Source organism: Desulfobacula sp. (assembly GCF_014237455.1).
Classification (GTDB): domain Bacteria; phylum Desulfobacterota; class Desulfobacteria; order Desulfobacterales; family Desulfobacteraceae; genus Desulfobacula.
This window is the reverse complement of the sequence record NZ_JABZFL010000096.1, coordinates 57,672-237,828: the sequence shown is the minus strand read 5'-3', so window position 1 is coordinate 237,828 and position 180,157 is coordinate 57,672. Positions and strand designations below refer to the sequence as shown.

Annotated in this window: 162 protein-coding genes, 5 tRNA genes and 1 other RNA gene; 99 read left to right on the top strand and 69 right to left on the bottom strand. The window is 42.1% G+C overall.

The genetic code is table 11. The annotated features are described in order from the left end of the window. Nucleotides 1–1,755, top strand: a 1,755-nt coding sequence (locus HGJ91_RS14790; RefSeq protein WP_291348602.1) for a hypothetical protein, incomplete at its 5' end; no start/stop codon positions are given. 22 nt (nucleotides 1,756–1,777) lie between these two features. On the opposite strand, the gene HGJ91_RS14785 is transcribed toward HGJ91_RS14790, so the two are convergent. From HGJ91_RS14785 to HGJ91_RS14770, 4 genes are all read right to left on the bottom strand, one after another. Continuing rightward, complete coding sequence (locus HGJ91_RS14785; RefSeq protein ID WP_291348601.1) at nucleotides 1,778–3,106, bottom strand: pyridoxal phosphate-dependent aminotransferase; 1,329 nt, start codon at nucleotides 3,104–3,106, stop codon at nucleotides 1,778–1,780. A gap of 89 nt (nucleotides 3,107–3,195) precedes the next feature. Next, nucleotides 3,196–3,915: a FadR/GntR family transcriptional regulator gene (locus HGJ91_RS14780; RefSeq protein ID WP_291348599.1), complete on the bottom strand. Its 720-nt coding sequence runs from the start codon at nucleotides 3,913–3,915 to the stop codon at nucleotides 3,196–3,198. Nucleotides 3,916–3,935: 20 nt separating this feature from the next. Then, a complete protein-coding gene (locus tag HGJ91_RS14775) occupies nucleotides 3,936–5,102 on the bottom strand; it encodes an FAD-binding oxidoreductase (RefSeq protein WP_291348597.1) in 1,167 nt (388 codons plus the stop codon). After that, a complete protein-coding gene (locus HGJ91_RS14770; RefSeq protein ID WP_291348596.1) occupies nucleotides 5,102–7,174 on the bottom strand; it encodes an FAD-dependent oxidoreductase in 2,073 nt (690 codons plus the stop codon). Before HGJ91_RS14770 ends, HGJ91_RS14775 begins: the two co-directional genes overlap by 1 nt. Nucleotides 7,175–7,355: 181 nt before the next feature. Here HGJ91_RS14770 and HGJ91_RS14765 point away from each other — a divergent pair, with 181 nt between their 5' ends. Beyond that, the gene (locus tag HGJ91_RS14765; RefSeq protein ID WP_291348595.1) at nucleotides 7,356–8,360 is read left to right on the top strand and encodes an endonuclease/exonuclease/phosphatase family protein; all 1,005 of its coding nucleotides are present in this window, start codon (nucleotides 7,356–7,358) and stop codon (nucleotides 8,358–8,360) included. A 25-nt stretch (nucleotides 8,361–8,385) separates the two neighbouring features. Here HGJ91_RS14765 and HGJ91_RS14760 read toward each other — a convergent pair whose 3' ends face one another. Beyond that, nucleotides 8,386–10,107 (bottom strand): YgiQ family radical SAM protein, encoded by a 1,722-nt coding sequence (locus HGJ91_RS14760; protein ID WP_291348592.1) that lies wholly within the window; start codon nucleotides 10,105–10,107, stop codon nucleotides 8,386–8,388. A 114-nt stretch (nucleotides 10,108–10,221) separates the two neighbouring features. After that, entirely contained in the window at nucleotides 10,222–11,136 is a 915-nt protein-coding gene (locus tag HGJ91_RS14755) for a DMT family transporter (RefSeq protein WP_291348591.1), read from the bottom strand. 150 nt (nucleotides 11,137–11,286) lie between these two features. Between HGJ91_RS14755 and radA the strand changes: the two genes are divergently transcribed. Genes radA through HGJ91_RS14740 form a run of 3 tightly spaced genes read left to right on the top strand, consistent with a single transcriptional unit; the run spans nucleotide 11,287 to nucleotide 14,027 of the window. Next, complete coding sequence (gene radA, locus HGJ91_RS14750; protein ID WP_291348589.1) at nucleotides 11,287–12,645, top strand: DNA repair protein RadA; 1,359 nt, start codon at nucleotides 11,287–11,289, stop codon at nucleotides 12,643–12,645. After that, nucleotides 12,645–13,271, top strand: a complete 627-nt coding sequence (locus HGJ91_RS14745) for an RlmE family RNA methyltransferase (protein ID WP_291348587.1) — start codon at nucleotides 12,645–12,647, stop codon at nucleotides 13,269–13,271. Before radA ends, HGJ91_RS14745 begins: the two co-directional genes overlap by 1 nt. A 12-nt stretch (nucleotides 13,272–13,283) precedes the next feature. After that, nucleotides 13,284–14,027 (top strand): YebC/PmpR family DNA-binding transcriptional regulator, encoded by a 744-nt coding sequence (locus HGJ91_RS14740; RefSeq protein WP_291348584.1) that lies wholly within the window; start codon nucleotides 13,284–13,286, stop codon nucleotides 14,025–14,027. 81 nt (nucleotides 14,028–14,108) lie between these two features. Here the strand turns inward: HGJ91_RS14740 and nadA are convergent, their stop codons facing one another. The 6 genes from nadA to ffs form a co-directional block, all read right to left on the bottom strand. After that, complete coding sequence (gene nadA, locus HGJ91_RS14735; protein ID WP_291348583.1) at nucleotides 14,109–14,999, bottom strand: quinolinate synthase NadA; 891 nt, start codon at nucleotides 14,997–14,999, stop codon at nucleotides 14,109–14,111. A 20-nt stretch (nucleotides 15,000–15,019) separates the two neighbouring features. After that, nucleotides 15,020–15,688 carry an outer membrane lipoprotein carrier protein LolA gene (locus tag HGJ91_RS14730; protein WP_291348582.1) on the bottom strand — a complete coding sequence of 223 codons (669 nt, stop codon included), beginning with the start codon at nucleotides 15,686–15,688 and terminating at the stop codon, nucleotides 15,020–15,022. Nucleotides 15,689–15,707: 19 nt separating this feature from the next. Next, the gene (locus HGJ91_RS14725; protein WP_291348581.1) at nucleotides 15,708–17,294 is read right to left on the bottom strand and encodes a class I adenylate-forming enzyme family protein; all 1,587 of its coding nucleotides are present in this window, start codon (nucleotides 17,292–17,294) and stop codon (nucleotides 15,708–15,710) included. Nucleotides 17,295–17,395: 101 nt separating this feature from the next. Continuing rightward, complete coding sequence (dnaK, locus tag HGJ91_RS14720) at nucleotides 17,396–19,312, bottom strand: molecular chaperone DnaK (RefSeq protein WP_291348580.1); 1,917 nt, start codon at nucleotides 19,310–19,312, stop codon at nucleotides 17,396–17,398. Between the two features lie 21 nt (nucleotides 19,313–19,333). Beyond that, a complete protein-coding gene (grpE, locus tag HGJ91_RS14715; protein WP_291348579.1) occupies nucleotides 19,334–19,930 on the bottom strand; it encodes a nucleotide exchange factor GrpE in 597 nt (198 codons plus the stop codon). 165 nt (nucleotides 19,931–20,095) lie between these two features. Further along, nucleotides 20,096–20,192, bottom strand: an RNA gene (ffs, locus tag HGJ91_RS14710) — signal recognition particle sRNA small type. A gap of 238 nt (nucleotides 20,193–20,430) precedes the next feature. On the opposite strand from ffs, the gene HGJ91_RS14705 reads away from it, so the two are divergent. The 5 genes from HGJ91_RS14705 (at nucleotide 20,431) to HGJ91_RS14685 (ending at nucleotide 25,076) form a co-directional block, all read left to right on the top strand. Next, complete coding sequence (locus HGJ91_RS14705; protein WP_291348578.1) at nucleotides 20,431–21,303, top strand: universal stress protein; 873 nt, start codon at nucleotides 20,431–20,433, stop codon at nucleotides 21,301–21,303. 69 nt (nucleotides 21,304–21,372) lie between these two features. Continuing rightward, entirely contained in the window at nucleotides 21,373–22,422 is a 1,050-nt protein-coding gene (locus HGJ91_RS14700; protein ID WP_291348576.1) for a histone deacetylase, read from the top strand. Nucleotides 22,423–22,436: 14 nt separating this feature from the next. Then, on the top strand, nucleotides 22,437–22,778 hold the full coding sequence (locus tag HGJ91_RS14695) for a hypothetical protein (RefSeq protein WP_291348575.1): 342 nt from the start codon (nucleotides 22,437–22,439) through the stop codon (nucleotides 22,776–22,778). Continuing rightward, a complete protein-coding gene (locus HGJ91_RS14690; protein WP_291348574.1) occupies nucleotides 22,775–24,286 on the top strand; it encodes a hypothetical protein in 1,512 nt (503 codons plus the stop codon). The genes HGJ91_RS14695 and HGJ91_RS14690 overlap by 4 nt, the downstream gene beginning before the upstream one ends. A gap of 268 nt (nucleotides 24,287–24,554) precedes the next feature. Further along, nucleotides 24,555–25,076 (top strand): adenylate/guanylate cyclase domain-containing protein, encoded by a 522-nt coding sequence (locus HGJ91_RS14685; protein ID WP_291348573.1) that lies wholly within the window; start codon nucleotides 24,555–24,557, stop codon nucleotides 25,074–25,076. 62 nt (nucleotides 25,077–25,138) lie between these two features. Here the strand turns inward: HGJ91_RS14685 and HGJ91_RS14680 are convergent. Then, nucleotides 25,139–25,215, bottom strand: a tRNA-Pro gene (locus tag HGJ91_RS14680). A 376-nt stretch (nucleotides 25,216–25,591) separates the two neighbouring features. Here HGJ91_RS14680 and tig point away from each other — a divergent pair. The 4 genes from tig to lon are packed head-to-tail and all read left to right on the top strand — an operon-like array spanning nucleotide 25,592 to nucleotide 31,252. After that, entirely contained in the window at nucleotides 25,592–26,950 is a 1,359-nt protein-coding gene (gene tig, locus HGJ91_RS14675) for a trigger factor (RefSeq protein ID WP_291348571.1), read from the top strand. Between the two features lie 41 nt (nucleotides 26,951–26,991). Beyond that, nucleotides 26,992–27,612: an ATP-dependent Clp endopeptidase proteolytic subunit ClpP gene (gene clpP, locus HGJ91_RS14670; RefSeq protein WP_291348570.1), complete on the top strand. Its 621-nt coding sequence runs from the start codon at nucleotides 26,992–26,994 to the stop codon at nucleotides 27,610–27,612. A 7-nt stretch (nucleotides 27,613–27,619) separates the two neighbouring features. Further along, nucleotides 27,620–28,879: an ATP-dependent Clp protease ATP-binding subunit ClpX gene (gene clpX / locus HGJ91_RS14665; RefSeq protein ID WP_291348569.1), complete on the top strand. Its 1,260-nt coding sequence runs from the start codon at nucleotides 27,620–27,622 to the stop codon at nucleotides 28,877–28,879. Between the two features lie 24 nt (nucleotides 28,880–28,903). Next, on the top strand, nucleotides 28,904–31,252 hold the full coding sequence (lon, locus tag HGJ91_RS14660) for an endopeptidase La (protein ID WP_291348567.1): 2,349 nt from the start codon (nucleotides 28,904–28,906) through the stop codon (nucleotides 31,250–31,252). Between the two features lie 21 nt (nucleotides 31,253–31,273). Here lon and rho read toward each other — a convergent pair whose 3' ends face one another. Next, complete coding sequence (gene rho, locus HGJ91_RS14655) at nucleotides 31,274–32,344, bottom strand: transcription termination factor Rho (protein ID WP_291348566.1); 1,071 nt, start codon at nucleotides 32,342–32,344, stop codon at nucleotides 31,274–31,276. 272 nt (nucleotides 32,345–32,616) lie between these two features. Between rho and HGJ91_RS14650 the strand changes: the two genes are divergently transcribed. Further along, nucleotides 32,617–32,692: transfer RNA gene (locus HGJ91_RS14650), tRNA-Val, on the top strand. Between the two features lie 16 nt (nucleotides 32,693–32,708). Then, nucleotides 32,709–32,786, top strand: a tRNA-Asp gene (locus tag HGJ91_RS14645). A 69-nt stretch (nucleotides 32,787–32,855) separates the two neighbouring features. Here the strand turns inward: HGJ91_RS14645 and leuB are convergent. Beyond that, a complete protein-coding gene (gene leuB, locus HGJ91_RS14640; RefSeq protein WP_291348565.1) occupies nucleotides 32,856–33,944 on the bottom strand; it encodes a 3-isopropylmalate dehydrogenase in 1,089 nt (362 codons plus the stop codon). A 123-nt stretch (nucleotides 33,945–34,067) separates the two neighbouring features. Between leuB and HGJ91_RS14635 the strand changes: the two genes are divergently transcribed. Next, on the top strand, nucleotides 34,068–34,589 hold the full coding sequence (locus tag HGJ91_RS14635; RefSeq protein ID WP_291348563.1) for a cob(I)yrinic acid a,c-diamide adenosyltransferase: 522 nt from the start codon (nucleotides 34,068–34,070) through the stop codon (nucleotides 34,587–34,589). Nucleotides 34,590–34,634: 45 nt separating this feature from the next. On the opposite strand, the gene HGJ91_RS14630 is transcribed toward HGJ91_RS14635, so the two are convergent. The 6 genes from HGJ91_RS14630 to aprB form a co-directional block, all read right to left on the bottom strand. Continuing rightward, on the bottom strand, nucleotides 34,635–34,835 hold the full coding sequence (locus tag HGJ91_RS14630; protein WP_291348561.1) for a cold-shock protein: 201 nt from the start codon (nucleotides 34,833–34,835) through the stop codon (nucleotides 34,635–34,637). A 201-nt stretch (nucleotides 34,836–35,036) separates the two neighbouring features. Continuing rightward, nucleotides 35,037–36,224 (bottom strand): quinone-interacting membrane-bound oxidoreductase complex subunit QmoC, encoded by a 1,188-nt coding sequence (gene qmoC / locus HGJ91_RS14625; protein WP_291348559.1) that lies wholly within the window; start codon nucleotides 36,222–36,224, stop codon nucleotides 35,037–35,039. A gap of 39 nt (nucleotides 36,225–36,263) precedes the next feature. Continuing rightward, nucleotides 36,264–38,600, bottom strand: a complete 2,337-nt coding sequence (locus tag HGJ91_RS14620) for an FAD-dependent oxidoreductase (RefSeq protein WP_291348557.1) — start codon at nucleotides 38,598–38,600, stop codon at nucleotides 36,264–36,266. 9 nt (nucleotides 38,601–38,609) lie between these two features. Continuing rightward, nucleotides 38,610–39,884, bottom strand: a complete 1,275-nt coding sequence (locus tag HGJ91_RS14615; RefSeq protein ID WP_291348555.1) for a CoB--CoM heterodisulfide reductase iron-sulfur subunit A family protein — start codon at nucleotides 39,882–39,884, stop codon at nucleotides 38,610–38,612. 276 nt (nucleotides 39,885–40,160) lie between these two features. Then, a complete protein-coding gene (gene aprA / locus HGJ91_RS14610) occupies nucleotides 40,161–42,134 on the bottom strand; it encodes an adenylyl-sulfate reductase subunit alpha (RefSeq protein ID WP_291348554.1) in 1,974 nt (657 codons plus the stop codon). A gap of 54 nt (nucleotides 42,135–42,188) precedes the next feature. Next, nucleotides 42,189–42,626, bottom strand: coding sequence for an adenylyl-sulfate reductase subunit beta (aprB, locus tag HGJ91_RS14605; RefSeq protein WP_291348553.1), 438 nt, complete (start codon nucleotides 42,624–42,626; stop codon nucleotides 42,189–42,191). Between the two features lie 404 nt (nucleotides 42,627–43,030). Here aprB and HGJ91_RS14600 point away from each other — a divergent pair, with 404 nt between their 5' ends. Beyond that, complete coding sequence (locus tag HGJ91_RS14600) at nucleotides 43,031–43,774, top strand: YkgJ family cysteine cluster protein (protein ID WP_291348552.1); 744 nt, start codon at nucleotides 43,031–43,033, stop codon at nucleotides 43,772–43,774. 5 nt (nucleotides 43,775–43,779) lie between these two features. Then, nucleotides 43,780–44,598: an SDR family oxidoreductase gene (locus HGJ91_RS14595; protein ID WP_291348551.1), complete on the top strand. Its 819-nt coding sequence runs from the start codon at nucleotides 43,780–43,782 to the stop codon at nucleotides 44,596–44,598. 52 nt (nucleotides 44,599–44,650) lie between these two features. Here HGJ91_RS14595 and HGJ91_RS14590 read toward each other — a convergent pair whose 3' ends face one another. Beyond that, nucleotides 44,651–45,991: a sigma 54-interacting transcriptional regulator gene (locus HGJ91_RS14590; protein ID WP_291348550.1), complete on the bottom strand. Its 1,341-nt coding sequence runs from the start codon at nucleotides 45,989–45,991 to the stop codon at nucleotides 44,651–44,653. A 619-nt stretch (nucleotides 45,992–46,610) separates the two neighbouring features. On the opposite strand from HGJ91_RS14590, the gene HGJ91_RS14585 reads away from it, so the two are divergent. From HGJ91_RS14585 to HGJ91_RS14575, 3 genes are all read left to right on the top strand, one after another. Then, nucleotides 46,611–47,723, top strand: a complete 1,113-nt coding sequence (locus tag HGJ91_RS14585) for a multiheme c-type cytochrome (RefSeq protein ID WP_291348549.1) — start codon at nucleotides 46,611–46,613, stop codon at nucleotides 47,721–47,723. 42 nt (nucleotides 47,724–47,765) lie between these two features. After that, nucleotides 47,766–48,200 (top strand): rhodanese-like domain-containing protein, encoded by a 435-nt coding sequence (locus tag HGJ91_RS14580; RefSeq protein ID WP_291348548.1) that lies wholly within the window; start codon nucleotides 47,766–47,768, stop codon nucleotides 48,198–48,200. A gap of 159 nt (nucleotides 48,201–48,359) precedes the next feature. Continuing rightward, nucleotides 48,360–48,641 carry a hypothetical protein gene (locus HGJ91_RS14575; protein WP_291348547.1) on the top strand — a complete coding sequence of 94 codons (282 nt, stop codon included), beginning with the start codon at nucleotides 48,360–48,362 and terminating at the stop codon, nucleotides 48,639–48,641. On the opposite strand, the gene HGJ91_RS14570 is transcribed toward HGJ91_RS14575, so the two are convergent. Together HGJ91_RS14570 and HGJ91_RS14565 are read right to left on the bottom strand one after the other, a co-directional pair. After that, nucleotides 48,590–49,780: an HD domain-containing phosphohydrolase gene (locus tag HGJ91_RS14570; RefSeq protein WP_291348546.1), complete on the bottom strand. Its 1,191-nt coding sequence runs from the start codon at nucleotides 49,778–49,780 to the stop codon at nucleotides 48,590–48,592. The two genes, HGJ91_RS14575 and HGJ91_RS14570, sit on opposite strands and share 52 nt — an antisense overlap. 21 nt (nucleotides 49,781–49,801) lie before the next feature. Further along, a complete protein-coding gene (locus HGJ91_RS14565; protein WP_291348545.1) occupies nucleotides 49,802–50,941 on the bottom strand; it encodes a DUF294 nucleotidyltransferase-like domain-containing protein in 1,140 nt (379 codons plus the stop codon). Nucleotides 50,942–51,142: 201 nt separating this feature from the next. On the opposite strand from HGJ91_RS14565, the gene HGJ91_RS14560 reads away from it, so the two are divergent. From HGJ91_RS14560 to HGJ91_RS14530, 7 genes are all read left to right on the top strand, one after another. Next, a complete protein-coding gene (locus HGJ91_RS14560) occupies nucleotides 51,143–51,754 on the top strand; it encodes an FmdE family protein (RefSeq protein WP_291348544.1) in 612 nt (203 codons plus the stop codon). A 468-nt stretch (nucleotides 51,755–52,222) separates the two neighbouring features. Next, nucleotides 52,223–54,226, top strand: coding sequence for a TonB-dependent receptor (locus HGJ91_RS14555; protein WP_291348543.1), 2,004 nt, complete (start codon nucleotides 52,223–52,225; stop codon nucleotides 54,224–54,226). A 54-nt stretch (nucleotides 54,227–54,280) separates the two neighbouring features. Continuing rightward, complete coding sequence (locus HGJ91_RS14550) at nucleotides 54,281–55,873, top strand: ABC transporter substrate-binding protein (RefSeq protein ID WP_291348542.1); 1,593 nt, start codon at nucleotides 54,281–54,283, stop codon at nucleotides 55,871–55,873. Beyond that, nucleotides 55,870–56,814 carry an ABC transporter permease gene (locus HGJ91_RS14545; RefSeq protein ID WP_291348541.1) on the top strand — a complete coding sequence of 315 codons (945 nt, stop codon included), beginning with the start codon at nucleotides 55,870–55,872 and terminating at the stop codon, nucleotides 56,812–56,814. Before HGJ91_RS14550 ends, HGJ91_RS14545 begins: the two co-directional genes overlap by 4 nt. Further along, entirely contained in the window at nucleotides 56,807–58,606 is a 1,800-nt protein-coding gene (locus HGJ91_RS14540) for a dipeptide/oligopeptide/nickel ABC transporter permease/ATP-binding protein (protein WP_291348540.1), read from the top strand. Before HGJ91_RS14545 ends, HGJ91_RS14540 begins: the two co-directional genes overlap by 8 nt. Further along, the gene (locus HGJ91_RS14535) at nucleotides 58,596–59,273 is read left to right on the top strand and encodes a dipeptide/oligopeptide/nickel ABC transporter ATP-binding protein (protein WP_291348539.1); all 678 of its coding nucleotides are present in this window, start codon (nucleotides 58,596–58,598) and stop codon (nucleotides 59,271–59,273) included. The genes HGJ91_RS14540 and HGJ91_RS14535 overlap by 11 nt, the downstream gene beginning before the upstream one ends. Next, nucleotides 59,270–59,713, top strand: coding sequence for an AAA family ATPase (locus HGJ91_RS14530; RefSeq protein WP_367142613.1), 444 nt, complete (start codon nucleotides 59,270–59,272; stop codon nucleotides 59,711–59,713). Before HGJ91_RS14535 ends, HGJ91_RS14530 begins: the two co-directional genes overlap by 4 nt. Nucleotides 59,714–59,790: 77 nt before the next feature. Here the strand turns inward: HGJ91_RS14530 and HGJ91_RS14525 are convergent, their stop codons facing one another. Together HGJ91_RS14525 and HGJ91_RS14520 are read right to left on the bottom strand one after the other, a co-directional pair. Continuing rightward, nucleotides 59,791–60,345, bottom strand: a complete 555-nt coding sequence (locus HGJ91_RS14525) for a hypothetical protein (protein WP_291348538.1) — start codon at nucleotides 60,343–60,345, stop codon at nucleotides 59,791–59,793. Between the two features lie 11 nt (nucleotides 60,346–60,356). Continuing rightward, nucleotides 60,357–61,460, bottom strand: coding sequence for a deoxyguanosinetriphosphate triphosphohydrolase (locus tag HGJ91_RS14520; protein WP_291348537.1), 1,104 nt, complete (start codon nucleotides 61,458–61,460; stop codon nucleotides 60,357–60,359). 143 nt (nucleotides 61,461–61,603) lie between these two features. On the opposite strand from HGJ91_RS14520, the gene HGJ91_RS14515 reads away from it, so the two are divergent. The 16 genes from HGJ91_RS14515 (at nucleotide 61,604) to HGJ91_RS14440 (ending at nucleotide 77,491) form a co-directional block, all read left to right on the top strand. After that, nucleotides 61,604–62,134 (top strand): nucleoside deaminase, encoded by a 531-nt coding sequence (locus HGJ91_RS14515; RefSeq protein ID WP_291348536.1) that lies wholly within the window; start codon nucleotides 61,604–61,606, stop codon nucleotides 62,132–62,134. A gap of 129 nt (nucleotides 62,135–62,263) precedes the next feature. Then, nucleotides 62,264–62,752 (top strand): translation initiation factor IF-3, encoded by a 489-nt coding sequence (gene infC, locus HGJ91_RS14510; RefSeq protein ID WP_291348535.1) that lies wholly within the window; start codon nucleotides 62,264–62,266, stop codon nucleotides 62,750–62,752. 128 nt (nucleotides 62,753–62,880) lie between these two features. Further along, nucleotides 62,881–63,078, top strand: a complete 198-nt coding sequence (gene rpmI, locus HGJ91_RS14505; RefSeq protein WP_291348534.1) for a 50S ribosomal protein L35 — start codon at nucleotides 62,881–62,883, stop codon at nucleotides 63,076–63,078. Between the two features lie 43 nt (nucleotides 63,079–63,121). Continuing rightward, the gene (gene rplT, locus HGJ91_RS14500) at nucleotides 63,122–63,472 is read left to right on the top strand and encodes a 50S ribosomal protein L20 (RefSeq protein WP_291348533.1); all 351 of its coding nucleotides are present in this window, start codon (nucleotides 63,122–63,124) and stop codon (nucleotides 63,470–63,472) included. A gap of 27 nt (nucleotides 63,473–63,499) precedes the next feature. Then, complete coding sequence (gene pheS / locus HGJ91_RS14495) at nucleotides 63,500–64,507, top strand: phenylalanine--tRNA ligase subunit alpha (protein WP_291348532.1); 1,008 nt, start codon at nucleotides 63,500–63,502, stop codon at nucleotides 64,505–64,507. Between the two features lies 1 nt (nucleotide 64,508). Beyond that, nucleotides 64,509–66,947 carry a phenylalanine--tRNA ligase subunit beta gene (pheT, locus tag HGJ91_RS14490; protein ID WP_291348531.1) on the top strand — a complete coding sequence of 813 codons (2,439 nt, stop codon included), beginning with the start codon at nucleotides 64,509–64,511 and terminating at the stop codon, nucleotides 66,945–66,947. A 99-nt stretch (nucleotides 66,948–67,046) separates the two neighbouring features. Beyond that, nucleotides 67,047–67,122 (top strand) — tRNA-Gly (locus HGJ91_RS14485). A 166-nt stretch (nucleotides 67,123–67,288) separates the two neighbouring features. Continuing rightward, nucleotides 67,289–67,765, top strand: a complete 477-nt coding sequence (gene rimP / locus HGJ91_RS14480; RefSeq protein ID WP_291348530.1) for a ribosome maturation factor RimP — start codon at nucleotides 67,289–67,291, stop codon at nucleotides 67,763–67,765. A gap of 19 nt (nucleotides 67,766–67,784) precedes the next feature. Further along, nucleotides 67,785–69,092 (top strand): transcription termination factor NusA, encoded by a 1,308-nt coding sequence (nusA, locus tag HGJ91_RS14475; protein ID WP_291348529.1) that lies wholly within the window; start codon nucleotides 67,785–67,787, stop codon nucleotides 69,090–69,092. A gap of 75 nt (nucleotides 69,093–69,167) precedes the next feature. Continuing rightward, a complete protein-coding gene (infB, locus tag HGJ91_RS14470) occupies nucleotides 69,168–72,065 on the top strand; it encodes a translation initiation factor IF-2 (protein WP_291348528.1) in 2,898 nt (965 codons plus the stop codon). A gap of 6 nt (nucleotides 72,066–72,071) precedes the next feature. Continuing rightward, nucleotides 72,072–72,455, top strand: coding sequence for a 30S ribosome-binding factor RbfA (rbfA, locus tag HGJ91_RS14465; protein ID WP_291348527.1), 384 nt, complete (start codon nucleotides 72,072–72,074; stop codon nucleotides 72,453–72,455). Between the two features lie 9 nt (nucleotides 72,456–72,464). Next, a complete protein-coding gene (gene truB, locus HGJ91_RS14460) occupies nucleotides 72,465–73,370 on the top strand; it encodes a tRNA pseudouridine(55) synthase TruB (RefSeq protein WP_291348526.1) in 906 nt (301 codons plus the stop codon). Between the two features lie 153 nt (nucleotides 73,371–73,523). Further along, complete coding sequence (rpsO, locus tag HGJ91_RS14455) at nucleotides 73,524–73,793, top strand: 30S ribosomal protein S15 (RefSeq protein ID WP_291348525.1); 270 nt, start codon at nucleotides 73,524–73,526, stop codon at nucleotides 73,791–73,793. A 196-nt stretch (nucleotides 73,794–73,989) separates the two neighbouring features. Next, a complete protein-coding gene (gene pnp, locus HGJ91_RS14450) occupies nucleotides 73,990–76,080 on the top strand; it encodes a polyribonucleotide nucleotidyltransferase (RefSeq protein ID WP_291348524.1) in 2,091 nt (696 codons plus the stop codon). Further along, a complete protein-coding gene (locus HGJ91_RS14445) occupies nucleotides 76,067–76,846 on the top strand; it encodes an MBL fold metallo-hydrolase (protein ID WP_291348523.1) in 780 nt (259 codons plus the stop codon). The genes pnp and HGJ91_RS14445 overlap by 14 nt, the downstream gene beginning before the upstream one ends. An 18-nt stretch (nucleotides 76,847–76,864) precedes the next feature. Beyond that, nucleotides 76,865–77,491 carry an NAD(P)H-dependent oxidoreductase gene (locus HGJ91_RS14440; RefSeq protein ID WP_291348522.1) on the top strand — a complete coding sequence of 209 codons (627 nt, stop codon included), beginning with the start codon at nucleotides 76,865–76,867 and terminating at the stop codon, nucleotides 77,489–77,491. A gap of 3 nt (nucleotides 77,492–77,494) precedes the next feature. Here HGJ91_RS14440 and HGJ91_RS14435 read toward each other — a convergent pair whose 3' ends face one another. Together HGJ91_RS14435 and HGJ91_RS14430 are read right to left on the bottom strand one after the other, a co-directional pair. Beyond that, nucleotides 77,495–79,291 carry an ABC transporter ATP-binding protein gene (locus tag HGJ91_RS14435; RefSeq protein ID WP_291348521.1) on the bottom strand — a complete coding sequence of 599 codons (1,797 nt, stop codon included), beginning with the start codon at nucleotides 79,289–79,291 and terminating at the stop codon, nucleotides 77,495–77,497. Continuing rightward, nucleotides 79,281–81,008, bottom strand: coding sequence for an ABC transporter ATP-binding protein (locus tag HGJ91_RS14430; RefSeq protein WP_291348520.1), 1,728 nt, complete (start codon nucleotides 81,006–81,008; stop codon nucleotides 79,281–79,283). The genes HGJ91_RS14435 and HGJ91_RS14430 overlap by 11 nt, the downstream gene beginning before the upstream one ends. 627 nt (nucleotides 81,009–81,635) lie before the next feature. On the opposite strand from HGJ91_RS14430, the gene HGJ91_RS14425 reads away from it, so the two are divergent. The 3 genes from HGJ91_RS14425 (at nucleotide 81,636) to HGJ91_RS14415 (ending at nucleotide 83,695) form a co-directional block, all read left to right on the top strand. Next, on the top strand, nucleotides 81,636–82,196 hold the full coding sequence (locus HGJ91_RS14425; protein ID WP_291348519.1) for a tetratricopeptide repeat protein: 561 nt from the start codon (nucleotides 81,636–81,638) through the stop codon (nucleotides 82,194–82,196). A gap of 312 nt (nucleotides 82,197–82,508) precedes the next feature. Continuing rightward, a complete protein-coding gene (locus HGJ91_RS14420; protein WP_291348518.1) occupies nucleotides 82,509–82,895 on the top strand; it encodes a hypothetical protein in 387 nt (128 codons plus the stop codon). A 317-nt stretch (nucleotides 82,896–83,212) separates the two neighbouring features. Beyond that, nucleotides 83,213–83,695 (top strand): PaaI family thioesterase, encoded by a 483-nt coding sequence (locus HGJ91_RS14415; protein ID WP_291348517.1) that lies wholly within the window; start codon nucleotides 83,213–83,215, stop codon nucleotides 83,693–83,695. Nucleotides 83,696–83,792: 97 nt separating this feature from the next. Here the strand turns inward: HGJ91_RS14415 and HGJ91_RS14410 are convergent, their stop codons facing one another. Next, entirely contained in the window at nucleotides 83,793–84,272 is a 480-nt protein-coding gene (locus HGJ91_RS14410; protein WP_291348516.1) for a YbhB/YbcL family Raf kinase inhibitor-like protein, read from the bottom strand. Between the two features lie 417 nt (nucleotides 84,273–84,689). Between HGJ91_RS14410 and mce the strand changes: the two genes are divergently transcribed. The 25 genes from mce (at nucleotide 84,690) to HGJ91_RS14285 (ending at nucleotide 110,586) form a co-directional block, all read left to right on the top strand. Beyond that, nucleotides 84,690–85,091 carry a methylmalonyl-CoA epimerase gene (gene mce / locus HGJ91_RS14405; RefSeq protein ID WP_291348515.1) on the top strand — a complete coding sequence of 134 codons (402 nt, stop codon included), beginning with the start codon at nucleotides 84,690–84,692 and terminating at the stop codon, nucleotides 85,089–85,091. Between the two features lie 89 nt (nucleotides 85,092–85,180). Continuing rightward, nucleotides 85,181–87,304, top strand: coding sequence for a methylmalonyl-CoA mutase (gene scpA / locus HGJ91_RS14400; protein WP_291348514.1), 2,124 nt, complete (start codon nucleotides 85,181–85,183; stop codon nucleotides 87,302–87,304). Between the two features lie 5 nt (nucleotides 87,305–87,309). After that, nucleotides 87,310–88,284: a methylmalonyl Co-A mutase-associated GTPase MeaB gene (gene meaB, locus HGJ91_RS14395; protein ID WP_291348513.1), complete on the top strand. Its 975-nt coding sequence runs from the start codon at nucleotides 87,310–87,312 to the stop codon at nucleotides 88,282–88,284. A gap of 24 nt (nucleotides 88,285–88,308) precedes the next feature. After that, a complete protein-coding gene (sucC, locus tag HGJ91_RS14390; RefSeq protein WP_291348512.1) occupies nucleotides 88,309–89,469 on the top strand; it encodes an ADP-forming succinate--CoA ligase subunit beta in 1,161 nt (386 codons plus the stop codon). A gap of 15 nt (nucleotides 89,470–89,484) precedes the next feature. After that, nucleotides 89,485–90,351, top strand: coding sequence for a succinate--CoA ligase subunit alpha (gene sucD / locus HGJ91_RS14385; RefSeq protein ID WP_291348511.1), 867 nt, complete (start codon nucleotides 89,485–89,487; stop codon nucleotides 90,349–90,351). A 25-nt stretch (nucleotides 90,352–90,376) separates the two neighbouring features. After that, entirely contained in the window at nucleotides 90,377–91,240 is an 864-nt protein-coding gene (locus tag HGJ91_RS14380) for a fumarate reductase cytochrome b subunit (protein ID WP_291348510.1), read from the top strand. A 12-nt stretch (nucleotides 91,241–91,252) separates the two neighbouring features. Further along, nucleotides 91,253–93,223 (top strand): fumarate reductase flavoprotein subunit, encoded by a 1,971-nt coding sequence (locus HGJ91_RS14375; RefSeq protein WP_291348509.1) that lies wholly within the window; start codon nucleotides 91,253–91,255, stop codon nucleotides 93,221–93,223. Continuing rightward, the gene (locus tag HGJ91_RS14370) at nucleotides 93,223–93,957 is read left to right on the top strand and encodes a fumarate reductase iron-sulfur subunit (protein WP_291348508.1); all 735 of its coding nucleotides are present in this window, start codon (nucleotides 93,223–93,225) and stop codon (nucleotides 93,955–93,957) included. Before HGJ91_RS14375 ends, HGJ91_RS14370 begins: the two co-directional genes overlap by 1 nt. A gap of 18 nt (nucleotides 93,958–93,975) precedes the next feature. Next, a complete protein-coding gene (locus tag HGJ91_RS14365; RefSeq protein WP_291348507.1) occupies nucleotides 93,976–95,586 on the top strand; it encodes a fumarate hydratase in 1,611 nt (536 codons plus the stop codon). 1 nt (nucleotide 95,587) lies between these two features. After that, entirely contained in the window at nucleotides 95,588–96,979 is a 1,392-nt protein-coding gene (gene fumC / locus HGJ91_RS14360) for a class II fumarate hydratase (protein ID WP_367142612.1), read from the top strand. Nucleotides 96,980–97,086: 107 nt separating this feature from the next. Continuing rightward, complete coding sequence (locus HGJ91_RS14355; RefSeq protein WP_291348505.1) at nucleotides 97,087–97,299, top strand: hypothetical protein; 213 nt, start codon at nucleotides 97,087–97,089, stop codon at nucleotides 97,297–97,299. A 23-nt stretch (nucleotides 97,300–97,322) separates the two neighbouring features. Next, nucleotides 97,323–97,826 (top strand): dihydrofolate reductase family protein, encoded by a 504-nt coding sequence (locus HGJ91_RS14350; protein ID WP_291348504.1) that lies wholly within the window; start codon nucleotides 97,323–97,325, stop codon nucleotides 97,824–97,826. Between the two features lie 22 nt (nucleotides 97,827–97,848). Further along, nucleotides 97,849–99,132 carry a serine dehydratase subunit alpha family protein gene (locus tag HGJ91_RS14345; protein ID WP_291348503.1) on the top strand — a complete coding sequence of 428 codons (1,284 nt, stop codon included), beginning with the start codon at nucleotides 97,849–97,851 and terminating at the stop codon, nucleotides 99,130–99,132. A gap of 26 nt (nucleotides 99,133–99,158) precedes the next feature. Then, nucleotides 99,159–99,638: a ribonuclease HI gene (locus HGJ91_RS14340; protein ID WP_291348502.1), complete on the top strand. Its 480-nt coding sequence runs from the start codon at nucleotides 99,159–99,161 to the stop codon at nucleotides 99,636–99,638. Then, the gene (locus tag HGJ91_RS14335) at nucleotides 99,635–100,069 is read left to right on the top strand and encodes a PaaI family thioesterase (protein WP_291348501.1); all 435 of its coding nucleotides are present in this window, start codon (nucleotides 99,635–99,637) and stop codon (nucleotides 100,067–100,069) included. The genes HGJ91_RS14340 and HGJ91_RS14335 overlap by 4 nt, the downstream gene beginning before the upstream one ends. Before the next feature lie 45 nt (nucleotides 100,070–100,114). Next, nucleotides 100,115–100,480 carry an STAS/SEC14 domain-containing protein gene (locus tag HGJ91_RS14330; protein WP_291348500.1) on the top strand — a complete coding sequence of 122 codons (366 nt, stop codon included), beginning with the start codon at nucleotides 100,115–100,117 and terminating at the stop codon, nucleotides 100,478–100,480. A 46-nt stretch (nucleotides 100,481–100,526) separates the two neighbouring features. Further along, nucleotides 100,527–101,759: a DUF711 family protein gene (locus HGJ91_RS14325; protein WP_291348499.1), complete on the top strand. Its 1,233-nt coding sequence runs from the start codon at nucleotides 100,527–100,529 to the stop codon at nucleotides 101,757–101,759. A gap of 282 nt (nucleotides 101,760–102,041) precedes the next feature. Then, on the top strand, nucleotides 102,042–102,467 hold the full coding sequence (locus tag HGJ91_RS14320) for a hypothetical protein (protein ID WP_291348498.1): 426 nt from the start codon (nucleotides 102,042–102,044) through the stop codon (nucleotides 102,465–102,467). Between the two features lie 12 nt (nucleotides 102,468–102,479). Next, complete coding sequence (locus tag HGJ91_RS14315) at nucleotides 102,480–103,820, top strand: multiheme c-type cytochrome (protein ID WP_291348497.1); 1,341 nt, start codon at nucleotides 102,480–102,482, stop codon at nucleotides 103,818–103,820. Nucleotides 103,821–104,031: 211 nt separating this feature from the next. After that, complete coding sequence (locus HGJ91_RS14310) at nucleotides 104,032–104,292, top strand: OadG family transporter subunit (RefSeq protein WP_291348496.1); 261 nt, start codon at nucleotides 104,032–104,034, stop codon at nucleotides 104,290–104,292. Between the two features lie 71 nt (nucleotides 104,293–104,363). After that, entirely contained in the window at nucleotides 104,364–106,175 is a 1,812-nt protein-coding gene (locus tag HGJ91_RS14305; protein ID WP_291348495.1) for a biotin/lipoyl-containing protein, read from the top strand. A 30-nt stretch (nucleotides 106,176–106,205) separates the two neighbouring features. After that, a complete protein-coding gene (locus HGJ91_RS14300; protein ID WP_291348494.1) occupies nucleotides 106,206–107,501 on the top strand; it encodes a sodium ion-translocating decarboxylase subunit beta in 1,296 nt (431 codons plus the stop codon). A 34-nt stretch (nucleotides 107,502–107,535) separates the two neighbouring features. Further along, on the top strand, nucleotides 107,536–107,844 hold the full coding sequence (locus tag HGJ91_RS14295; protein ID WP_291348493.1) for an antibiotic biosynthesis monooxygenase: 309 nt from the start codon (nucleotides 107,536–107,538) through the stop codon (nucleotides 107,842–107,844). A 32-nt stretch (nucleotides 107,845–107,876) separates the two neighbouring features. Beyond that, nucleotides 107,877–108,437 carry a manganese efflux pump MntP family protein gene (locus tag HGJ91_RS14290; protein WP_291348492.1) on the top strand — a complete coding sequence of 187 codons (561 nt, stop codon included), beginning with the start codon at nucleotides 107,877–107,879 and terminating at the stop codon, nucleotides 108,435–108,437. A 52-nt stretch (nucleotides 108,438–108,489) separates the two neighbouring features. Then, nucleotides 108,490–110,586, top strand: a complete 2,097-nt coding sequence (locus HGJ91_RS14285) for a Tex family protein (RefSeq protein ID WP_291348491.1) — start codon at nucleotides 108,490–108,492, stop codon at nucleotides 110,584–110,586. On the opposite strand, the gene HGJ91_RS14280 is transcribed toward HGJ91_RS14285, so the two are convergent. Continuing rightward, nucleotides 110,564–111,061 carry a cyclic nucleotide-binding domain-containing protein gene (locus tag HGJ91_RS14280; protein WP_291348490.1) on the bottom strand — a complete coding sequence of 166 codons (498 nt, stop codon included), beginning with the start codon at nucleotides 111,059–111,061 and terminating at the stop codon, nucleotides 110,564–110,566. The genes HGJ91_RS14285 and HGJ91_RS14280 overlap by 23 nt on opposite strands. Nucleotides 111,062–111,454: 393 nt before the next feature. On the opposite strand from HGJ91_RS14280, the gene HGJ91_RS14275 reads away from it, so the two are divergent. Genes HGJ91_RS14275 through HGJ91_RS14260 form a run of 4 tightly spaced genes read left to right on the top strand, consistent with a single transcriptional unit; the run spans nucleotide 111,455 to nucleotide 116,540 of the window. After that, nucleotides 111,455–113,482 (top strand): AsmA family protein, encoded by a 2,028-nt coding sequence (locus HGJ91_RS14275; RefSeq protein WP_291348489.1) that lies wholly within the window; start codon nucleotides 111,455–111,457, stop codon nucleotides 113,480–113,482. A gap of 21 nt (nucleotides 113,483–113,503) precedes the next feature. Beyond that, nucleotides 113,504–114,187 (top strand): DUF4126 domain-containing protein, encoded by a 684-nt coding sequence (locus HGJ91_RS14270; RefSeq protein ID WP_291348488.1) that lies wholly within the window; start codon nucleotides 113,504–113,506, stop codon nucleotides 114,185–114,187. Next, on the top strand, nucleotides 114,168–114,923 hold the full coding sequence (locus tag HGJ91_RS14265) for a DUF4197 domain-containing protein (RefSeq protein WP_291348487.1): 756 nt from the start codon (nucleotides 114,168–114,170) through the stop codon (nucleotides 114,921–114,923). The genes HGJ91_RS14270 and HGJ91_RS14265 overlap by 20 nt, the downstream gene beginning before the upstream one ends. Before the next feature lie 39 nt (nucleotides 114,924–114,962). Next, complete coding sequence (locus HGJ91_RS14260; protein ID WP_291348486.1) at nucleotides 114,963–116,540, top strand: MBL fold metallo-hydrolase; 1,578 nt, start codon at nucleotides 114,963–114,965, stop codon at nucleotides 116,538–116,540. Nucleotides 116,541–116,598: 58 nt separating this feature from the next. Here HGJ91_RS14260 and HGJ91_RS14255 read toward each other — a convergent pair whose 3' ends face one another. Further along, nucleotides 116,599–116,760: a YqaE/Pmp3 family membrane protein gene (locus HGJ91_RS14255; protein WP_291348485.1), complete on the bottom strand. Its 162-nt coding sequence runs from the start codon at nucleotides 116,758–116,760 to the stop codon at nucleotides 116,599–116,601. Between the two features lie 224 nt (nucleotides 116,761–116,984). Here HGJ91_RS14255 and HGJ91_RS14250 point away from each other — a divergent pair, with 224 nt between their 5' ends. From HGJ91_RS14250 to HGJ91_RS14200, 11 genes are all read left to right on the top strand, one after another. After that, the gene (locus tag HGJ91_RS14250; protein ID WP_291348484.1) at nucleotides 116,985–117,716 is read left to right on the top strand and encodes an acyl-ACP thioesterase domain-containing protein; all 732 of its coding nucleotides are present in this window, start codon (nucleotides 116,985–116,987) and stop codon (nucleotides 117,714–117,716) included. A 30-nt stretch (nucleotides 117,717–117,746) separates the two neighbouring features. After that, the gene (locus HGJ91_RS14245) at nucleotides 117,747–120,134 is read left to right on the top strand and encodes an ATP-binding protein (RefSeq protein ID WP_291348483.1); all 2,388 of its coding nucleotides are present in this window, start codon (nucleotides 117,747–117,749) and stop codon (nucleotides 120,132–120,134) included. An 85-nt stretch (nucleotides 120,135–120,219) separates the two neighbouring features. Further along, a complete protein-coding gene (locus HGJ91_RS14240) occupies nucleotides 120,220–120,984 on the top strand; it encodes an AAA family ATPase (RefSeq protein WP_291348482.1) in 765 nt (254 codons plus the stop codon). A gap of 15 nt (nucleotides 120,985–120,999) precedes the next feature. Next, complete coding sequence (locus HGJ91_RS14235) at nucleotides 121,000–121,767, top strand: class I SAM-dependent methyltransferase (protein ID WP_291348481.1); 768 nt, start codon at nucleotides 121,000–121,002, stop codon at nucleotides 121,765–121,767. Nucleotides 121,768–121,769: 2 nt separating this feature from the next. Continuing rightward, on the top strand, nucleotides 121,770–122,780 hold the full coding sequence (gene amrS, locus HGJ91_RS14230; RefSeq protein WP_291348480.1) for an AmmeMemoRadiSam system radical SAM enzyme: 1,011 nt from the start codon (nucleotides 121,770–121,772) through the stop codon (nucleotides 122,778–122,780). Next, a complete protein-coding gene (locus HGJ91_RS14225) occupies nucleotides 122,767–123,633 on the top strand; it encodes a UbiA-like polyprenyltransferase (protein WP_291348479.1) in 867 nt (288 codons plus the stop codon). The genes amrS and HGJ91_RS14225 overlap by 14 nt, the downstream gene beginning before the upstream one ends. Continuing rightward, nucleotides 123,630–124,232, top strand: a complete 603-nt coding sequence (locus HGJ91_RS14220) for a UbiX family flavin prenyltransferase (RefSeq protein WP_291348478.1) — start codon at nucleotides 123,630–123,632, stop codon at nucleotides 124,230–124,232. Before HGJ91_RS14225 ends, HGJ91_RS14220 begins: the two co-directional genes overlap by 4 nt. Next, nucleotides 124,229–125,545: a CCA tRNA nucleotidyltransferase gene (locus HGJ91_RS14215; RefSeq protein WP_291348477.1), complete on the top strand. Its 1,317-nt coding sequence runs from the start codon at nucleotides 124,229–124,231 to the stop codon at nucleotides 125,543–125,545. The genes HGJ91_RS14220 and HGJ91_RS14215 overlap by 4 nt, the downstream gene beginning before the upstream one ends. After that, nucleotides 125,518–126,708, top strand: coding sequence for an MFS transporter (locus HGJ91_RS14210; protein ID WP_291348476.1), 1,191 nt, complete (start codon nucleotides 125,518–125,520; stop codon nucleotides 126,706–126,708). Before HGJ91_RS14215 ends, HGJ91_RS14210 begins: the two co-directional genes overlap by 28 nt. A 166-nt stretch (nucleotides 126,709–126,874) precedes the next feature. Continuing rightward, complete coding sequence (serB, locus tag HGJ91_RS14205; protein WP_291348475.1) at nucleotides 126,875–128,122, top strand: phosphoserine phosphatase SerB; 1,248 nt, start codon at nucleotides 126,875–126,877, stop codon at nucleotides 128,120–128,122. Further along, a complete protein-coding gene (locus tag HGJ91_RS14200; RefSeq protein WP_291348474.1) occupies nucleotides 128,115–129,425 on the top strand; it encodes a (Fe-S)-binding protein in 1,311 nt (436 codons plus the stop codon). Before serB ends, HGJ91_RS14200 begins: the two co-directional genes overlap by 8 nt. On the opposite strand, the gene queC is transcribed toward HGJ91_RS14200, so the two are convergent. The 8 genes from queC to mnmG form a co-directional block, all read right to left on the bottom strand. Further along, a complete protein-coding gene (gene queC, locus HGJ91_RS14195) occupies nucleotides 129,409–130,098 on the bottom strand; it encodes a 7-cyano-7-deazaguanine synthase QueC (RefSeq protein ID WP_291348473.1) in 690 nt (229 codons plus the stop codon). The genes HGJ91_RS14200 and queC overlap by 17 nt on opposite strands. Nucleotides 130,099–130,106: 8 nt before the next feature. Continuing rightward, complete coding sequence (locus HGJ91_RS14190) at nucleotides 130,107–130,751, bottom strand: radical SAM protein (RefSeq protein ID WP_291348472.1); 645 nt, start codon at nucleotides 130,749–130,751, stop codon at nucleotides 130,107–130,109. Beyond that, complete coding sequence (gene queD / locus HGJ91_RS14185) at nucleotides 130,752–131,132, bottom strand: 6-carboxytetrahydropterin synthase QueD (protein WP_291348471.1); 381 nt, start codon at nucleotides 131,130–131,132, stop codon at nucleotides 130,752–130,754. Between the two features lie 110 nt (nucleotides 131,133–131,242). Further along, nucleotides 131,243–131,319: transfer RNA gene (locus tag HGJ91_RS14180), tRNA-Met, on the bottom strand. Between the two features lie 46 nt (nucleotides 131,320–131,365). After that, nucleotides 131,366–132,733 carry a zinc-ribbon domain-containing protein gene (locus HGJ91_RS14175; protein ID WP_291348470.1) on the bottom strand — a complete coding sequence of 456 codons (1,368 nt, stop codon included), beginning with the start codon at nucleotides 132,731–132,733 and terminating at the stop codon, nucleotides 131,366–131,368. Between the two features lie 16 nt (nucleotides 132,734–132,749). Beyond that, on the bottom strand, nucleotides 132,750–133,265 hold the full coding sequence (hpt, locus tag HGJ91_RS14170; RefSeq protein WP_291348469.1) for a hypoxanthine phosphoribosyltransferase: 516 nt from the start codon (nucleotides 133,263–133,265) through the stop codon (nucleotides 132,750–132,752). A gap of 26 nt (nucleotides 133,266–133,291) precedes the next feature. Next, on the bottom strand, nucleotides 133,292–134,245 hold the full coding sequence (locus HGJ91_RS14165) for a DnaJ C-terminal domain-containing protein (RefSeq protein WP_291348468.1): 954 nt from the start codon (nucleotides 134,243–134,245) through the stop codon (nucleotides 133,292–133,294). 76 nt (nucleotides 134,246–134,321) lie between these two features. Then, nucleotides 134,322–136,205 carry a tRNA uridine-5-carboxymethylaminomethyl(34) synthesis enzyme MnmG gene (gene mnmG / locus HGJ91_RS14160; RefSeq protein ID WP_291348467.1) on the bottom strand — a complete coding sequence of 628 codons (1,884 nt, stop codon included), beginning with the start codon at nucleotides 136,203–136,205 and terminating at the stop codon, nucleotides 134,322–134,324. 159 nt (nucleotides 136,206–136,364) lie between these two features. Here mnmG and HGJ91_RS14155 point away from each other — a divergent pair, with 159 nt between their 5' ends. After that, a complete protein-coding gene (locus HGJ91_RS14155; RefSeq protein ID WP_291348466.1) occupies nucleotides 136,365–137,186 on the top strand; it encodes a hypothetical protein in 822 nt (273 codons plus the stop codon). Between the two features lie 67 nt (nucleotides 137,187–137,253). Here the strand turns inward: HGJ91_RS14155 and HGJ91_RS14150 are convergent, their stop codons facing one another. The 7 genes from HGJ91_RS14150 to HGJ91_RS14120 form a co-directional block, all read right to left on the bottom strand. Beyond that, nucleotides 137,254–137,583: an inorganic pyrophosphatase Ppa gene (locus HGJ91_RS14150; RefSeq protein ID WP_291348465.1), complete on the bottom strand. Its 330-nt coding sequence runs from the start codon at nucleotides 137,581–137,583 to the stop codon at nucleotides 137,254–137,256. Nucleotides 137,584–137,771: 188 nt separating this feature from the next. Then, complete coding sequence (locus HGJ91_RS14145; RefSeq protein WP_291348464.1) at nucleotides 137,772–137,930, bottom strand: hypothetical protein; 159 nt, start codon at nucleotides 137,928–137,930, stop codon at nucleotides 137,772–137,774. Between the two features lie 56 nt (nucleotides 137,931–137,986). Further along, nucleotides 137,987–138,283, bottom strand: coding sequence for a type II toxin-antitoxin system RelE/ParE family toxin (locus tag HGJ91_RS14140; protein ID WP_291348463.1), 297 nt, complete (start codon nucleotides 138,281–138,283; stop codon nucleotides 137,987–137,989). Then, nucleotides 138,280–138,561 carry a type II toxin-antitoxin system Phd/YefM family antitoxin gene (locus HGJ91_RS14135; RefSeq protein WP_291348462.1) on the bottom strand — a complete coding sequence of 94 codons (282 nt, stop codon included), beginning with the start codon at nucleotides 138,559–138,561 and terminating at the stop codon, nucleotides 138,280–138,282. Before HGJ91_RS14135 ends, HGJ91_RS14140 begins: the two co-directional genes overlap by 4 nt. A gap of 285 nt (nucleotides 138,562–138,846) precedes the next feature. Then, entirely contained in the window at nucleotides 138,847–139,284 is a 438-nt protein-coding gene (locus tag HGJ91_RS14130) for a GNAT family N-acetyltransferase (protein ID WP_291348461.1), read from the bottom strand. Between the two features lie 258 nt (nucleotides 139,285–139,542). Then, nucleotides 139,543–140,274: a class I SAM-dependent methyltransferase gene (locus HGJ91_RS14125; protein ID WP_291348460.1), complete on the bottom strand. Its 732-nt coding sequence runs from the start codon at nucleotides 140,272–140,274 to the stop codon at nucleotides 139,543–139,545. A 151-nt stretch (nucleotides 140,275–140,425) separates the two neighbouring features. Further along, a complete protein-coding gene (locus tag HGJ91_RS14120) occupies nucleotides 140,426–141,208 on the bottom strand; it encodes an HNH endonuclease signature motif containing protein (RefSeq protein WP_291348459.1) in 783 nt (260 codons plus the stop codon). 121 nt (nucleotides 141,209–141,329) lie between these two features. Between HGJ91_RS14120 and HGJ91_RS14115 the strand changes: the two genes are divergently transcribed. After that, on the top strand, nucleotides 141,330–142,340 hold the full coding sequence (locus HGJ91_RS14115) for an integron integrase (RefSeq protein ID WP_291348458.1): 1,011 nt from the start codon (nucleotides 141,330–141,332) through the stop codon (nucleotides 142,338–142,340). Next, nucleotides 142,341–143,261: a TIGR01212 family radical SAM protein gene (locus HGJ91_RS14110; protein WP_291348457.1), complete on the top strand. Its 921-nt coding sequence runs from the start codon at nucleotides 142,341–142,343 to the stop codon at nucleotides 143,259–143,261. It abuts the gene before it with no gap. 4 nt (nucleotides 143,262–143,265) lie between these two features. On the opposite strand, the gene HGJ91_RS14105 is transcribed toward HGJ91_RS14110, so the two are convergent. Continuing rightward, nucleotides 143,266–144,306 (bottom strand): FAD:protein FMN transferase, encoded by a 1,041-nt coding sequence (locus HGJ91_RS14105; protein ID WP_291348456.1) that lies wholly within the window; start codon nucleotides 144,304–144,306, stop codon nucleotides 143,266–143,268. A 101-nt stretch (nucleotides 144,307–144,407) separates the two neighbouring features. Between HGJ91_RS14105 and HGJ91_RS14100 the strand changes: the two genes are divergently transcribed. Next, a complete protein-coding gene (locus HGJ91_RS14100; RefSeq protein WP_291348455.1) occupies nucleotides 144,408–144,650 on the top strand; it encodes an RNA-binding S4 domain-containing protein in 243 nt (80 codons plus the stop codon). Here HGJ91_RS14100 and HGJ91_RS14095 read toward each other — a convergent pair. From HGJ91_RS14095 to HGJ91_RS14050, 10 genes are all read right to left on the bottom strand, one after another. After that, nucleotides 144,620–145,423 carry an RNA methyltransferase gene (locus HGJ91_RS14095; RefSeq protein WP_291348454.1) on the bottom strand — a complete coding sequence of 268 codons (804 nt, stop codon included), beginning with the start codon at nucleotides 145,421–145,423 and terminating at the stop codon, nucleotides 144,620–144,622. The two genes, HGJ91_RS14100 and HGJ91_RS14095, sit on opposite strands and share 31 nt — an antisense overlap. Nucleotides 145,424–145,597: 174 nt before the next feature. After that, nucleotides 145,598–146,104, bottom strand: a complete 507-nt coding sequence (locus HGJ91_RS14090; RefSeq protein ID WP_291348453.1) for a ferritin — start codon at nucleotides 146,102–146,104, stop codon at nucleotides 145,598–145,600. Nucleotides 146,105–146,145: 41 nt separating this feature from the next. After that, nucleotides 146,146–146,829: a hypothetical protein gene (locus tag HGJ91_RS14085; RefSeq protein WP_291348452.1), complete on the bottom strand. Its 684-nt coding sequence runs from the start codon at nucleotides 146,827–146,829 to the stop codon at nucleotides 146,146–146,148. Nucleotides 146,830–146,875: 46 nt separating this feature from the next. Further along, entirely contained in the window at nucleotides 146,876–147,712 is an 837-nt protein-coding gene (locus HGJ91_RS14080) for a class I SAM-dependent methyltransferase (RefSeq protein ID WP_291348451.1), read from the bottom strand. A gap of 139 nt (nucleotides 147,713–147,851) precedes the next feature. Then, nucleotides 147,852–149,801: an acetoacetate--CoA ligase gene (locus HGJ91_RS14075; RefSeq protein ID WP_291348450.1), complete on the bottom strand. Its 1,950-nt coding sequence runs from the start codon at nucleotides 149,799–149,801 to the stop codon at nucleotides 147,852–147,854. Nucleotides 149,802–149,812: 11 nt separating this feature from the next. Continuing rightward, on the bottom strand, nucleotides 149,813–150,448 hold the full coding sequence (locus HGJ91_RS14070) for an XRE family transcriptional regulator (protein ID WP_291348449.1): 636 nt from the start codon (nucleotides 150,446–150,448) through the stop codon (nucleotides 149,813–149,815). Nucleotides 150,449–150,466: 18 nt separating this feature from the next. Further along, nucleotides 150,467–151,591 (bottom strand): pyruvate carboxyltransferase, encoded by a 1,125-nt coding sequence (locus HGJ91_RS14065; protein WP_291348448.1) that lies wholly within the window; start codon nucleotides 151,589–151,591, stop codon nucleotides 150,467–150,469. Nucleotides 151,592–151,617: 26 nt separating this feature from the next. Next, the gene (locus HGJ91_RS14060; RefSeq protein WP_291348447.1) at nucleotides 151,618–153,207 is read right to left on the bottom strand and encodes an acyl-CoA carboxylase subunit beta; all 1,590 of its coding nucleotides are present in this window, start codon (nucleotides 153,205–153,207) and stop codon (nucleotides 151,618–151,620) included. Between the two features lie 8 nt (nucleotides 153,208–153,215). Further along, on the bottom strand, nucleotides 153,216–154,001 hold the full coding sequence (locus tag HGJ91_RS14055; protein WP_291348446.1) for an enoyl-CoA hydratase-related protein: 786 nt from the start codon (nucleotides 153,999–154,001) through the stop codon (nucleotides 153,216–153,218). A 43-nt stretch (nucleotides 154,002–154,044) separates the two neighbouring features. Next, nucleotides 154,045–155,193, bottom strand: a complete 1,149-nt coding sequence (locus tag HGJ91_RS14050) for an acyl-CoA dehydrogenase family protein (protein ID WP_291348445.1) — start codon at nucleotides 155,191–155,193, stop codon at nucleotides 154,045–154,047. Nucleotides 155,194–155,515: 322 nt separating this feature from the next. On the opposite strand from HGJ91_RS14050, the gene HGJ91_RS14045 reads away from it, so the two are divergent. The 5 genes from HGJ91_RS14045 to HGJ91_RS14025 all read left to right on the top strand — a co-directional run bounded on the left by HGJ91_RS14045 (nucleotide 155,516) and on the right by HGJ91_RS14025 (nucleotide 163,007). Further along, the gene (locus HGJ91_RS14045; protein WP_291348444.1) at nucleotides 155,516–156,166 is read left to right on the top strand and encodes a TetR/AcrR family transcriptional regulator; all 651 of its coding nucleotides are present in this window, start codon (nucleotides 155,516–155,518) and stop codon (nucleotides 156,164–156,166) included. Between the two features lie 117 nt (nucleotides 156,167–156,283). Next, nucleotides 156,284–159,553 (top strand): fused isobutyryl-CoA mutase/GTPase IcmF, encoded by a 3,270-nt coding sequence (icmF, locus tag HGJ91_RS14040; protein ID WP_291348443.1) that lies wholly within the window; start codon nucleotides 156,284–156,286, stop codon nucleotides 159,551–159,553. A 28-nt stretch (nucleotides 159,554–159,581) separates the two neighbouring features. Beyond that, nucleotides 159,582–160,757 (top strand): acetyl-CoA C-acetyltransferase, encoded by a 1,176-nt coding sequence (locus tag HGJ91_RS14035; protein WP_291348442.1) that lies wholly within the window; start codon nucleotides 159,582–159,584, stop codon nucleotides 160,755–160,757. Between the two features lie 95 nt (nucleotides 160,758–160,852). Further along, nucleotides 160,853–161,704 (top strand): 3-hydroxybutyryl-CoA dehydrogenase, encoded by an 852-nt coding sequence (locus HGJ91_RS14030; RefSeq protein ID WP_291348441.1) that lies wholly within the window; start codon nucleotides 160,853–160,855, stop codon nucleotides 161,702–161,704. A 103-nt stretch (nucleotides 161,705–161,807) separates the two neighbouring features. Then, nucleotides 161,808–163,007 (top strand): Xaa-Pro peptidase family protein, encoded by a 1,200-nt coding sequence (locus HGJ91_RS14025; protein WP_291348440.1) that lies wholly within the window; start codon nucleotides 161,808–161,810, stop codon nucleotides 163,005–163,007. A gap of 17 nt (nucleotides 163,008–163,024) precedes the next feature. Here HGJ91_RS14025 and HGJ91_RS14020 read toward each other — a convergent pair whose 3' ends face one another. The 9 genes from HGJ91_RS14020 to HGJ91_RS13980 form a co-directional block, all read right to left on the bottom strand. Further along, nucleotides 163,025–163,927 carry a universal stress protein gene (locus HGJ91_RS14020; protein WP_291348439.1) on the bottom strand — a complete coding sequence of 301 codons (903 nt, stop codon included), beginning with the start codon at nucleotides 163,925–163,927 and terminating at the stop codon, nucleotides 163,025–163,027. A gap of 22 nt (nucleotides 163,928–163,949) precedes the next feature. Then, the gene (locus HGJ91_RS14015) at nucleotides 163,950–164,756 is read right to left on the bottom strand and encodes an ABC transporter ATP-binding protein (protein ID WP_291348438.1); all 807 of its coding nucleotides are present in this window, start codon (nucleotides 164,754–164,756) and stop codon (nucleotides 163,950–163,952) included. Nucleotides 164,757–164,904: 148 nt separating this feature from the next. Continuing rightward, on the bottom strand, nucleotides 164,905–166,128 hold the full coding sequence (locus HGJ91_RS14010) for an ABC transporter substrate-binding protein (RefSeq protein WP_291348437.1): 1,224 nt from the start codon (nucleotides 166,126–166,128) through the stop codon (nucleotides 164,905–164,907). Nucleotides 166,129–166,189: 61 nt separating this feature from the next. Further along, nucleotides 166,190–167,284, bottom strand: a complete 1,095-nt coding sequence (locus tag HGJ91_RS14005; protein ID WP_291348436.1) for a branched-chain amino acid ABC transporter permease — start codon at nucleotides 167,282–167,284, stop codon at nucleotides 166,190–166,192. A 3-nt stretch (nucleotides 167,285–167,287) separates the two neighbouring features. Next, entirely contained in the window at nucleotides 167,288–168,181 is an 894-nt protein-coding gene (locus HGJ91_RS14000; RefSeq protein ID WP_291348435.1) for a branched-chain amino acid ABC transporter permease, read from the bottom strand. After that, the gene (locus tag HGJ91_RS13995; RefSeq protein WP_291348434.1) at nucleotides 168,181–170,106 is read right to left on the bottom strand and encodes an AMP-binding protein; all 1,926 of its coding nucleotides are present in this window, start codon (nucleotides 170,104–170,106) and stop codon (nucleotides 168,181–168,183) included. The genes HGJ91_RS14000 and HGJ91_RS13995 overlap by 1 nt, the downstream gene beginning before the upstream one ends. 5 nt (nucleotides 170,107–170,111) lie before the next feature. After that, entirely contained in the window at nucleotides 170,112–170,873 is a 762-nt protein-coding gene (locus tag HGJ91_RS13990) for an ABC transporter ATP-binding protein (RefSeq protein ID WP_291348433.1), read from the bottom strand. A gap of 267 nt (nucleotides 170,874–171,140) precedes the next feature. Next, a complete protein-coding gene (locus HGJ91_RS13985; RefSeq protein ID WP_291348432.1) occupies nucleotides 171,141–172,643 on the bottom strand; it encodes an AMP-binding protein in 1,503 nt (500 codons plus the stop codon). A 143-nt stretch (nucleotides 172,644–172,786) separates the two neighbouring features. Beyond that, nucleotides 172,787–175,108: a PAS domain S-box protein gene (locus HGJ91_RS13980; RefSeq protein WP_291348431.1), complete on the bottom strand. Its 2,322-nt coding sequence runs from the start codon at nucleotides 175,106–175,108 to the stop codon at nucleotides 172,787–172,789. Nucleotides 175,109–175,294: 186 nt separating this feature from the next. Here HGJ91_RS13980 and HGJ91_RS13975 point away from each other — a divergent pair, with 186 nt between their 5' ends. Next, nucleotides 175,295–176,035, top strand: coding sequence for a HAMP domain-containing sensor histidine kinase (locus HGJ91_RS13975; RefSeq protein WP_291348430.1), 741 nt, complete (start codon nucleotides 175,295–175,297; stop codon nucleotides 176,033–176,035). Here HGJ91_RS13975 and HGJ91_RS13970 read toward each other — a convergent pair whose 3' ends face one another. The 3 genes from HGJ91_RS13970 to tdh all read right to left on the bottom strand — a co-directional run bounded on the left by HGJ91_RS13970 (nucleotide 176,036) and on the right by tdh (nucleotide 178,892). Beyond that, entirely contained in the window at nucleotides 176,036–176,554 is a 519-nt protein-coding gene (locus HGJ91_RS13970; protein WP_291348429.1) for a response regulator, read from the bottom strand. It abuts the gene before it with no gap. Between the two features lie 61 nt (nucleotides 176,555–176,615). Continuing rightward, entirely contained in the window at nucleotides 176,616–177,839 is a 1,224-nt protein-coding gene (locus HGJ91_RS13965; protein ID WP_291348428.1) for an aminotransferase class I/II-fold pyridoxal phosphate-dependent enzyme, read from the bottom strand. Between the two features lie 27 nt (nucleotides 177,840–177,866). Next, on the bottom strand, nucleotides 177,867–178,892 hold the full coding sequence (gene tdh / locus HGJ91_RS13960; RefSeq protein ID WP_367142611.1) for an L-threonine 3-dehydrogenase: 1,026 nt from the start codon (nucleotides 178,890–178,892) through the stop codon (nucleotides 177,867–177,869). 292 nt (nucleotides 178,893–179,184) lie between these two features. Here tdh and HGJ91_RS13955 point away from each other — a divergent pair, with 292 nt between their 5' ends. Next, nucleotides 179,185–180,075 (top strand): LuxR C-terminal-related transcriptional regulator, encoded by an 891-nt coding sequence (locus HGJ91_RS13955; RefSeq protein WP_291348426.1) that lies wholly within the window; start codon nucleotides 179,185–179,187, stop codon nucleotides 180,073–180,075. The last annotated feature ends 82 nt before the right edge of the window (nucleotides 180,076–180,157 follow it).

Here is a 180,157-nt window from a genome sequence, read left to right as displayed (position 1 = left end):
CAATACAAAGCCATTTCAGGGGCCTTAAACCTGCCGGACGCTCAAATTGTTCATGAAGCTTACTCGCCTCTGGCTGTCGTCCAGGTGGTCCAGGCAAAAGGACTTCGCACAACCGCAGGCTTAAGCCTGATATCTCCCTTTCAGGTGCCGGTCCAGAAAGGGATTTTTTTTAACGGTAGTTCAATGAGTCCCATAACCCCCTTTAAAGGTAAAAAAAACGATATACGATACCTTCAACATCTGGCACCCTATCTTCCTTTTCATGTGATAGATAAAACTAAGCGAAAGCGTGTGTTGATTATTGGATCAGGCGGCGGAGAATCCATATTAAAATCAATTTTAAGCGGGTTTAAATATATTGAAGCACTTGAAGTTGACTCGCGTGTTATTTTTCTCATGAAAAATCAATTCGGGCCTTATTCCGGGCATATCTACACCAGGGAAAATGTGACCATCCATAACCGGGAAGCCAGAAGTTTTATAAAACAGACCTCAAAAAAATATGATCTTATCGAGCTTGCCATGATTGATGCCTACAATACTGCCGCATCAGGCGTTTATGCCTTAAATGAGACTTACCTGTACACGATTGAATCCATAAAAGACTATGTCGGGCATTTAAATGACGAAGGCCTTCTTGCCATCAGCAGATGGGTGGTCACCCCTGCAAGGGACAACCTTAAGATATTCAGTATGGTGATAGAAGCATTGCGGCAAATGGGAATGGATGATATTCAAAATCATCTGATCGCCATACGGTCGCTTCAGACCCTGACACTGCTGGTTTCCAAATCTCCCATCACAGGAAAAATGATCGATAAAACAAAGACGTTTGCCAAAGAACGGCTTTTTGATCTGGTGTATTATCCGGGCATCAGTGAAAACCAGGTGAACCGGTTTATTCAACTTAAAACGCCGGTGTATCATGAGGCATTGCAAAAACTGTTTTCCAACGATTCAAAAGACTTTATTGAGGCCTATGACTTTGATATTCGTGCTGCCACAGATAACCGGCCTTATTTTTATAATTTTTTTAAACCCGCAGTGATCAGATATATTAAAACCTACGGCCCATCCCAGATCCCTGTCACCGAATGGGGGTACCTTATTCTGCTGATCATCCTTTTGCCTGTCCTGGTCATAAGTTTTGTTTTTATTGTCCTTCCCCTGCTGATAACGGGTCCCAAAGCAACCCGGATGAAGAAAACCATCTTTGCCTATTTCTCTCTTATTGCTGCAGGATATTTTTTCATTGAAATGTCGATGATACAGAAAATGATCCTTTTTTTGGGCCATCCGTCGTATTCTCTTTCCGTCATTATTGCAGGACTTCTTATTTTTTCCGGTATCGGCAGCCTGTTCTCAACCCGGATTTTCCCTGAAAGTAAACGGATTTTTTTTTCAAGCTTATGTATTATTTTTGTGACAGGGTTTTATCTCATTTTCATGGATCCGATTTTTTCATTTTTCATTTCCTTTTCCCTTGGGCAAAAAGTGGTCCTCACCCTGATGATGATTGCACCTTTAGGGTTTTTCATGGGAATTCCTTTTCCCTGCGCCTTGAATTTTTTAAAAAGAGAAGATGAGTTTTCTCTGGCCTGGGCATGGGGGATTAACGGATTTTTCAGCGTTATCAGTATTCTTCTGGCAACGATTCTTGCCATCATTTTCGGGTTTAAAGTCGTCATGCTGATTGCCATTCTCTGTTATGGCTGTGCCGGGGTCCTGTCTTGTCAGTTCACCAGGGAAAGATAAAAGTCCTGCCAGAAGAATCACTTTATTTTGGATGATCCTTTTCAAAGGATTTCAATCTGTTTTCAAGATCCTTGAACCTCTCCTTCCCTGTCAGGGAAACACATGCCCTCAACCCTTCATGTCTGTCACTTCCCGTGGTGGTCAAAGAGATGGCACTGATACCGTAATAGAGCAGTTCTTCTACCAGTTCGATCCCACTAAACCCGGGGTATGAAATGGTAAAATAAAATCCGTCGGCTATTTTTTCACCCTCATCCATGTCATAGACAATCTGAAAGCCATTGTTTGTGAAAAGCTTTTTCATGACTTTTGCCCGATCTCCATACTCTTTTACACTTTCCACAAAATTATAGTCGCCGTTGTTGATCGCCTTTAAAAGACCTGTAAGCCCCCATTGGTTGGTGTGGGAAACACCGGAGCTTAATGAATACATGGCACCGAAAATATAGGCATAGCCAAAGCTGTTGGAGCCGAAATAAGGTTCAAGGTTATTTCCTTCAGAGTTAAAAAGCTTATCAGGAATGGCGGTCATACCGATTCTCTGGCCTGCAAGGGAGAAGGCTTTGGAGCTTGAAATGAGCAGGATGTAATTGTTCGTGTATTTAGCAACAGACGGGATAAAGGGTTCTTGTCCGGGCACGGAATAGTCTTTCCTGAAATCCATGCCAAAATAGGCCAGGTCTTCCATGACAATGCAGTCATATTTTGTGGCCAGTTCGCCAATGATCTGAAGCTCCTGATCGGTAAAACAGATCCAGGCAGGATTGTTGGGATTGGAGTACATAAGGGAGGCAATGTCGCCTTTTTTAAGATAGGATTCAAGTTTTGGTTTGAGCTTGTCGCCCCTGAATTCATATACGTCAAAATTATCATAGGGTACACCAATGACACTGGCCTGACGTTTATTGACAGGAAAGCCCGGATCTATGAAGAGGATCTTGTTTTTACCTTTTATGCGGCGGGTGGTACACATCATGGCCAGATAGCATCCCTGCATGGAGCCCACCGTGGGGAAACAGGATTCAAGACTGATGTCCACATCAATGAAGTTTTTGACAAACTTTGAGATTTCAAGTTTTAATTCAGGGATACCGTCAAAGGGCGGATATTTGGAACCCACCCCTCTTTTTAAAGCTTTAATTTCCGCATCCACGGCTATTTTTGGGGGATCAAAGCCCGGCACGCCCATTTCCATGCGGATATATTTTTCATTGGCAGCGGCTTCAATATTATTCACGATCCGGTTCAGCTCCCTTATGGAGGCAAGGCCAACGGATTTAAGTCCCATTTTTTTTATTTCCTGCGTGACAATGGAAGGGTCAATCGGAGTTTTTTTGGGCGGTGTTTTCATGTAGTCTCTTTTTTAATCTAATTATAAAAACAGTTTATAAAGGGGGTAAGGTCTGCTATCCGGCACCATGAAACGAACAAGAGTCAGACTTATTTGGAATTGCCGTTTATTTTCTCCTGCATTTTGTCGCTGAACCGCTTGACGTGATCCATGATAATGGCAGAAGCTGCTTTTGCATCATTGACTTTCATGGCATCAATGATCTTTTCAAAGTCTGTAAGGTTTTCAAGGGTTCTTTGTTTGTTCATGGGAAGGTATTCTTCATAGTACCGGTGAATATTGTCATGGACGCTTTTCTGCACAAACTGGAACACGGGGTTCCGGGTCATGGTACCGATATAGGTATGCACTTTTTCATCAATCTTAAGAAAATTTTCCCAGTCATTTTTTTCATAACAGGCTTTTGCCTGATTAAAAAGAGCTTCCAGCTTCTTGACATCTTTTTTTGTGGCACGGGTGGCAGCAAGCTCAACCAGGCGGCCTTCGATTTTGATTCGAAACTCTGCAAGGTGTTCAAGGGAGACACCCCCCGAACGGATTAAAAGGGCCAGAGACTCAACAACAGGTTCGGCATCAATGCGTTTGACAATGGCCCCACCTGAGACGCCCAGTTTGATTTCAATGAGTCCTTTTTGCTCAAGCACTCTTAAGGCTTCCCTTAAAGTTCCGCGGCTGGTGTTGAACCTGTCTTTTAATTCCCGTTCCGGCGGAAGTTTTGTGCCGGGCGAAAGCTTTCCGTTTATAATGGCATCCTGTATCTGTTCAACCACATCCTGGAATACTCTGCTCTGCTTTGCTTTTTTAAACATTAAATCGTCCCGCAGGTCTCCTATTTAAATTGTTCTATTCCAGAAAAATCTCTGTATAAATTAAAATGTTTTAAAACATCTATATCATCCTGTGTCAATTCGCAAGTCACAATCCTTGTTAGTAATTCTCCAAGCCCCGGCCCTAACATATAGCCCTGGCCGCACATACCGATGGCATTAATAAAATTAGGAAATTCTTTTGTTTCTCCAACAATGGGGAACCCGTCAGGTGTCATGGGGTATTGTCCTCTCCATGTTCTTCTGACTTTAAGATTGGCAAGTTTTGGAAAGAGAGCCACCATTCGTTTGGCCACCTGGGGGAGAAATACAGATGTGGCTTCACTGTCTGTTCCTTTCATCAGATGCTTGGGCGTCAGGCAGAAAATCACCTGGCCTTCATTGTTCTGGTAGAAATAAAAATTAGCTGAATCTTCTGTTGCCGGATCCTGGGAAGGTCTTAAATCAACAATCATGGGTCCGAAAAACCGTTGAACCGGTTCTGTGATAGCACCTTCATGGCTGTCCGGTACCACAGGGAAATCAAGACCGATCATCTGTCCCATCTGCCGGGCATAATTGCCTGCGGCGTTGATGACTTTTTCGGCGGTGTATTCATCCTTGTCGGTTTTAATTTTTATTTCAGTGTCACTTGAAATGGTGATGGCTTTTACTTTTTCTTTAAATTTATATTCGGCGCCATATTCAAGGCTTTTAAAATAAAAAGCATTAATGGCTAAAAGGGGGGAGGCACTGCCGTCTTTTGGCGAATAGGTTGCGCCCTTCAGGTTTTCTTTGTTAATGCCGGGAACGATTTTAAGATATTCTTTTGGTGTCAACCAGTCAATATCCAGGTTAAAGGACTTCTGGATTTTCATTAAATCCTTTAATTTTTTGGCGTCCTCGTCTGTATAGGCAGGAAAACTGTACCCGTTTTGAATCCAGCCGATATCATCGCCATGGGTCTCTTTCCAGGTAGAAAATATTTCAATGCTTCTCTGACTGGTTAAAATTTTCCCTTTATCCGAATGGGTGGCCCTGATCCCACCGATGGCCTTTTTGTTCTGCCCCTGACCCGGGGAGGCAAGGGCATCAATGACAAGTACCTTGACCTTGTTTTCAGCCAGTGACAAAGCAGCAGGAACACCAACGGAACCCGCACCGATAATGATGACATCGTAATTTTTCATTATTGACCTCCATTGGCAAATTTGCCTAGGGGAACTTCAATATACAGGGGTCGCCGAACATTGTTGACAATGTCTTCCTGGGCTGTCTTTTCGGCCCAAAAGATTTGTTTCATCAGGTTTTCACAGGTTTTATACCCGCAGGGTCCCATGCCGGCCCTTGAAATGGCCTTGATCTGGTTCATATCTGTAATGCCTTTTTGGACAAGTTCTCTGATCTGACCTGCCGTCACCCTTTCACAAAGGCAGACCACTTCATCGTCCCGGATATGATCATGGGGGATTTTTTGGGTCAGTTTTTTGGTAATTTCTTTTTCCTGGATAGTAAATGCCACCACTTTTTTGGCAATATCCTTTGGCACTCTGACCCTTACAATCCGGGTCCGGTCGCTGTTTTTTGTCTCTCTTGCCCCAAGAGCCTTGTAGGCGCCCAGAGGATTCCCATCCACATCAACCAGGGCAATATCATCCCCTTTTTTGACTTCAAAATTGGATATTTCATAGGGCAGAAAGACCACCGGGTTGTCCCTGTCTTTCCTGTAATCCACCAGGGTGATGGCAAGTCCGGGGCAGATGGTAAGGCATTTCATGCATCCTTTGCACTCACCGTCAAATTTAGGCAGGCCTTTGATGGGATCTCCCTGCATCTGGATGGATCCTTCATCGCAAACCGTGCTGCAGGGGTTGCAGGGAATTTCCTGCTTGCAGTGAATCACCGGGAAGATTCCGTCTTCATCGCCTGGGGTTTTAAGTTCCTGAACAGGTCCGGGATGGGATTTGAGGATATCTGCTTTCTCATACCAGGATTCAGGGATTTCTTTTGTGTCTGGTTTAAAGTGCTGAACAACTTTTAAGCCTGCAATTTTACCATTGAACATGGCGGATGATGCTTCAGCAATTTCAGAGGCATCGCCTGCTGCAAACACCTTGATGCCGGCGGATCGGGCTTCCTCAGTGAATTCTGAAACAGATTCAAGACCCACGGCAATCAGTATGGTGTCACACTCAAAGGTTTGTTCGGTGCCTTCAATAGCCTGGAAGTTTTTATCGATTCCGGCAATGGTGACCGAAGAAACCGATTCCTTCCCATTGGCCGATACAATGGAATGGGAAGTGTATATGGGAACGCCAAGCCTTTTGAGCTTGTCCTCATGAACTTTATATCCCCCGCATTCGGGAAGGGCTTCTGCAAGGCCCACGACGTTTATACCGGCCTGTAATGCATGGTATCCGGCAATAATGCCCACATTGCCACCGCCGATGATAAAGAGTTTTTCCGTGGGTTTGACAAGATCCCGGTTTACAAGGGTTTGAAATGCACCGGCGCCATATATCCCTGACAATGAATTACCTTTGAACCGTAAGAATTTTTCTCTGGCACCGGCAGCATTTAAAATTGCTCTTGGGGTGACAATTTTATAGACACCATCTTTGAGGATGCCCACTTTTTTGTCATCAAACACATAGAGAGCCGTGCTGTTTTTCCATACATCAATATGGGAGCCCTCTTCAACTTTCCGGGCCAGCATGCGGCCGATATCCATGCCGCGCATGCCGGCATGGGAGTCTTCTTGCGAACCGAAAAACTTATGAGTCTGCAGGACAAGTTTTCCGCCAAGTTCATCCTTATCGTCTACCAGGATGGTGTTGATCTTATGGTCGTCAAGTTGAATGGCTGCGGACAATCCTGCGGGCCCACCGCCGATGATGAGCACATCAACGGCTGTATGTTCAATATTGCTGATTTGCGCCATTTCATCCACATCAGGAAGTTTGGGCAATCCTTCAACCCTTTCAACAATCATATTTTCTTTGACGGCAGTCATACAGGCTTTTACCGGTATGCCGTTGGCAATGACCGTGCATTTTGCGCATTGCCCGTTGGCACAGAATATTCCCTGGGCAGAACCGTCTTTATGGTGATGACCGAATATTTTTATATTGTTTGCAAAAAGTGCAGATGAGATCATCTCATTCTTTTTGCCCACAAGTTTTGATTTGTTCCAATAAAAAGAGACCATTTCTTTTTTTGGAACATCCAAAACCGGATGGGAGTTAATTCTATTATCTGTCATTTTTTCTCCTGAATATATAATTTCGCTATGCCAATGGTTAAACCATTCGACATTGTTTGTCAATCATATTTTCAAACCAGATAATTTTTAAATCACTTTGAATATTGACTCTCAACACTGAACACTTTATTCTTTCAGTATGAAAAAATTATTCAAGATCATCTTCGGACTTATTTGTGTTTTGGTATTGGGTTTCGTGGGGCTTGTCGGATATGCTACTCTGTCAGACTATCGGCCTGATCCAACGGCTTTGGTATTTGAGAAACAAGATGCCAAGGCAATTTCTATACAAAAGAATTACAAATTTTTGATCTGGAATATCGGTTATGGGGGCTTGGGCCGGGACATGGATTTTTTCTATGATGGCGGAAAACAGGTGAGACCGACCAGACAAATCGTGGAAGAAAATATTTCAGCTATTGAAACCTTTATTGCCCGGCAAAACGATATTGATTTTTTTTTATTTCAGGAAGTGGATCAAAAATCCAAGCGAAGTTATTCCGTTGACGGGTATTTGAAAATAGAAAAGCTATTTCCCCAATTTCATTCAAGCTTTGGGAAGAATTATGATGTCTTTTTTGTGCCGGTTCCGCCGACCGATCCCCTGGGCTCTGTTTTGTCAGGTTTGCAGACACTGGCCCGATTTGAACCTGTTTCAGTTATCCGGCATTCTTTTCCGGGGAACTATGCATGGCCCCAGGGGCTGTTTATGCTGGACCGGTGTTTTTTGGTGTCAAGATATTTGCTTGAAACCGGAAAAGAGCTTCTGGTAATTAATACCCACAACTCAGCCTATGATGACGGCAGTTTAAGAAGCAACCAGATGGCCTACCTTAAGAATTTTTTAATTCAGGAATATGAAAAGGGCAATTATGTGATTGTAGGCGGAGACTGGAACCAGTGTCCGCCAAACTTTAATCCTGAGTTTCGACTAAACCCCATGGATAATGAAAATCGTATGGATATTGAAAAAGACTATCTTCCGGAATGGAATTGGGCCTATGACAGGAAGATTCCAACCAATAGACGTCTTGTTGCCCCATATGATCAAAAGACAACCCTTACAACGGTGATTGATTTTTTCCTGGTGTCACCGAATATTGAAGTCAAACAGGTCCAGGGCATTTATCTTGATTTTGAACATTCGGATCATCATCCTGTGAAACTGGAAGTCAGTTTAAAATAAATTCTACAAATAGGTTTTAAAAGCATTATCGGTCATAAGGTTTCCTTTTCTTATAACCCTGTCGTGGTGGTTTTTTCGTGACAGCTTTTTTTTGTTTTTCTTTATCGACTGGATTTTTTTCAACAAATATGGGGGTCATGGAAAAAGGATCTAAGCCGGTATAATACATCAGGGTCGAATAGGTTGAAGGGGAGGGGGTAAAAATCTGAACCTGTTCAGGTGTCATCTTAAGCTTTTGAGTGGTAAATTGTTTTAAAGCATTCATGTCTTTCATACTGCACCCCGGGTGGGCAGCAATTAAATAATAGGTTAGAAATTGTTTTTTCCCAGCTTTTTTACTCAATACATCAAATCTGTTTTTAAATTGTAAGAGCATGTCAATATTCTGTTTACCCATTAAGTTTAAAACATGGGGCATAGTATGTTCCGGCGCTATTTTCATTTGACCTGAAACATTGTCTTTTACGATTTTTTCAAGGTATGCAGGACCGTTTTTTTTATCATTTAATATTAGATCATAACGGATGCCCGAGCTGATAAAGACCTTTTTAATGCCAGGCAGTTTTTCAATTTTCTTGATCAGTCTCATATGTTTTGAATGATCAGGGGCAAGACTTTTGCAGGGCTCGGGAAAGAGACAGCGCTTATCCTGGCAAGCCCCTTTTTTAAGTTTCTTTTTACATTCAAACCCGTACATGTTTGCAGTGGGACCCCCAAGATCCGTGATATATCCTTTAAAGTCTTTAAGGTTTGAAATAGCTTTTGCTTCATTTATAATGGAGTCTTCGCTTCGAAACCTTACAGTCTGGCCCTGGTGAATTGAGATGGCGCAAAAATTACACTCACCATAGCAGCCGTAATGGATGGGAATGGAAAATCGTATGGTTGAAAGCGCTCTGACGGTTCCAGACTTTTTATAAAACGGGTGAAGATCTCTTTCAAATTCAAGGGAATGGATATGATCAAGTTCTTTAGTGGTACTATAGGGTTCTGGCGGATTTAACACCAGAAAGCGGCCATTGTGTTGTTGACAAAGCCTTTGAGCGGTTATGGGATCATTGTTTTCATAAAATATATGAAAACTTTTAATATAGTCATCCCTGTTTTTTTGAACGGCTTCAAAGGAGGGCAGTTCTTTCCCCTTTTTTTCCTTTGAAATAAAGGCAATGCCGTTTAAAATATCTGGATTTTTGTTTTCTCTGAGCGCTGTTGCAAATTTTATGATGGATGCGTGGGCCATGCCAAACAAAAGATAGTCAGCTTTTGCATCAAAGAGGATAGATCTTCGAATTTTATTTGACCAGAAATCATAGTGGGCTATCCGCCTCAGGCTTGCTTCAATTCCGCCCAGGACAATGGGTCTGGTTTTTTTGAAATATTTTCTGACAAGATTGGAATAGGCAATCACAGCTCTGTCCGGGCGTCGATTATTTATACCTCCCGGGGTATAATCATCTTTTTTTCTTCGTTTTTTGGTGGCTGTGTAATTGGCCACCATGGAATCCACACACCCCCCTGTGATGCCCCAGAAAAGAGCCGGTTCTCCAAGCCTTGAAATATCTGTATTGGTGTTCATGTCCGGCTGGGCAATGATTCCCACGCGAAAGCCTTTATCAACAAGAATTTTGCCGATGATGGCAACCCCTATAAACGGTGAATCAATATAGGCGTCTCCTGTGATAAGAATTACATCAAGCTGTTTCCAGTTAAACTGTTTGACCTCTTTCAGTGTTGTGGGAAGAAACATGGTTGACGCTGGTATCCTTAAAGTTTTTTATATCCGATTTTCAACTGGGGCATCATACAAGATAAGCCGCTGGATTACAATCCCGGCATCCCGCCAGCTTTTACTGATTATAGTTTATGACATGAGAAAATAAATGCCGAATACGGCAATTACAGCTCCGGCAACCGCCCTGATGGAGACATATTCTTTGTGAAGAAGAATTGAAAACGGAATAATAAAAACAGGCACAAGAGAGAGAAATGTGGAGGCTACTCCGGTTGTCAGATAATGCAATACCATAAGGGAGAGAGATACCCCTAAAAACGGTCCGATGGCTGAACCAATGGCCGTAAATAATACAGCCGTTGTATCTTTTACGGCAGTTTTAACATTTCCCCATTTTCCAGTGACAGTAAAGAAAACAAGAAAACAGGCAAAAGCTGCAATCGCCCTGATCTGGGTTGCAGCAAATGCATCCAGATATCCCGATTCTGTCTGCATCCCGGTTTTGCTTAAAACATATCCCAGTGCCTGACCAAACATTCCCCCGAATCCAAACAAAATACCCTTTACCGTGATGTTCCTGATTTTCAGGCTTGAAGAATTGGAAGCTTTTTGATTTCTTTCAAGGATAACAATCCCGACACCGAAAAGAGTGACAAACATACCCACCCATTGGTGGAGGACATAAGCTTCATCCAAAAATGACCAGCCGATTAGGGCTGCTGTTGGTGCAGACAGGCTGAAGATCAGCATGGTAACCCTTGGTCCTATTTCAACAAGGGCCTTGAAAAGGAAAATATCTCCTATGAAAAAACCGATGATTCCTGAAAGAGAAAGATAAAACCAGGCATGGGCCGGAAAGTGGACAGGAAAGATATATCCATGCCTGAAAAATAAAAAAAGACTGAAAAGAATTAAAGCGACAGTCAATCTGATAATATTGACCGGAGTTGCCCCCACTCTTTTGGATGCAGCTTCGAAAAACTGGATACTGATGGTCCAGCAAAACACAGTGGTAATGGCGATCAATTCACCTGTCCAGGGCATTAAAATCCTTTTTTGATTGAAATTAAAAAAACTCATAGTTAGATGATATGGGATGAAATTACAAGGGGAATATCCGAATCTTGATATGGATCATGCAAGATGATATAGTTTTACACTTTATACATTACAGACAAGCAGGGTTAAAATAAAATGAAAAAAAAGGATAAATTTACATTCAGATGTCAGTCATGCGGTGCTCAGGCTCCGAAGTGGATGGGAAGATGTCTGGAGTGCGGCGCCTGGGAGACTTTGGTGGAAGAGCGGATTATTTCAGGCGTTTCGCAAAAGAAAAAATCTTCTTTTCTGCCTGAACCCGTTCCGATTGATTCTATGGCAGTGGAAGAAACCGACAGAATCAAAACCGGAATAGCAGAATTTGATCGTGTGCTGGGGGGCGGACTTGTTGATGGGTCATTAATTCTGATCGGCGGTGACCCCGGAATTGGAAAATCTACTTTAATGCTGCAGGTGTTGTCAAAATTATCCGAGGCCAAGAAAAAATGTCTCTATGTGTCGGGTGAAGAATCTGTCCGGCAGCTTTCCATGAGAGGGAAACGCCTGAATTCAAAGGGCGCTTCCATGTTTGTGGTATCTGAAACAGACTTGGATTCCATACTGGCCATGGTGGAGCAGTCTAAATATGATGCCCTGGTAATTGATTCCATTCAGACCGTATTTCATCCTGATGTATCTTCAACTCCGGGCAGCGTAACACAGATCAGGGAAGCGGCCATGCAGTTTATGAGGCTTGCAAAGACAACTGGCATTCCTGTTTTTCTTGTGGGTCATGTCACCAAAGTTGGTGCCATTGCAGGCCCGAGAATTATGGAGCACATGGTGGATACGGTTTTATATTTTGAAGGGGACAAGAGTCATGTCTTCAGGATTTTAAGGGCGGTTAAAAACAGGTTTGGTCCCACAAATGAGATTGGTGTGTTCGAGATGAACGAAAAGGGACTGACCCAGGTCCCCAATCCCTCTGCCGTTTTTTTATCTGAACGCTCAGCCGTTGCACCGGGTTCTGTTGTAACCTCATGTATGGAAGGCACACGGCCGATCCTTGTTGAAATTCAGGGCCTTGTATCAAGTTCCAGCCTTGGAACACCCCGGCGAACTGTTTTAGGGCTTGATACTCACAGGGTTGCCTTGATTGTTGCGGTGATGGAGAAAAGACTTGGGATGAATCTTTCCGGTCTTGATATTTTCATGAATGTTACAGGGGGGGTTAAAATTGTGGAACCGGCAGTGGATCTTGCCATTGCGGCAGCACTGGCTTCAAGTTTCCTGGATAAGCCGGTGGATAAGAAGACAACATTGATTGGAGAGATCGGACTTACGGGAGAAATACGGGCCGTGGGTCACGTCCAGGCAAGAATCAAAGAAGCCGCAAAAATGGGATTTACAAAATGTCTTGTTCCCAGCAATTCAATCAAGCAGTTATCTAAAATAAAAGGAATGACCATTGAAAGTGTCAGCTTTCTAAAAAGTGCCATGGAGGTATTGTTTTAATGGCAGCCAAAAAAAAGAAAAAATCCCAAAAGCTAAAACTAGGCAAAAATCAGTGGGAAGATCATTTAACAAGACGGGCAAAAGCTGAGAATTACCCAGCGCGATCCATATATAAGCTCGAAGAAATTCAAAATAAATTCAAGGTCATGAAAAAAAATGACCGGGTGCTTGACCTTGGATGTGCACCGGGTTCATGGTTGCTATACGCAGCCAGACAGGTGGGGAATTCTGGTAAAGTATTTGGTATTGATTTAAAACAAATTGATATTAAATTGCCCGATAATGTGGTTGCAATTAAAGATAATATATTAAATTTGGATAATAATTTTTTTTTAGATAAAGATTTAAGGTTCAATGCAGTCCTCAGTGATATGGCTCCTGCAACAACCGGGAGAAAGGATGTGGATGCATTAAGATCTTTTGAGCTTTGCAATATGGCTTTAAGGGTCGCAGATGATTTTTTGGTTGAAAATGGTAATTTTGTCTGTAAGATATTTCAGGGTAATGACTTTAATGACTTTCAAAAAAAGGTTAAGTCAAGATTTAAAGACTGCAAAATATTTAAACCGGACAGTTGTAGAAAACAGAGTAAAGAAATATATATTATTGCAAAATATAAGAAGTAAGGGGAATAAAAAATGTCAGGACATAGCAAATGGTCGACAATAAAGCATAAAAAAGGGGCTACCGACGCCAAAAGGGGCAAGCTTTTCACCAAATTGATAAAGGAAATTACCGTTGCTGCAAGGATGGGCGGGGGTGATCCTGAATCTAATCCAAGATTAAGGAGCGCATTAATTTCAGCCAGAGCCCAGAACATGCCAAAGGATACATATGAAAGAGCAATCAAAAAGGGAACCGGCGAGCTTGAGGGTGTCAATTACGAGGAAATCATATATGAAGGATATGGCCCTGGCGGTGTTGCTGTTCTGGTGGAATGTTTAACTGACAATAAAAATAGAACGATTGCAGAGGTACGCCATGCTTTTGGTAAAGCTGGCGGAAATGTCGGAACAGACGGGTGTGTTGCCTGGATGTTTGACAAAAAGGGGCTTATTTCTGTCAGCAAAGAGGATTCAGATGAGGAAACGCTGATGGAAATTGCGTTGGATGCCGGGGCTGAAGATATTAAAGAAGAGACCGATTCATTTGATATCATTACTGAACCTTTCGACTTTGATGCAGTAAAAGATGCCGTTGATGCGGCAGGAATTAAGTATGAACTGGCGGAAATAACCATGCTTCCACAAAATCTGACAAAGGTTGAAGGAAAAGAAGCAGAGCAGATGATCAGGTTCATGGAAGTTTTAGATGACAGTGATGATGTTCAGAAATTTTATTCCAATGCAGATATTCCTGATGAAGTGTTTGATTCTTTGTAACGCCGCATCGAATTTTAATATAAAAAAAGGAGCCATGATTTTTCAAGGCTCCTTTTTTATACGTCTAATTATTTTTTATAATCATAAATTTATCATTTTTTGAACAGCTCCTAAGGCATGTTTTCTGATATCTTCCGGCACCTTGATTTTTCCTGTTAAATTTTTCAGACTAGTGGCCAGGTTTTCCAGCGTAATTTTTTTCATATCCTCACAATACATTTTTTCAGAGGCGGGGTAGAATTTTTTATCCGGATATGCTCTTGAGATGGGATAGAGCAATCCTGTTTCCGTTCCCAGAATAAAAGATGTATGATCAGACTCCCCTGCAAACTTTATCATTCCCGAAGTGGATTGGATGCTGTCAGCAAGCTCAAGAACTTCGGGCGGGCATTCCGGGTGAGCAATAAAAAGGGCGTCCGGGTGGTTTTTTTTAGCCTTATTTACATCTTTTGCAGATAAGATATTATGAAAGGGGCAGTACCCCTCCCAAAGATGAATTTTTTTGTATGTATTTGCGGCAGCATATTTGGCAAGATTTTTATCCGGCGTCATCAGGATTTCATCGGCATCTATGCTGTTCACAACCTTTATGACATTGGCAGAGGTGCAGCAGATATCAGAGGCGGCTTTTACTACAGCAGGAGAATTGACATAGGTGACCACGGGAATATTCCCCAGCGCTTGTTTTTTTGCTGTTAAAGCAACCGGATCAACCATATCCGCCATGGGGCAGCCTGCATCCGTGTTCGGTAGAAGTATGGTTTTCTCAGGGGAGAGAATAGAGGCTGTTTCTGCCATGAAATGAACACCGCAGAATACAATTACGTCGGCTTTGGTTTTTGAGGCTTTGATACTCAATTCAAGAGAATCACCACAAAGATCCGCCATATCCTGAATTTCCGGGGGTTGATAATTGTGAGCTAAGATGACGGCATTTTTTTCTTTGGCAAGTTGTCTGATTTTTTCTTTCATTGTGTAACCTTGAATTAGGATTAATCCATCTCTATTATATTGACCCCGTAAGGCATTTTAAATTCGAACACATCAGGGTCAATTTTTTTAAATTGAATGCCGCTGAATTCAAACAGGGTGGTGTCATCATAGGGGGTGTACGTAACAACTCTTTCAATTTCACTGTTTTTTTGTGATATCCGGATGACAATCGAAGAAATATCGGGATTTTTTGTCTTTGCAGCCAGGTTAATTTCAACATAATCGGCCGTGATTTCTTTTAAGCTAATGGTATAATTTTTTCTGATAAGGGAAATGTCTGATAAAAAGGCCCCTCCTGCGCCTGATTTAAAAAATTGGGAGGCATCGCCTTTCATGACCTGGTTTTCATCCGGCCGAAAAATCCATAGTACTTTGCCATTGGTTATGATTTCATGGTGTTCGGGTTCCATATATTCCCATTTCATTTTTCCGGGATGACTAAAAGATGCTCTGCCGGATGCTTTCTCGGTGATATCAAGGGCGGCAAGCCTTGAAATCTGTGTAAAATTGGCCTCAAAGCTTTTACCGGAATATTTTTTTTCAATGGCATCTAAAATATCTTCTTTAATTATGTCACTGCCCGTGGCAGATGCGGTTGAAAAAAAAAGGCAACAGCAGACAATGGAGGAAAACAGGTTCAGGCTGATCCTGTTGAATATAGTTTTCAATTGATCTCCTTTATAAAGGCTATCGAAGAAGTGTTCGGATATCTTTTCGTTTATCTTGAGCATATATTCTTCGCAGCTTTGGCTTTTCAATTTTTCCGGTGGGATTCCTAGGGACATCACCAAAAAAGATTTTTTTCAATTGTTTGTATCGGGGCAGTTCCTGTTGAAATTCGATAATATCACTTTCACAAAGAATACACCCGGGTTTAACGCTGATGATTCCGGCAGGGATTTCCCCAAGCCTGTCATCCGGGATACCGATGACGGCAATATCTTTTATTTTTTTATTTTTTTGGAAAAAATTTTCAATTTCAACAGGAAAAACGTTTTCTCCGCCATAGATAATCATGTCTTTTTTCCGGTCCACAAGCCAGATAAAACCGTCTATATCATATCTGGCAATGTCACCAGTATGAAGCCACCCGTCTTTGAGTGCCTTTGCGGTTGCCTCGGGGTTTTTATAATATTCTTTCATTACCCCCGGGCCCCGTATGATGAGTTCACCTGATTCATTGCCGAAAAGCAGGTTCCCCTGTTTGTCTACAATCTTTGCTTCCCAGTCAAATCCTGGCAGCCCGATGGGACCGATTCTGTCGGCATTTTCAAGCCCTAAATGAACACACCCCGGACCGGTTGATTCGGTTAGGCCGTAGTTTGTGTCATAATCCTGGTTGGGAAAATATTTTTTCCAGTTTTCAATCAGGCTCGGCGGAACCGGCTGAGCACCGGCATGCATCAGACGCCACTGGGAAAGTCTGTGTTTTGAAAGATCAATTTCTTTGTTTTCAATGGCAATAAGGATATCATGGGCCCAGGGAACCAGAAGCCAGACAATGGTGCACATCTCTTCGGAGACAGCTTCAATTATCCATTGCGGTTTTACACCTTTAAGAAGGATAGATTTACCCCCCACAAGAAAACTGCCCATCCAGTGCATCTTGGCACCGGTATGATACAGGGGAGGAATACAAAGGAAAATGTCTTCACGGGTCTGTCCATGATGGGCATGCTCGATATAGCAGGCATGCTCAAGATTCCTGTGGGTTAAAAGGACGGCTTTGGGGTTACCTGTTGTGCCGCTGGTAAAATAAAGAGCGGCATCATCTTCGACATCAAGATCAACCTTGGGTGGTTCATCTCCTGATGCAGGTTCGATAAATGTCTCATATTGGATTGCCCAGTCCGGGCATGAAGAGGCAGGACCCGTGAAAATCCAGAGGTGAACGGATTCAAGCTTATTTCTGATGGATTCAATTCTTTCAATGAATTCTTCACCGAAAATAAAGACGTTAGCTTCAGCGGTATTTGTACAAACAAGGATTTTGTCAGATTCAAACCGGAAGTTTAACGGAACTGCCCATGCACCGGTATAAAGGATGCCAAAATAAATGGGAAGCCATTCAAGGCAGTTTGTCATCAATTGTACAATTTTGTTCCCTTTATGGATGCCCTTTTTTTCAAGGGCATTGGCAAACCGGTTGGAAGCCCTGTAAAACTCTTCCCATGTAATGGATTCTCTGGAGTTTAGAGAAGGCGTCCGTTCGACAAGTGCGGTCTTGTCTCTATACATGGAGGCATTTCTGGCTAAAATCTCAGTAATAATCATTTATAATTAAGCGCCTTTTTATAAATGTAAAAAATCCTGCCGCGCAACTATAGAACACGGCAGGATTATATTCAACAGGTTTTGTCTGATTTTATTTGGTTTTATTTATCTTTTTTGACCTCTTCGAAATCAGCATCGACAACATCGTCGTCATCCTGGACAGAAGCACCGGCATCGTCACCCGCAGCATCTTGGCCGCCTTGTCCATCTTGGGCTGCCTGCTGGTACATGACTTCGGCAAGCTTATGGGATGCTTGTGACAGAGCTTCGACTTTCTGTTTGATGTCATCAACATCGTTTGAATCTTTGGTCTGTTTCAATGCTTCAACAGCAGATTCAATATTCTTTCTGGTCTCTTCATCAACTTTATCGCCATGCTCCTTCAAGGTTTTTTCGGTCTGGTCAACAAGTGCTTCTGCATTGTTTTTGGTGTCAATCAGTTCTCTTTTCTTTTTGTCTTCGTCCGCATGCATTTCCGCATCCTTGACCATATTATTGATTTCTTCTTCCGAAAGGCCGCTGGCTGCGGTGATGCGGATGGATTGTTCTTTGGCGGTTGCCTTGTCTTTTGCCGCTACATGAACAATACCATTGGCATCAATATCAAAGGAAACCTCAATCTGGGGAACACCTCTTGGAGCCGGCGGAATGTCAGACAATTCAAATTGTCCAAGGGTTTTATTGCCGCCTGCCATTTCCCTTTCACCTTGGAGTACATGGATGGAAACAGCTGGCTGGTTGTCAGCAGCAGTTGAGAACACCTGACTCTTTTTTGTGGGGATGGTAGTGTTTTTATCAATGAGTTTGGTCATCACACCGCCAAGGGTCTCAATACCAAGAGATAACGGGGTAACATCAAGCAGAAGAACATCATTTACATCTCCCTGGAGAACACCTGCCTGCACTGCAGCGCCCATGGCAACAACTTCATCCGGGTTTACACCTTTATGGGGTTTTTTCCCGAATATTTTTTCAACACGTTCCTGGACTGCAGGCATACGGGTCATGCCCCCAACAAGAACCACTTCATCAACACCGCCAGCTCCCAATTTGGCTTCTTTTATAGCAATCCGGCACGGTTTTTCAAGTTTATCTAAAAGATCTGCTACCAGGGATTCAAGTTTTGCCCGGGTCAGCTTTACATCAAGGTGTTTTGGGCCGGATGCATCTGCTGTGATAAACGGCAGATTGATACTGGTTTCCGTAGAAGTTGAAAGTTCCATTTTGGCTTTTTCAGCAGCTTCTTTGAGACGCTGGAGAGCCATTTTGTCTCCCCTGATATCAATCGCCTGGTCTTTTTTAAATTCATCGGCAATATAATCAATAATTCTTAAGTCAAAGTCTTCCCCACCCAGATGGGTATCCCCGGAGGTTGATTTTACTTCAAATACGCCATCACCGATTTCAAGGACTGAAACATCAAATGTGCCACCACCTAAGTCAAACACAGCAATTTTTTCTTCGCTTTTTTTGTCAAGACCGTAGGCCAGGGATGCGGCTGTGGGTTCGTTGATGATTCGTTTTACTGAAAGGCCGGCGATTTTCCCGGCATCTTTTGTGGCCTGTCTCTGGCTGTCGTTAAAATAGGCAGGTACGGTGATAACCGCTTCTTTGACTTCTTCTCCCAGATAATCTTCAGCCGTCTTTTTAATATTTGCCAGTATAAAGGATGAAATTTCAGCAGGGCTGTGCTGTTTTTCCCTTAAATTGATTCGGGTGTCACCATTGGATGCAGGTTCAATTTTATAAGGAAGAATGGGGATATCATTCTGAATTTCCGTTGAAGTAAATTTTCTTCCAATCAGTCTTTTTACAGCAAATACAGTGTTTTCAGGATTGGTGACCGCTTGCCTTTTAGCCGTTTGCCCAACAGTTCGTTCACCGTTTTCAGAAACGGCAACAATAGATGGCGTGGTCCGCCCGCCTTCTGCATTGGTGATAATTTTTGCTTCGCCCGCTTCCATAACGGCTACGCATGAATTGGTTGTTCCTAAATCTATTCCGATTATTTTACCCATAACATACCCTCCAAGATATCTTTATTTTTCTTTATTTTTCTCATTTTTTTTTTCTACTCTTTTTGAGACAACAACCATAGCAGGCCTTATGAGCCTGTCGTGAAGAAGGTACCCTTTTTGAAGGACCTTTGAGACAGTGTTCTCAGGAAATTCATCGGTTTCTTCCTGGGTGACGGCCTGGTGGAAATTTGGATCAAACAATTGGTTCTCAGCCTCCACAGGCTTAACATTAAAGGTTTCAAAGAGTTTGATGATTTCCTTGTGAGTCAGTTTTACCCCTTCAACCAACCCGTCTTCATTTGAATTTTTTGGGGTAGAAGAGATCGCTCTTTCCAGGTTATCCACAACTGTCAGGAGTTGTCTGAAAATCGTTTCATTGGCAAATTTTTTAAACTCGTCCGATTCTCGTTGTTTTCTTTTTTTGTAATTTTCAAATTCAGCTGAAAGCCTTAATACGCGATCTTTTTCAGTCGCGAGCTGTTCTTTTACCTCGTTGACATCTTCCTTTTTGGCTTTATTCTTTTTGCCGGAATCAACTTTGGTTTTAGTTTTTTTGGCCTTTTTGCCGGGAGAATCCTTTATAGTGGTGTCATTTTTTCTTTTCTTTTCTTTTACCAATTTTTTCTCCTGCTTCAACTATCTCTATTCATTAAGCGTAATATATCCAAAATGCAATTCGAATTATGGCTGAAAAATAAGTCTGTTTAAAAGCATGTCAAGATATAAAATGCAGGCTTTGAAAAGAAAAGATCCGGCTGGCAGAAGGGTTAACGTAAAATTGCATGACCGGGATCGATCCACGACACAGAAGAGATCACTTATCGCTGCTTCCTTCCGGATCTGACGAGGTTCATGGCCTTCTGTTACGAGGCGACCGATCAGAATAATCCGCACCCGGCCTGCACAGCCGGAAGATGTATATATAATTGTTATTTATATTTTTTTCAAGCCCAATTTATTTTTTGCATATACACACAATTTGATACAAAATTTGACAAAAGTCACACAAAACACTAAAATTATTTTTGCTCATTTTTTTGTGGTTGAACCTCCATAATCAAAGGTGATTTTTCCATTAATATGAAAAATAAAAAGCCGACACAAAGATGGGAAGAGATATGCAAAAGATAAAAAAAATACTTTGCACGGCAGATTTGTCAAAAATTTCCCTTCATTTGCTTTCCTGGGGAGCTGAGCTTAGTTTCCGGCTTGATGCTTCTTTTTCGGTCTTTCATGCTATTGCCCCTCCCCGGGGTTCTGTATCCAGGCAAATTGAATTTGAAAGAGGTGGGGAAAAAAATGAAAAAATCCAGGAAGCCCATGAAAAAATAAATAAACTCATGGCAGGTTTTAATATCAAATGGGATTTAGTCATCGGTTATGGCGATCCTGTTCTTGAAGTTGCAAAAGTCGCCAAAAAGATGAAACCAGATATTATAATTGCGGAAAGTCATGGGTTGTCAGGATTCCAGCAGTTTCTAATCGGTTCAGTCATCGGGCGCATGGCACAAACATTTTCCCAGCCTTTTTTAGTGATACCCCCGGGTAAAATCGTTTCTGAAACAAATCATCCAAAATTGAAACTCACAAATATCATGATCGCCTGTAGTTTGCTGGAATCAGATTTCCATCTTAAAAAATATGCTTTGGCTTTTTTAGAAAAATTTAATTCAAAGATCTGTTTGGTCCATGTCATGGAATCTCCGGTGAACGAGGACGTTGTGGAGATCACTTCCGCACCTTATGAAGAAGCACAGAGACTTTCGGAAGAAAAATTGTCTGTAAGGCTGAAAAATTTCATGCCTGCTAAAACGCATATCCTACAGGGAATTCCAGGTGAAGAGCTGGCTTTGTACGCAAAAAGCCATAAAATAGATTTGATAATAGCAGGGGGCGATGATCACCCGGGCAGGATCATTACCACTACAACCGCAGCGTTGCTTCGTGATTTACCTTGCGCGGTGCTGATGGTTCCCATGAAATCAAATTAATTAATAATACCAGTTTTGGTAAAATCAATAATTGATGAGTCCGCAAAATTGGAATTTGGATGGTACAAAATGATATTAAAAACCGGCATTGTAAAAGGGGACATATTTTTAAAGCATATTCCCGGGAATGGTTGCCCTGACACACCCAAAAGGCTTACGTCCCTGTATTCCATGCTGAATGATTCGGATATGCAGGGTAATTTTGTTGATGTCAGGCCTCAAAAAGCTGAAAAAGAGGAGATTCTCCTCTTTCACTCTCCTGAGTATTTTGCAAAAATTGCTGAAACCAAAGGGAAAAAACTCATCGCATTGACTGCTGACACCCATGCATGTGAAGATACATTCGATGCAGCACTTTATGCAGCAGGTGGATTATTAAAATCCATATCGCGGGTAGCAGCAAAAGATTTAGATAATGCTTTTGCCTTAATAAGACCCCCCGGGCATCATGCGGAAAAAAGCCGGGCTATGGGCTATTGCCTGTTCAACCATATTGCTCTGGGTGCAATGTTTGCACAAAAGATTTTAAAATTAGGCAGGATATTGATAATCGACTGGGATATTCATCATGGAAACGGGACCCAGCATGCATTTGAAAGAGATCCCAGTGTTTTGTTTTTTTCTATTCATCAGGCAGGGCTTTTCCCGGGCACGGGAACTTTTACAGAAACAGGTTTAGGAAAAGGAGAGGGATATACGATAAATCTGCCTATCCCGAAAGGGTATGGCGACGCAGAATATACTGCAATTTTTGAGCGGTTGCTTGCGCCTGTGGCAGAACAGTTTGCACCGGAACTTATTCTTGTTTCAGCAGGTTTTGATACCCACAAAGATGATCCCATGGGGAGCATGCTTATGACGGCTTCAGGATTTGCAGGAATGGCGGCATCTATAAAAAAAATAGCCGATAAGGTATGTGGCGGTAAAATGGTTTATTCCCTTGAAGGCGGTTATAATTGCGATGCACTTTCAGAGGCTGTAAAAGCGGTTTTAAAAGAGATGGCTGGGATTACATGTTGTGATGTCAGTGCAATGGCTGCAAAAGCAAATAAAAAAAAGGTGGATTATGTTGTTCGGCGCTGCATTGACGTGCACCGGCATGTTTGGAATTTTTTTTAATAAGGTATGGTGCCATGAATAAAATTAAAATTATGGAAGCTTCCGTGAGAAAATGGGAAAGAATCATAGCTAAAAAAAGTTTTGACGGCGGTGTATTGGATTGCCCCCCGTGTAGAATATTTTATTTCACGATATGCATAGGATGTCCCATTGCCCAATATACAGGGAAAAAATTTTGCAAAGGCTCGCCTTATATCCCCTGGTTCAGGCACCAGCTGGAAAAGCATGACAAAATGTTCAAGAAGGTATATTGCCCGGAATGTGAAAAGCTTGCCCGGGATATGCGGGATTTCATGATTGAAATAAAAGATCATCTAAAAGAAAAAGAAGCACAAAAAAAGAGAGAAAAAGAGTGATCATCGCTGCACTGGTTTTCCTGGAAATTTTTTGCCTGTGCACAGGTGCATTTTTTTTGTTTTGCAAGAACGGCAATACTTTTGCAGAATCAGCTTCATATGCCATTATCACGATTTTTATGCTGCTGTCTTTTATACAGCAGATATCTTTTATTGCAGGCTATTCCGCCATCTCTATAAGTGCGGAAGCTTTTTTTCTTATTATTTCATTAGTCCTGATCTTCAGGCATCGTTCAGATGTTTTCAGCATATTCGGCAGATTAAAAAGATTTGGATCTGCCAACTCCATATTTTTTATTTTTTTGGGTTTGTGCTTTTTGTACATGGTGATCCATGCTTTTTTACCTGTCCCAAAAGAATTCCAAAATGAACTTTACACTTTAAGTATTTATACAAAGAATGGTTTTTTCCCGCTTGCAGCCGCTGCTGATTTTCCAGGGTTTTTGCCGGTTAATCATCTTATTCTATTTAATACATTTCTGCGGTTTGGCACGGCTTCCGGTACGGGGATTTTTTCTTTTTTAGCGTATCTTTCCATAGGGTTTTCCACCTATGCCCTTGCCAGGCGCTATTCATGGCATCCCACAGCATTCACAACAGCCATTTTGGTCATGTCCATGCCCAGGCTTGTTGTCCAGGCGCTGTATCCGGACACACAGGTCATTTCTGTTGCAGTGGCACTGTTTTGTATTCTTGCTATTTATCGAACGGTAGAGCTGCCAAACCTGGTGGATCTGATTTTATTGATCCTGGGACTCTTTTTTTGTATATCCGAAAATATTTCCAGCATGATTTTTGGTCCGATCCTTTTGGCTTTGTCTTGTGTGGTTCTTTTCAGGAGACATGGCATTATCACATGGAAAAGCATTTTAAGGAAAAATTATTATGCCTTTTTTGCTGTTGTGCCTGTTGTGATTTTTTCGCAATTCTGGCTTTTTTTATGTAATCATTTTTATAAAGATTCCTGGTCGGGCTCATTTGCCGGTATTTCTTTCAATAACGATGGAATACAGGGAGCCCTGGCAAATTTTATACGGTATATCCTTGAAAGTTTTTATTTTACAGGAGCAATAGACATATTTTTTGAAAGGGTTTTTAACTGGAATATGGCACAAGCTCTTGAGTCGCTTTATGATTTTGGGGTAAGGCCTTTTTTGGGTGAAAGCGGTGCTGCCCAAGCATTTCATTTAATATGGAGGCCAAATGAAATGTTCTCATTCGGACCTGTTGGATTCTTCCTGGTGATTCCAGCCTTATTTTATGCAGTGGTAAAGGGTCCCCGCAGGCTAAAAGCTGTTGCCATAGCCTTTGTCAGTTATTTTTACCTGGTATCTTTGATCATTGCCTGGGCACCGGGCAATGCAAGGTTTTTTGAGATTTTTTATGTATGTGCAGGATTCAGCATTGCCTTTTTTTTTCCGCCCTGGCGACTCACAAAAAGAAATCAAAAAATTTTTCAGGCAGGTGGATGCTTTCTGCTGTTTTTCACGCTTTTGGCGGCTTCGTAAGGCATATCCCGGAACTCGGAAAGAGCATGCAATTTTCAAGTAATTTAATTTTGTTAAATCAAGATGATAGACTGAGGCCATCGGAGCAATAGAAGAAAAGATACCCGAACGATAACTACACAAAGAAAAACGTCAAGAGATATATAAAGATTACTATAGCTTCTTACCTATTGACGCCCCTGTTCCTGTTTGTTATCAAAGCACACGTATAAATGCCGCCCACCAGGCAGACTTTTTTTAAAATGTCTAAAAGGGAGTTTTATCCATTATGCTTGACTCCAATTTGATTCAGGGAAATATCGATGAAATAGATGCTGCATTTCATTGTTTTGAAATAAAAGGTTCCGAGCAGGATATCCTTGGACTCCTGGCCATATTTGAACATGGCGATACGATTTCTTCCCAAAAAGTGATGAATGCCATTCGATCGGGTACTGATATCTACCGGGCACTGAAACATAAAAACCGGAAATTGAGTAATGTGTATGGGGCGGACAAAAAGATTAATGTTCGCATCGGCATTAGTACCGGAGAAATATTTGCCATGATTCTTGGCAATCATACTAAAGCAGAGTTTGCCTATCTGGGCAACTCTGTGAATCTTGCCTCAAAACTGGAAAGTCAGGCCAGCAAGCAATGCATATCGATTGATGACGAGACCTATAAACAGGCAAAGGGGCAGATTTTATCGGAACCCGAGATAATCACCATACCGGGCCTGGGAGAAATCTCTTCCCATAGGGTCCTGAGGCTTGCCCGGATGAATGAGAGGTCAGGCAGAGTGGAATGAAAGGTGCTCTTCCAAAATTGAAATTTTATTTTTAGGGGAAGTTTGTAAAGATCGGAGCTTATTGGTCGGGGCGAAGAGATTCGAACTCCCGACATCCTGCTCCCAAAGCAGGCGCGCTACCAGACTGCGCTACGCCCCGATTCCAACAATTAACACAATTGCATCATCTATCATTTTCAGATAATAAAGGCAAGGAATTTTGCAAGTTTGTTTCTCTATCCCCTGTGACCGGGGGGCAATCACTGATTAGGATACTGCGTTGTGCGGGTTTAATTGTTTTGTTGCCGGGTCCTGTGCTTGGAGTGATCCCCAATGCTGTGATGATAACAAATAGTAAAAAGTTTTGTTTGGCCAATTTTCTTGACACCACTATATATAAGAGTTATTTTAATAAACTTTGTGGAAAGGTACTTAAATATGCGATATATATTTTATATATTCCATATTTTTTTAATTATTTGAAGTAGTGTTTATAGCAGTTTAATTTTAATAGAATGAATACAGGAACATAAGACATGCAGGTAAAAATTGAAGATAAGAGCAGTGTGAAAAAAGTGCTCACTTTTGAAATTCCTAAAGAAGATGTTACCAAAGAGCTGAATATTGCATACAAAGAGTTGAAAAAGAAAGCTGATGTGAAGGGATTTAGAAAGGGTAAAATTCCCCGTAAGGTATTGGAAAATAGATTTTCAAAAGATGTTCATGCAGATGTCGCACCGCGTTTGATCCAGGAAGCATTTATTGAAGCCATTAAAAAACATGACCTGAATGTTGTCGGCGGTCCTCAAATGGACCCACCACAATTAGATCCTGAAAATGCATATATTTTTGATATCACTGTGGAAATAAAACCCGAGCTTGATGACATTGAATTTGAAGGGATTGCTCTGGAACAAACAAAGTATGAAGTATCCGATGGCGAGATAGAAAGCCAGATTTATATGATTCAAAAAACCATGGCTAAAAAAGAAACCGTAAAAGAAGAACGTCCTGTAAAAGAAAATGATTTTGTTCTGATAGATTATGAAGGTTTTTTAAATGAAGAATCTTTTGATAAGACACCCAAAATTGAAAATTACGTCATGGGAATCGGCCGAGACGGGGTTATGCCTAAAGAATTTTCAGAAAAATTGACCGGCGCAATCCCGGTACAGGATCTTGAAATAGAAGTGTCTTATACGGATGATTATCATGATGAAAGTCTGAAAGGCAAAAACATTGTCTATAAGGTGACATTAAAGGAAATACAAGAAGAAATTCTGCCTGAACTCAATGATGACCTTGTAAAAGATCTGGGAAAATTTGAAACCCTGGATGATGTCAGGACCTCCATCCGTGAAAACCTTGAAAAAGGATATGCACAAAGAATAAAACACGAACTTTCCGAACAGGTATTTCAGAATCTTTTGGAAAAGTATGAATTTGAAGTGCCTGAGGCAATGGTTGAAGGAGAGCTCAATGGCATTACAATGGAAGCAGAACAAGCCTATACAGCAAATAACACCACCCTTGAAGAGGCTGGGTTAAGTAAGGATATTTTAAGAACCCAGTATCGTGATGTGGCAGAAAAGCAAGCCAGAAGACATTTGATCCTGGATAAAATCATTACCCAGGAGAAGCTTGAGCTCAAAGATGAAGAACTGGAAAAAAGCTTTGAGGAAATGGCAGTCGGAATGAATGCACCTGTTGATTCAATAAAAAATTATTTCAACATGGATCCCAAGCAGTTGGAATATTATAAACATACGCAGCTTGAAAAAAAAGTCATTGACCTTATAGTAGAGAAAGGAAGCGTTACCGAAGTTGAACCGGCTGCTGTTGAAGAGGATGCAAAAATCAAAGAAGATAATGCATCAAAAGAAGAAAAAGACTAATCATTTATTAACGCGTACAAAATAATTAAAGGAGTTGAATCGTGCCTCTAATCCCAATGGTTGTTGAACAAAGCAATAGAGGAGAGCGTGCTTACGATATTTATTCACGCCTTTTAAAGGATAGAATTATTTTTATTGGCTCAGCTATTGATAATGAGGTTGCCAATGTTATTGTTGCCCAGCTATTATTCCTGGAATCAGAAGATCCTGAAAAGGATATCAGTTTTTATATCAATTCACCAGGGGGTGTGGTAACAGCAGGATTGGCCATCTATGACACCATACAATATATAAAACCTGATGTGGCTACCGTATGTATTGGACAGGCCGCCAGCATGGGGGCACTCTTGCTGACTGCAGGTGCAAAAGACAAAAGATTTGCATTGCCCAATGCCAGGATAATGATTCACCAGCCACTTGGAGGTGCCCAGGGACAGGCCACTGACATTAAAATCCAGGCCAATGAGATTTTAAGGATGAAGGATACATTAAATGAAATTTTATCCACTCACACCGGCCAGGATATTGAAAAAATATCAGAAGATACAGACAGAGATTTTTTTATGTCAGCTGTGGAAGCCATGGAATATGGTATTATAGACAGGGTTGTTACTGATAGAAGCGAGCTGGAAGATAAGTCAGACGACCCTTCAAAGGAGTAGTTTAATTATGGCTCGGAAAGATGAAGACAAAGATCAGTTTTTTTGTTCTTTTTGCGGTAAAAATCAGAAAGAGGTTAAAAAGCTGATTGCAGGTCCAAGTGTTTATATTTGTAATGAATGTATTAAATTGTGCGGCGAGATTGTTGAGGATGAAGACAAAGAAAAGCAAGCCGACGAGAATGGATTAAAGGATTTTTTAACACCCAGGCAGATAAAAAAATTGCTTGATGCTTATGTCATTGAACAGGATCGAGCCAAAAAAGTTCTTTCTGTGGCGGTTTATAATCATTATAAACGGTTGACTTCAACCATGGAAAAGAAAGATGATGATGTGGAAATTCAAAAGAGTAATATCCTTATCATCGGCCCCACCGGATGCGGGAAGACACTTCTGGCTCAGACCCTTGCCAGATTTTTGGATGTTCCCTTTGCCATTGCAGATGCAACGGCATTAACCGAAGCCGGTTACGTCGGGGAAGATGTTGAAAATATTGTGCTCTCCCTTGTCCAGAATGCAGACTATGATGTTGAAAAAGCCCAGAAAGGTATTATTTATATTGATGAGATCGATAAAATATCCCAGCGCGGTGACAATCCATCTATTACCCGGGATGTTTCAGGAGAAGGCGTTCAACAGGCCCTTTTAAAAATTATAGAGGGTACGGTTGCCAGTATCCCGCCAAAAGGGGGGAGAAAACATCCCCAGCAGGACTATGTAAAGGTTGATACATCCAATATCCTTTTTATTTGCGGGGGTACATTTACCGGGCTTGAAAAGGTAATTGAAAGAAGAATTACTAAGAAAACCATGGGCTTTGGTGCTAAAATTGTCGGTAAAAAGGATAAAAATATTGGAGAACTTCTTGAACAGCTCAAGCCCGAGGATTTGATAAAATTTGGTCTTATACCGGAGTTTTTAGGCCGTCTGCCCATTATTACATCTATTGGTGAACTGAATAAGAACTCATTGGTTAAAATTTTGACCGAACCAAAGAATGCGCTTGTCAAACAATACCAGGAGTTATTGAATATTGAAGGCGTGGAACTTCAGTTCACGGATGAAGCCCTTGAGGCCATGGCAAAAGAAGCGGTACAAAGAAAGTCAGGCGCAAGGGGACTTCGTGCCATTATGGAAGAAACCATGTTGGATATCATGTATGAAATTCCTTCAAAAGAGAATGTTAGAGAGTGTGTGATTGGTGAAGAAGTAGTATTAAAGAACGAAGATCCGATACTGCTTTATGAGCAGTCTAAAAAGCAGGCTTGAAAATAAAGAGAGTTCTAAAATTCAATGATCAAAATTCCTAATTTTTTTCATCAGGATGGTTCGCAGAATTTAACAAAACAGCTTCCACTGGTGCCTTTAAGGGATATGGTGTTGTTCCCATCCATTACCACATCTGTCTTTGTCGGAAGAGATAAATCCATTAAGGCTTTATCTGAAGCCATGGCAGCAGATAAGAAGATTTTTCTGACCACTCAAAAAGACCCTGAAGTTTTAAAACCCACTATCAACGATATTTTTCAGGTGGGCACAGAAGCTAAGATCACCCAGCTTCTCAGATTGCCTGATGGAACCGTTAAAGCACTGGTTGAAGGGTGCGAAAGAGGAAAAATTGTCAAATTAGTTGATGAGAAGGGTTACCTCTGTGTTGATTATATACAGGTTCAGGAAGACCCCCTGCCTGAAAAGGCAAGAGAAGCTGCCATCAGAACAGTCACTGAAGCGGTTGAACATTATGCCAAACTTTCCGGTGCGGTATCAAAGAGTTTTTTTAAAAATCTTGATACCCTTTCCGCTCATGAGTCCAGATATGCCGATACCATTGCAACTCAGATGCCATTTAAAGTGTCTGATAAACAAAAATTGCTTGAATGTGGAAATATAGAAGACAGATTTTTTTTATTGTTAAAACTGATTCAAAAGGAAACAGAAGTCTTTACCATGTCCCAGAAAATAAAGGGAAGGGTAAAGGAGCAAATGGAAAAGCTTCAGAAAAAGCACTATTTGAATGAGCAGATGCGCGCCATCAAAAAAGAAATGGGAGAAGATGGCGGCGCAGCAGAATTCCAGGATCTTGAAAATCGGATAAAGAAAAAAAGAATGTCCAAAGAAGCAGCTTCCGTTGTGAGAAGAGAATTTGCAAAGCTGAAGATGATGCCTCCCATGTCATCGGAAGCCACTGTGGTCAGAAACTACATTGACTGGCTGATTTCTTTGCCATGGTTTAGAAAGAACCGCTCAAGGAATGATCTTAAAAAGGCTGAACAAATATTAGAACAGGATCATTATGGGCTTGAAAAACCCAAAGAAAGGATTCTTGAGTATTTGGCCGTACAAATCCTTGTTAAAAAAATTAAAGGACCAATCCTTTGTCTGGTGGGACCACCAGGTGTCGGGAAAACATCCTTGGCAAGATCGGTTGCGACGGCGACTGGAAGAGCCTTTGCCAGAATTTCTCTTGGTGGTGTCAGGGATGAAGCGGAAATCAGAGGTCATAGAAGAACCTATGTCGGGGCCATGCCGGGCAAGATTATTCAAACTTTGAAAAAAACAGGGTATAATAATCCTGTTTTCTGCCTGGATGAAATTGATAAAATGACCGCTGATTTCAGGGGTGATCCATCATCGGCTTTACTTGAGGCACTGGATCCGGAGCAGAATAAAAATTTTAATGATCATTATCTTGAAGTGGATTATGATCTGTCCCAAGTCCTTTTTATCACTACAGCCAATACCTTGTATGATATCCCGGCACCATTAAGAGACAGGATGGAAGTCATTCAGATACCGGGTTATACAGAGTATGAAAAAGAGAAAATTGCCACAGGGTATCTGATACCAAAACAATTGAAGGGAAATGGTCTTTCAAAGACTGATGCGGTTTTTTCAAAAAATGCCATCCATGTCATTATAAAACAATACACAAAAGAGGCAGGGGTAAGAAACCTGGAACGGGAGATTTCTTCTGTATTAAGAAAAATAGCTAAAGAGATCGTTCAAACCAATAATAGGAAGCTGCATAGAATTTCAACAACCATGGTTTTAAAATATCTTGGGCAACCCTTCTTTAGAGATAGTGTCCTGGAAAAAGAAGACCGGACCGGGATTGTCACAGGCCTTGCATGGACCCAGGCCGGGGGTGAACTGCTCACCATAGAGGTGGTCACCATGCCGGGCAAGGGAAATGTGCTGGTAACCGGAAAACTTGGAGAAGTCATGAAAGAGTCTTCCCAGGCAGCCGTCAGTTATGTCAGGTCCCGCAGCAAAGAATTGAATATAAAAGAAAATTTCTATAAAAATCTTGATATCCATATTCATGTTCCAGAAGGTGCAATTCCAAAAGATGGTCCTTCAGCAGGCATATCCATGTGTACAGCAGTTGTTTCCATCTTGACCGGAAAACCGGTCTCAAGAAAGATTGCTATGACAGGCGAAATTACATTGCGGGGAAGGGTGCTGCCTGTCGGAGGATTAAAGGAAAAATTGTTGGCTGCCCATGCCAATGGTATTAAAAAAGTAATTGTTTCTACTGAGAACAAAAGAGATATTAAAGAGATCCCCAAATCCATTCAAAAGCAAATGGAAATCGTTTATGCTGAGGATATGTCCCAGGTGCTTGAAAATGCCCTGTTGTGACGGATATGTTATGATATGAGTTTATTCAAGATATGATAAAAATTGCGTCATAGCATCTTTTTTGTCCTTTGTGGCGAGGGCTCTTCGAATTTCAACCATTTTTTCATGTTCATCCTTATCCATTAACAGGTCTTCTTTTCGTGTGCCGGATTTGTTGATATTAATGGCCGGCCAGATCCGGTTCTCTGCACATTCTTGGGAAAGAAACAGGTCCATATTTCCCGTTCCCTTAAATTCCTGATAGATAATGTCATCCATTCGGCTGCCTGTATTAACAAGAATGGTGGCAATAATGGTTAAGGAACCGCCATTTTCAAGCTTTCTTGCAGCGCCGAAAATTTTTCTGGGAAACTCCATGGCATTAGCACCGAGCCCTCCGGTCAGGGTTTTGCCGTGACTGTCTGTAAGTGCATTAAAGGCTCTCGTCATTCGGGTTAAAGAGTCAATGAATACGACCGAATTCTGGCCGATTTCAGCACACCGGATAGCAGTATGCATGGCAAGGCGGGTCATTCTCATATGCTGGCCAATCTGCTGGTCTGCTGAGGAGTATAGGACATGTGCATCTTTTAATCCCCTTTGAAAATCAGTCACTTCTTCCGGTCTTTCATCAACCAGAAGAACAAAAACTTTTGCATCCGGATGGTTCATCACCACAGAGTTTGCCATATGTCGCAGTATGGTTGTTTTACCGGATTTGGGCGGCGCAATAATCAACCCTCTCTGGCCCATACCAAGGGGAGTGATCATATCCAGAGTTTTTCCCATGTTATCATCTTTATCCTGAGTAAGATAATAGCGTTCAAAAGGGTTAATGCTAACCTGGTCTTGCAATAGTGGCGTGTTGATAAATTCATCAAAGGGGAGTTTGTTAATCGTCTCAACCCGGATTAAAGCGAGATTCGGGTTGCTTGGACCTTTTTGTTCCCCAAAACCCTCAATAAACCCACCTTCCTTTAAATTTAATTTTCGTATCAAACTATTTGGGACATATGTATTTTCAGGTCTGGGTTGGAAGTTTTCTTCTATATTCCTCAAAAATCCAAACCCCTTATCCATAATCTCAAGATATCCTTGTACAGGTTCCATCATCTGACTCCTTGGTCGAAATTCATGACGAATAAAATAAAGAATAAGTGATTGATCGTCATTGATAATTTAAAAAGCTATGATTCAAATTTTTTTGGTGAAAAATCGAATGACTGCTTAATCATAATTAATCTATAGCATTTTTAATATGAGCTTGCAAGCAAGGCCACAGCAAATAATTTTGACCCATAAAAAATAGCAACAACAACCATGCTTTTGTGGTAGTTTTTGCTTGACACAATTTTATATTATTGATATAAGTCCTTTTGTTTTTCGGGCGATTAACTCAGTTGGGAGAGTGCAACCCTTACAAGGTTGAAGTCGCAGGTTCAAGCCCTGCATCGCCCACCAGAAAAGTAAGATTGTTGGGGGTGTAGTTCAGTTTGGTTAGAACGCTTGCCTGTCACGCAAGAGGTCGCGAGTTCGAGTCTCGTCACTCCCGCCACAAATACAAAAAAGGGTATTTTAGTGAAAGCTAAAATACCCTTTTTTGTATATTTTAGAATAGATACGGCTAGTCATTCATTTTTTCAAGTTCTTTTAGGATAGCATCTCCCATGGTTTCTGTATCTACAGCCTTGTCTTTTTCATCCGTCAGATCCGCTGTGAAAATATTTTTTTCAAGAACACTGGAAATGGCTTTTTCAATGGCATTGGCAGGATCTGAGAGTCCAAAGGTATATTTAAGCATCATTGCACCGGACAAAATCTGGGCAATGGGATTGGCAATACCTTTTCCTGTAATATCAGGGGCAGATCCCCCTGCAGGTTCATAAAGACCAAATTTTTTTTCGTTCAGGCTGGCAGAAGCCAAAAGACCCATGGATCCGGTTATCATAGCGCATTCATCAGAAATAATGTCCCCAAACATATTCCCGCAAAGAAGCACATCAAATTGATGGGGATCTCTGACAAGCTGCATGGTGGCATTGTCGACATATATGTGGTTTAAGGTGACATCCGGGAATTCTTTTGCAATTTGTGTAACGGTTTCCCTCCAGAGAACCATGGAAAACAGAACATTGGCCTTATCGACGGATGTCACGATATGGTTTCTTTTTTGGGCGGCCTCAAAGGCCATTCTGGCAATTCGTTCAATTTCAAACCGGGTATATACCATTGTATCAAAGGCTTTTTCATCAAGGCCTTCCCCTTGCCTTCCCTTTGGTTCACCAAAATAGATACCGCCGGTTAACTCACGTACACAGAGAATATCAAAGCCGTTTTTAACAATTTCGGATTTTAATGGCGAGGCAGATGCAAGGGTAGGGAAGACTTTTGCGGGTCTGAGATTACAATATAAGCCAAAGTGTTTTCTTAACGGCAATAAAGCCCCTCGTTCAGGCTGTTCTTCCGGCGCAAGGTGCTCCCATTTAGGGCCACCGACTGAGCCAAATAAAATCGCATCACTTTGTTCACATAAGGCTAAAGTTGAATCCGGCAACGCTTTCTCGTGATTGTCAATGGCAGCACCCCCAATGTCTGCAAATTCATATTCAAAGTCAAGTCCATAAAGGATTGCCGCTTTTTTAAGAATTTTAACCGCCTGTTCCATCACCTCGGGTCCGATTCCATCACCTGGGAGTACAGCAATCTTGTTCAAATTTGTCAATCTCCTAACTTTTTAGTTACATTTATGAAAATTTTATATTATATTAATTTTTATAATATGCAATAGTTTGTTTAGTTTTTATAAAATAAGTTTAATAATACTGGATTATTATTTATGAAAAAAGGATATATTCACATATACACCGGAGACGGAAAAGGCAAAACAACTGCTGCTCTCGGCCTTGCATTACGCGCATCCGGCCATGGCTTTTCAGTATATATCGGTCAATTCATGAAAGGACAGCATTATGGAGAACTGTCAAGCTTAGACTTAATTCCCAATATCACCATCAAACAATTTGGCGATCCGGGATGTTTCAGAAAAGAAGATGTTACCCCCAAACATATTGATCAGGCTCATAAGGGTCTTAAAGAATTCGGAACCATTATGAAAAAGGGCCTTTATGATATAGTGGTCATGGATGAAATTTGTGTTGCCATATGGTTTGGTCTGATTTCAGAGTCACAGGTGATTGATTTGATGCAGTCAAAGCCGGAAAATATTGAACTTATATTAACCGGTCGAAAAGCAACACAGAATTTAATAAATTACGCAGACCTGGTGACCGAGATGAAGGAAATAAAACACTATTATAAATCGTTGGGGATATTGGCAAGAAAAGGGTTTGAGAATTAAAAAACCAAGGCAGAAATTAATTACTGCCTTGGTGGTGAGGTATGTTTAAACTTTTATAACTTTTCTGGCCGAGAGTCCTTTGTCGTTCTCTTCTACTTCAAATTGTACACGTTCTCCTTCTGAAAGTGTTTTGAAACCTGACATTTCAATGGCTGAAAAATGAACAAACACATCATCGCCGGTTTCTTGCTCAATAAAACCAAAACCCTTTTTTGAATTAAACCATTTGATTGTTCCTTCCACCAAAATTTTTCCTCCTTGACTTAGTATTAAGACAAAATACTTATGAAAAATTTGCTCTGGAAAACACCTTTAAGCAGAGCAGCTCTTATATATTTTGGGTGATCGTAATAATGGTTATTACTTCATTTTAAAAAATGCAAGGAAAAAAGAGGGGAGATGATAAAAAACCATCTCCCCTCTTTGTTTAAATTTTATACTCTTCAGCTATGTTCTGTTACTGTATTCCGCGTAGGTCATAGCCGCAGTCCTGTAAACAAAATGTGCCATTTTTGAGAATGGCAGGAATGCAAACAGGTTGAAAATGGCAATCAGATGCAGATAGTAAAAGAAATAAGAAACATAGGCCATATGGGCAAGACGGGCCATTTCAGTGAGTAAGCCTGTTGCACCAAGAGAAAAAACAAGAACAAGGATAAACCAGTCTTTATATAATGTAATCTGGTCATCTTTTTTATCCAGCCTGTTTTTAATCATCATCCCACTGCCGATAACCAGAGCAACACCGGAAATATTGGCCAGCCATTTCACAGGATTAAGCTGGGAATAGGGACCGGGTGTCTGGAACAAATAGAGAACCAAAAAGAAAATTGCAGTTACAATAAAAAGTCCGATAAATGAGAATAGCACCATCATATGCGGGGTGGACCTGTCCTTATTGCTTTCACACTCATTGAACTTATCATGTTTGAGAATGGTCGGAATCACTTTTATAAGCGCCTGGAGCATTGCTTTAAAATCCAGGGATGTTTTGTCTGTCTTTCCTTCAAGAACCGCATTCTCATGAATGTCATTTAAAAAGTTTTTAAGATTGAGGACAAAAATAATGACTGCTGCAGTGAAAATGGGCACAAAAGTCAAATCCACAAACCAGGTTGAGAAAAAATTAGCCTGGGCAATCACATGTCCTCCTTCATGGACATGTGCCCAGTCAAAGAACGGGATGAATTCAAAAATTTTGGTCATGGTTTCACCCGCATTCATTGTAATAAACGCAAAGATAGCAAACCAGATGGCGGGGATTCCAAGAAGGAAAGGCAACTTTTTCGGGTCATTGACTGCATTTGCCAATGCTTTGGGTCTGGCATATTCGGTAATGGCCACAAATCTGATAGCAGAAAGGACATCCCCTGGTGCTGCGCCTCTCGGGCAGAGGTCAGAACAGTCGCCGCACTCATGGCACAGCCAGATATCACCACTGCAGATCAGCTTGTCTTTAAGACCCCAGGAAGCGGCAATCATTTCTTTTCTCGGGAAAGGACTGTCTTCAGGAGCAATAGGGCATGCAACCGAACAAGTGGCACACTGATAACATTTTTTAAGTGTTTCACCACCCAGACCTCTTACTTGAGCAATAAAGTCAAGATCCGGTTGAGCAAGATATTTTTCAGTCATACTTATATACCTCCTAAACTATTGTTTAAATAGTTTTGATTAGAATCCTTTGAATGGGTTCGGACCAAGGTCTTCAACTTCTTCAACAAAGGTATTGATTATTTCAGGAAGTTTGTCATATTCATCAATGGCAACTTCAACAAAGGCAACACGTTCTTCTTCAAGTGCAAGGCTTGAAAGAGCATCACCGATTTTTTTCACACGTGTTTCGGCCAGCTCGGAACCTTTCATAAAGTGACACTGGTAATCATCACCATGTTTACAGCCAATGAGAATAACACCGTCCATACCCTGGGCAAGCGCATCTTTGATCCAGATAACATTAAATGAACCCAGGCACCTTACCGGAATAAACCGGACATTCGGAGAGTAATCCATTTTGTTCATGCCCACCATGTCAAGGGCCGGGAATGCATCATTTTCGCAGATGAATGCAAGGAATCTCAATGGAGGTTCATCATAATCGTCTTCCGACGGAACCCCAATGGCTTTAACCTGGGAACCGATAGAATCAATCGTGTAATCAGCAAAAGAGATAATTCTCTCAGGGCAGGCACCCATACAGGTTCCGCATCTTCTGCATCGGGTCGGATTCGCCATTGGAGTCCCTTTTTCATCATCGTCAAGGGCACCAAAGGGACATTCAACTGTACAGCGTTTACACTGGGTACATCTCTGGAAAAAGAATTCCGGATAGGTCATATCTCCTGATCTTGGATGAACAGCCATTCCGCGGTTAGCACTTTCGATACACTGGATGGCTTTGAGAGCTGCCCCTGTCGCATCTTCCATGGATTCTTCAATGGTCATGGCCCTTCTTACGGCACCGGCAGCATAAATACCGGTTCTCTGGGTTTCATAGGGAAAGCAGATATAGTTGGAATCTGCATACTGGCCAAAAATATCGTTATCTCTGAATCCCGGACCCTGCCTGTATGCAAGATTGATAACAGGATCATCCGCAGTGACGGGAACCATACCACCGGCCACAACAACCATGTCGGCTTTAATGGCAAGATTTTCACCCAAAAGTGTATTGGTGGCAGTGACTGCAAGACCATTACCCTGCTGGGCAACTTCTGTTACAGCACCTTTGGTCATAAAGATGCCGTCATCCTGCTGCATACTTTTGTAAAAATATTCCTGAAGTCCGGGGGTTCTCATATGCTGGTAAAGGATATACGCTTTACCATCTGAATAATCTCCCCTGACATATTTGGCCTGTTTCAAGGCCACCATGCTGGTAACGGAGCCACAGTATTCAAAATCAGCATCATCTTCATCTTTGCCCGGAGACTGGATAAATACAACGCTTTTGGCCTCCTTGCCGTCGGAAGGTCTGACAATTTTGCCTTTGGCAGCAATTTTTTCAAACTCATCATTGGTAACAACGTCTGGAAGATCGACACCCAGGTGTGCATATTCTTCACCTTCAAGAACAGCAGGACGCCAACCGGCAGCCAGAACAACTGCCCCATAGAGCTCTCCGTCAGGGTCAAGCTGAAGGATATCTTCACGGCCTTTATTGAATTCAAGATATTTGGCATGGGCATCTTCTACGGTCAGATCTTTACCATCTTCATCCACCAGCATTTCTTCAGGCAGCGGAAAGGGAACGTCAAAGGGGATTTTTTCACCCGGTTTTTTAAATGTTACGGTAAATTCACCGGGTTGTCCGGCAATACGGGCGACTTCAGTAGACGTTTTAACGTCAATATTTGAAAAGCTTTCGATTTCAGAAATCAAGTCATTGACAACCGGTGCCCGTAATTCTTCAAAAGGCTCTGCAACCGGCATCTGGCTTCTCATGTTAGCAGCATAACCACCCAGTTTATCAGTTTTTTCAACAATGGTGACATCATACCCGACTTTTGCCGCATCCAGGGCTGCTGCCATACCGGTTACACCGCCACCCAGAACAAGAATCTTTTTGGAGAAGGATTCTGTTTTATAGGGTTCGGGCAGGTTGACTTTTTGAATCCTGATCATGCCCATTTTGATATAATCTTCAGCCTTCATCTGAATGGGATCAAAATGTTCTTCATCATCCTTCTGGTCTTCTTCAAGCCTGGGATAAGTTTCTCTTGAGTGCGGCCATACAACGCCTTCCCTCAAGTTGACTCTTTCAATGATGCAACCGTCAAAAGTGAACACGTCAAAGTTAACACGTCGTGAGCAGGCACAGATGGCCATGGCGTTCACTTTTTCATCATCAATATCTTTCTGAATTAGCTCTACACCTTCCTTGGAGCACAGAAACGGGTGGGTAGTACAATTAATGCCCTCTTCATCAGGAACATCTACCAAATCTTCCATATCGAGGGTATCACCGATTCCACAGCCTGTGCAGATATATACTCCGTATTTTTTATCCATGATTCTCCTCTACCTCCTTACAAGGGTCTGAATGGCTTTAAGCGCCATACCTGTAGCATTCTGGTTAGATGTTACAACATCAGCAGGCTTGTTGGCACAACCGGCTGCAAACATACCGCCTTTTTTGAAATCGTTTATTATGAAATCTTCAGGGTTGTAAGTCAGATCCGCATTGGGTTTGTCAATGGCACATGTTGGCTGCATTCCGGTTGCAAGTACGAGCATGTCCACGGTCTGTCTTACTTTTTCACCTGTGATGGTATCCTCAGCGACCAGGTTGATATTTCCGGAACCCGTCTCTTCGCTGACTTCGGCAACTTTACCTTTTACAAAGAAGATATTTTCATCTTTTTTAAGGTTTGCATAAAATTTTTCATATTTCAGGCCCGGTGTTCTAAGATCAATATAATAAATATAGATTTTTGCATCGGGGTATTGTGCTCTGATATAAGTCGCATGTTTCAAGGACGCCATGCAGCAGATATAAGAGCAATAGGACAGGTGATTTTCATCCCTGGAGCCCGCACACTGTGCAAATGCTATGGTTTCAGGCGCTTTATCATCAGACGGACGGACAATTTTACCGGACGTAGGACCATTTGAGGATGCCATTCTTTCAAGCATCATGTTGGTCACAATATTCTGGTATCTGCCAAATCCGAGATTATCAATTTTTGTGGCATCATAGGGAGTCCATCCAGTATTCCAGACAATGGCTCCTACTTTAAGATCAAAGGTTTTTTCTTCCATGTCAAAATCGATGGCCTCATATTTACAGGCCTCTTTGACTTTGTCACGGTCATCTGTGCTTATGGCAGGATCCATAACATATCTCATGGGGAATGCCATGTTATGCGGTAAGTAAGCGGCTTTTCTTCGGTCCATGCCAAAGTTGAAATCATTAGAAATTTCAGTATCACAAACGTCTGCACAGTCGCCGCAGGCAGTACAATTTTCATTTACATATCGAGGCGATGTTTTTACAGTCACTGTATAATCACCGGCAGCACCTGCTACATTCTGTACCTCTGACAAGGTAAATATTTTAATGTTTTTGTTGTCCTTGAGTCTTCTGTAATTAATTTCAAGTCCGCAAGTAGGCGGGCAAAGTTTGGGGAAGTAGTGTTTAAGTTGGGATACTCTTCCGCCAAGGGATGCTTCCTTTTCCACAAGGAAGACCTCATACCCCACTTCGGCAGCTTCCAAGGCAGTTGTAAGGCCGCTGATTCCACCACCAACCACCATTAAGCTTCCACTAACCGGGGCTGAATTATCTGTTGTCATGCTGTCCCTCCGTGCATTTGGGTTATATTATTTTGGGTTAACTATTATTTTTATGCCAAATCTAAACACATTTATTTTAAGAGTTAAAAAGCTTTTTGGCATCCTCTCTCCTATTTTATAGATGCAAAGACAAATCCTTAAAATTTTTGCACTTACAAAAGAGGAGACAGGAAGAAGACCAAAACCTTCGTAATTTTAAAAAAACCCCCAGGCACTAGCGAACCAGCACCTGGAGGTTATTATACTAAGAACGTACGTTAAGATCTATCTTCAGCACTAGTCAGCGATGATCTTAATATAAGGTACTTTTTTCAAACTCCACTCATTTGTTTCTTTGTTGTATGTTGAGTTTGTAAAGCAGAACCATTCTTCATCATTCTGTCCCATGAAGTCACCTCTGTAATAGAAACCAGGGTATCTTGATTCTTCACGGAACTGGATGTGACGGGTATGAGCCTCAACTGTGTAGAGACGATGGGTAATTTCCCATGCTCTCATCAGCTCATGCAGGTCACCTGCAGCAATATTTTCAAGATCTTCACGGAACATTTCAAACAGATCCATGAGGATTTCAAGGGATTTACCGGACGTCATGTAGTAAGTAGCTGTTCCGCCACCGTACTCATTGGTCATCTTCATGAGACGAAGTGCCATGCCGGCAGGTTTGCAATAGTTGGGGTTAATGGTTTCATCTGTTGTATATTCACAATTGTCAAGATAAGTTCTGACAGGTCTGTAAACCAAGTCAACCAGCTCTTCGTCAGTCTCTTTGAAACTTACGTCTCCGGGATTGTCTCTGATGTATTTGACCATTTCTTTTGCACAAATACGGCCTTCAGCATGGGAACCGGAGGAGAATTTATGACCGGAACAGCCAACGCCGTCACCAGAAGTGAACAGACCTTTGACAGTAGTCATACGATTGTAGACTTTATCTCCAACACCCCATTTGTAATCAGCAGGAACCCAGTCTTCGTCAGGACCTGAACACCAGATGCCGCAGCAGCCTGAATGAGAACCTAAGAGGTACGGTTCGGTGGGCATGACTTCTGAATCTTTTTTCTCAGGCTCAGTATTGGTTGCGCACCAGAGACCGGCCTGACCAACGGACATATCAAGGAAATCTTCCCAGGCTTCAGACTCAAGATGTTTGAGCTCTTTTTTACTCATGGTTTCACCCAATTTGGCAAGAGCATCAGTAGTTTTCATGATGATGGGACCACGGCCTTCCTTGTACTCTTTCATCATGAGATGGTTTCTCAGGCAGGTCGGCGTAACCGCAGCAGTTCCATAAGGCGCATATTTTTCAAGCTCTGCTTTTGCATCGTCAGAACCTGCAAAGGCTTCACCAAGACCATTAACAGTCTGTGCTTTAAAAAGAAGAAACCACGCGCCAACAGGTCCATAACCATCTTTAAAACGAGCCGGGGTGAAACGGTTTTCCATCATGGAAAGTTCAGCACCTGCTCTGACAGCCATTGTGTAAGTGGAACCTGCATTCCATACGGGATACCATGCACGACCTTTACCCTCACCAACTGAACGGGGCTGGTAAACATTAACTGCGCCACCGCAGGCAACCATCATTGTTTTTGCCTTGATGATATAAACTATGTTTTCACGTACGGAAAAACCAACTGCGCCGGCTATTTTAGTCGGATCATTTTCATCGTTGAGAAGTTCAACAATGAAACATCTTTCAATGATATTGTCTTCGCCAAGGGCGAGTTTTCCGGCTTCAGCAACAATTCTTTTGTAAGATTCACCATTGATCATGATTTGCCATTTACCCGTACGGACTGGAGTGGCTCCACCCTTAAGTGTGCCGGCTTTCATACCTTTTTTCCCGTCAAGGTTTTTTCCGTCATCAGTCTTTTTCCACATGGGGAGTCCCCACTCTTCAAAAAGATGAACAGAATCATCAACATGACGTCCAAGATCAAAGATCAAGTCTTCACGTACAATACCCATAAGGTCATTTCTGACCATTCGGACATAATCTTCAGGGCTGTTGTCACCAATATAAGTGTTAATCGCTGAAAGACCCTGGGCTACTGCGCCGGATCTTTCAAGAGCTGCTTTATCACAAAGAAGAATTTTTGTGTCGTCGCTTGCCCATTTTTTAACTTCAAATGCTGTTCCGCAGGCAGCCATACCGCCACCAACGATCAGAATATCAACGTCTCTTTTATCAACCTCTGGATCTCTTATTGCTTTAAGTTCTCCAGTAGGTTTGTTAGGTAATGCCATTATATACCTCCAAAATTATAAATAAAGTATCAAATTAAATAGTTGACAGTCTGGTTATACAAGCTCGGTTGGAGCTGCAAGTACATAACCATCTGCTTCCTGGGTAGAAAGCAGTCCACTGTCAAGATCTTTACCTTTAAGGTCAAGATATGCATTAGCCTCGCCTTCAGGAGTCGTTCTGATGGGGAACTTGAAGCGTTTAATAACACCGTTTCTAAACTTGCATGTCCACATAACATCCTCAGTACCCATCATAGGAACAGTAGAGCCTCCCATGGGTACAAAGTCAGAATAACCTCTGACCTCAATGGCCTGAGTAGGACAGATCTTTACGCATGAAAAGCATTCCCAGCACTGATCTGGTTCCTGGTTGTATGCTTTCATTTCATTTGGTTCAAGAACCATCAGGTCATTGGGACAGATGTACATACATGCTGTCTTGTCCCCACCTTTGCAGCCGTCACATTTTTCTGCAATTACAAAAGATGGCATTTAAAATACCTCCATAATTTAAGTTAATCAAAAACGCACAATACCGTTGTGCTACTATTTTTTATTTCAACAAACAGGCTATAACCGTTACTGTTCAGCCTGGTAATTCTTAAGTCGGCTTTAAGATCAAAAAATTAAAGCCCAATATCAATTCAATCGCCACACAAATGTTATCGGAATAGCACTCTCTAACTCTTTTTGTCAAGAATTTTTCAAAAAAGATTGGCCTTGTTTTTCAATTGTTTGTGCCATTCGGACAAATAACAATATGTATAGAATATCAATAGGATAAAGTACAATATATAGTGCATATCTCAAAGTAAAAAGAGACTGGAAATCTAAAAAAATTACTGATAATCTAGAGAAAATAAAAATTAGTGTTCAAACAGACAAAAGGAAAACAAATGACAGAAGATATGATGCCGATCAGTTTAGAAAATTTGATGAATTTTAATTGCAATTCTCAAAATGAATGTTTTAATGACTGTTGCCGTGACCTGAATCAGGCACTGACACCCTATGATGTTTTGCGATTGAAAAATAATCTTGGGATATCCTCACAGGTTTTTTTAAAAACTTATACTTCTCTGCATTACGGACCGGGTTCCGGTTTGCCAGTCATCGAATTTAAACCCAACCCGGCTACGGGATATGAATGCCCTTTTGTTATTTCTAAAGGATGTTCTGTCTATGATGACAGGCCCGGTTCCTGCCGGATGTATCCTCTGGCCAGGGCCATTGCCCGATCAAGGGAGACAGGGGAGATTAGCCAATACTTTGCCCTGATTGAAGAACCGCATTGTAAAGGGTTCGGCAAAAAGACCGGGCAGACGGTTAAAGAATGGCTTAAAGGCCAGGATGTGGGTAAATATAATGAAGAGAATGACAAGCTCATGGAATTGATCAGCCTTAAAAACCAGATTCTGCCCGGCAAGCTTGAAGGGGCGGGGGCTGATAAATTTTACCTGGCCTTATATGATCTGGATGAGTTCCGGGAACAGATTGTTGAAAAAGACCTTTTAAATGAATTCCATTTTCCGAAAGACCTCTTAAAGAAAATCAAAACAGATGATGAAGTGTTGTTGAACCTTGGCATTGACTGGGTGAAATTTATGCTGTTCGGCATAAAGATGACATTTGGAGGATAAATTCTATGCAGATCAAAGGAAAAGTAGCCTTGGTTCTAGGGGCAGTGAAAGGTATTGGAAAAGGAATCGGCCTTGCTCTGGCCAATGAGGGCGCAAAACTTATAGTAACCCGCCATGATTGGGAAGACTCTTTTGATAGTATGGAAAAAGATTTTTCAGCATCTAAAGCCGAGCACCTGATCATTACAGCAAATTTGCGTAGTATTAAAGATATTGAAATGCTTGCTTCACGCATTGAAGAAAAATACGGCCGTCTGGATATCTTGATTAACAATATTGAGCGTGGCGGTTGGCCCACGGTTCATGGTGAATATGTTGAAGATCAATGGGATCTTGAAATTGAAACCACTCTTAAGGCTAAGCGGTGGGTGTTTACTTCTGTCTTTCCCCTGCTGAAAAAAGCCAAGGAGGCTGTGGTTATCAATATATCTTCCATCGCAGGTATTGTCGGGCGATCAGGCCCTGCCGCACTCATCTTTAATGACGGATATGCCGCTGCCAATCGGGGTATTTCAAGTCTCACAGAAACCTGGGCCCGCCTGGGCGCACCCCATATCCGGGTCAATGAAATTATGCTGGGAATTTTTGATACCCGGCATGCCGGAGGTACACGGGGGTGGAGTCAAGTTCTTACGGAAAATGAAAAGCAGTCTTTGCTCGATCACACTCTGTTGAATCGAACAGGAACCATAGAGGATGTGGTTAAAGCCAGTCTATATATTATTAAAGATGCATCCTACATGACGGGAAGTGTTTTAAGACTTGACGGAGGCTATGTGCTTGCCGGGGAAAAAATACCCTCCATGCCCAAAGGGATTGTTTAACAATTTTGCTTTAGCCCGGCCTGAACAGAAAAATTATTGCTGTTGCAAAAAGCTAACGGAGCACAGAAATCCCAAGCCGGTTGATCTTACGGCGCAAGGTGTTTTTATCGATACCAAGTTCACGAGCCGTTGCCATTCTTTTCCATTGGTTTCTTTGAAGAGCCTGCTGGATGGAGTATTTTTCAATTTCTCTAAGGCTCAATCCCTTTGAGATAAGCATGTCATCATTTTTTGGTACAATACGGTCAGGTAAACTGTGCAGGCGAATCAGATCATTTCTGCAAAGTACAAAGGCGTGTTCTATAGCATTTTCAAGTTCGCGTACATTTCCCGGCCAATCATAGAGCATCAGGGCTGCTAAAGCATTTTGGGATAAGCCTACGATTTTTTTTCCTGTTAAATGGTTAAACCGGTCTATAAAATGATCCACCAGAAGGGGAATATCTTCTTTTCTATCTAAAAGAGGTGGTAGTGACAACTTTATGATATCAATGCGAAAGTACAGGTCTTCTCTGAATTTTCCTTTCTTAAGCAGTTTTTCCAGGTTTTGATGAGTTGCAGTAATCACTCTGGCATTTGTTTTGATCGTTTTGGTGGACCCTAAAGGTTCATAGACCTTATTCTCCAGAACACGGAGAAGGCGTATCTGCACGGCCTTTGAAATGTCTCCGATTTCATCTAAAAAAATTGTTCCATCCTGAGCCAAAGCGAATCGCCCGGGTTTGTCTTTTTTAGCATCAGTAAAGGCTCCAGCCTTGTATCCGAAGAGCTCTGCTTCACAAAGGGTGTCGGGCAATGCACCACAATTAATTGCTATAAAAGGCCCTTTTTTTTTGAGACTATTATTATGAATTGCCCTGGCAAAAAGCTCTTTTCCTGTACCGCTTGCTCCTGTAATCAATACAGTACTGCTACTTTCGGCTATTTGTGGTAGAATCGAAAAGAGTTTGAGCATTTTTTCACTTTTACTTATGATATCATCAAAAGAGTGCTGTTTGCGAAGCGCTTTCCTGAGGTTGTTGACTGCTGTCAGATCTTTGAAAGTCTCAACTCCTCCGATAATTTTGCCTTGTGAATCTTTCAACAGAGCTGTTGTTACACTGATGAGAATACGTTTCTTGTCAGCACGAAGAATATAGACGGGCCTGTTTATAATAGGTTTTTTTCTTTTGATGGTCTTCTGGATAAGACATTGCGTTTTGCATACACTGGCTTTTAGAACCTCAAAGCACGGACGTCCGATTGCCTCTTCCCTCGGTATCCCTGTGATTTCCTCTGACCCTTTGTTAAATGACGTAATGCGCAAATCTAAATTAACAGTAAAAACCCCATCCGCAATACTGTCCAGAATAATTTGATAATGTTCTTGAATTTGTTCTTTAAATAGTTTCATTTAAAAAATTATATTAAAAGGTTATTAAAAACAATTTTAATTTAATATTTTATTAACAATAATGTCAATCATCTATACAGGTTGTTCTGAATTAAGCTATGCGTTGCTGTCTTAAGTTTTATTTTCTACCAGGAACATATTGCCCCCATTATTTTTAGCAAAGGATGCATATTGTTCCCTGATTATGTGTACATACCCATATTTCAAACCCTTTATAATTGCAATTATCTATTGGCTGTTCAAACAGTTACATCTGTTGAGAATATTAAATATAGTTTTGGCGCAGATATTGCTATTTTTTTATAAATAAGCATTCTTAGCTTAATCTATATTGATGAATTGACATTGACTGAATGCAGAGGTTCTACAAATATGAAAAATAAGGGGTAAGGCAATGAGACTTATGAAAGTTGTAATTTGTTTTGTGTTGGTTTTTACCGTTTCCTTTTTTTCGTTCTATAACAGCCCTGTGGCTCGATCCGCCGAGAAGGAGAATCATTGTTTTACCTGCCATACAAACGCACGGAAGCTGATAAAAATTACAAGAGAGATTGCTAAAGCAAACAAAGACAAACCAGGGGGCTCAGCCGAAACAGAGGGAGAGGGCTGAGGTGGAGCTGTGGAGCCGTTGGCTCCGCATGAAAAGATTTTTGTTGACAGCGAAATAGCCGAAGATGAAAATCATGGTGAAATCGGATGTGATGAATGTCATGGAGGTGACCCAAACGAACCTGACTGGAAAAAAGCCCATAAAGGTGTTGTAAAGGATCCTAGCTATCCTGATGCTTCCGAATCTTGCGGGATATGCCATGAAAGTATTGCAGAAAATTATAAGACCAGCCTTCACGTAAGCTTATCACCTATAAAAAAGATGATCGACATAAGGGCTAATCAGGATAAGTCTGTGCATAAAAAAGTAGATGCGGCCAGAGAGGGCCATTGTCTTTCCTGTCACAGCAGTTGCGGCCAGTGCCATATCAGCCGCCCTGAATCGGTGGAAGGAGGATTGCTGGACGGGCATCTGTTCCAGAAAAGGCCACCAATGCAACAGGTTTGCACTGCCTGTCACGGCAGTCGAATTGGCAAAGAATATTTAGGAGAAAATAAAGGTTTTAAACCAGATATCCATAAAGAAAAATATTTTAAATGCAATAAGTGTCACACGGCAGATGAAATGCATGGTGACGGCAATGATTATGCTAACCGTTATCAGATGGAAAACGGCCCTAAATGTTTGGATTGCCATGAAGCGATCTATGACGTACAAGCTGAAAATGCTAAAAATCATTGGGTCCACAAAGATCAGGTGAGCTGTAATGTCTGCCATTCCCAACCTTATAAAAACTGCTATGGCTGTCATTTTGGAAAAGATAAGCAGGGTTTTAAATTCTTTAAAACTCAGGAAGCTGACATGCAGTTTAAAATTGGCCTGAACCCATTGATGTCCAAGCCTGAAAAGTTTGTCACAGTACGTCATATCCCGGTAGATCAGAACTCGTTTAAGTTATATGCAAAAAACGGCCTAAGCAACTTTGACAGGCTGCCCACTTGGAAGCTTACCACACCACATAATATCAGGCGACAAACCCCCCAGAACAAAACATGCAATGGGTGTCATGGCAATAAGGACCTGTTTTTGCTTAAAAAAGATGTAAAAAAGGAATATTTAGAGGCGAACAAAAATGTTATAGTTCCCATCGATTTTATTCCCGAAGAAAGGCGTAGTGACTAATTTTCGATTATTTAACTTTTAAGTGGTAAAGGAGAAAATAACATGAAAAAATGTATTTATTTTTTATCTGTGTTGGCTTTTGTTTTTAGTTTTGCTCTGATTGCTCCAATGGCAATTGCCAAGGATATGACAGCTGATGACCTTGTGACAGAGGCTAAAGAAAGTATTTGTGAGGTATCGGTTTCTGATGCCAAGGCCTTATTAGATAAAGGCGAAAATGTTTTTTTAGATTGCCGGGAGCCAAAAGAATTCAAGATGGGTCATGTCCCTGGGGCAATAAATATTCCAAGAGGTCTTCTGGAATTCAAAATTTCAAAAAAAATACCTGATAAGAATGCAAATGTCGTTATGTACTGTAAAAAAGGTGGGCGAGGCTGTCTGGCTACCTGCTGCTTATGTAGAATGGGATATCGAAATGTTAAAAATCTGGCCGGTGGATGGATGGGTTGGGAAAAGGCGGGCTATCCAATCGAATAAGCAGGATGGAATATGAGCAAAGCCTTTTTTTCGTTATTTTCAAAAGATTCTCAGTAGATGCAGCTAATGCGCTTAAAGCATTTGCCAATTTCATCCCTTTAATTGTCACCTGATATCTGTTCTGTCTTGGTTAAAACGCCGGACAGTTTGAGGACACACTTGTCCGCAGTTCCCGGCGTTAAATGGAATGCCTTTGGGAGCTTTAACCTGAAGGTCACACGTAAAAAAAATGTTCAGGCATTGACTGGAACCATAGAAGATGTTGTTAACGCCTGCCTGTTTATTATAAAGGATGCACCCTATATGACCGGAAGCGTTTTAAGACTTGACGGAGGCTATGTGCTTGTCGGGGAAAAAATACCCTCCATGCCTAAAGGGAATCGTTTAGATCAGAAATTTGCAGGGAAGCCATTGGAAAATTTTTTTTCAAACAGGTTTTGATCAGCTATATCAGCCATATCTTTTTTTAAAAGAGCCAGGCTTGATTCCATTGTGTCCTTTATATCCAATACATCCGGGTTTTCCCGGATGACTTCAAAAAATGCCTGGACAATTTTTGGATCAAACCGGATACCAACTCCTTCCTGTAGAGCTTGTATGGCAAAAGAGAATTTTTTCTTCGGGATTTGAGGTCTGCCGCTTATCATGGTTTCAAAGGCATCACATACGGTAATTATCCTTGCCCCCAAAGGGATGGCATCCCCTTTTTTCCCGTCAGGATATCCTGTGCCGTCATACAGTTCATGGTGGTGTCTTACAAGGGGTTCAATTTCGTTGAAAAATGTTAACGGACTTAATATTTTTGCCCCTAATACCGGGTGCTGACGGACGGCAGACAACTCATTTGGCGACAGTTGCCCTAAGTGTTCCAGCACCGTATCTTCCATACCAATTTTTCCTATGTCATGGAGAATACCGGCGTGATAGATATTTTTTACTTCATGTTCATCCAGTTCCATTTTCCGGGCCGTGAGTTCCGATAAGACAGCCACACGCTGTGAATGTCCATGGGTGATTCGATCCTTTGCTTCGAGGGCAAGGGTAAATCCTTCAACAATCTGGCGATAGACCCCCATCATTTTTTCATCATATCCAATGGCTTTTTGAAGCGCCAGCGCTCCTTGTTCACCAAGGGCGGATACCAGTTCAAATTCATGTGAATTCAGGGGCCTGTATTGTGAAAAATAGACGGCCAGAATGCCGGAATATGGTTTCATGATATCAAAGGGAAGGCCTGTCACTGAGCCGATCCGCCTTTTTCCCAGACGTTCAAGATCAGGAATCCTTGTATCATTCCTGGCATCCTTTATAAATACATGGGGCTTGCTCATATCAAAAATGGTTAACAGGGTCTGGTAATCGGTTCCGGACAGGCTCCTGTAATCAAATCCATGGAAGATTTTTGTCGTAATAATTTTTTTCTGATGGTTTAATATCCAATAAATACATCCCTTGGCCGCCATGATATCCGTTATATTTTCAACAATGCATTTTAGAATATCCGTAACTTCACGACCGGAATGGATTTTTTTACTTACTTTTGCAAATAATTTAAAAAAAGAATGATAGGAATCGTCCATGATTGTTTTACGCCTTTTTGGTTAGTTAAAAAAATTCATCCATACCACATTGTATAGTTTATTGATTCTCTTTTGCAACACCTTTACTGCTTTCAGTGCATGTGACAGTTCTTTTTTTTGAGAGTTCGTTAACCGGGACAGATCAATACAATTGTCAGGAAGCGGTGCGCCTTTTTTTTCAAGAAAGTGATGGGTTATTTTCATTTTCATTAACAGGGTAAAAGCCGATTTATATGTGTTGTATTCTGTAGAAGAAATCACCTGTTTTCCTTTTAACCGTGCCATCCTTTCAAGGGTTGAGGGCTCTTTAATCCAGTTGTTCACAGCCAGTATCCGAATACCGTTTATCAAATGTGCCAATCCCGATGTTTTCAGGTTAAAGCATTCTTTACAAGACCCGCTTCGATGCGTCCTGATTCTGCCGAATAGCGTCTTCGGCGATTTAAATAATTTGTCATCCCTTGTAAGATAATGGCTGACGCTGATGGTTTGGCCAAACAATTCAAAAACACGAGAATGAACCTTTTCAGCCAGAGTCAGATCTCCGTATATCGCCTTGAAATCAAGCAGAATGGTGAGCTTTCGAACATCGGCAGGCTCTGATGATCCCACCCATTCATCCAGGGCGGTCATCCAATTGTGGATAGATCTTCGCCAGACAGGGTTTACTGCCATAACATTACCGATACATTTTTTGAATCCAAATGCCTCAAGATCTTCAACCACGATGGCTGACAATTGTTTAAAAAAAAGATCCGTCTCTATGTTGTTGCCGGTTACAGGATTTGCATAAATGATAGCATTGTCCTGATCAGTCCTGACCACCTGCTCCTGCCTGGCTTCGCTTCCCATATTTACCCAGCAAAACGGTGTGGTTTGCGGGTGACCCGATTTTTTCATTAAGGTTTTTTCTGCGGATCGAATAATCTGACAGGTGGTTGTTTTATTCAGAAAAGAGATGATTTCAAGGATATACTCAAGATTATCCAGTCTGTTTAATATTGAAATTGTAAACTGGTCAACCCGCTTGCCAAGCTCGTTCAGTTTTAACTTGAAGTCCGGGTGTTTGATGGATTCCAGAATATGCGAAAAAATATTAAAAAGATCCTGATGTTGTTTCAAGGCTTCATATGAAGCGCTTATTTTAATTTTTTCCGGCATGCTTGTTTTCCATTGATAAATTCATGATTAAATCAGTATAATTTTATTTAAATGATATTATGGATAACATTTTTTGTCGATCCGATAAATCGATTTGTTTGAAAAAACAGGAAGTTTGATTTTAAAAAAGATGCATACGCTTGAGCCGGTTTTTTCTAATTTCCTTGACAAGGCATTCCTAACCATATTAATTTGAATTTTATGGATAGAGATGAATTGATGACGGATGATTTTAAAAAATGTGTTGATTTTCACGGGCACATTTGTGGCGGCCTGGTTTTTGGGTATAAAGCTGCAAATGCTGCGCTTGAGTGGCTTAAGGAGAACCGTGCTCAGGATGAGGAACTTGTCGCCATTGTTGAAAATGATGCCTGCGGCGTGGATGCTGTTCAGGTCTTAACCGGCTGCACCTTTGGCAAAGGCAATTTTATCTATAAAGACTATGGAAAGTTGGCATTTACATTTTTCAGCAGGAAAACAGGACAGGGAGTTCGGATTTCACCAAAATTTAGGCCTAACCCAAGTATGAGTGAAGAGCAAAAGGAATTGTTTGAAAAACAGAGGAACAATATTGCCACGCAAGAGGAACTTGCAAGGCTTGAAGCACTTAAAACAAAGAAAGCTTTTGAAATTCTGGGAAAACCCGTAGATGAGTTATTCTTAATAACCCCGGCAAAGGTTCCCATACCGGAAAAGGCGCGGATCGAACCCTCGACACAATGCACACGCTGTGGTGAACCAGCCATGTCCACAAAGATGGAAACCATAGATGGGAAAAAGGTCTGTCAGGGATGCCTGGACGGCAATAATTAAAAATAAAGTCAGTCTGTCCGGCTTTTTTATTCCCATGCTGTTTACAGGACATTTTTCCGCACACTTTAAATGTCTGGAACAAAATAGATTGATTTTGCTTGACAAAAAGCCTTCTTTTTTTTAAATTATAAAGTTATTTGAAGTAAAGTTTACTTATAGTCAGGCTAAGAAAGCCTTACACTCTTTTGCTTTGAATCTGTATTATTTGTGATTTGTATTGATAACTAAAAGCCACGAAGGCTTGTTTCTTTTACGGAAACAGTGTTTTCGCGGCTTTTTTTATGTAAAGAGGGATGGGAAGACAGCCGATCCAGACCAAGGTTCAAAGCTGTCTTCCCACGTTGTCGGCAGAAGCTTCCACCGAAAATGAATCATAGCAAATATGGTTCATAAAATCAAAATTTATTCGGAAGCTTCAGTCTGTCAACAATTTGTTTATTAAAAATAACTAAGGAGATAGACTGAACGATGAAAAAATCAATACGTGTATTAATACCAATTGTTTTAAGTTTGATGATTATGCCGTCGGTATGGGCCACGGAGGACAAGGTCATCAAACTTGATCAGGTCGTAGTTACAGCCACCAAATATGAAACTTCTGTTAAAGATATTCCTGCTTCGGTCACCATTATAGATTCTGAACAGATTGAGTTTCAGAATCTACCCAATGGAGACATTGGTGATGTATTGCGCTCTGTCCCCGGGATAACACTTCGGCGAGCATATGCCCCGTTCCCTGCATATCCCAATATCCGCGGACTTGGAAGCGATGCAACAGTTGTCCTTGTAAACGGTATTCCCACAAATTGGGAGATCACCCAGGCAATTCCTGCGGGTAATATTGAAAGAGTGGAAATCATACGCGGACCTGCATCAGCGCTGTACGGCGCTAATGCCAACGGTGGTGTTATAAATGTAATTCTTAAAGAAGGAAAAAAAGAAAAAAAAGGCAGCCTTGGGGTCGGCTTTGGCAGTTTTGATACCTGGCGCTTGAAAGGAGATGCACAGGGTGGTTTTGATAAATTCAGATATGCATTTGCCGCATCTTATGAAGATTCCAATGGTACCAATGTTGTTACAAACAAGGTGATTCCCAGTGTTAGCATGATAGATGACTGCGATTATGATAAGACAGCATTTTCTGTAAACACTGTCTATGATTTAAATGAACGCTCCAAATTATCTTTATTTTATAATTTTTTTAATGACAGGTACACAAGGGGAAGACCCCATGTAGGCGGAGACTGGGACAGGCATTTTGCCGCACTTTCCTGGAATCACGACTTTTCAGATGATATTTCTTTGAGGGCATATGCAGGAATTCGTTATGATGATCTTTTGCATCTGTATGACAGGGGAAACACAAACTATGATCCCAACAGAAAAAGATATACTGATTATTATGAAACACCGGTGGAATTGACCGTTACTGCGGGTGTGGGGGCTAAAAATATTTTAACCGCTGGTTTTTTTTATAACAGACAGGAAACAGAACAGGAATATCGCATGTGGGTCTCAGGTGATCCGTGGAGGACAAACAAGTATAAAGTCAGAACCCTTGCCGGATATATTCAGGATGTATGGAAGCCTGTTGAAGCCTTGACGCTTACGGCCGGACTTCGCTATGATCACTGGGAAAATTATGATAATTATTTCAGTAACTTTACTGATTCCAGTCCGGCTGATCGCACAGATGACAACTTAAGTCCCAAGCTTGGAATAAGATACAATTTTCTTGATGATATATCGGTCTGGGCCAACTATGGAGTTGGATTTAAGCCGCCTTCATCCGCTCAGCTTTATGATGACAGAACTTCCGGGGGAAACCCCAGGCAGCCCAATCCCGATCTTAAACCGGAAAAGACACAATCATGGGAACTTGGGGTTGAAAAATGGTTCGGGAATGCCATTCAGACCAATGTCGCAGGATTTTACAACTATACGGATGATAAAATTTTATCCTGGTTTGATGCGAGTAATATCTGGGTTAACAAGAATATAGGAGGTTCAAAATCATACGGGACTGAATTTTCATTGGCATGGTATCTTACTGAAAATTGGACCCTGAATGCAAACTATACCTATAATCTTGCAACAATTGACGAAAATCCTGCAAATTCGGCTCAGGAAGGCAATTATCTTCCTTTCAGCCCCAAGCATAAGGCAAACCTTGGTATTAATTATAAAAAGCCAAACAATTACAGTATAGGTGTTTTTGCAAGGTATCTCAGTGATCAGCATACCAATGACAATAATACCACGCAAAATACCAATGGGGCCAACCTTATGATGGATGAGTCTTTTGTGGTTGACATAAAAGCCACAAAACATTTTCCAGTATCCTGGGGATACGTGAACATGGTTGACTTGTCCTTGAGTGTTGATAATCTTTTTAATGAGGATTATCAGACATACTATATATATGAAGATCCTGGCACTGTTTGGTCTGCGGAAATCAGCTTTAACTTTTAATTCATTAAAAATAAAGCCGCTTCTATTGAGGCGGCTTTATTTAGGAATAAAAAAATGAAATCATATTTTTTCCCTGTTTTTCTTTTTTTGGCAATTTTTATTACAATGCCTCCCAAGGCAGGAGCTCAAACAGATAAACTTCGCATTGGCACGCCCATGACCATAAAAATAGTGAATCTCCTGAAAGATTATCATTACAACATTCTTGCCATGCTCATGACCCATGACACACTGGTAAGATTTGATTCAAAACTTTGCCCTGTACCGCAGCTTGCTGAGTCCTGGACTTGCAGCAAAGATGGAAAAACCTGGGAATTCACCATGGTATCCAATGCAAAATGGCATGATGAAAAGCCTGTCACAGCAGAAGACGTAAAATTTACCTTTGAATATCTTGGTTCGCATCAACCCTCTTGTGCATGGATTCCCGATCTCATTGACAAGATAAATATCAACGAACAGAAAATCAGGTTTACATTAAAAAAACCATACAGCCGTTTTCTTTTTAACAGTGGATTTATCATACGTATTCTGCCTGAGCATATATGGAGTAAAATTGATGACCCCCTGAAAACCAGTTGCAGGGATGTGGTTATCGGATGCGGGCCTTATCTTTTTGAAGGGTATGACCAAAAAAAAGGAACAATAAAATTCAAGAAAAATACCAGATATTATCAGGAAATACCTGAAACAGGGCAGATTGAATTTATTTTAAACCAGAATATGGATCTTTTGACCCTTTCCCTCCTGAAAAACAAGGTGGATGTTTATTATAAATATGCTTCAGGATATCCTGCACCATATCTTACCCGGCTTTCAAAAGATCATAATATAGGATTTGCCCAGGAAGAGTCCATGGGAATCCCCGCAGCCCTGGGGTTTAACCTGGAAAATATTTTTCTTGGAAAAAAAGAATTCAGAAAAGCTGTCAGTCTTGCAATTAATTATCAGAGAATTAACAATAGTCTTTTTAAGGGGAAAGGCCGTATCCCGACTTCAGGGTTTGTACCTTCAATTTTTTCTTCATATAAAAAAATGCCGGACCTTAAATATAATCCCGGGCAATGTGAGGCTATTTTAATATCTCTTGGGTTAAAGGACAGGGATAACGACGGCATACGTGAGGATCAGGATGGTAATAAGATATCTTTTACTCTTGTGGTACGATCGGATTTATGGGGAGACGCCCAACTGGTAAAACTTTTAACCCATGATTTGAAAAAAGTCGGATTGCATGTAAATGTCAGGATGACGGATTTGTCTACCTGGATTACCAGTGTAAGGAGCAAAGCCTTTGATCTTGTACTGTTTCGTACGACTCCCTGGGGCATGATCATGGCTTCAGGTTATGCGAGCGGATATTTTGACTCCCGCAGGCAGGGAGGCGGGGTGCTGGCTAATATTACAGACCCGTTGTTTCACGACCTGTGCGATAATATTTTATCAATGACTGATTTGCAAACCGTGAAAAATTACTATTACAGGCTCCAGGAATATTATGCAGCCCACCTGCCTGCAATTGCACTTTGCTGGAATAAAAATGTCTATCCCTACAGGAAAAACTGGACAGGGATTTCTGTAAACCAGATAGAAGGCGGCCTGATCAATCGTTTTACCCTGAATTCCTTAAAAAACATAAACCAATGAAGCTGATTTTTCAAAAATTTCTTCTGTATCCAACAGCTTTTATCTGTATTGTGAGCATTAATTTTTTTTTCATACACATGATGCCGGGTGATCCTCTTGTTCATCTGCTGGGCGAGGAGGGGTATTATTATCTTTCCACCCAGAAACCTGCGATTCTGGAAAGAATGAAAAAAGAGCATCATCTTGATCTTCCCGTATATAAACGATATCCGGGTTATTTTAAAAAAATCCTCCAATGTGATCTGGGATGGTCCAATCATTATGGGACCCAGGTCTTTCATGTTATCAAGTTCAGACTCAAGAGGACGTTGATGCTTCTTTTTCCCGCTGTTGCAGTCAGTACGCTTTTAGGAGGATTCCTGGGCGCTCTTGCAGGATGGAAAACCAGAGGAATGCTTGATAAATTCCTGACCCCGGGATTTCTTTTTCTCTATTCCATTCCCGGCTATTGCCTTGGGCTTATGCTGCTGATTTTTGCCTTTCATTTAGATATTTTTACTGGAACAAATTCCACGGGCAGTGCAGCTATTTGGCCCATGATTACAGTGATTCTGCACAGTACGGCTTATAAATATATGATCATGAGAAACTCCCTGCACCAGGAGCTGCACGAGACATATGTAGTCACTGCTTTTTCCAGGGGGCTTACGGACAGACAAGTATTGTTTCGGCATGTTTTGAAAAATGCCCTGCCGCCTTATATTGCTGTGGTTGCACTGAACCTGGGATTCATGGTCGGGGGGACCCTTCTTGTTGAAATTGTCTTTTCATGGCAGGGAATGGGTACCCTTATCTATGAAGCTGTATTTTCAAGGGATTATCCTCTGCTCTCCGGTTGTTTTATAATACTTTCGTTATGCGTAATTTTTGCCAATGCAATGGCAGAACTTATCCATGCATATCTTGACCCAAGGGTAAGAAAAGGGGGCACCCTTGTTTAAGAGGAACAGGGAAATATTCGGCACGCTCATACTTTTATTTTTCCTGGGCATAACCTTTTTTGGGGATCAGGTTGCGCCTTTTGATATGGACCAACTCTTTGCGCCTTACCTGTCTCCCGGGGGCAGGCATATTCTGGGAACCAACAATATCGGCCAGGATATTTTAAGTGAATTAATTAATGCCGCGCGGATATCTTTTATGGTCGGCTTTGTCGCGGCTGTCCTGGCCACGGTTATAGGCACGGTTATCGGTTGTGCGGCAGGATATTACAGGTCTGTTGTCGACGATGTGCTCATGAGAATCACTGATATTTTTCTGCTGATACCCGCCCTTCCCCTGATTATCATACTGGTTTCATATATAGGACCCGGGATATTCAATGTGATTTTTGTTATTTCCATTTCTTCATGGCCGGGCACAGCACGGGTGGTCAGGGCCAATGTGCTGAAACTCAGGGAATATCCGTTTATCATGAATGCACGCAGCCTTGGTGCCAATGATGTATATATCATGTTTCGCCACATTCTCCCAAACACACGGGAACTTATTCTTGCAAAGGTAACACTGGCTACGGCCTATGCCATGCTCACCGAAGCCGGAATAAGCTTTATCGGTCTGGGTGATCCGGATCACACAAGCTGGGGAGGAATGCTTCATGATGTCATGGAAGGCGCAGGACTGATCAACGGGCTTTGGTGGTGGTATCTGCCGCCAATTCTCTGTATATCCCTGGCCGTAATCGGATTTAATTTTACAGGGTATGCATTTTTAAATTCAGATGGGATAAAGGCCGTTGATCAGGGTAAAAAAAACAATTTTTCTGGAAAAAACAATTCCCCTGTTTCACGGGATACTGATATGATCTTTATGGCCCAAAATCTTTGCATATCATTTAAAAACAAAGCAGGCAACAGGGTAATGGCAGTTGATTCTGTTGATTTAACCGTATGTGCAAAAGATAAAATAGCTGTCATGGGAGAGACCGGAGCCGGGAAAAGTATTTTGCTGCTCGGACTGCTTAAACTTTTGCCCCAGGGTGCAAGGGTATCAGGGGCAATAGAATACCATGGCCGTGATATGGCAGGATTTTCAGATGAAGAAATACGCAGGATAAGAGGCGTTAAAACAGCCTATGTTCCCCAGGCTGCCGGAAACGGACTCAATCCTGTTCTGAATATCGGTTCCCAGGTGGCTGAACGGCAGATTATTCATTTTAAAACAGATAAAAAAACAGCCCTGAAACAAGCACAAACCCTGCTTGCCGATATGGGGATCAAGAATATAAAAAAGAGAATATCTGATTATCCTCATCAGTTTAGTGGTGGAATGAAACAAAGGCTATTGCTTGCATCAGCCATGCTTTCAAAATCCGGTGTGCTTCTCGCGGATGAGCCCACCAAAGGGCTGGATATGGGAAACAAAAAGGCAATACTTGAAATCATCAATAATTCCTCTGCCAAGGCTTGTGTGATCGTGACCCATGATTTCTGGTTCGCCAAAAGATTTGCCACTACCATTGTGGTAATGTTTCAAGGTCTAATTGTGGAATCAGGCCCGCGGGAATCATTTTTTTCAACCCCGTTTCATCCTTTTTCCCAGTCTCTTCTTGCAGCCCTTCCGTCCAGAGGACTCAAGGTGCGTTGCGGATACGTTCCCGGCAGGCTTGGGGATTTCCAAACCGGGTGTCCCTTTTTAGCCAGGTGCGATGTCAAAACCGGGCGCTGCATGCAAAGGCCACCTCTTTTCAGACAAAAAGGCCACAAGGTAAGGTGCTGGCATTATGCTTCTTAAAGCAGTCAAACTTAAAAAATCATTTAACAGCACCTGGTTTAAAACAGGAGAAACTCCTGCTGTGGTTGATGCTGGATTTTCCCTGAATCCGGGTGAAACAATCGGCATTGTCGGTAAAAGCGGAGCAGGAAAAACTACGCTTGGTTTAATGCTTGCCGGGGTCATAAAGCCTGATTTTGGACAGATTTTTTACAAGGGCGAGGATATATGGGCTTTGACACGCAGGAAAAGACGCAGAATGCAGCAACATATTCAGATGATCTTTCAGCACCCTGAAAGCACTTTTAATCCAAAGTGGAAAATTTCCCGCAGCCTTATGGAACCATGCAGGCTGCATAAAATGCCGGTGTCAGAAGATACCATAATAAAATGGGCTGAAAGGGTGGGCCTGGCAGAAGATGTTCTTTACCGGTATCCCATGCAGCTTTCCGGGGGAGAATTACAAAGAATTGCCATTGCAAGGGCCATGAGCATATCTCCTGCCATTCTTGTTCTTGATGAGCCCGTCAGCATGCTGGATACATCCACCAAGGCCCAGATTATCCGCGTTATTAAAAAAATTCAGGCAAGCACCTGTGCCGCCTGTATCTTTATAAGTCATGATGTGGATATTGCACGATTGATCTGCAACAGGATGTATAAACTTGAAAACCATGTCTTGAGATAAATTCCATCCTAATTCTATATCAAAAAATAATATCATCTTTTATTAATAAGCCTGTAATTAAGGTTATCACAGGCATGAGGAGGGTGGGCAAAAGCTGTCTTTTGAAACTTGTTATTGAGGAAACTCTAAGTAACAATATTGGAAAAGACAAAATTTTGTATATCAACAAGGAGTCGCTTGAGTATGATTTTATCATGAATTATAAAGACCTGTATGATTATGTAAAAAAAAGATTCAGAAATATTAAAGGCCCAAAATATCTTTTTGTTGACGAAATTCAGGAAATTGATTTATGGGAAAAGGCTGTTACTTCTTTTTTTTCCCAGGAAAACATTGATATATTCATAACAGGTTCAAATGCAAATCTCCTGTCCTCGGAACTTCCCACCCTGCTTTCCGGAGGGTATGTTGAGATTCCGGTTTGCTCTCTGGGGTTTTAAGATGAATTGACCACTTCTGCCACCGATTGTGACATTTTTTTTTCTTGTGTTTCCATGGAGTTCCTTTGTAAAAAATATTATTGTGAAACCAGCATTTGAGCAACCGTTTCTTTTATCCTGCCGGGTTTATTTAAGTCTTGTCGAAAGGCCAGCTCTATTTGGGCCATTTGTTGATAAAAAGGAGTCCTGTCAAATTTGATATATGGTTTGTCATCAAACAAGCCCGCATTACAACCGGCTCCTTTAACAGGTTTGAAACCGGGCTTGCTCAGTTCATGGGGCAGCCCGTGGAGCCTGCAAATCATTGGCCTGTATGGGTATAGAAGGCATCGGCCATCTTCAATGACAGGGCAGCAAATTTTCAGACTTTTTATTTCAGGGCTTTGAGGAAACGTTCTTTTGCAATAGTTTGCGGCCTTGTCTAAAATTTTTTCTTTTCTATTGGAGTCAAGCGCATTAAAGCCATGGAGCAAATAGACTTTTTCAATATAAGTATGGTGAAAAAATAAGGATTTACAGCAATTATCTTCACACCCGTTGCATTTGAAATGATAGCCTTCGGCAATTTTGTTCCAGGTTTTATCCATAGCGTCGTAGAGGGCTGCAAGAGGTTTAAAGATTTTATCTGTCATGGCTGCTTAAATCAGATCAGGGGGTTGGGCAAGAAAATTTTGGAATATAGATTCATGGCATACCGGTCGGTCATGCTGGCGATCAAATCACAAACAGACCGTTTAATGGGGTTCTTTGAAGAGTCCCATGGAGCCATTTCCATTTTTTCAAGCTCTCTTTGCAGGGCGTCAGGATCATTTAAAAAATGATTATAAAGACCAATGATCACTTTTTTTGCCTTTACAAATTCATTATGAACTCCTGGTGAACGATAAACCTTATCATATAGGAATTTTCTTAATATAATCATGGCATGAAAAGTATCTTTACCCATATCAAGGATGAATTTGCCATTTTTGGGGCCACTGTTATACACCAATTGTTCAATCATAATGCTGGCTCTCTGGGAGTGTGTTTTCCCCAGTTTTTTAATACAGATATCGGGAACATCTGTGGAAGAGATGACCTTGCCTCGTAATGCATCATCAAGGTCATGGTTTAAATAGGCAATGATATCCGCTACTCTGACAATTCTTCCTTCGAGTGTAATTGCGGTTTCTCCGGGGGTTGCCGGAATGATATTGCCAAACCCTTTGGAGTGCTTAAGGATGCCGTCCCTGACTTCCCAGGTCAGGTTAAGGCCTTTACCTGAGTTTTCAAGGGAATCCACTACTCTTAAACTTTGATAAGCATGAGAAAAATGGGGTGAATGAATCTCGATCAGAGCGGTTTCGCCTCCATGGCCAAAGGGTGTGTGACCCAGATCATGAGCCAGTGCAATGGCTTCGGCAAGATCTTCATTAAGACGCATGGCTCTCGCGATAGTTCTCGAAATTTGTGCCACTTCAAGTGTATGGGTGAGCCGGGTCCGATAATGGTCTCCCAGAGGGGAGAGGAAAACCTGTGTTTTGTATTTCAATCGTCTAAAGGAATTTGAATATACGATTCTGTCCCTGTCAATTTGAAAAGGCGTTCTGATATTGTAGGTGTTTTTTTCTTTATTCCGTCTTTTGGCATTGGCACTTAATGTGCCATATTCGGAAAGAAAGCTTTTTTCTCTGATTTGAAATTTTTTCCGGATACAAAGGTTTTTATCCAAAGGTTTTTCTTCCGTGTATTTTTTTTTTGCTTCCATAAATTTAGTATTGAATAATTTTTGAAATCTAAATAAAATACAATAGTTATACAAAAAGCAAGGTAAATGCAATATAGATTTGTAATTACGCATATGGAACAGGCTTTGTAAAGGGTTCTTTCATTTAGGAGAGATGATTTAAATTGGCGTATGAATATTATATGGAACTGGCGTTGGAACAAGCCCAAAAAGCATTTGACAAGGGTGAGTTCCCCGTGGGATGTGTGATTGTGCAAACGGGGAAAGTAATTGCAAGCGGTGCAAGGAAAGGAACAACTCAAGACAAACCGATTTTTAGTGAAATCGATCATGCTGAAATGAGGGCTTTAAAATATCTTGAAACCATTGACACTCAATTTGAACCTGAAAAATCAATTCTTTTTTCTACCATGGAGCCCTGCCTGATGTGTTTTGGCGCCATCATCCTGTCGGGCATAAAAAAAATAGTATATGCCTATGAAGACCCCATGGGGGGAGGGACAACATGTGATTTAAAAAAATTACCTTCTTTGTATCAAAAATGTGGAATTGCTATCGTCCCTGGAGTGTTGCGTCAAAAAAGTCTTGATCTTTTTTATAATTTTTTTAATAAAGAGGACAACTTATATTGGAAAAACAGCTATTTGGAAACATACACGCGTGATCAGAAAAGAGAACAGATTCACAATAAATAATACTTGCATTTTTTTAGGCAAGCCATTATAATCGCTGGGTTATACTTGTTCTATCAAAAATAAATATTAGAATTGTGTGGTGCAGGAGGTGCGAAAATAGCTAAGCGAGGAAGACAGGACCTGACAAGTGTGAATAAGGGGATCAGGGCCAGCCAGGTTAGGGTTGTCGGCTCTGATGGTGAGCAGATAGGAATTATGCCTATTGAAGAGGCTTTAAGTATTGCCGGTGGTGAAGATCTTGATTTAGTTGAGGTTTCACCGGATGCAAACCCGCCTGTCTGCAAGATAATGGATTTTGGAAAATATAAGTATGAGCTGACCAAACAAAAGCAGGGGGCCAAAAGAAGACAGAAAGGGTTTCAGATTAAGGAAATAAAGGTACGGCCGAAAACAGGTGACCATGATCTTGAAACAAAGGTCAGGCATATTGAAAAGTTTATCGGTAAAAGAGATAAGGTTAAGGTTACGCTGGTTTTCAGAGGAAGGGAATTCAAGCTCAAAGAGCAGGCCAACGCGGTTTTGGAGAAAATTGTTGCCATGACTGAAGAGATTGCGCAGGTCGAGCAGTCTCCCAAGTTTGAAGGCCGCGTCATCACCATGCTTTTGGGACCTAAATAATCTAAATTACTTTATAAAACGGCAAGACTGCTTTTTAGAACATATAGTAAATATATGGTGGTATATTGTGCTTTTTTAACTGTATACTGCCATCTTTTTTTAGAAATTGTAATACAGGAGAAAATAAAATGCCTAAGATTAAAACTTGTAGAGCGGCTGCCAAGCGGTTTAAAAAAACAGGATCAGGGAAATATAAATTCAGAAAATCCCATTCCAGCCATATATTAACCAAAAAAACAACAAAGAGAAAAAGATCTTATAGACTAGATCAGATGATTGATCAGGCTAATATGAAAGAGGTCAGGCGGTTGTTACCCAATGGATAGATAGTGGCCTGATCAAAATTTAAGAATTGAGGAGTTTGACAAAATGAGAGTCAAAAGAGGATTTAAAGCAAGAAGGCGTAGAAACAAGGTGCTTAAGCTTGCAAGAGGATTTAGAGGCGGAAGAAGTAAATTATACCGCACAGCTGCAGATGCCGTTGATAAGGCCTTGATGTATGCTTATCGGGACAGAAGAGTGCGTAAAAGAGATTTTAGGCGGCTTTGGATTGTCAGAATCAATGCGGCAGCAAGAATGAATGGCCTGTCATACAGCAAGCTAATGAATGGTCTTAAATTAGTAGGCAGTCAATTGGATCGCAAGGTGCTGGCTGATCTTGCAATTTCTGATCCGGCCGCCTTTTCCCAGTTGGCTTCACTTGCCAGTGCAAAAGTTTAACTAGATTAAACGACTTGTGAGGGTATTTTGCAAAACAGTATTATTGATATTGAAAAAGAAGCCTTTGAAAGTATAGGGCAAGCCACCGATTCAGAGCAGCTTGAACAGCTTTCCATTAAATATCTCGGCAGAAAGGGTGTACTCACAAAATTTTTAAGAAACATTTCTTCTCTTCCCGAGGATGAGCGGCCCAGTGCCGGTAAGAATGCTAATATTCTTAAAGGAAAGCTTGAGAAAGAAGTTAAGGCCGCCTTTTTAAAACTGGATACGTTTGATGATAAAAAGTTTTTTGGTATTGATGTAACCCTTCCGGGGCGACCGATCCTGCGAGGTTCTCTTCATCCGATAACCCAGGTGGCCAAAGAGATTAGTGATATCTTTTTAAGGCTTGGATTTGATATTGCCGAAAGTCCGGAAGTTGAAACGGATTATTATAATTTTGAGGCCTTGAATATCCCCAAATATCATCCTGCAAGGGATATGCAGGACACCTTTTATGTGTCGGAAAATATTGTCTTAAGAACTCACACTTCTCCGTCACAGCCCCGTGTGATGGAAAAGACCAAACCACCGGTTCGAATTATTTCACCAGGAAAGGTTTTCAGATGTGATTCAGACATCACTCATACTCCCATGTTTTATCAGATTGAAGGTCTTATGGTGGATGAAAACATTTCTTTTGGTGATTTAAAAGGGATTCTGACCACCTTTGTCCATCAATTTTTTGACAAAGACACCTCTTTAAGATTCAGGCCCAGCTTCTTCCCGTTTACCGAACCCAGCGCTGAAGTTGATATCCGTTGTGTCATGTGTAAAGGAAAAGGCTGTCGAATTTGTTCAAAAACCGGGTGGCTCGAAGTATTGGGTTCCGGGATGGTACATCCTGCTGTTTTTGAAAATGTCGGGTATGATACAGACAAGTATACTGGATTTGCTTTTGGCATTGGTATCGAGCGGATGGCCATGCTCAAATATGGTATCGATGATATCAGAAAATTTTATGAAAATGATATGCGTTTTCTAGGGCAGTTTTAATATGAAAGTCAGTTTGAGCTGGTTAAAAGAGTATATTCACGTTGATCTTGAGCCTTCCGTGATGGCTAAAAAATTGACAATGGCAGGTCTTGAAGTTGATGCGGTAGAAGAAAGGTATGATTATCTCAACAATATTGTTGTTGCCAAAGTCAATGAAGTCAAAAAGCATCCCAATGCAGACAAACTTTCTGTCTGCATGGTTGACGCGGGCGGGGACGAGCTGATTCAGATCGTCTGCGGTGCGCCCAATGTACGGGAAGGTATGGTTGTGCCGTGTGCATTGCCAGGTACTGTTCTTCCCGGAGATTTTAAAATAAAAAAAGGTAAGCTTCGGGGAGAAGTGTCAGCCGGTATGTTATGCAGTGCATCTGAATTAAAACTCAATACGGATAGCGCAGGTATTATGGATCTGGAGGGTGATTTTGTTGCTGGAACCCCCCTTGACGAAGCGTTGAACGTTTCTGATACGGTATTTGAAATTGATTTGACCCCCAACAGACCCGATTGTTTGAGTATAATCGGTGTGGCCCGTGAGGTAGGGGCGTTTACGGAACCAAAGCAAACGGTAAGATTCCCTGATTTTATGCTGCCGGAAAGTAAAATTGGGTATGAATCCATCCATGATTATGCAAAAGTTCAGATCATTGATCCTGATCTTTGCCCAAGATACTCTGCCGGACTTTTATTTGATGTTACGATTGAACCCTCTCCATTCTGGCTGCAGGAAAGACTTGAATCCATAGGGCTTACTCCCATTAATAATGTGGTTGATATTACAAACTTTGTCATGATGGAAATGGGTCAGCCCCTTCATGCCTTTGACTTTGATGAGGTTGCAAAGGGTAAAATTATTATCAGAAGAGCAGGCAGTGATACAAACTTTACTACTCTTGACAGCAAAGATCATAAGCTTGAATCTGATATGCTCATGATTTGTGATGGGAAAAGACCGGTGGCGCTGGCCGGGGTAATGGGGGGTGAAAATTCTGAGATTTCAAATTCCACAACCAGAGTGCTTGTCGAAAGCGCATATTTTAACCCGATTTCGATCAGGAAAACTGCAAAGAAAACCGGTATTGCTTCAGATGCGTCACACAGGTTTGAACGGGGTGTTGATCCTGATGGAACCGTCAAGGCATTAAACAGGGCGGTTTCCCTGATGGCTCAAATTTGTGATGCAACCATTGCCAAAGATATTATTGATGAACATCCGAACAAGCCTGTTCCGCTTGAGCTTGACTTGAATACCAATGCTTTGAATACTCGGTTGGGAACAAATTTAAGTACGGATGCAATTGGTGAGATTCTTACCTCAGTAGAATTTAAAGTTGAGAAGACAGATGATATTCTGCTTAAAGTCGGCGTACCTTTTTTTAGAGTAGATGTGATAAGACCGGAGGATCTTTCCGAAGAAGTGGCCAGGCTTTGGGGGTATAACAATATCCAGACAAGTTATCCTCTGGTTCCAGCCAAAGGCAAGCTTTTAGACGAAAAGATTTCTTTCAGGGAAAAGATCAGGCAAATAATGACCGGATTTTCTTTTTCCGAGGTTATCAACTATAATTTTATTAATGAAAATTCATGTGACAGGTTAAACCTGTTGGATAATGATAAAAGGCGATATGTTGAAACTATTTTAAATCCGATTTCAGATCAGATGTCGGTTTTAAGGAGCTCTCTGATTCCAGGGCTTCTTGAGACAATGAAAAGAAATATTTCCCAGCAGTCAGACACGCTGAAGTTTTTTGAAATCGGTAAAATTTTCTTTGCCACACAAAAGGGATCTTTGCCTGAAGAGAAGGAAATGATTGCGGGCCTGATCACAGGCAACCGATCCGATTCATCCTGGTGTTCAAAAAAGACTAAAGTTGATTTTTTTGATTTGAAAGGTGCGGTTGAGGGCTTTTTCGAAGCACTCATGATTGAGAATATAGTCTTTGGAAAAATTGAAGATGAATCCTGCCTTTATTACAAAGACGGATATGCAGCCTATGTCAAATCCGGTGATACCCTTATGGGTACTCTGGGGAAAATCGAAGAAAAGGTTTTGAAAAATTATGGGTTAAAGCAGGATGCGTTTATTTTTGATTTCAGTTTTAATGCCATACAGGACCTGCTCCCCAAAGTAGTTACAGCTGAGTCGTTGCCAAAATTTCCTTCCATTTCAAGGGATATCACCATTATCGTGGACAGAACCGTGACGGTTGGGGCAATCTTGAAACAGATTGAACTGATTTCTAAAAAAGAAGTATTAATTGAAAACGTTTTTCTTTTTGATGTGTTTGAAGGTCAACCGTTGTCTGAAGATAAAAAGTCATTGTCTTTTCGGGTTGTTTACAGATCGACAAGCAAAACCTTGAAAGAAAAAAATATTAAAAAACTCCATGTAAATATTTCAAAAATCATTCTTGATCAGTTTAATGCAGATCTGCCGGAATAACCTGGAAAGAAGATAGCAGTAATCATTTTTACTACCCAATTGCCCGGTTAAAAGTGTTATTGACAAACCCGATAGGGGTTGGTATATTGCACCGCTAATGCGGGCATAACTCAGCTGGTAGAGTGCAAGCTTCCCAAGCTTGATGTCGCGAGTTCGAGTCTCGTTGCCCGCTCCATCTTTAAAAGGATGGATGGCAGAGTGTTCCATTTATTGGAGTTAAGATATGATCTGAACCATTGATTTTACTTGGTAAAGATTCTGTTAATGTTATACTAGGAACGGGCATCTGCCCGTTTTTGTATTTGAGGATATAAAAAAGTAAGTGTTTAAGGCTGTATTATATGGGTGTTATGTTGAAGAAAGACAACAGCATGTTAATTGAAAAAATTAAAGAAGTTGCGCAGCCATTGTGTCAGGCTGAAAATTTTGAGCTTGTTCATTTAGAGTATGCCAACAGTCATCGGGAAAATATTGTCCGCCTTTTTTTGGATAAGCCTGGCGGTATAACAGTGGCTGATTGTGTTTATGTGAGTCGCCAGCTCGGAGATTTAATTGATATTCATATAGAGAATATCGGCAGCTACAGGCTTGAGGTTTCTTCTCCCGGGCCAAACCGGCCTTTGAATAAGAAAGAGGATTTTCATCGTTTCAAGGGTGAGAGAGTAAAAATAGAGACAAGAGAGTTGATTGAGAGCCAAAAAAAATTTACTGGGATTCTTGAGATAATTAATGATGATTCTGTTGTGATTGCTGTTGATGGGAGAAGGGTTGAGATATCAGACCATGTAATCACCAAGGCAATACTTGCAGGTCAGTAATATGGAGAACGCGTAAGTCATGTTTATCACAGATATTAAAAGGGTTATTGATCAGGTAAGCCGCGAAAAGGGTATTGAACCGGAAATTCTTATTAATACTCTGAAAGAGGCCATTATTTCAGCGGCCAGAAAGAAAATCGGGCCCAGGGCTGATATTGAGGTTCACTATACTGAGAAGAGTGGTGAGGTTGAGGTTTTCCATTTTAAAGAGGTAGTAGAAGAAGTTGAGTATCCTGACAGTGAGCTGACCCTTGAAGAAGGATATGAATATGATGCTGAGTGCGAGATCGGAGACAGTTTGGGTATTCGGATCGATACGGAAGAATTTGGTCGAATTGCTGCCCAGTCAGCCAAGCAAGTTATTATTCAGAAGATGAGGGAAGCGGAAAGAAACGCTGTCTATGAGAATTTTATTCATAAAAAAGGTAAAATTATTAATGGTATTGTTCAACGGTTTGACAGGGGCAGCATTATTGTTAATCTGGGACAGGCAGAGGCTGTTTTAAGGCCCAGGGACCAGATGCCAAAAGAAAGTTACAAGCGTGGCGATAGAATCAGGGCTTATATTCTGGATGTATTAGAAGAATCAAAAGGTGAACAGATTATTTTATCCAGAACACATCCACAATTTCTAGTCGAATTATTTAAAACGGAAGTTCCCGAGGTATCTGAAGGGATTGTAACCCTGCGCAGTGCTGCAAGGGCTCCCGGTATCAGGGCCAAGATTGCCGTATCCTCGATGGATTCAGATGTCGATCCGGTGGGAGCCTGTGTGGGGATGAAAGGAAATCGGGTTCAGAGTATTGTGCAGGAACTTCGTGGTGAAAAAATTGATATTGTGCAATGGAATCCGGATATAGCCAGATTTGTCTGTAACGCGTTGTCGCCTGCCGAGATTGCCAGGGTGATTATTGACGAAGATAATCAATCCATGGAAGTCATTGTGAACGATGAATACCTCTCCATTGCCATTGGCAAGGGGGGCCAAAATGTTTCTCTTGCCTGTGAGATTACCGGCTGGCACTTAGAGGTCACAAGTGAAGAGGAATACAGCCGGGAGGTAAAAGAAGGATATGACAGCCTGATGAAACTTACAGGGATAGGACTGTCTAAGGCAGAGATGCTTTTCAAGGGAGGATATTCTTCTCTCGTGGATATATCTGAAGCACTTATTGAAGATATTGTATCCATATCTAATTTTAGTGAATCAAAAGCTGGGAAACTGATTGAAGAAGCAAAAGTTATTCTGGAAGAAGAATTAAGACAAGAGAGTCGTGACCAAGAGCCGGAAGACGATGAAGAGATTCAAGAAGGTGAAGACAGTTAACGGTTAGGTTATATAAAAAACGGATAGCAGGCGGAAGAAGAATATAAAAAAGAGAGTATTACTTGGGGGCAACAAATGGCGAAGGTCAGAGTATATGAGTTGGCTAAAGATCTGAACATGACGAACAGAGCGCTTCTTAATAAAATGAAAGAATTGAAGATTGATGTTAAAAGCCATATGAGTTCTCTGGAAAATAGTGCTGTTAGCGCAATTAAAAGAAGCCTTTTGGGAAAAGAAAAAAGAAAGACCGATGTCAAGATAAAACCATCTGTCATCCGTAGACGAAGGCGGAAGGTTGAAGAGATTATTGCACCGGAAGTTGAAGATGAAACAGCAGAAAAGGTGGAAGAAAAATCAGAACAGACTGTTGCTCTTAAAAAGGAAGCACCTGTACGAAAAAAGGCAAAAACTATACCATCAGATGATGAGCCAGGTGCTGTTAAAGAAAAATTTGAAGAGAAGAAAATTAAAAAAATAGAGTCCGCTCTTCAAAAAAACAAACCAAAGCCAAAGGTTAAAAAGAGTAGATCTGCCAAGATCGTTAAACCAGCGGAAGGTGAGAAACCCAAAACGATTAAACCGGGAAAGATAAAACCCGAACCTGAAGTTGATAAGACTGCAATTCCTTCTGTGGAAAAAGAAGAACCTATTGTTGGAAAAGACAAAAAGCGTGTAAAGACACAAACTAAAATACTTATAGAAAAAGAAGATACTGTACAGGGAATTGAGCCGGTCGTTGCTGAAAAGAAAGAGAAAAAAGCCAAAAAGAAAAAGAAAAAATCAACACCAGCGAAGATTGTTAAAATTGCAGATCCTTCTGCACTTAAAAATTTTAAAAAATCCAAGCCTGGTGGAAATAGGAAACGGGTGGGTGTGAAAAATGGGACCAAGGAGACTCCAAAGAAAAAACCGTTTAAAAAGAAAGAACGTGTCCCCTCTCCTTCTCCTGTAAAGCCTAAAAGGGGTGCTCCGGCAATTGATGTTCCCGTGCCCGGTGAAATAGATACAGGGAAACGTAAAAAAGAAAAAAGAAAAGATGGGTTTGGTGATGATAAGCCTGTTGGGAAAAGAAAACAGCGCAAGAGAAAGTCTGTGATTGAAGGGGATGCACTATACAAGGGTGGCCGCGGCAGAAAAAAACGCGGTAGAAAGGATATAAAAGGGAAAAAGGGAAATTTTCAAAAAACCCAGATTACAACACCAAAAGCCATTAAAAGGCGCATTAAAATTGATGAGGCTATTGAACTTTCCGAACTTGCAAAACGGATGGGTATCAAAGCCAATGAGATGATTGCCAAATTGATGGGTATGGGTGTTATGGCAACGGTAAATCAGACCATTGATTTCGATACGGCTGTGCTGGTTGCGACTGAATTCGACTTTGAGGTGGAAAAAGCATCTTTTGAGGAAGAGGCCCTCCTCAATATTGAAAATGGGGATGATGATGAAGATAAATTGATTGGAAGAGCACCGGTGGTTACCATTATGGGACATGTTGATCATGGAAAAACCTCGCTTCTGGATGTTATCAGACAATCCAAGATTACCAGTGGTGAAGCTGGTGGTATTACCCAGCACATTGGTGCCTATAATGTTGAAACACTCAATGGCGGGCGAATTACATTTCTTGATACCCCGGGCCATGCTGCATTTACGGCAATGCGATCCAGGGGAGCGCAGGTTACGGATATTGTTATCCTTGTTGTTGCTGCAGATGATGGGGTGATGCCCCAGACCATAGAGGCTATCAATCATTCAAAGGCCGCAGGTGTGCCGGTTTTGGTTGCCGTCAATAAAATGGATAAAGCCGGGGCTGATCCTGACAGAATTATGAGAGAGCTTTCGGAACTTGATTTGCTTGCAGAAGAATGGGGTGGGGATGTCATATTTGTTAAAGTCTCTGCAAAGACCGGAGAAGGTATAGATGCACTCCTTGAAATGGTTCTGCTACAGTCTGAGGTACTGGAATTAAAGGCGAATCCTGAAAGAAAAGCAAACGGTTATGTGGTTGAATCACGGCTTGACACCGGGCGTGGCGCGGTTGCAACGGTCCTTGTAAAGCAGGGAACCTTGAGGGATGGTGATCCCATTGTCTGCGGGCTCCATTCCGGTCGAATCAGGGCAATGATTGATGATGCCGGAAACAGGATTAAGGTGGCAGGCCCGAGTACGCCTGCTGAGATCGTTGGCTTGCATGGTATACCCAATGCCGGAGATGAGTTCATTTCGGTTGCTTCTGATAAGGATGCAAAACAGATTGCCGGTCACAGGATGCATAAACAAAGGGCAAAGGAGCTTGCCAGAAAAAGCCGGGCCAATCTTGAAAAGATGTTTGAGAATCTTGGGGCTGCTGAAATCAAGGAACTTAAACTTATTGTTAAAGCAGATGTTCACGGCTCCATTGAAGCCTTGAATGATTCATTAAAAGATTTGGCCAAGGAAGAAGTGGATATTAAAATTGTTCACTCGGGTACCGGTACCATTAATGAATCGGATATAGCGCTTGCATCTGTATCAGATGCCATTGTCATCGGGTTTAATGTCAGGCCGACACCTCAGATTCGAGCACTTGCCAAGGATGAACATGTAGACATGCGATTTTATGACATCATTTATAATGTCATAAATGATATTAAGTCTGCACTGGATGGTATGATGCCGTCCACATTCCATGAGATCATTATTGGTCGGGCAGATGTTCGTGACATATTTGTTATTCCGAAAATGGGAACTATTGCCGGGTGCCATATTGCCGAAGGCAAAGTTATCCGCGGTAAAAAAGTAAGGCTCTTAAGGGACGGCGTTATCAAGTGTGATACCCAATTATCGTCACTCAGACGGTTTAAAGATGATGTTAAAGAAGTGGACCAGGGGTATGAATGCGGTATCGGTCTTGAAAAATACAATGACATCAAGGTAGATGATGTGATCGAGTGTTATGAAGTTGAAGAAAGAAAGTACAAGGCTGATTAATTAAAAATGAAACCCTATTTACGAGCCGAAAGAATCAGCGGTAAGATTCAACATGCCATTACTGAACTTTTAAGCAAAAAAATGCAGGACCCGAGGATTGAGATGGCCACGATCAGTGGGGTGAAAATGACCCCTGATCTTCGGGTTGCCTATGTATATATTACTGTTTTTGGAGATAAAAAGCGAATTTCAGAGGCCTTGGACGGATTTAAAAATTCCAAGGGGTTTATCAAGAAAAGAATTGCCCCTAAATTAGGGTTAAAATACATGCCGGATTTAAGATTTGTTTATGATGATTCTTTTGACAAAGCTGCCAAAATGGATGAACTTATTAAATCCGCTTTAACCGGTACATCTTCAACCGATACATCAGACGAACAGCAGTCATAACAAGATTAAATGAAAAGTGGTATTATAGCGATTCATAAGCCTGAAGGCATTTCTTCAGCCCGGGTAGTGGCTCGTGTAAAAAAGGTCTTGACGGCAAAAAAATTAGGTCATACCGGAACCCTGGACCCTTTTGCCACAGGATTACTGCTTTGTGCGGTTAATAAGGGAACCCGGATATCCAGATTTTTTCTTGACGGCCATAAAAGATACATTGCCCGTGTATGTCTGGGGGTTGAAACAGATACGTATGATCTGACAGGTAAGACGGTTTTTACAGCTTCAAAAAATATTATGGATTCCCTCAACAACGAGGATGTTGAACAGACTGTAAATTCTTTTATCGGTATTCAGGATCAAGTGCCCCCTGCCTTTTCCGCCTTGAAACATAAAGGGCAGCCATTGTATAAGCTGGCACGCCAGGGAAAGAAAATAGAAAAACCACCAAGGCAGATTGAAATTTTTGACATCAGCATAAAACATATTGACTTGCCAAATATTGATATGGAAGTCTTTTGCTCTTCAGGAACCTATATCAGAAGCATTGCTTTTGATATAGGAAGAAGGCTTGGGTGCGGCGCTCATCTCTTAAAGCTTTGCAGAACACAGTCCAGTGCATTTAAACTGGAAGATGCCATCCAATTGGATAGCCTTGAAAGACTTGATAGAACGATAGTTGAACAAAGAATTGTTCCGTTATCGGATTGCCTTGCGTTTATGCCCAGGATTGTGGCGGATAAGCCCATTGCCCAAAAGATTAAATTCGGTCAAAAACTTTTAAAAAAAGAGATTGGCCCCTCTTTGGTAAAACCGAATCAATCCATCAGGGTGATTGATAATGATAATAATCTTTTGGCAATCATTCAATTAAATGAAAACAGGCAAGAGTATAATTATTCTTGTGTTTTTTTGAGTTAACTGGTATTTATGCCAGGTTATATATATTTGTAATGGTATGGATGATCTGTTTTGAATTTCTTTTTCTGAATGGAATATCGGATGAGAAATCATATAAGTTCAGATTATTGACGGATACCATGTTTTATTTATTCCAGACAAAGGAGTTCTAAAGTGGTTTTATTAGCAGAAAACAAAGAGGAGATGATTGAACAATTCAAGCTCCACGAATCTGATACAGGCTCACCAGAGGTGCAGGTTGCCATTTTAACCCACCGTATCAGCTATCTTACAGAGCATCTTAAAGTTCACAAAAAAGACCATCATTCAAGACGGGGTCTGTTGATTCTTGTTGGAAGACGCAGAAGTCTTCTGGATTATGTTAAGAAAAAAGATGTGAACAGATACCGTTCTTTAATTGAAAGACTCGGACTTAGAAGATAGAATGACAAACAGTCGGTTTTTGACACATTGTGGGTCAAAAACCGGTTTATTATTTTTAACCGGGCGGCAGTCGCTTGGGATGCTTTTAAATAAGTTCGCATGTTTGCCATCAAGCAGATGTTTGATGGCAAACATGCGGGTTTATTATTTTTAAGGTATCTCAAAGTCTCCGTCTTTTTTATTATTAGGAGAAATCATGGAAAAAACTACAAAAGCAGTCATCGGAGGAAAAGAATTTTCCATCAGTACCGGTAAGATTGCCAAACAGGCATCTGGATCAGTTGTGGTTCAGTATGGAGAAACGGTTGTGCTTGTCACTGCTGTGGCCGCAAAAGAGCCCAGGGAAGTAAGCTTTCTACCCCTTACTGTTGAATACCAGGAGCGAATCTATTCAGCCGGCAGAATTCCGGGCAATTATTTCAGGCGTGAAATCGGCAGGCCTTCGGAAAGTGAAACCTTGAATGCTCGTCTCATTGACCGGCCTATCAGGCCTTTGTTTGAGACGGGTTATAATTTTGAAACCCAGGTGATTGCTACTGTTCAGTCAACAGACAAATTGTGCGATCCCGGCGTTCTTGCCCTGGTGGGTGCCTCCACAGCACTTGAAATATCTGATATCCCCTTTGCAGGACCCATTGCCGGTATTAAAGTGGGCAGGGTCAATGGCGAGTTCATTGCCAACCCCACCCCTGAGCAGATGGAGGAAAGCGATATCGACCTGACAGTGGCTGGTTCCAAAACCGGTGTGGTTATGGTGGAAGGCGGGGCTGATATTGTATCTGAAAAAGATATGCTGGATGCCATCTTTTTCGGCCATGAAGCCATGCAGCCCCTCATTGATCTCCAGGTGGAACTGAAAGCAGCCGTTGGAAAGGAAAAGAGACCTTTTACACCCCCGGCAAAAGATGAGGCCCTGGCAGAAAAAGTATTGGCCTTTGCCACGGATAAAATCCATGAAAAAGTCCAGATCAAAACAAAGATCGAACGGCAGAATGCTCTTAGCCTTTTAAAAGAAGAGGTGGTGGGCCAGTTTTCCGAAGAATATCCGGAACAGATTAAAGAGATTAAAGAAGAGGTCTACCAGGCCATCAAATCCGTGAGCAGGGATATTGTCCTCAAGGAAGACAAGCGCATTGACGGCAGAGCATTTGATGAAATCCGCCAGATTGAATGTGAAGCAGCATGCCTGCCAAGACTCCATGGCTCTGCCCTTTTCACTAGGGGGGAAACCCAGGTCCTGGGTGTTCTTACCCTTGGTTCCGGCAGGGATGAGCAGCGTATTGAAACCCTGAATAATGGGGACACAACCCGTGCTTTTATGCTCCATTATAATTTCCCTCCCTTTTCCGTGGGCGAAGTCCGTCGGGCAGGCGGCCCAAGCCGCAGGGATATCGGCCATGGTAACCTGGCCCACCGTGCCCTGGAAAGGGTTCTTCCTTCTCCCGAGGATTTTGAATATACCATCCGCCTGGTGGGAGAGGTCATGGAATCCAATGGCAGCTCTTCCATGGGAACTGTATGCTCCGGTACTCTGGCTCTCATGGACGGCGGGGTGCCTATTAAGGCTCCTGTATCCGGTATTGCCATGGGTCTTGTAAAAGACGGAGAAAAAACCGTTGTTCTTTCCGATATCCTTGGAGATGAAGATCATTTCGGTGATATGGATTTCAAGGTAGCTGGAACCAGGGAAGGCATTACAGCCCTTCAGATGGACATCAAGATCAAAGAGCTGTCCAAAGATATTATGGAGACAGCATTGAATCAAGCCCTGGGCGGAAGACTTCATATCCTGGACAAGATGTTGGAAATCCTTGATAAATCAAGGGATGAAGTGTCTCCCCATGCTCCTAAAATCGTGAGCGTTCAGATCAACAAAGACAAGATCAGGGATATCATCGGACCTGGCGGAAAAGTGATCCGGGCGCTTCAGGCAGAAACCAATACTGTCATTGAGGTGAATGATGATGGTATCGTCAAAATTGCGGCTGAAAACGAAGAAGATGCGGCACTTGCTTTAAAAATGGTATCTGATATCGCCCTTGATCCTGAGATTGGTGAGATCTATGAAGGAACCGTTGTTAAGATCATGGATTTTGGTGCCTTTGTAAATATTAAAACAGGTACTGATGGGCTCGTACATATTTCAGAACTGGCAGATTACAGGGTCAAAAAAGTAACTGATGTGGTTAAAGAGGGAGATGTCATCTCTGTAAAAGTTTTGGATGTTACCCGGGATGGAAAAATAAAGCTGAGTTATAAAGCTGCAAAAAAAGATGAAGAAAAATAAATCTTTTTGTGTCTGCCCCCTTGCCAGTGGCAGCAAGGGGAACAGTCTTTTTGTCTCTTGCAATAACAGTTCCATTTTAATTGATGCCGGGCTTTCAGGCGTTGAAATTGAACGACGGTTAAGCCATGTGAATATCAATCCTGAAAGCCTTACCGCCATCATCGTCACCCACGAGCATTCCGATCATGTAAAAGGTGCAGGGATATTGAGTCGTCGATTTAAACTCCCTGTATATATCACACAAAAGACTTGGCAGGCCTGCCGCGGTCTTGGGAAAATTGAACACTTGCATTTTTTTGAATGCGGCGCCCCCTTTAAAATAGATCAAATTCTGGTCAGCCCGTTTTCCATTTCCCACGATGCAACAGACCCTGCCGGCTTGACGCTTGAATACAAGCACCATAAAATCGGCATAGCGACCGATCTTGGCATTGTCACAAGTCTTGTAAAGGACCATTTGAAAAATAGTAATATTTTATATCTTGAATCAAACCATGATCCTGAAATGTTGATTAACGGCTCCTATCCATGGCATCTCAAGCAGAGGATCAAGGGCAGGACCGGCCATTTGTCCAATATGGATGCCAGAACGCTGGTATCGGAACTTAAGACGGATTGTCTGAAACACGTCATTCTTGCTCATTTAAGTGAAGAGAATAATTGTCCTCAAAAAGCACTCCTCGAAGTATCCAAAAGTCTGAATGCCTCAAATATTGCCCTGCATGTAGCCAGCCCTCATCAACCTGGGAATGTCATAAAACTGTAACCTCTGAGAAAGGAAACAATGATGAATCCAGTTATCAAAGCATTAAATTTTCGTCATGCGTGTAAACTGTTTGATCCGGATAAAAAGATTTCAAAAGAGCATATGGATATGATTGTGACAGCCGCTCACCTTTCACCCACCTCTTTTGGACTTGAGGCATGGAAGTTTCTGGTAATCAGCTCGGATGTCGTAAAAAAGACACTTCGGCCTGCCTGCTGGAATCAGCCTCAAATTACGGATGCCAGCCATGTTATTGTCATCCTGTCAAACCCTAGTCTTGCCGATCCGTCAAAGGAGTATATTAGACTCAATTCTGAGAGGAGGGGACTGCCGGAGGATGCAGTAAAAGTCTATATTGAGAAATACAAAAATCATATGGAAACTCAAGTTTTTCCCAGAATGAGTGCCTATGCCTGGTGTTCCAAGCAATGTTATATAGGGCTTGCAAACATCATGACAACAGCAGCATCAGAAGGGATTGATTCCTGCCCCATTGAAGGATTTGAAAAAGAACTGGTTGAAAAGGCGCTCAATATCGATACGAATCAATATGAAGTGGCAGTGGTTGTGGCATTGGGGTATCGTACCAAAGAGCAGCCTGAAAGAAGACGTCATCCCATGGAAAGTGTTGTTGAGTACATATAAATATCAGATTTTTTCTTTTTTCAGAAAATGATAATACTCACCCTTTAACTCGACAAGTTCATGGTGAGATCCTTTCTCCCTGATGGTTCCATCTCTTAAAAGAATGATGGTGTCACAATCTTTGACAGTAGACAGCCGGTGAGCGATGATGATGGAAAGTCTTCCTTTCATCAGTTTTTTCATGGCATCATGAACCTTTTGTTCTGACTGGGAATCCATGTAGGAAGTTGCTTCATCAAAAATGATCAGGTCCGGGTTAAAGGCAAATGCCCGTGCAATGCATACAAGCTGCTTTTCGCCACTGGACAATGGGCGGCCGCCTTCTTCTATCATTGTGTCAAGGCCTGAAAATTTTTCAAATAAAAAGTCACAGTTTGCATTATGTAATGCTTTTTCAAGCCCTGAAGCATCTAAATCCCGTCCGGATGGTTTGATATTTTCCCTGATACTGCCGGAAAAGAGAATCGGGTCCTGCATGACAAGGGCAGTCTTGCTCCTGATATCTTTGACGTTCATGGAAGTTTGATTGATATGGTTGATTAAAATGTTTCCATCATCCGGGTGATAGAATCCTGTGATCAGATTGATAATGGAACTTTTACCTGATCCTGTCTGGCCGACAATGCCAATGGAGTTCCCTTCCTTAAGATGAAAAGAGATGTTTTTTAATACCATTATATTTTTATCATATGAAAAATTCACCTGATCGAATGTGACATTGGAAATTTTATTCATCCGTTTTCGTTTTTTGCTGATGCGTTGTTTTGCCTTATCATTGTTAAGTACACTGATAATCCGTTCTGCCGAAGCCAGGGCACTCTGGAGCAGATTAAACTTTTCAGACAGCTCCCTTAAGGGCCTGAAAAAGAGCTTCATATAGGTTAGAAAGGCCACAAGTTCCCCTAAGGTCAGGGCTTTTTCAATGACTTCAAAGCTGCCGCCCCATATGATAATGGCAACACTCAACACCCCTAAGAAACCGATAAAGGGCATAAATATGGAAAATATTTTTATCTGGAACAGGGCAGCGGTGAAATGTTCAAAATTAAGACTTTCAAAGCGTTGCATAAATCTGTTCTGGCTGGATGTTGTCTGAATAATTTTTATTCCTGTGATGGCTTCTGAAAAACTGTGGTTGATTTCAGCAATTTTTTGCCGGATGGTTCTAAAGACATTTCGCAAAATTTTTGAAAACAGGCCAATACTGATCATGATCACCGGAACCAGAACAGATAAATAAAATGCGAGCTTAATGTGAAGGGTAAACAGGATCACCAGAATGCCGGTCATCATCACAAGATCCTTGAAAATAAAGATGAGGATACTGGTAAACATCTCATTCATGTTCTCAACATCACCCGCAACACGGGATACCATCCTTCCGCTTGAGTTTTTATCATAAAATGCAATCGGCAGAAAGGTCATGTGGGAGAAGAGAGCGCATCGCAGATTTAATATGATTTTTTGACCGGTGTATTCCATGAACAGGGCCTGGAAAAAATCAATGACAAATGAAGTGAAGGTAAATATAAAAAAAAGGATGCAAAAGGCCTGAAAAGAGTCAATCCTAAAGCCCAAAAGATGGATGCCTTTTTCAAGACCCACAGGAACGATAAACCCGTCAAGGGCTTTTTGAATGAAAATCGGCATGAGCAGTTCAAAGAATGTGACAAGAAAGACCAGAGCTGTGGACAGGCAAAGCATCCATAAATAAGGTCTGATAAAAGGCCATAATTCTTTGGCAAGCGCAAGATTTGCAAGCTTGATTTCCTTTTCCTCCGGATGGATATCAGGCGCCATAATCCTCCTCGAACTGCTGTACCAGGTAGGACTCTTTATAGAAATGGTCTTTTTCGATGAGTTCCTGATGAGTCCCGAAATGATCTATCCGGCCGTTTTTTAAAATAAAAATTGTGTCACAGGATGCCAGCGCAGAGATTCTGTGGGAAATAATAATAAAAGTGGCATTTAATGCCATTTTTTTTAATCTTGAAATTACTTTGGAGGCTGTACGGGTGTCCATTTGGCTGATGGGGTCATCCAGAATGATGACCGGTTTTTCCAGTATCAATGTTCGTGCAAGGGCAATCCGTTGTTTTTGGCCTCCTGAAAGAGTGATGCCCCTTTCACCGACGATGGTATCAAGCCCATCCGGCATTTCTTTTAAGGTGTCTTTCAGGCTGCAAGCCCGGATAATCCGCTCAAGCTTTTCTTCGTCCGCATCTCTTCCCATGAGAATGTTTTCCCTGATTGTGCCTGAAAAAAGAAACGCTTCCTGGGGCATCAGGGCAATATGCTGCCTTAGAAAATTAAGATCAAAGGTATTCAGATCAAGACCATCAAGGGATATTTCGCCTTTTGAAGTATTGTAAAGTCTCGGTATCAATTGGGCCAGACTCGTCTTACCGGAGCCCGGGGGGCCGCTGATGCCAATGGAAGTTCCCTGATGGATTTTAAGATTAATATTTGAAAGAATTGTTTTGTTCTTATCATAGGCAAAGCTGACATCTTTAAATATGATGTTTCCCCTCACTTTTGAAAGGATATTGGGATTTTCAGGAGAGGTTACATCAGGCATTGAGTCTAAAAGCGTATTAATTCGTTTTAAGGACGCCATTCCCCTTTGAAAGAGATTGGTCATCCATCCGATGGCAATGACAGGCCATGCAAGGATTCCAAGATATTGCAGAAAGGCGACAAGCTCACCCGGACTGAGAACCTGTTTTATCACCAGAAAACCGCCGTAAAATATAACAACCAGGGTGGATAAATTTAAAAAAAATATTAGTAAAGGTTTTAGCAGGGCGGTAACAAAAGCTCTTTTCAGGTTTTTTTTAAAATAATCTGTTGAAGCTTTCTCAACCTTATTGCCAATGATGGTTTCAAAATTAAATACTTTTATAATGCGAATGCCAAAGAAACTCTCCCTTATAAGTTCGGTAAGTTGAGAATACGATTCCTGGGCTGTTTTATGAAAGACATGCATTTTTTTTCCCAGGGTTCTTGTGACAACAATCAGGAACGGCATGGGGATCATTGCAAGGATCGTTAGTTTCGGATGGGTCCAGAACATAATGGCAAGGGTGGCACCGCCAAGCAGAAAGGTATCCACAAGTACGATCAGGCCAAAACCGAATGCCATCCTGATATGATTGATGTCGCTTGTGGCATGGGCCATGATATCCCCTGTTTTAACCTTGTCTAAATAGGCCATGTCCAGGCTCAGGACATGGCTGAAAAGATCATCCCGGATGCCTTTTTCAACATCCCTTGCACTTCCCATGAGAAGATTGCGCCAGCCATACCTTAATCCTGCCATAACAAGACCGAGGAAAAGAATAAAGGCACATTGAAAAATCAGGGTTTTACTGTCAAAAGAAGCTGAACTTAAACTATCAATGGCATGTTTAATAATTTGGGGAATGACCAGCTGTGTGGCATCCACAACAATCATGCATAAAATACCCAATAGTATTTTATAAAGATTTTTTTTAAAATAAGGATAGATCAGTTTCAAAATATTTAAGCTCCAGGTATCAAAATAGACACTCTTTCCCCAATTGCAATGCTGGTATGAGTTTCAAATTTTCTGGCATCAATCCAACAGGAGAAAAGTGTTGTTGCCTTATTATTAATTTTTTTAAGTTGAAGTTGCTGGTATAACTAAATATATTTCTGAAACGAGCTCAAACCCGGCTTTGATAGACATCATTTTTTGCCAAAGATATCATTTGGATTATTGAATAATAGGAAAGTTGAGGATAATGCAAGTATTTTTGATTTTTTGCCTTGTCGAAATTTTAGAGATATCCATTAAATTTGAACGAAGAAAAAAATCAAAGACCGGTCATTTTTATCTCCAATAAAAATTATTTTGGCATATTTTCCCACGATACATTATATTTTTAGGCAAGTTGATTTGTAGCTTGAAATCCTTTATAATCACTTGAAAGATTGATAAACATTTGTAACCAAGATTTTTAAATTTATCTGGTTGGATATCATTCAAACTTGCAAAACAAATGGGACCGTATAATTATTTTTAATTGTTAGCAATAAGTGAAAAAACAGGGTCTCTATTAAAGTCAATATTATGGAAAATTTCCACTTATTAACACTGTTAGGCTGCTGTTGGAGTCGAATCGTGGTCAATCGGTCCGATCATCTGCTGTTATTGGTGGCCGCTGTGCTTTGCGCAGTAGTGACAACTTCTTGTACGACCGGAAAAGAGCTACCTGATCGAAAATTCTCTGAAAAGCCGCACGTCATTTTTGATGCTGGCCTGACTTCTTATGAGAATGGGAATTTCAGGGATGCGTTTGTCCTTTGGCGTTCGCTTGCAGAACGAGGGCACGCTGAAGCCGCGTTTCGGATTGCAGATATGTACGATTTTGCACAAGGCGTATCACAAGATTATGGACAAGCCGCCCGCTGGTATCTGGAGTCAGCCGAGAGGGGTTATGGGGAGGCACAATTTCGGATTGCAAGTAGATATGATGTTGGCCTAGGTGTTGGTCGCGACTATCTGGCAGCTTACAAATGGTACTGGCTTTGTCTAAGAAGTGGAGATTCGTCGGAAAAAGCCAAATATTTGGCAGATATTATGCTTCGGACGTACCTGTCAGTGGGCGTTCTGTCTTGGGAACAAATCAAATACGCGGAGCGGCAAGCAAAGGCTTGGCGGCCGAAACCCGATTTGCACTAAAAATAGTGGGATAGTCACGAGGAAAGATGCATAAATTCAGGCCTAAAGCGTGACATTTGTCTAACAATGGTTTCGAGCTGACGGCGGACCGCACTAAGGCGCATCTGCGGTTGGTCTCAGGTGACGCCTCCGCTTGTTCCCTCGTTCCCTCGCTGTGCTCGGTGGCTATTGATCTCAACCGTTCGACTTATATTTTCTGACAATCTTAATCAAGCCCATTCTTCCAAATTCAAGTTACTAACAGTCAATCTTTGAGTATTAGAGTGGAGCAATGAGGTAGCAAATAGTAAACAAACCAAAAGGAGATTTCGTATGAGTTTTACACATCGATTTAACTTTTTTTATTCCATCTTTCACATTATTGCTGGGTTTGCTTTTATAGGTACAGAAAGTTGGTTCATGATAACCAAAAATGATAGTTCAGCTATTATTGGAGGTGTTGGCTTTTGGATGGCCGTTTCTGGCGTATTAGGAATAAAACGCAGTTGGTGGGGTGTGCTATGTCATATACTCGTACTTTTTCTATTTACCGCGTTTGCGGTAATTCATGCAATAACCTTAATTAAATATTCTTTGGGCTCCACATTTAATTTTATTGTTTCGAAACCAATTTCGATTTTAATAATTGTCTGGGCTATTGCCGAATGGGGTTATTTTGTATGCAGAATAATAGAAGTTAATCGCAAGTCTAATTATTAGAAGACTCCAAAACAGCAATCTAACAAGGCTAATACAGTCGATGCAAAAAACCGCGCAGCTGATTAGCGATGATCAAGTATATTTTCTGACAATCTTAATCAAAAATATTCCTCCAAATTCAAGTTACTAATATATTTTGTTGAAAATAAGCCTCTCCTGGAGTCAAGTATCATTATCCCATGCCGAAAAATTTAGGATACAAAATTATCGAGGATATTAAAAATAGAATTAAATTTTGGATTCCTTGTCATTTTCCCCGTATTATTATATTCGATCAATTTAGGTTGGTAATAAAATAATTATGGATTTTTTTCAGCATGAAAAACAAAAAAGAAAAAACAGACTCTTCATGCACTGGACCGCATAAAGTTAAACTTGAAAAATGGATCAGTTGCGCACCTTTTGAAGATCTCCTTGGAATAAAAATCATTAACGCCAAGGATGGTCATGCTCATTTAACCATGCCATTTGTTTTTAAATTAGCTCAGGGAAAAGGGTTGGCACATGGAGGTGCTATTGTAACACTCGCTGATACAGCAGTGGCTATGGCTATAAAAAGTATTATTCCTCCAAACAGTCGTTTTGGTACAATCTCATTAAACTCTGAATTCCTTGCTCCAGTAACAAAGGGAGTCCTTACATCGAAAGCCAAAGTAAAGCTTTTAGAAAATAGAATAATACAAGGATTTTCAACTGTTTTTGATGAAAATGACAGAGAAGTAATGAACTTTTCGGCTATTTTCAAGCTCGCAAAAGATGTAAATATATTAGAAGCTGTCCTAAAAAATATATCAGATTGAGATCCTGATTGAAGTTATGAATAATTATCCTGTCTATAACGAGATTTCTCCAATGCCGGATTTAAAAGCCAGGTCCCTGAAAATCTCTTAACTTTTTCTAATCTCTCATATAACGACCGACCAGTCGATTCATTCCAATGAGCTGGGGTTCGATTTTTTTCAGAAGCTGCCACATTGTTAGTCCAGCTTCAAGCTCAACCGGTTCTTTGAGTGCCAGCACCCAGAAGTAATAGCTGTGAAGCCCATGGCCATTGGGGGGCATGGGGCCATTGTATCCGGTTTGACCAGAGTCGTTCCTGCCGTTTGTATACTGTTTAGTATCTTCATCCAGGCGGGTGACATTACCCGGGATATTGTATAATACCCAGTGTACAAATCCATAGGTGCCGTCACCGGTCACAAGAGGAGCATCCGGATCATGACAGATAATGGCAAAAGCCTTTGCATCCTGAGGTGGATCAGTCCATGATAATGAAGGTGAAACGTCTGCACCTTCACCAGTGAATTTGGACGGAATTAAACCGTCTTGCTCAAATGCATCGCTTTTTAACTGCATTACAGATGGTGCAAAACCCATAATTTATCTCCTTTTTTCAAGATGTTTTAGTATCTCAAATTAATTTTCAGAATTCAGCTGCCCTGCCTGCCTTTCAGGAAATTTTCTTAAAGTTGTTTTTAAACCAAACAATAAAGCGTATTAAATGTTAATTCAATATATATATAACTTATTTCGACAACAATGTCTTGACAAGCGGCGAGTTCATTGACTCAGTCTCGCAGCAGAACGCTGTGAGATTGAGTCAATGAACTCCAGTACTCTTTGCCTTAGTACAGATAGCTTAAACGCATGGGCGGACAGACCCGGCGGCATAGATATCTTTTTTAAATTTACTTGTAATAACTCTGAAATGGAGTGAATTTAAGGTTGACTTTCAGCGGTTGAACCATCTATAGATAAGGATTGTGATTTTATAAATAATTTTGGAGATAATAGATGAAAATACTTAAAATAGATCACCTCGGAATCGCTGTCTCGAGCATTGATGAAAAGAAAAATTTCTGGATAGATGCGTTAGGATTGGATTTAGAGGGAACAGAAACGGTTGAAGAACAAAAAGTGACCACGGCTTTTTTACCGGTTGGTGAAAGTGAAGTGGAGCTTCTGGAATCCACATCCAAGGACGGTCCTATTGCCAAATATATTGAAAAAAGAGGCGAAGGGATTCAGCATGTGGCTTTCCGGGTTGAAAATATAGAAGAAGCCCTTGCAGAACTCAAAGAAAAAGGGATTCAACTCATAGATCAAACCCCCCGTATAGGTGCAGGTGGGGCCAAAATCGCATTTTTACATCCCAAGGCTACATCAGGAGTCCTAGTTGAACTGTGTGAAAGATAGTTTGTGCCCGACCGAAAATCGCTAATTTTCCCGATTAGTGCGGTGGGCAATACTTTGTATTTTAAACTCAATTAGACCGGAGGATAACCATGTCTCAAATGTCTGATCTTAATAAATGGGAAGAACTTGCCGCAAAACAACTGAGGGGAAAGCCCCTTGAATCGTTAACAAAGAAAACCCCGGAAGGGATAGACGTCAAACCCTTATATACTGCTAAAGACCTTGAAAAAGTAGAATTCATTAATAATTTGCCTGGATTCGAACCCTTTGTAAGAGGTCCTATGTCCACCATGTATGCTGGCCGTCCCTGGACCATTCGTCAGTATGCAGGATTTTCAACAGCCAAAGAATCCAATGCATTTTATCGCAAAAACCTGGCAGCAGGACAAAAAGGCTTGTCTGTTGCCTTTGATCTGGCCACCCACAGGGGGTATGATTCCGATCATCCAAGGGTTGCAGGAGATGTCGGGAAAGCAGGGGTCGCTATTGACTCTGTCGAAGATATGAAAATTTTGTTTGATCAGATTCCCTTAGATCAAATGTCTGTCTCCATGACCATGAACGGGGCGGTTCTGCCAATTCTTGCAGGTTATATTGTTGCGGCAGAAGAGCAGGGTGTTAAGCATGAGCAGCTCATGGGAACTATTCAAAATGATATTTTAAAGGAATATCTGACCCGAAACACCTATATTTATCCGCCAACCCCTTCCATGAGAATTGTTTCCGATATCATAGGGTTTTGTTCGGATCATATGCCAAAATTCAATAGTATCAGCATCAGCGGGTATCATATTATGGAGGCAGGGGCAGATTCGGTTCTCCAGACGGCTTTTACCCTGGCCGACGGCCTTGAGTATGTCAAAGCCGCCCTGGCAACAGGTCTTGATATTGATAAATTTGCCCCGAGACTCTCTTTCTTTTTCGGGATCGGCATGAATTTTTTTATGGATATCGCCATGCTCAGAGCAGCCAGATTTTTGTGGGCAGAACTCATAGCTGACTTTAATCCGAAAAATCCAAAATCAAAAATGCTTCGGACCCACTGCCAGACCTCGGGCTGGAGCCTGACCCAGCAGGATCCGTATAACAATGTTGTCAGGACCACTCTTGAATGCCTGTCAGCCGTGCTTGGCGGCACACAGAGCCTTCACACCAACTCTTTTGACGAAGCAGTGGGGCTGCCCACGGAATTGTCAGCCAGAATTTCCAGAAATACCCAGATCCTGGTGCAGGAAGAATCCCATATCTGTGATGTTGTGGATCCTTTAGGCGGATCATACTATGTTGAAACACTGACACAGAATATTATTGATGAAGTAAGAAAAATTCTGGCTGAAATAGAGGAACTCGGCGGCATGGCCAAGGCTATTGAATCCGGTATGCCGAAAATGAGAATTGAAGAAGTATCTGCCAGACGTCAGGCCAGAATTGACCATGGCACGGATGTGATTGTGGGGGTGAATAAATACCGAATTGAAGATGAAACTCCCATCCCTGTACGTGAAGTCTCTGAAGAGGTTCGGGATGAACAGGTGGCACGTCTGCACCAGATTAAAAAAGAGCGGGATAATGAAGCGGTTCAAAAGGCCCTGGATGATATCACAAAGGCCTGTGAATCAGAAGACAACCTTCTGGCAGCCTGCCTGCCGGCAGTGCGGGCAAGGGCAACGGTTGGGGAGATTTGTGATGCTATGGAAAAAGTGTTTACACGTTTTGTGGCCACTACTCAGTGTATTTCAGGGGTGTATGCCGCAGAAAGTTCAGATTCCGAGATAATTGAGTCTTTGAGAAAACGGACGGCTGATTTTGAGAAAAAGACCGGTCGAAGGCCCAGGATTTTATTGTCCAAAATGGGACAGGATGGGCATGACCGGGGTGTGAAAGTCATTGCCACGGCCTATGCGGATTTTGGTTTTGATGTGGATCTGGGCCCCATGTTCCAGACTCCAGAGGAAGCCGCCAGAATGGCCGTTGAAAATGATGTCCATATAGTCGGGGTATCAAGCCTTGCAGCCGGGCATAAAACTTTGGTGCCGCAGGTCATTGAAGAGTTGAAAAACCAGGGGGCCTCTGATATTAAAGTGGTAGTTGGCGGCGTAATCCCTCCAGGGGATTATGATTTTTTGAAAAATGCAGGTACAGCTGAGATTTTTGGCCCCGGAACAGTGGTAACGGACTCTGCAAACAGGACTCTCAATATCATAGGTGCGTAAAGGTTATGATTCAAACCGACCCTGATAGTTTTGTCCAGGGTATTTTAGACGGCAATCGGCGCATGATCGCCAAGACAATAACATTGATAGAAAGCAGTCTCAAAGAGCATCAAAAAATAGCTTTCACGGTTATGGAAAAGATCCTGCCCCGTACTGGAAACAGTATCCGGTTAGGCGTCACAGGGGTGCCCGGTGTAGGCAAAAGTACTTTTATTGAAAATTTAGGTATTTTTTTGGCGGATATCGGCCATAAAGTGGCAGTGCTTACCGTCGATCCCACAAGCCAGAGGAGCGGCGGGTCTATCCTGGGAGACAAAACAAGGATGGAAAAGCTGTCCGCCCATGGAAATGCCTTTATCAGGCCGTCTCCTGCAGGAGAAACCTTAGGCGGGGTTGCAGCTAAAACCCGTGAAATCATGCTGATCTGTGAAGCCGCCGGGTTTGATGTGATCCTTGTGGAAACTGTAGGAGTGGGGCAGTCGGAAACCAGCGTGGCTTCAATGGTGGATTTTTTCCTGGTATTGATGATTTCAGGGGCAGGTGATGAACTCCAGGGAATTAAAAAAGGGGTTCTTGAACTTGCTGACGGCATTGCCATTAACAAGGCAGACGGAGAGAACCTTAAGGAGGTCGAAAAAACCAAAGGGGATCTTGAAATGGCTATGCATCTGATCAGACCTGAATCTCCAACCTGGTCCACACCGGTTTTGACCTGTTCATCTATTGTTGAGGACGGCACAAAAAATGTCTGGGAAACCGTTCTTGATCATCATAAAAAATTTAAAACATCAGGAGAGTTTCAGCAAAGACGGAAAAAACAAACCCTGAAATGGATGTGGACCCTTGTTGAAGAGGGTTTAAAACAGCGGTTTAAAAATAATGAGAAAATTAATGAAGAAATACCGGTTATCTCCCGGCAGGTAGAAAATGAGAAAATTTCGCCTTCAGCAGCCGCTGAAGTGCTTTTGTCATATTTATAAAACACTATATTTAAGGAAGTTTAAATGAAAATACATGAATATCAGGCAAAGGAATTATTTAGAAAATATAATGTTCCTGTTCCTGACGGAAATGCCGCTTTTTCAGTGGAGGAAGCAAAAGAAAGCGCCGCGAACCTGGGTGGTTTTCCTGTGGTGGTTAAAGCCCAGATCCATGCAGGCGGAAGGGGCAAAGGCGGGGGTGTAAAACTTGCATCTTCCATGGAAGAAGTTGAAACTCTGGCAGGCCAGATACTTGGCATGACCCTTGTCACCCATCAAACCGGTCCGGAAGGCAAGCTTGTGAAAAAGCTCTTGATCGAAGCGGGCCAGAAAATTGAAAAAGAGCTTTATTTAAGCCTTCTTGTGGACCGTGCCACAGCATCTATTGTGATCATGGCGAGCCGGGACGGTGGCATGGACATTGAAGAAGTGGCAGCCAACACTCCGGAAAGAATTATAAAAGTTTACATAGATCCGCTAATGGGGATTCAGGGCTATCAACTCAGGCAAGTCGGGTTCGGACTTGAAATTCCTCCTGCTGCCATGAAACAGTTTTCACAACTTTTATCCAACCTGTATAAATTTTTTATTGCCAATGACTGTTCCATGGTTGAAATCAACCCGTTGATTTTAACTTCGGATGACAAGGTACTGGCCCTGGATGCCAAGGTGGATTTTGATTCCAACGCCCTTTATCGCCACAAAGACCTGATGGGCTTAAGAGATCTTGATGAAGAAGATCCCCTGGAAGTTGAAGCTTCAAAATTTAATTTAAACTATATCAACCTTGACGGCAATGTGGGCAATATCGTGAACGGTGCAGGCCTTGCCATGGCCACCATGGATATAATCAAGAATGCCGGGGCAACTCCGGCTAATTTCATGGATGTTGGCGGCGGAGCCACTTCCGAACAGGTTGAAAACGCATTCAGGATCATCCTTGACGATGACAAGGTCAAAGCCCTTTTGGTCAATATTTTCGGCGGCATATTGCGATGTGATATTTTTGCCCGGGGTGTTGTGGATGCTGCCAGAAAAACCGGTATCGATATCCCTGTTGTGGTTCGCATGGAAGGCACAAATGTGGATGAAGGAAAGAAAATCCTGGACGATGCAGGGCTTAATTTGACCAGTGCCTTTGACCTTTCCGATGCAGCCCGGAAAATTGCTGCCGCAGTCAATTAAAGGAGATCAAAAGTTGTGAGTATATTTATAAATAAAGACACAAAGGTTCTTGTACAGGGGATTACCGGCAATGAGGGCAGTTTCCATACAAGACAGTGTATAGCATACGGAACAAATATTGTGGCTGGGGTAACGCCGGGTAAAGGCGGGCAGAAGATGGATGATGTGCCGGTGTTTAATACGGTTCGGCAGGTAGTTGAAGAAACCGGTGCCACCGCATCCCTGATTTTTGTACCTCCGCCGTTCGGGGCAGATGCCATTATGGAGGCCGCAGATGCTGGTGTGGATCTGATTGTGACCATTACAGAAGGGATTCCTATCCTGGATATGGTCAAGGTAAAAAATTTTCTTGCCGCAAAGAACTGCCGGCTCATCGGACCCAATTGTCCGGGCATCATCACACCGGATGAGTGTAAAATCGGCATTATGCCGGGCAATATCCATAAAAAAGGAAATATAGGCGTAATTTCTCGATCAGGAACGCTTACTTATGAGGTGGTTGATCAGCTGACAAAGCTTGGAATGGGCCAGTCAACCTGCATTGGTATCGGCGGCGATCCTGTGAATGGAACGAATTTTATAGATGTGCTGGAAGCCTTTCAAAATGATGATGAAACCACTGGGATTGTCATGGTCGGAGAAATCGGCGGAAGTGCAGAAGAAGAAGCAGCAATGTATATTAAAGAGAACCTAACCAAACCGGTCGTCGGATTTATCGCCGGCCTTACCGCACCTCCCGGCAGGAGAATGGGGCATGCCGGGGCCATTATTTCAGGTTCCAGCGGTACAGGCGCAGCAAAGATTGCGGCATTCAAAGACAATGGAATTCATGTCTGTGAAAATTTAGGACAGATCGGTCAGGTTTGTAAAGATGTATTTTAGAGTAGCCTAAAGGAGGTTAAGAAAATTGGATAGTTATATTATCGAATCAAATAAAAAAAAGAGCAGAATACCTGCACGGCTTGATTTTGCCCAGAGCGGAACCGGCCTGATATTGGGCCTGTTCATGTGGGTGCATATGCTTCTGGTGGGCAGTATCATCCTCGGGAAAGGCTCTTTTAATTTCGTGGCAAAGACCATGGAACTCGCCTTTTTGTCCGATACCGGGCATGGCTTTCCCATCGCGGTATTTTTTGCCGTTCTCACCATCTTTACACTTTTTATCATTCATGCATTGCTGGGGGTCAGAAAGTTTCCCATTTCGTGGAAACAGCACCGAATTCTCCGAGACCAGATGCAGATGATGAATCATACAGATACCAATTTATGGTATATTCAGGTGGTTACCGGGTTTATCATGTTTTTTGCAGGATCGGTCCACCTTTATATCATGCTGACTCATCCAGGCTCCATTGATCCATATATGTCGGCAGACAGGATTGTTTCAGGGAATATGTGGCCCCTTTATCTGATTCTTTTGATCTGTGTTGAGCTTCACGGCACCATAGGTCTTTACAGGCTTTGTATGAAATGGGGATGGTTTGCTGGAAAAGACGCCAGGAAATCAAGAAAAAAACTAAAAGCACTGAAAAACAAACTGACCATTTTCTTTTTAAGCATTGGTGTTCTTGCTTTGCTGGTTTTTGTTGTGATTGGCATCAACCACAGGGATAAAGTCGGTGAAAAATATAGAAAACATGAACCAGTAGTTGAACAGGTCCAGCCGGATGAACAGCTCCAGATGGATCAAGAGGTTCAGGCAGATGAAAAGGTCCAGGCAGAGGGCCACGAACCGGAAGAAGTTCAACCAGCTGAAGTAACACATCAATAAGGGGTAACCTAAATGAAAATCATATATACGGATTCACTTGTAATCGGCGGCGGGCTGGCAGGACTCAGGGTTGCCATTGCATCCATGCAGAGGGGCTATGATACAATTGTCCTGTCTCTGGTTCCTGCCAAAAGATCCCACTCTGCCGCAGCCCAGGGCGGTATGCAGGCAAGCCTTGGTGCAACAATTAAAGGTGACGGGGATGATGAAGAAGTCCATTTTGGAGATACGGTAAGGGGAAGCGACTGGGGATGTGATCAGGACGTTGCAAGAATGTTTGTTAACACGTCTCCCAAGGCCATCCGGCAATTATCTGCCTGGGGCGTGCCCTGGTCAAGGGTCAGGGCCGGAGATAGGGAGGTTGTTATTAATGGTGAAAAAGTCACCATTACTGAAAAACAAGAGGCTCACGGCCTCATTACAGCCCGGGATTTTGGAGGTACTAAGAAATGGAGAACCTGTTATACGTCTGACGGGGCAGGTCATACCATGCTTTATACCATGGATAACAAGGCCATCCAGATGGGCATTCCGGTTCACGAAAGAAAAGAGGCCATTGCCCTGATCCATGAAGACGGGGTCTGCTATGGCGCCATTGTAAGAGACCTTATTACAGGCGAACTCATTGCCTATGTGGCAAAAGCCACAACAATTGCAACCGGCGGTTATGGAAGACTTTATGCCATTTCCACCAATGCTGTTATTTCCGAAGGGATTGGGAATGCCATTGCCCTTGAAACCGGAATCGCAACGCTTGGGAACATGGAAGCTGTCCAGTTCCATCCAACAGCCATTGTACCGGTTGGTATTCTTACTACTGAAGGATGCCGTGGTGACGGGGGTCTGCTTCTGGACAAGGACGGATACAGATTTATGCCGGATTATGAACCGGATAAAAAGGAGCTGGCATCAAGGGATGTTGTCTCCCGCAGAATGACCGAGCACATGAGAAAAGGCAAGGGTACTCCCTCCCGTTATGGCGATCACCTCTGGCTGGATATCACATTGCTTGGCCGTAAACATATTGAAAAGAACTTAAGGGAAGTCAAAGAAATCTGCGAATATTTTCTGGGCATTGATCCGGTTGAAGAGTATATCCCGGTCAGACCCACCCAGCATTACTCCATGGGCGGAATCAGAACCAAACCCACCGGTGAAAGCCCGACACTGAAAGGCCTTTTTTCCGCTGGTGAAGCTGCCTGCTGGGATATGCACGGATTTAACCGCCTGGGCGGCAACTCTGTTGCCGAAACAGTTGTGGCAGGGATGATTGTGGGTGAATATGTTGCAGATTATTGTGCTGAAAATGCATTAAATGTGAGCACATCCACTATTCAGGATTTTATGAAACGAGAAGAAAAGAAAATTACTGATCTTCTGGTCAGGGATTTTGGTGAAAACCCGTTCCGGTTAAAGGCTGAAATGCAGAAAATCATGATGGACAAGGTCGGTATTTTCAGAAATGGTGAAGACCTGGAGCAAGCGGTTGAAGAGTTGAAAGTTCTGAATCAGCGGGCAAAGAGAATTGCCTTGAGAAACAGGATCAGTTCTTCCAATCCTGAACTCGTGGAAGCCATCAGAGTGCCCAAAATGATTAAACTTGCCCAGTGTGTGGCCTATGGTGCCATGCTTAGGACAGAAAGCCGCGGCGCCCATGCAAGAGAGGATTATCCCGAAAGAAATGACAGGGACTGGTTAAAAAGAACCCTTACCACATGGAAAGATGATTCAGCTGATTTGCCTGAACTCACCTATGAAGACCTGAATATCATGAAAATGGAGCTGCCGCCGGCATCCAGGGGCTATGGGGTAGACAATACTGTCCATCACCCGGATACACCAAAACGGGAACAGGAAATTGAAGAGATTAAAAAAGCCAACCCCGGGGCAGACAGGTTTGAGCTGCAGCAGCTTCTCAACCCCATCCCGATTCCGGAAAAATTCAAAGGTAAAAATGAACGTATAGGCAGGGGGTTTAAATAATGAGTGATCAAGAAAGAGTCCTGAAATTTCAAATCTTTAGATACAATCCCCAGAAACAGGGTGACAAACCTCGCATGGTAACCTATGAGGTTACCGAAGCCCCGGGGATGACGATTTTTATTGCATTGAATGATATCCGCGAGCAGCAGGACCCGTCCCTGCAGTTTGATTTTGTCTGCCGGGCCGGGATCTGCGGTTCCTGTGCCATGGTGGTCAATGGACAGCCCACCCTTGCCTGTAGAACCATGACTTCCACATTTGAAGACGGTGAGATTAAACTTCTGCCATTGCCGGGATTTGAGCTTATCGGGGATCTGTCCGTTAATACGGGAAAATTCATGCGGGCCATGTCTGAAAGGGTGGAATCCTGGATTCATGACAAGAATGCCGATGAAGTCAATTTTGAAAAGCTTGAGGAACGCATGGACCCGGATGTGGCCGATGAGATTTATGAGCTTGAACGCTGCGTGGAATGCGGAGCTTGTGTGTCTGCCTGTGCAACCAAGCGTATGAGACCGGATTTTCTTTCTGCGGTGGGGTTTATGCGGCTTGCCAGATTTGCCATGGACCCCAGAGACAAGAGGTCTGATGAGGAGTTCTATGAAATTATGGGTGATGATGACGGCGTGTTCGGTTGCATGACCCTTTTAGGGTGTGAAGACTATTGCCCCAAAGATCTGCCACACCAGACCCAGATCGCATATCTTCGAAGGAAGATGGCTTTGATAAAATAGTTATGAAAGGCAAAAAAGATGAGTGAATTTAAATTTGAGACCATGTTCCCATTGGGAGAAGATACAAGTGTTTATCGTCTTCTTACTAAAGAACATATCAGGATAAAAGAATTTGAAGGAAAAGAGGTTCTCATGATAGAACCGCAAGCCATAACCCTGCTTGCCAATCAGGCTTTTAAAGATGTGGCCCATCTCTACCGGTCTGACCATCTTGAACAGTTAAAAAAAATTATTGAGGATTCTGAAAGCAGTGACAATGACCGGTATGTGGCCCTGGAATTGTTAAAAAACGCTGTCATTTCCGCTGAAAAGGTCTATCCCATGTGCCAGGATACGGGAACAGCTATTGTTATGGCGAAAAAAGGCCAGCAAGTCTGGACCTGGACGGATGATGAAGAAGAATTGTCCAGAGGTGCTTATCAGGCATATACAGAGAATTATTTGAGATATTCCCAGAACGCACCACTGACCATGTATAAGGAAATGAACACCAAGACCAACCTGCCGGCCCAGATCGATATTTCGTCTGTACAGGGAGAGGCATATAAATTCCTGTTCATGGCCAAAGGCGGCGGTTCAGCCAATAAAACCGCTCTCTTTCAGATGACAAAAGCAGTATTGAACTCTGAAGAGACCCTGATCAATTTCATGCTGGAAAAAATGAGGGGCCTTGGGACAGCAGCCTGCCCGCCATATTATATTGCTTTTGTCATCGGCGGAACTTCGGCGGAGCTCAATTTAAAAGCCGTGAAACTGGCCTCAGCAAGATATCTAGATTCATTGCCCACCCAGGGCAGTGAGACAGCCCATGCATTCAGAGACAAGGATCTGGAAGAAAAGGTGCTGACAAGATCCCATGAACTTGGACTTGGCGCCCAGTTCGGGGGCAAGCATTTTGCTCTGGATATCCGGGTGATTCGTCTTCCAAGACACGGAGCCTCCTGCCCCATTGGTATTGGGGTTTCCTGTTCCGCTGACCGCCAGATTAAGGGAAAAATTACAGGGGATGGTATTTTCTTGGAACACTTAGAAGAAAATCCTGCCCAATATCTGCCGGCAAAAGAACCTGAAATGAAAGCGGCTGTCCAGATTGATCTGAACAGACCCATGGATGAGATTCGGGCTGAGCTTTCCAAATATCCGGTTGCCACAAGACTCTCTCTCACCGGTAAAATTATCGTGGGAAGAGATATTGCCCATGCAAAATTTATGGAGCGGTTTGAAGCAGGAGAGGGTCTGCCTGATTACCTGAAAAACCATATTATTTATTATGCCGGTCCCGCTAAAACACCGGATGGCGAAGCTTCCGGATCATTTGGCCCCACTACTGCCGGGAGAATGGACCCCTATGTGCCTATCTTCCAGAAAGAGGGCGCTTCCATGATCATGCTGGCAAAAGGAAACAGAAGCCAGCAAGTGACCGATGCCTGCAAGGAATACGGTGGATTTTATCTGGGCTCTCCTGGCGGTCCTGCTGCCCGTCTTGGAAAAGATTTTATCAAAAAGGTTGAGCTGCTTGAATATGAAGAGCTGGGCATGGAAGCCGTCTATATGATCACGGTTGAAAATTTCCCCGCCTTTATTATTGTTGATGATAAAGGTAATGATTTTTACGCAGATCTATTGTGAAATGAAGACAAGAATAGAAACAGATACCATGGGGGATATTCAAGTCCCTTTTGATAAATACTGGGGTGCACAGACCCAGAGGTCTTTGGATCACTTTAAAATCGGAAGCCGGAAGATGCCTCTGGAGATCATCCGGGCCTTCGGGATATTGAAAAAAGCGGCCGCCATTGTAAATCATGACCTTGGCGTGTTGTCCCGGGAAAAAAAAGATATTATTATCCGGGTCTGTGATGAAATTATTCAAGGGACGCTTGATGACCATTTTCCCCTGGTTGTCTGGCAGACCGGGTCTGGTACCCAGTCCAACATGAATGTAAATGAAGTCATTGCCAACAGGTCTCATGTGTTGCTCGGTAACAAACTTGGACAGGGAAATCGCCTTGTTCATCCCAACGATGATGTGAATATTTCTCAGTCTTCAAATGATACGTTTCCTAGCGCCATGAATATGGCGGCCTGTAAGATGCTGTCTGATCGCACAATTCCTTCTATAGAGGCATTGAAAACAGCTTTGGAAAAGAAAATCAGGGCATGGAAAGATATAGTAAAAATCGGCCGTACACACCTGATGGATGCAATTCCTCTGACCCTTGGGCAGGAATTTTCAGGATACGCATCCATGCTGGATCATGGTCTTAAAACTCTGGATTATACCTTGCCTCATCTATCCGAGCTGGCACTGGGCGGGACAGCTGTGGGAACCGGTCTGAATGCACCTGAAGGATATGACAAAAAGGTAGCCCGGACCATTGCCGACCTGACAGGCTATCCATTTGTGACAGCACCCAATAAATTTGAATCCCTGGCAACTCATGATGCCATTGTCGCAACTCACGGGGCACTTAAAACCCTGGCGGTCAGTCTTATGAAAATCGCCAATGATATTCGACTTATGGGCTCTGGGCCGCGATGCGGCATTGGTGAGCTGCTGCTGCCGGAAAATGAACCCGGGTCCTCCATCATGCCGGGGAAAGTCAATCCCACTCAGACCGAGGCGTTGACAATGGTGTGCGCCCAGGTCATGGGCAATGATGTCACCATCAACATTGGCGGATCAAACGGGCATTTTGAACTCAATGTGTTTAAGCCGGTGATCATTTACAACTTTCTGGAATCGGCACGGCTGTTGGGTAATGCAGCCGTATCGTTTAAAAATAATTGTGTTGACGGCATGGAACCCAATTATGAAAATATTGAAAAATATCTTCAGGAATCGCTCATGCTGGTAACGGCTTTAAGTCCCCATATCGGTTATGAGCAGGCAGCCAGTGTTGCAAAAAAAGCCCATCAGGAGAATAAAACCCTAAAGCAGGCTGCGCTTGATTTGGGAATAATGTCGGGTGAGAAATTCGATCAATGGGTAGATCCCAAAAAAATGATTGGAAATACATAAAAAAGTCTGTAAGAGTTATTCTTAAGATTCTTCTTTGTCAATATTTGTCTTGGTAAAAAAAAGAGCATATACTTTTTGAATAATCCGTTAAAAAAGAGGAGGATACCATGGATCATCATGTGACCGTGTTTAAACCATATCCGTTTAAAGAGGGGCAGAAGATACGGATTGAAGGATCAAGACGATCCGGTGACTGGGAGGTTGTCCACTTAAGCGACACCAAAGTTACCCTCCGCTGCCCGATTTCAAAAAAAGAAGTAAATTGGGACAGATTCTGTTATTATAGTGAAGATAAAAATATGAAATGGCCGGGTGACTGATCTTGCATAGAGGATAAAGAAACATGAAAGTGATACTCTTGATGGCTGTTACGGCAGATGGGATGATTGCAAGGGATTCCATGCAAAGGATAGACTGGACCGGGAAAGTGGATAAGAAATATTTTGTCCATATCACCCGGAAATCAGGAGCTATGATCATGGGTTCCAAAACATTTGATACCATTGGAAAAATTCTGCCGGGACGTAAAAATATTGTCATGACAAGGGATAAAACAAGGATAAGTCAGGACAGGGGTTTGATATTTACCAGCCAAACACCGGGGGAGATCGTAAAGGATCTTCAGGCCCAGGGGTTTGAATCGGTGGCACTCATCGGCGGATCAATTGTGAACACGCTTTTCATGAAAGAAAACCTGATAGACGAGATTCATGTTACGATTGTTCCAAGGCTTTTTGGGAAGGGGTTGTCCCTGTTTAACGAAACTCTGGATATCCGTTTGGAATTGATGGATATAGGGGAAATTGATAAAAGCCATGTTTTATTGAAATACAGGGTTAAAAAATAAATTTTTTGAAGAGGAAAGACCCATGCTGGATAAAGAGGAAAGACAGGAAATTATTGCACTTATCAATCGTGAAGTTATTCCGGCCCTCGGCTGCACCGAACCTGTGGCAGTTGCCCTGGCAACGGCCAGATCAAGGGAAGTCCTTGGAGACTTTCCTGAAACAATAGAGATTCTTGTCAGCGGCAATATTTATAAGAACGGAATGGGGGTGGTTATCCCGGGTACAGGCATGATGGGGCTGCCCATTGCTGCTGCTCTTGGTGCAGTATGCGGCAATTCAAAAGACGGGCTTGAGGTGCTCAAACAGGTGAATGATAAACATCTTGAAGCAGCACGCCGGATGGTGGATGAAAAACAGGTTGATATCAGTGTAAAGGATGGGACAGATAATCTATATGTTGAAAGCATCTGTAAGGCAAAAGACCATACCTGCAGGACCATCATTTCCCATCGTCATACCAATATCATCTATGTTGAAAAAAACGGAAAACCTGTTTTCAGGGGGTTTGATGCCCATTCTGACACGGAAAAGCCTGAGACAAAAATTAATCTTTCCGTGGCAAAGATATATGAATTTGCAAACCAGACACCGCTTGATGAAATTAAGTTTATTCTGGAAGGAGTCAAGCTCAATGAAGCCATTTCAAAAGAAGGCCTGACAGGAAAATATGGTCTCAGAACCGGTATGACCATACAGAAAAATATCACAAGAAAATTTATTGCCGATGACCTGGCATCCTATGCCATGTCCCTGACGGCAGCTGCGGCCGATGCCCGTATGGATGGATGTACCCTGCCGGTGATGAGCAACTCCGGCAGTGGGAACCAGGGCATTACTACCATCCTCCCCGTGGTTGCCGTGGCACAAAAAACAGGCGCTTCCGATGAAAAATTGATCCGGGCCCTCATCCTGAGCAATTTAATGGCCATTTATATTAAGCAATCTGTTGGTCAGCTGACTGCATTGTGCGGCATTTTGACGGCATCAACCGGGGCTGCCTGCGGGATCTGCTATCTTTTGGGCGGGAATCTGGATCAGATCGGCGGTACCATTAAAAATATGGCTGCCAGCATCACCGGGATGATATGTGATGGAGCTAAACAGGGATGCTCGCTTAAAGTATCTGCCGGTGTCAGTTCGGCTGTTTATTGTGCGCTTCTGGCTATTGAAGGCAGCTGTGCCACCCACACCGATGGGATTATTGCCGAGGATGTGGATCAGACGGTTCGGAACATAGGAGACCTTGCCACAAAGGGCATGCTTGAAACCGACCGGCATATCATTAACACCATGATTTCAAAATAGGCGGCAAAAACAATTTGGTTTTTTTTATGACGGATCTGATACTGTTTACAGATGGAAGTGTGAATCCTCAGACAAATATCGGATATGGGGCATATCTGACTGTACCTGAAGAAGGACTCTCATTGGATTCATTGAAGTTGAGTGTGAAAGTGAAAAGATTTGAGCGGACGTCTTCAACAAAATTGGAATTGCAGACCTTATTATGGGCGCTAAGCGATATTCAAGCACAGGGGCGCAGGGTGATGGTATACACGGATTCTCAAAACATCATCGGTTTACAGGGAAGACGTGGCCGGTTTGAGCAAAATGATTATCGGACAAAGAAAAATAACCGCATCAAAAATTATAAGCTGTATCAGGAATTTTATAAAATGACCGATCAATTGGATTGTAAATTTGGTAAAGTACAGGGCCATAAGGTATCGAATCAAAAAGATGAAATAGACAGGCTCTTCACGCTGGTGGATAGAGCGTCACGGAATGCACTGAGGAGAGACCATCAATGACAAATAGCGACCATTACATAAAACTGGAAAATATGATGCATTCCGCACAATTTGTGCAACTGACCGGTGCCAGGGTTAGTATAAAAAAAGGAGAGGCACACATTACTCTGCCTGTAAGAAAGGAGCTTTACCACGCCGCAGGCGCCATGCACGGTGCGTTATATTTTCTCGCATTAGATAATGCAGCATTTTTTGCAGCTAATTCCCTGGTTGAGGATGTCTTTGTTTTAACAACCAGTTTAACAACCTATATTACCCGCCCTGTATCAGAAGGTGTTGTAAAATCAATTGGTAAGGTTGTTAATCAGAATCACTCCCAGTTTATCTGTGAATCGGTTTTGTATGATTCAAATGACAAAGAGATTGCCAGAGCTACCGGTATTTTTGTCAGGAGCAAGATACCCTTATCAGATAAGATCGGTTATAAATAAAAGGTGTTGCACCATGCTTAAATTTTCAACAAGGAGGTGAATTAAATGTTAGAAATAATAGATATAGGAGTTGAAAAAGCTGTTGCATATCGTTTGGAAGGAAAGATAACAGAAGAGGAAATGGTGTCCGTGCTTTCTATATTTAAGGGAAAAATAGATAAAGGCGAAGACCTAATTTTATATCAAGAGGTTGTCAGTATCGGTGGCGCTGAGCTTGATGCAATGATTGAAAAATTTAAGTTTTTTATAGATTTTGGAATGTCCCATTTTACCAGGATAGCAGTGGTAACACATAAAAAATGGATACATAAGCTTGTCGATCTTGAAGGCAAATTATTTAAGAATATAGATATGAAAGGATTTTCCATTGAACAGAAAGATAAAGCAATTGAATTTTTAAAAAATGCATAGCCTGTTAGCTGATGATGCAATCGATAGTGTTAAAAGGGTATAGAGGATGAAATATAAACGTAAAGAACTTTGTCGAATCAGAACAATCACAATATTTTTGGTTCTTAAGAAGGACAGGTCCACATGGAAAAGCGCTATTTCAGGGGCGATCCGGTTTTGCAATGATCTGTCACAAGAATTTATGGAAAATGGCTATCTTGTTCAATCCATAAGGATCGTCACCAATCCGTTTGGAGAATACCTGAACACGGACAGCATAAAAGCCGCGACTTCAGATTTGGAAACCCTCGGTCACCTTTTAACCGCTTCTGACACATCAAATCTTAGAATCCGGTTCGCCATAGGTGAAGCACGAACAAAACAAGAAATATCACTTCTTCCCGAGCTGATAAGAGACTATGGTGATTTATGTAATGCGTGTGTCAATGTCGGACTGGATGAATTCGGTGTATTGGATAACCCGTTGATTCATTCTTCCGTACTTGCTGTATCCCAAATAAGCAGGTTGACGCCGCGAGGTGAAGGGAACTTTAATTTTACAGTGAATTTTAATTGTGCCCCCTTGATACCTTATTTCCCGGCCGGTTATCATCGAAAGGAGCTTGGTAATTGTTTTGTGGTGGGGCTTGAAACACCAGATTTGCTGGTAACTGCCTTGCAGGAATTTAATGAAACCAGTTCTCTTGGAAATCATAATGATTTATTTAAAGGATACTATGAGATCTTGAGTTCAGCGCTTCAATATCATGTTTCTAATGTAAAATTAATTATAGATGGATTTGATAAGAATACGGATTTTTCATTTTCGGGTATTGACAGTTCTGCTGCGCCGTCAAAGGAGTGTTCTTCTATAGTGGAAGTCTATAAACGTTTAGGGATCGAATATTTTGGGGCATCCGGTACCATTGAAGCGTCTTCATTGTTAACAAAGGTTTTCAAATCCATAAAAGGGGTTGATCTGGTCGGGTTCTCCGGGTTAATGCTTGCGGTTACAGAGGATATCGGTCTTGCGGAGGGGACACGGAATTCTGATTTCGATATCCGCGCTCTTTTGACATACAGTGCTGTTTGCGGGATTGGCCTTGATACGGTACCCATTCCAGGCAATACTCCTATTGCAAAAATCACTTCATTAATGAGAGATACAGGAACGATGGCATATCGTTTGAATAAGCCGTTAACGGTTCGATTGTTTCCTGTTCCGGGATTAAATGCAGGAGATATTACCTCTTTTGAAAGTGATGATCTCTGTGATTGTGCGGTATTAAATGTCCCTTAAGTCCAATAATTTTGAGTTAAAATAGTAACAGTCATTTAACCTGATAATGGTCTATAGGCCTCTTGACATTATTATGGAATTGATGGAAGCTTGGGAAAAAATTAAAAGGATATGATGAAAGATAAAAAAAATAAGAAAAATATAGTGGTCAGGTTCCTGAAATGGATTATCAGGGGTAATAAAAGGGCAGCTGAAAAAGGCAACCTGTGTAAATCATGAATTAATAAAAAGTAAAGCGCCGGTCAGGCGGGTTAAATTAAAAAACCAAAAAAAGAGTAATATATGAGTGCAAAAATAAAAGGGATACTGCAAAAAATCAATTTCATTGAAACGGATATGGAACTGCATAAACAGATTCTGGTTTCCGTACCGGCAGATGATAAAACGGAAATGGAAACCATTATTTCTAAGATTGCAGACCAGAAACAACAGATCAATGAGTTAAGACAGCAAATTAAAAAAATAGATAAAGATGAATATAACAGGATCATTACCATTGAACGGGCGGCTGAGATCTTTCGGCAGATATCCAAAGACAAAAAATTTGTCCAGGTCAACACATTAAACGAGTCGGGTGTTTGCTTTATTACATTTAATGACGGGACAAGACTTGACTGCCTGGTCACGGCAAAAGAAGAAAACGGGAACTGGACGGTCCTTACTTTGGAGGGAGAAACCAAAGAATACCCAGGTGGATTTATTCAATAAGGAGAGAAAAGGTTGAATTTTAAAAGAGGATTTAACATATCTTTGGCCTTGTCTGTAGGAGTTGTCATGTTGTTTTCTGCAACTCTTTTTGCATCATCTGAAGACGTGATTCATATTGATCAATTTATTTCTCCTGAGACCTGTAGCGGATGTCATGATGAAATTTTTGAACAATGGGAAAATTCCATGCATAACCTGGCCCATAAAGATCCTGTTTATTCAAGAGTATCACAATTTCTTCGTAAAGGGCTGACAGATGAAGGAGAAATTAAAGAGGCCGAATCCTGTGTGAAATGTCATACACCTGTGGGGCATGTGACGGGATTCCCCCAAAAGCTTTCAGATGATTTGTCGAAAACCCCTGAGATTGCCACACAGGGGATTCAATGTGATTACTGCCATTCTGCTGAAACAATAAAACAAATGTATAATAACGGTCTTGTGCTGAAACCCGGTCAGGGCGAAGATGAACCGGGTATCAAGTATGGCCCTTTTGATGACGCAGAACCTGATTTTCATGAGGCTGAATACTCTAAACTTCATACTGAATCAGAGTTTTGCGGAACCTGCCACAATGTAAAACATGTGGTGTTTGGAACAGATCTTGAAACCACTTACACGGAATGGAAGAATAGTCCTTATAATTCAAAAGATCCTCAACAAAAGATTACCTGCCAGGGGTGCCATATGTACCAGAGACCCGGCATTCCTGCCACCGGATCTACTCCGCGGCCTGAAAATCCGGGTACAGCAACCGATTACAGTGATGAAAGGCCCCATATTTTCACCCATTATTTTGTCGGGGGCAATGTATCGGTCCCGGGCCAGTTTGGTGGAGAAGCAAAAGGTCAGATGGCCATTGAACGGCTTAAGAATGCAGTCACACTGTCTATTGACACGTCACAGGTCCAGCAAAAAAAGCTGAATATCACCGTGACCAATGCGGGGGCCGGACACTCAATCCCCACAGGGGTTGGTGATCTTCGGCAGGTATGGCTTGAAATTACCATCCGGGATAAAGCCAACAAGACACGCTTTCAGATGGGTGTCCTGGATGACAAACATGAGTTGCCAAAAGATGCTGTGATTTTTCGGACGGTTTTTGGAGATGGAAAAGGAAACGAGGTTATTAATATTGCAAAGGCAAGACAGGTGCTTAAAGATAGCAGGATAAAGGCAAAACAGAGCGTAACCCAAACAATAGATCTTCCTGCGGTGCCTGAAAAAGATGCCATGATAATCGTCCGGTTATTATACCGTGGCATGCCTCAGAAAATTTTAAACCTGATTCCGGGAAAACTGTTTGAACCCTTGCCAGTAGTAGAAATGGCAAAGGTTCAGAAACGAATTTAGAACGGCCGGATGCTGTTGTCGTGCCGGACGCTTTCAATCAAAGATTCTTCAAAGGCCGTTTGAAAACTATTTCTGGTTAATCCTCATACTTTCTGTAAGAGGGCCAATAAAATAATTAACTTATCGACTTTACTTTAGAGATCATTTCCGATATTTAAGGAGCCGAGATTATATTGAATTATGACAGGTTAATTTTTCGGAGAAGAGTTCTATGATTGTTCAAGGATTAAAATTAACAATGCTGGGTATGATGGTGGTTTCTTCTTTTCTTGTCCTGCTGCTTATCATCATCCATCTTTCAGCAAAACTGCTTAAACCGTACACGGAAAAAGAGGCATCACTGGTTACCTCCCACAGGCCTTCAGGAATCAGGGAGGAAACGCCTCCTGACGATAACCGGAAACTTACTGCCATTATCAGTGCTGCAATTGCAGCTCATAGAGCGCGTATAGGGCGTTACAGGGCGCCATAGACAGGGTCCCTGTATCTGTAAATTGATAAGAGCGAATATAATATTCATAGTCAATACCAGGAATGATACCAATGAAAAAAATAAACTTTATGGACACATCGTTGCGGGACGGGTTTCAATCGGTTTTCGGTGCACGCGCACTGACAGATGATTTTCTTCCTGCTGTGGAAGCTGCAGTGGAAGCTGGGATTCATCATTTGGAAGCCGGGGGTGGCGCCCGTTTTCAGAGTCTTTTCATGTACTGCGGTGAATCTGCATTTTCCATGATGGACCGTTTCCGAAAGGCTGCCGGCCCTGATGCCCATCTTCAGACACTTGCCAGAGGCATCAACGTGGTAGCCCTTTCAGCCCAGCCCAGGGATATGATTGATCTCCACGCCAGGATGTTCAAGAAACACGGCATGACCCACATCCGTAATTTTGATGCCTTGAATGATGTTCGCAACCTGGTCTACTCGGGGCACTGCATCAAGAACGCAGGGCTCCATCATCAGGTGGTCATTACCATGATGGAACTGCCTCCCGGCTGCAGCGGAGCCCATGATCCGGAATTCTATCTCAAAACTTTGAAGGATATTCTTGACTCAGGAGTCCTCTATGATTCCATCTGTTTCAAAGATGCCTCAGGAACGGCCAACCCCCAAAAGGTTTATGACACTGTCAGAGCGGCCAGAAAACTTCTGGGAGATGAAGAGACCATCTGGATGCACACCCATGAAACTGCCGGTATCGGCGTTACCCAGTACAAGGCTGCGGTGGAAGCCGGTTGTGACGGCATCTGCCTGGCCCGATCCCCTCTGTCCGGCGGTACATGCCAGCCGGATATGATTTCCATGTGGCATGCACTGAAAGGAACCCAATATTTTCTGGATATTGACGTCAATAAGATCCTGGAGGCCAACCGTGTCCAGGAGGAATGTCTTGCAGACTACTTCTTTCCGCCGGAGGCACAAAAGGTTTCATCCGAGGTGATCCTTTCTCCCATGCCCGGAGGTGCCTTGACTGCCAATACCATGATGATGCGCGATACGGGTACCCTCCATCTTTATCCCAAGGTGATCGATGCCATGTCCGAATGTATTGCCAGGGGAGGCTTCGGCACATCAGTCACCCCGGTTTCCCAGTTTTATTTCCAGCAGGCCTACGCCAATGTGACCCAGGGGCCCTGGAAAAAGATAACAGATGGTTATGGTAAAATGGTGCTGGGATATTTCGGCAGAACACCGGTGCCGCCAGACCCTGATATTGTCCAAATCGCTGAAAAACAGCTGGGAATGTCGGTTTTTGATGGAGATCCCCTGGATATTCTTGAACCGGGTATCCCCAAGGCCAAAAAGATCCTTGAGGCTGAAGGACTTCCTGTTACTGAGGAAAACCTCTTTATTATCGGTGCTCTGACAACGGCAGGCGGAAATAAGGGCCTGGATTTCCTTAAAGGGGCCAGGCCGATCAAGTGCCGTAAGATAACTCCGGAAAAGGAATCACCCCGGGAGAGTGTATCATCGCCTGAGCCTGTTTCAAAATCAGGGGATACGATGACAATGTCCCAATACAAGGTGACCGTCGATGGAAGCAGCTATGAGGTCATTGTGGAAGATGAAATGGGAAAGATCGCAGGCATCAGCCCGTCTTCAGACGAACAGGGGACAAGTCCGGAAGAAAAATCCGCTTTGGAGGTTAAAGCTCAACTGCCGGGAAATGTGTATGAAATCCAGTTTGCTGTTGGGGATCGAGTGAAAGAAGGAGAGACCCTGGTGATTCTGGAAGCCATGAAAATGGAAACGCCGGTAATTTCGCCCAGTAACGGTATCGTCAATTCAATAGAAGTGGTTAAGGGGCAGATCGTTCAGTTAGGACAGGTTCTCCTGACCCTTAATGAATAACGGCAAGGTCCAAAGGATTTTATCATGTTTATGAGAAAACCATTCATTATCATCGGCTGTCTTATGGTGCTGCTGTTTTCAATGATGTCTGCTGTCCAGGCAGGTACGTTGCCCCAGCCCGACAGCCAGGGGTACACCCTTCTTCCGCCTATTACAGACATGATAATGAATTTTTGCAGATCAACCGGCCTGTTCAGCTTCCTTTCCTCTGGCATAGGAAATAATTTTAAGGGAATCGGACAGTTCTTTATGATTGGTGTGGGGATTTTGTTGTTATACCTTGCCATCAGTAAGAAGTTTGAGCCGCTTCTCCTGATTCCCATAGGATTTGGCGCTATTTTGACCAATACACCTCTGGCTTCCATGTCCGATCCCGGAGGTGCGCTGTACTATATCTATACCATCGGAATCAAAACAGGTGTCTTTCCCCTCCTGGTTTTCATGGGTGTCGGTGCCATGACCGATTTCGGTCCGCTGCTCGCTAATCCGAAAACCCTGCTTCTTGGTGCAGCTGCACAAGTTGGTATTTTTATCACTCTTGTCGGAGCACTGATCCTGTCTGAAATTGTCCCTGGTATCCATTTCAGTCTGCTCGATGCCGCCTCCATCGGTATTATCGGAGGAGCGGACGGTCCGACAGCCATATTTTTGTCAAGCCAGCTGGCGCCGCATCTTCTGGGTCCCATTGCCGTGGCAGCTTACTCCTACATGGCGCTGGTGCCACTCATCCAGCCACCCATCATGCGGGCGCTGACCACTGTGGATGAACGCAAGATTCGTATGGAACAGATGAGACATGTGGGGAAAGTTGAAAAAATGATATTTCCCCTCTCTGTCTTAGGCCTTTGTGTTTTGCTTCTGCCAACAGCCGCACCCCTTATCGGCTTTTTCATGTTTGGAAACCTGATGCGGGAATGCAAAGTGGTGGACCGGCTGTCTGAAACCGCACAAAATGCCTTGATCAATATTGTCACCATCCTTCTGGGTCTGGGTGTCGGAGCCCAGCTCTCAGCCCATCAGTTTTTGAATCTCTCAACACTGGGCATTCTCTTTCTCGGTTGCATTGCCTTTTCCATTGGGACAGCGTCAGGTATTCTCATGGCAAAACTGATGAATCTTTTTTTTAAGACAAAAATCAACCCCTTGATCGGATCGGCAGGCGTATCTGCTGTTCCCATGGCTGCCCGTGTGAGCCAGAAAGTAGGCATGGAGGCAGATCCCCAAAATTTTCTTCTCATGCATGCCATGGGTCCCAATGTAGCCGGTGTTATTGGCTCTGCAGTTGCTGCAGGAGTATTGTTGACATTAAAGAGCCTGGCGATATAATAGTAAACAGTTTGAATTATATGAGGAGGAAGAAATGACCATCCGTGTATTGATGACAAGAAAAGTTCCCAAGCTGACCAGCGGCATGGACGTAACCCTGCTGCCGACGCTGTCTGAAATGCTCATTGAGCTCCGGGCCATGGCAGACCGCCAGCCAGGCTATATTTCCGGGGAGACCCTTAGAAATATTGATGATCCCAATGAATATCTTGTAATCAGCACATGGAAATCCCTTGAAGCCTGGAACTGGTGGCTTCGCAACAATGAACGAGCTGAACTGGAAGGCAGGGTCGATGCCTTGCTGGGGTCATCAACGGTTTACAAGGTTTTCAGTTACGATTAGGTTTTTACCCGCTATGAAATATTGAAAAATCCATGACAACATTTGAAATTATTATTATTGCTGTAGGGCTTGCCATGGATGCCTCGGCTGTCTCTCTTGCCGCAGCTGCCGCAGGATATGTAAAGGATGTCAGGGCTGTATTCCGCCTGTCTTTTCATTTTGGGCTGTTCCAGTTTTTAATGCCGGTGCTGGGCTGGCTTCTGGGCATCAGTTTTGCGTCCCATTTTAGAGCGTTTGATCATTGGATTGCTTTTTTTCTTCTGGCTTTTGTTGGCATCAGAATGATTCGTGAAGGATTGGATACGTCATCTGAAATACAAAAAAATGATCCGTCCAGGGGGATGACCATGGTGATGCTCAGTGTGGCTACCAGTATAGATGCACTGGCAGTGGGTTTAAGTCTTGCCATGCTGGATGTGAACATCTGGTATCCGAGTATCATGATTGGTGTGATCACAACAGGCATGTCGATTCTGGCCATTAAGATCGGCACAAGACTGGGGACGATGTTTGGCAAACGAATGGAAATTTTCGGAGGTGTCGTCCTGATCCTGATCGGGTTCCGAATCTTATATTCTCATTTGATCTCATAATCTTAAATTATATAGTGCAGATATGAAAATAATCAATCATATAAGCTTGGAAATGAATTTAGAAGAAACCCAGGTTTCAGCAGTTGCTCAAATGCTGGATCAGGGTGCCACCATACCTTTTATTGCCCGGTATCGAAAAGAAGTGACCCAATCTCTGGATGAAGTCGCCATTGCCGGTATTCGGGATCGAATAGAACAACTAACTGCGCTCAATAATAGAAAAGAGGCGATACTCAAGTCTTTAAAGGAACGTGAACTTTTAACGGGATCACTATTGGCAGATATTCAAAATACACTGTCACTAATTGATCTTGAAGATATCTATGAAAAATACCGCCCTAAAAAAAGAACCCGGGCACAGATTGCAAGGGAAAAGGGCCTGGAATCTCTGGCAGCATTTCTTTGGCAACAATCCCATCAGGATCCTTTGTCTGAAGCAAAAAAATATTTTTTATCCCAAAAAGAAGTTGAATCGGTTGAAGAAGCCATATCCGGTGCCAAGGATATTATTGCACAAAATGTGAACGAAGATGTCGACGTCAGAGCGGGTATCAGGAAATTGTTTTTTGATACCGCACAGATTCAATCCAGGGTAAAAAAAGCAAAAGAAGAGGAAGGCATAAAATTCAAAAATTATTTTGACTGGTCAGAAGCAGCTTTTAAGGCACCTTCTCACCGGATACTGGCCATGCTCAGGGGGCAAAATGAGTCTATGCTTTCCGTACGTGTTTTGCCGGATCAGGAAAGGGCGGTCCACCTGATTGAAAAACGGGTAATAAAAAATCAATCCCTGTCGGCACAGGAAGTTAAATCTGCTATAAAAGACAGCTATAAAAGGCTCTTATCCAAATCCATTGAAAAAGAATGTATCAGTGAATTAAAGGCAACGGCAGATGAAATCGCCATAGGTGTTTTTGCCGGAAATTTAAAGGAACTGCTGTTGTCTGCTCCTCTGGGCCAGAAGAGAACCCTTGCCATTGATCCCGGATTCAGAACCGGCTGTAAAGTGGTCTGCCTTGATGCACAGGGAACTCTTTTGCACCATGATTTGATTTTTTCCCATCACAGCAATGATGAAAAAGCAAAAAAGATCGTATTAAATCTTGTGAAAACATATAATATCGAGGCCATTGCCATTGGTAATGGGACGGCAGGACGTGAGACCGAAGCTTTTGTGAAAAGACTGGGGCTGGATAGCAACATTCATATCGTCATGGTGGATGAAAGCGGAGCGTCCATTTATTCTGCTTCAAAGATTGCAAGAGAAGAGTTCCCGGATTACGATATTACGGTCAGGGGGGCGGTTTCCATCGGCAGAAGACTTTTGGACCCATTGGCGGAACTGGTCAAGCTGGATCCCAAATCCATTGGTGTCGGCCAGTATCAGCATGATGTGGATCAAAAATTATTGAGAAAATCCCTGGATGATGTGGTGATATCCTGTGTGAACCAGGTCGGGGTTGAGGCCAATACGGCAAGCCGGGAATTACTTTGTCGGGTATCGGGCTTAAATGATACCATTGCTGCAAATATGATCCGGTTTCGCAATGAAAACGGCCCGTTCAGATCAAGAAAAGATTTTTTAAAAGTGCCGAGACTTGGGCCAAAGGCCTTTGAGCAGGCTGCCGGGTTTTTAAGAATTCATAATGCAACGCTTGCCCTGGACAAAAGCGGGATTCATCCTGAATCCTACAGGGTTGTTAAGGGGATGGCAAAAGATTTAGGTCTTGGCATTGAAGATCTCGTGATGAATGTTGAAGAAATCAACAAAATTGATCTGAGTCGATATGTTACTGATACCTTTGGAATGCCGACCCTTAAGGATATCGTGAAAGAACTGGCAAGTCCCGGACGTGATCCCAGAAAAGAATTTCAAGCCTTTTCCTTTGACGATACCATTCATGATATCAAGGATCTTGTGCCGGGAATGAAAGTACCGGGTATTGTGACAAATGTTACTGCCTTTGGTGCTTTTGTAGACATCGGTGTCCATCAGGACGGTCTTGTTCATATCAGCCAGATGGCAGATCGCTTTGTTAAAGATCCCAATGAAATTGTCACCGTCCGGCAGGCGGTTATCGTAACAATTCTCGAAGTAGATGTGAAAAGAAAAAGGATTTCTCTCACTACCAGGAATTCATCATGTTGATTCCCATGAATTTGGCCACCCCTTCTTTCATTTGGTTGAATCTATATCCGACAACCTGGACAATATAGCTCATTATTTTAAATCCGATGGCAGTATCCTGCGCCATCAGTTTATTCAGTTTTATGGCATCGATTTTCAACACCTGGCACCTTCTGGATGTACAATAGGCTGAAAGCTTCATTTTATAAGGCGAAATAAAACAGGACCATCCAAAAATCTGTGATTCCGGGATATCTTTATGATGTGAGGAAAGCGTACTCTCATTTGTGGCGGGTTTGCCATTTGGCATCTCAAACCGCAGTTCAACACTGCCGTCAATAACAATCCACATAGCCGTTGCAGCGTCTCCCTCCAGGAACAGGCTTTCCCCGATTTGATAATTCTCCACTGAACAGGAATCAAGAAGCTTGTTCAATTCATTGGAGTCAAAATCTTTAAAAATGTGTAGTTTTTCTATGAGTGTAATTTCTACCATGCTTCCCTCCTTTTTTAAATGATTCAGTTAAAGATGAATACCACTTTGATTTTAAGGCAGGTCAACATGAGGTGAACCGTTTTTCAGGCATTGAGCTTGTATTTCGTTCCAAATTCTTTGATACTAACATTATATTAGGAAAATTCTTTAGGTTTGTAAAGAAAGAATATTTTGACTTTGAGGCCCAACTAATTTCAAAGATATCATTTTTTAGACCCCATCTTGGAAAGGTTGATCAAACCATTTTTTTATGTGAGTGTACTTTTGAGTTTGACTATCTGTGGTGTAACCTGTAGTAAAAAAAGAAGATACAGTTTTTTTCTGTCTGGAAATGATAGAGCCTCGTGACTATGCTCTATTTTAACCGTTACTCATAATATTTGGAGAGATCCCATGAAAAGCATTCTTAAATGGTTGTTTATCATTGGCGGTGTTTTTGTAGTTCTCATCATTGCAGCCGTCATTATTATCCCTCAATTTATTGATGTTAAAAAGTATAAACCCACGATCGAACAAAAAGTTGTGGAAGCGACGGGCCGCTCTTTTACACTGGGTGACGATATGGATCTGTCTGTCTTTCCATGGGTGGGTGTGAAACTGACCGACCTTCATCTGGGAAATCTGGCCGGATATAAAGAAAAAGACATGGTATCTGTGAAGAATTTTGAGGTCAGACTCAAGGTGATGCCGTTATTGTCAAAACGAATAGAAGTTAAAACATTTGTTTTAGACAGCCCTAAAATTTATCTGGAAAAATTAAAAAACGGTGACGCCAACTGGCAGGGGATTGGCAAACAACAAGAGAAAAAAGCGCATAGGGAAAAGAAGAGAGAAAAATCGTCAACAGGACAGGGGTTGCCGATTGAAGCATTGCTGGTAGATAATTTCTCCATTACAAACGGTCAGTTAATTTATGTTGATCAGGGATCAGGTGTTAAAAAAGAAATATCGGATCTGAATCTTAATTTAGAGAATATCAGTCTTGAAAATCCCGTAGGGCTCTCATTTAGTGCCAAGATAGACGGGAAACCCGTTTCTCTTGATGGGACAGCCGGCCCCATTGGGAAGGAGCCCGGTAAAGGGACCATTGCTCTGGATTTTGTTTTAAAAGCCCTGGAAGAGCTGGAAGTAAAATTTAAAGGGACTCTTATTGATCCCCTGGTCAGCCAGACTATTGATCTTGAGCTCAATGTATCTTCTTTTTCACCCAGAAAATTTTTGGCAGTGATGAATATTGATTTTCCAGTTCAGACAAAAGATCCAAAAGTATTGGATGCAGTCGCTTTAAAAGTACGTATAAAAGGAAACAAAGACAGTATATCTCTGTCTGACGGTGAGTTGCTTCTGGATGATTCCAGGTTGGCAGTTGCCGCTTCGGTCAAAGAGTTTTTTAAACCCAACCTGAAATTTGACGTCCACCTGGATGGAATCGACCTTGACCGGTATCTGCCGGAACCCCCGGCAAAAGAAGAAACATCTCAGACGGGAGGCACACCCGCGAAAAAGGCAAAATCTGCTGAGCCTGCAAAGAAAAAAACAGATTATGGTCCTTTAAGAAAACTGGTTCTTGACGGGAAAGTTAAGATCGAGAAATTAAAGGCCCACGGCGCAACCATTGAGAATGTTGATATCCATATCCTGGCAAAAAACGGTATTATCACCATAGATCCGTTGGGCTTGAATCTTTACCAGGGAAGTGTTGCATCAAAACTTGAGTTTAATGTTCAAAAAAGAAACCCAAGGACAAATGTGACAATTGATGCCAAAGGGATTCAGGCAGGCCCTTTGATGAAAGATGCCCTGCAAAAGGAATTGATTGAAGGAACACTGAAAACCAATATAGGGCTTTCCATGACGGGTGAAACACCTGATATGATTAAGCAGACATTGACCGGGCAGGGAGAACTCTTATTTACGGATGGTGCAATTATCGGTATCGATCTTGCCAATGCGGTGCGAAATGTTAAATCCAGCTTTGGAATGGGAGAGCAGCTGACAAAAAAGCCTAGAACGGATTTTGCAGAATTGAAGATTCCTTTTACGGCAAAGAATGGTCTGGTCAATACAAACGGAGCCAGTCTGATTTCTCCTTTGATCCGGGTAATTGTAACCGGAAAGACCAATCTTGTAAAAGAGTTGCTTGATTTAAGGGTAGAACCTAAATTTGTTGCCACCCTGAAAGGCCAGGGGGACACCGAACAGAGATCGGGTCTGATGGTACCTGTTCTGATAACAGGCTCTTTTTCTGATCCTAAAATTCGACCGGATCTGAAAGGAATGCTCGACAGCGGCGTTATACCGGATGCAGAAGGATTAAAGCAAATATTGGGCACAAAAGAAGGCCAGGAAGAAAAAATTGAATCTGTTAAGGAAGATGTTAAAAAGCAGATTAAAAGCCTGTTCCCGGGTTTGACTAACTAAAAGAGAACTTATTGATAACGTATGGATGATTTTAATCAGATTATAGAAACTATTTCATTGACTATGGGGGCTGCCTGGGGCAGTGGCATTAATTTATATGCCACCGTTTTGGTCTTAGGACTTTTGGGAGTCACAGACAATATTGTTTTGCCCCAAAGTCTTGAAATATTAATGAATCCCTTGGTAATCGGGGCAGCAGGGCTGATGTATGTTGTTGAATTTGTTGCCGATAAGATTCCGGGAGTTGATACGGGATGGGATACCCTGCACACCTTTGTGAGAATCCCGGCAGGCGTTCTTCTGGCTGCGGGCGCTGTGGGTGATGTGAATCCGGCTGTTGCAGTTGCGGCAGGCATTTTAGGGGGAGGGCTTTCCGCCGGCACCCATGCGGCCAAATCCGGCACCCGCCTGTTGATTAATACTTCTCCCGAGCCGGTATCCAACTGGACCGCCTCTGTTCTTGAAGATGTGGCAGTGATCACAGGGGTGTGGGCAGCTCTTGTTCACCCTTGGGTGTTTTTGGTGATATTGATTCTGTTTATTCTTTTATTGATATGGTTTTTACCCAGGTTGTGGGGGGCTATTAAAAAGTTTTTTGCGTTCCTGGGCAGAATTTTTGGCATGAAAAATAAACATAGGGAGTTAAAGCTGGACAGTAGCGGCGATTTGATAACGGAGGAAGAAAATGAAAAACATAAACACTAACTGTTTATGGATGATGCAAGTGGTTATCGTAGTCACGCTGATGTTGTCGGCACAGGTTTTTGCCGGTAATTCCTGGCTGAATAAGGGCAGTGAGATTTTAAAGTCATTTGGAATAGGCGATAAAGCAGGTGAGCTGACGATTGAAGAAATCGGAGCCGGGCTCAAAGAAGCGCTTAAAGTCGGATCAGGTAATGTAGTGAATCAATTGGGGGCCCAAGACGGGTTTAATAATGATTCAAATATCCATATCCCCTTGCCGGAAACCCTTAATAAAGTGAAATCCATACTGGATAAGGTGGGGATGTCGTATCTTTTTGAGAATCTTGAATTAAAGCTGAACAGGGCAGCAGAAACTGCAACACCAAGGGCAAAACAATTATTTCATAATGCCATTTCCCAGATGACATTTCAGGATGTGAAAGAGATTTATAACGGGCCCGATGATGCTGCTACTCAATATTTTAAAGGGAAGATGTCACCGGATCTTGCCCGGGAAATGAAACCCGTGATAGAGGACAGCCTGTCAGAAGTCGGGGCAGTACAGGCCTATGACAATATGATGAAAGAATACAAAGCACTTCCGTTTGTGCCGGATGTAAAATCTAATCTGACCGATCATGTGATTGAAAAAGGAATGGACGGCATATTTTATTATATGGCAGAAGAAGAGGCTGCCATCCGGCAGAATTCTGCCAAGCGAACAACGGAACTTTTGAAAAAGGTTTTTAATAAATAAAAAGACCTTTATAACCCTACAACAATGATTGAGGTATTTATGGATGTAACATTCTATGGCGCAGCAGGCGAAGTGACAGGTTCAATGCATCTTCTGGATACGGGTACGGACCGGATTCTGTTTGATTGTGGTATGTTTCAGGGCAGGCGAAAAGAAAGTAAAGAAAAAAATAAAATTTTTCCCATAGATAGGCATCAGATCACCAACATGATTTTATCCCATGCTCATATCGATCACTCAGGCCGTATTCCCGTGCTGACAGGCAACGGCTTTTCCGGCAGGGTGGTGACCACCCGACCCACGGCAGATGCCCTGGATTATATGCTGATGGACAGCGGTCATATCCAGGAATCAGATGCACAATATTTAAATTACAAATTACTTAGATCCTTTTTGCGTCAATTGGAACAAAATAATGTAAAACAGAAGGTTTCTAATAAGGAAAGAAATGATATAAAAAAAATGTTGAAAAGGAACGCTCATGAACTCAACGTCGAAGCCATTCATAAGCTTCAAAAACAGCATGAGCTTGATATTGTCACGCCGCTGTATACCATGGACGAAGCAAAACAGGCCCTTGGTTTTATTGATGGATATCCTTTTCATTATCCTATAACCATTGGTAAAGATACCACGGTAAAATTTTATGTGGCAGGCCATATTCTTGGATCTGCTTTTTCAGTGGTGACCATCAAAAGAAATGATAAAACCACCCGGATTCTGTATACCGGAGATGTGGGACGGTTTGGAAAACCGATATTAAAAGATCCGACCCTGATATTTGATGAAGAAGACAGGGACATTGATTTGTTTATTACAGAAAGTACCTATGGGGACCGGGAACATGAGCCGGTTGAAGACCTGGGGTCAAGCCTGAAAAAGGTTCTGAACGATACATTTGAAAGGGGCGGATCTGTGATTATTCCTTCTTTTGCTTTTGGCAGAACCCAGGAACTGATTTATATCCTTCATGAACTTTATGACAAAGGCGAGGTGCCCAGACGTCCCATATATGTGGACAGTCCCCTTGCCTCCAACATCACCAAGGTGTTTGGCGACCATCCGGAAACATATGATAAGGAAACCCATGAAACTTTTCTTGAAAAGGGAGAAAATCCGTTTCATTTTGATAAAATTAAATTTGTTCAGACAGTGGAAGAATCCATGCAGTTGACAAAGGACACTTCATCCCATGTGGTGATCTCTGCTTCGGGAATGTGTGAAGCCGGAAGGATCCTGCATCACCTTAGATATAAGATTCATAATCCGAAAAATACCATTCTGCTGGTGGGGTATATGGCTGAAAATACTCTGGGCAGACGGATTCAGGAACTGGGAGCTGAAACCACTGAATCAGGAAATAAAGGCGAACCGCCTGAAATAAAGATACTTGGAAAAAGTTATCCCCTGCTTGCAAAAGTTGAAAAAATCGGCGGATTCAGTGCCCACGCAGACAAACATGAACTGGAAAGAATTGTTACAGGGTCAAATCTTCGAATAAAGAAAATTGGTATTGTCCATGGAGAAGAGACTCAAAGTGCTGCGTTTGCCAAGCATCTTCAAGAAAAAGGGTATGATACATTTATCCCCGGGCCCGGCGATAAGATATCCTTATAAATTGGTTTGTTTATTGCCCAACGCAGTAATCGGGAAATTGGCGGTTTTTGTTTGGGTACTATTTATTTTTTGCGATCACCCATATGGCATGAATGATGCCCGGAATGTATCCTAAAATTGTTAAAAGGATGTTGAGCCAGAAATGTTTGCCAATGCCGACCTGTAAAAAAACACCTAATGGTGGAAGAATAACCGCTATTATAATTTTAATCAGTTCCATGATAACTCCTGTTCGATTGTTTTTTATCTGACTGATTCATATCAGCTTTTATTTGCATCACAAAGAAAATAATAATTAATGTGGACATATGCAAATATTATCTAATATTATTCTGGAGAAAATTATAGAATTCATAATTGGGAGAAAAGATAAAGATGAAAGATAGCGCTGCCCTGAGTGTCAGAAAGAGATCGCAGGGATTAAGTACTGGAAAAAGGTAAAAAATGAAGATAGAAAAACACCATAAAATAGGTTTTTTTGATATAGATCATCAGTTTAAATTGAGAATTCAGTCTGCTGCCCGATTTTTTCAGGAAATGGCAGTTTTTCATTCAACAGGGATTGGGGCCGGCCCGGATGTGTTGTTTGAAAAAGGGGTTGTCTGGTTTTTAAATCGCCTGGAAATTGAGTTTTTCCGTTACCCCATGCTGGGGGAGGATATTAAAATTACAACATGGTCAAGAGGGTTTAAGGGGTATAAAGGATTCAGGGAGTATCATATACAATCTCCTTTGGGGGATGTTGCCAGGGGATCAAGTGTCTGGCTTCTTTTTGATTTCAACCGAAAGCGGATCTCAAAAGTGCCAGCCCAAATTTCCGGGCTTTATGAGATTGAAAAAGAGAAATGGTTTGATAAGGAAATTGATGACTGGAAGACCTGCGGGAGAATTAAGCCGGAACAGGCGATGGATATCAGCCTGAGATATTCGGATTTTGATGTGAACGGGCATGTGAACAATACCATATACCTGGGGTTTCTGGAAACCTTGTATCAGAAAACGATAAACAGCAATGGAAAGCCGATCAAGAATATAAAAATTAGATTTTGCCATGAAATCGGCAAAGCAAAAGAAAGCATTCGATCAGGCTGGCACAAGACAAATGGTGCGTATCAATGCAATATATTTGATGATTCAATGTTATATGCTGATGCCCAGATTATTCCAATGGATTGAGAGTCGGGAAATATAGCAAAGGAGGCAAAGATGGGGCAAAGATTTAAGGTGTCTATAAAAGAGTTGAGTAAAAAATATCCTTCCGGTCTGTTTGATTTTCAGGATACATCTGAACTGGATCCTTTAGACAGCATTATCGGTCAAAAACGGGCTGTTGAAGCCATTGATTTTGGGTTGAATATGAAAGGCCCTGAGTATAATATTTTTGTTACAGGCCTGGAAGGCACCGGCAAATCGACCATTATCAAAAAGCTTCTTGTTGAACATGCCCAAAAGTATGAAACATCGGAAGATCTTTGTCTGGTCAATAATTTTGATGATGAGTATTGTCCGGTTGTGATTGGAATGCCGGCAGGGTCAGCAGTCTATTTTAGTCAAAGCATGATCCAGTTTATCGAAGTGATAAAGATCAGAATACCGGATTTTTTTGAAACATCATCTTTTCAGGAAGAGCAAAATATTATTCACAAAGAAACCTCAAGCCGGCAAAAAGAGGTATTGGATGATGTTGAACAGCTTGCTCAAAGTCAAGGTCTGTCGATTATCAGGACAGAAACCGGTTACCAGGTTGTTCCGGTCAGTGACGGACAGCCTATGTCCCAGGAGGCATACCAGGCCCTGGATAAGGCAGCTCATCAGGAAATCGATAAAAATGCAGGTCAGGTTGAAGAAAGACTAAACGAATCTCTCCTTCAAATAAATAAATTTGGGGAGGAAATGAAAGCCGTATTAAAGACGCTTGTGGCTTCAAAAACAGATCAGCTTATTTCAGAGCAGATTGATCCTGTAAGATATTATTTCAGGGATTGCAAAGATATTCAAATATACCTGAAAAACGTTAAGGAAGATATTATTGATAATATTGCCATGTTCCTGGGGGTTAAGGCCCAGGAGGATACAGAGGGAAAAAAGCTTTTTGAAATGACAGGATCTCTTGTGAAAAGATATCAGGTCAATGTACTGGTGGATCGAAGACGGGAAAAAGGAGCACCTGTCGTATTTGAGCCAAACCCCAGTTTTCATAATCTTTTTGGGAAAATTGAAAAAAAACCGGTTATGGGATCATTTGAGACGGATTTTACAATGGTTCAGGCCGGTTCTCTGTTGAAGGCCAATAAGGGCTACCTTGTCATTAATATCGAACCGCTTTTAATGAATTCCCCGGTGTGGGAATCTTTAAAAAGAACACTACAGAGCTCAATGCTTCAGATTGAAGATATGCCCGGCCAGGCAGATTACGGCATGCCCTCCTTAAAACCGGCTCCCATACCATTGAATGTTAAGGTGATTCTTGTTGGCGGGTATGAGCCTTTCAGGCTTTTACAGAGTGCGGATTCCAAATTTAATAAAATATTTAAAGTTCGGGCGGATTTTGATTATGAAGCAGAACTGACAGATGAGAATGGTTACAATTATGCCAGGTTTATTGCCAGGGTCTGTAAAAAAGAGAACCTGTTAAGTTTTACCCCGGATGGTGTGTGGGCTGTGATTGGATATGGAAACAGGATAGTATCTGATCAGAAAAAACTTTCCCTTAGATTTGGTCATATCCTTGGAATTTTGAAACAAGCGGATTACTGGGCGAAAAAAGAGGATGCGCTTGTGGTTTCGCAGGAATATGTGATTCAGGCGGTCAATCAGCACAGGTTCCGCCATAATCTTTATGAAGAAAAAGTATTGGAGCAATTTGATGATCAGACGGTTCTGATTGATGTGAAAGGAAAGGTGACAGGCCAGGTGAATGCGCTTGCTGTTTATGATATGGGTGAAATTGCCTTTGGACGACCCACAAGGATTACAGCAGAATCCTATATGGGCAAGTCCGGGATCATTAATATTGAACATGAATCTGATCTTTCAGGCGAAACCCATGACAAAGGGGTGATGATTGTTTCTGGCTATCTTGGCAGAATGTTTGCACAAAATTATCCCTTAAGCGTGAGTATCAGTATTACATTTGAGCAAAGTTATGATGGCGTTGACGGTGACAGCGCCTCTTCTACGGAATTATATGCAGTCCTTTCCAGTTTGAGCGGTATTCCTATCTTCCAGGAAATTGCCGTGACAGGATCTGTGAATCAAAAAGGTGAAATTCAGGCCATCGGCGGCGTGAATGAAAAAATAGAAGGATTTTATGATATCTGTGTTAAAAAAGGATTGACCAAAAGCCAGGGTGTCATGATTCCATTTTCAAATGTAAAAAATCTTGTGTTGAGAAAAGATGTTGTTCAGGCCATCGAGAAAAAGCAGTTTCACCTTTACAAGGTCAGAACCATTGAAGAGGGGATCCAGGTTCTTAGCGGCGTCAAGGCGGGTGAACCGGATTTAAATTCTTGCTATCCGGAAGATACGGTCTTTGGAAAAGTCCAGGAAACGCTGAAGAAATATCATGAACTGTCCATGCAATATGCAAAATAAATGGCGTACCTTTGATTGTTTGCTTTTTTAAAAGATTGCGTTATGTTATTGAAACATGATTTAAACATAGATATTTGGAGTGAATATGAGCAAAGTGATCGCAATGGCTGGCAAGGGCGGAGTTGGAAAAACAACGGTTTCAGCACTTTTGACCCGATATTTTATAAAACATCTAAAGGATCCCCTTCTTGCAATTGATGCGGATCCGAACAGTAACCTGGGCGAAACCCTTGGGTTGGATATTGAAAAAACAGTAGGGGACATCCGTGAAGATTTTATGAAAGACCCACAGGGTGTCCCCTCAGGCATGGATAAAATATTATATCTTGAAATGCTCATGAACCAGGTGTTGATTGAGCAGCCTGCATTTGATCTTCTGGTCATGGGTCGTCAGGAAGGCCAGGGATGTTATTGTATGGTCAATAATATTCTTAACCGGTTTGCCGAGAAGCTGGAAGGCGATTATAAATATCTTCTTGTGGATAATGAAGCCGGGATGGAGCATTTAAGCCGCAGAACCAGTGGTAAGGTGGATATCCTGATAATGGTTACCGACTATGCCTTAAGAGGCCTGAGGGCTGTCGGAAGAATCAATGAAATGCTGGATGGTCTTAAACTGGATGTGAAACATAAGGGTCTGATTGTTAACCGGGCACCGGAAACACTGAGCAAAGCATTCCTGGATGAGGCCGAAAGCATTGGTGTTCCCATACTCTGCACCATACCCGATGACAACAACCTTCTTGAGTTTGATATGGAAAGGCGGTCGCTTCTTGAACTGGAAGATGACTCTCCGGCAGTTGTCGCCGTCAAGGAAATGATGGAAAAGGTCAAAGAGATTATTAATTAAGCTGGCGGATTAATTATGGGATATGTATTTGATTTTAAAGAGGCCGGATCATATGATGCCTGGTTTGATCAGGCTAGAAATAAGTACTCCCTGGATCTTGAAATCAAATTGATGATGGATTTTTTATCCCCTGAAAAAGGACAGCGAATTCTTGATATCGGCTGCGGTACGGGTATCAGCCTGGAACCATTACTGGATAAGGGGTTGAATCTGACCGGGTTGGACCCTTCTCCCTATATGCTGGACCTGGCATCAAACAGGCTTGGAAATCAGGTGGATCTTCACCGGGGTGTGGCTGAGGATCTTCCCTTTGATGACAATGCCTTTGACGGTGCTTTTTTTTTCACAAGTCTTGAATTTACGGATAGACCTGCCAAAGCAATTGAAGAAGCCTGCAGAGTGGCAAAGGATTCAGTTGTTCTCTGTGTCCTGAACCGATATGCACCATTAAACATGGTCCGCCGGTTTAAAAGTTTTTTTGTGCCCAATATTTATGCCCACGCACATTTTTTCAGCATCTGGGAACTCAAACAGATTTTGTTTGCCATTCTTGGAAATGTTCCTGTCAGATGGAAGACAACCCTGCAATTTCCTTTTGTCTACGGACAGATAGCAGCGCTTGTTGAAAATATTAAAATTATTCAAAAATCATTTTTGGGAACCCTCATCGCCATGAGGATCAAGCCGGTGCCAAAATTCAGGACCCGGCCCCTGATGCTGAAGATAAAAAAGCCAAAAGCCTATAGTCCTGCGACAGGACTGGCCACACGAATGAGATCATAACCATGGAAACCCTGATCTATGAAAAACTGGATGGAAAAAGAGTAAAATGCCATATCTGCCGCCATTTTTGCCTGATTAAAGATGGGAAAAGGGGCATCTGCGGAGTTCGTGAAAATAAAGGCGGCAGGCTTATGTCTCTGGTATATCCAAAAGTGATTTCAACCAGCGTTGATCCCATAGAGAAAAAGCCTATTTTCCATTTAAAACCGGGGTCCTGTTCCTATTCCATTGCCACAGTGGGATGTAATTTTAAATGCGCTTTTTGCCAGAATTCCAATATTGCCCAGATGCCGTCGGATTACGATGGTCTGATCCAGGGAAGAGATTTTTTTCCTGAAGCCATTGTCAAAGAAGCCATAAAAACAGGTTGCGACAGCATCTCATATACATATACAGAACCCACCGTCTTTTTTGAACTGGCTCTTGAGACGGCCAGGCTTGCTAAAAATCAGGGCCTGTTAAATATTTTTGTCACCAATGGTTATATGAGCACAAGAGCTCTTGAAATGGTTTCCCCCTATCTTGATGCGGCTAATGTGGATCTAAAGGCATTTAATGACAGGTTTTACCAGACTTATTGCAAGGCAAGGCTTGAACCGGTTAAAGAAAATATTAAAAAAATGAAGGACATGGGAATCCTGGTGGAAATAACTACTCTTCTCATCCCGGGCTTGAATGATAATGATGATGAAATTTGTGCAATGGCAGACTATATTGCCAATGATCTGGGTCAGGAAACACCCTGGCATATTTCAAGATTTCATCCCTGCTATAACATGATGGACAGACCAGCCACCCCTGTTTTAGCATTGGAAAAGGCATATGAGGCAGGTAAAGCTGCGGGTCTTAGATACGTCTATATTGGAAATGTGTCAGGTCAGTCGTCTGAAAATACCTATTGCCATTCCTGCAACGAACTTTTAGTGAAACGATATGCTTATCAGATAGAAAGTTTTTTGCAGAAACAAGGGAAATGCCCTCAATGTGACACAACTGCCTATGGAATATATTAAAAATAAAATACTGGTTTATGGGAGAATGATTAAATTTTCCCATACAATTTTTGCGCTTCCCTTTGCGCTGTCTGCTGTAGCGATGGCCTGGGAGAATCATCCGCCTTCAGCCTGGGATTTTATCTGGATTCTCCTGGCTATGGTGGGGGCAAGGTCTGCTGCCATGGGATTTAACAGGATTGTGGATGCGGATATTGATCTTAAAAATAAGCGGACAGCGATAAGAGAAATCCCTTCAGGGCTGTTGTCAAAAAAGGAATCTTTTCTTTTTGTCGTGCTCTCATCCCTGGTATTTATTTTCTGTGCAGCTATGCTGTCCCGCCTTTGTTTATGGCTTTCTTTTCCCGCCTTGTTTTTTCTATTGTTTTATTCCTATACCAAGCGGTTTACAAAATATTGTCATCTTTACCTTGGGTTTGCCATCTGCCTTGCCCCTGTCGGGGCCTGGGTGGCGATTACCGGGACCCTGTCGTGGAGCATCATTTTCCTTAGCCTTGGCCTGATGACGTATATTACCGGATTTGATATCCTCTATTCCTGCCAGGATATTGATTTTGACAAAAAGGAAGGGCTTTTTTCCCTGCCGTCAAAAATCGGCCCGGAAAAAGCCATGCGCATCTCTTCCATACTTCATGGTTGTACCTTTATTTTTCTTTTGGCCATGCACGCAACCTTTGGTATGCATCCGGTTTTTTTATTGTTCTTGGGGGTCATTGGTCTCCTTTTGATTGCAGAGCATAAGCTTGTTAAACCCGACAATTTAACGCATATTAATATGGCATTTTTTCATATAAATTCAATGATTTCAATTCTCCTTTTTATCGGGGTACTGACACAGGGCTTTTTAAAATGAAAAACAAGACGGTTATTGTAGCTATCACCGGCGCTTCCGGGTCCATTTACGGGGTGAGACTGATCAAGGCCCTTTTGGAAGCAAAGATCCGTGTAATGGTAACCCTGTCAGACTCAGGTTTAAGCGTTTTTGAACATGAGATGGGGTATAAAAAAGAAGATTCTTTTAAAGATTTTTTGATCTCCTGTGGCGTTGAATTAAAACAGGAAACTGATCTTGAAATATTTTTTCAGGATGAGATATCGAAAGCGCCGGCCAGTGGCTCATTTGTCCATTCCGGCATGGTGGTTGTCCCTTGTTCCATGAAGACCCTTGCAGGGATCGCTTCCGGATTTGCAGATAACCTGATCACACGGTCGGCTGATGTCTGTTTAAAAGAGAAGCGGCCTTTGATCCTTGTTCCAAGAGAAACCCCTTATAACCTGATACATCTTGAAAATATGACAAGGGCAAGCCGTGCCGGTGCTGTAATCCTGCCGCCAAGTCCTTCGTTTTATACGTTTCCCAGGACCATTGAAAATTTGGTAGATACTATTGTCGCAAGAATTCTTGACCACCTTAAAATTGCCCATGATCTCTTATCAAGGTGGGGATCTTGATTCATCAAAAGAGTAAAGAGACCATCCGATTTATTTTAGACGGGTTTAAGAAAAATGGATTCCAGGCCTATCTGGTAGGGGGTGCTGTCAGGGATATCATGCTGCAAAGAACGCCGGATGATTTTGATATCCTGACCAATGCATCCATAAAAGAGATACAATCCCTTTTTTTGGACCAAAAAGTTAAAACGGTTGGAAAAACGTTCCCCATTTGTATCGTGAATGGTGTTGAGATCTCTTCCGGGCGGGCGGCGTTTGATATGGCAAGTTTTCCTGAATCAGATCTGGCCAAAAGAGATTTTACCATCAATGCAATGGCCTATAATTCCATCACAAAAAAGATCATTGATCCCTTTAATGGAAGAAAAGACCTTGAAGATGCGATGATCAGATTTACCAGGGACCCTGAAAAAAGAATCCATGAAGATCCCGTCAGAATGATCCGGGCCTGCCGGTTTGTGGCCATGATAGACGGATCTCTTTCCTTATCCTCCCTTGAGGTTATCCTTGGGAATAAGGATCTTCTGGATGGACCTGTTGCCAAAGAGAGACTCCATCATGAAGTTATGAAAGCACTTGGCCTGGGAAAGCCTTCCCTGTTTTTCAAGGCATTAAAAAAGACCGGGCTGCTGGTTAAAATTTTTCCAAGCCTTGATCGGTGCCATGGCCTTGACGGCGGTCCCCATCATGGTGAGACGGTTTTTGATCACAGCATGCTGGTGGGTGATGCGCTATCGCCCCGTTTTCCGATGTTAAGGCTTGCAGGATTCTTACATGATACAGGCAAATTTGATGCCGCAAAAATAAATGAGGGCAAGTTGACATTTGCAGGGCATGAGACTCATACTCGGGCCCTGGTTCATGATCTTACAACATTAAGATTTTCTGCCAAGGATATCACCTATATCAAGGCTTTGATTAAAACTCACATGAGGCCGTTGACTGATCAGACAACGCCAAAAGCAGCCAGAAGGCTGCTGGCAATGCTGGATAAACACGGGCTTGATTATCGGGATTTCATGAGACTGAGGATTGCCGATAAAAAAGGGAATTTGGCTAAAAGACCCTATACTGTTTCTGAAATTCGCATCAGGCTGAAAAAATTGTTCGACGAATTGTCCGGGCAGGAATCTTTGCAGATGAACCATCTTGAGATCACCGGGAATGATATTATTCAACTCACAGGTGTTGCACCCGGTCCTGATATCGGTAAGATTAAGCAGATGTTGTTTGAAAAGGTATTGGATGACCCGGAACTGAACAATTATGATGATCTAAAAAAGCTATGCCTTTCCTTGAAAACAAGAAAATAATTCTCATATTCGGCTGCTTAACTATTTTTTTCCCTGGAGCCTTTGTGTTTGGTTTTCCCGGTGTCATGGCATCGGAATGGCAGGCGCTTTTTCATGTGAATAAAGCGCAAATTGGGAGGTTGATGTTTTTTATCCTGGCCGGGACAGGATTTTCAATGATTCTGGCCGGAAAATTACAGGAAAAAATACCAAGCCGGTTTATTATTTTTACAGGCAGTCTTGTCTGCTCTCTTGCCATGATCTTTGTCGGGAGGGCAACCACTATTGAACACATTTATATCTGGGCTTTTAGTGAAGGCTTTTTCTGTGGATTTGTCTATATTCCGTGTCTCACCATTTTCCAAAGACTGTTTCCTGAAAAAAAAGGGCTGATTACCGGTGTCCTCAATTTAACCTTTGGGGGTTCATCAGCAGTCATGTCACCGATATTTACATACTTTCTTGTTTCAAAAGGGTATGTGTTTACATCTAATTTCGCAGCAGTTATTTCTATTTTTTTGGGAACATCATTTGCCCTGTTCATAAAAATCCCCGGCTATAAAAAGGATCAGGGAAAACAACAATTATCAACATTGCCGTTGAAAAAGACAATAAGGATGTCATCTTTCTGGTTTCTCTGGTGTGTGTGGGCTTTGTCCGGAGCTGCCGGCATTTCCCTGATCGTTCTTGCGTCTTCTTTTGGGATATCTCTGGGATACGGTATCACACAATATGTCTATATATTAACCTGTTTTAATGTGTTAAACGGGATTGGTCGCCTGGTTTGCGGCAGACTGTCAGATACGTATTCCAAACAAAAAATATTGATGACCGTCTTTTTGATGGCATCGGGAGCTTATTTTCTAATGCCGTGGTTTACCCACCTTTATATCATCAGTTTTTTAGCCTGCTTTATCGGGCTTGCCTTTGGCGCTCTTTTTACTGTTTCAGCCCCCTTGGTGACCGAGGTTTTCGGGCTTGAGAATTTCGGGCGAGTTTTTGGTATGGTATTTACGGCATATGGATTTTTTGCAGGATTTTTAGGCCCGTGGGCTTCAGGTATAATCCTCGATCTAACAGATTCAAATTTCAAAATTGTTTTCAGCTTGTTTGCCATATTTTATCTTATTTCATCTGTATTGATTCTTGGAGTGAAGAGAAAAAATATTGCGGACAGCCGATAATGCCGGTGAGATTGTTTTGGGTTATTTCGAAATTTTAGAATCAGGTCAATTTTATGTATTGAAATTTTGTAAAATTTGAACAATCCTTTTAAATTGCTTGCAAACCATTACCAACCAAAGATATAAGTGCTTAAAATATTTAAAAAAGAATTAAAGGATAGTGGTAATGACTGATGTTGTATTGATAAATATTACCGGCAGAGACAGAAAAGGGCTTGATGCAAAGTTTACAGGGATTCTGGCAGAATATGATGTCAATATCCTGGATATCGGCCAGGCCGTAATTCATGATCATATTTCCCTTGGAATCCTGGCGGGGATTCCTAAGGCAAAAGATTTTTCGCCCATTTTCAAGGATATGCTGTTCGAGGGCCACAACATGGGGCTTAAGATAGACATTAAACCGATTGACTCTGAGAATTATGAAAAATGGGTCCGTGACCAGGGAAAAGAAAGGCGAATCATCACCCTCCTTGGCAGAACATTAACAGCCCAACAGATTTCCGCTGTTGCATCGATAATTACAGATAATCATTTGAATATTGACGGTATCACCCGTCTTACCGGAAGGATCTCTCTTAAGAAACGACGGGATAATCCAAGAGCGTGTGTACAGCTTTCCGTCAGCGGCAGACCTTTAAATCTTCTTGATATGCGAAAAAGATTTATGGAAATTTCCCAGAAAGCAGGGATTGATATCTCTTTCCATGTGGATAATATCTACAGGAAAAACAGGAAACTGGTTGTCTTTGACATGGATTCAACATTGATTCAGGCTGAAGTCATTGTTGAACTGGCAAAATTGGCCGGTGTCGGAGATCAGGTGGATAAAATCACTGAATCTGCCATGAGAGGGAAGATAGATTTCAAAGAAAGCTTCAGAAAAAGAGTGGCCCTTTTAAAAGGGATAAAACAAGAGCAGTTGGGCAAAATATCAAGGGATCTGCCGTTGACCGATGGTGCGTATCTGGTTACCAAAACCCTGAGAGGCCTGGGATATAAACTGGGTATCCTGTCCGGGGGATTTACCTTTATCGGTGAATATTTAAAGGAACAGCTCGGGTTTGATTATATGTATGCCAATGAGCTGGATATAAAAAATGGCGTGGTGACCGGAGATGTTGTCGGTGATATTGTGGATGGTGAGAAAAAAGCAATATTATTAAGACAGCTTGCTCAAAAGGAGAACCTTGCCCTTGAACAGACCATTGCCGTTGGGGATGGAGCCAATGATCTTCCCATGATCAGCATTGCAGGCTTAGGGGTCGCCTTTAATGCCAAACCTGTTGTTCGGCAGAATGCATCCAATACCATTTCAAGTGTTGGCCTTGACGGGCTTTTATACCTGATCGGTCTTCATGAAAGAGAGATTAAACAGGAAGTCGGGCAGACAACAGAGTATTCATATGGATAGAATGAAACAGCTTGCTCGTGATGTGAGACAGCTGGAAGATCAACTTGCCATGTGTACCCGTTGCGGGATGTGCCAGGCAAATTGCCCTTTGTTTGCCCAGACCCGGAAAGAAGCTGATGTGTCAAGAGGTAAGCTTGTTCTGATCAATGGATTGATCGATCAGATGTTTGATGATGCCAAGGGAGTGAATGAACGGCTTCAAAGATGCCTTCTTTGCGGGTCCTGCGCCCATGGCTGCCCCAGCAATGTGAGTGCGGTTGAGATATTTTTAAAAGCGAGAGCCATTATTACTCAATATCTTGGATTATCGTTTTCTAAAAAAATAATATTTAAAAAGATTCTGTCCAATCCTGAAACATTCAATGGTATTATGGGGATGATCGCCCCATTTCAAAAACTTTTTTTTAAAAAAGAAGAAAACCCCCAGGGAACCTCCTGTGCCAGGATCGCGTCGCCGCTGCTGCGGCATCGCCATATTGTACCGCTGAAAGAGACAGCCTTTAACAGAACACTTGAGGGTCAGGATTTAAGGATCCAGGGGAAAGGTGTAAAGGTAGCTTTTTTTGTCGGCTGTTTGATTGATAAAGCTTTTCCAAACATAGCCCACAGCGTGGTTGACGTGTTAAAATATTTTAATGCCCAGGTTTTTATTCCTTTCAATCAGGGGTGCTGCGGTATCCCTGCAATCGCATCAGGTGATCTTGAAACCTTTGAGGCCCTTGTTAAAACCCATGTAGACCTTTTTTCAAAAGAAAAATTTGACTATCTTGTGACGGCCTGCGCCACATGTTCATCAACCATTATAAACTTATGGCCCGCCTTGTTAAAACATTTGGATAAAAAATTATTAAGACAGATTGAAGCGCTGGCCCAAAAGACTGTGGATATCAGTTGGCTGATGGAAAAACGGTTTGACCTGTCTGCAGTAATTCCAGACCGTGAGGGGGAAAAAAAGATCATTACCTATCACGATCCCTGCCACCTTAAAAAGTCCCTTGGGGTGTTTAATGAGCCACGGCAAGTCATTCTTGCTTCCGGCAACACATTAAAAGAGATGGTAGACAGTGACACGTGCTGCGGTATGGGAGGCAGTTTTAATCTTAACTATTATGATATTTCATCTCGGATCGGTCTGGAAAAAGCCGGGAATATTATTCATACCGGATGTTCGACCGTAGCCACTTCCTGTCCTGCCTGTATGATGCAGATTTCTGACATGCTGGCCAAGCTTCAACAGCCGGTTTCAGTGAAACACCCGGTGGAGATTTTCAGCGAAGCCCTTTTTGCTAATAGTAAATCGTAGGATCTTTAATCCCCGCTTCTTTAAATCCTTTTATCCTGTGAAGACAAGAATCACACCTGCCGCAGGACTTGCCGTTTGAATCGGGATCATAGCAGGAGATGGTCAAAGCGTAATCCACCCCTAATGTATCACCGGTTTTAATGATCTCGGCTTTGGAAAGATGGATTAAGGGAGTTTCAATCTTCAGTATGGTTTCTTTTGTCACCCCGGTTTTGGTGGCAAGATTGGCCATTTTTTCAAACGCCTCAATAAAGGCGGGCCTGCAGTCAGGGTAACCTGAATAATCCACGGCAGTAACACCAATGTAAATGGAGGTGGCCTTTAGAACTTCTGCCCAGGCCATGGCATAGGATAGGAAAATAGTGTTTCTGGCCGGAACATAGGTAATAGGGATTCCTTCCTCATCTATTTCATTAACCGAGTCATGTTTGGGGACATTAATTTCATCGGTCAGGGCAGAGCCGCCAAATTGCCTTAAATCAATATTAATGATTTTATGGGTCTTTACCTCAAATGATCGGGCCACTTCTTTGGCAGCTTCAAGTTCTATAAAATGTCTTTGTCCATATCTGAAACTTAAGGCGTAAATCTCTTTGCCCCTTGATTTTGCAATGGCCATTGCAGTGGTGGAATCAATCCCTCCGCTGGAAAGTACGACGGCTTTGTCGGTCATATTTTTATTTAAACTTCTCGTTTATCCGGTTCCCATATGATTTTGTGCTGCTGTAAAGAAAGCCTGGCCAAAAGATTATCTTCAATCATCCAGGCAGCAATGACGTTAAGTGGTATTTGCCCGAAAACAGGTGAAAGATGAATTTTTTTTTGCGAGATCTTAGGTAGTTTATTTTTAATGATGGACTTAGCAAATTCATAATCTTTTCGAGAGCCGATGACAAATTTGATCTCATCACGTTCAGTTAAGAAACGTATATTTTCTGATAAAAAGCTGTCAGATTCATTGCTGGAAGGACATTTGATATCAATAATTTTTATGCAATGTGAAGGTATGTTTTTAATGCTTTTACTGCCGTTTGTTTCAAGGAGGACCTTATATTTTTTTTCTAAAAGCATGGATATCAGGGCAGGTGTGTCGTTCTGCAACAACGGCTCACCACCAGTGACTTCAATCAGGTTGCAATGATAGGAAGCCACTTTTTTCAAGATCTGATCAAAGGTCATGGAGTGATATTCTTCGTTTGCATAGCGAGTATCACACCACGAACAGCTAAGGTTGCATCCCGACAGTCTTATAAAAATGCAAGGCATCCCGGCAAAGGTGGATTCTCCCTGAAGGCTGTAGAAAATTTCGCAAATATCAAGCTGCAATCACACCTCCTGGTAGGAAGATCCGCATCCCGAGCTTTCAAATACCATCACTTTGCTGACAGTTATGTATTCGGTGTTCAGACGCTGGGAAAGCTCGGTATATAAAAATCTGGAAAGATTTTCAGATGTCGGATTGATGCTGCTAAATTCTGGAACTTCATTGAGAGTGGTATGATCAAATTTGCTTAACACATCTTTTATAACATTTTTGGCATCCATGAAATCAACGCCAATACCCAGCTTGTTGAGTTTTGTGCACTGGATATAAGTTTCAACGATCCAATTGTGTCCATGCATATTGGAGCAGTCTCCATCATATCCTTTTAATGCATGGGCTGCAGCAAAATGATCCTTTACATAAATTTCATAAATGCCGGGCATACCGTCTCCTTAAAATAAATCGTCCGATTAATTTTATAAACATTACCATAAACTTTGTTCTGAATCAAAAAAAAGAAGCCCCCTTTTAAAAAGGGGGCATTGTATAATCTTGGTAGCGACGCAGGGACTTGAACCCCGGACTCTGCGGATATGAGCCGCATGCTCTGACCAACTGAGCTACGTCGCCAAAAAACCCAAAAAAAATATCACAGATACAGTTTAATTGTCAATATTTAATTATTTTTTGTTTTTTCAAATTTGATGACTTTAACGGTAAAATTCTGTAATTTTTCAGGAAGATCTGAAAACACAACCATAAAAGGAATACTGGCTCCGGGTTTTAAAGTGGCGTTTGAATTATGGCTCCCCTTTTTTATGGCAAGAAGTTTATTAATGTCTGAAATGTTTCCCGTTTTAAGCATTTCTTCTGTTATAATATTTCCGCAAAAGATATTTTTTGTTTTTGCTTCCACCTTGCCTTCAGTGATCAATGCCCCTTGAATTTCAATATGGTTGTAATCAGTATTTGAAAGATTTTCCACCCTTCCTGTAATGACAAACAGGGTGCCGGCAGTTGAATTGGTGACAAATCTTCCATTCACGCTTTTTTGATTGGGAACAGGCCTGACATCTAATTTTTCGGGGACAGGTTTTTTAAAGTATTGTTCAATAACAGGGATTTTAATGTCAGATAAATATGGTATTTTATATCCGGTCATGACACTGGCAATATAGGCTACTATAACCAAAAAGAAGATCAGCAGTATCACAAGAACAGGTGCCCCGACAAGGGGTTTCTTTTTTCTTTTCCTGGATCTTTGTGTTGTGTCCATAAGGGTTTCCGGTTCTTTAACCGGTGCTTTTTCTTTTATGATTGCTTTTTCTTCTAAGATCTCTTCTTCAAGAAAATCATCTTCCGGTTCGGTCTCTTCTTCAAAGGGGCCTTCATCTGTTTTATCATCAGGAATGTCAGGCACTTCATTTTCAGAATCATCCTCAATATCAAACTCAAACTCAAATTCATCTTCATCAGCTAATGAATCCTTTTCGAGAGGTTCCTCAAAAGTTTGATAATCCGGGTCCTGTAAATCTGTTTTACTCTCTGTACTATCTAAAAAATCAGGTTCATCTTCAACAGATTCAAATTCAATGCTGTCAAAATCTTCTTCTCCAGAGTCTTCAAACTCAATGCCGTCATCCTCAAATTCCCAATGGCTTTCTTCCAATTCAAGCTCTTGGGATTCGTCATCCTCATCTATTTCCAATTCAGTTTCTTCAAAGGAAAAATCATCATCGATTTCAAGATCGGTCTCTTCCATCTCCAGATCAGAACTTTCAGTTTCCAGATCAGGGCTTTTTAAAGAAAAATCGCTCTCTTCCGTTTCAACATCAGAAGGTTCTTCAAAGGTGTCGCCATCGTCCGAAAAAGAGTCAAGACTGAGGTCTGATGATTCTTCAGGCGCTTGCTCCGGTTCCTGAGGCAATGGAAATGTTGTGAAAACATGTTTACAGACAGAGCAACGGACTTTTGAGCCGTCTTCTTTGACAAGAGAATCGTCAAGGTTAAAATGTGTTGAACACTTATTACAGGTAATAATCATTGGATTTTCCTTATTCCTATAGTTTCAGGTCATAGATGGCAGGAAGGTTCCTATATTTTTCATTATAGTCCAGTCCATACCCAACAATAAACCCTTTTTCAAGTGAAAAACATGAATAGTCAACATCAATTTTTACATTACGTCGCTCATGTTTGTCAATTAAAGTGCAAATTTTAATTGATTTGGGATTTAATAATTTTATGAACTCAATTATTTTTAAAAGTGTATTCCCTGTATCCACGATATCTTCCACAAACAGAATATCTCTGTTTTCAAGCTCTAGATCCGGTTGCTTGGTGAAAACGATTTGTCCGCTTGAGGACGTCCCCTCATAGGAAGAAGCACCAATAAAATCAATATCATGATCAATGGAAATCTGTCGAGCAAGGTCTGCTAGAAAAATAAACGATCCTTTTAATACACCCACTAAAACCAGATCTTTTTCTTTATAATCACTGGAGATTTTTTGTCCGAGTTTTTGAATTTTCTTGTTTATCTCAAGTTCTGAGATTAAGGGAATAAATTCAGGCATAATATAATTTACGTGTGACCTTTAGGTTATAATCCCGTTTTTCCTAATTGTTGAATTAGTTCTTTTTGTTCTGCGGTCAGCTTCTTTGGCAGGGTTATATTAATCACAACAAAGAGATCTCCGCAACCCTTTCCTTTCATTTGGGGAATCCCGTGTTGGGGAATCCGCATTTTTGATTTGTGATTTGTACCGGCCGGAAGCTTAAGGTTGATGGCCGTGCCGTCCGGTGTCACAACTTCTATCGTATCCCCGAGCAGTGCCTGGGTAAGGGTGACCTTTTTTGAAAACAGGACATCATTTCCCTCAACGGCATACCCGTTTGAAGGGATGGGTTTGGATTTAATATAGAGATTGCCTGCAGGGCCGCCGTGGGGGCTCATTTCGCCTTTTCCGGCAAGCCTGATTTTTTTGCCTGGGGTCAGTCCTTTGGGAATTTTTACTTCAATAGCCTTGACCTTACCGCCCTGGTTGATGGTAATCGTTTTTTGGGTTCCATTGATTATTTCATGGATGGTTAAAGGAATTTCATATTCAATATCTTTGCCTTTCATTTGAGGCTGTTGCTGTTGTCCAAAGCCACCACCGCCTCCCATATTCTGGGAAAACGGGTTGCCGCCCATGCCGGGACCGCCTCGTTGTCCGCCTCTTCCAAAGGCCGAAGAAAAGCCACCGCCACGCCGTGATCCGCCAAATCCGAAGTCTTTTAAAATATCACCCAGATCAAAGTTTCGAAAAATATCTTCCTGTGAGAAGCGTTGCTGAAAATCAGCTGATCCATAGGTGTCATACTGGTTTCTTTTTTCAGGATCACTCAAAACAGCATAGGCTTCACTGATTTTTTTAAACCTTTCTTCCAAAGCCTTATCACCTTTTGTTTTGTCGGGATGATATTTCAAAGCAAGTTTTCGATATGCTTTCTTGATCTGGGAAGCGCCAGCTTTTTTATCAATACCTAAAATTTTGTAATAATTGTCGGCCATACATCAATCCTCGTATAATTTAATTCAATCATTTTAATTATTTATGTTTATTATAGTAAGTTTGAATCTATTCAAGTCAAGTAGTGCTTTTTCTCTGAGATGCAGAAATTCCAACCATTAATACAGATATGGCAGCCGGTGTCATCCCATCGATCCTGGATGCCTGCCCCAGCGATTTAGGAAGGATTTGATTCAGCTTCTCCCTGAGTTCGTTTGAAAGGCCGTGGGCTTTGGAATAATCAAAATTTTTCGGTATATTTATTTTTTCCAGGTCTTTATATTTTTTTATTTCATTGAGCTGTCGCAGGATATATCCTTCGTATTTTATTTGAATTTCAACCTGTTGTTCAGTCCTTTCCAAAACAGGCTCCGGCGGCGGGCAGATTTCTTTCAAAGAGACATAATCAAGCTGTGCTCTCTTTAGAAGCTGCTCCAGTTTTACCCCGTTTGTTATTTGATTTGTACCATTGGCCAGTAAAAAATCATTCACCGTTTTGGTGGGCTTTACTACCGTTTTTTTAAGGCGCTGGATTTCTTTTTGTGTCTGGGCCGCAATTTCTTTGCAGAAGTTTAAGGTATCATCATCTACAAGACCTAAGTCATTTCCAATCATAGATAACCTTAAGTCAGCATTGTCTTCTCTGAGCAGCAATCTGTATTCAGCTCTTGAGGTAAACATCCGGTAAGGTTCATTTGTTCCCCTTGTTACAAGATCATCCACCATAACGCCGATATACGCCTGGGAGCGGTCAAGGATAAAGGGTTCTCTGTTCTGTACTATACAGGCGGCATTGATACCCGCCCATAACCCTTGAGCCCCGGCTTCTTCATACCCTGATGTGCCATTAATCTGTCCGGCTAAAAACAGGCCTTTTATCTTTTTTGTTTCAAGGGCGGCAGATAATTCCAGAGGGTTTATATAATCATATTCAATGGCATAGGCCGGTCTCATAATTTTGGCCGCCTCAAGACCTTTGACAGATCTGACAACGTTATACTGGATTTCCAGAGGCAGACTGTTGCCAAGCCCTGACGCATAAATTTCCTTTGAGTCAATGCCTTCATATTCAAGGATGACATGGTGGCTGTCCCTGTCCGGGAATTTAACGATTTTATCTTCAAATGAAGGGCAGTATCTGGCAGATTTTCCTTTGATATGGCCGCCATAAAGTGCTGAGAATTTAAGATTTCGCCTGATAATTTCATGGGTTTTTTGATTTGTGCTGCCCATAAAACTTGGCAGCATGGGATTGGAAATATCTCTGGTCGAAAAAGAGAAGGGTTTTGGACGGCTGTCTGAATTATGGATATTAAATTTGGAAAAATCAATGGTGTCTGCATGGAGCCGCGGCGGGGTTCCCGTCTTCATCCTGCCCATGTTAAATCCAAGCGTTGCAAGATTTTGTGCAAGGCTGACGGATGCAAATTCTCCAGCCCTACCGGCCTCAATTTTTGACGCCCCGATGTGAACCATTCCTTTTAAAAAAGTTCCCGTTGCAATGACAATGGTCCGGGTTGAGTATTCAAAACCGGTATGATCAATAAGGCCTGTCACGGTGTTGTTTTCAAGCACGAGTTCCTGAGCCATGGCCTGCTTAAGATCAAGATTTTCTGTTTTTTCAAGGGCAGCCTTCATGTTTCTTGAATACAATGCTTTATCATTTTGCGTTCTCGTTGAATGAACAGCAGGGCCTTTTCGTGTATTTAATGTCCGGTATTGAATGGCGGATGAATCTGTGACTTTTGCCATTTGACCGCCAAGGGCATCAATTTCCTTAACCATCTGTCCTTTTGCCATACCGCCGATTGAAGGGCTGCAGGGCATGGAAGCAATTTTATCCATATCAATGGTTAAAAGGAGCGTATTACACCCCATGCGTGCAGAAGCAAGCGCAGCTTCGCATCCGGCATGGCCGGCACCGATAACAATGACATCATATGCTTTAAAGTTAAAATTCATAACTTTTTAATATATAATTGCTTGAAGCTTTGGTCAATAACAGGATTGAAAATGTTTGTTTCTTTTTGATTGTCAAATACACCTTGCGCTTAAGCGTAACTTATTATATCTGTCTTGATAGTAGAATTCCCCAAATAATGTAATTAAATGAGACCCCCTATGATCAAAAAACAGTACAGAACCATCAGCCGTGAATTCGCGGAGAAGATGTCCGGAGATATCAGGGCGGGGGCTTCCTACCGGGAGACCTCCAAAAAATACGGACTCACAAATTTTGCCATTAAAACCGCCTTTACGTTTTATAAAATTAAAACCGGTAATATTTATAAGAACAGGACCAGCGTGTCAGATGCCTCTGTAAAAAAAGCCATAAGGATGCTTGAATCCGGAGAAACACAGCAACGCACTGCCGAGGCTCTTGGCATCCATGTGATAACGTTAAAAAGGGCCTTCCGGATAAAGGGTATAAAAAAGGATCCCAGCTGGGGCAAAGGCCGATTATCAAAACAGCAGGATGCCCGTGCCAGGATACTATTTAAAAACGGGCTGAGTTACGGCCGGGTCAGTATAGACCTGGGAGTTTCGAAAAGTTCTTTATACAAGCAGTTTAAAAAAATTCCCAAGCCCTGCTTTGAACTGTCCAAAAAGAAAAGAGCAGAATTAAAACGCCTGCTGGCCATGGGCGCAGATAGAAAGATGATTGCTGAAAAATTAGAGACAACGGACTGGTTTGTCTTATTCGCAACCGTGAAGCTTGGTCTTAAGGATTATTTCAACAGCCCTGGAAATCGGAAGGTCAGGAATGCCTTGACCCGGGGGATGATGGAGGAGATCATCAATCGGAAATTCAAAGGGGAAACTACCGGAGCCCTTATCAAAGAATTCAAGACAACCAAACCGACATTGTACCGGCTGTTTTCTCTGGTTGAAGGTGATTGTATCAAGCGTCTGAAAGACCGGTCGGCCCGGAGGGCGAAATGAATCATAAGAGTGAGCGTGTGGCTGTGGCCGGTTCAACCGCAAGGTCTGACCTTATTTTTTGTTAGTATCAGTCATGCTTTATCGTATCCACAATAAAGGGTGTACACTGGATGGCCACGCTCTGCTTTTTTACCCAGATGCGGACCATTGGAGTGGATTCTCCTTTTAAATTGGTGATGCTGGACAGCTCTTCAGCACAGGCAATATCGCCAACTCTGAATTCATAATAAAAGGTGTTGTCAGTAAACGGGTCTGCCACTAAGATGACCCGGCTTTTATCATACGGATGCTTTCTGGGAGACCCGGAAAAGGGAATATGGATATCTTTATTCAGATTTTTGATATTATTGTAGGTCTGGATCTCAAATTTTTCTTTTAGCCCAAGAAAATTAATCATCTTGTTCTCCCCCTTTCAACTTAAGTACTTGATTAAGTATGGTTTTCATTGATTTTCAGTTTATTATACATCAAATGTTGAATTAGCAGTGGGGTAATTATTAAAATCTCAGTGATAAACAGCTGAGTCCACCATCAATTTTCCGAAATTCTGATGTGTCAACAACAATCGTCTCATATCCGGCAGATTCAATCAAGGCCGCAGTATTGTAAAGCCTTGATATATTCTTGATGCTGCTCCAAAGTTTTATGGTACTCTGGTTTTCCCATACGGGCTGATGTTAATCCGTCAACGATGCTCTTACACGGCGTGCGGACAATGGCCTTGGTAAACTTTTTTTTTAGCATAACTTTAAAATACTCCTGGTCATTGTCTCAATTCGCTTCAGTCCCCGGCTACCCGATTATGTCTTGATTTCATCTATGGGTAATATTTGTTTTCCGTGTCGAATAGTCAAAATTGAAATTCGTTTTATTTCCATACGGTAAATGATTCGGTAATTGCCATAAATAAGCTCTCTAAACCTATTGTCTGAAATTTCAGGCACAACTCGACCAATTTGAGGGGAAGATTTAAGTTGCTCGACTTTTATGAACACCTCATTTATCCATCGTTTGGCTGCAGATGGTTTGTCTTGAGCGATGTAATCAGCTATTTCTGATGCTTTATTTATAGCAAGTGGAGACCAAATTATTTTCATTCAGAAATTCGCTCGAGCAGCATATTTTTAGCATCTTTATGGTTGATTCCCTCCCCTTTTTCCAATTGACTTAGAGAAGAATGAATGTCAGATAAGAGTTCAATCTTTTCTTGCATCGCTTCAAATTCTTGAACATCAACTAGTACAGCAGCACTTTTACCTCTTTGAGTAATGATCAAAGGCCTTCTAGTTTCATGAATTTGTCTAATATACGTTGCCATACTACTTCTGACTTCAGATAGTGGTTTTATATCTTGATCAATTCGTAGCTTTTGCATTTTGCACCTCTCAAATAAATTTTGTACAGTATAACGCACAACTAATGGTACATGCAAGTACTGTTTTAGGGGAACATACGCCCATAAGGTTAATATCTGTCAAAGAACAGTGGGTGAAAATACATTACCCGGCTTGTGCCCGCTAATCTTGGTGAAACGCCCTGTGCAGACCCGCATGCAGGGTGTTGTGGGGGCTGGGGGTTTATAAAACCCCCGGCTACCCGATTGAACCATAGGATTAGTACCGAGCCTCGTGCCTCGGCACGGTTACTAATCCTTTATTTGTTATAAACTCAAAATCATTATCTTTGGAAAACAATCTTTCCCATATTGAGGGCAATCATCACACCGAAACGTTTTTGGGACATCGTTAAGATCAACAACTTCCACAAATCCAAATTTTGCCCAATATTTAGGAGTTTTTGCCTGAATCATTATCCTCGTGGTTCCTAAACTCAGAATTTCTTTTTTCACCATTTTAAATAAAGATTTTCCAATTCCCAGAATCTTAAAATCATCATCTACTGCAACTGAAAAAGTGTATTCTCCATCTTGAAGCATTATTTCTGCGCCACCTATTAGCTCGTCTCCTGTTTCAACCGCATATCCCTTTAAAATTGTAACTCCGCTTTTATTGTTCTCTAATCCTTGCGCTTCAAAGATTTTTTCAATTTCTGAATACTCATCTGGGTCAATTTCCCTTATTTTAAACGATGCACTCACTCTTTACCTCTACTATATATGTGGTTATTAGCTTTTTTTGATATTGCAGTTCCTAGTACCTGCATAGCCTGCCATGGCGTTGAGAATAACAGCCGCCGATAATCTGGCCGCGGAGCGGTCAGATTATCGTAAAGCTGAGTGGCTGGGCAACGAAAACCGAAAAACTATGATAAAGATAAAAACTATCGGTCAAATGCTACCTTTCAAAAACGGCACGGCTTTGCCCAGTCCATCTCAAGCGCCTGGTTCGCTGATTTTCTAATTTTCGCAACAAATCGACAATATATTGCCCTTAGTTTCGTATTTTGCAGACATGCTAAGTTGATCAAATACTTTTTTGTGGTCCACCACAGTTCTTGAAACTAATTTGCCGCTATCCGCTAAAGACTCAAGGTATTTGTCGGCAAAGCGGTTGTTTTTTACCAACGTCGTGAAAAACATCTTGCCGTTTTTCAATAGGATTTTTTCTAATTGTTTCAGGAGAATGCTTGTGTCGTCAAGGCAGTGAAGTAGGTTTTCAGAAAGAATTGTTTTGAATGCTTTTGCACGAAATGGGAGCTGAAGAGCGTCGGAGTGAAGAAAAACTAAGTTGCCTGGAACATTGCCATTCCGTTTTATTAACCTTGATTTGGCCATTCTGAGCATTTTCAGCGACTGATCGACCAGAACCACTGGCCGCTCGGAATATTGGCTATATGTTTCTGCAGTAAATGCAAGAGAACCACAGCCAAGATCCAAAACTTTACCATCAGCGGAAGATAGAAGTGCATCATTGGCTATCTGAGGAAATATTTTGACTGAATAACCCCAAATAAGACGATTATAAATTGGATTACACGCTACCCAGTCATATATAAACCCAAATTGAGTGTCATACTCATTGCCAGATTCATTGTCTGGGAGAACAGAGTATATATTGGGCTCAACTAACCTGATGATAGAGTTTTCCGAGAACAAGGCCGACAAATCATTTTCATTAAACGTTGCCATATCATTCTATTCCTTATTTATTCCAGCGAACGTCTGCAATAACCTGCAATTTACAGCTTTGTTTGGCTGTGCAAAAATGGCGCGATAGAGACATGCACAGCCAAACAAAGCTGTAAATTGTCAGAGTTTATTGTATTGTTATACGTAATTACTACCACCATTCTTTATATCTAGTACTTGTAGATAGATGATTTCCACCTTTTTTCAAGTTACATTCTTCACATAGAAGCTGAATATTAGAGGGATCGTTAACACCCCAACGATTTAAAGGAACCATATGGTCATAGTGAATAACTCTATCAGTACTCAACAACCCAGATAAATCTTTGTGACAAAACACACATCTTCCTTGATCTCGAAAAAATACAGCTTTTTTTACCCAAGCAGGCAAATTGCTGGCTCTTTTTATTTTTCCGTTATCATTCCTGTAATTGGCCGGTACAATATCTGAGTTATTTTCTATGTAAGTTGATAACGATTTGTTGAAATCTAACAAAAAACCTCGGTTAGAAAAAAGCAAATGAAATACTTCTTCTGTTATCTGCTCCCAGAGATGAACAAAACTATCCTCTTGATATTCAAACCATAAATAAAAATGGTCATATTCGTCGTATTCATCACCAAAAGGGTTGAAACTATTTTCGTTACGTAATTCAATCCCATATTCACTAAAAATTGATTTGAATTCGGCTATATCATCAGGCATTAAATCATATATATTTTTTCGGTAACTTATTCGTTTTTCAACAGCCAACATAGAAAATATATATTGTTCGAGTACTGAAACTTTAGAGTACTTACATAGAGATTTTCTTACATCATCGTCTTCCCAAGGAAGCTCTATGAATGTATCAGGCGATGTTACAGCGTGCTCTAGCCAAGACGCTGTTTCATATGTTTCGAAAAAACGAAATTCCTTCAAATTATTTTTCATATCTCATAATTTTTTACGTATAACGTATTGTATTAAGCAGAAAAAAATCTGCATATTAACCCTATATATTTTCTTTATAATATGATATTAGAGTACATAATACAGTTTTAAGGTCTATATTATGGCATATAAGAGAGAACATGTAAAGGAAAGGTTCCGTCCAAAACCGGGTAAGCTTTTGGATCAGGTACGGGAGGTAATGCGGTATCATCATTACGCCATCCGGACAGAACAAACCTATATAAAATGGATATTGGATTATATCCGCTTTAATGGGACCCGGCACCCGCAGGAAATGGGAAAACCGGAGGTTGAACGATTTTTAAGTCATCTGGCGCTTAACAGGAATGTGGCAGTGTCAACACAGAATCAGGCGCTGAATGCGATTCTTTTTCTGTATAAATATGTGTTGGACATGCCGCTGAATGATGATATTGATGCTGTCCGTTCAAAAAAGCAGAAAAGACTTCCGACCGTATTGAGCCCGTCAGAAGTCAGTCAATTGTTTCACCATATCAGCGGGACAAATGAACTGATGGCAAAGCTCTTGTACGGTGCAGGTCTGCGGTTGATGGAATGTATCCGGCTTCGGGTCAAGGATGTGGATTTTGAAAATCATCAGATTATTGTACGGGACGGCAAAGGTGGAAAAGACAGGGCAACGGTTTTGCCAAAGACCCTGCAGCAAGACTTGCGGTTTCATCTAAAGGGAGTTCGAAAGCTTTTTGAGCAGGAATTGGCTGAGGGGCGGGCAGATGTATATCTGCCGCATGCACTGGTAAAGAAATATCCCGGGGCGGGGAAATCGTGGGTATGGCAATGGGTGTTCCCGGCAAAGAATCGGTCGAAAGATCCGAGAACCCAAAAAGTGCGCCGCCACCATGCCCATGAAACCGGGTTACAGAAAGCAGTGGCAAATGCGGCTAAAAAGGCAGGCATTCATAAGCGGGTGAGTCCGCATACCCTGCGTCATTCATTTGCAACGCATATGCTGGAAGCCGGTAAGGATATTCGGCGTGTGCAGGAACTCTTAGGGCATGCAGACGTACGGACAACCATGATTTATACGCATGTGATGAGTACAAATTTTGAAACACTGGGAAGTCCGCTGGATGATCTGGACAGCATATAAATGGAAAAAAAAAAGAGATATTCAGACTATAATACCTATTTAAGACAATTGTATGGCCAGAGGGTACAGAAGATTTCAATTGATGCAGGACTGTCATGCCCCAACAGGGATGGGTTGCTTTCAAAGAAAGGGTGCATTTACTGCAATTCAAAAGGGTCGGGTTCCGGTATGTTTGTAAAAGGGCTTTCCATAAAAGAGCAAATTAAAACCGGTAAAATCGGAATGATAAAAAAATATAAGGCCAAAAAATTTCTGGCCTATTTTCAATCCTATTCAAATACCTACACCACCTGCGAACACATGAAGCTGATGTTTGATGAAGCACTTTCCTGCGAGGGTATGGTGGGAATGGCCATTGGAACACGGCCCGACTGCATTGATGCCCAAAAGCTTGATCTCATAGAGTCCTATACAAAAAAATACCTGGTCTGGCTTGAGTATGGGCTTCAATCGGTTCATGATGCAACGCTTAAGACAATTAACAGGGGGCATACGTTTAAAGATTTTTCCAGCGCTGTCCGGTTAACCCGGGGCCGGGGGATAAATATTTGTGCCCATGTTATTCTCGGGCTTCCCGGGGAAGATAAAAACATGATGCTTGAAACTGCAAAAATATTGGCTGGCAGTGGTATTAACGGGGTGAAAATTCATCTTCTTTATGTCATCAAGGGGACGATTCTCGATAAAATGTGGAAAAACAATGATTATATCCCCATGGAACAGGAAGAATATGTGGACATGGTTTGTGATTTTCTGGAAGTTCTGCCAAAAGAGATGATTATCCAGAGAATTACAGGAGACCCGCATTCTGATGAATTAAGAGCGCCCCTGTGGGCAGACCGGTACAGGGAAACTTTTAATTATATCCAGCATACTCTTGAAAACAGAGACTCTTTTCAGGGTAAACGATACAGAGAATAAGCAGTTATTTTACAACAAAAGCATCAAATTTTTCAGACATGTGGCTGACAAGTTTCTGCTCTTTTTTTTGGATGATCAGGCATTCTGTTCGCTCGAGGCTGTTCACAAGTTTGATTGCCTCTTGTACATCCATGACCATCAGGGCTGTGGCAAGACCGTCGGCAAAAGTACAGTCTTTTGAAATGACAGATGCACTGATGATCTGGTTGTCAACCGGAAACCCTGTTTTGGGATCAATGATATGGGAGAAGGTTTTCCCGTTTATTTCAAAAAAATTCCTGTAATTCCCACTGGTGGCAAGGGCCTGGTTATTTAAGCGGACAATTTTATATAAGCCCTGGCTTGCAAATTGTTTATCAGGCCTGCTGATGCCCACTGACCAGTATTCCCCTTTTTTGTTTTTGCCTGAAGCATAAAGCTCTCCGCCTATTTCCACAAGAATATCATGGATGCCGGATGAGGTAAAAAGAGCTGCAATGGCGTCCACCCCGTATCCTTTTGCAATGGAGCCAAGGTCAAGGGTTACGTCTGAGGTTTTATAAATCATCTTTGGTTTTTTGATATGAATGTGATCAAAGCCGGTCTTTGATAATGCCAGGGTTATTTTATCGGCTTCAGGAATTTGAGTTATTCTTTTTTTTGTCCCGAATCCCCAGAGGTCAACCAGGGGTTTCACTGTTCCATCCCAGGAACCGTCAGTTAAGCGGTATAATTTTTCAGCTGTTAACAGGATGGTATAAAAATCAGAAGAGATATGGACAGGGTCTGAAATTTTTTGATGGTTAAAAAGAGAAAGTTCACTTTTAGGATCGTACATGGACAGTTTTTTGTTCACTTCCTTCAGGCGGGTATCCACCTTGAGCTTCCACAATGACAAGGGTTCTTTTTTTCGTGAGATGAATTTTATGGTGTAAAGCGTACCCATGGTCTTGCCTGAAATCGTGTACTGTCTGTTAAAATTAGAAGCAAGCCCTGTTGTCCCTGTTAAGTGGAAAATAAGAAAAGAGAAAAAAAGGTAAAAAATGATGATTTTTAAAAGTTTCATTTATTCAATCCTTGCATTGTTTTTTATTTATTATAAATATTTTGCCTGTAATGCAAGATCCTTTGTTGAGGGATCAGATCATATCTGTTAATAGATGGAAAATGGAAAAAAGAATTGTTAAGATAAAAAAGGTACCTGTTGAACTTTATAAAATTTTAAAATTTGAAAATCTTGCTTCAAGCGGCGGGGAAGCAAAATTTATGATTGTGGATGGTTTTGTGAAAGTCAACGGGAGCATTGAAACACGAAAACGAAAAAAAATATATCCCGGGGATACAATCGAAACAGGCGGTCTTGTTCTTGAAATACAAAGTTACTTAACACACAATGATCTTGCAACCTGAAAGCAGATAACAGAGGCTGCGTTGGCAACATTAATGGAATTTTTTCTGCCAAACATTGGAATATGAGTAAAGTCGTCACATGTTTCCATGACATGTGATGAGATCCCATATTCTTCATTTCCGAATACAATAATGGTTTTCTTCTTCCATGCAATGTCATAAAAAGGACGGGCACCTTCAATGGTCTCAACCCCAATGATCTGGAATCCTTTTTTCTTTTTTGTAAGCAGGGTTTGGGCAAGGTCGGTTGATTTTTCCTGTTCAATCCATTTATGAGCGCCCATGGCAGTTTTTTGGACACCCGGATGTTCTTTCCCTAAAGTGTTCCCGAGAATAACGGATTTAAACCCGGCCGCTTCACAGGTCCTGAAAATAGAACCTACATTGAAAAGGCTTCTTAAACCATCCAAGGCCACGTGACAATGAAAATCAGTTTGATTATAAGAAAGGGGCAAATCATTTGTTTGAACTTTTTCAAATAAATCATGGTCACGGACTATGACGACTGTGGCAGACCGGTGATAGTGAATTCTGTCGGAAATCGTTTCAATCCACACTCTTATAGTGTTGGAATCCGGTTTAACAAAAGGATTCATTCCTGTCCAGTTAAGGATTTCGTTATACTGGTGTGTAAAGAGATCTAAAGAGGCCCGGTTGATACGATTGGTGATTAACTTTTGATAAAAGCCGGATAACCAGTTGATAATATGCTTGTTTTGGTTTTCGAGGCAAAGTGATAGCAGCTTTTTTTTTGTAAATCCAAACGTATCCATTTTACGGTCTCTAAAATTAAGCTTAAGAAATTGACTCTATATGAGTTAATAATTCTTGAGTATACACAATATTTTATAAAATGTAGAGAATATTAAGTCGAAGTTAAAAAGCCCCGGACGGATACCGTTTTATGGATATCAGTCCCGGGCTTAGTTCGGGGAAATAGAAGTGTTTTATTTTGAGGGCGGAGTAAATGTCCGCTGGGCAAGTTCATTATCCAGCATGAGAAGGCCATGGCCTTCACCACCAATCAGTTTTAATTTGTTCACAATGGTATCCATGGATGCCTCCTCTTCCACCTGTTCTTCCACAAACCAGTTTAGATGGTTTGTGGCAGCATGATCATTTTCTTTGATCGCAAGATCCATTAAGTCATTGATAAGTTTTGAAACCAATTTTTCATGTTCATAGGCCAGTTCAAAGACTTCCAGGGCGGATTTAAATTCTGTTTTAGGCGCTTCAATTGCCTGAAGATAAACCCTTCCACCCCTTTCGTTTAAAAACCGATACATTTTCATGGCATGGAATCTTTCTTCTTCCACCTGGATAAGAAAGAAGTTTTCAAAACCACTTAAGCCTGCTGAATTGAAATATGATGCCATGGAAAGGTAATAATATTCTGAATATAATTCACGGTTTATCTGGTGATTGATCGCATCCTGCAGCTTTTGTGAAATCATATATCCTCCTTATAATGGAAAGCAGTTAGTCATCATGTTTATTATGTCTTTTTCCTTTTCTTGGATTTCTTTTTATATTTTTTATGTTCCCTTAATTTATACGGCACTTCATTGCCGACAGCAACACGCCACCCTTTTTCAAGCCTTGCGGATACCATCCATCTCCCATCGGTTGACATCCTGATATACAGGTTGTTGCCAAAGTAGGTTTCCGGTATATTTACAACAACGTAAGCCCCCAGTCCCGATCGATATTCAAGGTCGTGGCCGTGACGGTGTTTATGACGGTATCCATGGGCCGGAGCATGGGGAGGAGGTCCCGGCTTATGGTATTTTGTTTTATGTTTCTTTTTATATTTTTTATGTTTCTTTAATTTATACGGCACTTCATTGCCGACAGCAACACGCCATCCGTGTTCAAGCCTTGCGGATACCATCCATCTCCCATCGGTTGACATCCTGATATACAGGTTGTTGCCAAAGTAGGTTTCCGGTATATTTACAACAACATAAGCCCCCAGTCCCGATCGATATTCAAGGTCGTGGCCGTGACGGTGTTTATGACGGTATCCATGGGCCGGAGCATGGGGAGGAGGTCCCGGCTTATGGTATTTTGTTTGATGATGTGGGGTTCCCGGTATCTGGACACCAACCCCTACTGTATGGCAACCTGCCAGAAAAAAAAGTCCAAAAGAAATCACAATACCCATCTTAAAACATTTCATTTTTGTATCCTTTTTCTTTAAGTTGTTGAATGATAAAAAATAAGATTTATGTAGCATAGCTTTTTTTTAGGATAGCTTCAACAAGACAAATTGAATTATTTTTAAAGTTTGCATACATGTTTTTGCCGAAAAATTTTGCAATGTCGCCAAAAACAAGGCCAGGGCCTAAGGAATTGGGTCGGGGGCTTCTTGTTTGAGATACAAGGTTGACCTTTTCCCACCATGAACATGCCGTGTGGGTTCCATCTGAATAGGATTGGGTTTCAAAGCCTTGTTTTTCAAGGATGGTGGATAGGATATCCCAGGGTTCAAGAAATGAGATGGAAGTCTTGTCTGCCCATGGAACAGGAAGGAGAAGCGTGTCATTTTCACCCTTTGTGATCTCATGTAAAATCAGCTTTCCATTCTGTTTCAGGACTCTGAAAATCTCTTTGATACCCTTTGATTTGTTTTCAATATTCATTAAAAGGTGCTGACATATAATGGCATCAAACGTATTGTTTTCAAAGGGCAGATCAAGAACGGAACCCTGTTGGAAAGAAACGTTGTTTTCAAGTTTGGTACACTGGGTCAAAAAGGTTGCAGCTTCGATAAATTTGTCTGCCAGGTCAACGCCGATAACCTTGCAGTTAAATTGTTTGGCAAGGAGTCTTGAAGATCCTCCAAGACCACAGCCGACATCAAGGACCAATGCGTCGGGAGAGAAGTTTGTTTTTTTGAATAGGTTAATACTGGCCGGGGCTCCGCCGGTATGAAGCTGATCAATGGGGGAAAGGTTTTTTAATTCAAGAGCTGAAAGGTTAAAACCGGCGTTGATTAATGCTGTTTTGATGTCTTGAGTGAGATGGTCTGAATTATAGTGGTCTTTTATTTCTGATTCCATAATAAATACTTTAATATTTTAGGTGGCTAAAGTGGGGTCAGGCCTGGCTTATTGATTGAGTAATAAGTCAAGCTTGACCTTGTTGACGCCCTTTGGATGAGGTCAAGACAAATCCAAAGGGGGCTTTTGTCTGGGGAAGTTATGATTTGAGTTCTTCAAGACTGCCAAAAAAATTAAGGGCTTCAGGATTCTTTAATGCATCCTTGTTTTTCACCTCTTTTCCTTCGATCATTTTTTTAACGGCCAGCTCCACTTTTTTCATGTTAAGTGTGTAGGGAACATCCGGGCATTCAATGATTTTAGCCGGGACATGCCTTGGTGATGCATTGGCCCTGATGTCTGACTTGATCTTGTTTCGAAGCTCGTCGTTAAGTTCAAACCCCTGGGCCATTTTAACAAAGAGAATGACTCTGACATCATTGTTCCAGGATTGTCCCACAATAACAGAGTCTTCAAGTTCTTCCATGGCATCAAGGCGGCGGTAGATTTCAGCTGTACCGATCCTCACACCGCCAGGGTTGAGTGTGGCATCTGATCTGCCGAACATGATCACGCCGCCTCGTTCGGTTACCATTATAAAATCCCCATGGGTCCAGATCCCCGGGTATTCGTCAAAATAGGCGGAATGGTATTTGGAGCCGTCTTCGTCCCCCCAGAAAAATATGGGCATGGACGGGAAGGGCGCGGTACAGACAAGCTCGGCCTGTTCTTCCACTACAGGGTTGCCGCTTCCATCATAGGCATAGACTTTCATGCCAAGGCCGCGGCACTGGAGTTCTCCGGTATACACAGGACCGATGGGATTGCCCAGGGCAAAACAGCCGTTAAGGTCTGATCCACCGGATATGGAAGCCAGCTGGAGGTCCTCTTTCACTTCATTGTATATATATTCAAAGTTTTCATCCGACAGGGGTGATCCGGTTGAAAGAACTGATTTTAAGGCAGACAGGTCAAATTGTTTCCCGGGTTTAACCCCTGCGGTTTTCAAAGCTTCAATATATCCTGCGCTGGTGCCGAAAACCGTTATTTTTTCATCCTGGGCCATTTTCCATAACGCATCAGGTCCGGGATGGAACGGATTACCGTCAAAAAGAACAAGGGTTGCCCCCACACTTAAGGACGTGGTCAGCCAGTTCCACATCATCCAGCCACAGGTGGTAAAATAGAAAATGGTGTCTTCTTCTTTCAGATCCGTATGGAGTACCAGTTCTTTTTTCTGGTGTAAAAGAACGCCGCCCACACTCTGTACCATGCATTTTGGAAGTCCTGTGGTCCCTGAAGAATACATGATATAAAGCGGATCATCAAAATCCATCTGCTCAAATTCAATTTGGGTGGCATCAGGATCTTTAAAATCTTTGAACAGCACTGCATTTGGCAGGGAGCTGATATCGGGTTCCTCAGATACATAGGGGATCACAACAATTTTTTCTATGGAAGGGATCTCTTTGACAATACCGGCGATTCTTTCAATGCTGCCCAGGGCCTTGCCTTTAAAAAAATATCCGTTAGCCGTAAACAATACTTTGGGTCGGGTTTGACCGAATCTGTCTAAGACCCCTTTGATCCCAAAATCCGGTGAGCAGGAAGACCAGACGGCGCCAAGACTTGTGGCGGCCAGCATGGCGATGATGCTTTCGGGCATATTGGGGACAAAGCCAACTACCCGGTCGCCTTTTTCTATGCCAAGTGATTTTAAAGCGGCGGCAGTTTTTGCCACTTCATCATAAAGTTGATGGTAGGTCAGGGTTTTTCGAACTGAATCTTCTCCCCTGAAAATTAAGGCCGGATGGTCATTTTTAAATTGTAAAAGGTTTTCGGCAAAATTAAGTTTGGAGTTGACAAAGAATTTTGCCCCGGGCATTTTGGTTGGATCATCAATGGCCTTGTCATAGGACTGGGAGGCCTTGATATCAAGAAAATCCCAGGCGGTTGCCCAGAAATCCTCAAGGTTGTCCACAGACCATTCCCACAAAGATGCATATTCTTTAAAATCCTTGTTAAATTTTTCATTCACAAGATTCATGAAACGATACATGTTGGTACGTTTAATTCTCTCCTCAGACGGCTGCCACAAAAGTTTTGGCATTTTTTATCTCCTTATTCATACAGAACAGCAAGTATGGTGGCTTTTTCAGTTTTTGCAGTAATAAAATGAGCAGTTGTGGACAAGTAGTAGGCACTGTCACCCGGTTCAAGATCATAGGTGTCTTTTCCAATGGTCAGATTGACAACACCATTAAGAACAAAAACAAATTCTTCTCCGTTATGGACGGATATTTCTTTGTCTTTGCTTTTTTCCAATTGTACGATCAAAGCTTCCATGTGACGGCCCTGGACTTCAGGGGCAAGGCTCATGTAAGAATAAACATTCTGCTTGCCGGTTTTTGAAGTGGAACGGGAAATCTGTTTCCTTTCATCCTTCCTTGTAATGGCATACAGCTTGGTTCCCATGTCGGATACCAGGCGGCCCACAGCAGAATCCAGAGCCTTTGAAAGTTTCATCACGGTTCCGAGCTGGGGTTTTACCCTGCCGCTTTCAATGTCCTGAAGCCGGGAAACGTCAAACCCCGTCAGATCGGAAAGGTTTTCAATGGAAATGCCCCTTTCCTCTCTCACTTGCTTGATGCGTTTTCCCACTTCATCCACATCACCTTTCTCACCATTTTTTATATTTCCGGTAAGATCTTCAAAATAATCTAGATTGATATGAGGTATTTTGTCTTGTTTGTCCATAATGTCTCCTTGTCATCATTATTCGGGAAAACTTTGATCCGGCGATTCACCCAGTTTTTTTTTAATTTTTGCAAGTCCGGGTCTGGCATACTGCATATGCCCTTCCTTAAGGGTTCTGCCGTTGATCATAGCCTCACTTCTTAATCTTGTGCCAACAGTTTTTTCCATCTGTTTACCCAGCCACAGGATTCTGTCAACATCATATCCATGTTCTATACCCATTTCATCAATTTGTACAAGCGTATCTTCAAGGCAGACCAATCCCACATATCTTGCATCATCATAATAATAATCGCCTGTGCCTTTAATGGGCCTGTCACCCAGGAAGTTGGCCGGCTGTCCGCCAAGACCACCAAGGGTTGCTTCAAAATGGCAGATGCCTGCCTGGAGAGCCGCAAGAACCGAGGCTGCGGCCACTCTTTTTGTTTCATGAAAATGGGCAATGTGAAGGCTTGTGTCCGGGATATCATCAAGGATCATGGAAAAATACCGATAGACGTCTGCCGCAGATGCAGACCCGTCATGATCGGCATGCTCAATATCACTGGCCCCAATATCAAGCCAGTGTTTGGTAAATTCCACGGCATCCTTTAGTTCAGTGGCACCGCCAATGGGGCTTCCCCAGATGGTACTGACCGTACCGCACATTTTAATACCGGCATCGGAGCATTTTTTAATAGATCTTTCAGCCTCTTTCCAATAGTTTGGAAGGGTGGTGCCGGAATTGGCAAAATGGTGTTCTTCTTCGGTGGAGACCATCATTAATACCCTGTCCGGGCCGACACCTCTTTTTTTAAGTTCAATGGCCCGGTCAACGGATGGTTCGCGAATGGTGATGGCGGTCAAGACCACATCGTCCATGTTAATGCCTTTTTTGGCCGCCCGGCTGATAAAATTATCGCCTTTGAGATGGGCCAGAAGTTCTTCGGCATCACTGAACTGGGGCATACTTCTCGGATTCCCCAGATTGGTGACTTCAATGTTGCGGCATCCTGCAAAAATCAATTCTTCAAGATAAGTGATTTTAGCAGGCGTAGAAATAAATTTTTCAAGATGCTGGAATCCGTCACGGATTGTAATATCGCCAAGGGTGACCTTTTTGGGCATCCTTGGAAAGATTTTCCAGTAATCATATTCTGTCATGTTTGTTTTCTCCTTAAGTTATATTTTTAAAATCTGAAATTTCCAAATGTTGGATCATCAATGGGTTTGATAAGGCTGACTTCAAAAGCCATGGCAAGCCAGTCCCTGATCTCACAAAATTTAATCACACGATCATTTAAAAGCCGTGATGCACAGAAAAAGGGGTGGGCTTCGCCATCATATTTATCAATCATTTTCTGTTGAAATTCACCTACTTCCTCTGGTGTCATGGGAGTCCCTTTGGCTTTCCGTTTTGCCTGCTCAATGCTTAATAGAACGCCGCCGGCACTTCTCCCGCTCATAACCCCGGTTCTGGCTCTCATTGTTGAAAACAGAAAGTTGGGTTTGTAAGCTCTTCCGCACATACCGTAATTGGCCGCCCCGTTATCAGGGCCGATAACCAGCTGAATCCTTGGCACCTGGGCACAGGAGACAGCCCGAACCATATCCGCACCAAATTTACCGATTCCGGCATGTTCCGAGTCAGAGCCAATCATGTATCCGGGTGAACTCTGGATAAACAGTAAAGGGATTTTTTCATAGGAACATCGAACCACCCACTCCGCTACTTTTTTGGCAGCTTCATGAAAGATAATTCCTGCTGCATTAGAGCAGACAACCCCGATGGGAAGCCCCAATATTCTGATTTTTCCAGTCAGAATATTGGAACCCCGGCCCGGGGCAAAATTTTTCTTGCTTTCAATGAACTCAGATCCATCTGCAATAGCTTCAATAAATTTTAATCCATTAATTCCCTGGTGGGGGGACGTGGGCAATATATCATAGATGGTATCAGGAGATACTTCAGGCTCCTGAGGTTCATATCTGTGAAGATGGATTTTTTGCGGTGCAGTCAGGGAGAGCAGCTCTCTTACTTTTGCAACGGCCTGGGTCTGGTCAGCACATAGATGGTCTGCACCCCCGGAGATCTCAGTATGAACCCTGGCGCCCCCAAGATTCTCTGCAGAAATTTCTTCTCCCGTGGCCATTTTTACAAGGGGAGGACCGCCGAGAAATGAAAAGGACTGTTTGTCAATCATGATGGATTCACAGGCCATAAATACAATATAGGCACCGCCTGCCGTATTTCCACCCGTACTTAAGGTGACCTGACGAAGTCCCATGGCTGACATTCTGGCCATGTTATAAAAGATGGACCCAAAATGCTGGTCATCAGGAAATACATCTGCCTGCATGGGGAGGAAAACCCCTCCGGAGTCAGCGATATAAATGCAGTTCAAACCACATTTTTCTGCAATGGCCTGGGCTCTCATATGTTTTTTTAAGGTAATGGGAAAATAAGTGCCTGCTTTAACCCGGCTGTCACTTCCCATGATCATGGTCCAGTTCCCGTGAACTTTGCCTATCCCTGTGACAATCCCTGCACAATGAACATCATCAACACCTGGATAATTCATGCCGAATCCTGCCAGTGTGGAAAGTTCAAAAAACGGGGTGTCAGGATCTATCACGTCTGTTATCAATTCTCTGACAGGGCGTTTGTCTCTTTTGGAAAGCTTGTCAACCGCCTTTTGCCCGCCAGGCCATATGGCTTCCTGTCGCCGTTCTTCAAGTTTTTTTTCTTCGGCTTCCCAAAATTTTTTATTTTCAGTCATGGGTTTTTTTATCTCCCTTTGTAACGAGGTTTTCTCTTTTCTTTAAAAGCGGTCAGTCCTTCGATTCTGTCCTCAGTGGGTATGGTTACCCTGTATGCATTGGATTCAATGGCAAGCCCTGTGGCAAGGTCGGTTTCAATACCTCTATCAATGGCATATTTGGCCATTTCAACGGCAATGGGACCGGTTTCGGCAATCATGTCTGCCATTTCCATGCAGTCATCCAAAAGGGTTTCAGGCGTTGTGACCCTGTTAACAAGGCCGATATCAAGGGCTTCTTTTGCGTTAACACGCTTGCCCGTAAAGATCAGTTCCTTGGCTTTTGCTACTCCAATGATTCTCGGTAGCCGCTGGGTACCGCCGCCTCCCGGGATGATGGCAAGCCTTGCTTCTGTCAGTCCCATACTTGCGTTTTCAGAGGCAATGCGAATGTCCGATGCCAGGGCCACTTCAGTGCCGCCGCCCAGGGCAATCCCATTCACGGCCGAAATGACCGGTATGGGAAGATTCTGGATAGATGTCAAAAGATTTCTGATGGTGATAATAAATTTTTTTACCTCATCCGGGGTCAGAGAAACCCTCTCTTTTAAATCAGCGCCGGCACAGAATGATTTCTCACCTGCGCCGGTAATAATGACTGTTCGGATATCGTTTCTGTATTGAAGATCATCAATTTTGTCTCTGATGGCATATAAAAGATCAAAATTCAGGCAGTTCATCACTTTGGGTCTGTTCATGGTCAGGATGACAGCCTTTCTTTTTTCTTCAACTAACAGAAGATCGGTTGTGCTCATAATGTTCTCCTATGAATTACCAAATATAAATAAAGGCGGAATATCAGCAGCCAATATGACGTGAAATCACAATGCGTTGAACTTCTGAAGTCCCTTCACCGATTTCCAAGAGCTTCTGGTCCCTGTAAAATCTTTCCACATTGTATTCTTTCATCAAACCATATCCTCCATGAATCTGGACAGCATGATCCGCAACCCTGGACATGACTTCAGAACAATAAAGTTTGCCCATGGCAGCTTCCTTTTCAAAGGGACGTTTATTGCTTTTGAGCCAGCAGGCTTTGTATAAAAGATTCCTGGCACACTCTATTTCCATGGCACAGTCTGCCAGTTTAAAGGCAATGGCCTGGAATTTTGAAATGGGCTGTCCAAACTGTTTTCTTTCTTTGGCATATTTCAAAGCAAGGTCATAGGCCCCCTGGGCACCGCCAAGGCCCATGGCACCGATGGAAAGCCTTCCTCCGTCAAGGGTTGACAGCATCTGATGGAACCCGTCGCCTTTTTGACCCAGTATATTCTCTTTGGGGACCCTGACATCATCAAAATAGAGTTCCGCTGTGTTGGAGGATCGCCACATCAATTTTTTGTGCATGGGGATGGCCTTAAATCCTGGTGTGCCCGCTTCAACAAGGATACAGGAATATTCAGGTTTGCCGCTGTCCCTTGTGCCGGTAATTGCCTGGACCGTTACGCCCATGGTCATATCACAGGCAGCATTGGTGATAAATATTTTTGATCCATTGATAACCCATTCGTTTCCATCCAGGACAGCGGTTGTTTTGCTGCCGCCGGCATCAGATCCGGCAGTGGGTTCAGTCAAGCCAAATCCCCACAGGCCTTCCCCTGCGCAAAGTTTGGGCAGATATTTTTGTTTTTGCTCTTCAGTACCAAAATAGTAGATCGGACCGATGCCCAGCGAATTGGCTGCAGCAATGGTGGCAGCCTGGGAACCGTCAATTCTTGCAATTTCTTCAACGCCGATAATGTAGGAAATATAGTCCATTTCCTGGCCTTCATACTTTTCTGAAACAAACATGCCGAAAAGACCGATTTCTCCCATTTGCAGGGTCAGCTTTTCTGAAAATTCTTCTTTTTCATCAAGCTCTCCCGCAATGGGGGCAATCTCTTTTTGGGCAAACTTTCTAACTTCCTTACGGATCATTTCCTGCTCTTTGGTAAGGTCAAAATCCACCCTGCGCCTCCTTCATATTATGAGTTATTTTTATTTTTGCTTATGGTTTTTTTAGCCATAAAATTGCTCGATAATTCAAGAAACTGATCGAGCGCTCAGTCTATATTTAAAATACTATATTTAAAGAGATTAATTTGTCAAATGTTTTTTAAAGGTTTTGTTTTATTCTTGAATAATAAAAGATAAAAATTCAAAGGAACTCTTTAGATAATTTCTTGACAAGAATTGGAATAAATGCAACAAAAAGTTTTGACTGAGCGCTCGTTCAAGTGCTGTCAATGACAATTATGATTAAAATTATTAAAGGGAAGGGAGTGGTCATTTGAGAAAAATTAAAAAATCCAAAACTCCAATATCTGACATAGAAGTCCCGACACAAATAAAAAATCCTGAACTGGTTCGTGAAAGAAGACGCCAGATCATTGATTCTACGGTTACGCTTTTCATTGAACACGGGTACCACAAGACCACGACACGGATGATTGCAAAGGCTGCCAACTTTTCCATCGGTTCTTTATATGAATATGTCAGTTCTAAAGAGGATCTTCTTTATCTGGTGTGTAAAACCATTCATGAGGAGGTCTGGGATGCTGTTGAAAATGCGTTATCAGATACAGATAAAGAAGAAGAGAGACTTGCCCGGGTTATTCGTCATTATTTTTATGTTTGTGATAAGATGGGAGACCATATTCTCATGATGTACCAGGTGACTCAATTTCTGCCGGAAAAATGGAAAGCAAGAATCCTGGTAAATGAGTTGAATATAACAGACATTTTTATTAATGCGCTTTCTTCTCTCTCCGGGAAAAATAATTTCCCAAAGCTTGATGAAAAAATATTAAATCTTGTGGGTCACAACATATCTGTACTGGGCCAGATGTGGGCCTTTCGGCGCTGGCATCTACAAAGAAATTTTACCATCGAGGAATATATTAAAATTCAAACCGATTTTATTCTTGGACTTATATTTTAATAAAAATAAATTTTTTTATTTATTTTTTTTTAATTTTGTGACAGTTAAAATATAGCGTATAAACTTTGTTTAGTTTTATCAAACTCCCGAATGTTTTTAAAAGGAGAAAGAATAAGTATGGAAACCCAGAGTTACAAACCCAAGCATTCAGTTAAAATCGTTACCGCCACATCACTTTTTGACGGTCATGATGCTTCCATAAATATAATGAGAAGAATTTTGCAGGATTCCGGTGCGGAAGTGATCCATATCGGTCATAACCGGTCTGCAAAAGAAGTTGTGGATGCCGCAATAGAAGAAGATGCACAGGGCATTGCCGTATCCAGTTACCAGGGCGGGCATGTCGAATATTTTAAGTATATGGTGGATCTCTTAAAAGAAAAAGGCGCTTCGCATATTAAAATTTTTGGCGGCGGAGGCGGTGTTATCATTCCTTCAGAAATGGATGATCTGCATGCCTATGGTGTGACCCGGATCTATTCTCCTGAAGACGGCGCAAAAATTGGGCTTCAGGGTATGATCAATGATATGATGCGAACCATGGATTTTCCTTCGGTTGATTATGAGAATCTTGATTATGAGAATCTGAATATCGATAATAAATATGTGACGGCAAATTTTATTTCTGCGGTTCAGGAGGCCAAAGCAAACGACCGGGATACATTTGAAAAAATTATTTCAATTATTTCCAAAATTGCAGATAAAAGTGATGTTCCCGTCATCGGGTTAACCGGAACCGGTGGAGCAGGCAAGTCGTCTTTGACAGATGAATTGATTATCAGGATTCTGCACGATCTTAAAGATGTCAATATTGCCATTATTTCCTGTGATCCGTCCAGAAGGAAAACAGGCGGCGCCCTCCTGGGTGACAGAATCAGGATGAATTCCATAGAAACAGGTCGTGTCTATATGCGGTCTTTAGCAACCAGACGATCCCAGACAGAGCTTCCCGAGGCTTTGTTGGATGCAATCAATGTGGTCAAGGCAGCCGGTTATGATATTATTATTGTTGAAACTGCCGGTATTGGTCAGGGGGATTCAAGGGTGGTTGACCTGGTGGATATGTCCATTTATGTCATGACAGCAGAATTTGGTGCCCCCTCCCAGCTGGAAAAGATAGATATGCTGGATTACGCTGATATTGTTGTGGTAAACAAGTATGAGAAAAAAGGCAGTGAAGATGCGTTAAGGGATGTACGGAAACAGGTTCAGAGAAATCGGAAGGCCTGGAATATAGACCCGAAAGATCTGCCGGTGTATGGAACGATTGCATCCAAGTTTAATGATGACGGGATAACCGCCTTTTATCATGAGCTTCTGGATCTCATCGCAGAAAAGAAAAATATTAAGTATGAGTCCAGTATTCCGAGGACGGGCAGAAAAGAATCTTCTTCAAAAACTATTATTATCCCGGGAGAGAGAACACGATACCTTGCCGAGATTGCCGATACGGTAAGGCAATACCACAAAACAACCGAAGAACAGGCTGAAGCTGTACGCAAACGGTGGCATTTGATTGAGGCTTCAAAGGCTATGGAGGATATGGGCCTTGACCAATTGCCCGAGGCCCTGGAAAAATTTAAGGGGGCGGTTGCAGATGCCCAGTCTCTCATAGAAGAGGAGACCGATAAGAGCATTAATGAATTCAATACCTGCAAAGAGATATATGAGAAGGATGAACTGGTGTATTATGTCCGTGGCAAGGAATTCAGGGCGCCTTTATACAGCGAATCACTCTCCCATTCAAAAATTCCAAAAATATCCCTGCCACAGTTCAAAGATCCGGGTGAACAGTATAAGTGGATGAGAAAAGAGAATTTTGCCGGGAACTTTCCCTATGCAGCAGGGGTATTTCCTTTAAAACGGGCAGATGAAGATCCCACTAGAATGTTTGCAGGCGAAGGTGGGCCTGAGGATACCAATCGGCGGTTCAAATTGCTTTCTGGCAGTTATCCTGCCAAAAGATTGTCCACAGCCTTTGATTCAGCTACCCTTTATGGATTTGACCCGGACACTCGCCCTGATATATACGGTAAGATCGGAACATCCGGGGTGAGTATCTGTACCCTGGATGATGTGAAGGTGCTGTATGGCGGGTTTGACCTGTGTGCCCCCAACACGTCGGTCTCCATGACCATCAACGGTCCGGCGCCAATGATGCTGGCCATGTTTATCAATACAGCCATTGCACAGCAGATGGACAAGTTTAAAGCGGAAAACGGTCATGATCCCTCTGAAGAAGAATTTACAGAGATCAAGCAGTTTGCCCTGTCCAATGTGAGGGGAACGGTTCAGGCAGATATTTTAAAGGAAGATCAGGGACAGAATACCTGTATTTTTTCCATTGAATTTGCCTTGAGAATGATGGGGGATATCCAGCAATACTTTATTGATCACCAGGTGAGAAATTTTTATTCGGTTTCCATTTCAGGGTATCATATTGCAGAAGCAGGCGCCAATCCCATTACCCAGCTTGCATTGACCTTGGCAAACGGGTTTACCTATGTAGAATATTATCTTTCCCGCGGTATGGATATTAACAGTTTTGCACCCTCCCTCTCCTTTTTCTTTTCCAATGGAATGGATCCGGAATATACGGTTATCGGAAGGGTGGCCAGAAGGATCTGGGCTGTGGCCATGAAATATAAATACAAGGCAAATGAAAAATCCCAGAAGCTGAAATACCATATTCAGACCTCCGGCAGATCTCTGCACTGTCAGGATATCCAGTTTAATGATATCCGTACTACACTTCAGGGACTGTGCGCCATTTATGATAATTGCAACAGCTTGCATACCAATGCATTTGATGAAGCCATTACCACGCCGTCTGCAGAATCTGTGAGACGTGCTCTTGCCATTCAGTTGATTGTCAACAGGGAATGGGGGCTGACCCAGAATGAGAATCCTTTGCAGGGAAGTTTTATTGTGGATGAACTCACAGATCTTGTGGAAGAGGCCGTACTCATTGAATTTGAAAAAATTACGGAAAGAGGTGGTGTGCTGGGTGCCATGGAAACTGGATACCAGCGGGGCAAGATTCAGGAAGAATCCATGTATTATGAATACCTGAAACATTCAGGCAAGCACCCTATTATTGGTGTCAATACATTTGAAGATCCTGATGCAGATTATGCTGAAATGGCAAATCATTTAGAGCTTTCAAGAGCCACAGATGAGCAGAAAGATGCCCAGCTTGAAAGATTGAGTAAATTTAAAGAAAGAAATATGGATAAGTCAGAGGAAGCACTTGAAAAATTGAAACAGACCGCCCTGAATGATGAAAATATGTTTGAAAGATTAATGGAGACCGCCAAGGTTTGCAGTTTAGGGACTATCACCCAGGCATTGTATGAAGTGGGCGGAAAATACAGAAGAAATATGTAAAAAAATAATTTTAAGGAGAGTTATACATATGAATAAAGCAGTTATCGTCAGTGCCACAAGGACTCCTTTGGGGAGCTTTGGCGGAACACTAAGTAAAATCGGTGCAACTGATCTTGGAGCACATGTGATACGTGAAGCCATTACAAGGGCAGGTATTGATGACAAAGAAGTCAATGAGTGTATCATGGGTATGGTCCTGCCCTGCGGTTATGGCCAGAACCCGGGAAGACTTGCTGCGGTTAAAGCGGGTCTCCCCTGGGACGTCGAGTCCATTACTGTGAATAAGGTCTGTGGATCATCATTGAAATCTGTCATGCTGGCAGCCCAGGCGATCCAGTGCGGTGATGCGGAAGTGGTGGTTGCAGGCGGTATGGAAAATATGAGTATGGCGCCTTACTATATGGATAAGGCCAGATGGGGCCACCGCATGGGACCAGGGCGTATCGAAGACCATATGGTCCATGACGGACTCTGGGATGTGATCAATGATTTTCACATGGGTATGTCCAATGAACTTTGTTCTGAAAAATGGGAAGTATCAAGGGAAGTTCAGGACAAATTTGCAGCCCAATCCTATATAAAAGCTAATGTAGCAATTGCCCAGGGCCGGTTTAAAGATGAAATTGTACCGGTTAAGATTCCCCAGAGAAAAGGTGATTCCAAAATTTTTGATACAGATGAATGTCCTATGGAGACAAGTTTTGAATTTCTTTCAAAGATGAGACCTGCCTTTAAAAAGGATGGAGTGGGAACTGCCGGGAATGCATCCATTATCAGTGACGGTGCTTCAGCCCTGGTTGTCATGAGTGAAAAGAAAGCCAAAGAACTTGGGTGTACCATCATGGCCACCGTTTGTTCGCAAGCCTCCTATGGCATTGATATGAAACACGTCCTGATGGCACCCATTTATGCCATTCCCAAGGTATTGAAAAAAGAGGGGATTTCAATTTCAGATATTGATCTGTTTGAAATCAATGAAGCCTTTGCTGGAAGCTCTTCCGGCATTAACAAGGTATTGGAGCTGGATCCTGAAAAAGTAAATGTCAATGGCGGCAGCGTTTCTCTGGGCCATCCCATCGGTGCATCCGGTGCCAGGGTATTGACCACGTTATTGTATGAAATGGAAAAAAGAGATGTAAACAAGGGACTTGCTTCTCTTTGTCTGGGTGGCGGAGAAGCTGTTGCGCTTGTTGTCAACAGGTAATATGAGATAAGAACGGGGTCAGGCTTTCCTTATTGTCGTTATTGAACTCAATAACGACAATAAGGAAAGCCTGACCCCACTGAGGAGGAGAAATAATGGAAGTAAAGAGATTTGGTGTTATCGGATCCGGTCAGATGGGTAACGGTATTGCACAGGTTGTGGCCGCAAGCGGCCTTGAAGTAGTAATGAGCGATATTAAAGAAGAATTTTGTGCAAATGGTATGGCTACCATTTCAAAAAATCTTGACAGGATGGTGAAAAAAGAGAAAATATCTGAGGATGATAAAGCTGCAATTCTTGGAAGAATCGCTACCACCACTGATTTAAAAGATATGGAATCTGTCGATTTTGTCGTTGAAGCAGCCGTGGAAAGAGAAGATCTAAAATTTAAAATTTTTGAGGACTTAGATAAAATATGCCCGCCTGAAGTGATTTTGTCCACCAATACATCTTCCATCCCCATTGGAAGAATTGCGGCCAGAACATCCCGGCCGGATAAGGTGATCGGAATGCATTTTATGAATCCGGTTCCTGTGATGAAACTGGTTGAGGTCATTAAGGGTCTTGCCACATCAAGTGAAACATTTGATATTACGTGGAAACTTTGCGAAGACTTTGGGAAAACCCCTGCAGAGGCCAATGATTTCCCCGGGTTTATTGCCAACAGGATATTGATGCCCATGATCAATGAAGCCGTTTTCTGCCTCTACCAGAGCGTGGGAAAACCCGAAGATATTGATACGGTTATGCGGCTGGGTGCCAACCATCCCATGGGTCCGCTTGCTTTGGCAGATTTGATTGGTCTGGATACCTGTCTTGCTATCATGGAGACATTGTATGACGGTTTCAAAGATTCAAAATACAGGGCCTGCCCGCTTTTGAGAAAATATGTTGAGGCCGGCTGGCTTGGAAGAAAGACCGGAAAAGGGTTTTATGATTACAAATAAGTAACCGATAGTTATCCTAAATTAAAGCTGTAGCAAAGCATAAATAAAAAAATCAACCGCTTTGCCACAGCTTTTTTATTTTATTTAAAAAAGAGTGAAACACATGGTTCAATATGACCAAAGCACACCTGAAAAGGAACTGCAATCAAGAATTATCGGCTTTCAGGAAAGACTTGAGAAGTGCCATGTTGACGGGGCCCTGATTTTACAGAAAGCAGATATGTTCTATTATTCAGGGACGGCGCAGCAGGGATGGTTGTATATCCCGAATCATGGAGAACCATTGCTGATGGTGTTTAAAGAGTTCCATCGGGCCAAAGAAGAATCAGAACTTAAACAAGTTGTTTCCCTTGTAAGTCCCAAAGAAATTCCTGAGACCATGGCGACATTCGGATATTCAATTCCAAAAAATCTGGGTCTTGAGCTGGATGTATTGGCAAGCAATCAGTATCTGTTATTTCAAAAGATATTTTCCGATTCCAATATTATTGATATTTCTTTTCATATCAGGATGCAACGGGCTGTAAAATCAGATTATGAAATTGACTTGATGCGTGAGGCTTCACACATGGCAGATAAAGTTGCAGCCAGAGTGCCTGATTTAATCAAGGAAGGAATGGCCGAGATCGAGTTTGCGGGATTGGTTGAAGCCTATGCCAGAAGCCTTGGCCATCAGGGCCTGATCCGGATGCGAATGTGGGACAATGATCTTTTCTACGGCCATATCATGTCAGGGCCGGGAGCTGCTATCCCCAGTTGCTTTGCCTCACCCACGGGCGGCAAAGGCGTCAATCCCAGTATTGCCCAGGGGCCGGGATTTAATACAATCAAACGAAATGAACCGATTCTTGTTGATTACGTTTTTGCCTTGAATGGCTATATCAGTGATCATACAAGGATTTTCTCTCTTGGTGATTTACCGGATGATCTTTTAAGTGCCCATGACGTCATGTTGGAAATCCAGGAGATGGTAATAAAGACTGCAACTCCGGGAAGTATTACCGGAGATCTGTACGATATGATGATGTCCATGGCTGAAGATAGGGGATACAAAGATTATTTCATGGGCGCAGGCAACAGACGAATCCGGTTTACAGGTCATGGTATAGGCCTTGAACTGGATGAATTTCCTTTTATTGCCAAAGGCCAGAAACTTTCCCTTGAAAAAGGCATGATGATTGCCCTTGAACCCAAAGCCGTCTTCCCGGGAATTGGGGTGGTAGGGATAGAAAACTCATTTCTGGTAACTGATAATGGTCTTGAATCCCTGACAACATTCAGTGACAAGATAACAATATTATAAGCAGATCATCCGATCGTTCATCTACCATATTTGTCATCAAAGGAATTCCAGAAGGATCTGTCCCTGTCTCTCCAGCCTTTTCCAAAGGATTTATCAAAGAAGGGTTTCAGAATCGAGAACCAGACACCATAACCCTGTTTGCCTTGTATCCGAGCCTTAATGACATCTGCTACATGGCTGATAAGATTGGCCAGTTCATCTTTGGGAATATAGGAATCCGCACCTTTTTGAATGGATTCCTTTAAATTTTCAGGGGTCAGGGCATGGGCTGTGAGCATGAGTGCAGGAATATCTTTTTTGCGGGCAAGTTCAAGGACATCATATCCGCTGACACCCATGATATCCAGGATCGCCATATCATATGGGTTGTTTTCAAGAAGTTTTTTGGCTTCATCAAAAGTGGCAGCCGTATCAAGAGAACACATATCCAACAGTTCTTCAACGGTTTCCAGAATATCAGGCTCATCATCAACCACCAGGACCCGCCGGTCTTTTAATAAACCTTCGGCCTTAATATTGTTCAAGTCGAATTTTATTGTGGTAACAGGGCAGGGGGCTTTAAGGATAACATATCGTGATGTGGAACCTAAGATAGCTTTCTGAGCCTTGGATTTTTTCTTTAGGCCAAGAAAGATTTGGTCAATTTCATTTTCTTCTGCAAACTTAACCAGATCTTCAGCAGGAGAAAGTCCTCTGACACTTTGCTGGACATCATACTCAATGCCCGAATCTTCCATGAGTTTTCCGGCAAAATCAAGACCTTGTTCTGCCGCTATAATATCCGACTGTTTTTCAGAAGCCCCGCCTTCCATTGAAGTGACAATATAAACAAAAGCATTATGGGTCTTTGCAAAATCCCTTGCAAGGGATAAAGAAAGCCTGCCAACTTCTCCACCATTATATCCAACCAGTATCTTCATAATGAACTCCTAAAATTGCAGTCTACATCCAGCGTTTGCGTCGTTTATAAGATTTTACGTCTTTAAATGATTTTCTTCCGCCGCCCTTGGTAATCCCCATATAAAATTCTTTTACATCCGGGTTGTCCTGAAGTTCGTCAGACGGGCCTTCCAGAACAATTTTCCCCGATTCCATGATATAGGCATAATCAGACACGGCTAGCGCCACCTTGGCATTCTGTTCAACAACCAGGATGGTGGTATCAAGTTCTTTGTTAATTTTTTTAATATTGTCAAATATTTCTTTGACAAGAATGGGTGCAAGCCCAAGAGACGGTTCATCCAGCATCAGCATTTCAGGGGCAGCCATCAATGCCCTTGCAATGGCAATCATCTGCTGCTCACCACCGGAACTGTATCCAGCCATTCTGTTTGTGACATTTGAAAGCCTTGGAAAATGTTTGTACATCAGTTCGTTGTCTTCACGGATTTTTTTTGATCCGTCTTTACGGGTAATGGAACCCACAAGGATATTTTCGTTAACCGTCAGGTGTTTAAATACACGCCTGCCTTCAGGCACCATGACAGCACCCAGTTTTACAACATCCGTCCCTAAAAGCTGGGTCGTGTCTGTGCCGTTAAATTTTATAAATCCTTCCTTGATAGCACCATTCTCCGGTTTTAAAAGGCCGCTGATGGCTCTTAAAGTAGTGGTTTTACCGGCACCGTTTGTTCCAAGCAATGCGACAATACTTCCCTTTGGCACATTAAGACTGACACCACGCAGTACTTGAACAATGTCGTTATAGACCACTTCAATATTATTGACTTCAAGCAGATTGTTTTCCATATGCACTTTCTTTATGTTTTTGAGTTAAACTTACCGGAAAGCAAGAATTTTTGTGAATTCAGGTTTCCGGTAAGTTAAGGTTGCGCTTAAGTCCTGGATCAAATTTATTGGACTTATTTCAATTGATTCTTAGCTCAATTCAAACTATTTATTTGATTTTTTTCATGTATTCAGACTCCACCGGTTCTCCGACGGCTCTAAATACACCATTTTGTACACTGTAAATCTGGAGCATATCAACACCCATGCGGTCTGTTTTAGAATAGGTTACCGGACCGGTTGTTGTATAGGGACTGTATGCATTGGCACCATTCATTCCATTGAGCATTTTGTAAAGGTTTGCTTTGTTGACTTCAAGTCCGGCAGCTTTAGCTCTTCTTATGGCTTCTGTTGCCACCTGGGCAACCATGATGCCAGCTGCATAATTATGAGAATCAGCAGCTTTTTGATCCCGGCCGAATAATTTTGCCAGGGCCAATTGTTTTGTAGTTCCTTCGCCTGGAACTGAAGTAATATTGAAAGCAGTTATCCAGAAATAATTCTCAGTTGCATTCCCTGCCAGGGCAATAAGATCATTACCCCCAGTGTAATGAGCACCCATGAAAGTCAGTTTGCCTGCTTCCCCAAAAGAAGATGCAGTAAGCCCGAGACGCTGTGAATCCTTAATCATGGTTGCAACGGGTGATTGAATAGTTTGGCTGATCACATACTGAACATTTTTGCTCATGAGACGTTTTAACATGGCGGTATTATCAAGATCTTTACCATGTTCAACAACTTCAACAAGCTCTATATTCAGGCCTGCTGCAACGGCTTTTTCTACGTCAGAAACAGGACCACGGCCAAAGGCAGAAGGATGGACAAAAAGAGCCACTTTTGCTTTTCCGCCTTTATGATTCTTTGCAACATATTCAGCAAGATTTACAAGCTGGTCTGAATAGGATGCAATGGGAAGAAAAATATAGTTTGAATCATCCAGGTTGCCTGCATGATAGGAGGCAGAAAGAACAGCAATCTCTTCTTCTTCAAAATCTCTTTTCAAGCCCAGGGTTGATCCGGTTGAATAGTTGAGATACATGACAATGCCATCGTCAAGATACTCTTCAAAATTTCTTTTAGTGACATCAGTTTTGTACTGATCATCCCTGATGGTGCAGTCAATCGTGTCATCACCCAGAATTTTGGTCTCGTTAACAAATTTAAAATAATCTTCCGTACCTTTTGCATAAGGATTGCCTGCATCAGATGTCGGCCCTGTGATTGCCAGGGACATACCCAGTTTGTAGACTTTTCCTCCTGCATTTACAGATGCTGTAAATGCAAACATAACGACAAGAATCAGTAACGCGGTTAAAAAACTTTTACTCTTCATGTTTCTTCTCCTCCTGTTGGGTTTATTACTAAAAAAAATATATTAAAGGTGTAAAGTAACCTTAATACCTAAATGGCCATAATTTGGTGTATGATTTTGTGATCCTCCACCAGTTTGCAATCCCCCGGGGTTCAAATATTAAAAACAGGACAATGACCAGGCCAAATGTAAAGGGTTTTAATGCCGTTGCCAGATTCATACCTGACGGCATGTATTGACCAACGGTTTCAGCCAGGGTTTCCACCTGTAGATCAAGAAATTTTAAGGCTACCGGCCCCCAGAAAGACCCATTCAAAGTTCCCAATCCTCCGACAATGGCCATGGCAAGATAACCGATGGATTCATGAAGGGTAAAGGATTCAAATCCGACACCCCGATAAACATAGGCATGCAACGCACCGGCTATTCCTGCAAAAAAACCGGCCAGGGCAAAAGCATAGACCTTTGTAAGTCCGGGATTCATTCCCATGGCATCTGCCGCCCTGTCATTGTCCCTGACAGCTACAAGGCTTCTACCATATCGGGTTTTTAAAAGATTTCTGATCCCGAATCCTAAAAGAATTACAATGGTCAGTATAACGAAATACCAGAAAAGGTAATGATCCTTTCTTCCGACCTTACCGGTAAACCAGAAAACTCTGCCAACATAAATGGTCTGTCCCTGGTTAAAAAAGGTCATGAATTGAATCGTCCATTCAAAAATCATCTGAAAGGAAAGTGTGGCAATGGCAAGATACAAATGCTTAAGCCTCAATGCCGGCAGGCCGACAATTGCGCCAAATACAGCTCCCACAAGGCCGCTTACAACGATCAATACCGGCCAGAAATGGGTAATAATAATATGGGAATCTCCCATTGTCCGACAAAAAGATGCTATGGTATACGCACCAATCCCCACAAAGGCGGCATGACCTATTGATATCAGGCCGGCAAACCCTGTCACAAGGTTCAAACCCATGACGGCAACAATGGCAATGAGAATATTGTCAACCACCAGCATGTATTTATTGCTCAACTCAAACAGCAGGGGCCATCCAAACAGGAGGACCAGAAAAAAGGTGAAAAACGATCTGTCCAGGCTTGTGAGAAATGTCCGTTGTTCCTGTTTATACTTCGTAAAAAAATTTCCTGTTGCTAACCATGAATTTGCTGACATAGATTACACTCGCTCAATTTCATGGATTCCAAATAATCCATGTGGTTTAAAAAAAAGTACAACTACCAGGATGATATAGGGCATGACTTCACCTGTACCGCTCAAGCCCCAGTTGCCGTCCAGGTATCCGCTGGAAAACTGCTGGATCAATCCAATGATGATTCCTGCCACAACTGCGCCAAGGATGGAATCAAGCCCCCCCAGAATGATAACCGGGAACACGACAATCCCAAATGCATGGAGGGTATCAAAATTAAGCCCTGTTATATTGCCGATAATACACCCTGCAGCAGCAGCAGACAATCCAGCCAGGGCCCAGGCAAGGCCAAAAACTCTTGGGACTGAGATCCCCACGGACATGGAAGCAAATTGATCGTCAGACACGGCTCTCATGGATATTCCAATGGTTGATTTTTTAAAGAACCAGGAGAGTCCCCCGATCAAAATAAAGGTTATGATGACCCCCACAAGCTGTGTCCAGGATATGGAAACACCGCCGAGAGACAGGGGTTGCTGGGGAAGAAAGACCGGGAATGAAAAATTTTCACTTCCAAAGGGTGTCAGATAAATCAGGCCGTCAAGGATTGATCCCAATCCAATGGTGACCATAATAACGGATATAATGGGTTCTCCGATCAGACGCCTTAAGAAAATTTTTTCCACACTCATGGCTAGGAAAAAGGTAATAATCATGCTGGCCAAAAATGAAAAGAAAACGGGAACCCCGATAGATACAGTTAAATAATAGGTGATAAAAGCACCGGCTGCAATAATCTGCCCATGGGCAAAGTTTGCCACCCGGCTTGATTTATAGACCAGTACAAGTCCAAGAGCAGCCAATGCATAGATGGAGCCCACCACAATACCGCTGACTACAATTTGAAAAAAATAACTCATCAGATTCCTTTCACCGTGTAAAATTCAATATTTGTTTTAACCGTTGTGGACTGCCCGTCCTGATATTGGAAGGATGCCTCAACCTCTTTTTTATCAACAGATTCATCATAAAGGAAATCATACAGGTTCTGGTATCTTTCCTGTACAAATTTACGGCGGATCTTGCCGGTCTTGGTCAACTCCCCGTCATCCGTATCAAGCAGTTTATAAAGCAGTGCAAACCGTTTAATTTTAAAATGTTCTTTTTCAGCCCGTGAATTGACATCCAGCACCTGTTCCATCATGAGTTTGGCAACCTCAGGCTTGCTTGAAAGATCCATATAGGTAGTAAAGGAAATGCCCCGGTCCTCCGCCCATTTGCCCACAACAACGGGATCAACGTTGATCAGGCAGGCCACAAAATCTTCCTTGTTCCCGTAAATAATCGCTTCTTTTATATAAGGACTGAATTTAAGGGAATTTTCAAGGAACATGGGGGAAAACATTTCCCCTTTATTGCTGTGCATGACATCGGAGAGACGGTCGATAACAACCAGATGCCCATTCTCATCTATGAACCCTGCATCTCCTGAATGAAGCCAACCACCCTCAAGCAATTCTTCGGTTTTTTCCGGAAGATCATAATAGCCTGGCGTAACAGAATCAGATCTGGAAAGTATTTCCCCGTCTTCAGCAATTTTACACTCAGTTCCGGGCAGGGGTTTTCCGACTGTCTCCGGTCTTACATCGCCGTCTCTGTGCATGTACGCAATGCCGACTATCTCTGTCTGTCCATAGATTTGTTTTAAGTTAACACCGATTGCCTGGTAAAAGGTGAAAAGTTCCGGCCCTAAGGCCGCACCACCCGTGTAAGCTCTTCTTAACCGAAGAAAACCAATTTGGTTAACAAGAGGTCTGAATATCAATTGTGTGCCCAGCCATGATTTTATTTTTAACCCAAAAGGCATGGATTTTCCTGTCATTTTGTAATCAGCAGCTTCTAACCCCACTTTTATGAAATAATTATAAAAAAGTTTGTTCAGCCAGTATGACTGATCAATTTTTAACCATATTTCAGACCGGATGGTTTCATAAATCCTGGGGGCACCAAACATGAAGTGGGGCCCGATCTCTTTTAGATCCGACATGGCTGTTTCAACGGATTCAGGAAAATTAAGCGTTATCCCGGTTGCCATGGCAACCCCGAAAGAATTCATCTGTTCCCCGATCCAGGCAAAGGGCAGAAAAGAGACATATTCGTCAGTGGGTTCAAGATGATCAACTTCGGTGATCTGCAATCCCATATTGATATAATTTTTGTGGGTCAGCTCTGTGCCTTTTGGCAGCCCTGTTGTCCCTGATGTAAGGCACAAATGACAGATATCATCCGGTTTTCCTTTGTCCACAAGGGTTTCAAAAAGATCAGGATTTTTTTCATGCTCTTTCTCACCCAGTTTGTAAAGATCTGTAATGTCAATGAACCAGTCATCTGACATATACTCTCGCATGCCCCTTGGATCTTCAAAAATAACTTTTTTAACATTGGGGATCTGATCTCTGACATCAAGAACTTTATCCACCTGTTCCTGGTTGTCACAAAATACCACACTGACTTTAAGATATTGAAGGATCTGGGCAATTTCATGGGGCATGCTGGTCTGGTATATGCCGGCAGAAATGGCACCAATGGAATGCCCGCCGATGGCCACAAACAAAATTTCAGGGATATTGTCACTGATGATGGCAATGGTATCGCCTTTGCCAAGACCGATTGCTTTAAGGCCCAAAGCAGTTTTTTTAACATAATCATAGTAATCTTCCCAGGCATAAGTATTCCAGATGCCAAAATCTTTTTCTCTTAATGCCGGGCGCTGAGGTGTTTTTTTAACCCGCCAGCGAAGCAATTGGGGGATGGAGTATTCAAGTAGTTTGTCATTGGTAGTCATATATATTAATCCTCTCCAATATAGGCTTCAATTACTTTAGAATTCTGGGCAATTTCTTCAGGTGTGCCGGAACCTATTACTTCACCAAAATCCAGGACATAGATTATATCTGAAATATCCATGACAACACCAAGATCATGTTCTACAAGCACCACAGTAATGTTGCGCTCTTTTTGAATATCCATGACAAACCGGACAATATCCTCTTTTTCCTCCTGGTTCATTCCAGCCATGGGTTCATCCAGAAGAAGGATATCCGGTCCAAGGGTTAATGCCCGGGCCACTTCGACCTTTTTCTGGATACCATAGCTTAAGTTTCCTACAAGGCTTTTCCTGTGGGCTTCCAGCTCCATAAAGTCAATAACGCCTTCCACATAGGCCCTGTTTTCAGCTTCAACCCTTGAGGCCTTCCCATAAAATAAGACAGCATGCAGAAAGCTGTATTTCAAATTCTGGTGGCGGGCCAACAGAAGATTGTCCAAAACCGAAAGGCCGGAAAAAAGTTCAAGATTTTGAAATGCTCTTGAAATCCCCATATTCGACACCTGGTGGGGGGAAGCATGGGTCAGCTTTTTTTCCTTGTAATAAATGTCACCACGGGTGGGGTGGTAAAAACCTGATATACAGTTAAGCATACTGGTTTTGCCGGCACCATTGGGGCCAATAATTGATGTGATCAGACCCGGCTCAATTTTCATGTCTACATTGGAAAGAGCTTTAAGTCCGCCAAAAGCGAGTGTAACGTTTGAAATATTTAAATATGCCATATAAAATCCAAATTCTTTAAGTCAAATTAAAGAAACCTTGTATCCCCAAAAAAGTTAATTGCTTGATGAAAAACGGTTGAAGCTAACACTCTCCTCCTAATCCTATCATTAAATCATTCATTAATATGCCTTGACTCTATTGATGGATAAAGCGTTAGGAACCTTTATAATCCGATTTATAACTCAGGATGGCCCTAAAATTATCCATAGTAAATCAACCATAGAGTGTCAAGACAAAAACCGTGTTCCCAAAAAATTGAGTTATTTTCAGGCGTATTTCGCTTTTGTTTTTTCACGGTCAATTGCGTTATTCTCTGTCTTGGGCAACTCGTTGATGAACTCAACATATCTTGGTTTTTTGTACCCTGCAATGAGTGATCCGCAAAACTTGATCAGATCATCCTTTGTCAGGCTACAGCCAGGGTTCAGCGAACAAACCGCTTTTATGCCTTCCCCAAATTTGGGATCAGGTACACCAAACACACAGACTTCTTTGACGGCATCATGCTCAAGAATGGCTTTTTCCACCTCTGCGGGAAAAACATTTTCTCCACCCGGCTTGATGAGTTCTTTTTCTGCCTTTCGGCCCTTAAAAAACAAGAATCCGTCAGCGTCAATCATTCCAAGGTCTCCGGTATGGTGCCAGCCACCTCTGAAGGTGTGGGCATTCAGTTCATCGGCATTCCAATATCCCTGGAAAACCAATGGTCCTTTGACAAGGATTTCCCCGGTTTCACCGACAGATAAAAGCGTATCAAAGTCATCTGCAATTTTAATATTGGCAAGCGGTGAGATAACACCTGCTGAACCAGATTTTGTAAAGTATTCGGTAAAGGTAATCAGGCCTGACGTTTCAGTCTGTCCGTACATGGTCCAGAATTTGGAATTCGTACAGGACTCCCATTTTTTTGCTGTATCAGGCATCTCAAGCCCGGCAGCTATTTCAAGGCTTGACAGATCATAATTACCGTCTTCCATGGCATCTATAAGGTTTGTTAATATAGGTGGGAAGGAACCAAAAAAATTGACTTTTTGTTCCTGGATAAGTTCTAGGGTTTTGGGGGGATCAAATTTTTCTTGTATTACATTTTTACCACCGGCCTGAAGAGTCCCTAAACCTAAGTTAATTCCCATAATGTGAAATATTGGCAAAATATTCAAATAGGTTTTGGTTTCATCAAGCCCAAAAGCGTGGATGATTTGCTGGTTTGCTAAGATGATATTTTCCTGTCCAAGAACAGCGCCCCTTGGTTTTCCCTGCATGGCTGCCGTATGGATAATAATAAAAGGATCATTTGGGCGGCAGGGTACCGGGATTTTAAGAGGAGAAGAGTGATACAGATTTGAAAAATCCGTATCATTTTCATCAACAACATAACAATGTTCGAGGCATGAAAATGATTTTTTAAGTGTTCTGGCTTGATCCGCCATTTCTTTGTCACAAAAAATTAAAGAGGGTGTGGTGTCCTCGATAATATATGATACTTCATCCCCACTTAACCGCCGGTTGATGAGAACAAGCGTCAGATTGAGCGCCGATGCGGCACCAAACAGATGAAAAAAGACAGGATGGTTTTTGCAGAGAACGGCTATTCTGCTGCCGGCAGGAAGGTTCAAATTTTTGAGGCCATTGGCAAGTTTGGCAGTCTGCAAAAAAAGATCGGAATACGTGATATCCTCAGCTTCCCATTGAATAGCACAGGAGGAACCTTTATAGAGCGCATTTTTTTCATAAATGTCAAAAAAGGTAAAGTTATGAAGACTATTCATAAAACAGTACTCCTTGGAAAAAGGATAAAACATAAAAATTTAAGAACGCAACTTTTGTTCAGCTTTAACAAACCAAACGAGCGCTCGGTCTTAATACGTTATCAGTAATAATTTAATTTGTTCTGGTTTGTCAAAGACTTTTTTTATTTTTTTCCAGAAGGGAAGAATATCTTAAAAATGGAGTATCCGGAATTCAAACAATCCTGATGGGTATGACAAAAGTGACACGCTTCAATGTCACCTGGACATTCGGTGTCCCTGTTCTCCAAAAGGAAACGGCATCGCTCTGATTCCATTTTCAGTGTAAAACCAAGACGCTCTGAAAATATTTTCATCCTCAACAGGTCTGCACCTTTTCCACCGGCATTAAACGCAAAAGGTGTTTTGGTTGAATACAATAACGCATCCTGGGTAGTAAAAAAACCTTCAAAGATCCTTTTTTGGGCATCTGCTTCAATCCCTACTCCAAAGTCATGGATACTCAAAAGAATGCCGGAATCTTTTGTTTCAATGGAAATATGAATATCCCCTTTGTCCGGGGTGTTTTCAATGGCATTCTTAACAAGCCCGTTTACCATTTTATTCAAGATTTCTTCCGGCAGCAGAAGAGATGGCAGATTATCATCACTGTAAATCTCAATGTTAATATCCCTGAATTCAAACTCAGGCTTAGAGGAAGCGTAAAGGTCGTTAAAATATTCAGCAAAGTTAATCGATCTGTAACTAATGGACCTGGGACCGAATTTTTCATCAATCAATTGCCTGATCGAATGTTCAAGAGGGCCTGCATCCAGGCTCTGCTGGACAAGTGTCTCCAGTTCGTCCTGACAGGTCTCAAACATTTTTAGTAAAAGTTTTTGGGCGGAATAGGTTTTGTCTTTCATAATATCTGCCACTTCATCCTGGATATCAACAATCCTGTCCAGATTTCTTTCAATTCTGTTCAATGTGGCATCGACTTTTATACCGGGCACGGACTCAAGTTTTTTATTTAATATTTGCAGGGAACCAGTAAGGACAGCGACCGGCGTCTTCAGTTCATGGGAGAGGTGGTTAATGGCTTTTCCTTTGGCCCGGTTCATGGAAGCCACATCCCTGTATGCCTCCCTGACGGCTTCTGAAAACCTTGCATTTTCAATTGAGATGGCAACGGTCCCTGCAATCATTGTCATCAGTTCCATATCTTTATAATTAAACAGGTTCTGTTTTTTGTTAATGGCACAAAGAACCCCAATGATTCTGTCCTCACTTTTAATAGGCACTTCCAGGAGACTTTTTGTTTTATATCCCAATTTTCCATCCCTTTCAGGATAATCATTCATTAATTTTTCAGTATCATTTACCAGGGCATATTCACCGGTTTTAATAATTTTTCCTGCCAGGAGCGAATCAGCAGGAAACCGGAAGGTTTTTGCTCTTTTTTCTGTATCTGAATCATCATAGGCGCCTCCTGTGAAAAACAACTCATCTGTAATTTCATCATATAAAAGAACCAGCGCGCCTTCTGTATTTAAAAGCCCTTTGACCTCTTTTGAAATATAATTCATCAGGTCTTCAAGCTCAGGATATTCCGGGAGAACAGCACTGATTCTCATAATGGTCTTATTGTTTGCTTCGATCCTTTTTTCTTCGGTAATGTCCCTTAAAATGACAAAGTTATCCGTTGAATCGGGTTTATATCTTGAATGGGAAGCTGCCCGGATCACTACATCAAGGACCTTGCCATCCCGTGTCAGACGTTGGGTTTCGTAACGGGCAATAAATTTGTTCTTTTTGAATTTGTTCACTATATCAGTGGTTTCCGCTTCAAGCGTTTCGGGTACAAACGGAACCGGTTTGCCTTTGAGTTCTTTGATAGACCAGCCAAAAATTGTTGAAAAAGATGGATTTACGTAGGAAACCAATCCATTATCATCATAAACAACAATGGGATATGGAATAAATTCCAGGATTTTTCGATAGATATGGTATAGTTCACTGGTTTTTTTTTCGGCAATTTTTTCTTCTGTGACATCCTGAAGGGTTTCAACTGCACCGGCAATATTACCATGACTGTTCGTATATGCGGAGGCCGTAAAAAAAAGCCATTTTCCTTCTTCACCTAGATCCGGAAACAAATCAGTGGCTGCAAATTTTCCTTTATCCTTGGATGACCGGTTATATTTTAAGCCATAACGCTCAATAATCTGGGCATCTGAAGATTTGTCAACGATAAGATCCGCCATAACCGGGCGCTTTGACGAATAAAAAGCCTTCCATTGGTCCTTTGTTCCGATCATATCCTTAGCAGACAGCCCGGACAGTTCTTCAAGCGCCTGGTTGAAATGAGTGATCGTATGGTTCTTATCGACAACAAATATGGGAATAGGGGCTTTAAAAATAATATTATTAAGCTCTTTATTCTGTTCTTCCAGTTTTTTTATCTTGTTTTCAAGCGCAGCAACATAATCCGCATCGTTTTTCATAAATAAACCCCAAAAGACTTTACAAGAGTATTCGATCCTCGTATAACAAAATTTACAATTTGCCAAATATTATAAATTAAAGGGTCTTAAATGTTCTTGCTAATATATAGCTAATTTGTAACAATTGCCTACAATATATAAAATCATTGATTGAAATTGCAAGGATTTTAAGGGCTAAAGAGAAAAATGCCAGATACCACCATTAAGACAGAAATTCTTATCCATGATCTAAAGGTTCCCATCTCAGTAATAGATGCCGGGGCAAAATCACTTTTGAATCGACAGGGTTCCTATGGCCCTCTGACAGACAAGCAGATAAAAGTGCTAAAAAGAATCATAAGAAATACATTGATAACCCAACGGCTTGTGAATGATGTGATGGAGCTCGGAAGATCCAGGGAGGGAGTCATGATCACTTCTGATTTCCCCATCTCAGTTCTTGTAACATCTGTCTTAATGGAAATATTTGATCTTTCTGATCCCGCCGTGGCAGAGGATATTCGAAAAATTAAAACCTATAATGAGCTAGTGCAGGCGGTTCAGGCCAGTGGTGCCAGGTTGTCTTTTGATCCAAAAGTCTGGAAAACAATGGTTCACCTTGATGAGGCCAAGGTGAGGCAGGTTTTGCGGAATCTTGCTACCAATGCATTTAAACATCGATCTTCTTTTGTGGAGATTTCAGGCAGCATTGAGGAAAATCAGCTGACCTTAAAAGTGAAAGACGACGGGCGGGGCATTTCGCCGGCAGACCATCAAAGAATTTTTGAAACCTATTTTACAACGGGATCATCCATTGAGACTGCCATTCAAAGTCATGGCCTGGGCCTTGCCGGGGTAATGGTATTGTTAAAGGATATGGGAGGAACCCTTAGGTTAAGTTCAGACAATGGGAAAGGGGCTGAGTTTATTGTAAAAATTCCATTATAGTCATTCCATTTTTTGAATGTCATTCCTTGATGCTATATGTTTCTTATCAAATTCATCCCAGAATTCCCTGTCTGTTTGCCTCCAACCTTCACCAAATAGTTTATCAAACAGCGGCTTAAGCAATGAAAACCATGTGACATGGGATTTTTTACCTTCTTTTCTTGCTGTCAACACGTCTGCGATATAGATGGAAATGTCCGCAAGCTTATCTTTGGGGACATAGGCATCTGCTCCCTGTTCAACGGATCGTTTTAAATTGTCCGGAGTGAGTGCGTGGGCCGTCAGCATCAGGGCGGGAATATCCATTTTATTAGTGGCCCTCAAAAGATCATAGCCTTTAACACCCATAATGTCCAAGACAGCAATATCATAGGTATTGTTCTTTAAAAAATGGATGGCCTCTTCAAAGGTTGAGGCTGTGTCGACCGAACACATGTAGAGCAACTCTTCAAGGGTTTCCAAAATATCCGGCTCATCATCAACCACAAGGATTTTTTTGTTCTCAAGAATGTTTTGCATATTTATTGCGCTTCCTATTTTTATTTGCAGGTAAACATGGGAAATTCATCATTATATTGTGTTAGTCAAAAGTACTTAATAATTCAATTACATATTCTATATCGGCAGATGTATGGCAGGCATTAATTTGAAATCTGATGGTCTCATCCCCTTTGGGCACCACGGGAAAGGTTAATCCGACAACCAGCACACCATGGTCGAATAAATATTTTACAAGATCATGGGTTTTTGGGGTATCTCTTACCATTAACGGGACAACCGGGTGGGGACCTTTTATGGATTCTTTTCCAAGTCTCTCAAGCCCCTGCCGGAACTGAGCAGTTCTTTCTTTTAAGCTTTTTAACAGATTAAGGCCCTCATCACTGTCGCAAATATCAATGGCTTTTATGGCAGCAGCACAATCGGCAACACTTAAAGGGTTTGTATAAATATAAGTGTCCGCCTTTTGCCGGACTGATTCGATAATGGTTTTGCTTGCCGCAATAAATCCTCCATTCACCCCAAAGGCTTTTCCAAAAGTTCCTATAATAATATCAGGTGACGCATTGCAAAAATCAGACGTGCCCCGGCCAGTATCACCATAGGCACCGATCCCGTGTGAATCATCGACAATAGTGATGACCCCATCCTTGAATTTTGAATCGTATGCCTTGCAGATCTGATTGATTTTATCAATGGGCGCATAGTCACCCCGCATACTGAAAATTCCGTCAAATATGACGATAATACGCTCGATGTCAGGGCGGACTTCACCAAGACAGCGCTTCAGGTCTGTCATATCATTATGTTTGAAAATGCCTTTGTTTTCCCTGGGTATGTTGCTGATTCGCATGGCCCTGATAATGCTGTTATGATTGAGCTGGTCCCCGATCCAATGGGTTTTTTTATTGGAAAGCGTCAGAGCAAGCCCGCAGTTCGAGGTGTAGGCTGAATTAAAAATTTTGGCAGCAGGTTTATCCGCAAATTTGGCCACTCTTTTTTCAAGTTTGTCATGATGGATAAAGGTTCCATCAATAAATCTTACCGCACCCGGGCCAACACCGAATTTGTGGGTTGCTTTGTCTGCCGCAGCTATAAGCTCGGGATGATTGGAAAGGGATAAGTAAGAATTGGAGTTGAGCCGGATAAACTTATTATTACTTCCAACCATTTTATACCGAGGGCCAGATTCATCCTTAGGCGGGATGTATTGTTCAATTATTCTTTCAGGGGATTTGCTCCTTCCTTCTTGTTTTAACGCTTCTAATTCCTTTGTTAAGGATGTATCAAGTTTGCTGGTGGACATTTTGTTTTACTCCAAAAAAATAGATATTTAATCCCAGTCAAGTATGACTTTTCCTGATTGACCCGACCGCATCACCTCAAATCCTTTTTCAAATTGGGTGTAATGGAATTTATGGGTAATTAAAGGTGAAATATCAAGTCCAGTTTGAATCATACTGGTCATCTTATACCAGGTTTCATACATTTCCCTGCCATAGATGCCCTTGATTGTCAGCATGTTAAACACAACTTTGTTCCAGTCAATATCCGTATTATCGGGCATGATGCCGAGAAGAGCAATTTTCCCGCCATGACACATGTTATCAAGGATTGATTTTAAGGCGGAAGGGTTGCCTGACATTTCCATGGCCACGTCAAACCCTTCTTTCATGCCAAGGTCTTTTTTGGCCTGTTCAACACTCTGTTTAGTCACATCAATGGCTAAGGTGGCGCCTGCTTTTTTAGCAAGATTGAGTCTGTAAGGATTGATATCTGTCACCACTATATACCGGGCACCTGCATGTTTTGCAATGGCGGCGGCCATGCATCCGATGGGGCCGGCCCCTGTAATCAGAACATCTTCTCCCAGGACATCAAAGGAGAGAGCCGTGTGAGTTGCATTTCCCAGGGGATCAAAACAGGCAAGCACATCCAGGGGGATGTTTTTATTACAATACCAGACATTGGTGACCGGTATGGCAAGATATTCGGCATAGGCACCCGGTCTGTTGACACCCACCCCTTTTGTGTTCATGCATAAATGCCGTCGCCCGGCCAGGCAGTTTCTGCAACGGCCGCAAACCAGGTGGCCTTCACCAGAAACCAGGTCTCCCGGCTTAAAATCGACCACATGGGAGCCGACTTTTTCAATTGTTCCCACAAATTCATGGCCGATGTGCATGGGAACGGGAATGGTTTCCCGGGACCATTTATCCCAGTTATAGATATGGACATCCGTCCCGCAGATGGCAGTTTTTTTGATTTTTATCAGCACCTCATTATAACTGATTCCGGGAATTGGAACATCCTGAAGCCATAAACCTTCTTCAGGCTTTGCTTTTACAAGTGCTTTCATTGTTTTCATGGCATATAAATCCGATGAATTTAGATAAATATTAATACTTCTCCATGGAAAGTGGTATAGCACAAATGGTGACGAAATGCTATTTATATAAGGAGCCGTAAAAGGGCAGCCGCACCTGAATTGAAAAGCAGCTTATAATATCCATGATGTATAGAAATTAATGACGTCGGATCTCCTGTAGGATTTTTTTCTTCAAAAATAGGGGTTTATACCTATATACAAAAATAATTTATTTTGATACTGCATTATTAATCACTATTTTAAATCGTATCGGGTAATGACAATGGGCGGAAAAATTTTCAAAGAAAGGGGCGATTCCTATAATGCTTTGGGATCCCCATTAGAGACTATCCTTAACAGCCTTAATTCATCCATTTATATTGCTGATATGAAATCACATGAGATATTTTTCATGAATGATCATATGAAGAATCTTTTTGGAACTGACCTGACGGGCAGTATCTGCTGGAAATCAATTCATAAAAATTTAAAAGGGCCTTGTGAATTCTGCACGAATGACAAATTAACAGATGCGGACGGGAACCCGACCGAACCTCATATATGGGAATTTTACAATAAGAAAATTGGAAGGTGGTACGAACTGCATGACCAGGCGATCCTTTGGGTAGACGGCCATTTTGTGCGAATGGAAATCGCAATAGATATTACCGACCGGAAACGCGCAGAACAGGCATTGAAAGAGAGCCATGAAAAGCTTGAACAACGGGTAAAAGAAAGGGCTTCTTCTCTTGAAGATTTAAATATAGCCTTAAATGTGCTGTTGAAAAAGAAGGATGAAGATAGAGTCGAAGTTGAAAAAGAAATCATTTTAAATATGAAAAATATTGTTGAGCCGACCATTACAAAATTAAATAATTCTAGCTTAAATGGTACTCAGCAAAAATTAGTTGATCAATTAACCCAAAAAATAAATGATGTTTTATTACCGTTTTCCGGTCAAATGGAATTCAAGGATTATAATTTTACGCTTTCAGAAACACAGATTGCAAAATTAATTCAAACCGGGAAAAGATCCAAAGAGATTTGCGAATTATTGAATGTTTCTATACGTACTGTTGAGACCCATCGAATGAATATCAGAAAAAAAATGGGTATATCAAATAAAGACATGAATTTATCGTCATATCTGGCGACAAAAAAAACGACTACTTAGAAAATCCAAGTATTTTTTACGCAATAAATCCAGGTTGTTTTAGTTTTGATTTTATATTAATCAAACAGACAAGAAGTAACAA

Bases quoted from the DNA above. Each gene is read 5' to 3' on its own strand.
- HGJ91_RS14085 (WP_291348452.1), bottom strand. From the start codon at position 146,829: ATGAAATGTTTTAAGATGGGTATTGTGATTTCTTTTGGACTTTTTTTT.
- HGJ91_RS14535 (WP_291348539.1), top strand. From the start codon at position 58,596: ATGCTTCTTAAAGCAGTCAAACTTAAAAAATCATTTAACAGCACCTGG.
- HGJ91_RS14070 (WP_291348449.1), bottom strand. From the start codon at position 150,448: ATGGACAAACAAGACAAAATACCTCATATCAATCTAGATTATTTTGAA.
- qmoC (WP_291348559.1), bottom strand. From the start codon at position 36,224: ATGACTGAAAAATATCTTGCTCAACCGGATCTTGACTTTATTGCTCAA.
- HGJ91_RS13975 (WP_291348430.1), top strand. From the start codon at position 175,295: ATGCCAGATACCACCATTAAGACAGAAATTCTTATCCATGATCTAAAG.
- HGJ91_RS14135 (WP_291348462.1), bottom strand. From the start codon at position 138,561: ATGCAAAAGCTACGAATTGATCAAGATATAAAACCACTATCTGAAGTC.
- HGJ91_RS14555 (WP_291348543.1), top strand. From the start codon at position 52,223: ATGAAAAAATCAATACGTGTATTAATACCAATTGTTTTAAGTTTGATG.
- HGJ91_RS14220 (WP_291348478.1), top strand. From the start codon at position 123,630: ATGAAAAACAAGACGGTTATTGTAGCTATCACCGGCGCTTCCGGGTCC.
- HGJ91_RS14590 (WP_291348550.1), bottom strand. From the start codon at position 45,991: ATGAAACTATTTAAAGAACAAATTCAAGAACATTATCAAATTATTCTG.
- HGJ91_RS14420 (WP_291348518.1), top strand. From the start codon at position 82,509: ATGAGTTTTACACATCGATTTAACTTTTTTTATTCCATCTTTCACATT.
- HGJ91_RS14370 (WP_291348508.1), top strand. From the start codon at position 93,223: ATGAGTGATCAAGAAAGAGTCCTGAAATTTCAAATCTTTAGATACAAT.
- HGJ91_RS14345 (WP_291348503.1), top strand. From the start codon at position 97,849: ATGCTGGATAAAGAGGAAAGACAGGAAATTATTGCACTTATCAATCGT.
- HGJ91_RS14325 (WP_291348499.1), top strand. From the start codon at position 100,527: ATGAAATATAAACGTAAAGAACTTTGTCGAATCAGAACAATCACAATA.
- HGJ91_RS14100 (WP_291348455.1), top strand. From the start codon at position 144,408: ATGGAAAAAAGAATTGTTAAGATAAAAAAGGTACCTGTTGAACTTTAT.
- HGJ91_RS14745 (WP_291348587.1), top strand. From the start codon at position 12,645: ATGGCAGCCAAAAAAAAGAAAAAATCCCAAAAGCTAAAACTAGGCAAA.
- HGJ91_RS14520 (WP_291348537.1), bottom strand. From the start codon at position 61,460: ATGGAAGCAAAAAAAAAATACACGGAAGAAAAACCTTTGGATAAAAAC.
- HGJ91_RS14365 (WP_291348507.1), top strand. From the start codon at position 93,976: ATGAGTGAATTTAAATTTGAGACCATGTTCCCATTGGGAGAAGATACA.
- HGJ91_RS14225 (WP_291348479.1), top strand. From the start codon at position 122,767: ATGGAATATATTAAAAATAAAATACTGGTTTATGGGAGAATGATTAAA.
- HGJ91_RS14080 (WP_291348451.1), bottom strand. From the start codon at position 147,712: ATGGAATCAGAAATAAAAGACCACTATAATTCAGACCATCTCACTCAA.
- HGJ91_RS14415 (WP_291348517.1), top strand. From the start codon at position 83,213: ATGAAAAACAAAAAAGAAAAAACAGACTCTTCATGCACTGGACCGCAT.
- HGJ91_RS14410 (WP_291348516.1), bottom strand. From the start codon at position 84,272: ATGGGTTTTGCACCATCTGTAATGCAGTTAAAAAGCGATGCATTTGAG.
- HGJ91_RS14290 (WP_291348492.1), top strand. From the start codon at position 107,877: ATGACAACATTTGAAATTATTATTATTGCTGTAGGGCTTGCCATGGAT.
- HGJ91_RS14065 (WP_291348448.1), bottom strand. From the start codon at position 151,591: ATGACAGAATATGATTACTGGAAAATCTTTCCAAGGATGCCCAAAAAG.
- rho (WP_291348566.1), bottom strand. From the start codon at position 32,344: ATGATGGAACCTGTACAAGGATATCTTGAGATTATGGATAAGGGGTTT.
- rpmI (WP_291348534.1), top strand. From the start codon at position 62,881: ATGCCTAAGATTAAAACTTGTAGAGCGGCTGCCAAGCGGTTTAAAAAA.
- aprB (WP_291348553.1), bottom strand. From the start codon at position 42,626: ATGCCATCTTTTGTAATTGCAGAAAAATGTGACGGCTGCAAAGGTGGG.
- mnmG (WP_291348467.1), bottom strand. From the start codon at position 136,205: ATGAATTTTAACTTTAAAGCATATGATGTCATTGTTATCGGTGCCGGC.
- HGJ91_RS14095 (WP_291348454.1), bottom strand. From the start codon at position 145,423: ATGGATACGTTTGGATTTACAAAAAAAAAGCTGCTATCACTTTGCCTC.
- tdh (WP_367142611.1), bottom strand. From the start codon at position 178,892: ATGAAAGCACTTGTAAAAGCAAAGCCTGAAGAAGGTTTATGGCTTCAG.
- aprA (WP_291348554.1), bottom strand. From the start codon at position 42,134: ATGGCATTACCTAACAAACCTACTGGAGAACTTAAAGCAATAAGAGAT.
- clpX (WP_291348569.1), top strand. From the start codon at position 27,620: ATGGCTCGGAAAGATGAAGACAAAGATCAGTTTTTTTGTTCTTTTTGC.
- HGJ91_RS14330 (WP_291348500.1), top strand. From the start codon at position 100,115: ATGTTAGAAATAATAGATATAGGAGTTGAAAAAGCTGTTGCATATCGT.
- HGJ91_RS14015 (WP_291348438.1), bottom strand. From the start codon at position 164,756: ATGGAAAACAATCTGCTTGAAGTCAATAATATTGAAGTGGTCTATAAC.
- lon (WP_291348567.1), top strand. From the start codon at position 28,904: ATGATCAAAATTCCTAATTTTTTTCATCAGGATGGTTCGCAGAATTTA.
- amrS (WP_291348480.1), top strand. From the start codon at position 121,770: ATGGAAACCCTGATCTATGAAAAACTGGATGGAAAAAGAGTAAAATGC.
- HGJ91_RS14285 (WP_291348491.1), top strand. From the start codon at position 108,490: ATGAATTTAGAAGAAACCCAGGTTTCAGCAGTTGCTCAAATGCTGGAT.
- HGJ91_RS14755 (WP_291348591.1), bottom strand. From the start codon at position 11,136: ATGCCCTGGACAGGTGAATTGATCGCCATTACCACTGTGTTTTGCTGG.
- sucC (WP_291348512.1), top strand. From the start codon at position 88,309: ATGAAAATACATGAATATCAGGCAAAGGAATTATTTAGAAAATATAAT.
- HGJ91_RS14165 (WP_291348468.1), bottom strand. From the start codon at position 134,245: ATGGCCGACAATTATTACAAAATTTTAGGTATTGATAAAAAAGCTGGC.
- HGJ91_RS14775 (WP_291348597.1), bottom strand. From the start codon at position 5,102: ATGAAAAATTACGATGTCATCATTATCGGTGCGGGTTCCGTTGGTGTT.
- HGJ91_RS14570 (WP_291348546.1), bottom strand. From the start codon at position 49,780: ATGGACGATTCCTATCATTCTTTTTTTAAATTATTTGCAAAAGTAAGT.
- infB (WP_291348528.1), top strand. From the start codon at position 69,168: ATGGCGAAGGTCAGAGTATATGAGTTGGCTAAAGATCTGAACATGACG.
- HGJ91_RS14700 (WP_291348576.1), top strand. From the start codon at position 21,373: ATGATATTAAAAACCGGCATTGTAAAAGGGGACATATTTTTAAAGCAT.
- HGJ91_RS14780 (WP_291348599.1), bottom strand. From the start codon at position 3,915: ATGTTTAAAAAAGCAAAGCAGAGCAGAGTATTCCAGGATGTGGTTGAA.
- tig (WP_291348571.1), top strand. From the start codon at position 25,592: ATGCAGGTAAAAATTGAAGATAAGAGCAGTGTGAAAAAAGTGCTCACT.
- HGJ91_RS14335 (WP_291348501.1), top strand. From the start codon at position 99,635: ATGACAAATAGCGACCATTACATAAAACTGGAAAATATGATGCATTCC.
- HGJ91_RS14270 (WP_291348488.1), top strand. From the start codon at position 113,504: ATGGATGATTTTAATCAGATTATAGAAACTATTTCATTGACTATGGGG.
- HGJ91_RS13965 (WP_291348428.1), bottom strand. From the start codon at position 177,839: ATGTCCACCAGCAAACTTGATACATCCTTAACAAAGGAATTAGAAGCG.
- HGJ91_RS14255 (WP_291348485.1), bottom strand. From the start codon at position 116,760: ATGGAACTGATTAAAATTATAATAGCGGTTATTCTTCCACCATTAGGT.
- HGJ91_RS14295 (WP_291348493.1), top strand. From the start codon at position 107,536: ATGACCATCCGTGTATTGATGACAAGAAAAGTTCCCAAGCTGACCAGC.
- HGJ91_RS14560 (WP_291348544.1), top strand. From the start codon at position 51,143: ATGGATAGAGATGAATTGATGACGGATGATTTTAAAAAATGTGTTGAT.
- scpA (WP_291348514.1), top strand. From the start codon at position 85,181: ATGTCTCAAATGTCTGATCTTAATAAATGGGAAGAACTTGCCGCAAAA.
- serB (WP_291348475.1), top strand. From the start codon at position 126,875: ATGACTGATGTTGTATTGATAAATATTACCGGCAGAGACAGAAAAGGG.
- HGJ91_RS14565 (WP_291348545.1), bottom strand. From the start codon at position 50,941: ATGCCGGAAAAAATTAAAATAAGCGCTTCATATGAAGCCTTGAAACAA.
- HGJ91_RS14175 (WP_291348470.1), bottom strand. From the start codon at position 132,733: ATGATTATTACCTGTAATAAGTGTTCAACACATTTTAACCTTGACGAT.
- pnp (WP_291348524.1), top strand. From the start codon at position 73,990: ATGGAAAAAACTACAAAAGCAGTCATCGGAGGAAAAGAATTTTCCATC.
- fumC (WP_367142612.1), top strand. From the start codon at position 95,588: ATGAAGACAAGAATAGAAACAGATACCATGGGGGATATTCAAGTCCCT.
- HGJ91_RS14580 (WP_291348548.1), top strand. From the start codon at position 47,766: ATGAAAAAATGTATTTATTTTTTATCTGTGTTGGCTTTTGTTTTTAGT.
- HGJ91_RS14030 (WP_291348441.1), top strand. From the start codon at position 160,853: ATGGAAGTAAAGAGATTTGGTGTTATCGGATCCGGTCAGATGGGTAAC.
- HGJ91_RS13990 (WP_291348433.1), bottom strand. From the start codon at position 170,873: ATGGCATATTTAAATATTTCAAACGTTACACTCGCTTTTGGCGGACTT.
- HGJ91_RS14275 (WP_291348489.1), top strand. From the start codon at position 111,455: ATGAAAAGCATTCTTAAATGGTTGTTTATCATTGGCGGTGTTTTTGTA.
- HGJ91_RS14210 (WP_291348476.1), top strand. From the start codon at position 125,518: ATGCCTTTCCTTGAAAACAAGAAAATAATTCTCATATTCGGCTGCTTA.
- HGJ91_RS14020 (WP_291348439.1), bottom strand. From the start codon at position 163,927: ATGAAGATACTGGTTGGATATAATGGTGGAGAAGTTGGCAGGCTTTCT.
- HGJ91_RS14120 (WP_291348459.1), bottom strand. From the start codon at position 141,208: ATGAAAAATAATTTGAAGGAATTTCGTTTTTTCGAAACATATGAAACA.
- dnaK (WP_291348580.1), bottom strand. From the start codon at position 19,312: ATGGGTAAAATAATCGGAATAGATTTAGGAACAACCAATTCATGCGTA.
- HGJ91_RS14125 (WP_291348460.1), bottom strand. From the start codon at position 140,274: ATGGCAACGTTTAATGAAAATGATTTGTCGGCCTTGTTCTCGGAAAAC.
- nadA (WP_291348583.1), bottom strand. From the start codon at position 14,999: ATGAAAGAAAAAATCAGACAACTTGCCAAAGAAAAAAATGCCGTCATC.
- HGJ91_RS14355 (WP_291348505.1), top strand. From the start codon at position 97,087: ATGGATCATCATGTGACCGTGTTTAAACCATATCCGTTTAAAGAGGGG.
- HGJ91_RS14525 (WP_291348538.1), bottom strand. From the start codon at position 60,345: ATGACAGATAAAATCTTTAAACCTCTTGCAGCCCTCTACGACGCTATG.
- HGJ91_RS13985 (WP_291348432.1), bottom strand. From the start codon at position 172,643: ATGAATAGTCTTCATAACTTTACCTTTTTTGACATTTATGAAAAAAAT.
- HGJ91_RS14550 (WP_291348542.1), top strand. From the start codon at position 54,281: ATGAAATCATATTTTTTCCCTGTTTTTCTTTTTTTGGCAATTTTTATT.
- HGJ91_RS14740 (WP_291348584.1), top strand. From the start codon at position 13,284: ATGTCAGGACATAGCAAATGGTCGACAATAAAGCATAAAAAAGGGGCT.
- mce (WP_291348515.1), top strand. From the start codon at position 84,690: ATGAAAATACTTAAAATAGATCACCTCGGAATCGCTGTCTCGAGCATT.
- nusA (WP_291348529.1), top strand. From the start codon at position 67,785: ATGTTTATCACAGATATTAAAAGGGTTATTGATCAGGTAAGCCGCGAA.
- HGJ91_RS14200 (WP_291348474.1), top strand. From the start codon at position 128,115: ATGGATAGAATGAAACAGCTTGCTCGTGATGTGAGACAGCTGGAAGAT.
- HGJ91_RS14250 (WP_291348484.1), top strand. From the start codon at position 116,985: ATGAAGATAGAAAAACACCATAAAATAGGTTTTTTTGATATAGATCAT.
- HGJ91_RS14600 (WP_291348552.1), top strand. From the start codon at position 43,031: ATGACAGAAGATATGATGCCGATCAGTTTAGAAAATTTGATGAATTTT.
- hpt (WP_291348469.1), bottom strand. From the start codon at position 133,265: ATGCCTGAATTTATTCCCTTAATCTCAGAACTTGAGATAAACAAGAAA.
- HGJ91_RS14155 (WP_291348466.1), top strand. From the start codon at position 136,365: ATGATCAAAAAACAGTACAGAACCATCAGCCGTGAATTCGCGGAGAAG.
- rimP (WP_291348530.1), top strand. From the start codon at position 67,289: ATGGGTGTTATGTTGAAGAAAGACAACAGCATGTTAATTGAAAAAATT.
- HGJ91_RS14350 (WP_291348504.1), top strand. From the start codon at position 97,323: ATGAAAGTGATACTCTTGATGGCTGTTACGGCAGATGGGATGATTGCA.
- HGJ91_RS14705 (WP_291348578.1), top strand. From the start codon at position 20,431: ATGCAAAAGATAAAAAAAATACTTTGCACGGCAGATTTGTCAAAAATT.
- rbfA (WP_291348527.1), top strand. From the start codon at position 72,072: ATGAAACCCTATTTACGAGCCGAAAGAATCAGCGGTAAGATTCAACAT.
- HGJ91_RS14785 (WP_291348601.1), bottom strand. From the start codon at position 3,106: ATGAAAACACCGCCCAAAAAAACTCCGATTGACCCTTCCATTGTCACG.
- HGJ91_RS14635 (WP_291348563.1), top strand. From the start codon at position 34,068: ATGAAAAAAGGATATATTCACATATACACCGGAGACGGAAAAGGCAAA.
- HGJ91_RS13995 (WP_291348434.1), bottom strand. From the start codon at position 170,106: ATGACTACCAATGACAAACTACTTGAATACTCCATCCCCCAATTGCTT.
- HGJ91_RS14260 (WP_291348486.1), top strand. From the start codon at position 114,963: ATGGATGTAACATTCTATGGCGCAGCAGGCGAAGTGACAGGTTCAATG.
- icmF (WP_291348443.1), top strand. From the start codon at position 156,284: ATGGAAACCCAGAGTTACAAACCCAAGCATTCAGTTAAAATCGTTACC.
- rplT (WP_291348533.1), top strand. From the start codon at position 63,122: ATGAGAGTCAAAAGAGGATTTAAAGCAAGAAGGCGTAGAAACAAGGTG.
- HGJ91_RS14035 (WP_291348442.1), top strand. From the start codon at position 159,582: ATGAATAAAGCAGTTATCGTCAGTGCCACAAGGACTCCTTTGGGGAGC.
- HGJ91_RS14105 (WP_291348456.1), bottom strand. From the start codon at position 144,306: ATGAAACTTTTAAAAATCATCATTTTTTACCTTTTTTTCTCTTTTCTT.
- HGJ91_RS13955 (WP_291348426.1), top strand. From the start codon at position 179,185: ATGGGCGGAAAAATTTTCAAAGAAAGGGGCGATTCCTATAATGCTTTG.
- meaB (WP_291348513.1), top strand. From the start codon at position 87,310: ATGATTCAAACCGACCCTGATAGTTTTGTCCAGGGTATTTTAGACGGC.
- HGJ91_RS14005 (WP_291348436.1), bottom strand. From the start codon at position 167,284: ATGTCAGCAAATTCATGGTTAGCAACAGGAAATTTTTTTACGAAGTAT.
- HGJ91_RS13970 (WP_291348429.1), bottom strand. From the start codon at position 176,554: ATGCAAAACATTCTTGAGAACAAAAAAATCCTTGTGGTTGATGATGAG.
- HGJ91_RS14545 (WP_291348541.1), top strand. From the start codon at position 55,870: ATGAAGCTGATTTTTCAAAAATTTCTTCTGTATCCAACAGCTTTTATC.
- HGJ91_RS14235 (WP_291348481.1), top strand. From the start codon at position 121,000: ATGGGATATGTATTTGATTTTAAAGAGGCCGGATCATATGATGCCTGG.
- HGJ91_RS14695 (WP_291348575.1), top strand. From the start codon at position 22,437: ATGAATAAAATTAAAATTATGGAAGCTTCCGTGAGAAAATGGGAAAGA.
- HGJ91_RS14000 (WP_291348435.1), bottom strand. From the start codon at position 168,181: ATGAGTTATTTTTTTCAAATTGTAGTCAGCGGTATTGTGGTGGGCTCC.
- HGJ91_RS14280 (WP_291348490.1), bottom strand. From the start codon at position 111,061: ATGGTAGAAATTACACTCATAGAAAAACTACACATTTTTAAAGATTTT.
- HGJ91_RS14110 (WP_291348457.1), top strand. From the start codon at position 142,341: ATGGAAAAAAAAAAGAGATATTCAGACTATAATACCTATTTAAGACAA.
- HGJ91_RS14265 (WP_291348487.1), top strand. From the start codon at position 114,168: ATGAAAAACATAAACACTAACTGTTTATGGATGATGCAAGTGGTTATC.
- HGJ91_RS14055 (WP_291348446.1), bottom strand. From the start codon at position 154,001: ATGAGCACAACCGATCTTCTGTTAGTTGAAGAAAAAAGAAAGGCTGTC.
- HGJ91_RS14375 (WP_291348509.1), top strand. From the start codon at position 91,253: ATGAAAATCATATATACGGATTCACTTGTAATCGGCGGCGGGCTGGCA.
- HGJ91_RS14435 (WP_291348521.1), bottom strand. From the start codon at position 79,291: ATGGCGCCTGATATCCATCCGGAGGAAAAGGAAATCAAGCTTGCAAAT.
- HGJ91_RS14305 (WP_291348495.1), top strand. From the start codon at position 104,364: ATGAAAAAAATAAACTTTATGGACACATCGTTGCGGGACGGGTTTCAA.
- HGJ91_RS14760 (WP_291348592.1), bottom strand. From the start codon at position 10,107: ATGTTTCTTCCCACAACACTGAAAGAGGTCAAACAGTTTAACTGGAAA.
- HGJ91_RS14060 (WP_291348447.1), bottom strand. From the start codon at position 153,207: ATGACTGAAAATAAAAAATTTTGGGAAGCCGAAGAAAAAAAACTTGAA.
- queC (WP_291348473.1), bottom strand. From the start codon at position 130,098: ATGACCGACAAAGCCGTCGTACTTTCCAGCGGAGGGATTGATTCCACC.
- pheT (WP_291348531.1), top strand. From the start codon at position 64,509: ATGAAAGTCAGTTTGAGCTGGTTAAAAGAGTATATTCACGTTGATCTT.
- HGJ91_RS14115 (WP_291348458.1), top strand. From the start codon at position 141,330: ATGGCATATAAGAGAGAACATGTAAAGGAAAGGTTCCGTCCAAAACCG.
- HGJ91_RS14320 (WP_291348498.1), top strand. From the start codon at position 102,042: ATGAGTGCAAAAATAAAAGGGATACTGCAAAAAATCAATTTCATTGAA.
- HGJ91_RS14240 (WP_291348482.1), top strand. From the start codon at position 120,220: ATGAGCAAAGTGATCGCAATGGCTGGCAAGGGCGGAGTTGGAAAAACA.
- HGJ91_RS14245 (WP_291348483.1), top strand. From the start codon at position 117,747: ATGGGGCAAAGATTTAAGGTGTCTATAAAAGAGTTGAGTAAAAAATAT.
- HGJ91_RS14685 (WP_291348573.1), top strand. From the start codon at position 24,555: ATGCTTGACTCCAATTTGATTCAGGGAAATATCGATGAAATAGATGCT.
- HGJ91_RS14310 (WP_291348496.1), top strand. From the start codon at position 104,032: ATGATTGTTCAAGGATTAAAATTAACAATGCTGGGTATGATGGTGGTT.
- HGJ91_RS14440 (WP_291348522.1), top strand. From the start codon at position 76,865: ATGATGAATCCAGTTATCAAAGCATTAAATTTTCGTCATGCGTGTAAA.
- HGJ91_RS14595 (WP_291348551.1), top strand. From the start codon at position 43,780: ATGCAGATCAAAGGAAAAGTAGCCTTGGTTCTAGGGGCAGTGAAAGGT.
- HGJ91_RS14090 (WP_291348453.1), bottom strand. From the start codon at position 146,104: ATGATTTCACAAAAGCTGCAGGATGCGATCAATCACCAGATAAACCGT.
- HGJ91_RS14300 (WP_291348494.1), top strand. From the start codon at position 106,206: ATGAGAAAACCATTCATTATCATCGGCTGTCTTATGGTGCTGCTGTTT.
- HGJ91_RS14025 (WP_291348440.1), top strand. From the start codon at position 161,808: ATGGTTCAATATGACCAAAGCACACCTGAAAAGGAACTGCAATCAAGA.
- HGJ91_RS14010 (WP_291348437.1), bottom strand. From the start codon at position 166,128: ATGAAGAGTAAAAGTTTTTTAACCGCGTTACTGATTCTTGTCGTTATG.
- queD (WP_291348471.1), bottom strand. From the start codon at position 131,132: ATGCCCGGCATTTATGAAATTTATGTAAAGGATCATTTTGCTGCAGCC.
- HGJ91_RS13980 (WP_291348431.1), bottom strand. From the start codon at position 175,108: ATGAAAAACGATGCGGATTATGTTGCTGCGCTTGAAAACAAGATAAAA.
- HGJ91_RS14340 (WP_291348502.1), top strand. From the start codon at position 99,159: ATGACGGATCTGATACTGTTTACAGATGGAAGTGTGAATCCTCAGACA.
- HGJ91_RS14725 (WP_291348581.1), bottom strand. From the start codon at position 17,294: ATGATTATTACTGAGATTTTAGCCAGAAATGCCTCCATGTATAGAGAC.
- HGJ91_RS14445 (WP_291348523.1), top strand. From the start codon at position 76,067: ATGAAGAAAAATAAATCTTTTTGTGTCTGCCCCCTTGCCAGTGGCAGC.
- HGJ91_RS14140 (WP_291348463.1), bottom strand. From the start codon at position 138,283: ATGAAAATAATTTGGTCTCCACTTGCTATAAATAAAGCATCAGAAATA.
- HGJ91_RS14150 (WP_291348465.1), bottom strand. From the start codon at position 137,583: ATGATTAATTTTCTTGGGCTAAAAGAAAAATTTGAGATCCAGACCTAC.
- HGJ91_RS14615 (WP_291348555.1), bottom strand. From the start codon at position 39,884: ATGACAACAGATAATTCAGCCCCGGTTAGTGGAAGCTTAATGGTGGTT.
- HGJ91_RS14075 (WP_291348450.1), bottom strand. From the start codon at position 149,801: ATGCCAAAACTTTTGTGGCAGCCGTCTGAGGAGAGAATTAAACGTACC.
- HGJ91_RS14145 (WP_291348464.1), bottom strand. From the start codon at position 137,930: ATGCTAAAAAAAAAGTTTACCAAGGCCATTGTCCGCACGCCGTGTAAG.
- HGJ91_RS14770 (WP_291348596.1), bottom strand. From the start codon at position 7,174: ATGACAGATAATAGAATTAACTCCCATCCGGTTTTGGATGTTCCAAAA.
- radA (WP_291348589.1), top strand. From the start codon at position 11,287: ATGAAAAAAAAGGATAAATTTACATTCAGATGTCAGTCATGCGGTGCT.
- truB (WP_291348526.1), top strand. From the start codon at position 72,465: ATGAAAAGTGGTATTATAGCGATTCATAAGCCTGAAGGCATTTCTTCA.
- HGJ91_RS14620 (WP_291348557.1), bottom strand. From the start codon at position 38,600: ATGGATAAAAAATACGGAGTATATATCTGCACAGGCTGTGGAATCGGT.